Below are 230,686 nucleotides of genomic sequence, written 5' to 3'. Positions count from 1 at the left end.
TAAAAAAGAAGAAAATTACGAGCGCTTTACGCATTTAGATTCTGTCATCCACTATTTAGCGATTGATCCCACCCCTTTAATTAATTGCGCCTGTCAAAAAATCGATTGTCGCAATCGCATCTGGCCCAATCACTTTTTTTATTCTTTTTATGATAAATTACGGCAAGAAAAAGAAGTCCAATTATTATGTGAAGAATATGAAGCGTGGTTTGGTCAAAAAAACAAAAAAGACACCGGCTATCTCTAGCTGGCGTCTTTTTACTACATGGCATCGTCTCGTAATGATAATGAAGAAAACTTGTTATATTCTTTAATGAACATCAACTCAACTGTCCCTCTGGCACCGGAACGGTTTTTTTCGATTATCACTTCGATAATGTTATCTCTGGTGTCGTCTTGTTCATCTGGATCGTCAGTATCCCGTTGATAGTAATCATCGCGGTATAAAAAGGCGACGATATCCGCATCTTGTTCAATCGAACCAGATTCCCGAATATCAGACATGACTGGACGTTTATCCTGTCGCTGCTCTACCCCACGGGAAAGCTGGGAGAGGGCAATCACGGGGACTTTTAATTCTTTAGCTAATTTTTTTAATTGGCGGGAGATTTCCGAAACTTCTTGTTGCCGATTTTCACGACCCGTTCCTTCAATCAACTGCAAGTAGTCAATTAAAATTAAACCTAAATCTTTTTTCTCTTGTGCTAGACGGCGACAACGGGCACGAATTTCAGAAACTTTAATCCCTGGGGTGTCATCAATAAAAATGCTAGCCCGCGACAAACTTCCCATTGCCACGACCAAATTACCCCATTCTTCATCCGTTAGCTGACCGGTTTTTAGATGCCCTGCGTCAATTAACCCTTCGGCACATAACATCCGCTTAACTAAAGACTCAGCATCCATTTCCAAACTAAAAATAGCCACCGAAGCATCCGTTTTCGTTCCAATATTTTGGGCAATATTTAAAGCAAAAGCTGTTTTACCAACAGCCGGACGGGCCGCTAAGATAATCAATTCCCCTTGTTGTAATCCTGCCGTCATTTTATCTAAAGCTGGATAACCAGTTGGAATACCGGTGATTTCTTCATCATTTTGCGCCAATTGATCAATGTTGCGAAATGTTTCTTGTAAGACATCTTCAATCGCTTGAAAACCATTACTATTGCGGCGCTCAGAAACTTCCAAAATGCCCCGTTCCGCATCTTCGACAATAGCAGAAACATCTTCATCTTGCTCATAACCTGCTGCCACAATTTTATTGGCAGCTTGAATTAAATTACGTAATAAGGCTTTATCTGCCACAATTTTGGCGTAAAAACCAATACTTCCGGCATAAGGAGTTGCTTGGGAAAGCTCCACTAAGTACCCTACACTGCCGACATCTTCTAACGCATTGCCACGCTCTAGTTCTGCTTTTAACGTCACCACGTCGATAGCTTCATTGCGATCAAACAAATTAATCATCGCTTGGTAGATTAATTGATGGCGCCGTTGATAAAAATCTTTGGCACCTAAAACTTCCATCGCATTAATCAGCTCATCGGGAGCCAAAAAAATTGAACCTAAAACAGCCTGCTCCGCTTGGATATCTTGGGGCGGCATGCGGTCTTGCCACATATCTTCTACTGCCATAATTATAATCGCTCCTAAAAGTTTTCAGTCTACTAATTTTACATAACTTTCAGTAAAAGTACAATATATGGCAAATGAGCAAAGTAAGAATTAGCTAAGATTTCCAAAGTTTTAAAAAATTTTTTCTCACTAGCAGGAGCAAAAATTTTTAGCTCCTAAAAGATGACCGCCATTTTCATTATATTTTTCTATTTTAGCTATTCAGTGGATCAATCGTAAAAATTAAAATAACGGGTATAATGAATTATGTTGTTTTAAAACAAGAAATTCATGCTTAAGAAAGGAATACATGTATGTCTACCAATACTTTTGAAAAAAGTAAAACAATTTTACCCGGCTTTTTCTTATCCTTAGCCGTAGCAATTGGTGCAAAATTATTAGCTCTTTTAATGCCGCAACTTGGAGGAGCTACTTTAGCAATCTTACTTGGTATCGTTTTAGGAAATACCTTCTTTAAGCAACCGCAATTAGCCACCGGTACAAAATTTTCTGAAAGTCGCTTATTGGAATACTCAGTAGTTTTACTTGGCTTTACCGTCACTTTCCAAACAATTAGTAAAATGGGGATTAAAGGTTTCCTATATGTCATTTTAATGATGAGTACGGTCATTATCGGTGCTTATTTTTTAGGGCGAAAACTTGGCTTTAATGAAAAAATGGCGCTCATGATGGCCGGTGGAAATGCCGTTTGTGGCTCATCTGCGATTGGTGCAATTGCCCCTGCCATTAAAGCCGATGACACGGAAAAAGGCCAAATCATTACACTGGTTAATTTACTGGGAACTGTGATGATGCTCACCTTACCCTTTTTAGGCATGCAGCTATTTGGAAATGATTTAATAGCCAAAAGTGCGCTGTTAGGGGGAACTTTACAATCGGTCGGTCAAGTCGTCGCGGGGGCTAGCTTAGTCAATGGGGAAACGGTCCAGTTTTCAATGCTTTTTAAAATTACGCGGATCATCTTTTTAGTCGTAGTCGTTTTTATTTTTGAACAAAAAGTGAATCGTGCTGGTCATGATGTCGTGATAGAAAAGAAAGCTAAGAAAAAACTGCCGATTCCTTGGTATGTACTCGGTTTTTTAATTATCTGTATTGTGAATAGTTTTTTCCCATTACCGGATTTGATTAATCAAGTTGCCCATTTCATCAGTACTTGGTTTGAAACGATTGCCTTAGCTGCGATTGGCTTACGTTTAGATTTCCGTAAATTTCTAAAAGAAGGCCCACGCTTTTTACTTTATGGCTTATCCGTTGGCGCAGTCCAAACTGTTGCTGCTTTATTATTTATCTTCCTTTTACACATTTAGAAGGGCGCTTATTAAGTTAATCTCTATTTTATAAAAAATTTTTCCCTTCTTTTTCAATTAATTCATTAAAAGCCCATAGCAAAATTTGCTGTGGGCTTTTAGTATTATTTGACTAGATATTGCTTTTCAACCAATCTTCCATGCCCTTTAAAAGGATATGAAATTGACAAAACACCCTCACAGGTATCACCTAATCCTGAATATAATTCACAAAAATTATCATTATGGTAAATCATCCCAGAAGGAAAACAACAATCTTGCAAAAATTCTCGTTTCGCTGGTGCTTTTGAATAGCAATTTCTTGTTCCAATAATTTGATAGTCGTATATTTTTAATGTTAGCGGATCTAAGACAAAAGACATAATGGTGTAAACACTTTGATCCTCTTGCTTAAAAGATAAATGACCAATTACACCAATTTTTCCTGTATCCAATAAAAATGCTTGATTGACACCGCCCCATTCTAAGTCAGCAAACAAATTAGGCAATATTTGTGCTTGGTTAATTTTTTCAGCAGTTAACTCTTGTAAATTGTTAATAATTGTAAAACCAATTAATGCTTCACTACCATGCGTATCAATTAGTTTTTTATCGCGTGGTCGCGAAAAAACCCCGATTCGTCCATCCGCAAGTGGCACAATGCGAATATCTTTCATGTTTTTTGGCCCTGTCGCAAAGTATTTCAAATTATCTAGTTGTTTGCCATAATAAAAATAACCATAGTAAGTATCTAAAACATCTTCTTGCTTTACTTGGACATGGGTACCACCGAGGACAAAATTATCTGCAATTTTAGCAATATATGGATCTTCCAATTGGTAAATCATCGAATTATTAACTAATTTCCAATGATTTTTCTGTACCTTCGTAAAGAGTCTCACCCATGAACGCATCCACTCCTGACGGCGCTCAACGCGACCAAACATATACCAATCGTTATCAACTTTAAATGGTTGCGAACAATTATATACATCAAAACCTTCAACACCTGAAAAGGTTAAGATTTCCCCTTTTAAATTATCTAAAATACTAGCTTCAAATTCTCGCTTTCGCTTTTCTGCTTTCATATAATCACCTTATATTTCTGTCAGCATTTGATGAAAATCCGTTTTTAAAGCTTCTAGTTTTTCTTTTGCCGACTGCTCTGAAATAGCACTTACTGAGTAATAAATTTTAAATTTGGGCTCTGTACCGGAAGGTCTGACACAAACCCAAGAGCCATCTGCTAAAATCAATTTTATGACATTTGATTGGGGCAAGGTCAGTTCTGTTATCTTTTTCGTCTGTAAATCTTTTTTCATTCCGAATTCGTAATCCTCTTTATAAAGAATTGGCTCATTAGCTAATTGGGATATTTCTTTTTGACGTAATCGCTCAACTAGTTGTGCCATTTCAGTAATGCCATCTTTCCCTGGGAAATTTTTTGTTTCCAACTCTTCTACAAAATAGCCATATTCTCTATAAATCTCATCTAAATGATCCAACAATGTCTTACCTGCTAGCTTACAAACAAGTGCAACTTCTGCTAATAACGTTGCGGCCTGAATCGCATCTTTATCCCTTACAAAAGGAGCGATTAGATAGCCAAAACTTTCTTCATAACCAAAGAGAAATTTTTTATCTTGTTTTTGTTCAGATAATTCGATTTGTTCACCAATAAATTTAAAACCCGTTAACGTATTTCTTACTTGAATCCCATTTTTTTCTGCAATTTTTGAACCTAAGTCAGAAGTAACAATTGTTTTAGCTAAAAAATAATCGCCAAGGTCTGTGGTTGATTTTTGTTTGATCAAATAATCTAAGAGTAAAACACCAATTTGATTACCATTTAAGTAGACAGGTTGGCCTTGCTTAAATACAACCACTCCCAAACGATCCGCATCCGGGTCAGTAGCAATTAATAGATCGGCAGGATTTTCCTTTGCTTCTTCCAGTGCCAAAGCAAATGCCGCTTGGTCTTCAGGATTAGGAGAAACAACTGTAGAGAAATTGGGGTCTGGTTCTTGTTGCTTAGCAACAATTCTTAAATTTTCAAAACCAAAAGTTGAAAAAGCTTTTTTGATTAAAACGCTCCCTGTCCCATGAAGTGGAGTGTAAATAATAGCAAGATTTTGTCCTTCTTTTGCGACGAGGTTTTGATTTTGTATAACAGCTTTTAATTCTTCTACATACCACTGATCAACTTCATTCGAAAATACTGTAATTTGTCTATTTTTTTCATAATAAGATTGGGATTTCGCTGTTATTGTAAGTTCATTGGTAATATTTTCTAATATCGACATCAGGCGCTTAGCTGTTTCTAAGGTAATCTGGCCGCCATCAGAACCGTATACTTTAAAGCCGTTGTATTGTTTAGGATTGTGACTAGCCGTTATCATAATGCCTGCAAAAGCATGATAATGCCGAACGAGGTAAGAAAGTTCCGGAGTAGGACGTAACTCATCTGACAGAAAAACTTTAATACCACAAGATGCCAAGATACGGGCAGTCCATTGAGCAAACTCTCTTGACTTGTGTCGATTGTCATATGAAATTACTGCGCCACGTTGACAAGCCATCATCCCTTTTTCTTCAATATAGCGGGCTAATCCCAACGCAACACGCTTAATCGTATAATTATTGATTCGATTCGTACCAACGCCTAGTTCTCCTCGCATACCTCCTGTGCCAAACTCCAAATAACGATAAAAACGATCTTCTAAATCAACTGGACTAGTCACTTGATCTAATTCATTTTTTAAGTCTAAATCTAACGCTTCAAAATTTTGCCATTCTTGTAATTTTTCTTGCCAATTCATTCTTTCTAACCTTCTTTTATTTGTTGAATAATTTCGGCAATAGAAAATGTACAACCTGCCATCGAAGTATCAGCAACACCGTAATACATGGTTAATTGATCATCTTTTACTATGCCACCAGACCCAAAAACAACATCACTAAAGAAACCATTCTTTTCATATACTGCATCTGGTTCCATAATTGGCTTTTTAGAGCGAGCTAAAACCTTAGTAGGATCTTCTAAATCTAATAAGGCTGCTCCCATACAATAGCGATGTTCTGGCGTTGCACCATGATAAATAACTAGCCAACCTTCTGCCGTTTTAATTGGTACTAACCCACCACCAACACGACCACTATCCCAAGAATTAGGACGAACACCAATCAAATGCTGATGGTGTCCCCAGCTTTCTAAATCCGGAGAAGAAGCAATCCAAATATCATAATTACCGATACTTTTTAGTGAAGGTCTATGAAGTGCATAATACTTTCCATTGATTTTCTCAGGGAAAATCAATACGTCTTTATTTTCTGGCGCAAAAATATTCCCTAAATCTTGATAGCTTTTAAAATCTTTTGTAGCAATTAATGAATCACACACACCAACTGGTGATACCGAGCTGAAATTAACGTAATAAGTATCGCCAATTTTTGTACAACGGGCATCTTCAATCCCGTAACTTTGATACTCATTAAACGGGTATAAAAACGCAGTATCATCAACAGTAAAGTGATGTCCATCTTTACTACGAGCAATCCGAATATACGAAATAGAGGTCAAATAAGCAAAGCTATCTAGGTTGTCTTTATGACGAATCATACGCGGATCTTCAAAGTTATATTCTGAATCATTACGATTGAATTCGATAATTGTCATTTCTTTTTTTTGTGTATCATAAACTGGCGCTTTAATTATTTCAGGATCTTTTGAAATAGGTCTTTCCGCTACACGCAGTAATAGCAATATTTCATCATTATATTCAGCAACGCCACCATTAAAAGCACCAATCACTTCATAGCCTTCATGAAGTGGCGTAACATCTTTAGGTGTAATTAACGGATTTTCTGTAAAACGATTTATCTTCATATCATAACCTCTATCTAAATGGATTTTCTATTTCTAATTTTTGAGCACCAGCATCACTAATACCCGCATATATATCGGCTTTTTGATCTTTTAGCACAATACCCCCACTAAACACTACATCGACTAAATCAGCTCGCTTAGCAGGTCCAGCTGCAAAGTCTTTTCTTTCTGCAATAATTTTGGCATTTTTCATAGCCAAGTTTTCTAAATCTAATTCAAAGGACATGGCATAATAATGGCGATTGTTATCTGCATCAAAATTAGCAATATGACCTAAAACCCAAATAGTATCTTCTATTTGGTGAATTTCATTGGCACCACCCCACTGAATTTCCGTAAATTGATTTTCTAGGAGTGGCGCACTTTCAATTCGTTCAACAGACAAATCTGTTAAATTGTCAATTACAAAAGTACCGATTTTTCCTCTACCACCTTTTGTTCCTTGTGGTCTGGTTAATACAAGAATCTTCCCATTATTTAATTGTTTTAAACGTAAATCTTTCATTCCCCAAGGACCCGCGAAAATTTGTACTACATTTTGAATGGACTCTAACCGATAAAATACAGTTCGCCATTTAGCATATCCGGAAGGTAGAAAATTTACCTCCACACCACCTAAAATGATATAACCATCAATTTTCGTAAAAAAGGGATCTTGCAAAGGTAAACGAATACTATCTTTAATTGGCATCCATATATTCTCTTCGCTTTCTGTAAATAAAACGATTTCTGAATGCTCATCATCTCTTGACTCTACTCTACCAGCAAGCACTGTTTGTCCTTCTAATACAAATGGCGCCGTAATATTATAGACATCTTTTTCTCCTACACCTTTAAATGTTAAAACGGAGGCTTTAGAAGGAATTTGTTTTTCTCTGTGTTTTTTTAGTAATTCTTCTGCGTAAATCATTTAATTCTCTTTCCTATCCAACCTGCTTTTTGAGGCAAGTAAATTTTATTTTTTTCAAAATATGGCAGATTATACGTCCATAAAGTTTGCCATGTAGTTTGTCTCGTTAATTCCACCTGATGCGCTTTCTCAGAAAAATTTAGTATTACTTGAATATCACCGCTAAAATAAGAAAGAAGATCATTTTTCACTTGAATATTTTCTAAAGGTAAGAATGGTCCTTCTTTACGTCGTAATCCAATTAGCTCTTGGTACCACGTGAAAATTTCTTTTTCCGATGCATTAACTTTTGCCATTCCAATCCAGCCATTTTTATTTTCAGGAAAGGGTAACATGCCTCTGGAACGGTCACGATTAACCAGATTTGCTTGATCTAAAGCTTTCTTGTTATCCCCATTTGGTAGTATCTCAAAATACTTATTTTTTGCTTGAATATCACGGATATCTGACAATTTATTTGGTAAGAAATCGCCTAAACCCAATTCTTCTCCTTGAAATAAAAAGGACACACCATGATTTATTGTTAATAAAACAATCAACAAATGATAAATATCTTTATTTTTATCTGCCAAGCGTTCCCAAGATCGACTCATATCATGGCTATTAAAAAAGAGTGTTGGTAATTGTTCAGAAACAGAATTCATAGCTCTATATTGTGCTACAAAGTAATCTAAGTTCAGCTTATTTTGACTACCTAAATTAAAATTAAAAGCGGTATCAAATAAATCCAATCCAATATATTGATTAATAACTGTAAGATTGTCAGAGCTAATTTCAGCAACGGTAAACAGTTCCGGATTACATTTTTTAATATACGTATTGATTTCTTTTAAGATTGCTAGAACACCTGGTTGATTTACATCGTTTTGATGAATCTGCCGACCTATTTCGTCTATAGGATTATCTTTAAAATTCTCGCTTATAGTCAGATTATTAATCACATCAAAACGAAAACCATCTATTCCTTTTTCAATCCAAAAATCTAATATTTGAAAGATAGCTCGCTTTACTGCTGGATTGTGCCAATTCAAATCAGCTTGTTCTTTGGCAAAACTGTGATAATAATATTGCTGACTTTTTTCATCATATTCCCATGCCAATCCACCAAAAAAACTTTCCCAATTATTCGGTTTATCTTTCCATACATACCAGTTTCTTTTTTCAGATTCGACACTTTCTAAAGCTGATTGAAACCATGGATGTTGCGTCGATGTATGATTAAAAACAACATCAATAATGATACGCAAACCATATTTTTTTGCTGTATTAATCAATTTTTCAAAATCTTCTAACGAGCCGTATTGACTATCTACATTACAGTAATCAGCTACGTCATATCCATTGTCAATTTTAGGAGAGGGATAAAACGGCGTTAACCAAATTGCATCTATCCCTAATTGCTTCAAATAAGGCAATTTTTCTTTTATTCCGTTAAAATCCCCAATGCCATCACTATTGCTATCTGCAAAAGAAGGAAGATAAATTTCGTAAAAAACTGCTTTTTCCCACCACATATTTGTTTACTCCTACTTCAAGGTAAATTGCATACCGTCTTGGAATCGTTTTGAGAAAATTAAAAATAAGATAATCAATGGTAATGTCAATAACACCGAAGCAGCATACATGGGACCAGGATAAGTGCCATAAGGACCGAACATCTGAGAAATCAAAACGTTCAAGGTAACAGTACTGTCACTTTTTGAAACAATCATGTCCCACAATAAGTTGGTCCAACGATCAGTAAATAAGAATAAGAAGATAACAGTCGTAATAGATTTAGACATTGGCAGAACTACTTTAAAGAGTACTTGTAATTCCGATGCACCATCTAATTTGGCCGCTTCAATTAAAGCATCCGGAATTGCTTTAAAAAAATTCGTATACATAAAAATTGCCCATAAACTAATAGCCGTTGGAATAATCATACCTGCATATGAATCAAGGAGCCCAACATTGGTTATCATTAAAAATTGAGGGATTAACAAAATAATGGCTGGAAAAAACATTTGAAACAAAATAAAATTATTAACAAATTTTTTGCCTTTAAATTCAATTTTTGCAAGAGCATATCCCACCATTAAAGCGAATAACAGCATCAAAAACGTAGCAATCGTAGCTACGATAACCGTATTAATGAATGCGCCTATCCAAGGAACATTTGCAGAAGTAGCAGAACCGCCAAATAGCCAAGTCCATGAACGTAAACTAAAATGACTCGGAATTAATTTACGATCTACTTGATCCCATGATGCAAAAGAATGCATTACTAAATAAATAAACGGAAAAATCATAACTAACATCACTAAAGTCGTAACAATATATAATAGAATGGTTTGTCTTTTCGTTTTTTTAAGTCCAACCATTTCTTTCACCCCATTTTTCTAAAAGCTTGCGAATGATACCTATTGATGCAAAAGTTACAACTGATGCTAACAAAGCGACAGCTGAAGCATAACCTGACTTCAAGCCGACAAATGCTTGATTGTAAATTTCCATTTGCCAAGTATTCGTAGCAAAATTAGGACCACCACCAGTTAACTGATAGACCTCAGTAAATATACCAAAACTAACACCCACAGCTAATACAGCTACTGTGAAAAATGCTGGATATAACATTGGGAAAGTAATCTTCCAAAAACGATTCCAAGGTGTAACACCATCAATAGCCGCAGCTTCATAAATTTCTTGATTGATATTACTTAAACCTGAAATTAAAATCAGACCATAATATCCGGACATTTTCCAAGCAATCATCAAAGATACAATAATAATCGCAGTATGTGGATTACCTAACCAGTCAATATCCCAACCCATTTTATTACGTAAAAATGTATTGAAAGGGCCATTATAAGATAGTAATCCTTTTACAATTAAAGAAGTTACAACACCACTGGAAAGATATGGTAGGAAAAACGCTACCATATATAATCCCTTTAGCTTTGGTAAACTATTAACTAAAAGGGCGATAATCATCGACATAATCATGGCCATTGGCACAAAAACAATCAAAAACTTATATGTAACAACAAAAGCCGATTGAATTGCAGGGCTTTTGACTGCATCGATAAAATTTTTGATTCCGACAAACTCAACATCTGGTGAAATCATATTCCAACTGGTTAAAGCTAACCAAAATGACCACAGTAATGGTAAAAGAAAAAAGATAAATGTAAAAATAAGGTATGGGCTGGTAAATAACCAGCCCAATTTTGTATTTTTGTTCATTATTGAAGCGCCCCTTCAACGGCTTTCTTTGCATCTGTAACAGCTTTTTTCGGTGCTTTTTCACCACGAACAACAGGAACCCAAGCTTGTTCGCCAAATACTTGTTGGATATCATTGTATTTTTCATTATCCATAGCTGGAACGGCATTTGGAACATTCGCAGCGTAAACTTCCATTACTGGATTTTCTTCGAAATATTCTTTAAAGGTAGCGTTTTCAGTTGCATCATCACGTGCTGGAATTAAAGAAGTTGTTTCTAATAATTTCATATCATTCTTTTCATCGCCAAAAACAAATTCTAAAAATTTCATAGCAGCAGCTTGTTCTTCTTCTGTTGCTTGAGCATACATGACAATTCCTTTAGCATCTGCATACGTTGAAACATTTTCTTCATTAGCTAATTCATCGGGTACAACTGGAGTGGTAACTGTATAGTTTTCACCAAATTTTAGTTCAGGATATTTTTCTGTCCAGTTTGGGAAAGTCCAAGGTCCAATATCCGTCATAACACTATCACCATTTTCAAATGGATCTGTTGCTTCACCAGTTCGCAAAACTTTGTCTTTAGACAAAGTACTCATTAAATCAAAAACATTTTCCATTGCCTTTTCATCTGCAACAAATTTATTATCTTCTACAAAATTGGCACCTTTACTTGCTGCATCGTATAATGGGAAAAAGTCAAACCAACGCATCCAAGCTGTTGGGTCAGCGATATCTTTTTTCGCCCATAAAGCTTTATCTGTACCTTTAATTTTTTCAACTACTTTTAATAGTTCCGAATATGTTTTAGGTGGCTCATTAAAACCTAATTCTTTTAACGTATCCAAACGCCAACCAAATAAAATTGGATTAGAATATACTGGTAAGACATACTGACTACCGTCAGAGAATTTCCAACTCTCAATTGTTTTACTCATATTTCTTTTTTCAACAATATTATTGAAGTCACTTTCTTTATCTAATGGTAAAATTGCTTTACTAGCTGCCAATTGTGCTGCAAAACTACGATTAATATTTTCAGACAATGTCGGTGCCGTTTTTGATGCAATCGCACTTTGAATAGTGGCTTCAGAAGATGGACTCTCTTTCATTTGACTAACTTCAACATCAATATCTTTGTTTTCTTTTTCAAATTCAGTTGCCATTTCTTCCCAATACTTTACTTGGGTAGGATTAGGAGCTGCCCAGAAAGTAACTTTCGTTTTGCCATCACTTGAACCAGAATCTTTTGTGCCCGAATTGCTACAACCAGCTAAAGCGACACTTCCTAATAATAGAGCTGAAATACCTACAATCAATTTGTTCATTTTCATCATCGTTCCTCCTAAATGGTAAACGTTTTCTTTACACATCGTATCTTACAACGTGTAATTCAAAATGTCAATATTACATTTTATAATTATATAATTACATTTTATAATTACAAACAATTACATTTTTTTGTAATTTATGCTATACTTAATATAAAGCTTAGAAAATCAGGTGATAGATATGAAAAAAGCGTCTATGCAAGATATTGCAGATGCACTAGGAATCTCAAAAAATTCAGTTTCACAAGCATTACGGAATAAACCCGGTGTTAGCCAAAAAACCAAAAGTTTAGTACAACAAAAAGCGGATGAACTTGGTTACGAGTATCAGAATAATGTTATTACAAATAAGGAAAAACGAATTTTGTTAGTAGCAACTGAATTTGCCATCTCTCAGACAAGTTTTTTTGGCGAAATTATTAAAAGTATTGAAGATGCAATACGAAAAGAAGGATGTCAGTTAGATATTCACCCACTGACTCAAACTGAAATAAAAAATCTAATGATACCAGCAAATATCTTAGACTATCACGGTGTAATTATTCTGTCTCATAGTGACAATAATTACATAAAGGAAATTATTGCCACACAAGTTCCTGTTGTGCTAGTTGATCATCATGATCCTTCCTTATTAGCTGATGCCATTCTTTCAAAAAATACAGACGGAACATTTCAAGCTGTTTCGTTACTAATTGAAAATGGTTTAAATAGAATTGGATTTATTGGTGACATTGAATTTTCACCAAGTTATTTAGAACGTTACCGAGGCTATCATCGTGCATTGCGAGAATACGGGTTATCTTATGATAAAAAAATAGAAGTAACTCAAATTGAAGAAACTCAAGGAGCACTGTTTAACAAACTAAAAAACATTGAGAAAATGCCTGATGCTTGGTTTTGTGCCAACTCCGGCTTGGCATTTATGCTCAACAGTTACTTACAATCTGCTGGGTATACTATTCCAGATGATATTAGTATTATTTGTTATGATGACACTGAGTTTACTCGTATGGCCGTTCCGCCAATTACAAATGTTGCAACGGATTTACATTTTATGGGCCAGCTGTCCGTAAATTCACTGATGCAAAGAATAGCAAATCCAACGACACCTTTTGTTCATCAACAAATTGTTCCAAGTTTAAATATCCGCGGTTCTGTAAAAATACAAAAAATATAATTTCTATCTACAAAAAAAGATTACAAACTATTTGTCATGTAGTTTGTAATCTTTTTTGTTTGTTATAAAATACGGACTAATACCTTTTACCCCAACACCTGCCAACTTTTTTCTTGATCGAAATAAGCAGCTTCTTTTTTAGCATTGGCAACTAAATCACTTGGATACCCTAAAATACCCAATAAGGCGATAGCATTGCGGGATTTAGCAGCACCCTGGCGTAAGCGATAATCAAAGGAGATACCATTTTCAGCAGTGACTTGTTCTTCGAAATGGAGATTGTCACAACTATTTTTTAAAATTTCCGTTAATTCAATATCATGGGTCGCTACAAAAGCTAAGCTTGGTTGTTGTCCTAACCACTCGACCACACTGCTGGAAGCTGCGATACGCTCAATAGTATTGGTTCCTTTTAATATTTCATCAATAAAACAATAACAACGTTCTTTTGTCGCCACTTTGTCTAAGAGGCGTTTAATCGATTTGATTTCAGCTACAAAGTAACTGTCTCCTTCAAATAAATCATCTTCGACTGCCATCGAACTTAAGACATGTCCGGCTTGTAAAGTAAAAGTTTCCGCAGTAGCTGTATTAATAGTTTGAGCCAAAATACAATTAATCGCGATACTTTTAACATAAGTTGATTTACCAGAAGCATTGGAACCAGTCACTAATGTATTTTTTTGCCAGTCAACGGGGTTTGCGACTGCATTTTGAATTAAAGGATGATAAATTGCTTCAGCTTCCACCCCACCTGTTTTTACTGTGGGCAAACAAGTTAATGGCATGTAAGTTCTAAAATTCAAAATGGCTAATGCCACTTCCAAATCTCCTAAATTATCCCATAGCGAAATAGCTTCTTTATTGTATCGGCTGATTTTACGTAAGACATAATTATAAGAAATCAGCGGTAGTAAAAAGATCATATTGACTAATTCAAATATAATTTCAGCTTCCGAGTTGCCTTTGACACGAAACGAAAAAGCAAATTTTTCAATTCCTTTAAACGGTTTAACTTTTGCCTTTAAGTCAGCTTGCAAAGGTGTTTCTACTTTACTCATTTTTTTCGCTAAGACGAGCGTTTGTACCAAATAACGCATCGTTGTCAGTTCTGTTTCCAAGCGAAATTTTTGCGTAAAATAGAGGATAACATTTAGAAAAAAACTAAATAAAATAACAATCAAAAAAAGTGATTGTTGCAGTGGTAAAGCTAGCAAAGACAAAATTGGTACACACGATAAAATAACGTATAAAAAAGTATTAGGTAACTTGTTTTTACCACCTTCTGCTAGATATTGTTTTGAAAAGTTATTGTCTTGTTTACCGAGGGTGGCAAAGAGATATTGGACTTTTTCGCGTGTGGCGGCATTTTCTGTAAAAAATTTAATTAATGGCTCGTAATGATTTTGATCGTTAAAATCATAATTGCGCAAACGTTTATACAAAGCCTCTGACCCAACGCTTGAGTAAGTGTTGTTTAAAAGCGCAAAAATACTCTCCATATCTAAATCATACCAAGTTAAATCATCGACTTCTGCTGTGTAATGATGATACTTCTTTTCTTCTAACCAGGCTTTTTTCAAACTTTCCGGCTGATCCAAACGCTTTTGATACGGCTGGGTTCCCCACTTTTGTTTGATACTTTGTTTCAACTGGTAGCGACTGCGATAATTCAGCGCAATTAAAGCGATCGGAACTGCGATAATTAACACTGTGATTAACAGGAATTCTTGTGACATGTTTTCACCTCTTGTTTTGTTTTCATTTTTCTAGCTTTTTAGTTAACTGTTGAGTCAAGCATTCAAATTAAACAGGAAAAATCATCTTGATAAAAAACACTTCCTATTTAAAAATACTCTGTTCTTATTATACTGAATATATTCTTTTATTTTTGAGATTTTTATAACTTAATTTTTAGTTGCATATGGCACCAACACGATTTGCACTCGCTTTTATGGTAAAATCAAGCTAGATTAAAGATAAAATTTAGAAATTATTTTATTCGTTAAATTAAAAAAGACACGCATCATTATAGCAGTAAAACGATTCATCCTTTAACTAGAGATAATAGTGGCGGCGTACGTCCAGCATTGTGGCTAGAAGTAGATGCCTGAAAAAATTACATCTTTATGAAATGCAATAAAAAAGCACCAATTTCTAAAGACATGCCCATAAAAGGCTGTCGCTAGAGATTGGTGCTTTTTAGTAACTGTATGAAAAAAACTTGCTTATTCTTCTCCTACATGAACTTTCAATGTTGCTGTTACTTCTGGATGCAATTTCGCTGGAACATTGGTAAATCCTAATGAACGAATCGGGTTTTCCAACTCAATTTTGCGTTTATCAATTTTAACATTGTATTGTTTTTCTAAAGCTGTTGCAATTTGTTTGGAAGGAATAGAACCAAATAAACGTCCGTCTTCACCAGCTTTAGCTTTTAATTCAATCACTGTTTCTTCTTTTTCTAATTTTTCTTTTAATGCTTTGGCTTCAGCTAAAATTTCAGCTTCGTGTTTGTCTTGGGCTTTCTTTTTAGCGGCAAGTTCAGCCACATTGCCTTTATTGGCTTCTTGCGCCAATTTGTTTTTAATTAAATAGTTTTGCGCGTAACCAGTCGGAACTTCTTTGATTTCGCCTTTTTTACCTTTGCCTTTTACGTCAGCTAAAAAAATAACTTTCATGTAACTTCCTCCTTGTAAAGATCTGTCATTGGCTTTACTTTGTGGCAATTAAGCCATTTTTATCCTACTTATAGTTAGTGAGATAAGTGTAGCGCAATGACCGCTTAAATTTTACAATTGCGTTATGCCTTCACCCAGCTTCTTTCTAAAAAGCCCAATCTCCAGCCTAACTTGCAATTATTCTTTCTTTAAACTATGCTGTATTTCATTATAAAGCATTGTTTTCACTTCGTTAAGGGATTTCTCTTTGATTTGGGTTGCGGCATTGGTGAAATGACCACCACCGCCCATATCTTCCATGATGGACTGCACATTAATCTTACCATTGCTCCGCGCAGAAATACCGACTAGCCCGTCTTTTCTTTTAGTAATGACAAAAGAGGCTTGCACATCATTCATTGAAAGAAGCGTATCTGCGGTTTTAGCTGTTGTCACGCTATCGTAAACTTTATCCTCACTCGCACAGGCAACAACAATATCTTGATCGATAAACTCGCTTTTAGAAACCAGTTCACTAATCTCCAAAAATGAAGTTAAATCCGAACTTAAGATATATTGCACTAATTCGCCGTTGGCTCCTCTTGATTTTAAATAACTTGCAATGTCAAAAGTTCGCGAACTGGTACGGACAGAAAAATTCTTCGTATCAACAAAAATTCCGGCTAATAATAACGTCGCAGTCAATTTATCCAACTGTTTTTTTGCGTTACTTTGATACTGAATCAACTCACCCACTAATTCTGAAGCAGAAGAAGCCGAAGACTCGATATAGGTTAACAGCGGTTGATTGGGAAATTCCTCTCCGCGGCGATGATGATCGATAATCACAACTTTATCAAACTTCTCATAAAGCTCCTGAGAGATTGATAGCGAAGGTTTATGGTAGTCGACCATGACTAACAGACTATTTTGTTTAATCTGTCCTAGGGCTTGTTTAACAGAGATTAAATGACCTTCTAATGCTTCATCTTTATGAATTTCTTCTAAGCATCGTTCGACGTCTGGAATCAATTCATTTTCATTAATTACCACATAGCTTGTTTTTCCTTGGAAATCTGCTAGTGTCGCCACACCATAAGCAGCACCAATTGCATCCATATCAGGATAACGATGACCCATAATATAAATATCTTCTGCACTGGCTAAAATTTTATTAAGAGCAGTTCCCATCGCTCGCGAACGAACACGTGTTCTTTTTGTTACGCTGGCGGTTTTCCCACCATAAAATTTCGGTTTGGCTTCATCGTTAGCCTCTTTTACTACTACCTGATCGCCACCTCTAACTAAAGCAATATCCAGACAGGTTTGGGCTACTTCACCAATTTTTTCGCCAGTTTCATCACCGTAACTAATCCCCATACTAATCGTTAATGGAATGGACTGTTCTTCTGCTGCGGTTCGAATTTTATCCAGCAGAGAAAATTGTCCTTGAGCCATCTTCTTAATATCAGAGGCATGCGCAACAAAATAAAAGCGTTCAGCGTTTAATCTCTTCAAGTAAATATCATATTCATCTGACCAATCAGAAATAAAGGTCGTCACAAAAGAATTCAAGTAAGAAGTTTCTTTATCATCCATTTTATCTACGACATCATCATAATTATCAACAGAAATGATACCAATCGCAGTTTGTTGATTTTCTTGATAGTTTTGGGCCGCGACTTCTGCAGTCCGATCTAATAAGAAGATGACATTTTTTTTACGATCAATGATATATTCAAAACTTAAATCTTCTACGCGCATAAAACCGTCGTCTTTACTACCTACTAAGAGAGGCTTTAACGTCTTATCCCATAAGACTTCTTGCCCAACTTGTTCTTTTAAATCTAAAGCACGATGATTCATCCAATCCAGCCGGAACGTTTTCGGCTCATAAATAAAAATAATTGATGGCGAAACACTGGATAAAAATTTGGAATTATCAATCGCAATTTGAGCCGACTCACGAATACGCTTGTCATCAGTCAAAGCATTCAGATTTTGCAATGTATAATAGACATAGTAGACAAAAATATTTAGCGCAGCAAAGATGGCAATATTGGCCCATAAATGGGGATTAAAAACTAAACAAATAAACTCTACAATGAAAATTAGTACCATCACTTTTAAAAAAGGGTATTTTTTCATAGCTTACTCCTCATTTTAACGCCTTATTTTGGCTCTTAGCCTACAAAGAATCGTAATTAGCTAAAAATTAACTACCAAATAGACGTAAAAGTTTCTTACAACCTTAACTCGCAAATTATCTTTTTTTGCTATCCTTCATTCTAGCATAAATCCTATCCTAACGCGATTTTTAGCCTTTTTATAGCTAAAAGCAGTGGAAAATGTTTCACGTGAAACATTTTTGTTTGTTTCTTAAGCTAACAAACTATTTGACTTGAAATAAAAAGCGAATAAGTAGTCGCCTACACAACGTTTCATGCCTAAGTTCTTTAAAATTATTACGAACAAGATACATTGAAAGTCTTTTTAACATTTTCACTTTCTGATTTTACATTCCAAAAGTAAAATATCTTGTCCTTGTTATTACATATCATATTTGTTTACATTGTTTATCTCTATATCTAAGTTATTAAAAGTTAACTTGCAATAAATACTGCTAAAAGAACACTCTTTACTTGGGTAACGGACAGTGACCCTAAAAGTTAGATTTTTTGGTCTAACTTTTAGGGGTCGGCTCAAACAGACAGTACTTTTTTAACTTTCCATTTTCCGATTATCTGTTTGTGCTTTACACTATCTTGCCCTACCTGAAACAATTAGTAGCGAAAAATTTTCAAAAATAGTTCTTTACCTTTAATGTAGTTTGCTTTATTACTACCTACTCATTCTTAATGATTTAGACTAATTTTCTACGCCGAAAGCAGATATTTTCAAGCAATAAATAACAAAAAAACACTATTTGTATAAGTATTCATTTTCTGAATTAAGAATTGTTTTTAACTTCACAAATACTTTTTGCTTATATAATCTTGTTTAAATAAGTTTTCCACATTGTGGAAAACTTATTTGTGATTTGCTGTTAATTTAGCTAAATATCATTGCTACACCAAGAACTTCAGCTATTTTCATATCTGTGGATAAGTCGGGATAATTTCGGGTAATTATTAGAACTTAGCAAATATTTTTCCAGTATGATATAATCACCTTTTTGAAAAGATAGGAGGATAGGCATGCGGGACTTAACAGATAAAGAACAACAATATTGTTTGGAAGTATTTGAATCGATGATTCGAAAACTAAATAAAACAATTGAGACAATGGCAGCCAAAGGGAGTAAAAATCTTGCTACGCCACAAAACAGGCGATTTGCATGTGAGGTTGCACTTTCTATGTTACATCATCACTGGAACAAGACGGAATTTACCTATTCTTTATCAGAGGTAAAAGATGCGCAACAAATATTATTAAGAATTAGACCTAGTATTCAAAAACAGTCACCCAAGTTTGCAGAAAACACCCCTCAACATACTATAGCGATGCGCCGACTATTAGCATTGGATGTAGTAGCTGATTACTTGCAAGAATTTTTAACCCAATAGGATTCTTTCTTACAAGTAAAAAAATAGAGCCTGCTTTAACTATAAAATCAAATCACTCCAAATCACTCTTTCATTCTCACAACTATATTTATATCTAGCTACAAAAAAACACCTCAATCAAATGACTGAGGTGTAAAATAATTTTTAGTCTTCGCTTACGAAAGGTAGTAAGCCCATAATCCGTGCGCGTTTGATCGCTACGGTAATTTTACGTTGGTTTTTCGCGCCAGTACCTGTTACACGACGTGGCAAAATTTTACCACGTTCTGAAATGAATCGTTTTAACAATTCAATATCTTTGTAATCGATATGTTCGATATGGTTAGCTGCGATATAGTCTACTTTGCGACGTTTACGTCCGCCTCTTCTTTGTTGTGCCATCCTATTTCCCTCCTATCAATTGCTTAGAATGGTAAATCATCGTCTGAAATGTCGATGGTTGATGCGTCAGACCCAAATGGATCAGAAGTATCGCGATCAAAACTCGGCATTCCGCTGTTTTGAGAAGGTTGGTTTTGATTAAAACTGTTTTGTTGGCTGGCACCACCATAATTATTGTTGAAACCACCGCCACCGTTAGTGTTTGTACTACCTTGTTGACGTTGTTCATTTGCAGAACGGGATTCTAATAATTGGAAGTTTTCAGCAACCACTTCAGTTACGTAAACACGTTGACCTTGTTGGTTTTCATAGTTCCGTGTTTGGATACGACCAGTAACACCTAGTAGCGTTCCTTTACGGGCATAATTCGCTAAAGTTTCGGCTGGTTTACGCCAGATAACACAATTGATAAAATCTGCTTCACGATCACCGCTTTGGTTGGTGAAATTACGATTTACCGCTAAAGTAAAAGTCGCAACTGCCGCTCCATTAGCTGTGTAACGTAAATCAGGATCTTTGGTTAATCTACCGACTAAAACTACATTGTTAATCAAACCGGATCATCTCCTCGTCATAGATTTGTTTCACGTGAAACAATATTAAGCTTCTTCCTTAACGATCATGTGACGCAAAATGCCGTCGTTGATCTTCGCTAAACGGTCAAATTCGTTGATCGCTGGCGCATCTGATGGAGAAGTAACTTTGACGATATGATAGATGCCTTCACGGAATCCGTTCATTTCATACGCTAGACGGCGTTTTTCCCAATCTTTTGATTCAACAACTTCAGCGCCGTTGTCTTTTAAGATTGCATCAAAACGTTCGATCAAAGCAGTTTTTGCTTCTTCATCAATGTTTGGACGAATGATGTACATAATTTCATACTTCGTGTTTTCCATTGATTTTTCACCTCCCTATGGACTTTAGGCCCTTAGTTTTCTAAGAGCAGAGAGAGTATCATTAAGACTACTCACAAAGTAGAATTATACAGGAAACGCCCCATTAAAGCAAGAATTTTTTATTACTCGTCAAATCACTTCTTTTATCCCTTCATTTTTATTTACGCACTTTGCTAGTAAATTTATTTTAATATACAAAAAAAGATAAAAATTTTTTAGCAGCTAGCACGACAAAATTTGGCACAATAATAGCAACTAAAATCACAATTGGCTGAAAATGGCTTTCTTTTATGCTAACTATCAGAAAAACAATAACATTTTATCGTAGCTACTCTTAAACCAGATTTTACTTCAGTTCGATTTTTCATAATTTTTATGAAACTTATCAACAGTGGATAACTTTTTATTAGATCATATTTTTATCCACAGTATTAGAGTTACTAAGCTAATAGCTACAAAGCCTATCGGAAAATCAGTAAGAAATTTTACAAAAATTGTAGCTCAAATTTTATGAAATTGCCCTTGAACCCTTAGCCAAGAAGAGGTTCTTTCTTTTGCACTATTTATGTTATAGCAAAAAAAATTGTGACAGAAGTGACCAGCTTCTGTCACACCGTTTACTCGAAAAAAAAGAGATGTGACAAAATTTTTGTCACATCTCCTAACTTAATGCTATCTATTCTTGTTCATCTTCATCTATTTCAATGATTGTTTCTGTTTCTACTGTAGTTTCTGTTACGTTTTCTGCTGCGTTGTCACTTACTGGGCTTTCATCTGTTTCTTCTGTTTCAGCTTCAACTGCGGCCATCGTGACCACTTTAGCGTCATTTTCCAGTTTCATCAAACGCACCCCTAGTGTTGCACGACCAGTTTGAGAGACAGAAGCTACATTAAAGCGAATAATTACGCCTTTGTTTGTTACTAGCATAATGTCTTCGTCCCCTTTAACCGTCGTTAAACCGGCTAATGGACCGTTTTTAGCGGTGATGTTGGCAGTTTTAATCCCTTTACCCCCACGGCCTTTCACAGGGTATTCTGAGCCTGCTGTACGTTTTCCGTAACCATTTTCTGTGATGACTAAGACTTCACTATCTGGTGTAATGACCGATACGCCGACAACGTAGTCATTTTCTCTTAAGCGAATCCCCCGCACACCTGATGCAGTTCGGCCCATATCCCGCACGGCTTCTTCTTTAAAGGTGACCGAATAACCATCATGAGTCCCGATAATCATCGTGTCATCCCCGCTTGTTTCTAAAACATCCACTAATTCATCGTTTTCTTTTAGATTAATCGCGATTAAACCATTGCTGCGAATGTTGCTAAAGGCATCGACTGAAGTTCGTTTGACAACACCTAAAAGCGTGGTAAAGAACAAGTATTTATTGTCACTTTGGCCACTAACTGCAATAATCGTTTGGATTTTTTCGGCAGAATCAATACCTAATAAGTTAATAACCGGAATCCCTTTAGCCGTCCGACCGTATTCTGGGATTTCGTAACCTTTGGCTTTATAGACTTTTCCGACATTGGTGAAAAAGAGTAAAGTATCATGAGTGGAACAAGAAACTAATGTTTTAACAAAGTCCTCATCGTGCACACCCATTCCTTGAACACCTCTTCCCCCACGACGTTGCGCACGGAATTCACTATTGGCTAGACGTTTAATATAGCCATTATTCGTCAAGGTAATGACAACTTCTTCTTCTTCAATTAAATCTTCATCTTCTAAACTCAAAACTTCTCCGACTAAAAGTTCCGTCCGGCGTTTATCACCAAAACGTTGCGTTAGTTCGCCTAATTCGGTTTTGATAATTTCATTTACACGTTCAGGTTTAGCTAAAATATCCGCTAAATCAGTAATTAATGCCAATAATTCTTGGTATTCTTTTTCGATTTTATCCCGTTCCAAACCGGTTAAACGACGTAAACGCATATCTAAGATGGCTTGGGCTTGGCGATCTGATAATTCAAATTTTGCCATCAATGTATTTTTAGCTTCATCATCTGTATTTGAACCACGAATAATGGCGATAATTTCATCAATGTGATCTAAAGCAATCCGCAAACCTTCTAAAATATGAGCGCGCGCTTCTGCCTTAGCTTTATCAAAAGCAGTTCGGCGCGTTACAACTTCTTGTTGGTGTTCAACGTAATTTTCTAAAATACGTTTTAAGCTTAAAATTTTTGGTACACCTTTTTCAATGGCCAACATATTGAAGCCAAATGAAGATTGTAAGGCAGTTAATTTATAGAGGTTATTTAAAATCACAGAAGCTGAGACATCGCGTCTAACGTCAATGACGATCCGCATACCTTCACGGCTTGATTCATCCCGTAAATCAGTGATTCCTTCAATTCGCTTATCCCGGTGTAACTCAGAGATACGTTCAATCAGTTTGGCTTTATTGACCATATAAGGCAATTCCGTTACCAAAATACGTTCTTTGCCATTTGGCATTTCAGTTACTTCTACCCGCCCCCGAACGGTAATGGAACCTTTACCTGTTTCATAAGCACGGCGGATACCTGATTTACCCATAACCAAACCACCTGTTGGAAAGTCAGGTCCAGGGAGAACTTCCATTAATTCATTCGTGGTAACGTCTGGATTTTCCATTAATAAATTAATCGCAGCCGTAACTTCATTTAAGTTATGGGGAGGAATATTTGTCGCCATCCCGACTGCAATCCCGGTTGTCCCATTGACTAAAAGGTTAGGGAAACGAGCTGGTAAAACTTCTGGTTCTCGTTCTGTGTCATCGTAGTTACTGGTAAAATCAACTGTATTTTTATTGATATCTCGTAGCATTTCTAAAGCCAGTTTACTCATGCGGGCTTCAGTATACCGCATCGCAGCGGCACCATCACCATCGACAGAACCAAAGTTACCATGGCCGTCTACTAACATGTAGCGATAACTAAAAGGTTGGGCCATCCGTACCATTGATTCATAAATAGCCGAGTCACCATGGGGGTGGTATTTCCCCATAACGTCCCCGACAATTCTGGCTGATTTTTTATGAGGTTTGTCTGGTGTTACACCTAATTCGTTCATCCCATATAAAATCCGGCGGTGAACGGGTTTTAAGCCATCACGAACGTCTGGTAATGCCCGTGCGACGATAACACTCATCGCATAGTCGATAAAGGAATTTTTCATTTCACTACTCAAATTGACGTCATGAATGTGGGCTTTATTATCTTCCAAGTGTTTCACTCCTAACTGAGATGTTTAAAAAACGCCAAAAACGTTGCTTTTAGAAAATAAAAAGCGTTGGGTTAAATAAACTCATTGTGGTAAACATGACCGCTAGAAAGGAAGTGAGAAAATTTATGCCGCCGTTATAATAAAACAACAATCAGCACAAAATTTTCAATTTTTCCCTTCATACTAGCATCATGACTAATTTTAAATATCTAAGTTTTGCACGTAATGCGCATTTTCTTCAATAAATGCTCGTCGCGGTTCAACGCGATCACCCATTAACATTTCAAAAACTTGATCGGCTTCAATCGCATCTTCGACAGAAACGCGCAACATTAAACGATTTTCTGGATCCATTGTCGTTTCCCATAATTGATGATCGTCCATTTCCCCTAAACCTTTGTAACGTTGGATTGTTGGTTTTGGTGTTTTAGGCAACTCATCCATGATTTGTTGCAAGCGTTCATCTGCATCTTTACCTGGTTGCACGTAGGTAATATTTTTGCCTTGCTTAACCCCGTACAATGGTGGTTGCGCGATATACACATATCCCGCTTCTACAATCGGACGCATATAACGGTAAAATAACGTCAATAGCAATGTCCGAATATGCGCACCATCGACATCGGCATCGGTCATGATAACCAATTTATGATAGCGGGCTTTTGAAACATCAAAATCGCCACCAAAGCCAGTTCCCATCGCAGTAAAGAGTGAACGAATTTCTTCGTTGGCTAAAATTTTATCCATTGACGCTTTTTCCACGTTCAAAATTTTACCCCGAATTGGTAGAATCGCTTGAAATTCACGGTTACGTCCTTGTTTTGCTGAACCACCGGCAGAATCCCCTTCGACGATGAATAATTCGCAACGTTCTGGATCATTAGAAGAGCAATCTGCTAATTTACCCGGCAGATTACTGATTTCTAAAGCTCCTTTACGACGTGTCATCTCCCGTGCTCGTTTGGCTGCTTGACGCGCTCTTGAAGCTAACATCCCTTTGTCGACGATTTGACGACCCACATTAGGATTTTCCATCAAGAATTTCATAAAGTGTTCTGAGAATAAACGATCGACAATCGTTCGCACTTCTGAATTACCTAGTTTTGTTTTGGTTTGACCTTCAAACTGAGGGTCTGGGTGTTTGATTGAAATAACCGCCGTCAAACCTTCTCGTACATCTTCACCAGAAAGATTATCGTCGTTATCTTTCATAATTTTTTGTTTGCGGGCGTAATCGTTAATAACCCGTGTTAATGCTGTTTTAAAGCCAGATTCATGCGTTCCGCCTTCATAAGTATGAATATTATTGGCAAAACTTAAAATGTTCATGTGATAGCCGTCAGTGTATTGTAAAGAAACTTCTACGGCAATATCTTGTTGTTGATCTTCTAAATAAATGGGATCTGGGAACAAAACGGTTTTATTTTTATCCAAATGTTCCACATAACTCTTAATCCCACCTTCATAGTGGTATTCTTTTAAGACAGTTTTTTCTTCTCTGCGATCTTCAATTGAAATACGCAAGCCACGATTTAAAAAGGCTAATTCCCGCACGCGCGTTGCCAATTTATCAAAACTGAAGATAGTGGTTTCTGTAAAAATTTCTGGATCTGGCCAAAAACGTACTTCTGTTCCGTGTTGATCTGTTTCAGCGATGACTTTTAAATCATCTACAACAGCACCACGACGATATTCTTGGAAATACACTTTGCCTTCTTTGTAAACTTTGACTCTTAATTTGGTCGAAAGAGCATTTACTACAGAAGCCCCAACACCATGTAGACCACCAGAAACTTTGTAGCCGCCACCGCCAAATTTACCACCGGCATGTAAAATGGTATAAACGGTTTCCACCGCCGGACGACCGGTTTTGGCTTGAATATCAACAGGAATTCCCCGCCCATCATCTGTGACTGTAATGGAATTGTCTTCTTCAATAATGACTTGAATTTTAGTTGCAAAACCAGCTAAAGCTTCATCGATTGAGTTATCAACAATCTCCCATACAAGGTGGTGTAAGCCTTCTGAACTCGTCGAGCCGATATACATCCCAGGACGTTTGCGTACCGCTTCTAAGCCTTCTAAGACCTGAATCTGACTGGCGTCATATTCTTTGGCACGTTCCACTAAGCTTTTTTCTTCTTCTGTCATCTATGCGGATCCTCATTTCTTCAATAATCTATTTATTTGGTGGTGCTTAAGTGACCATTTTCCACGTAAAAAATCGTGGGGGTTACGGTCATTTTATTTTTGACATGATCTAATGTAGTCGTCGTTAAAAACGTCTGTACCTTCCCTTCAATTGTTTCCAAAAGGTGCAGTTGACGAGAATCATCTAATTCACTCATCACGTCATCAAGCAATAAAATTGGATATTCACCAGTTTCTTCTTGCATCAAATCAATTTCTGCTAATTTGACACTTAACGCAGTAGTTCGCTGTTGCCCTTGTGAACCATAAGTCTGCACATCAATCTCATTAATGGCAAAACTTAAATCGTCACGATGAGGGCCTAAAAGCGTGGTCTGTCGTTGCAACTCCCGCGCTTGATTTTTCTCTAGAAGGTTAAGAAAACGTTCCTTTATTTCATCAACGCTATCAGCTAGCGTAAAATCAAGGGTGGAAACATAACGTAAAGTCAAATTTTCCTTTTCATGGCTAATTTTTTGATGCAACAAGTTGGCCCAGTATTCTAGCCGCTTCACAAATTTGGCGCGAGCTAATAAAACTTTACTGCCAAAGTCTACTAACTGTTCATTTAAGACGCTTAGATAAAGCAAGTCGACTTTTTTTTGCTGTTTTAAATATTGGTTGCGTTGCTTTAAGACATTTTGATACTGGACGAGGTCGTATAAATAAATCGGATCAATCTGGCCAATTTCCATATCGAGAAATTTACGCCGCAAAGAAGGGCTACCTTTGACTAAAGATAAATCTTCCGGTGCAAATAAAATCACGTTTAGTTGACCAACGTAGCTACTAAGCCGTTTTTGTTCAATGTGATTGATGCGCGTCTTTCGGCCTTTTTTAGTTAATAAAAGCTCCAACGGCACTTTACTATGATTTTTTTGCACTTCACCTTTCACGCTGGCAAAATCAGCACCCCATTCAATCAGTTCTTGCTCATTATTGGTGCGGTGACTTCTGGTCATAGCTAAAACGTAAATACTTTCTAAAATATTCGTTTTTCCTTGGGCATTTTCTCCCAAAAAAATTGTTAAGTTTTTAGGAAAAGTCAAAGCTAGATCCTCGTAATTGCGAAAATGCTGCAAAAAAAGATTATTCAGGCGCATTATCTGTTTCCTGTGCTTGCGCCATAAAAAAAGTTCCCTCATCCGGAATTTCGACCATCATTCCTGGATAAAGCTTACGGCCACGGCGATTTTCAATCTCTCCGTCAACTAAAACAGTGTTTTCAGCCAGGTACCATTTGGCCTGTCCACCACTGGAAATCACATTGACTTCTTTTAGCACTTGGCCTAGGGTCATGTAGTCTCCTGTAATTGCGATTTTTGCTTTCATTTTCATCCCTCGTTTCTCCAGTCACAGTTAGGTTTATTATACCGTTTTTTTGGCCAGAAAACAAATTTCCCCCAGTTTTTTTCACTTCTAAGAAGTTTTAATCTTTTTAGATAATTTTTATCCGAAAAGTAAAAAAAGCCGTAAAAACGATTTTATGCCCTTTTAAGATAATTTATGACTTTCTGAAAGTAATACAGTTGTTTTCCATTTTTTGTAAGAAAAGCATAATAAACATGGTCAGCTCGCTAGCAATAAGACGAAATCTTGATAAATTGTTCCTCAAATTTCAACTTATTACCCTAGAGAGTTTGTTTATAAAGCAAATAAAAAAAGCAACAACTCAGCTGAGTTGCTGCTTTTTATTGGCTTAATCTAAATTTTGACCGTTAGTGGCAATGACGTTGCGATACCAATCAAAAGATTTTTTCTCATAACGGTTTAAAGTCCCATTTCCTTCATCGTCTTTATCGACGTAAATAAAACCATAACGCTTACTCATTTCACCAGTGGAGGCACTGACCAAATCAATACAACCCCAAGGTGTGTAGCCCATTAAATCAACGCCGTCTGCGACTGCTTTTCCCATGGCGATGATGTGTTGACGTAAATAATCAATCCGGTAATCATCTGCTACATAGAAGTTTTCATCCACTTCATCATAAGCTCCTAAGCCATTTTCCACGATAAATAATGGTTTTTGATACCGGTTATACAATTCATTTAAGGCAATTCGCAACCCGTTTGGATCAATTTGCCAACCCCAGTCACTAGCAGCTAAGAAAGGATTTTTTACACCGCCTAAGATATTGCCTTGCACTTTTTCAGCAGTCGTCGTTTCGTTAATCGCTGTTGACATGTAATAGCTAAAACCGATGTAATCAACCGTATTTTCCGCTATTAAGGCTAAATCGTCCTCTTTTATAGTCAATGGTTTCACCTGATATTTTTCTAACATCCGCTTAGTATAAGCGGGATATTGCCCGCGGACTTGGACATCGGCACAAAAATAATTGAACTCTTGATTTTGAATCATGGTTGCCACTTGATTCACAGGATTAGCATCATAACTATAACTAGTGCCGTAAATAATCATACAGCCAATTTGTAAGTCTGATTTTAAAGCATGACCAATTTTAACTGCTTTGGCACTGGCGACAAATTGATGATGCCACGCTTGAAAAATATTTTGCCAATTTCCGCCACCATTACTTTTTACCATTCCCATACTTAAAGCTGGTAGCTCAAAAGCAGAGTTAATTTCATTAAAGGTCATCCAATAATTTACTTTTTTATAGTAACGGTTTAAAACAACGTCTGCAAAACGTTCATAAAAGTCAATTAATTGCCGATTTTGCCAGCCACCATATTTTTTAGCCAAATTTAAAGGCATTTCGTAGTGCGAAATTGTCACGACTGGTTCAATATCATATTTTAAACATTCGTCAATTAATTCATCATAAAAGCGCAAGCCTGCTTCATTGGGCGTACTTTCATCTCCTTGTGGAAAAATGCGGGACCAAGCGATGGAAAAACGATAGCATTTAAAGCCCATCTTGGCAAAAAGCGCGATATCTTCTTTAAAACGATGATAATGATCAATTCCAGTGTGGTTGGGATAAATATATTTTTTCTCATCAATAGTCCAATCAAAATTTTCATCCCCTAAAATCTGCCAACGTTGCTTACCACCGGGCATCGCATCGGCCACAGATAAACCTTTACCATCTGTTAAATAAGCTCCTTCTAATTGATTGGCAGCTGTCGCGCCACCCCATAAAAAGCCTTCTTTAAATACTGATTTTGTCATGATGTTCCTCCTGTTATAGTTAATTTTTTATTTTACAATTGTTAAAAAGTCTTCGCCGTGAATGACTTCTTTTTGATCCATATCCAATACATCCATAAAATCGCTCGTATTGGTTACTACAATTGGCGTAATAGTAGAAAAACCTGCTGCTTCAATCGCTTCAATGTCAAATTCAACTAATAAATCGCCTTTTTTAACGTGATCGTCTTGTTTTACTTTTACCGTAAATCCTTGACCGTCTAATTCCACCGTATCCATACCAATGTGCATCAAAATTTCCGCACCAGTTTCAGTCGTAATTCCCACAGCGTGACCAGTTGGAAATAGCGTAGTCACAACACCATCGGCAGGCGCATATAATTTTCCTTCAGAAGGTTTAATCGCAACCCCTTTACCTAGTGCTCCAGAAGAAAAAACTTGATCTTTTACTTGAGTTAACGGTAACACTTCCCCTGATAGAGGACTTGTAATCATAACTGTTTGCCCATTAGCCAACGCTTCAACTTTAGGAGATACTGGTGTTGTTGCATCATTTTCTGCCAATGCAGCATCTTCAGGTTGTTCATCAAAACGTAAGACAAATGTCAAAATAAAGGCTAGTACAAAGGCGATTGCCGTCCCGATTGCTGCCATAACTAAACCAGTAATAGCTTTTGTATCTTGTGGGATGAAGCCTGGTAAACTTAACAAACTAACTAAACCAAAAACATAGTTACGGACTTCAAAAAAGCCAATAAAGGCACCACCAATAGCGCCACTAATACAAGCTGCGATAAATGGTTTTTTCAACGGTAAATTGACACCATACACGGTAGGTTCGGTAATCCCGAAAATCGAAGTAATCGTTGAAGATAGCGCCAAACCTTTTAATTTTACATTTTTTGTCATAAAGAAAACGGCTAAAGCAGCCCCACCTTGAGCTAAAACAGCAGGGAGTAATGTTGGCATCATCGTATCAAAACCTGATTGAGTTAAATTGAGCATCATAATTGGTACAAAGCCCCAATGCATGCCAAACATAACAAATACCTGCCATAAGCCCCCCATAATCGCACCAGCTAAAATTGGACTCAAACCATAAATCGCATCATAACCACTACCTAATAAGTTCCCTAAAATCGTACCTAAAGGACCTACTACGATAAACGTTAATGGTGCCATAACCAAAAAGATCGCCAATGGTACTACGATGGTTTGTAAAAAGTCAGGAATAACTTTTTTAAAGAATTTTTCCACATAACTTTGTAAAAAGACCGCTAAAATAATTGGGATCACAGAAGACGTATACGCGCTAGCCCCAATAATGACCGGTAAGCCTAGAAAATGTAATGTTTCGCCGGCCAGTGCTGTAATAGACGGATGAACCAAGGCCATCGCTAAAGCTGCCGCTAAAAATTCATTGGTATGAAATTTTCGGGCCGCAGTAAAAGCTAACATCACCGGCAAATAGGTGAATAAACCATCGGCAATCGCCCATAATACTATATAAACCCCAGATGTATCTGTTACCCAATTTAGCGTTAAAGCTAAAGTTAAAAAACCTTTTAAAACTCCGGCTCCAGCCATTGCACCTAAAAAAGGAGTAAAAATAGAGGAGATAATATCAATCAAACGATCAAAAATATTTCCCGTTTTTTCTTCGACAGCTTCGGTATTATCAAAATTGGCAATATCATTTAATTCCCGATAAACATCCCCCACCTGACTACCAATTACCACTTGGTATTGGCCACCTTTTTGGACGACTTGAATTACATCATCATCTTGTTTTAATGCCTTCGTATCAGCCACATCTTCATCTTTTAATTTAAAACGCAAACGCGTGGCACAATGCACCACACTGTTGACATTTTCTTTCCCACCTACTGCCGCTAAAACACGACTAGCTATTTCTTTATTGCTGCTCATAATTCTCTCTCCTTGTCAGTTTAATTTATATAAATATGAAAAGCATAATAAACATGGTTGGCTCTCAAGTAATAAGATGGAATTTAATAAATTGTTTTTCAAATTTCAGCTCATTGCCATAAAGAGTTCGTTCATTTTACCTAAATAAAAAAACCCAGAAAGAAAAAACACGATCCCAAAAAATAAAAATGGGTATCTTTGTCTTTTCAATCTGGGTTTTGCCTGCCGAACAGTAACAATCCGTTATTGATTGAATGTTTACGTTTCCTCTGAAACGACGCGCTGAATGTGAATCGTCAAATAAATCATTTCCGATTCTCCCAGCGGTTTTTGATAGGTTTTCATTAAATAATCATTGATACGTTGTACCGTTTGAAAAGCCTTGGGATATTTGGATTGAATTAAAGCAAAGAGAAATTCATCGGACTCTTCATTTAATTCATCTCGTAAATAACGTTGCGCAAAATACTGCAAATGAGTAACGATGCGCTGATAATTCAAAGAGTCTTGGCGAAAAACGATACCATAAAAGCGACTAATAATTTGTAAAATATCGCGCACAATTTCTGTCGCCTGCATCGTCTGTTGCATCGATCCTTCCGAATTTACCTGCTCGCTATTGACGATATGAAAAGTAATAAATCCCGCTTCTGATTCAGGTAGTTCAATTTGCAATTTTTCTTTAATTAAAGCAATCGCTTCTTTAGCAATCGCAAACTCTTTGGGATAAAACTTACGCGTTTCAAATAAAAGAGGATTTGGAATCTCAATGCCTTCTTTACTACGCTCTAATGCGTAATGAATATGGTCTGTTAAAGTTAAGTAAATATTAGCCGACAGCTCTTGTTGCAGTTTTTCTTCAGCTAAATCAATAATTTGCTTTACCACCTCAACTTCTTTAGGAGGTACATCGGTAAATAATTGTTGAAACTGTCCAGCGGTCAGGGAATCTTTTAAAATAAATTCTTTTTCAATGACAGCCGCATCAATTTCAGCGCCAACTTTTTTACCAAAAGCCAAGCCACGCCCCATGTAGATAACCTCTTCACCAGCAGCGTTTTTTGACATGACGATATTGTTATTGAGGATTTTTTCAATTCTCACAATTCCCACTCCCTGCTTGCGATTCACTTTCAGACAAATAAAAAAAACCTAGAATTTCCCCCTTGGTGCTTACGTGGTAAATTCCGGTTTTGCCTGCCTAACAGTAACAATCCTTATTTATAATCTAGCACAGCTAAAAACAATTTGCAAGCCTTTCCAAAGAAGAAAAGCATAATAAACACGGTCAACTCTCAAGCAATAAGACGAAATCTTGATAAATTGTTCCTCAAATTTCTCAAGATTTTGGCTTGTTGCCGTAGAGAGTTTGTTTATTATGCTAGACACTTAGAAAAGCTTTGCGAACTCGTCCAACTTGCTAGCAATAAGATAGAATTTTAATAAATTGCTTTTCAAATTTCTTCAAATTTTAGCTTATTGTCGCAGCGAGTTAGTTCGTGAAGCTGGATCAAAAGAAAAGCGGAACAAACGTGGGTAACTCTCAAGTAATAAGATGGAATTTTAATAAATTGTTTCCCAAATTTCTTCAACTTTCAGCTTATTACCGTAGAGAGTTCGTTTGTGTGCTAGATCAAAGAAAAGCATAATAAACATGATCAGCTCTCAAGCGATAAGACGAAATCTTAATAAATTTTTCCTCAAATTTCTCAAGATTTCGACTTATTGTCGCCAAGAGTTACTTCCAAAATAAAAAAACTGCCAAATAAATTTTCCGCTACCGTAAAAATCGAATGTACTTTTTTACAGGAGCTTTTCATTTATTTGACAGTTTCAAGTTCAAATTAAAATGGCTAGTTAGTACGTACTGGTGTGATCAATTGAATAAAGTTTGCTTGTCCTGCAGTAGGTTCCAAGGTGAAAGGACGAATCGCTGAAATAAAGCGAACCGTAATACTCATATCACCAAAAGCCCGCAATGCGGCTTTCATGTAATCTGGGTTAAAGGAAATTTCTAAAGGTTCTCCGCTAACTTTTTCATAACTTAATGCTTCTTCCACTTTTCCGACTTCAGGAGAATTTCCATAAAGCATGACAGCATCTTCTTTAATTGATAAACGGACAATATTGTTGCGTCCTTCGTGGGAAAGTAAAGAGGCCCGCTCAATCGCCGCTAAGAAACTTGGCACCGTAAATTCAATTTCAGTGTTGAATTGATGCGGAATTAGACGGTTCGTGTCTGGGTAATTTCCTTCTAACAAACGTGAGTAAAACAACATATTTTCCGTTTGGAACAACACTTGGTTTTCCATGATGCTAACTGCAATTTCTTCTTCATCATCAGCTAAAGAACGTGATAATTCAATTAAACTTTTGCCAGGAACAACGATATTAAAGTCTTCTGCTTCTTGTTCTAGCGGAATAATCCGTTGACTCAAACGATGTGAGTCGGTTGCGACAGCCAATAACTGTTGATTTTCTAACACAAAATGCACCCCAGTTAAAATTGGACGGCTTTCATGAGCAGAAACGGCAAAAACAGTTTCACTAATTAATTGATTTAGTGTTTGCGCTGATAATTTTAATTGGTCCCGACTTTCTACAACTGGTAAATGCGGATAGTTATCAGCATCTAAACCATTAACCATGAAGTTGGCTTTGCCAGAAGTAATGGCAACTTGTTCGTTTTCCACAACTTCCATTGTGAAAGTATCTTCTGGAAGGCGACGAATAATTTCGCTGAAAAATCGAGCTTGTAAAACAATTGCGCCTGCTGATTCAACAATCATTTGTGCTTTTTCATTGTCTACGGCTAAAAATGTTTCGATGGAAATATCAGCGTTACTTCCGGTTAATGTTAAGCCGCGTTCAGTTAAAACAATTTTTACCCCCGTTAAAATTGGGATAGTAGTTTTAGAAGAAATCGCCCGTTGGACAGTTTGTAGTTCCTGCATAAAGGCAGAACGATTCATAGTGACTTTCATAAATGGCACTCCAATCTTTTTGATGTGTTGCAATTTTTTAAATCTAGACCATCTAGCTGGGAAATAAAAAATTAAAGGACTTTTGTAAGGAATAATAGCTATTACAAAATTTATTTAAAATATTAAAAAATTTGTTGCTGTTTAAAATAAGCCTTTTAATCTTACCACCGCATGCTCTTAAATCTTTCAAGATCCTTCATGCTGATTATAGCATTTTTTATGAATTAAAAAGAAGGCGGATGCCTTTATATTTAAGAGTAAAAAGATAGTAGTAGTAGTAGGCCCTGTTGAAGCAGTGGATAAGTGGTAAAACGTAAGGTACCATCAGAGTTTTCCACTGTGCATAACTTGTGGATAAAAAATGGAAAACTTTCAAATTTATCCACATGCCTATTTTAATAATAAATTTTTGATTTCAGCAATTTCAGTTTGAGTCGTTGGATCATTTTCCAATAATTGCTGGATTTTTTCGTGAGCATGAATGACCGTGGTATGATCTTTGCCTCCAAATTCAGCGCCGATTTTTGGTAAAGAATTATCCGTTAGTTCGCGGGATAAATACATCGCAATTTGGCGTGGTACAACAATACTTTTTACGCGTTTTTTCCCTTTTAAATCTTTAATTGAAATGTGATAGTATTTGGCGACTTCTTCTTGAATTTGTAAAATCGAAATTTGGGCTACGCCACCATTACTTTTTAGAGATTTTAAGGCTTCTGCAGCTAAACTAGTACTGATTTCAGCATTATTCATCGTGGCATAGGCCTGAACACGTAAAAGTGCCCCTTCTAATTCGCGAATGTTAGAGTCAATTTGGCCGGCGATATAACTCAGCGTATCATCTGGAATTTCTAGACGTTCTGCTTCGGCTTTTTTCCGTAAAATTGCAATCCGTGTTTCCAAATCTGGTGGGGTGATGTCAACTGATAACCCCCAGGCAAAGCGGGAAACCAGGCGTTCTGGTAAAGTTGGAATTTCACTTGGCAGACGATCACTTGTTAAGACAATTTGTTTGTTGTTTTTATAAAGTTCTTCAAAAGTATAGAAAAACTCATTCTGCGTTTCGACTTTATTTTCTAAAAATTGAATATCATCAACTAGTAATAAATCGACACTGCGATATTCATGACGAAATTCTTCACTCGTACGATTTTTAATCGAGGTAATAAAATCATTGGTAAAGTTTTCACTACTGACATATTTGATTTTGGCATTGGGCCGATATTTTAATAATTCATGACCAATAGCGTGCATCAAATGGGTTTTCCCTAAACCAACACCGCCATAAAAGAATAGTGGGTTGTAAATCGAGCCGGGTTCTTCAGCGACAACTTGAGCGGCCGCATGAGCCATTTGGTTCCCTTGTCCAATTACAAAAGTATCAAATGTATATTTGGGATTTAACATAATCGAACGATCGACTTTTTCTTTTACCTCTTCTTCTTTTTCTTGAGGTAACTCTTCTTGCACTTCATCTTCAGTGATAAAAGCGGGCATGATTTCCCGTCCGTAAAGGCGATAGCTGTTTTCCAAAACCCGTGGTGCTAAATTTTTCTCCCAATAATCACGATGGACTTTTGTCGGTACTTTGATTAAAAGTTCATCATTTTGCAAAGAAAGGGGACTAGCACTTTCGGCCCAAACTTGAAAGCTAGCGGGACTGAGGTCGTTTTTTAAACTATTTAACACCTCTTGCCACAAGGCTTCGTATGATGACATGAGCTTCCTCCTTATTAGTATTCATTTTTTCTATCAATAAAACGTACAACGTTTTAATTTGCGTATATTCATTAAGAAGCACCAGTAAGAAACTTGTTCTTACGCGAAATGCTAATAAAAAAGTAAAAGCGCGTCGCAAATATCCCTCGTAAGAATTACAAGGATAGACGCTACTTTGTGAAATTTCACGAACTCATTTTTGCCATGGAATAAAAAGAAAAAAAGACAAAAATAGGTAATCTTAATTTATCACTTTTTAAAGAAGTTTTCCACAGGCAGACCGCAAAAAAGATAAAAAAAATTATTTTCAGCAACTTTTCCACAAATAAACAAGAAGATGAAAATGTGAATCAACAAGCAGGATAAAAATAATCCACAGGCACTAAAAAATTGTGGATGAATTTGAGTTTTTCAAAAGTTTCCACAAGGTCTTTGGGATAGAAAGACTTAATTTAATGCGCTTTTGTAACGTCTATCCACAGAAAAATAAAAGCTTGTGGAAAAGTTTTTCCGCTGTGTGAAAGTGTGGATAATTCTTTTCAAAACTTTAATTTAACTTTCAAAAATTTTTTGTGAATTCACAACCATTAACATGGCTTATAAAGAAATGTGGATAACTTTTTAGTTGATTGAATTGATTTTGTAGTTGACAAAAACCAACCAAAGTCGTTATACTATCAAAGTATGTCTGTAGTCATGGATATGAGAATTACCTCGGAGGTGGAAATAAATGAAAAGAACTTACCAACCAAACAAACGTAAACGTCAAAAAGTTCACGGTTTCCGTAAACGTATGAGTACTAAAAACGGCCGTCGCGTCTTAGCTAGCCGCCGTCTAAAAGGACGTAAAGTATTGTCAGCTTAAGCCACTGGTTGCCAGTGGTATTTTTTTTATTGGCAAAACATAAAATAGAAAAAGTCGCTTCAATAGCATGCAAAAAATCTCATCATGGTAGAGGTTTTGATGTGTAAAAATTGAAGCGACTTTTTTTGTTTATTTTCTGGTTTTAAAGCTTCTATTTAGAAGAAATTTGAAGAGCAATTTATTAAGATTTCATCTTATCGCTTGAGAGCTGACCGTGTTTATTATGCTTTTCTTTTGATCCAGCTTCACAAACGAACTCTTGGCGACATTAAGTCGAAATGCTAAGAAATTTGAGGAACAATTTCATATCATTCCGCCTTAATGCTAAAGAGTTGAACACGTTTGTTCAGCTTTTCTTTTGGTAGGGCTTTTTTGGGGTAAAGTTTAGGGAGAAATTATGGTATTATTGAAAGGTATGAGCAAATGATTTTAGAAGAAGTGAAGGAAACGTCATGAAAAAAGCCTATCGTGTCAAAAAAGAACGAGATTTTCAGCGGGTATTTGAGCAAGGTAACTCTTGTGCGAATCGCCGTTTTGTTGTCTATAAACTCCCCAAAGAACAAGAACATTTTCGAGTAGGAATCTCCGTGGGAAAAAAAGTCGGCAATGCTGTGATGCGCAATAGTGTCAAACGGAAAATCCGTGCCAGTTTGTATGCCCTAAAAGATCAGATTGATCCGAATCTTGATTTTATAATCATCGCTCGACCAACTGTGAGTGAATTAGATAGTGAAGAATTGATGCAAAATTTGAAGCATGTACTAAAACTCGCAAAAATTATTTAAATAATCGTTAGAAGGGATCATGCCTCGTGAAAAAGAAACATGTCAAAAAAGCACTACTTTTAAGTGGTATGCTGGCACTGGTAGTATTCTTGTCAGCTTGTGGTGCCACTGGTGAAGTAAGTGCCAACAGTACCGGAATTTGGGATCGTTACATTGTTTGGAACTTTGCCCGTGCTATTAAAGCTTTATCTTTTGGTAATGCCGGAATTGGGATCATCTTATTTACCTTAATTGTGCGGATTATCTTAATGCCATTGATGCATTTCCAAACAAAAAGTATGCGTAAGACCCAAGAATTACAACCCAAAATCAAAGCGCTGCAAGCTCAATATTCTGCTAAAGATATGGAGACCCAGCAAAAGTTAAAAGAAGAAACACAAAAGCTTTACGCAGAACACAACGTCAATCCTTATGCAGGCTGTTTACCATTATTGGTGCAAATGCCAATTTTAATGGCATTATGGCAAGCGATTCAACGGGTACCAGAACTATCACAAGGTCATTTCTTATGGCTTAATTTAGGGGAAAAAGACCCGTATCTTATTTTACCGATTTTAGCGGCTGTCTTCACTTTTGCCAGCACTTATCTTTCAAGTATGAGCCAAGTGGAATCAAATGCAAGTCTAAAAATTATGAACTTTGCGATGCCTTTAATGATTTTAATGATGGGGCTAGGACTTGCCAGTGGTTTGTCATTATACTGGGTGGTTTCCAATGCATTCCAAGTGGTGCAAACATTACTAATCAATAATCCATTTAAAATTAGAAAAGAACGAGAAGAAGCATTGCGCCAAGAAAAAGCACGAGAACGTGCGTTGGAACGTGCCATGAATCCGAAGAAGAAAAAACGCAAAAAATAAAAGGGGGTTACCTTGATGCCAATTTATGAAGGAGCGACCAGTGCAGAAGCAATTACAACTGGTTTGACTGCATTAGGAATTTCTAAAGATGAAGCTGTTATTGAAGTGATTGAAGAAGCTAAAAAAGGCTTTTTGGGAATGGGAAGAAAAAACGCCCGCGTTTCAATTGAACCTTCTGTCACAGAAGAAATCAGTGAAGCAGTGTCAGAAACAGTTGAAGATGTTTTAGTTGGAGAAGAGCAAACACCAGTGGTTGAATTGGATGTTCCTGCAACTGAAAATGTTAGTTTAGAGCAACCAGCTGAGCAAACAAAAACACCTGACATTGCAGACGTTTTATCTGATTTAGATGATGAAGCGGCTTTAACGCAATTAGCGCTTTATTTAACGAATATCACCAACGAATTAAATGCACCTGCTTTGGTCAAAATGGAGCGGGAAAATGGCTTAATCATCTTCCATTTAGACACGAAAAAACAGGGAATCTTGATTGGTAAACATGGTAAAATGTTAAACGCATTGCAATATTTGGCCCAAGTTTTTATTCACCGTGTGGCTAAAAATAAACTTTCGGTTGTGGTCAACGTTGGCGATTACCGCCAAAAACGGCAAGCAATTTTACAACGCTTGGCTGAACGCACCGCAGAAAAAGTAAAACGCACTGGTCGTCCTGTTTTCTTAGAACCGATGCCCGCTTTTGAACGCAAACAAATTCATTCGGCTTTAAGCCATGACGATAGCGTGAAAACTCATTCTGAAGGGGACGAACCTTACCGCTATTTAGTCGTTGAACCAAATAAAAAGTATTATTAATAAGCTTAAATTTAAAAGCCGCAGGCATTTGCCTGTGGCTTTTTTTAATGAAAAATGGTAATAGAGTAAATGCACTTTAAAAGTGATATAAAAACGATAATTTTTTTTGAGGCGTTACTTTTATCTATTCTTCATTTCTTAGTTTTAAAATATGGCAAAACACAGTTCTTTTTAGCAAGTTGGGTTAGTAAATTTTGCGCAGTGAAATGAGATGAGAGAGGCTAAAGCGGCTTCTTTTGAGTAGAAAAAACTTTTTCGGTGTTGTTTTTTATCTTGGCGAAAAATAAAGAAAAAGCAGAAGAAATGCCTATCTTATGGGCTTTTCTCAGCATAAACTCACCTGCATTTCATTGACATCCCCCAAAAAACCAAGTATATTTTACTAGAAATCATTCTTATCGAAGTAAGATACGATGCCGTAGTCATTACTTTGGTCTTTAAAACGTCTGTTACGCCATTAACAGACGTTTTTTTGCGGTTTTTAAGAGCAAGAGAGTGACGGAAACTTGTTTTTGTCGAGAAGAGATTCCGATTTGTCTTTTCAGACCTAGACAGCAAACTAAAATTGGTTGGCTGCAACGAATCTTGCTTAAAGCTTTCAAAGTCAACTGCTTCTTTTTAGCTTGCAACTTTTTTTACTCTCTTTTATACTAAAGGTGTATTCAATAACTCGTTAGAAGAAAAAGAGGGCTATTTGTGAGTGTAACAGGTATCTAATCAGCAATTTAAAAACAAGTAAACGTTAGGTTTATTTGTAATGCTCTAGATGCCTATCTTTAATCGCAAGATTTTTAAGACGATAGGGAAACTGTCGTCTTTTTTTGTACACTTTTTCTAGGTTAAAGGCAAAAAGTGTGCCCACCATTCTAACGAGTCTTTTTTGTGTTTAGAAATGGGGTCTAGTCAAGAAAGGATACCCAAATGAAAAACGTATTAACTGAAACAGAATTTACTAAAATCCGCACGATAATTAGTCAAACCGCTATTAGTGACAAGGGCAAAGCCGCTATCTTAGCACGTAAGCCGGCAACGCAAATCAATACCGTTCGCAGTTGGCTAAAAGAAACCGAAGAAGCGATGACTATTTTGGCTTCAGGTCAACATATTCCTTTAATGGGACTGGCACAAATTGGCCATTTGACACAAAAAATTACCAAAGGCCAAATTTTAGAACCCAGTGAACTAACGGAATACAGTGATTTTTTACGATCATTTCAATTAATTCAAAAATTATTCCAAAAAAATGCCTATCAAGTGCCAACTCTTTTTGCCTATAGTCAGCAATTAGGGGACTTTTCTGAAATCACCAAGGAAATTACGGGGATGGTAAATGGTACTCGTTTAAATAGCGATAGTAGTCGCCAATTACGAAAAGCCCGCAATCAAGTGCAAAAAATTGAAGGGGAAATTGAAGCTGCATTACAAAAATATCTGCGAAATGCTACCACGCAAAAATATTTGCAAGAACGTTTGATTTTGAAAAAAGGGGATCGTTACACATTACCCGTCAAAGCGGAATTTCAAAATAAAATTAACGGCACTATTATTGAGAAATCCAATAAAGGCACGACTGTTTTTGTGGAACCAAGTAATGTTGCCCGTTTGAATGAAAAATTGATTTTAGCCCAAGCAGAAGAAGTAGCCGAAGTGTATCAGCTTTTGGCCTATTTAACCGGTTTACTTGCAGCCGCCCAAGAAAAAATCGTCTACAGTTTAGAAACTGTGGTGGAATTGGATATTATTTTTGCTCGTGCCAAATATTCCCGCAACATTGATGGCGTGAAAATGGCGGTCAACGATGAAGAAATTTTACATTTGTCCAATGTGACCCACCCTTTATTAGGTGATAAAGCTGTGCCCCTTTCAGTTTCATTAGGTACAGATGCCAGAGGATTAATTATCACAGGACCTAATGCGGGTGGAAAAACGGTAGTCTTAAAAACGTTGGCATTAACGTGTTTGTTAACGGCTTTTGGCGTGTTGGTGCATCATGATGGCACGAGCAATATTGCTGTTTTCAATGAAATTTTAATTGATATCGGTGATCAACAAGATATGGAAAATGCGCTCAGTACTTTTTCTGGTCATATGCAAAATATTGCTGAAATTTTGCGCCACAGTAAACGCAATACATTGGTTTTATTAGATGAAATTGGCAGTGGGACTGAACCCAATGAAGGGGCAGCACTTGGGATTGCGATTATGGAACAAATGTATCAAAACGGGGCGTTAGTCGTGGCAACGACGCATTATGGTGAAATTAAAGATTTTGCCTTAGCCCATGAAGATTTTAAAACTGCGGCGATGGCGTTTGATGCTCAGACTTTGACACCGAAATATCAGCTATTAATGAATGAAGTCGGTAGTAGTAATGCTTTTTGGATCGCAGAAAAAATGCAGCTTCAAAAAGATGTCATTGATCGCAGCCACCAATTACTAAAACAAAAAGATTATGCCGGTAAAAAACGTGTCTTCAAAAAAATTGGCCAAGTTCAAACCCAGCGACCAACATTGCCGCAATTTGAAAAAGGGGATCGCGTCTTTTCTTCTGCCACCAATAAGACCGTTTTATTTTATGAAGCAGAAGGAGAAGAAGGAATCGTATATGCAGATGACAAATTCTTTAAGGTGCCATTGCGCCGCTTGCGCTTAGAGATGGCTGCGGAAAAGTTATATCCTCTTGATTATGACGTTGAAAGTTTATTTCACGATTTTCACGAAGAAAAATTTAAAAAAGACTTAGTCCGCGGTTCCAAAAAAGCCCATAAACAATTACGTAAAATGGAAAAAGCGCGACGGGAAAAGCTTTAAAATGCCATTATGAAAAAGAGTAGAAAGTTTTTTCTACTCTTTTTTTGTTGGAATTTAATCGCTAATTAGAAATTTAGTTTATTTATTTTTCAAATAAATATTGAAACTAAATTTCTAATATTGTATGATGCAAGCATAGCAAGTAATAAGTTGCTAAAAATGAAGCGAAGGTAAGAAAGGAAGATAAGATGCGGGCAATCATATTAGTAGGACATGGTTTAGGTTGTATCGGTATGAAAGAATCAGCTGAAATGATTTTAGGTAAGCAAGACAATCTCTTTGCTGTACCGTTACAGACAGAAGAAAATATTACGGAGTATATCGAAAAACTAGCGGCCTTTTGTATAAAGGTAAAAAAGGATTATTCAGAAATTTTATTTTTAGCAGATATTAAAGGGGGCACACCGGCAAAAGCCGCTGCATTAGTTAGTAAGCAGCATCAGTTACCAAATAGTCAGTTGATTATGGGATATCATTTGGCATTAGTTTTATCCAGTTGTTTGGATTTACAGAAAAATGCAAGCGGTTTAATAGCGGAAACAACACTTATGATTCAAGAATTTAGTCTTTAAAAGAAAAGGGGAAGAAAAATGAGTATTAATTTAACACGAATTGATGAGCGCTTAATTCATGGTCAGGTAGCCTATTCATGGTCAGTTGCTTATCCTTGTGATGAAATTGTCGTTATCGATGATCAAGCAGCGCAAGACGACATGCAAAAAATGTTATTGGAAATGGCAGTGCCAGAAGGTAAGGGTTTCAAATTATTTACCGTAACTGAAGGTAGCGAATATTTTGCAAAAGATAATGGTTTAAAATCTTTTCTTGTGATTAAAGATCCAGCAGTAATTTTGGCTTTAGTCAAAGCGGGAATCCATTTTGATAGCATCAATATTGGCGGCATGTACTTTAAAGAAGGCAAAAAAGAAATTACCAAAACGGTTTATTTAGATGAAAGAGATGTGGCTGTCTTTAAAGAGTTAGCGGCTGTAGGAGTGAAATTAGATGTCCGAACAGCACCAGGAGATAAATCATTAGAGTTAAGTACAGTTATTTAATTGGGTAAAAATTTTTGATGGGGAAGTTTAATTAGCATAGGGGGAGAACAATGACGTTATTCAGCGGGATTTTGTTGAGTATTTTTGTTGCAATTTTAATTACTGAAAACTATGGATATGGCTATTGGATGATTTCGCGTCCAATTTTTGCAGGGCCTTTGATCGGTTTAATTATGGGGGATTTACAAACTGGTTTACAAGTTGGGGCAAGTGTTGAGCTGATGTTTATGGGGGTATTACCAATTGGTGGCTCGGTTCCACCTAATGCGCAAATTGCTGGAATTATTGGGACGATTTATGCCATTCAAGCAGGTTCACCTGCGCTAGGAATTTCGTTGGCTTTACCGATTGGTATTTTAGCGCAATTCTTAATTATGTTAGCTTGGAATATAAATATTTTCCTAGTGCACAAAGCCGATACTGCGATTAAAGCAGGTAAGACAAAAACAGTCGAAAAGTTACATTTAGCTGGTGTTGGCGTTTTCTTTATCGTCTTTTTTGTCGCATCTTTTATGGCGATTCAATTTGGGAGTGAGTTTGTCAAACAAATTAATGATGCCTTGCCAGTCTGGGTTTCAGGTGGTTTAACGATTGCGTCAGGATTATTACCAGCTATTGGGATGGCCATGCTATTAAAAATGATGGATTTCAAAAAATTTTGGCCCTTCTTTTTAATTGGCTTTGTGTTGTCTGTTTATTTGAAACTAGATGTATTGGCCGTTTCTTTATTAGGAGCTGGTGTGGCAGCAGGTGCGGGTGCTTTGCGTAAAGGAGAAAATCAAACTGCGCAAAATCTAACAACTGAAGCAGTGAAAAATGATCAACAGCTTTTAAATAAAAAAGATTTATGGCGTGTTTTCACGCGTTCTTTTTTCAGTATGGCAACAATTAATTATGAACGTTATATCAGTTTAGGTTTTAATTATGCGATGATTCCAGTTTTACAAAAATTATATCAAGATGAAGCTGAGTATCAAAAAGCATTACAACGGCACAATGAATTCTTTAACTGTCATCCTTATACAACCAATATTGTAATGGGTGTTTCTGTAGCGCTAGAAGAACAAAAGGCTTTAGGGAAGCCGATTACTGATGAAACTATTTCTTCTACCAAAACAGCATTGATGGGGCCTTTATCAGGAATAGGGGATTCTGTTTTTAAAGCAACTTTTATGACAATTTTTGCTGCTGTGGGGGCAGGCTTGGCTTTAAATGGTAATATTTTAGGTCCGATTATTTTTATTGTACCTAATATCTTTTTAAATATTGCTACACGTTACCTAGGTGTTTTTTGGGGTTATAAATTTGGGGTTAAATTAATTGCTAAAATGAAAAATTCAGATTTAATTAAAAACTTTGTTCAAGGGGCAACTATCGTGGGGATGATGGTGACAGGCTCGATGGTGGTCAATTTTGTCAAAATTGAATTGACTGCCAAATGGGATAATGCCGGCAAAGAAATCGTCTTACAAGATTTAATCAATCAAATTTTCCCGGGACTTTTGCCACTAATCATTACGCTCATTTTTTACTGGGCATTAATGAAAAATAAAAAAGCTATTTATTGGTTGATGTTAGCTTGTTTTGTAATTGGGCTAGTCGGTAAATTAACGGGAATTTTATAGACGAACGGGAGAATGCAAATGAAAAAAGAAATTATGGAACAAATTAGAAATGGTGTTATTGTCTCATGTCAAGCACGTAAAGGCTGGCCGATGTATGGTAAAGAAATTATGGCAGCTTTTGCCAATGCGGCTGCAGCAGGTGGAGCAGTTGGTATTCGAGCTACGGAACCAGAAAATATCGCAGCGATTAAAAGAGAAGTAAAACTGCCTATGATAGGTATTTACAAACAGTGGTTTGAAGGCTACGATGTTTATATCACACCAACTTTTGCTAGTTGTGAAGCGATTATCGCTGCTGGTGCTGAAATTATTGCGTTAGACGGTACGAAACGACCGCGGCCAAATGGTGAAAAACTGGCTGATATTATTACAAAAGTCCACGAAAAATATCCTGAAATCATTGTAATGGCGGATTGTGATAGTGTAGAAAGTGGTATATATTCTGCAAATTGTGGCGCAGATCTTGTATCTACGACATTAGCCGGTTACACAGAAGAAACAAAAGAAAAGACAGTTTTTGATGCAGATTTAATTCGTGTAATGTCAGAAAAAATTGTAGTACCTATTATTGCTGAAGGGCATATTGCTTCTGTGGCTGATTTAAAAGCTGCATATCAAGCAGGGGCGTATTCGGTTGTAATTGGAACGGCGATTACACGCCCTGAAGTAATTACGAAAAAATTTGTGACAAGCTTAGAAAACTAATTTGAGGTGAAGAAATGTTTTTGCTCCCAGCGCTAAAAAAACAAGAAAATTTTTCGGAAATTGAAAGTCAAATTGCTGATTTTGTCTTACAAGACGCCGAACGAGTAACCAGAATGACGATTAAAGAATTTGCAACAGGCGCAGGTGTTAGTGAGGCGAGTGTGGTACGTTTTTGCAAAGCAATCGGAGTAAAAGGATTTCGGGACTTTAAAGTAGCACTAAGCCAAGAATTGTTTCGGAATAAAAATGAATTTAATATCGTAAAAAAAGAAAAACATGAAAAATTATCCCTTAATGATGTTTTCTTTAATACCATGGCATTGGATCAATTAGCCGTGCAACAACTGGTAAACACACTGGATTTAAAAGAGGTTTCAAAAGCGATTACCTTATTAAAAGATAAACAAAAGGTCACGGTTTATGGTGTCGGGGCTTCTGCTGTAGTTGCAGAAGATTTTGCGCATAAAGTGAGTAAATTAGGCGTTACAGCTAGTTTTAATCGCGATTTTCACCAAATGTTAGCCTTAGTCTTAAATTTGACGCCTGAAGATATTTTCTTAGCAATTTCTACAACAGGCAAAACGGCGGAAGTGGTGCAATTAGCCACCCTAGCCAAAGAAAAAGGGGCCACCATTATTGCTATTACAACTTTACAAAATTCTAAATTGGCAAAACTTGCTGATCTTAAATTGTCTACGCCAGTTTTAGAAGAATATTTTCGCGTAGCCAATATGGCAACACGAATTTCGCAATTAGCAGTTGTGGATGTCTTATATATGGGCTTATATGAAGAATTAGGGGAAGTAGCAACAGATAAATTATACGATTTACATCATGCGATTGAACGTTTTCGCGGTAAATAATAAAAGTGCGCGCCTGCACTTTTCCTTTTTAAAACAAGATGTAATCTTTTAAAAAGGTGATAATAATATGTTGTAGGCGCGAGTAATTTTAAATATTGCTACAAACCATAAAGATTTTATGGTCATGCTTTTGTCTCGTTATGTAATTAAAAACAAACTTTAGAATACACCAGAAACATAAGCCATAATAAGAAGCGGTAACGAAAATAAAATGAAGTATAAGAAGAGATTACTAGTGTTATTAGTGGTAATGTCTGATTGCCGCGCCGTGTTAGCGCGCATACGATCACCTGACACAAGTGTTCCAGACATGGCTAAACCTAAAAAGAAAGCAATCAGCCCGATAATTTTAAGATAACTATCTTTTTCAAAATAAATCAACCCGACAGATAGTAGCAAACTTGTCGCTAATACGACGATAAATTTCTTCATTGTAATCTCTCCAGTTTTTGTGTTATAAGTGATTTCAATCAACATTAAATAACGTAATTAATTACTTTTTATCTAGTAAAATAATGATAGCACAAATTTATTAAGAATTTACAATAACTATTAATAGAATAAAATGAAATAAGTATTTTCATACGCCAAAAAGGAGGTGGACAAGATTTTTGTCACACCTCCTTTTTGTGATTAACTTTTGAAAGGCAAGTTTCACTAGTAAAATGACTGTAAAAAGTAGAGGAAAAATTAGCCCCCAACAGTTGTTTCAATAAATTGGACAACAGTGCCATAAGCGAAAATTTCCAAATAAGTTTTGCCGTCAACTTGGACATGATCGTGATCAAAGTGGCAATTGATGACAGCATTGGCACCATAAGAAAAAGCTTTTCTCTTTAGCATCAAGATAATATCTTGTAAAGATTCATTGGGGTCAATATTTTCATCAAATAAATCTGTTTCAAATTTTTCCGCAACGAAAATAATGTCGCGAACTGCGTAACTCCGGTTTACATTGCCAGTAGAAATAATAATTTCGTGGATGCGCATGTCGTCTTCTTTTTGTTTGTCAAATGTCATATTGCTCACTCCTTTTAGGCTTTAGGGGAAAAGTTCAAAATTGCATGCTTTAGACTTTTCATCGTTAAAACCTACTTAATTGTTGCAAACAGCAAAAGCTGTGATTCACTGTAATTTAATTTTACCGTGATAAGAACCTTTAAGTAAAGCTAAAACCTCTCACAAATTCTGGCACGAAATCTTGCAAGACAACGAATTTTATGCTAGTCTATGACCAGAATTTAAGGACTAGCAGTCAAAGTGCGATGTCTTTTGTAAATAGTTATAGACTTCTCAGTGGAGAAGTTTTTTCCTATTGCAAAAGATGAAGCACTTTTTTTATTGTGATAAAACGTGACAAAGCTTTTTAAAACGTAAATTAACTGATTTGCATCGTTGATTTTAACGATTTAATCACTCTCGGTTTTCATTGTTACGTCATACTAAGTCTAAAAAGGAGTTTATCAATGGCAAATATTACCCAAGAATTTGATACAATTGCTGCAATTTCCACTCCGCCTGGTGAAGGGGCGATTAGTATTGTCCGTTTAAGTGGAGATGATGCGGTGAAAATTGCAAATGAAGTTTATCGCAGTGGCAGTAAACAGTTAGCTGACGTTGAAAGCCATACAATTCATTACGGTCATATTTTTGATCCAGCCACGGAAAAAATGGTGGATGAAGTGATGGTTTCTGTTATGCGGGCACCAAAAACTTTTACTCGTGAAGATGTCATTGAAATTAATTGTCATGGCGGGATTGTGGTGGTCAATCAAATTTTGCAATTACTGTTGCGACAAGGTGCACGTCTGGCTGAGCCTGGCGAGTTTACAAAGCGGGCGTTTTTAAACGGTCGGGTGGACTTATCTCAAGCAGAAGCCGTGATGGATTTAATTCGGGCTAAAACGGATAAAGCAATGAATTTGGCGTTGAATCAATTGGACGGAAACTTATCCAGCTTAATTCGCTCATTGCGGCAAGAAATTTTGGAAACATTGGCCCAAGTGGAAGTTAATATCGACTATCCTGAATACGATGACGTCGAAGAGTTGACGACGCGTTTGTTATTAGAAAAAGCCAATCAAGTCCAAGGTCAAATTAACCAATTGCTTTTAACCGCCCAACAAGGAAAAATTTTGCGAGAAGGCTTGAGTACAGCCATCATTGGTCGGCCAAATGTTGGGAAATCCAGTTTATTAAATCATTTATTAGCAGAAGAAAAAGCGATTGTCACAGATGTTGCCGGTACGACACGGGACGTCATTGAAGAATACGTGAACGTAAGAGGTGTGCCATTAAAATTAATTGATACGGCTGGTATTCGAGATACTGAAGATATCGTGGAAAAAATCGGGGTGGAACGCAGTCGTAAAGCGTTGCAAGAAGCTGATTTGATTTTATTGGTGTTAAATCAAAGTGAAGCTTTGACAGAAGCTGACTTGGAATTATTAGCGTTAACGCAAGATACTAAACGCATTATTTTATTGAATAAAACGGATTTACCTGCAAAATTAGAGCAAGAAAAATTGCAAACTGTGGCAGGAGATACACCGATTTTTGCCGTATCAGTTTTACAAAATGAAGGCTTAGATCAATTGGAACAAGCAATTGCAGATCTTTTTTTCGCCGGTCAAACAGGGGAAAAAGATGCTTCTTATATTTCCAATACGCGTCACATTGCGTTACTAGAAAAAGCTAGTCAAGCTTTGGGAGATGTTGTAGCTGGAATTGAAGCGGGCATGCCGGTCGATTTAGTCCAAATCGACATGACCCGTTGTTGGGATTTCTTAGGAGAAATCGTGGGTGATAGCGTACAAGACGAACTGATTACGCAACTATTCAGCCAATTCTGTTTAGGAAAATAATAACTTCCAAAATAAAGTGAAAATAAAATTAATTTTCATAAGAAAATTAATACATTAATTAAAACGAAATCGTGCTAAATCAGCTAGGAAATTCGACAATATATAAGTTCAACTTAATGTTTTCTATTTAGTTGAACTATAGGCGTAGGAAAACGTAGACAACATATTGCTCATTTCCTAAGCAAGCTGTTTTAGCAACTAAATTAAGGATGTCAGTTCTACTGTACAAGGATCGTAACCTGTTAAGCAGATAGTAATTACACGATAGCAAGCTGAATTGTAATAGTCATAAGTAGAATGATATACGGAGTGAAAATCAAACTAATTTTCGAAAGAAAATTAATACATTAATTAAAACGAGGAGCGGAATTATTTCATGGAATATCAAGCGGAAAGTTATGATGTGATTGTTGTTGGTGCCGGTCATGCTGGCAGTGAAGCGGCGCTTGCTAATGCACGCATGGGCAACAAAACACTGCTTTTGACGATTAATTTGGATATGGTGGCTTTTATGCCTTGTAATCCGTCTGTTGGAGGTCCTGCTAAAGGTGTTGTCGTGCGAGAAATCGATGCACTAGGGGGCGAAATGGGCAAAAATATCGACAAAACTTACATTCAAATGCGAATGTTAAATACTGGTAAAGGTCCAGCAGTGCGGGCATTACGCGCACAAGCAGACAAACATGCTTATGCACAAGAGATGAAACACACGATTGAAAAAGAAGAAAATTTGACTTTGCGTCAAGGAATGGCAGAAAAATTAATCGTTGAAGATGGCGTTTGTAAAGGTGTTATCACGAATACTGGTGCCCGTTATAGTGCCAAAGCTGTTATTATTACAGCTGGTACAGCTTTACGAGGGGAAATTATTATTGGAGAATTGAAGTATTCTTCTGGTCCCAATAATTCCCAACCTTCAGTTGGTCTTGCCAATAGTTTAAAAGAACTAGGCTTTGAAATTGCACGTTTCAAAACAGGAACACCACCACGGGTCAAAGCAGGATCAATTGATTATGATCAAACTGAAATTCAACCAGGAGACAAAGAAGCCAATCATTTTAGTTATTCCACTCCTGATAGTGCTTATAAACAAGATCAAGAACCATGTTGGTTAACTTACACAAGTCCTAAAACCCATGAAATTATTCGCGATAATTTACATCGTGCGCCAATGTTTACCGGTATTGTCGAAGGTGTGGGGGCAAGATATTGTCCGTCAATTGAAGATAAAATCGTACGTTTTGCTGATAAAGAACGCCACCAACTTTTCTTAGAACCTGAAGGATTAAATACAGAAGAAGTCTACGTGCAAGGATTATCGACTTCCATGCCTGAAGATGTTCAAGTAGAGATGTTACATTCGATTGCGGGTTTGCAAAATGTTGAAATGATGCGCACAGGATACGCTATTGAATATGATGTGGTGGTTCCGCATCAATTACGCCCAACTTTAGAAACAAAATTAATTGAAAATCTTTATACTGCCGGTCAAACAAACGGAACTTCTGGTTATGAAGAAGCTGCCGGCCAAGGTTTGATTGCTGGCATTAACGCGGGGTTAAAAGTTCAAGGAAAAGAACCCCTAATCTTAAAACGCAGTGACGGTTATATCGGCGTTATGATTGACGACTTAGTAACCAAAGGCACACAAGAACCTTACCGTCTTTTAACCAGTCGGGCCGAATATCGTTTAATTTTGCGTCATGATAACGCGGATCTACGCTTAACGGAAATGGGTCATGAAATTGGCTTGGTTAAAGAGGACCAATATCAAGCTTATTTAGCCAAAAAAGTGGCAGTTGAAAATGAAATTGCCCGCCTAAAGAGTATTCGCATTAAACCAACCGCTGAAGTTCAAGCCTTTTTAGCACAAAAAGGTGCGGCCCAATTAAAAGATGGCGTGTTAGCAAATGAATTTTTGCGCCGTCCTGAAATTAGTTACGCTGAATTGTTACAATTTATTCCTGCTGACGAGAATCTTTCCCCAAAAGAAATCGAACAAGTTGAAATTCAAATTAAATATGAAGGCTACATCAAAAAAGCCTTAGAAAAAGTTGAAAAATTAAAACGGATGGAAGCTAAAAAAATTCCAACCAATATTGACTATGACGCAATTAATGGCCTTGCTACAGAAGCGCGCCAAAAATTAACCAAAATTCAACCCGAAACCATTGCCCAAGCCAGTCGCATTAGTGGTGTTAATCCGGCCGATTTGAGTATTTTAATGGTTTACATTGAACAAGGAAGAATTGCAAAAGTTACAAATTAAGCAGACGTTATAATTTAAAATAAATAAAAAACGCGCTCACTTTAAAGTGGGCGTTTTTTTTATTTTTTTAAATAACGATATGATTTTTACGAAATAATTTATAATATTGACTTATTTCTTATTTAATTTGATATAAAAACTGTTGTTCTTTAATATAAGAGGCCTTTTATGTGTAAAATTTGGCATAATTCAAGTTATTTATCATTTGAAAAAGATTATAAAATAATGATATAATGATTACGCTAATATAAGAATGAATGGTGATGAAGCCTATGGTAAAAAAGAAAAGAAACATGATTTATCTCGCAATTTTATTTTTTTTATTATTTAATACGCTTTTAAATAGTACTTCTATAGCATTGGCACAGATGAAAAAAGAGGAGATAAGTCAGCAAATTTTAGGAGAAAAATTAGAGCTCCGAGTACAGCAAAAAAAGGAAGATTTAAAAACGATTGCGTGGACAATTGATTTTTCACCTCATGACGAAGCTATAACGGAAATACGCTTTAAATTGCATCTGGATTATTTGACATCTAGCAATGGAATAAAAGTCCTTGGCAAAAAAATACTTTCATCTTCTCTAATTTCGTCAGAAGAAGCCGATAAAGTCGTTACTGCTAAAGAATATCGTTATTCAGCAGACGATTGGATTCATTTGTCTGTAACAGAAGTGGCAGAAAGCTTTGTTAGTTTTACTACAACGCAAACCAAAGCAGGTAGTATCACGATTATCCCTGAAGTAAAAATAGATGGCTTTTGGCAGGCCGTGGAAGATAAAGCAGAATGGACGGTAGCTTCTATTTTAAATTCTAAATGGGATGAAGTACCTGTTGTGGCCCCGCCATCAGAAACAACGGCAGAAAATAATATTCGTAAAGAGTTAACAAGTCAAAATAGTGCAAAAGCTATTTTGGATCAAAATGACCAAAGTAAAATTATAGAAACAGCACCGATGGTAGTAAAAGATGCATTTAATAATCGGATGGGAATTGGAGAAAAAGGAACTGGGGTTGGTGCAGGTATCACGAAAGGAGTTGTCCCTTTAAAATTTGAGCGCTTCTTAGATACTGAAAAAAGTAGCGGACAAAATGTGTTTAATGCAGCTACCATCGGAGGTTATGAAGATGAAAAACAAGTTGAAAAAAATTATTTAAATAAAATAAATAAAACAGAACATAATTTTGAATCAGCCGCAACAGCGACCGATACGATTAATTTAACGCGCTATCGCCAGCAAGTGACTGGAGGTCATTTCCGAACAGGAATGGTGGAATCAATGGATACGGTTAATCTTAGTAGTGGAGATAATCGTGAAATTTTTAATTCCTATATTTACATGGCGGAGTATACGGAAGGTTTGACGTTTTTTATGCGCCCTAAAAGAGCGGCTTCTGATAAAAATTACTATAACTACCAAGGCAGTCATACAAATTATGAGGTGCAAGGACTTGGCTCTTTTTATCACGGCAGTAGTGCCAGACCAGATAAAAAAGATCGCGTTACAGGTATTCAAGATGCAATGATTGTAGCTTTTGACAACTGGTCTAATAATGGCAACAAACATTTGGGGTCAGATAGTGGAATAGCAAATGCCGAAACCACAAATAAATCACATCTATCAGTTTATGACAGCAATCGTACGCATTATTTTGAACCACAGTTAGATAACTATGATCGAAATGGTGCCGCCCAAAGATGGGCAGTTTATAGTGGCGATGGTCATTTTACAAAGAAATGGTTTCGTTTTTCATTGTCCAATCGTAAAGCCCATCATGCCACCATCAGTATTAATTTGTTAACGGAAACTACCGAGGAAAATTTAGCCACATTTGATGTGGATTTAACCAAATATATTAATGGTTATGAGAATTTGACAGAAAAAGATTTGGTTTGGGGCTTTACAGCCGGAATGGATACCTCTTTAAGAGACAAAAATTATTTGAATCGCAACATGATTTTCTTTTCTGATTATGTTGACCCAAATCACAGTCTCGTTGGAGAGTTGAATCATGATGCTTTTAACGTCAATCCACCAATTCAGTCAGTAGCGCAAAGTGTTGTGAAGAAAAAGGACATTCTTAAACAAGAAGTCACCTTTACCCATACTTTTGGAAATAGACCTTTAACCATTAATAAAGATCAGGGAATTGTCTACCAATATAGAAGTGGTAATGGACAAGAGGCGGTATTCAATCAAACCGGTTATCCGATTGAATTTGAAGTTAACGGGCAAAAGACTGACGGAAAATATAATAATAACCCGCTAACATTTACTCCAGATAAGACACTGACCATCCAACCTAAGCAAATGCTGAAGTTAACTTATTATACTCAAGTTGGTGCAAATGTCCCGGAGGCAACTCGCATTATCAAAGTTCCGATTTTGAAAGGTTCCTATAGCTATCCGATTGATGGAAAAACAATCACGATTAATACACAATTTACCACAAACCCACTGCAATATTCGGTGACAGATGATGTACCACCAGATATTGGTTGGAATAATGCGTTAAATCAAACTGAGCAAGAACTGTTACTTTTATATGACCAAACAAATTTACCGTCGCAAATTATTTTTTACTTACAAGATAAAAATAAGAAGCATGATAAATTACGCCTAATTGTTACAAAAAAAGAAGGCGATAATTATCACGAAATATACACGCAGGAGTTGCAGAATAGCAGCACAGTAGCTGAATATAAGATAACCAGCGTAGATTTATTAAATAAGTTAGCGATTGATAATACTTATCGCTTACAAGTTGTGGAGTTAAAAGAGGGATTGGACGTGAATTTACGCTCCAATTATATCTACTTAAACGTAGTGAATGATCCAGTCTTGCGTTTGACGTATGTGACAGAAAGTTTCAAATGGCGCTTACCAGTTACCTTAGATTCCATCACTTATCCGCATCAAAGTCAGGAGAATTTGACTATTAAGGTAGTGGATAGTCGATCCAATTGGCGTGAAAAAAATTGGTATTTAACCCTTTACATGACAACAGGTAATGATTTTGCAGATGAATATCAATTAATTTGGCGTGATGAGAATAACGAGCAAGCCATTTCCCAAAATGCCAGTCAGGCACTACAAATTTCTAATACTGGTTTTGAAACAAAGACGCCATTTGAATTCAGTCGAACATATGAAAAAGAGGAGGGGGTTTTATTAAAAACGAATCCTCTAAAGATTAAAGCTGGTAAAAATCTAACAGAAGAAAAATTACAGTGGCAGTTGCATGATGTAATGGCAGTTACGCAATAGGGAGGGGAAAGCTTGAAAAAAATAATTCGATTATTATTAGTAGTTGTTGTCTTCCTTTCGCTACCTGTTCATGCAGCGGAGACAGATGTTTTAGATTATCATGAAGCCAGTATTCCCGTTGAATTTGTTAAAAAGAAAGGAAATGAGACAGAAAGTGAGCATCGGCAGTCAACTTCTAATCTGGCAGAAACAAATACGCCGAGTCGGTATACAAGGTTGCCACGAACAGGCGCCATATTACAGATGGGGGTATCTTTTGTTGGAACATTTTTAGTGGTTGGCACACTTCTTCTGATAAAGAGGAGGTATAAAAATGAATAAAAGAAAAATTCTTGGTTTGCTGTATGTCCTATTATTTCTCAGTGGACCGCTAAAAGCCAATGCAGGAAGTGATGTGGTTATAGAAATTTTGGAGCAAGAGATTGCCATCCAAAATGTGACAACACCCCAATTTGGATCTTATCTGCTAACAGGTAATCAAATGACGCTACAAGCTGAAAATGATTTGGTGATTGAAATTGCCGATAAACGGTTAAATAAACAGGCCGCTTGGCAAATAGTTTATGAGTTTCAACCTTTTGAACAAGGTAATAAGATTCCTACAGATGTTTTGTATCAAATCGGAGCAGGTTCTTTATCAGAAAAAAAATCAGCCGTTAAAGTGCAAGATTATCGCGCCATACCAGCTTCTTTTGCTGCTGAAAAAAGTGCAGCGCCCATCTTATCTAAAGGAAGCGAAACGCGAAGTGAAACACTCTATTATGAATATCGTGTGAAAAAAGAACAGATTAAATTAGTTGTACCTCCCGATATGGAAATGGGAAAATACCATGCCAAAGAAATCATTTTATTACAAAATGTACCCAATATATAAAAAGGAATATATAAAAAGGAGCGAATGGAAAAATGAAGAAAATTTTAGCTGTAACACTTATTAGTTTAACGATTTTAGGGGGCGCTGTGCCAGCACTTGCAAAAAGCGATGGTACCGAGAAAAAAGGAAGTAGTGATGTATTAGTAGATTTTCTTGACAATGACCCTAATAATAAAGACGCAACGTTAAAGTTAATCAACGTACCAGAAAGATTTAAACAAGAAACAATTTTGAGTGCCACTGGGAGTTATAAAGTACAATTTAGTAAAGATAATTCTCAGATTGAAGATGACACCGTAGATGATGACGGTATTTCTTTAGAAACTTTAAAAGGACAATATGTAGTATTTAATAATTCTTCTCAACAGGCATGGCAATTAAAAGCTGACTTAAATCCAAACATCGTCGATATGAAAAATGGTATTACGAAGAATTTGGCTAAAAATATTACGATTACGAATTTAAAAGTAGAAGGTGATGTTGTATTTGAGAGTGCAAAAGACCTTACTGTGGAAAATAATACGGGTTTTCTAACGAAAGAATTTAAGGAGGGCACACTAGAATTTAAAGATCATGAACTTCAGTTAAAAGCTGGCGATAGCATTGATGTAGAAGATTTAATCATTTTCACTCTCAACGACGTACCAGCGCCAACGAACTAAGAGATGGGAGCTATTATGAAAAAGCGAAGTTATCTATTTTTCGGGATTTTGTTAGCATTTTTATTTTTCCCTTTATCTGCACACGCAGAAACTGGAAATGTACAATTTAGTATTCAAGGTGTGATTCCTGAAAATCAAATTGATAAAACCCAAACATATTTTGATTTAAAACTCCAACCTGGAGAAAAACAAGAAATTAAAGTGGCGATTCATAATGATGCAACAGAGGCGACAGATTTTATTGTCAATGTAAATCAAGCCTATACTAATTCCAAAGGTTTAATTGATTATAATAGCCAGGATGTTACACCGGATAAAAGTATGCAATATCAAATCAAAGATATTGTCACAAAACCTGAAAAAGTTTCTGTTCCTGCTAACAGTAGCAAAGAGTTTGCTATTCAAATTACCATGCCTAAAGAAAAATTTGATGGTCGAATTATGGCAGGTATTCAGGTTTTAAAAGTAGTAACCGTTGACGGCAAAGAACAGCCAAGCCAATTTGGTTATGTCTTAGGCCTACAACTGCGTAATATACTATCTGAAGTAAAGCGCGAAGTGAAAATTGCTGATCCTAAGGCAGCTATTTCTTTTGGGAAAACTGCTTTTAGCGTGAATATCCAAAATCCTACGATGGATGCCATTGGCAAAATGACCTATACAGGTAAAATTACAGCAGCTGGCAAAACTGAGACTTTACAAAAAATTGAATGGGAAAATCGTTCCATGGCGCCGAATTCGAATTTTGACCTAGCCTTTGATATGAATGATCAAGAAATTAAGCCAGGTAAATATGAACTACATTTGAAAATATCTGATGGTAAAGGTAATGTTTGGCAATTTAAAGAACCCTTTACTGTTAGTAGCGAGCGTGCAAAAGAAGTCAATAGTGCGATTATCCCAATGGGCGGTAAGTCTCAGACTCCATCATGGTTATATTGGTTAATCGGGGCATTGGGTGCGTTATTAGCTTTGTTAATGGTAAGATTGATCAAATCACAGCGTTCTCAAAATAAAGAGATTACTAAAGAATTGAACGTTTAAGCAAAAAGCGCATTGACTTTCACTTTTCAGAAAAGTCAATGCGCTTTTTTTCTTATCATCAGTTGATTACTTTGTACGCAATCTGGTTTTTGAAAACATAACAGCTACCAAATGTTTCACATGAAACTTTTTTTGATCGCATTGCCATAGCGGAAGGTTCTTAATGATTCTTATCACTATTCGGTCTGATCTGTATCGGAATTTAACAATTTATCATTTAAAGCAGTCATTTTTTGGTTGGCTGCTTGAAAAAGGTCGGGAATTTGCTTTAGTAATTGTTCACTAATAGCTAAGGAATCTTGGTTGGCATTTTGTGTTAATACTGTGCTACTGCGAGCAAAATTTTCAGCGAGCTCTGTGACGATTGCCTGTGTCTTCTCCAATACTTCTTCTGGTAAGGCTGCTGAAGCATATGCAGAAAAAAGGGTGCTAGTAGCTGTAATTGTAGCGCTGTACTGCAAGACCCAAGTAAACAAATATTCTAAATCAAGGTCTGCGATGGTCTGATTTGCAATCGCTGTTAAAGTCGCCAAAATAGGCAAAGTGACAGAAGGAGTAGCTAATTGTGCTAAAGCTAGATTTTTGACGGCTAACTGTGGATTTTTGGCTAAATCAAAGCGGTAGCACAAGTAAAGTAGCTCTTTAATGTTATTTTGTACAAAAGAGCCTGTTTTTTTATCTGCTTGAAAAACTTTGGTCGCAGGTAATTTTTCAAGCAATAAAAGTCCGGTCGCAAAAGGTGAAGGCGTAACATAAAGGCGAAAATAATTTTGGTCACTGGTGATAATGCCATCTAAAAGGGATTTTTCTTTTTTATTTATCTTTAGTTCACTACTAAGCTCGGTTTCTTTAATCCGGCTTAATTTTTTTTGCACATCTTTTGTCACCGTTGCAGTCAGAACAGGTTGTTTATTGTCTGCTTGAAAACCACTTTCGGCAAAATAATGTAGCTTAAAAAAATCATTTTGGTAAAAGAACGCATTTAAATTAGCCAGAGCAATCGTTTTTCCGGCTTGTTGACTAAGCCAGGCACGTAAATTTTGTTGCAGCTGGTCTTCTTGGGTAGGTTCCTTTTTAAACAATGCCATGGTTATGCTCCTTAATAACTATATTCTTAATTCTATTTTAGTCGAAAAATGTGCAACTTAACAAATAATTGACTAGGCGTTTTTTTTACAAGTGGTATAATGAGGGCAATCAAGGTTGGGGCTTGAGGTTTTTAATTGGAGGTGGGCAGGTTCGTTGGCTGATTATCAAATGGAAAAAACGTTAGGTAAATGTTTTCGCACAACAAAAAGCAGTTTCACCGGTAGTGTCCGTATTTTAGGCAGTTGGTACGACTACAAAGTTGTAGCTGGGTTGCCAGAAGTCGGAGATATGCTGGAAGTTGTCAGTTATACGCCTAATGCATTATTAGTTCAAGTAAACAATAGCTTATATGAAAGTGATGTGAATTACATTGGCAATTTTTAGTATCTTTTTTGTTATCGTAATTATTGGTCTACTTATTTTGTTGTTATCACAAATGATTATTATTGTAGAACAAGGAGAAGTTAAAGTCGTCGAAAGTTTTGGTAAATACGTTAAATCCCTTGATCCGGGACTTCATTTTTTAATTCCAATTTTATATAACGTCAAACAACGTGTTTCGTTAAAACAAATTCCAATTCAAATTGATCCACAAAGTGTTATTACAAAAGACAATGTTATCGTGGAAATTGATGAAGCAATCAAATATCATGTTACAGATGTACGGGCCTTTGTTTATGATAATCAAAATTCTGTGGTTTCGATGATTCAAGATTGTCAGTCAAATTTACGGGGCATCATTGGGAAGATGGATTTGAATGAAGTCTTAAATGGGACTGAAGAAATAAATGTGGCTCTATTTGAAAGCGTCAAAGACATCACAGCGGGATATGGCTTGTCGATTGACCGAATTAATATTGGTGAGATTTCAGTTTCAGATGAAATTGTTAATTCTATGAATAAATTAATTACTGCTAGTCGCGATAAAGAATCATTAATCACCATTTCAGAAGGGAAGAAACAATCGGTCATTTTAGATTCAGAGGCCAAAGCCTCAGAAATGGAAATTGATGCGGCGGCGCGAGCAAAACAAACTAAAATCGACGCTACTGCCAGAGCCGAACGAATTAAAATTGATGCCCAAGCTGAAGCTGAACGAATTAAAATTGTAACAGAAGCTGAGAAAAAACGAATTCGCGAAATTAATCAAGCCATTCAAGAAAGTCAAATTGACGAAAAAATGTTGTCTTATCTTGGCATTGAAGCCTTTAAACATGTGGTGGAAAACAATCACAACACCGTTATTTTACCAAGTAATTTAACGGAAATTGGCAATATTCCAGCCATTAAACAAGTTTGGGATGCAACTGATAAAAATAAATAATAAAAAATATTTCAAAAAAAGTGAGAAATCCAAGTTTGGGTTTCCCACTTTTTTGCTAGCAAAAATAATCATTTTGCTTATATGCATTATATTAAGGTTTTAAAGTGCTTACTGTCTGACAGATGCTTTGGTCATGGTTGAAAGTTACGATTTGTCGTTTAAAGTGATTAGTGTGTGATTTCATGAAAAATTGTTTAGGCAATCAGATGATGTGTTAAGAAATGAAAGAACATGTTGCTGTTGTTTCATCTGATCGCGTGTAAATGAGGAACGTTCTTTTGGCTTATTCATCCCGTAAATCAGGGTGGAGTTGAATGACGTTTTTCTCCCAATCGACCGTTTCAAGATGGTAAGGAAAATTACCACTGACCGTGTAGCTACCAGGAGCAGGGACATTAATTTTTTTCATGCGGGCATTGCCTTTGGCTAAATAGCCACTACCAAGTTTTAACATATCGCGCAAGCCGAGATTACTTTTCGTATGTTCTTTGACGGTTCCTAAATTTTGCGTAATCGCACTTAAGCTGGGAGTTACTGTTTTCCATTTCATAAAGCGAATCAAATCTTCCTGACGAGTAAAAACATCAAAGGAACGATCATCGTCAATTTGATAACTAATGTAGGCATCGATTTCGGCTAAAGATAACTTTTGTGGACCTAATAGGAATTTTTGACCGTTTTTTAAAGCGGTAAAATCTTTTTCTGAAGTGATCGTTAACGTACCATCTGCATCAAGGCCGGCTTCTTTTATGGCCGCTAGCCCTTCTTCTTTAGTTAAAATAAAATATTTTGTTACCGATTGCGAAAAAGCGACAGAAAAATATTTCAAAAAATCAGTAATAGAATTTTTAACATAAAGTTCTCCTAGCGTAATATTGTGTAGCCGAATTTCTGGTGAAATGCGCCACAACGTTCCTTTGTTTTGCAAATCGTAAACAAAAAAAGACGAGAATACGCCGTCATCAAAAATAAATAAAACCTTCATATTTTTCCTCCTTGAAATGTAGTTAGGTAGTCAAGCTAATTGAATTAGAAATAAACTGGATAATTTTTTCTTATGAATAAAGAGCTGACCGTTGCCTTTTGCTTTTCTAGATGTCTAGCATAATAAACGAACTCTCTACGGTAATAAGCTGAAATTTCAAGAAATTTGAAAAGCAATTTATTAAAATTCCATCTTATTACTTGAGAGTTGCCCGCGTTTGTTCAGCTTTTCTTGTTGTCTAGCATAATAAACAAACTCTCTACGGCAATAAGCCAAAATCTTGAGAAATTTGAAGAGCAATTTATCAAGATTTCGTCTTATCGCTTGAGAGCTGGACGAGTTTATTATGCTTTTCTACTTTAACTCTATCAATTTTTAAAGTTTTTGACTAGCGACGTGAGACCGTTGCGTTTTTTTTGAAATGCGAGTATGATAACGAAGATTATAACAAGGTGGTGGTCACATGATACGATTTGTATCTTCTGTACGCACAATTGGCTGGCAGTTATTCTGACGTCGCAGTTGTGACTTTCTTCTGCGCCTCAGCGGTTTGGAGAAAGGAAAATATTATGAAACTAGAACCTTATCACTATTTTGCCCTAGCAAAAGCAATTGACGATTTGATTAATGTTTATCAATCTGTCAATGACAAACAAACAGTCAATGCCGTTCAGGCTTTAACAACTGAAAAAATTAATGAAATTTTGCCCGAGGATTCGACTCAAAAGGAAGAATTGCTTCAATTTATTTTAGATCCTCATTTGACTAAAGCTTCAGCAGAGCGTTATTTAAATGGATTAAAAGAACATGTTACGCCTTTTGTTGTGCCAAGTGCAAAACAAGTGGAAAAAGTTTTTCGCAAGACTAAAAAATTACACTTACCAAATTTTGACGCGATGGATTTAAAAGAACATACCTATATTGGTTGGAACGATCCTGGCCAGCAGCAAAAATTCCTACTGTATTATGATGAGCATGGCTTACAAGGTTTAAAGGGTAACTTTTCAAGTAATGTTTTGAAAAATGTTTGTTCCATTTGTCATAAAACCAGTGAAGTCGCATTATTTTTAGCTACGACTAAAAAGGGTGGAGATGGCACTTACACGAAAAAAGGCAACTATATTTGTGTCGACAGTGAAAAATGTAACCATCAGCTTTACGATAAAAAGCAGTTGTTAGATTTTGTCGCCAAAGTAAAATAAGGTCTTCTTATTTTTTGATTACCCTCGAGGGATAAAAAGATGGCGAGATTTTCTCGCTGTCTTTTTTTGTTGTAAAAATAATGGTAAAAATCCGAACATTCACTACTAATTAAGCTAAAAAAATCACAAATTGGTAGAAAAGGTAGTGAAAAGCTGATAAAATGGCAAAATATTCAGATTATTACAAAAATAAAAAAGTTGGTTGGAAACGGTGAAGTAAAAATTGTATAGACAGCGAGAATTTTTGTTAAAAATGGCGCGGTAAATTAAAGTTTTTATCCGTTTTTTATGATAGACTTTAGGTTCTTGTTTATTTTTAACAATAGTGAAAAGGAGGCGTAGAATGAATCAGTTACTTGTAAAAATTAACGATTTGATTTGGGGAGCTCCCATGATTTTGCTAATTTTGGGCATTGGTCTGATTTTAACGGTTGGTTGCCGTTTTATTCAGCTGAAAAAATTGCCATTGGCATTGAAATTCATGGTGCAAGATGAAGAGGACGGCAAAGGAGATGTCTCTAGTTTTCAGGCTTTGTGTACGGCATTATCGGCGACAATTGGAACTGGAAATATTGTCGGCGTGGCAACAGCGATTGTCGCCGGTGGTCCTGGTGCATTGTTTTGGTTAGAACTAGCAGGACTTTTAGGGATGGCGACAAAATACGCAGAAGGTCTATTAGCGGTCAAGTATCGCTCCTTTGATTCCGATGGTAAAGCACTGGGAGGTCCTTTTTACTACATTGAAAAAGGGTTAGGAAAAAAATGGCGTCCCCTTGGTAAAGCCTTTGCTTTATTTGGTATTTTAGCCGGCTTGTTAGGGATTGGGACCTTAACGCAAATTAACGGCATTACGTCGGCGGCAGAAACTTTTTTTGATCCCAATAAAAATCATAGCCTACAATTATTTGGGCATCACTACTCTTGGGCCGTTATTATTTCGGGCTTGCTGGTAACGATTTGTGTGGCCGGAGTTTTAATTGGCGGTGTTAAACGGATTGCCAAAGTTTCTGAAATTATTGTACCCGCGATGATTCTTTTATATGTCGGCTTGTGTTTGTGGCTAATTGTTTTAAACGCAGCAAAATTGCCTAGTGTGATTGCTTTAATTTTTCGTAGTGCTTTTGGCTTTGAAGCAGCGGCAGGTGGAGCATTGGGTGCGATGATGATTGCGATGCAAAAAGGAATCGCTCGGGGGATTTTCTCCAATGAATCAGGACTTGGTAGTGCGCCGATTGCAGCCGCAGCGGCCCGTACCAAAGAACCAGTCCGACAAGGTCTGGTTTCGATGACTGGCACATTTATTGATACGATTATCGTTTGTAACATGACAGGGATGGCAATTGTATTAACGGATGCGTGGAAAATCGGTAAAGATGGCGCAGCGGTAACTATCTACGCCTTTAGTGAGGCATTGCCACTGTCTGCACCAATTGTTTCTTTTTTACTGATGATATGTTTGGTGTTTTTCGCTTTCACGACGATTTTGGGATGGAATTATTACGCAGAACGGTGCTTGGCTTATTTGTTTAATACTAATAAATTTGCCAATTTCTTCAAAGTTTTATATGTTGCGGCGGTTTTCATTGGACCTTATCTGACTGTTTCAGCTGTGTGGACCATAGCCGATATTTGCAACGGTTTGATGGCGTTTCCGAATATTATTGCGCTGATTTTATTAAGTCCAGTTGTAGTCAAAGAAACACGTAAATTCTTTGCAGTGAAAAAAGCAGCAGTACCGCGTTTAGCATCAGAACTTTCTTTAGATAAAGATTAAATAATTAGTCTGAGGTATGACAAAAGTTTTTCATACCTCAGACTTTCGAATAAACGGTGTAACAGAAGCAGCTTTTTTGGAAATAAGACGGAATTCCAAAAATTTGAAAAATAATTTTTGGGAACCTCGTCTTATTTCTTGAAGCTAGTCGCTTCTGTCACAACCCTCAGATTTATAACAAAGCCCCCAAAAAGGATGACGTCTACAGTCTAAGAGCAAGAATTAGAATTCTTACTCTCTGTGTCACTTTTCTAATAGCAATATTTTATTAAATCAAAAATATAAATTGTAGAAATATCTGATTCTTTAGTAAATCTTTTCGGCAGAATTGTTAAAAAAATCATTTTTTGTTGGGTAGCAATTTATCCGTAATTGATTGTAAATGACTACGTTCTCTAATCTTTATTAATATTTACACAAAATTTCTTTAATAACTTCCCCATCTATATTCCCACCTGAAATGACTAAGGCAATATTTTTTCCACCAATACGCTCAGAAAAGTCATTAACTGCAGCTATCGTTGTACAACTTCCTGCTTCAGCAACAAATTTTTCTTCTGTAATCATGAAATCTACAGATTTGGCAATTGATTCTTCTTTGACTTCGATAATGTCATCGACGTAGTCTTTTAGTATTTCGTAGCTAAGTTTACCTACTCCACCAACTAAGGCATCACAATAGGTTTCTTTGCTAGGATATTCCTCGTAAAACACATTATCTTCATAAGATTTTATCATTGCTGGACATGCTTCTGTTTGAACCCCAATTATTTTGATTGTTGGCTTAATTGCTTTTGCAGCTACTGCAATCCCAGTGATCATGCCTCCTCCTCCAATTGGTACTACAATCGTGTCGATTTCAGGATTTTGTTCTAAAATTTCAATAGCTATCGTTCCTTGTCCACCATAAATTTTTGGATCGTCATAGTAAGCATCTATATAAGTCATATCATTTTCTTTGATATATTTCATTCCTAATTGATGTGCTTCGTCATAATCTTTCCCTAGACGCATTACTGTTGCACCAAAGTACTCTATTTTATCCGTTTTACTCTTAGGTGTGCTTTCTGGTACAATGATTATTGCTTTATCAATTCCTAAAATTGTCGCAGCATAGCTTACAGAACTTCCATGATTTCCTGAAGATACCGTAGCAACTCCTTTGGCTTTTTCTTCATCTGTTAAGGTAAGCATTTTATTTAACGCACCACGTATTTTAAAACTTTTCGCCTTTTGCATGGATTCAAGCTTAAAAAAGTATTTCTTATCCTCATCACCTAAATAGAAAGATTCTACTAATGGTGTAGTAGGTATATATGAATGGATTCTTTTATAGGCTTCTTGAACATCTTGATAATTAAATTTTTCCATATTCCTTCACTCCTTATATTAAAATTCTACATTTACAATATTTTTATCTTCACTCATATCTAAAGCAGCTTTTGCAGTTGCTATATCCATCAACGCCATTCCTGTTGCATCAAAAATAGTAATATCTTCTGCTGTTTTTCTTCCAATCGTTTTATTTAAAATTAGATCTCCAATTTCTCCTGAAATATCCTCTAATTGAATGATTTTATTTTTTAAAGCTATTTCCATTTCTCCTACTTGAGAACTGTGATGTAAATCATCAGTGAAAATAGTAGCATTGGAAAAAATATTCTCATCAATTTCTTGTTTACCTTCCATATCAGCTCCCATTGTAGATAAATGAGTACCAGGCTTGATCCAATCTTTTTTTAGAAATGGAACTCTTGAAGGCGTTATGGTAATGATAATCTCACTACATTCAGTTGCTATTTGCAAGTCTTTTACAGGAACAATCTGGGTATTCGTTTGAGAAATACCCATTAATACTAAATCAGAGGACACCTCTTTGATTGCATTAGAAGCTTTCATAAAATCTTTATCAAAAACTTGAACTTTTTCTAAATCTGGAAACACCGACAGTATCGCTGTGATTTGGAATTTTAATTGATTTCCTGCTCCAACAATTAGAACATTTTTAGGTGCCTTATTCGCCAAATACTTCGCACCTATGGCTGCCGCAGCTCCGGTACGCATTCCTGTAATATATGCACCTTCTGTTATTCCTAGAGGCATCCCTGTATTTCCATCAAAAATACAGATCATGCCATTTAGCGTAGGTAAATTTTTCTGTAGATTATCGCCAAACCACGTAACTGTTTTATGTCCAAATATTTTCTGTTTTTTTAAGTAACCAGATTTGATATCCATATCTGCTTTACCTGGTTCAAAGTCATAAAAAATCGTATCCCATACTACTGATTGATTCTCACTTTTCTGTGAATAAACATTTTCAACTGTTTCAATTACATCTTTCATTTTCAGAGTGTGTTTCAATGCTTCTTCATTCATTATTTTAAGTCCCATTGTTATTTCCTCCTCTAATAAATCCGTTTGTTCCCGTTCTTTACAAAATGCCATTCATCATCAACATTCTTCCTCACTTTTTTTAAAGTCAGCAACAACATTTCTCTTTCTTCTAAGGATAATTTTGCCAAAGCCGCCTTTTCTGAGTACATTTCTTCTCGTTTTAAATAGTTATAAAGCTCCTCTGCCTTATCGGTTGTGTATAATCTACGAATTTTTTTATTGGTAGGATCTACTTCTTTTCTTATTAATTTTTCTTTCTCAAGTTTACCAATTGACTTTGAAACCGTAGTCCGATCTTGTTTGACTAATTCAGCTAAAGAATCATTAATAATACCAGGATTTTCGTATATTCTTGTTAAATATAAATATTGATCTTTATTTAGATGAATATCTTTAAATTCCACATTGCTGATATAAGATAGTGCTCGTGAAATTATACCGATTTCTCTTAAGATTTCAGACATTGCTATCCCTCCATTGGTAGTAAATAAGTTTGTATATCAAGCACTTGAATAATCTTCTTCAAATCAGCGACTTTTACAACCATGGTTTGGTCTGGTCGGCCTGGGGCAAATACAAGCTTTTCATGCGAAAGTAATTCTTCATCAATAATTACCGGTACCTGTGTTTCATAACCAAACGGAGAGACAGCTCCTGATTTTTGACCAGTCGTTTCCTCCATGACCTCTGCGGATACAACAGAAAGTCTTTTTCCTACAAGCTTACTTAGTTTCTTAAAATCACTTCTTTTCGTAGTAAATGTTAAAAAGATATAGTGATTGTCTTGTTTGTCTTTTAAATACAGACTTTTTGTTTCTGTACCTTTAAAACCTTGTTCCTCTTTTACAACCAGTGCATCCTCATTAGTATAAATAGCTCGGTGATGGTATAACTCATAATCAATGTTTGCTTGTTTAAATTTTTCTTCTAAATTAATCAAGTACTCACGTCCTGTCTAAATTGTTGAATTTTCTACATTTTTAATCATAATAAACCATTTTGTAGAAAAGTCAACAATAATCATTGCGTTTTTATAGTTTATTTCTATTAATTTATCAGCTCTTTTCTACATTGAATATAACTAGTAAAATTTTGAAAAAACTAGGACGTATCTGAAAACTTATTACGGAGTCAATTTGAAAATGGATATTCTTCACTAAATATCTAGATAAAATTTGACGATTAAAGACTTTCTTATAGCGGATAATATATTTTCCCTTTTATTAAATATTTATCTCGAAATTAGATAGTAAATCATTGTCTATTCAAAAAAAATTGCATAAAAAAGTGAGGCTTATGTCACAGCCTCACTTTTTCGCTTTATTTTTAATTCATTTTAGTTGTTTTTGATATTGTAACGGTGCACAGCCAACTGTTTTTTTGAAAACATGGTGGAACGTTTTAACGTTGGCAAATCCCGCTTTCGCTGCAATTTCACTCATTGGTGAGTGTTCTGTGGCCAATAAAAACTTCGCTTGTTCAATCCGATATTCTTTTAAATATTGTGAAAAAGGTAGGCCAACTTTTTGTTTAAAAAAGCGGGAAAAATATGTTTCACTAAAGCCGACTTGGCGGGCCGCAGCTTCTAAAGTAATCGGGGAGTCAAAATTCGCCTCGACATATTCAAAAATTTGATCCAATAATTCTAAAGTTTCGCGACTTTTCAAATTTTCTTTGACCTTACTTTGTTTGACATCATCTTTTGGCGCTAACTGATATAAAGCATAAATAAATTGGGTCAAAAGACCTGTCACACCGTATTGCCAGCCTTCATTTTTTTCTTCATGGCAGTTAAAAATAGCGCGCAACAACTGATTAATTTCTTTTTGCGCGGAAGTGGGCCAGTCTCGGCTATAATTTGGTGCTTCATCAAACAGTTGCAACAAAGTACGGTCGGTTGTGACTAAATTATTTTGCTCATAAAAAAAGCGCAAATCAAATTGGAAAACGATTCGTTGACTGTCTGGAGATGCCAAGAAAAAATGAGGTTCGCCACTAGGAAAGAAAAAAATCTCCCCTTCTGCTAATTCAAAAATTTCTCCAAAAGCTCCCAGTTTAACAGTGCCGGTTAAACAATAAATAACCTCAATTTCCTTGTGCCAGTGAGGATAGACAATTTCCCAGCCATCATTAATAAAAGTTCGAAAAGGAAATGCGCTATGTAATTCGGGTATTTCTAAATATAGACTCATCTTTTCACCTCATTTGAGTAGGATTAATAAAAGTTATCGACTGTTTTTGATCCGAGTTCCTTCAGTTTTATGACAAACTCTTGGCGACATTAAGTCGAAATGCTAAGAAATTTGAGAAGCGATTTAACAAGATTTTGCCTTATTGCTTGAGAGCTATGCGAGTTCATTTAGCTTTTCTATTGATCCAGCACAGGAAGCAACTCTTCGGGAAAAATTCAAAAATTAGTTTCTGGTAAAGAGCACCAGAAAACGAATTTCTGAGATTTTTCCAAAGAGCTACCCACTTCCTTTAGCTTTTCTATTGATCTAGCTTCATAAACTAACTCGCTGCGACAATAAGCTAAAATTTCAAGAAATTTGGAAAGCAATTTATTAAAATTCTATCTTATTGCTAGCGAGTTGTGCGAGTTCCTTCAGCTTTTATTTGTGTCTAGCAAAATGAACTAGCTCTCTACGGCAATAAGGGAAAATCTTGCGAAATTTGAGATACAATTTAACAAGATTTTCTCTTATTGCTTGAGAGCTGAACGAGTTCCCTTAGCTTTTCTTTGATCTAGCACAGGAAGCAACTCTTCGGGAAAAATTCAAAAATTAGTTTCTGGTAAAGAGCACCAGAAAACGAATTTCTGAGATTTTTCCAAAGAGCTACCCGCTTCCTTCAGCTTTTCTTTAGTATAGCGTATTTTTAAAAGAAAAAAAGATAAAATCTGGGAATTTTTAGCTAAGGATGTGGGAGGAATTTGATGCGGGATTTTTTTATAATAAAGAAAATAAAACGTTTTCAAATAAGGAGAAATAATTATGAGTTTAAAAGTGGGAATTATTGGATGTGGCGGAATTGCTACGGGTAAACATTTACCGGCCTTGGCTAAAATTGAGGAAGTTGAATTGGTGGCTTTTTGTGATGTCATTTTAGATCGGGCAGAAAAAAGTTGTAAAGAATATGGCAGTGAAGAAGCCAAAGTTTTTAGCGATTATCAAGAAATGTTAGCAGCGTGTGATTTAGATTTGGTCCATGTGTTAACGCCCAACAGTTCTCACGCTGAAATTTCAATTGCGGCAATGGAAGTTGGCTGTCATGTAATGTGTGAAAAACCAATGGCGAAAACGGCTACTGAGGCAAAGGCAATGGTAGAAGCTGCAAAAAAGACGGGGAAAAAGTTAACGATTGGCTATCAAAATCGGTTTCGTAAAGACTCCCAATATTTACATACTGTATGTAGCGAAGGGGAGTTAGGAGAAATTTATTTTGGTAAAGCTCACGCGATTAGACGTCGGGCAGTGCCAACATGGGGTGTTTTTTTAGATGAAAAAGCGCAAGGAGGCGGCCCATTAATTGATATTGGAACGCATGCGTTGGATTTGACACTTTGGATGATGAACAATTATAAACCAAAATTTGTCGTAGGAACTGCTTATCGTAAATTAGCGGAGATGGAAAATGCTGCTAATGCTTGGGGTTCTTGGGATCCAAAAGAATACAAAGTAGAAGACAGTGCTTTTGGTTTTATTACGATGGAAAATGGCGCCACGATTTTCTTAGAAGCAAGTTGGGCGTTGAACTCGTTAGATGTTAAAGAAGCCAAAACTACTTTGTGTGGAACCAAGGCTGGCGCAGATATGAATGACGGCTTAACGATCAATGGTGAAGATCATAGCACGTTATATGAGAAAAAAATTGAATTAGAACCAGGCGGCGTCGATTTTTATGACGGTGCTTCTGATGATCCTGCTTATAACGAAGCAAGAGCGTGGATCGATGCGGTTTTAAATGACACAGAGCCCCTAGTAAAACCAGAGCAGGCTTTGGTCGTCACAGAAATTTTAGAAGCGATGTATCAATCTTCAGCGACAGGTGAGCCGGTTTATTTTGAACGCTAATTAAAACTAGCACGATTTTTCTGACATAAAAAAATGAACCAGTAAACGAGTATAGAAAGGATGAAAAAATGAAATTAGGTGTTTTTACCCCATTATTTAATAATCTAAATTTTGATGAAATGATTGAAAAAGTAGCCAGTTATGGTTTGGAAACTGTAGAAATTGGCACCGGAGGATCTCCTGGTAATGCCCATTTGGACATTGATAAATTATTAGCTTCTGGAGATAGTCGTAAAGAATACTTGGCGAAATTAGCCGATAAAGGATTGACGATTTCGGCTTTAAGTTGTCATCACAATCCGATTTCACCGGTAAAATCAGTGGCCCAAGAAGCAGATGAATTATTGCAAAAAACGATTAAATTAGCCCAATTAATGAATGTTCCTATCGTAAATGGTTTTTCTGGCGTGAGTGGCGGTAATGAAACAGATACCCAAGTCAACTGGCCTGTTTTGCCGTGGCCAACAGAATATAGCGATAATTATAATTATCAATGGGAACAAAAATTGATTCCTTATTGGCAAGAAATTAACACGGTAGCCGAAAGTGCCGGAGTTAAAATCGGGATTGAATTACATGGTGGTTTTTTAGCTCATACACCTTATACTATGTTACGTTTACGGGAAGCTACCGGTAAAGCAATTGGCTGTAACTTGGACCCAAGTCATTTGTGGTGGCAAGGAATTGATCCGGTCGCGGCAGTGAAAATTTTAGGCGAAGCTGGGGCAATTCATCACTTCCATGCCAAAGATACGTATTTGGATCAAGACAATATTAATATGTATGGACTGACTGATATGCAGCCTTATGGAAATGTTAAAACACGTTCATGGAATTTCCGTTCCGTAGGTTGTGGGCACGATTTAAAAGTTTGGTCTGATATTATTTCGGCGTTGCGGTTATACGGCTACGATTATGTATTAAGTATTGAGCATGAAGATCCTTTGATGTCCATTGATGAAGGGTTGCAGCGAGCGGTGACGAATTTGCGTTCTGTCATGATTCATGACACACCAACCGATATGTGGTGGGCGTAATTTTTTTAAAGATAAGGGAAATTATGAGTTTTAAAAGAAAGTGAGTAAAAGAATGAAACCATTACAATTTGCGATTATTGGTTATGGTGGCATGGGTTCTTATCATGCCAAAACCATTATGAAAAAGTCCAGTGAAGTTGTGGCTGTAAAAGGAGTTTATGATATTAAATCTGAACGCCAAGCTGTGGCACAGGCTGATGGATTTTTAGCGTATGAAAGTTTACCAGAACTTTTAGAAGATGAAACGACGGATGCCGTTTTAATTGCAACACCCAATGATAGCCATAAAGAATTAGCAATTGCAGCTTTAAAAGCAGGTAAACACGTGGTTTGTGAAAAACCAGTTGCTATGAATACAAAAGAATTAGATGAAATTTTAGCCGAAGCTAAAAAGTGTGCGCGGACATTTATGGTACATCAAAACCGGCGCTGGGATCCAGACTTTTTAATGATTCGCCAAATGTATCAAGAAAAAACGCTAGGCGATTTATTCCAAATTGAATCGCGCGTGCAAGGAGCCAATGGGATTCCCGGTGACTGGCGCCATCTACAAAAACATGGTGGCGGTATGTTACTAGATTGGGGCGTTCATTTATTTGATCAACTGCTATTTTTAGTTGATAGTCCACTGCAAACGATTCAGACTGATTTGAGCTATATTTTAGGAGATGAAGTAGACGATGGTTTTCATAGCTATCTAACGTTTGAAAATGGGGTTAAAGTGATAATTGAAGTGGGCACCACCAACTATATTCCGTTACCACGTTGGTATGTCAAAGGCATGGAAGGGACGGCGCTTATTTCAGACTGGGATTTAAATGGCAAAATGGTCAAAGCCACCCATGAAGAAACAGCGGCACCAAAACCTATTCAAGCTGGTGTGGGATTAACCAAAACCATGGCCCCTCCTCGCGAAGATGCAACCGAAGTTTTATCTCTACCAGCAGTTGAAACACCGTATCCAAGTTTTTACGCCAACTTCTACGATGTGGTAGTAAATGGTGGCGAGCCGATTGTCAAAAATAGTGAAGTCCGCCGTGTTTTAGCACTACTTGAAACTATCTTAGCTGAGGAAAGCAAATAGTAAAAGCAGCGAAGATAGAAGTATATTACTTTTGAAAATTGCGAATTGATTATAAAAAAGTGCTGTGACAAGAATCTGGTCACAGCACTTTTTATCGAGAAAGAAACGCTATTATTTTGACAAGGTATAATCCAGATAGCAAAGATATTGCCGAAAAGCTGAACGAATCCGTTCGGCTTTTTTGGATGCTAATTATTAAACAAAAAAATTAGGATATTTTTCTTTTAAAAAATCTGACCAGTTGGCTGGATTTTGCTGTTGCAAAGTGTCAATAAATTGGTCAGCGATGAGTTTGCGGTTATAGTTACTGGAAAAATTACGCTTACTTAAATAGGCTAAGTCTTCATCATGAAAATAGTAATTTACTTTGATATTGGGATAACCTTCTTCATTTAAAATTGTAGCAATCCGATTAGAAAACGTTAGTAGGTGATCAAATTGCAGATGTTTTAAACGATATAACTCGTGCAAATTAATGGTGGCGATAATTTCTGTGTCAAAGTGATAACTTAATTGCTGTGAGAAAAAATCGCTTTTTTCTTGAGCGGAATTGGTTACTACAACAATTCTTTTGCGATTACGACCGGCCACTTTGTTTTTTAGCACATGTTCTCGGAAAATTAAGGTCAAGGTGGCTAATTGATAGGTTCCTAAATAGAATTCTTCTGCCAATTCGTGAATATAAAAATATTCTACCAATTGATATAAAAAGGGAAATTCATTTTTAACGTCATCTAATTTATTATCGTAAAAATCATAGGACAGTTGATTACGTAAGATACATTTATAAAGATAGTGGCTAATCTCATGTTGTAAAACTAGCCGGGAATAAAAGTGAGTTAAAATTCGTTCTTCGATATAAGTAATCAAGCGATTACTTAGACCGGTTAGACGATCGTCTTTTTTATAAAGAGAAGTTCCTTGGTTATCTAAACTGGCTAATAGACAACTAAAATAAAAATCTTCCGTTGGGTTGGAAAACAGCGACCAGATTTTAACCGGCAAAGGTGATTTAAAACTTTCTTCTATTACAACTTTGTCATTTTTAACTCTTTTTTTGGTCAACAAATAGTATAAATAGAGAAATTTTGTTGAGGTATAGTTTAATTGTATGTTATTGTTTGCCAGCAAGTTTTCAAGTGCATCACAGGTATTGGTTTGCCATAAAAATTTAGTCTTTTCAAATAGGAGCTGTTGCAAAGGATTATTAGCTTGACGATTAGTAATTGTGCCTTGCTCGTCAATTTCAATAATTTCCATTAAGTATTCGCAAGCCCATATTCGTAAAGCCCACTCATTGCCGGTGATGGTGACACCTTTACCAGGAAGTGAAGTGAGGGTGAGCTTTTTTTTAGCTAAAGTGGCTAGAAAAGTACCACGGTCTTTCTTTTTAGTAGATTGACTTACGGCTAATTCGTCATACATTTGTGATAAATTAACAGTTTTTTGAAGCACACAAAGACAAATGAGATAATTCAAGCGTTCTTTTGCAGTAGTAGAAAAATCCGTTAAGTTCAAGTTTTGAATCATGGTAATCAAATCGCGATAACGCATATTACTGATAATTTTGGCTTCAGTGATGACAAATTGCTGTGACGGTTTGAAATATTGATTGAGTGTTTGAACTGATCGGCGGATAGTCGCGACTGATTTTTTTGTTTTTAATGCTAAGGCATCCAAGGTAGTTTGACCTTTTTCTTGTAACCGATTGGCCAAATATAAATCAAAACTGTTAACGACCATAGATAAATCCCTTCTTAGTTTGATTGATAGCCTTATTATAGCATGGTTACTTCTTGCAAAATCTACAAAGCAGAAGATGACCTTGTTTGGTAATCGGTTACATTTTAGACTGAGAGTGTAGAAAGAAATGGAGGAGAAATTATGAAAGAGAAGATAAAAAAAGGGATTCAAAAGTTTGGTCGCTCTCTATTATTACCAATTGCGGTAATGGCACCGATTGGGATGGTAATGGGATTAACCAACGCTTTATCGCAAAGCTATATGATTGAACAAGTTGCCTTCTTAGGTAATCCAGTTATCCAATCAATTATAGGTAGCTTAAAAACAATTTCAAGTATTGTTTTTGAAAATATCCCACTACTGTTTGCTATGGGGGTTGCTTATGGAATGGCAAAACTTGATAAGGGAATTGCCGTTTTTTCATCTGTATTAGGTTATGTCACCTTATTAGTAGTGGTAAATGTTTATTTAACGCTAACCAATGCCTTAGTAGATGCAGAAACGATGGCTTCTGTTGGTCAAGGTATGGTGTTAGGAATTCAAACGTTGAAATTAGATGCCGCTGGTGGGATTATCGCAGGTTTAATTGCAGCAAAATGTACCGATAAATTTTACAAAACACAATTGCCACTGGCTTTTGCTTTTTTTGGTGGTAAAAAATTTGTACCGATCGCAACTTTCTTCTTTATGATTCCAGTTGGTTTTGTTGTTCCAATGGTTTGGGGCTTGTTTACAAAATTATTGATCTTTATTTCACCAGTCTTTATGAATGAAACATTTGGAGTTGGAGTTTATTGGTTTGCTCATCGGGCATTGATTCCATTTGGTTTGCATCACGTTTTAGCTTCTATTGTCCGCTTTACTGAAGCCGGTGGTGTTTATATGATTGATGGTCAACAATATATCGGTATTTTAAATGCAGCGAATAAAGTTTTATTTGATTTAGGACCAGATAATCCAGCTTGGAAATTAGCGCCAGGATTATTCAAATACTTAGCAACAGGACAAATGCTGACTACTTTATTCCGTGTACCAGCGATTGGTTTAGCGATGTATCACACCGCTTTTGCCGATAATAAAAAAATCGCGAAAGGTGCTATTTTAACAGTCGTTTTAACAGCTTTCTTAGGAAATATCACAGAACCTTTGGAATTTTCTTTCTTGTTTATTGCACCGCAATTATTTGTTGTTTATGCCATTTTGTGTGGGGTTATGGCGATTCCATTGAATTTCTTGAATATCGGTATTGGTTATATTCGGGGCACGATTTTTGACTTTGGTATCTTTGGTTTAATGTACGAAAACACTAATTGGTTAAACTTAATTTTATTAGGAGCAGTAAATTTTGTTGTCTTTTACTTCGTCTTTAAATTTGCGATTAAGAAATTTAATTTAGAAACATTAGGGCGTGAAAAAGGGTTGAAAAACAATAGTTTATTGGCCGAAAAGAAATTTAATGAAATTGCTGACATCGTGATTCCGGCATTAGGTGGCAGCGGAAATATTAAAAATGTTGACAACTGCGTTTCCCGCTTGCGCATTGATTTGAAAGATCAGTCAGTGGTAGATGTGGAGCGCTTAAAAGATTCAGGTACCTCGGGGGTATTCTTCCCGCAAGAAAATCATATTCATGTCGTCTTTGGCCCTTATGTCGAATTTGTGCGTAATGCAGTCGATGATGCAATGAAAAAAGGGTAGGTGAAAAAGATGGGTGCATTATACGATTCAAAAAGTAAAACGTTAGATGACAAAGGGATAAAAAATCTTTTAAGCCAAGACGCCAAATACCAATCTTGGTTAACAGTTGAGGCTGCTTTAGCTAAAGCACAAGGAGAATTAGGCGTCATTCCGGTAGCAGCAGCAACGCACATTAACGAAAAAGCACAAATTGAGAATTTAGATTTTGCTAAAATGGATGAAATTTACCGTCAAGTAGGTCATGGCTTTGTTCCATTTTTAAAAGTATTTGTAGCGGCATGCGATGCAGAAAGTGGTAAATATATTCACTTTGGCGCAACAACTCAAAATATTCAACAGACTTCTCAAAATCTGATTGCCAAACAAATTCATCAAAAGTTTAAACAATTTATGCTAGAAATTATGGGAAATTTGATCAACTTAGTCAAAGAAAACGCTGAAACAATCATGGCAGGACGTACGCATGGTAAACATGCCATCCCCATTACGTACGGATATAAAGCGTCAGTCTGGTTATCAGAATTAATGACGTCTTATGAACGATTAGAAGAAGTGGAAAAGAGAATTTTTACGACTATGATGGGGGGCGCTATTGGGGCTTTTAATGCTACTGGTGAAAAAGGAATTGCTGTCCAAACACGTGTGGCAGAAATTTTACACATGCCAGCAATGGCCATTCCTTCCCGTAACATCAATGCACCGAAGATAGAATACATTAATGTATTGGCACTTTTAGCTAATAATTTGCACAAAATTGCCGAAGAAGTTTTTCAAACGTCCATTGAAGAATTTGGCGAAGTTTCAGAAGGGTTTACTAAAGGGACAATTGGGTCTTCTACGATGCCCCATAAGATAAACCCCAAATTATCAAAAGGGATTATTGCCAATGCTCAAAAACTTTATTCGCTGACTTCTGTGGGGTATTATTCCGCAGCTCGTCCCTTTGAAGCAGATAGTACCACTAATATGTTATTTGATGGCATTTTTACTGAAGCTTTGGAACTTATGACAGAGATTTTAATGCGGGGCGAAGAGTTGACGCGAACCTTGGAAATCCATCGTGAGCGGATGTATCAAAATGCTAATATAAATCATGGGTTAGACAATAGTGAATTCATTATGATGAAATTAGCAGCAGAAATTGGAAAAGATCAAGCCCATGAGCTTATTTATGAATTAGCGATTGAAACAGAGTTAAGTCAAAAAAATTATGCCGAAGTTTTATTGCATAATGAAAAAATTCAGCAGGTGTTTAAAAAAAATGAGATTGAAGAACTGCTAAAGCCAGAAAATTATATTGGTTTATCAGTGCAGTTAGCCTACGATACTGCTAAAGCAGCCGAAAAATTAGTCGCAAAGGCACAAAGACAAGGAGATGAAGTATATGTTTAATTTTTTTAAGAAAAAAAATCAGCTAACGGCTCCTATGAGTGGAACTTTGTTACCTTTGAGTCAGGTTGGTGATCCTGTGTTTGCTAGTAAAGCCATGGGAGACGGATTTGCAGTAGAACCGACTGAGGGAATTGTCTATGCACCGGTAACAGGAAAAGTGAAAAGTATTTTTCCTACCAAACATGCTTTTGGTTTAGTGGATGAAAAAGGAAATGAGATTTTAGTTCATATTGGGATTGATACAGTAAGCTTGCAAGGTGAAGGATTTGAAGTTTTTGTTTCAGAAGGTGAGACAGTGAACGCTACAACGAAGCTAGCAACTGTAGATTTATCTGTTTTAAAAGCACAACAAAAGCCTGCGACGACCATGGTTATTTTCACCAATCAGCCAGCATTGGAATTTAATATCGTTAAAAGTGATGTAACAGCCCAAGCTGAAGTTTTAGCCTATTAAGTTACTTTTACTTAAAAAAATACTCAACAAAAAAAGCTTCTAAAAGCTCGCAAATTGCGCGAACTTTTAGAAGCTGCTTTTTTTATAATGGACTTACTTTTGCAAATTTTCAATCAAAATTTTAGCCACCGCTTTAACAGAAAATGGATTTTGTCCGGTAATGAGTTGGCCATCTTGAATGGCAAATTCACTGTAGGCGCGTTTCTTTTGGAAATGAGCGCCCCGTTCTTTGGCGACGTGTTCGTTTAAAAAGGGCACGACTCCTTTTTTACCGGCTAAGATTTCTTCACTCGTCGTAAAGCCAGTAATATTTTTATCTTTAATTAAGTAATTACCGTTATCATCTTGTAAGTTTAAAAGCCCTGCTATCCCGTGACAAACTGAAGTCACATAGCCGCCTTGTTTGTAAATATCTAAAGAAAGCTTATGCAAGGTGTCATTATTGGGAAAGTCCCACATTACACCGTGGCCACCAGTGAAGTAAATGGCGTCATAATCTTTGGGATTAACTGCTTCAACAGGTAAAGAATCAGCTAAAGCCCGCTTTTTAAAATCATCTGTGTTGTAAAAGTCCATAATTTCTTCGTTGGTGTATTTCATACTCCGAGGATCAATCGGAACATAGCCGCCATTTGGACTAACGTAGTCATATTTAATCCCATGTTTTTGTAATTCTGCGGCAAATTCTGTCGCTTCTCCCAGCCATAGTCCCGTGGCATCATCTGTCTCACCATAATGTGTTGTGTTGGTTAATACGATCAGTACTTTCATTTTTCTGCCTCCTGAATAATTTGTGTGACATGATTTAAGAGTGTTTTTAACTTATCAATTTCTGTTGTATCGTGGGATAAGTAATAATAATTTTTCGTTCCTTCTTGGCGATAATCTACTAACTTGGCTTGTTTTAAAATTTTCAAATGATGGGAAACGGCCGGACGGGATAAGTTGGTGGCTTCTGTTAAATCAGGAACGCGCAATCCATTACAGGCCTTTTCGGCTAATAATGCCACAATAATTGCTTGCCGTTTTTCGTCCCCTAAGGCAATTAGAAAATCACTGCTCGCAGTAAATTCATTTTTTAAGTGCGTTAAATCATGAGGCATATTAAAATCTCCTTCGTCGATAATTTTAAACCATTAAAACAAAAAAGCTGTCTAAAGTCAATTATTTTAAACGGTGTAACTTTTTATAATTCAGAATATAAATAAATTTACAGAATTTTTTAAATCCTTAAATACACAATTAAAAACCAATCTGCCCCCATTGCGAAAAACGTCCATTTGCGTTAAAGTAGAGAAAGCGTGAAACAAAAATTTGTTTCACAAAAAAGAAAGGAAAAGGCAATGTTACCAGAAGAATTTCAGCAACAATTAGCTAAAAATGGCATTGAACTTAGCCCACTCCAAATGCAACAGTTTGAAAAGTATTATGAATTGTTAGTGGAGTGGAATGAGAAAATGAATTTGACCGCTATCACAGAAAAAAAAGAAGTTTATTTGAAGCATTTTTACGATTCAATTTTGCTTGGTGCAGCTGTGGAGTTGAATCCCGAAGCGTCCATTTGTGATGTTGGCGCGGGAGCGGGTTTTCCAAGCATTCCTTTGAAGATTGCTTTTCCTAGTTTAAAAGTAGCTATCGTAGATTCGCTCAATAAACGGATTACCTTTTTAAATCATTTGGCGCAAAGTTTAAACTTGATGGATGTTTATTTTTATCATGATCGCGCCGAAACTTTTGGGCAAAATCCTGAATGTCGTGGTCAGTTTGACTATGTAACAGCAAGAGCAGTTGCCCGCTTAAATGTTTTAGCAGAATTATGCCTACCTTTAGTCAAAAAAGACGGCTTTTTCTTTGCTTTAAAAGCAGCTAAGTCCGACGAAGAATTAGCAGAAGCTAAAAAAGCGATTGCGACACTTGGGGGAAAATTCATTGAAGATAAAGAATTAGCCTTACCAAATGGCGATGCGCGACATATTTTAGTCATTCAAAAGAAAAAAGAAACACCTAAAAAATATCCTCGCAAGCCAGGTACACCAAACAAACAACCGCTAAAATAGTGCGCGATTTTCGAAAAAATGCTTTATTAGAAATAAAATTTATCATTTGACGGCAAATAGGCCGTTACAACTTTTATGTTATCTAGTTTCTTGAGCTGAAAAAATCGATACAAGTAAAAATAGCTAACTGACAAAAAAGCGTCAGTGATCTATTTTGAGCTTGTCTCTCATTTTTCAAACGAGCTCACTCAACTTTTATGTTGTCTAGTTTCTTGAGCTAGAAAAGTCGAGAATAAGTGAAAAAATGAAAAAGTCTTAGAGCGACTTTCTAATTTTTCCGACTTATTCCTCCTTTTCTATCAAGCTCACTCAACTTTTATGTTGTCTAGTTTCTACGGCTGAAAAAGTCGAGAATAAGTAGAAAAATGAAAAAGCTAAAGAGCAGCTTTCTAATTTTCCCGACTTATTCCTCCTTTTTCAAACGAGCCGTTACAACTTTTATTAAAGGAGATAAGAGGATGGCACGAATTATTTCGGTGGCAAATCAAAAAGGTGGCGTCGGTAAGACGACCACAACTGTCAATTTAGGAGCTTGTTTGGCTTTTATCGGCAAAAAAGTCTTATTAGTCGATATCGATGCCCAAGGTAATGCCACAAGTGGCATGGGTATTCGTAAGCCAGATGTAGCCAAAGATATTTACGATGTATTAGTCAATGAAGAACCTATTAAAGAAGCAATTTTACCTAGTTCACGGGAAAATATGGACATTGTGCCGGCGACAATTCAGTTGGCAGGAGCTGAGATTGAATTGACTTCCATGATGGCCAGAGAATCTCGCTTGAAATCAGCGTTAGAAGAAATTAAAGACGATTATGATTTCATTTTTATCGATTGTCCACCATCATTGGGGCATTTGACGATTAACGCCTTTACTGCTAGTGACTCGATTTTAATTCCAGTACAGTGTGAATATTATGCGTTAGAAGGTTTGAGTCAGTTATTAAATACAGTGCGGTTAGTGCAAAAGCATTTCAATCCCGGCCTTGAAATTGAAGGGGTATTATTGACAATGTACGATGCCAGAACGAATCTTGGCGCAGAAGTGGTAGAAGAAGTGCGTCGCTATTTCCAAGAGAAAGTTTATGATACAATTATTCCTCGGAATGTGCGTCTTTCAGAAGCACCAAGCCACGGCTTATCAATTATTGATTACGATCCAAGTTCAAAAGGTGCCGAAGTTTATCAAGCACTAGCAAAGGAAGTGTTGTCTCGTGAAAAATAAAGGTAAAGGTTTAGGTCGAGGCATCGATGCTTTGTTTCAAGATTTGCAAGATTTGGAAGAAGTGGATGTAAAAACCGAAGAGGTCGTTGATATTCCGTTAAGTGAATTGCGACCAAATCCTTATCAACCGCGTAAAACTTTTGATGAAGCTTCTTTGCAAGAACTAGCCGCTTCAATTGAACGTTCTGGTGTATTTCAACCGATTATCGTGCGCAAATCAGCAGTAAAAGGGTATGAAATTATTGCTGGGGAGCGTCGTTTTAGAGCGTCAAAATTAGCACAACGGGAAACAATTCCAGCAATTATTCGTGACTTTGATGAAGAATCAATGATGCAAGTGGCAGTATTAGAAAACTTGCAGCGGGAAGATTTGAATCCGTTAGAAGAAGCCGAAGCCTACGAGATGCTAATGAAAAACTTGAAATTAACCCAAGCCGAAGTCGCTGAACGCTTAGGCAAAAGTCGCCCGTATATCGCGAATTATTTACGATTATTAACATTACCCAAATTGGTTAAAGAAATGGTGCAAGACGACCGTCTTTCCATGGGGCAAGCGCGGACGTTATTAGGGTTAAAAGATAAAAGTCAAATTTTGAAATTAGCCAATCGTTGTGTCAAAGAAAATTTGACTGTGCGCCAGTTAGAACAACTCGTCAATACACTAAATGAGAAAAAAGTAGAAAAGAAAACACCACCGCGGGTTGTGAAAGAAAAACCTTATTACTTGCGGGAAGGTGAAGACCGTCTAATGGATAAATTTGGGACTAACGTCGAAATTTTAGAAAAAGACGGCAAAGGAAAAATTGAGATTGAATATTTATCTCAAAGTGATTTAACGCGTATTTTGGATATTTTAGATATTCATTTTGACGAAGCTTAGTTTCGTCTAAAATTTTTGTTAAAACGAGGAGGATTTAAATGTACGATTTAGGTGACATCGTGGAAATGAAAAAACCCCATGCTTGCCAAGCAAACCGTTGGGAAATTATTCGCATGGGCGCTGACATTAAAATTAAATGTACCAATTGTGGCCACATCGTCATGATGACCCGCCGCGATTTTGAGAAAAAAATGAAGAAGATACTGGAAAAAGCACCAGAAAAATAGTTTCATGCCCACTTAATAGTGGGAGAAAGCTGATGAGCTAGAAGAGGTGCGGATAAGAAAAAAGTCCGAAAACGACTTTCCAATTTTTCCAACTTATTCCTCCTTTTCTAAAGAAGCTCAATCAACTTTATATGAAATCTAGTTTCTTGAGCTAGAAAAGTCGAGAATAAGTGAAAAAATGAAAAAGCTAAAGAGCAGCTTTCCAATTTTTCCGACTTATTCCTCATTTTCTGACCAAGCTCAATCAACTTTATAATTAAAAAAAGAAAGAGTGAAGAAATCATGGCTTTAACTGCCGGAATCGTTGGTTTGCCAAACGTAGGGAAATCGACTTTATTTAACGCAATCACAAAAGCAGGTGCAGAAGCTGCGAACTATCCTTTTGCTACCATTGATCCAAATGTAGGGATGGTGGAAGTACCAGATTGGCGCTTGCAACGTTTAACTGAACTTGTGCACCCGAAAAAGACTGTTCCAACAACTTTTGAATTTACGGATATTGCCGGCATTGTAAAAGGTGCTAGTAAAGGGGAAGGTTTGGGAAATCAATTCTTAAGCCATATTCGCCAAGTGGATGCTATCTGTCACGTTGTTCGTTGTTTTGACGATGACAATATTACTCACGTTGAAGGACGTGTGGATCCATTAGAAGATATTGACACGATCAACTTGGAACTTGTTTTAGCGGATTTAGAGTCGATTAATAAACGCTATACACGAGTAGCAAAAGTTGCCAAAACCAAAGACAAAGACGCTGTTGCAGAATTAGCAGTGTTAGATAAAATCAAACCGGTTTTAGAAGAAGGCCAATCTGCTCGTACGATTGAATTTTCTGATGACGAACAAAAAATCGTGAAAAGTTTGTTCTTATTAACAACAAAACCTGTTTTATATGTTGCCAATGTTTCAGAAGATGACGTGGCCAATGCAGATGATAATCACTATGTTCAAGAAGTGCGCAATTTTGCAGCGACTGAAAATGCTGAAGTTATTGTAGTTTGTGCTCGTGCTGAAGAAGAAATCGCTGAATTAGATGATGAAGACAAAGCAGAATTTTTGGAAGCTTTGGGAATTGAAGAATCTGGTTTAGATCAATTAATTCGCGCCGCTTATGATTTATTAGGACTTGCAACTTACTTTACTGCCGGTGAACAAGAAGTGCGGGCGTGGACTTTCCGCAAAGGGATTAAAGCACCGCAAGCAGCTGGTATTATTCACACCGATTTTGAACGGGGCTTCATTCGAGCAGAAACAGTTTCCTTTGAAGATTTAAATAAATACGGTAACATGCACGCGGCTAAAGAAGCAGGACGTGTCCGTTTGGAAGGTAAAGATTACGTGGTACAAGACGGCGATGTCATGTTATTCCGTTTCAACGTCTAAAAAAACGGTGTCATCTTGGCTGCAATGTGGTAAAATGCCCTTTGTAAAAGAAGTTCAGGAGGAAGTCATTCATGGATGCAGAAGCACTACGCGCAATGGTTGCAGAAAACCGCGCATTAGAACCGCAACTAACCAAACGTAACCAACAATATATTTTTGATTTGAAGAAATCTTTAGAAGCAGCAAACTTATCTGAAGCAGAAATGGCTACAGCTTTAAATGAAATTCTGCCAGTTTTAGTCAAAGAACAAAAAGGCGGGAAAACCGCGCGTCAACTCTTTGGTACTGTTTCAGAACGCACCGAAGCGATTTTAGCTAAACCCGAACCTAAAAAAGAAACGCGTCCTGTGTTGATGTGGGCCGATAACGTCATGTTTATCTTTGGTTTATTTGCAGTGATGTTAGGTTTAATGCGTTTATTCACTAAAGATACTGGGCAACAAACTTATGGTTTATTAACATTAATTATTGCCTCATTATTTGGGGGTTATGCTTTTTACTTAATGTATAAATACATTTATCAATACGAACGTCCCGGCGCGGATAAGAGTAAACGGCCAAAATTGTGGAAGACAATGCTTATTTTAGTACCAGTTTTCTTCTTATGGATTTTAGTCTTTACTGTGAGTGCAATGTTGCCATTTAACATTGTCTTGGATCCATTTATCCAATTAGTTTTAGGGGCTGCAGTTTTTGCCTTACGTTGGTATTTGAAGAAAAAATACAACATCGAAGGTTCATTGACTATTCCCAAAAATTAATTAGTAGCAAAAGAGGTTGTGACAAAAGCGACCAGTTTCAAGAAATAAGACGAAATTTCCGAAAATTGCTTTTCAAATTTTGGGGAATTTCGTCTTATTTCCGAAGAAGCTGCTTCTGTCATACCGTTTATTCGGAAAAAGAGGTTGTGACAAGACTTTTGTCACAACCTCTTTTTTGATCTAATTTTACGAATGAATTTTTGAACTTTTAATGTCAATAAGTAAAAACCTTAAGAAATAAAAATACAATTATTTAAAAGGCTATCTTATTTTTTGAAAGTTGTAGAAGCTCATTTAGTTTTTTATCTATAAATGGTGTTTAGTGTAATTAAACGAGAGGTCAGGAAACGTATTTTTATTAAACAAAAAGTTGATTTTTTCCGAACATTGTCCAATGGCATCACTGCTGAATTTTCAGAATATTACGTAAACAATTTGGGCTGTTGACTTGTCGTATATTTTCTGTTAGTTTCATAGATAAAAATAAAACTGAGGAGTGGTATTTACAATGTCTAACTGGGAAACGAAATTCGCTAAAAAAGGTCTAACTTTCGATGATGTCTTATTAATTCCAGGCGAAAGTCACGTCCTACCAAATGATGTGAATATGCAGGTCCAACTAGCGAAAAATATCCGTTTGAATATTCCAATCATCTCTGCCAGCATGGATACTGTTACAGACAGTAAAATGGCGATTGCTATGGCACGTCAAGGTGGTTTAGGGGTCATCCATAAAAATATGAGTATCGCGATGCAAGCTGATGAAGTGCGCAAAGTGAAACGTTCGGAATCTGGCGTTATTATTGATCCATTTTTCTTAACTCCGGACCATTTAGTCCAAGATGCTGAACATTTAATGTCAAAATACCGCATTAGTGGTGTGCCGATTGTCGAAACAATGGAAAATCGCAAATTAGTCGGCATTATTACTAACCGTGACATGCGTTTTGTGACAGACTATAGCATTAAAATTGCAGATGTTATGACTAAAGATGATTTGGTTACCGCCCCAGTAGGTACCAAATTAGCAGACGCTGAAAATATCCTCCAAAAACATAAAATCGAAAAATTACCAATTGTTGATGAAGACGGTCGTTTAAGTGGCTTAATTACGATTAAAGATATTGAAAAAGTAATTGAGTTTCCTAATGCCGCAAAAGACGAACACGGTCGTTTATTAGTTGCCGCGGCTGTTGGTGTCACCAGTGATACGTTTGAACGAGCACAAGCATTACTTGATGCCGGTGCAGATGCGATTGTGATTGATACTGCTCATGGCCATAGTGCCGGCGTGTTACGTAAAATTGCTGAAATTCGCGCTAAATTCCCAGCTGCAACTTTGATTGCCGGAAACGTTGCCACAGCTGAAGGTACAAAAGCACTATATGATGCTGGTGTGGATGTCGTCAAAGTTGGGATTGGTCCTGGTTCAATTTGTACGACTCGGGTCGTGGCTGGTGTGGGTGTTCCCCAATTAACTGCGATCTATGATGCTGCTTCTGTTGCACGTCAATATGGCAAAGCCATTATTGCTGACGGTGGGATTAAATATTCTGGTGATATCGTCAAAGCTTTAGCAGCTGGCGGACATGCGGTAATGTTAGGCTCAATGTTAGCTGGTACAGATGAATCTCCTGGTGAATTTGAAATCTATCAAGGACGTCGCTTCAAAACTTACCGTGGGATGGGCTCTCTTGGCGCAATGGAAAAAGGTTCTAGCGATCGTTATTTCCAAAGTGGTGTTAATGAAGCTAATAAACTTGTCCCAGAAGGAATTGAAGGCCGTGTAGCGTATAAAGGTAGTGTTTCTGATATTATCTTCCAAATGATTGGTGGTTTAAAATCTGGGATGGGATATGTTGGTGCAGCTGACTTGAAACAATTACGGGATAATGCGCAATTTGTTCAAATGAGTGGCAATGGCTTGAAAGAATCACATCCGCATGATGTCCAAATCACAAAAGAAGCACCAAACTATTCGGTTGAATCTTAATCGTAGCCTTAGGGCAAGGTGTTTCCGCTAATTTACGAAATAAAAAACGAGTATCCAAATTAAGGGATACTCGTTTTTTATTTTAGCTTAAAAGATTATCGTTTTTTTAATCAGCTTATTACGCTTTTAAGGCGCTACGTCGACTCAATTTCAAAGCACTGACGGCAAGAGGACGCACGATAATTAATTGTAATGGTAAGGCCATTATCAGATTAAATAACCAGGTATGTAAATAAGTGCCCCAATTTAACTGTTGCCAACCCATTTCCATCACAATACCAAACACGGACATAAAAGTAACCATGCCTAAAATCATACATACACTAATCGAAATACCTACTTGCCAGCCTTTTTCTTTATTGGTTGGTAAACGTAATGCAATATTTTTGGCAGGTTTGCCGACGACGAAAACATCGAGTAAAAGGGCGACTAAAAATGCAAAGGGAAAACCACTAATCACCGCAATAAATGATAGTTCTCCTTGTAAAGCAATATTATAAATTGACATTCCTAAGACCATTAAGGTACACATGCAGCCGGTAAAAATCCAGCTTTCTTTTTTATTTGTTGGCATTTTAAAATTCCTTTCTGACGCCTGCTTAAAAGCAGTTTTGCGTTTTCTTGTTTTGTGCAACGTCAACCATGGTATCAAGTCTAAAAATTCTTCGTAAGTTATTTTTTTCAAATTTAGAATTTCTTAATAATTTGGAAAAGATTTTATCGGTATGTTTCTGTCAGCAACATCAATGTAGGTGATTACCACCAAACAATGGATAAGTTTTTAGCAAACTCTTAGTTTATTGAAGTCAGTGATCAAGGAACTTATTTAGCCGCAAAAAAAGAAGTTGTAACAAAAGTCTTGTCACAACTTCTTTTTGCGTTTTCTTTTTATAAGTCTTTGGCTAGGCGATAATCATCAGCACCAAAGTAAACGTACATTGGTTTTTGTTGTTTTTTCAATAGTGTGTCTACAGAAACAAATTCAAATCCTTGTTGGCGCATGTTATCAATGACACCCGGTAAAGCAGCGACTGTCGCCGGTTGAATATCATGCATTAAAACAATGGCGTTTTCAGTTAAGGTTGCTTTAATACGGCTTTGAATCATGTCAGCATTTTTTGATTTCCAGTCTTCAGAATCCACGTCCCAGTTGATGATGGGTTTACCGGCAACGCGGGCAACACGTTCATCAGCAGCACCATAAGGAGGACGGATATTACGAGGTAAAATACCGCAAGCTTCAAAAATCGCTTTATCAGTATCCCGAATTTCTTTTTTCAAGGCGGCATCAGATAATCCAGTTAAGACAGGATGCGTGTAAGAATGACTGGCAACTTCATGCCCCTCTGCTACGACTCGTTTTACGATATCTTGGTTATCGCTCACGTTTTTACCTAACATAAAGAAAGTAGCACTGGCTTTTTTATTTTTTAAAATATCTAAAATTTTTGGTGTTGTGGCGGGATTTGGTCCATCATCAAAAGTCAATGCCACATATTTTTTCTTAGGATCAAGTTGTGGAAAGGCATCTTTAATTTTTTCCGGATTAACAAAATCGGTGTTAACGTAAGCGGCAATATCTTTATAATCTAACGTAACTTTATCGACGCCGGTTTTATTTTGCGCTAAGGTAATCGTCAATTCGTCTGGTGTAAATTCAATTTTATTTTGATAATTAATTCGTGGTAAATCTAAAATACTATCAATTACGGCATTTTTATCTTTTGCTTCATTGAAAATCTTTTGTTGGATAACTTGTTGAATTCCTAAAAGATCGCCTTCTTCTGGAATTAAGTCTTTGACTGTGACAGCTTTACCCGTTTTATGCGTAATATAAGCGGGCTGATTTGTTACCAATTTGCCCTTCGTAAAACTTTCTTTGTCATCATGCCACACGTAAGGTTCTGCGACTAATTCGTAAGTGTCCAACTGGTCACTGACTGGATTTACTTCCAATTTTGCAACGATTAACCCTTTTTTATCTTTTAAATTTTCTTTGGCTTTACTCATTAGCGTGGCTAGTTCTTTTTTACTGTTTTCCTCAGAAAAAACAGGATTATTTTTTGGTATATAAGTAACAGTTACTAAATCTGTTGCTTTTTTCTCTGATTTTTCACTGGCAATCCCACTTTGATTTCGCTCTTCTTGAATTTCTTGTAAAAGCGCTGTTGATTTTTCTTCAAAAGCTTTTTGAGCGGCCGCTTCTGCTTGTTTCATTTGATAAAAGGTATAGGCAAAAAAGCCAAATAATGCCACCAATAAAATACTAAATAGTGTAAAAATATTCTTGCCCCAATTATTTTTAGGCTTTTGCGAGTGTCGACTGCTACGCGTGCTGTTATTTTCCATTTTTACTAACTCCCTAAATTTGTTCGTAATTGCTTTCACTGTACCATTATTGGCATAGTCATTCAACTCAAAAAGATTGCAATACAGCTTACATTATCGTCATTTGGCTAAATTTTATCATTTTTTTAGAAAAGTGAGCCAAATCCATTAAAAGTGTTCACAACAGAAATGCAGATATAACAAAAAACGGGGTTAAAAAATAAGGATGGACCGTGACAAAAGTCTTATGACAGCTTTTGTTTTGTGAAGAAATGGTATTTATGAGGCAACTTCTGCAACAAGTTTAAAATTTCGCAAAAATTTGATTTATTTGTGAGGAGAGTTTTCCATTAAGAAAAGCGCCTCAGTAAAGTGAGCTTTTTAGGCTAATTTTCTAAGACGCTGATTATTCTAAATTCTGTGCAAGTTTTAAGTGCTTTAAATTTTAATTTTCTTTAGTCTTTGGTGATTTTTTGTAAGCCACCCATGTAAGGAACTAAAACTTCTGGAATGGTAACTGTGCCGTCTGCATTTTGGTAGTTTTCTAAAATAGCAGCGACTGTCCGACCAACTGCTAGACCAGAACCGTTTAGTGTGTGGGCGTAATGTAATTTTCCGTCTGCATCACGATAACGAATCATCGCCCGTCGCGCTTGGAAATCTTCACAGTTTGAACATGAGCTGATTTCACGATACGTTTGTTGCGCTGGAATCCAAACTTCTAAGTCGTACGTTTTTGCTGCTGAAAAGCCCATATCACCAGTAGATAAGGCGACGACACGATACGGTAAGCCTAATTTTTGTAAAATTTCCTCGGCGTTATTGGTCATTTTTTCCAATTCTTCATAAGAATGTTCAGCATCAGAGAATTTTACCATTTCGACTTTGTTGAATTGATGCAGGCGAATTAAACCACGGGTATCGCGTCCGGCACTACCAGCTTCAGAACGAAATGATGGGCTTAGCGCTGTAAAATAAATCGGTAAATCCGCACCATCTAAAATTTCACCGTTATAGTAATTAGTCAATGGCACTTCTGCGGTTGGAATCAAAGTTAAATCCGTATCAGCTAATTGGAAGACATCTTCTTTAAATTTAGGAAATTGTCCAGTACCAAACATGGCGTTGCTGTTGACAATGTAAGGAGGGATCATTTCTGTATAACCATGTTCGTATACGTGTAAATCTAACATAAAGTTATATAAAGCCCGCTCTAATCGGGCACCTAAGCCACGATAATAAACAAAACGGCTACCAGAAACTTTTGCGCCGCGTTCAAAATCTAAAATTTCTAGATTTTCTGCCACTTCCCAATGCGCTTTTGGTTCAAAAGCAAAATCTCGGGGAGTACCAAAGCGACGAACTTCAACATTATCGTCTTCGTCTTTACCAACTGGCACTGAATCATTTGGTAAATTAGGTAAAGTAGTTGCAATCATTTTTAACTCTTCATCAATTGCCGCAATTTTGGTGTCGTATTCTTTAATATTGGCACCAACAGCTTTCATTGCCGCAATTTTTTCGGTAGCATCTTCTTTGTTGCGTTTTAATTGGGCAATTTCTGCAGAAACGTCATTACGTTGTTTTTTTAATTCTTCTGATTTTACTAAAAGAGTGCGGCGTTCTTCATCCAATTTGACAAATTCATCTAAGACATCTGCAGGTACACCTCGTGTGGCTAATTTTTCTTTGACCATCGTCATGTTTTGGCGAATCATTTTAATATCTAACATTTTTTTCCCTCGCTTTATGATTTAATCTAAAAAGACTTTTTCCACTTTTAACACAATTACCGATTTTTTTGTTAATAAAAAAAACTATCTCATCCCAAAATGCTTGGGACGAAATAGTTTGTTCGCGGTACCACCCAAGTTCAGCTTACGCTGCCCTTGTCGACTGGTATCGTCAGTCAGCCGCGCTTATTTATCATAAGCGTACGTCAACAAAAACTGGATTCAATGGCTTGGCCTGCTGATTTTCACCACCATCAGCTCTCTTTAAAGTTACACCATTTACTAGGTTTTCTCGTCTTCTTATCTGATTAGCTTTAGCATACTCAACTTTTCAAATTTCGTCAACTGCCATCTTAATCGATTGCGGTCAAAAAAGTAATGCAAAATATTTCCTGCTTAGTATTAACCATTCAAATAATCTTCAGCTTTGCGCGCGCTAGGCGAAACATTACTTTTGACCGGTAAGTGAATGATAAAAGAAGTCCAATCGGGATTACTTTTCGCATAAATATAGCCGCCATGTAAAGCCACGATACTTTGGGTAATGGCAAGACCTAAGCCGGTCCCGCCAGTCGCTTGGTTACGTGATTCTTCGACGCGGTAAAAACGATCAAACAAAGAGTCTAGCGCTTGTTTTGGAATCATAGCGCCATTGTTTTTGACAACAATCACCGCTTCTGTACCAATTTGATCGACTTGGATAATGATTTTGGTTGCACCTTTGCCATATTTAAAGGCGTTTGTAAACAAGTTATTAAAGACTCTGACGATTTTTTCGGTGTCACCATCCATGATTAATTGTTCTTTGGGAGAGGAAACTTCAATCGTAATGTTTTTCTTTTTGGCTTCTAACTCAAAATCAGCCGCCAATTGCTCCACCAGTTGAATCATATCAAAAGAAGTCAAATTGATTGGCACACTGGGTTGTCTCACCTTCGTGTATTCAAATAAGTCATCTACTAAGGATTTCATTTGTTTGGCCTTTACAAAAGCCGTGTGGGTATATTTTAACAAATCTTCTTCTGATTGATATTGCCCGTCTTCAATTAATCCTAAATACCCAATAATGGATGTTAAAGGGGTGCGAATATCGTGACTGACGTTTGTAATGAGTTCATCTTTTGATTTCTCAATTTTTCGCTCATCTTCAATTGCAGCCACTGTACTGTCAACTAAACCATTAATACTCGAAACAACACGACTTAAATCGCCACTTAATTCAAATGGAATGCGATGATCATAATTGCCATTAGCAATATAATGCAACTCACTGATAATATGCCGTAATTGCATTTGGCGATAGCGGCGAATTAAGCGCCAATAAACCACGCCAGCATCGATTAATAAAAATAGCGGCAAAATAAAGTTGCGACCGTTCCAGAAAAAATCAGAGTCTAAACGGCGAGCAAAAATATTTTTTGAATCCCAGATGGCATTTTCTAAAGAAGGAGAGTTGCGAATAAAAGACGTCAGGACAACTAAAAGTGCCACATTAATTAAAATTAATAAGATAACTGTGACAATACCTTCAGCCAAAAGTTCGCTAATTTCTTTAGAAGTTAGGGTAATACGTTTTCTTTTTTCAAGTTGATTTTTTTTGTTTTTATTTTGCATCGATCTTATAGCCAACACCCCAAACTGTTTGGATAACTTTTTCGCCGCCAGTAGCGTCTTCAATTTTATCCCGTAAGTGACTAACGTGTACCATAACGGTTTTAGCGGAAACTACGCTTTCTTGTTTCCAAACGCGTTCAAAAATTTCATCGGCACTAAAGACGCGATTAGGGTGAGAGGCTAATAAGTATAAAATGCCAAATTCTAATGCGGTTAATTGAATTTCTTTACCGTCAATTGTTTTAACTTCGTGAGAGTCTTTGTTGATGATTAAAGAGTTTACTTCTAATATATCCGGTTGATCTGGTGTAACTTGCATCTTAGTCCGACGCAAAAGTGATTTGACCCGTGCCATAACTTCTAAAGGATTAAAAGGTTTCGTGACATAATCATCAGCCCCTGCCACTAATCCTTTAATTTTATCCATATCCGTTGTTTTAGCAGTAAGCATAATAATTGGAATTTGAGATTCTTTCCGTAATTCTTTAACGACTTGCATTCCATCTTTTTCCGGCATCATAATGTCTAAAATCATCAATTCAATATCAGGGTTGGTGCGAATCTTTGATAAGGCTTCTTTCCCATCATAAGCTTTCACCGCTTCATAACCTTCATTGTGAATATAAATGCTCAATAACTCGACAATCTCTTTGTCATCATCAGCAACTAAAATTTTCATCATAAAAATCCTCCTGTAATAAAAGTAATTTATTCTTTCTATAGAAGAAAAGATTTGAAAAACAAAATTAAACGAAAAAAGAATAAGTTTCTACAGCTATAGTATCAAAAAAGTGCTAAAGAAAACACTCAGAGCCTCTTTTTAACAATTATTTAAAAAGACTGCTTTGAAATTTAACGAACGAAATTTCAATTAACCTAGTTTTAAAAAGTTTTATTTTGATAAAAAGACGAACGATTATTCGGAGGTTGAAATTTATAGTTTAGAATTGCGAAAAATGTTGTTAAATCAATAAGTTTTCGTTGACTTAGACTTTTAAAGTTGGTATATTATTACTTGTCCTTGAGAACGTGTTTCTTAAGAAAACAAACTTTGAAAAAAGTTTAAAAAAGTTGTTGACAGTCGTCAAAACGACTGGTAAACTAACGAAGTTGCTTAGTGAGCAGCACTTTTATGAAATATCATTTCAAAAAGCTTTTAAAACTTTTTGAAAAAAACAGTTGACAAACAAAACGTCAGCTGATAAGATATAAGAGTTGCTGAAACATTTAAAAAGCAACGATGTAGACCTTTGAAAACTGAACAAAGCAAGCAAACGAACCAATGTGTAGGGCGCTTCTATTATAGAAGCAAACAACATGCAAGCAATAGCTAGCAAAGTTAATTTTATTGAGCTTAACAGTCTGATGACTGTTCAAACACTTTTTATGAGAGTTTGATCCTGGCTCAGGACGAACGCTGGCGGCGTGCCTAATACATGCAAGTCGAACGCTTCTTTTTCCACCGGAGCTTGCTCCACCGGAAAAAGAGGAGTGGCGAACGGGTGAGTAACACGTGGGTAACCTGCCCTCAAGCGGGGGATAACACTTGGAAACAGGTGCTAATACCGCATAACAATAGTAAACACATGTTTATTATTTGAAAGGCGCTTTTGCGTCACTTGAGGATGGACCCGCGGTGCATTAGCTAGTTGGTGAGGTAACGGCTCACCAAGGCCACGATGCATAGCCGACCTGAGAGGGTGATCGGCCACACTGGGACTGAGACACGGCCCAGACTCCTACGGGAGGCAGCAGTAGGGAATCTTCGGCAATGGACGAAAGTCTGACCGAGCAACGCCGCGTGAGTGAAGAAGGTTTTCGGATCGTAAAACTCTGTTGTTAGAGAAGAACAAGGATGAGAGTAAAAAGTTCATCCCTTGACGGTATCTAACCAGAAAGCCACGGCTAACTACGTGCCAGCAGCCGCGGTAATACGTAGGTGGCAAGCGTTGTCCGGATTTATTGGGCGTAAAGCGAGCGCAGGCGGTTTTTTAAGTCTGATGTGAAAGCCCCCGGCTCAACCGGGGAGGGTCATTGGAAACTGGGAGACTTGAGTGCAGAAGAGGAGAGTGGAATTCCATGTGTAGCGGTGAAATGCGTAGATATATGGAGGAACACCAGTGGCGAAGGCGGCTCTCTGGTCTGTAACTGACGCTGAGGCTCGAAAGCGTGGGGAGCAAACAGGATTAGATACCCTGGTAGTCCACGCCGTAAACGATGAGTGCTAAGTGTTGGAGGGTTTCCGCCCTTCAGTGCTGCAGCAAACGCATTAAGCACTCCGCCTGGGGAGTACGACCGCAAGGTTGAAACTCAAAGGAATTGACGGGGGCCCGCACAAGCGGTGGAGCATGTGGTTTAATTCGAAGCAACGCGAAGAACCTTACCAGGTCTTGACATCCTTTGACCACTCTAGAGATAGAGCTTCCCCTTCGGGGGCAAAGTGACAGGTGGTGCATGGTTGTCGTCAGCTCGTGTCGTGAGATGTTGGGTTAAGTCCCGCAACGAGCGCAACCCTTATTGTTAGTTGCCATCATTTAGTTGGGCACTCTAGCGAGACTGCCGGTGACAAACCGGAGGAAGGTGGGGATGACGTCAAATCATCATGCCCCTTATGACCTGGGCTACACACGTGCTACAATGGGAAGTACAACGAGTTGCGAAGTCGCGAGGCTAAGCTAATCTCTTAAAGCTTCTCTCAGTTCGGATTGTAGGCTGCAACTCGCCTACATGAAGCCGGAATCGCTAGTAATCGCGGATCAGCACGCCGCGGTGAATACGTTCCCGGGCCTTGTACACACCGCCCGTCACACCACGAGAGTTTGTAACACCCGAAGTCGGTGAGGTAACCATTTGGAGCCAGCCGCCTAAGGTGGGATAGATGATTGGGGTGAAGTCGTAACAAGGTAGCCGTATCGGAAGGTGCGGCTGGATCACCTCCTTTCTAAGGAATATTACGGAAACTACACAGTTTGTAACTTGTCTTTGTTCAGTTTTGAGAGGTCTACTCTCAAACAATTTTGTTCATTGAAAACTGGATACTTGAAGAAAAAAATCAAAACAAACCGAGAACACCGCGTTGAATGAGTTTTTTAATAAGTTCAATTGCTTATTTTCTTGAGTAAGCTTCTATCGCTAGAAGAACTGCTCAAAACCAGACCGAAAGGTCTTATAAGGTTAAGTGAATAAGGGCGCACGGTGGATGCCTTGGCACTAGGAGCCGATGAAGGACGGGACTAACACCGATATGCTTTGGGGAGCTGTAAGTAAGCTATGATCCAGAGATTTCCGAATGGGGGAACCCAGCATCTTTTATAGGATGTTACGTATACGTGAATACATAGCGTATACGAGGTAGACGCAGAGAACTGAAACATCTAAGTACCTGCAGGAAGAGAAAGAAAAATCGATTCCCCAAGTAGCGGCGAGCGAAAAGGGACCAGCCCAAACCAAGATGCTTGCATCTTGGGGTTGTAGGACTCCGATATGGTAGTTCTTTCAGATAGTCGAATGACTTGGAAAAGTCAGTCAAAGAGGGTAAAAACCCCGTAGACGAAATTTGGAAGGCACCTAGGAGGATCCTGAGTACGGCGGAACACGAGGAATTCCGTCGGAATCCGGGAGGACCATCTCCCAAGGCTAAATACTCCCTAGTGACCGATAGTGAACCAGTACCGTGAGGGAAAGGTGAAAAGCACCCCGGAAGGGGAGTGAAATAGATCCTGAAACCGTGTGCCTACAACAAGTTAGAGCCCGTTAATGGGTGATAGCGTGCCTTTTGTAGAATGAACCGGCGAGTTACGATTGCATGCGAGGTTAAGTTGAAGAGACGGAGCCGCAGCGAAAGCGAGTCTGAATAGGGCGAATGAGTATGTAGTCGTAGACCCGAAACCATGTGATCTACCCATGTCCAGGTTGAAGGTGCGGTAAAACGCACTGGAGGACCGAACCCACGTACGTTGAAAAGTGCGGGGATGAGGTGTGGGTAGCGGAGAAATTCCAAACGAACTTGGAGATAGCTGGTTCTCTCCGAAATAGCTTTAGGGCTAGCGTCGAAGTGAAGAATGATGGAGGTAGAGCACTGTTTGGACTAGGGGCCCATCTCGGGTTACCGAATTCAGATAAACTCCGAATGCCATTCATTTATATTCGGCAGTCAGACTGTGAGTGATAAGATCCATAGTCGAAAGGGAAACAGCCCAGACCACCAGCTAAGGTCCCAAAATGTATGTTAAGTGGAAAAGGATGTGGGGTTGCACAGACAACTAGGATGTTGGCTCAGAAGCAGCCACCATTTAAAGAGTGCGTAATAGCTCACTAGTCGAGTGACCCTGCGCCGAAAATGTACCGGGGCTAAACATACTACCGAAGCTGTGGAGTACACCGTAAGGTGTATTGGTAGGAGAGCGTTCTAAGGGCGTTGAAGGTAGATCGTGAGGACTGCTGGAGCGCTTAGAAGTGAGAATGCCGGTATGAGTAGCGAAAGACAGGTGAGAATCCTGTCCACCGAATGACTAAGGTTTCCTGGGGAAGGCTCGTCCGCCCAGGGTTAGTCGGGACCTAAGCCGAGGCCGACAGGCGTAGGCGATGGACAACAGGTTGATATTCCTGTACCCGTTGTATTTGTTTGAGCAATGGAGGGACGCAGGAGGCTAAGAAGTGCAGACTGATGGATATGTCTGTTCAAGCAGTAAGTCTTGAGATGAGTCAAATGCTTATTTCTATAAGGACAAGCTGTGATGAGGAGGGAAATAATAGTACCGAAGCTTCTGATGTCACACTGCCGAGAAAAGCTTCTAGTGAGAAGACAACGGCCCGTACCGCAAACCGACACAGGTAGTCGAGGAGAGAATCCTAAGGTGAGCGAGAGAACTCTCGTTAAGGAACTCGGCAAAATGACCCCGTAACTTCGGGAGAAGGGGTGCTGACCGCAAGGTCAGCCGCAGTGAATAGGCCCAAGCGACTGTTTATCAAAAACACAGGTCTCTGCAAAATCGAAAGATGAAGTATAGGGGCTGACGCCTGCCCGGTGCTGGAAGGTTAAGAGGAGTGCTTAGCGTAAGCGAAGGTACGAATTGAAGCCCCAGTAAACGGCGGCCGTAACTATAACGGTCCTAAGGTAGCGAAATTCCTTGTCGGGTAAGTTCCGACCCGCACGAAAGGCGTAACGATTTGGGCACTGTCTCAACGAGAGACTCGGTGAAATTTTAGTACCTGTGAAGATGCAGGTTACCCGCGACAGGACGGAAAGACCCCATGGAGCTTTACTGTAGTTTGATATTGAGTGTCTGTACCACATGTACAGGATAGGTAGGAGCCGTAGAGATCGGGACGCTAGTTTCGAAGGAGGCAATGGTGGGATACTACCCTTGTGTTATGGCCACTCTAACCCGCACCACTAATCGTGGTGGGAGACAGTGTCAGATGGGCAGTTTGACTGGGGCGGTCGCCTCCTAAAAGGTAACGGAGGCGCCCAAAGGTTCCCTCAGAATGGTTGGAAATCATTCGCAGAGTGTAAAGGCAGAAGGGAGCTTGACTGCGAGACTTACAAGTCGAGCAGGGACGAAAGTCGGGCTTAGTGATCCGGTGGTTCCGCATGGAAGGGCCATCGCTCAACGGATAAAAGCTACCCTGGGGATAACAGGCTTATCTCCCCCAAGAGTCCACATCGACGGGGAGGTTTGGCACCTCGATGTCGGCTCGTCGCATCCTGGGGCTGTAGTCGGTCCCAAGGGTTGGGCTGTTCGCCCATTAAAGCGGCACGCGAGCTGGGTTCAGAACGTCGTGAGACAGTTCGGTCCCTATCCGTCGCGGGCGTTGGAAATTTGAGAGGAGCTGTCCTTAGTACGAGAGGACCGGGATGGACTTACCGCTGGTGTACCAGTTGTCTCGCCAGAGGCATCGCTGGGTAGCTATGTAGGGAAGGGATAAACGCTGAAAGCATCTAAGTGTGAAGCCCACCTCAAGATGAGATTTCCCATTTCTTAAAGAAAGTAAGATCCCTGAGAGATGATCAGGTAGATAGGTCAGGAGTGGAAGTACAGTGATGTATGGAGCGGACTGATACTAATCGATCGAGGACTTAACCAAAGTAAAAAAAAACTCGGAAAGAGTTTTGATAACTTCAAGATCCAGTTTTGAGTGAATGAAATTCACTTAATTAAATAGTGTGGTGGCGATAGCGAGAAGGATACACCTGTAACCATGCCGAACACAGAAGTTAAGCTTCTTAGCGCCGATTGTAGTGAAGGGTTTCCCTTTGTGAGAGTAGGACGTCGCCACGCGAACTTATGGGGGTTTAGCTCAGCTGGGAGAGCATCTGCCTTACAAGCAGAGGGTCAGCGGTTCGAACCCGTTAACCCCCATATGAGCCGTTAGCTCAGTTGGTAGAGCATCTGACTTTTAATCAGAGGGTCACAGGTTCGAGCCCTGTACGGCTCATAAGAAATATGCGGGTGTGGCGGAATTGGCAGACGCACCAGATTTAGGATCTGGCGCCTTACGGCGTGGGGGTTCAAGTCCCTTCACCCGCATAAAAGGCCGGCTTAGCTCAGTTGGTAGAGCATCTGATTTGTAATCAGAGGGTCGAGGGTTCAAGTCCTTTAGCCGGCATCAATACCATGCGGAAATAGCTCAGTGGTAGAGCACCACCTTGCCAAGGTGGGGGTCGCGGGTTCGAACCCCGTTTTCCGCTTTGCTTTAAACAAGCCGGGGTGGCGGAACTGGCAGACGCACAGGACTTAAAATCCTGCGGTGAGTGATCACCGTACCGGTTCGATTCCGGTCCTCGGCATTATAAGATGCGCCCATAGCTCAACTGGATAGAGTGTTTGACTACGGATCAAAAGGTTAGGGGTTCGACTCCTCTTGGGCGCGTAGTCTTTTTATTTTTTTATCGGGAAGTAGCTCAGCTTGGTAGAGCACTTGGTTTGGGACCAAGGGGTCGCAGGTTCGAATCCTGTCTTCCCGATTTTTTTATTTTAGTCTTTCTTTCTTTTAGAATTTAGGCTATAATATTATCAAACTTAATTTAATAATTATGCGCCCATAGCTCAACTGGATAGAGTGTTTGACTACGGATCAAAAGGTTAGGGGTTCGACTCCTCTTGGGCGCGTCTTAACGAAATCATATTACTGATTTCGTTTTTTTGTTTTCTTGAAATTTGAAATATTACGCTAATTTTTCTTCTGCGTAACTAAGTGATGTTGGTATAATCATGTGGTGGTTTTGAATTTGTAAATATTTCAGCTATGTTAGATAAGTTATGCATTATTATTTATTCAAATGAATAGAAAGGGAAATTAATCGTATTAGTTAGTTTCCATGTTTATACGATTTCTTTTTTAATTTTTACATTCTTGGGATTTACGGTAAAATAAGATAGAAGTTTCTTTTATTTTCTCTAAAATTGCGCTTTTATCCAGATAAGGGCTAATTCTTAACAGAATATTGTGTTACAATCGTGTTCCTTTAATTATCTTACTAAGTTGGGTATAATTAAGGTCAGAATTAGTCAAGGGAGGAAAACGAATGATGAGTCGTCACAATACTTCCGATTTAATAGAAGCCTATTTGAAAAAAATTCTGGAAGATAGCGAAATGATCGAAATCCGACGTACCGAGATGGCTGATTTGTTTAACTGTGTGCCATCCCAAATTAACTATGTTATTAATACTCGCTTTACCATTCAAAGAGGGTATGTAGTAGAGAGTAAACGTGGTGGTGGCGGTTATATCCGGATTGAAAAAATTAAAATTTCAGATAATCATCGCTTCTTAGAGCAAGTTGATCAGCTTTTTGCAGATGAATTAGGCGAAAAAGATGCATTAGCAATTATTCAAAAATTGTATGAAGAAGATATTTTAACAAAAACTGAAGGTAATTTGATTTTAGCTGCTTTAGCTAAAAATACGTTAGGACATTTTAAAAATGAAGATGAAATTCGCGCTAGCATGCTCCACGCGGTGTTGGAACGATTAAGTTATGAAGATAGGAAGTGAGTCAGATGGATGAATTATTTACAGAAAAAGCCAAAGCAGTTTTAACGATTGCCCAAGAAGAAGCCAAAACGTTTAAACATCAATCCGTTGGTTCAGAGCATTTGTTACTGGCTTTGATTATTGAACAAGACGGCATTGCCGGTAAAGTCTTGCGGGAAATGAATATTTCAGAAAACGATATAAGAGAAGAAATTGAGCACTTAACTGGTTATGGTACGATGAAATCTTATCCAGCCGGTGCATATTTACCTTATTCACCTCGAGCAAAGCAAATTTTTGCTTATGCTGGTGATGAAGCCAAACGCCTAGGGGCTCCTAATATTGGGACGGAACATTTATTGTTAGGTCTTTTACGAGATGATGAAATTTTAGCTTCTCGCATTATGATCAATCTCGGTTTGAGTTTAGCCAAAATGCGCCAAATTTTGAAAAAGAAAATGGGAGTTAGCGAAAGCAAAGCCCCTAATAATAGTTTAGGCGGCCGTCGTCGTTCTACTCAAGGTACAAAAGGAACACAACAAGGAACTCCAACACTTGATGGTTTAGCTCGTGATCTGACTAAATTAGCGCGGGAAAATCGTCTAGATCCTGTAGTTGGCCGAAGCAAAGAAGTAAAACGTCTGATTCAAATTCTTTCTCGTCGAACTAAAAATAATCCTGTTCTAGTTGGCGAACCAGGTGTTGGTAAAACAGCTATAGCAGAAGGGCTAGCGCAACAAATCGTTCGCGGTGAAGTTCCAGAAGATATGCAACAAAAACGTTTGATGATGTTAGATATGGGTTCACTTGTAGCCGGTACAAAATATCGTGGTGAATTTGAAGACCGGATGAAAAAAATCATTGACGAAATTTATCACGATGGTCAAATTATCTTATTTATCGATGAACTGCATACTTTAATTGGCGCAGGGGGAGCAGAAGGTGCCATTGATGCTTCTAATATTTTAAAACCAGCGTTAGCGCGCGGCGAATTGCAAACAATCGGTGCCACCACACTGGATGAGTATCAAAAATATATTGAAAAAGACTCCGCTTTGGAACGGCGTTTTGCGCGTGTGCAAGTTGATGAGCCAACTCCTGAAGAAGCAGAAGAAATCTTAAAAGGCTTACGTCCGCGCTACGAAGAACACCATGGCGTTGAAATTTCTGACGATGCTTTGCATGCAGCTGTCCAATTATCAGTACGTTACATCAACTCGCGGCAATTACCGGATAAAGCGATTGACTTAATGGATGAGTCTGCGGCGAAAGTCCGCTTAGATAAAGCTGACGAACCTTCTGAAATTATTGGCTTACAAGAAGATATTGCTAACTTAATGAGTGAAAAAGAAGAAGCGATTCAAAATCAAAACTTTGAAGCAGCTGCTCGTCTACGACAAAAAGAGAAGAAATTAAGCCAACGTTTAGCAGAATTAGCCTTTGCGGAAACAAAAGAAGCATCTGGTTTTGCAGATCACGTTACAGCAGAAGATGTGGCAACTGTTGTCTCCCAATGGACAGGTGTGCCATTACAACAAATGGAGAAAAAAGAAAGTGAACGCTTATTAGATTTAGAGAAAATTTTGCATCAACGTGTAGTTGGTCAAGACGAAGCGGTGAAAGCTGTCGCACGCTCTATTCGACGGGCTAGAAGTGGTTTGAAAGATCCTAATCGTCCGATCGGTTCGTTTATGTTCTTAGGGCCAACAGGTGTCGGTAAAACGGAACTAGCCAAGACTTTAGCTGAAGCGATGTTTGGCAGTGAAGATGCCTTAATTCGTGTTGATATGTCAGAATTTATGGAGAAATATAGTACCAGTCGCTTGATTGGTTCCCCTCCTGGTTATGTGGGATATGATGAAGGGGGCCAATTAACAGAAAAAGTCCGTTCTAAACCTTATTCGGTAATCTTATTAGATGAAGTAGAAAAAGCACATCCAGATGTCTTTAATATTTTATTGCAAGTCTTAGATGATGGTCATTTGACAGATTCGAAAGGACGGAAAGTCGATTTTCGCAATACGATTTTAATTATGACCTCAAATATTGGCGCTACGCAAATTCGGGAAGAGAAAAATGTCGGTTTTAACGTGACGGATATTACTAAAGATCATGGCGCGATGCAAAAACGTATTTTGGAAGAGTTGAAAAAAGCCTTCCGTCCTGAATTTTTGAATCGAATTGATGAAACTGTGGTCTTCCGTTCATTAGGTGAAGCAGAAATTCAGCAAATTGTGAAGATCATGAGTAAATCCATTGTGAAACGTTTAGACGAACAAGATATTCACTTGAAGATTACTCCAGCTGCTAATGAAGTAATTGGTAAAGCTGGTTTTGATCCAGAATACGGGGCACGTCCAATTCGGCGGGCGCTCCAAAAAGAAGTGGAAGATCGATTATCTGAAGCGTTGTTATCTGGCCAAATTCATTTGGGAGATAACGTTACAATTGGTGCGAAAAAAGGTAAGATTACGCTAACGGTCAAAGAAGCAACCGAAAAACGTAAATTGCAAAAAGCTTAAGTTTTAACTGAATTTATCAAAGTCACAATGTTACGAGATTTCGTAGCGTTGTGGCTTTTTTGTCGCTAAGAGATCAGATAATTGCTATGTAATTCATCAAACTTTTGTCTGATTGTTTAAGGAGTAGAGTAGTCTTTTTAGTTTTTCTTATTTTGCAACACGTAACGATTTAAAAATAGTGGGATTTTTGATTGCTACTTCTAAAATGACACGCCCTGTGATAAGATAATTGAGTTATTAAAGGGGGAAGAAGATGATTGAATTAATCACAACGGTAGCTTCAGTTGCGCAAGCTAAAGCATTATTAGCTGCCGGCGTAGATACCATTTATTTTGGGGAAGAAACATTTGGATTACGCCTACCGTATTCATTTTCACGCACGGAACAACGGGAATTAGTCAATTTAGCCCATGCTGCCGGGAAAAAAGCAGCAATTGCCGTCAATGGCATTATGCATCCAGAAAAAATGAAAATTGTGCCAGAATACTTGGCATTTGTCAAAGAGATTGGTGCCGATCAAATTGTCGTCGGTGATCCGGGTGTCGTTTATGTTATGTTACAAGATGAAAAATTAGCGACTCCTTTTGTTTATGATGGCGAAACGTTAGTGACTAGTGCGCGACAAATTAATTTTTGGGGTAAAAAAGGTGCTGTCGGAGCGGTTTTAGCCCGAGAAGTTCCGTTTGCGGAAATGAAAGAATTAGCACCGCAATTAACAATTCCAACCGAAGTTTTAGTTTATGGCGCCACTTGTATTCACCAATCCAAGCGTCCACTTTTACAAAACTATTATAATTATACAAAACAAGATGAAAGTACGAGTAAAGAGCGTAATTTATTCTTATCTGAGCCGAAAAAGCCCGAGACCCACTACTCCATTTATGAAGACAGTCACGGCACCCATATTTTTGCCGATAATGACTTGGATTTAATGAATGAGTTAGATCAATTAGCTAATACTGGCTTTAAGACTTGGAAATTAGAAGGCTTATTTACCGATGAAGAAAATTTTGTGGCTGTAGCGCAATTGTTTGTAACGGCAAAAGCTGCAATTTTAGCTGGTACGTGGGATGAAACGCAAGCCAAAACACTTGATGAAAAACTGCATGCTTTGCATCCAGAAAAGCGTGGGTTAGATACAGGCTTTTATTATTTAGACCCAAATAAAATTCGTTAAAAGAATTTGAACTTAGTTGCAGCCTAAAAGCTGAAAAAAGTAAAAACATACCGCTTAAGTAGCCACCAAAATAAAAAGGCTTCAAATAAAAAAGCTTCAAATAAAAAGGCTTCGTCGGTTTTAAACTTATTTCATTTTTTAGCAATGCTTTTAATAGCCAAGAAATCGCATTATAAAAGATGCTGCCGACTGGTTTTAAGCCCACACCTGAAATGTTATAAAATGCCTTTACAGATAGTTGCGCTTAATGGCAGTTTTTGATTCAGTCTTTTTAACACTAAAGTAGGAGTGACAAAAAATATGACACAAAAAGTCTTGAAACGCCCGGAAGTTTTAGCTCCGGCAGGGACGTTGGAAAAATTAAAAACCGCAATTCACTACGGTGCGGATGCAGTTTATATCGGTGGGAATGCTTACGGTTTACGTAGTCGCGCAGGAAATTTCACGTATGAAGATATGCAAGAAGGAGTAGCGTTTGCTAAAGCCCACAATGCTAAAGTATATGTGGCAGCCAATATGGTAACGCATGAAGGCAACGAAGAAGGGGCCGGCGAATTTTTCCGTGAATTACGAGATGTCGGGATTAGTGCGGTTATTGTATCTGATCCAGCTTTAATTGAAATTTGTGCTACCGAAGCTCCGGGATTACCGATTCATTTATCAACACAAGCTTCTGCAACCAATTTTGAAACATTAGAATTTTGGAAAAATGAAGGTTTAGAACGCGTCGTTTTAGCACGGGAAGTTTCTATGGCAGAAGTAGCGGAAATCCGCAAAAATACCGATGTTGAAATTGAAGCTTTTATTCATGGCGCAATGTGTATTTCTTATTCAGGTCGGTGCACGTTATCAAATCACATGTCGATGCGTGATGCCAATCGAGGTGGTTGTTCCCAATCTTGTCGCTGGAAATATGAATTATATGATATGCCTTTTGGTACAGAACAACATCGCAGTTTGACTGACAAAGGACAAGTAACCGAAGAATTTTCCATGAGTGCAGTCGATATGACGATGATTGAACATATTCCAGATTTAATCGAAAATGGTGTCGATAGTTTAAAAATTGAAGGACGGATGAAATCTATTCACTATGTTTCAACCGTGGCAAATGTTTATAAAGCGGCAGTTGATAGTTATATTGCAGACCCTGAAAATTACGTGTGCAAACAAGAATGGATTGATGAGTTGTGGAAAGTGGCACAACGAGAGCTTTCTACAGGCTTTTACTACCATACTCCAAGTGAAAATGAACAATTATTTGGTCCCCGTCGCAAAATTCCGCAATACCAATTTGTCGGAGAAGTAATGGCTTATGATCCGACCACAAAAATTGCTACCATTCGCCAACGGAATCATTTTTCAGTTGGGGATGAAATTGAATTTTATTCGCCAGGCTTTAAGCATTTTGAACAATCTGTTGAATGGATGAAAAATGATGAGGGAGAAATGATCGATCGCGCTCCAAATCCGATGATGATTTTAACAATCCCTGTTGTTCAGGATGTCGCAGTTGGCGATATGATTCGTAAGAAAAAAGAATAATTGCTATGAATAAACAATGCTTGTCTAAATGTGCAGATCGTGAAGCGTTAGATGTTTGTCTAACTCTTCACGATTGCGTCCATAGGCAGGCTTTTTTTGTAGGTAAATCAATTATTTGATTTTCACTAGGAACTCTATACGGTAATAAGCTGAAATTTGAAGAAATTTGGGAAACAATTTATTAAAATTCCATCTTATTACTTGCGAGTTACCCACGTTTGCTCAGCTTTTCTGAGTTTATTCATGTAATTCAAGGGGGAGGCCATCGGGATCAAAGAAAAAGGTCATTTTCTCATTGGTGAAAGTATCATGGCGGATTTCTTCACAACGGATACCATTTGCTTTTAAGTAAGCAACTTGGGCTGTGATGTCATCGGTTTTAAAAGCCAGATGACGTAATCCCGCGGCTTCGGGGAAACTAGGACGTTTGGGTGGATTTGGAACTGCAAAAATTTCCAGCTCGCAATTATCTAATTGTAAATCGAGTTTTGTATCATTTTTTTCCGGCCGATAATGTTCCCGGATAATCGGCAAGCCTAAAATATCGACATAAAAATGTTTTGCCGCAGCTAAATCAGAGACGATGATGGCAACGTGATGAATTTGGGTGAATTTTTGCATGGTTGTACTCCTTTTATAGTCTAATAATTACTATTACGCAAAATAGTGGGGTGTTAACGCTAAATTTTAAATAATTTTAGTCTATAAACAGCCTACTAGCTAATCATTTTTGTTTCAAGTACAATACAGATATTGAAAAATATGGTAATCCTGAAGTAACGAAGGGGAGAATAACGTGAAAAGTTATGATTATATTGTCATCGGTGGTGGTAGTGGCGGTATTGCCGCAGCCAATCGCGCGGGGATGTACGGTCAAAAAGTGCTACTGATTGAAGGAAAAGCACTTGGAGGAACTTGTGTTAACGTCGGTTGTGTACCGAAAAAGGTGATGTGGCAAGCCAGTGAAATGTTAGAGATGATTCACCGGGATGCACCAAGCTATGGTATTACAGCGGATGTGAAAAATTTTGATTTTACCGATTTAGTCACTAAAAGAGAAAAATACATCTCATTTTTACACGGTGCCTATCAAAAAGGGTTGGACAGTAACAAAGTCGATGTCGTCACAGGCTACGCCAAATTTGTAGATGCACAAACAGTTGCAGTCGGTGAGGAAGTATTTTCTGCACCACATATTTTGATTGCGACTGGTGGTCGTCCAAGTCAGATGAATATCCCAGGGGGCGAGTATGCAATTGATTCAGACGGCTTTTTTGCAATGACTGAAAAACCTGCCAGCATGATTGTCCTAGGTGCAGGTTATATTGCAGCAGAGCTTTCTGGCATGGCCCAACAAATGGGCATTAAAACCACTTGGGCATATCGCCAAGGTCGACCTTTACGAACATTTGATCCAATGCTTAGCGATAATTTAGTTGAAATGTATCAAGATAATGGTGTGACGTTATGTGCAGAACATGTGGCCAAAGAAATTATTAAAAATGAGGACAACACGTTTACTGTAATATTTGAAAATGGCGTCAGTCATACAGCTGAAAAAGTTTTATTTGCTGGTGGCCGTCTACCAAATACTGAAAAACTCGGTTTGGAAAAAATTGGGGTAAAATTAGACGATCGTGGTTTTATTGTCGTGGATAAATTTCAAAATACTTCTGTAGCTGGTATCTATGCAGTCGGTGATATTATCGGTAAAGTTGATTTGACTCCAGTTGCAATTGCGGCTGGTCGGCGTTTATCAGAACGTTTGTTTAACGGCAAGACCGATTTGCATTTGGACTATGACTTAATTCCAACTGTCATTTTTACGCATCCACCCATTGCGACAATTGGTTTAAACGAAGAACAAACTTATGAAAAATATCCAGATGAAAAAATAAAAGTCTATCGTTCGCGTTTTACACCGATGTATTTTGCTTTAAATGATTACCGCCAAAAATGCGAAATGAAGTTGATTTGTGTTGGGGAAGAAGAACGAATTGTCGGCTTACATGCGATTGGTGTCGGAGTAGATGAAATGTTACAAGGTTTTGCTGTGGCCATCAAAATGGGCGCAACAAAAGCTGATTTTGACAATACCGTTGCGATTCACCCGACAGGTGCAGAAGAATTTGTTACGATGCGCTAAGGTTGAAAAATCTTAATAATAGCGATTGCAGTGACCTCCAAAGGTTAGATTTATAGTCTAATCTTTGGAGGTCATGTTATATTTTATGGAAAGTAATAGTATGGATTTCTCGCAATCTAATAGTGAAAATGTTCTTCCAGTAAATCGAGTAAAAGAAATAAGATCCCGCCTAATAAAGCAATGCAAAAAATACCAGCAAACATTTCTTGATAGTCCATTTTGGTCCAAGCGCTTAAAATTAGATAACCTAAGCCGTATTCGGTAGCATAATTTTCGGCAAAAAATAAAGAGGCTAAAGCAATTCCAATACTTACACGTAAGCTTGTTAACAGGCTTGGAACAAGAGCTGGTAAAATCAAATAATAAACGCGTTGGAAAAAATTAGCTTGAAAATTAGTCATAGCCTTTTGGAAATTTGTGGGAATTTGATGGACACCATCGCGAATAGAGATGATGACTTGCAATAAAATAATGGCAAAAAGTAGCAATACTTTAGAGAAATTCCCTAAGCCCCAAAACAACATAAAGATAGGTAAAAAAGCGACTTTAGGTAGTGGATATAAAAAGTAAATAAAAGGCGCGAGAATCTTGTTGGTTTTTTGCGATAAGCCTAATAAAACACCTAAGGGAATGCCAATTAAAAGTGCCAACGCTAAGGCAGTAAGTACGCGCAAAAAACTGGCACCACTATGAAGCAACAGTGTTTTTTTCAAAGACCAGAAAATAGGTAACGTGCTAAGAGGTGTCGGGATGGCGTGATTAGCAGTGATTATCGCTAAAAGTTGCCACAATAAAAGATACATAGCTCCACCTAAGAGGAGTTGTACTAAATGCTGTCGTATATTTTTCATTGGCGTACCTCTTTTCTGAGGGCGATACAAAATTCATAAAAAGTTAGATTTTCTCTACGAGTATTGCTGTTTTTATCGCTAATTGGATTGTTTATGGCTAATAATTGCTGTTCTTTCACAAGCAAAATTGTTTCACCTAAAAAAGCGGCTTCTTCAATATCATGAGTAACTACTAATAAGCTATTTTGGCGTTTTTGTTGTTGGGCAATTAATAAATCTTGGATTTTTTCTTTACTTTGTGAATCTAGAGAAGATGTTGGCTCATCGAGTAATAAAAATTGCGGATTTGTGGCTAATCCTTGTGCAATAGCGACACGCTGTAGCTGCCCACCACTTAGTTCAGCAGGTCGTTTTTCTTTTAGTTCAGTCAATGCTAATTCGTCTAATAGTTGGTCTATGCGTTGTTTTTGCGCTTCTTTTTTCACATGGGATAGTTTTAAAGGAAGTGCTACTGCATCTGATACTGATAGCCAAGGGAAGATTTGATTGTTTTGAAAAACTGTCATAATAGTTTTATTATTTTTAGAAATTGTTCCACTGGTTGGGACTAAAAAACCTTGTAAAAGCTGTAAGAGAGTAGTCTTACCACTACCAGAAGGGCCAATGATGGCGTAGCGGTGGTTGTCTACAAATTGATAATTTAAATTTTCAAAAATTGGCTGTTCTTCATAGCTGAAAAAAACATTTTTTAAAGTGATGGACATAGTGGCTCCTCTTTCTCATTATAAAAATTTATTGTTATCCAATTATCGGTTTGTATTTGTTTATATCATAGTGCTTTTATGTAAGCTGAGTTAGGACAATTTCTCATGAATGTTTGTGCATATTTTTTCAAACCATGTGTTATACTAATTAAGGTTTTTACAAAGGAGTGAAAAAATGTTTACAACTTTAGTGTTTCATGAAATCAGACCTTTAACAGAAATTCAAGCAGGTATGCGGCCTATTCAAGTAGCTGACGGCTATGCTGATTCGCTGCCGCTACCTTTATACAATGATTTGGACAGTTTTAGCGCCCAAATTGATTATTTAATTGCACAGCAGTATCATTTTTTAACCTTGGTAGAAGTAATTGATTTTTACGCAGGTAAATTTACTATGCCGGAAAAAAGCGTTCTATTGACTTTTGACGATTGCTATCAATCCCAGTTACGTTATGCATATCCTATTTTACAACAGCGACACCTTACAGCAGTATCTTTTGTGCCAACAGGCTGGATTTTTCAAAAGCCTACAGCTTATGCGCCGGAAGTTTCTCGCCCAGTAAGTTTTCCTGAACTTTTAGGTATGGCAGACGTTTTTACTTATGCTAATCATACGCATCATTTTCATCAACGTAAAGGTACAACGGCATCACGGGCAATGTGGGAAGAAGAAAAAGCTTTTATCGCTGACCTAAAGGCTTGTAATCAATTTGTACCGGTTAAAGACGTTTTTGCCTATCCTTTTGGCTTATATGATGAAAAAAACGTGACAACTTTAGCCAAAGAAAATTTCAAACTCGCTTTTACAACGATTAAAGGGATGAATCTGAAGGATACCAATCCATTGGAGTTACGTCGCAATGTTGTACCGGCACAGTTACCATTAGCAGTATTTAAAGAAATATTGGGGGAAAAAGAATGAAAAAGATAGTAACAAGTTTACTTATCACAGTAACTACTTTGAGTTTAGCTGCGTGTGGGACAAATAATAAAGAAGAAACCACCTCGACTACATCTGCAGCTAAAGTGACTGGAAAAACAATTAATATGGGGATTTTACCTGCAGAATCGGCTATTCCTATCATTTTGGCGCAAGAAAAAGGCTTCTTTAAAGAAGCTGGAACCGATGTGGCAATTAAATCATTTGCTTCACCAAATGATCGCAACGTTGCCGTACAGTCAAAACAACTAGATGGAACTATTAGTGATGTGATGACCGAAGCTACCTTTAAGAAAAACGGAATTGATATGAAAATTACTTCTGGTATTTTAGAAGATTTTAAAGTGTTGGCCTCGCCTCAATCTGGCATTACTGAGATGAAGGGATTAGCGAATAAAAAAGTGACTTTAGTACCAAATTTTATTTTGGAATATATTATGGATGATTTTGCTAAAAAAGATGATTTTACTTATGAAGTGGTAAATATTCCTTCTTTTTCAGCCCGTTCAGAAGCGTTATTAAATGGGCAAGTGGATGGTGCAGTTTATACTGAACCGCAAGCGAGTATGCTAGCAAAACAAGGTGCCAAAATTTTGGGTAGTTCTAAAGAAGCGGGTATTAATGGTGGGACATTGCAATTTACTGATGAAATTTTAAAAGAACGGCCACAAGATATTACCGCCTTTTATCAAGGTTATAATGAAGCCATTGATTATATGAATCAGCATAAAGCAAGCGAATACGCTGATATTTTAACCAAATATCAATTTCCAGAAGCTATGAGCACGTATTTAGATACACAACAAAAAGATTATCCTCATGCCCAAAAAGTAGCTCAAGATCAATTTGATGCGATTATTAAATGGGCAAAAAATAAAAAACAAATAGATCAAGACTATGCTTATGCTGACTTGACGGATTTCAGTCATTTAGCAAAATAGTAGTCTGTGATTATTATTTTTTAGCAGTATCAACCATCCATTTCTTATTAAAAAAGAAATGGATGGTTTTTTTATCTTGTTTATTATACAGTCTTACTATATAGTTGTACTATACAGTGGAACTACATAAAATTAGAGGAGTAATTTCATGAAGACAGATCAATTACCTTTAACAGAAACGATTTTTTACTTGCTGTTGGTCTTTACCGAGCCTACTTATGGCTATTTAGCTATCAAAAAGATTGAGGAATTAAGTTTAGGAAACGTTCGAATTGCGGCTGGAACGATGTATGGTGCAATTGAAAACTTATTAAAAGCAAAGATGATTACGCAAGTTTCATCTGTAGAAGAACGAAGAAAAGTTTATCATATCACGGATTATGGGCGCCAAATTCTAACTAATGAAGTTCATCGGATGAAGCATTGCACAGCATTATGGGATGAAATGGGGGAGAAAAAATGAAACAAGCAATTACAAAGTTTAGAGTATTTTTTTCGTTGGAAAAAGAAGAGTCTTGGCTTAATCGTAAACTCGCACAAGGGTGGCAGTTATTTGATATAACAGGAGAAGGAATTTTTTATCACTTTAAAAAAGTTACAAATACAGATAAAATTATTCAGTTTGACTATCGCAAATTTGCAAATAAAAATGATTTTGCCGAGTACCTTCAATTTATGACAGATGCAGGCTGGGAACATATCTATGGAAAATATAATAGTGGTACGCAGTATTTTATCAGTAATCGCGATCAAAACTTAGAATTGTTTTCAGATGCTCCTTCATTACTGGAAAGAGAAAAACGAATTCGGAAAGGAGTATATGGTTCATTATCTTTTCTAGTGCCAGTTTATGTCATTTTATTTATGAACAGTACCGATCTTTCTGTATTGTGGCACCCACAACAGGAGTTCCTCACACCAGGATTATGGGAGAAAACAGGCAATGAATTTTGGCGCGCTTTTTTCTTTGAATTACCTTTTGCATTGATGCGCATCTTAGGTCATTTAGTTATTCCAATTATGCTTATTGTCATTATAGTGATTTACTTCAACTCATATCGACGAATGCAACGTTATCAAAAATCAGCAGTTTAATAAAAGAGATAAAAAACTGGCAGCAAAAGCAACGGTCTTATGCCTTCTTAGTGTAAAGAGGTAGAGGCTATGTTTAGTTGGCAGTTTTTTAGTTAACCATCCAAAAAAATGAATATTTCTTCAAATAAAGAAACTTAAATGAAATAGCAACTGTTGTTTCAACCAGAGAGACGTTAGATAATAGTAATAGCTGTTTTCGTTAGTGGATTATTATGATAGATATTTTCAATCTAAGAAAGAAATAGTCTATAATTAAAGATGTTAGGGTTATCAATATTTGAAAAGAAAGGGTGTTTCAGATGGAAAATGAAGAGTTAGAGCAAAAAGATTTAACTGAAGAAGATGATGAGTCTACGTTTGAGATAGCGAAGAGACAAAATGTGACGCCATTTTTTTACTTATTCTATTAATTTTTACATATTATTTTAGTGTTATAAAAGATGGAGAAGGATTATCTACAAATAGTAAATTGAAAAATTTTTATGCAGGTTTTTTACAAAAGGCCAAAGAAGGGGTACAAAAGTCACCAGCAGAAATGAAAAAATTGGCTTCACAAGTATTGGCTACTACAACCTCACCCCTTGTAGTGACTAAAGAAAAAGCAACTGCTAAGATAACTAGCACTTAAGCTGATTTCACAGCAATACACAACCACCACAATCAGTTCAGACTCAAAATTATGTAAGCGCAAGTCAATCAGTCGATGCTTTCGCTACTAATAATTTTGGCGTTTTAAGTATTTTATTGGTAGTTGCTAGTTTACTTTCAGTCTATGGTGTTGTGGGTGGAAACTTTATTGAACTAGTGCTAAATAACTTAGACCGCGTATTTGGTTTTCCTGCTTTTGCACTAGTAATTGGGGTAGTTGGACTGGTGCTTATGTCGTTTGTAAGGTTAGTTAAGTAAATCAGGAGGAGATAAAATGAAAACATGTCCGGTTTGTAAACAACAGGTAGAAGACAGTGCAAAGTTTTGTCCATTTTGTGGCTATGAATTTCAAATAAAAGATCAGATGCAAGTGGATAAAATGACTGTTAGCCAAGCATCTTCAGCTATTCATGAAGCGACTGAAAAAGAAAATCAAACCGCTGCAACAGCATTTGCAGAAATAAAAGACGTTTCCAAAAAGGATAAAAGAAAACTAAAAAATATAAAATACATTGCTGGCATTGGTCTTTTAGCCGCAGTGATAATTGGTCTGATTATAACAGCCAATGTTCTTAACGCCAAAGCTGAAAATTATCAAACAAAAGAAATGGATTTTAAAACACAAAGGGTAAAAAATGAAGAGCAAATGACTGAATGGGCTCAAGAACAAAAATCTTGGAATATGCCTAGTGATACCAATAGTCTTGATCGTATGAAAAAACAATTGTTAGTTAAACAAGACGAACTTGCTGTGAATAAAAAGAAACTTGATCATTTAACAAAAATCGCAGAACCACTTAATAAAGCTTATGAGAATGCTGTTAAACAAAAGGACAGTAAAGATTTCAATGCGATTTTTTCTGCCTATTCAGAGTTATATAAAAATCGGAAAACAAATGGTGCCACAGACTTTAATGATGCTAAAGAAGAGCTATTAGGAGGTATCGGGGATGAATAAACGTACCTACCAAATAATACTTAGCCTATCATTACTTGGCGTATTGATTGCAGGAATCTTCACTTATCAGAGCTATTCAAAATACCTGACGACAAAAGAAAACTACACAGCAGCTAAAAAATCTTTTGACGCAGGCAACAAAAAATATCTTGATAATAAGGAAGTTTATGAAAACGGTAAAAAAGAATATGAAGATACGAAGTCTGAACTAGCTAATATTGAAAAAGAAGTGAAGACAACGTCGGAACAGATTAATACAGATTTGCAAACTTATTTAGACAATGCTAGTGCTACAGTGAATTTAATCCCTACTTTAGTTGAGAAACTTTCAGAGATGGAAGCTCCTGAAGGCCTGGTTTTTCGTCCCGTAGATGGCGTTTCCATATCCGAACCAATCTTAGCCCATAAGAACCCCACTTTAGAACAAGCGAAAAGCGAATGGCCAAAAGAGTGGGCGGAGTCAGTAGAAATAGGCAAAAAGATGAATACTAAAAATGGTAGTAGTAATGAAGAAATACTCAAACGCGTTCAGAATCTAATCGCAATTGGTCGTCCTTATCAAGACAATGAATGGCCAGAAGCAATAAAAAGTCCTGATGGTATGCGTATTTTGACAATTGGAACAGGTATCTATGATATTACGTTAGATACTAATTTTGCTGGTATGAATGATGATGGTAAATACGCAGATGCCCGTGACAATAAAGTTAAAAACCAAGCACTTTCAAAAGAAGAAACATTGGAAATACTGAAGAAAAGAGATAATAACTCAGACTATTCATATAATGATTTTGGTGTGAAAACAGATAAAGATGGAAATTTTCGTTTAATTAAAATTATAAGTAAAGAATGGCAAGCTCAAGGGGGAAGTGGGACGCTAGGATTTGTAAAAGTGTATGGAAATGGGACTGTTGTAGAAAGTGATGCAGAAGGGAAATCTTTTGACTAAAAGAGAGTAGAAATTAAAGGCGCTCTGCTCAAAATATTCATTTATATTTCATTTCGATGGAAAAAACTTAAAAAGCCAAGAAGCTCCTCACTTATGAAGTAGGGAATTTCTTGGCTTTTACTAATTTTTGCGCTCTAAAATTGTCTGGGTTAAGCGTAAAAGGGTTGCTTTGGTATTTAAATCGTTATCTGGGAGCTTTTTAATGCCTTTTAAGGCTTTATCTGTATAGTCTTTGGCATAGGCTTTAGCTGCCTCCACACCACCGAATTCGTGGACAAAACCATATAGGGTTTCCACTTCTTCATCTGTAATTTCTCCACGCTTTTCTAACAGCGGGAGCACTTGTTGAGGAGCTTTTTGTAAGGCTAATAATAATGGTAGCGAATAGACACCTTGGCGTACATCTTCTAAGACGGGTTTGCCGATTACTTCAGTTGGTTGGGAATAGTCTAGAATATCATCAATGATTTGAAACGCCATACCAATATTTTGACCGATATCCCCACATTGTTTGGCAAAACGTTCATTCGTACCACTTTCTAAGGCACCGACCGAACAACTTAAAGAAAACAGTTCCGCTGTTTTTCCGGAAATATTTTCTAAATACTCATTGATCGTCACTTTGGTATCGTAACGGGTATCCATTTGGCCTAATTCACCATTCAAAATTTTTTCCATACTGCGAGAATTAATTTGTAAACTCCGCATCGAACTTGCGTAATCTGCCATTAACTTAAAGCAACAGACAAAAAGAAAATCTCCAGCGTAAACAGCGACAGCATTACCAAACTCTGAGCGAATCGTTTGCAGACCACGACGTAAATCCGCCTCATCGACAATATCGTCATGAACTAAAGTGGCGGTGTGAAGCATTTCAATCGAGGCAGCTAAAGAAACAGCTTTTTTACGGTCTTGTTCTGGGCCAAATTGAGAAAAAAGGAGTTGATAAGCAGGGCGCAGTAATTTACCACCTGAGTGAATCATGCTTAAAATTGCATCAGCGACAGGCTTGTTTTTTAACTTAATTGAATCTTCCATTAGCGTCAACGTTTGGCGCAATTCAGGTTGTAAGGCAGGATAATCCTGCCAAAGTGGATGTAACTTCATAAAATTCTCCTTTAGGTTTTAAAAGGTAAGAAATGCAGGTCCTTTCAATAATCGGGGGTAATGGGTAACAGAAAAGTTGTGTCTACTATTATCCCACAGGTAGCCCAGTAAAGATAACAGAAAAGACATCAACTAGCGCTAACGCCAACTTTGCTTGGTCTGGTTCTCATAGGCGATTTGGAATTTTTGCAACGTTTGGACGCGACGCAACAAAAAGTTCGCGGCAATCCCAATTGCGATGCCAGATAAAATTCCAAAAAATGACAAGATTGGCAGATATAACATGACGGTCCAAGATTGGGCGATAAAAGAAGCGGTGAGCAGTTGCCCCACATTATGCATAAAACCGCCGGCAGCACTAATCCCAATAATGCTAACTCGTTTTGGTCCTAAAAGACGTAAAAACGCCATCGCAAAATAACTCAACATGGCCCCACTCATACTGTAAAGAAAAGTCGAAAGGGTACCACCTAGTAAAGTTGTTAAAATTAGTCGCATCCAGACTAGCGTAAAACTATCTTTTTTAGGCATCGTGAAAAGGGAAATAATTGTAATTAAATTGGCTAAACCCAATTTAGCACCAGGCGCAAAGGCAAAAGGATAAGGAATCATATTTTCAACCAGCCCAATTACCACTCCTTGAGCTACTAAAAGGGCAATATAAATCATTTTTTGTGTGCGATTCATTTTTTAGACGTTTAATTAATAAATTAAATCGTCGCCGTCACCTCCTGTATTTCCTTGTACTTCAATGACAAGTTTGTGAGGCAAACAGACAATAGTTTCACCATTTTCTTTGGCCCAACCGCGCCTGACGCAGACTTGGTCGCCGCAGTTGGCTTCTTTGATTCTAATTTGATCGTCTTTTACTTCAATTAAATTATAATCCCCATCCTTATCTTCGTAACGATAGGTTTCTTTTTGGCCTTTAAAAAGCTTAAAAGACTTAATTTCTTTACCGTCAACCCGTAAAACGGCTACTTTAGTAGTAACGGGTGCATTTGTTTGTTGCAAACCAAAAATAAGTGTTGGGATAAAAGAAGCAATAATTAAAAAGATAACGATGATAAAATCCCAGGGTTTTAGTTTGCTGGCTTTGATAAATTCTTTTATTTTCAAAGGAGTCACCTTTCTAACTTCTTTTAAAACTTGTATATTTCTAAAAATAGATGAAAAGTAGGTACTGCTATTTTCGGGTAAAAATCAGACGAAGCTTTTAAAAATCTTTCAATTTAACCCAAAATAAAAAGTTAGTTTGCTAAATTTTAACGAAATTTTAGCGGGAACTTTTAAGCAATCTTTATTTTAACATAGGAACTTGTCTTGGAACTAAGAAAAGCTTTACTAACTCACAAACTTACTAGCAATAAGAAAAGACCCAGACATTAACTGCCCGGGTCTTTTTTACGTGCCTTACAGCAAGTTTATTTTTGGTTGTAAAGTGATTTCGGCTTGCCGTACCACCAGCCACCTAGTTTTTTCTGAATCCAAGGAATTACCCAACGGTCTAAACCGACTGCGCGGCCAGAACCGTTCATTAGAGCAAAGGCAACTGGAATAAACCAGATGTTAACCCAGTAGAACATCCCAGACATACAAAACATTGCAACTAAGATAATAGTTGTTCCGTTCATTAACCAAGTGAATAAACCGGCCATGATACAAAGTGCAATCCCAATTTCAACAAAGACCATCATTTTTTGGAAGAACATTGCGACATCCATATTTGGCATCATAACTTTCATGATGCTGCTAAACCAATCCGGTGCTTTATCTAAAACAGCCATTGGTTCTTCACCGTAAGCATAACTTAAACCAAAGTGAGCCGCATGCGTTGCCGCTTCAGCACCACCATTTGTTGCCGCATCAGCAGCCCCAGAAGCACCCCCGACAGCATCGGCAACACTTGAAGCAGTTGTGGCAGCAGTAGCAGAAGCACCACCGACTGCGTCAGCAGCCCCAGAAGTTGCTGTTGTGGCAGCTTCTTTAGCGTAATCCCAAGTCCAAGGGAAAACAGAGTTACCAGTAAACCATGAACCTTCACCAAACCAAGTTGATGGTTTTAATACTTCGCCATTGCCGACGATTTTTTTGAAGGCTTCAATAAACCAAACTAAACCATAAAAGATTCGTAGTGGTACACTCCACAGAACATTACCATAACGAGAAGAATGTCCGCGGGTTACATTGCGGTCGTCTTTAATATGGAAGAATTCATGCATCATGTATTGGAACATATAGTAACCAGAGCGAATATCAAAGAAATATTTCAAGTTGACGATATGTTTCATAATAATTGCTAAGAAACCGCTCAAATGGATTTTGCCGAATAATTCTGCAACACCCCATTTTGAACCAACTGAGACCATGAAACCTTGGTAGTTACTCTTAAATTTGTGTTTTTCACCATCGCCTTTAATCGCTGAAACGACATTAGCTGCAGCGCAGTGACCTGTTTGTTCAGCCGCTTGAACGATTTGTGGTGTTGGTGTATTTGGTTGTTCTTCGTAGTAAACCAAATCCCCGATGATATAAATATTTTTATCTTCGTAGCCTTTAGCTTCCATGTACTCATTGGCAACTAAACGATTCCCACGAGCAGCTTCTAAACCAAAGTCGGCTGCATCAGAAGTTGCTTTAACACCAGCAGTCCAAATTAAAGTGTGTGTTGGGATGGTTGAGCCATCTTTTAATTTGATGTGGTCAGCAAAAACTTCAACGATTGGGGCATTTAAAACAAGTTCAACATTTTTCTTTTCCAAATAACGAACTGCTTTATTAGCGTCGTTACGATTTAACATGTTCAAAATTGTTGGCATTGCTTCAACAACTTTTAAGGTAAATTCATTTGGATCTAATTTGTAATCTTCTGCTAAGCGATCTTTCCATTCTACTAGTTCACCGATCATTTCAATCCCAGTAAAACCAGAACCACAGACTACAAATGTCAACATTGCTTTGCGTTTTGTTGCATCTGGTTCAATCGCAGCTTTAGCTACTGTGTGTTCGATGTGTTCGCGAATGCGGACAGAATCTTCAAACGACCACAATGTGAAGCCGTGTTCTTTTACACCTGGGGTACCAAAATCATTTGGTTCGCCACCCATACCAATTATTAAGTGATCAAAGGCGTAACTACCTGCTTGTGTTTTGACAATTTTTTGTTCTTTGTCGATTCCCACTACAGTATCTGTTACTAATTTCACGTTTTTCTTACGGGCAAACAAACGTTGTAAGTCATATTGAATAGCAGTAGGTTCCACGCGGCCGCCGGCAACTTCGTGTAGCTCTGTCATCATGGTGTGGTAAGAATGACGATCGATTAATGTGATTTCCACATCATCTTTCTTTAATTTCTTAGCCATGAATTTAGTAGCGGCTACACCTGCGTAACCCGCACCCACAACGACAATGTTTTTCTTTGTCATTGAATATCGCTCCTTAAAATATAAAAATAGTATGATAATTATTACACAATCCACCCTATTATACAGACAGATAGACTGTTTGTCTATCCTAAAAAAATTATTAGAACGTGCTTTTTTTGAAAAAATTTGCTTGTGAAGATAGACCATTATTGTGAATTTTTCTCAATGTTGAAAACGGTTGACTTTTAAAGGACTTTAATTACAATGTAATGTGCATCACATGCCTAGTTTGGCATAAGTTACATAAGAAAAAGTGAGAAGAAGAGGGGAAATTAAATGTTAAACAAAAAATTAGTAGCGGGTTTTACAGTCTTGACGTTTTCAGCCTTAGTATTAGGTGCTTGTAGTCCAGACAAAAAAGACGAAAGTTCAGCAAGTTCATCTGCAAAAACAGAACAAACAACTGCTTCATCAGCAAAGGCAAGTAACGCAGATGTTAAAATTGCGGACGGTAAAACAGAAAATGCTGAAGTTCCAGGAGCAGGTACAATCGTTATGCGCCAATTATACACAGCGCCTCACGGGGACAAGTCATTTGCTGTTGTCAACGTAACCCTAGACGGCGACAAAATTCTTTCAGCGCGGATGGATGAATTCCAATACGTTGAAAAAGGTGATGATTGGACGGGTGTGCCAAACGCCGATGCCAAATTAGGCGAAAACTTCCCATCAGGTAATATTTTAGTTGCCAAGGAAGAAAACAGTAAAGCTTATTCAGCTATGATGAAAGATCATGGTGGTGCGACCCAAACATGGGATGAAAGCATGACTGCAATTACTAATTTTGTTAAAGGTAAAACAATTGCAGAAGTTGAAAAAGCAGTGAAAGATCTTGACGCACAAGGAGAAGACGCAAAAGTTTCTGACGTAGTTTCAGGTGCGACATTCTCTGATACAAAAGGCTATTTACAATCAATTGTCGATGCCGCCAAATCAGGAATGGTATCAGTTGGTGAAAAAACTAGCAACACCGACTTGAAAGAAGCAATGATTTTAGCAGCGCCTCACGGGGATCAATCATTTGCTACTGTGACTGTTGCTTTAGACGGCGATAAAGTTGCGGCAACTTTTGTGGATGAATTCCAATATGTTGATCCTGCTGACTTTGGTGGTGTTCCTAACTCTAATGCTGCTTTTGGTGAAGGTATTAAAGATAATTTGGTTTTAGGTTCAAAATATGCCAACAACGAAGCTTATTCTGCACTGATGAAAGACCATGCACAAGCAACCCAAACTTGGGAAGAAAATATTCATGCTGTTGATGCTTTTGCAAAAGGTAAAACAGTGGCTGAATTGGAAAAAGCAGTGAGTGATCTAAAAGGGCAAGGCGAAGATGCTAAAGTATCTGATGTCGTTTCAGGTGCCACATTTGCTGATACCGCTGGTTATTTACAAGCGATTATCGACGCTGCCAAAAAAGCGGCTGAATAATTTTAATAAAAAATTTTTTAGCTTCCAGCTATTTTAAGTTGGAAGCTTTTTTTGTGAAAAGTTACGCAGAAAAGTTAGTGGAAATAAAAGGACAAAGAGGGACAAGGCTTGTGGTGACATGGCTTTGTTAGTTGTTACCAAAATCTATGGTTGAATGCGAGTTATGTGAATTTTTTTTCAAAAGATAGCATGAGCAGGAAAAATGGTGAAAAAAAGAGTAAATAACAGGATTTAGGAATAGCAAACAAACGTGGAAACGTTTGACTTTTTGTAAACTTTAATTACAATGTAATATGTATCACATACTCTGTGTGTGACAAGAATAAGTGAAATGAAGAGGGGAAATACGAAATGAAATCAAAAAAATTAGTAGCAGGTTTCACAGTCTTGGCTTTTTCTGCTTTAGTATTAGGTGCATGTAGCCCAGACAACAACGACAGTGCGGCAAGTAGTTCATCTTCTGCCAAAACAGAACAAACAACAGCATCATCTTCAAAAGAAGAAGCTGCAAAAGTAATTGCCGGTGGCGAAATGAAAGACGGCACTTACAAGTTAGAAGAAAAGAACTATTCAAATGGCTACCGTGCTACTTTTGAAATCACAGTTAAAGATGGCAAAATTACCGAATCTAAATATGATAACGTCAACGAAGATGGCAAATCAAAAACAGAAGATGCGGATTACAACAAACAAATGAAAGATAAAGCTGGTATTTCACCAGAAGAATTTATTCCAAAATTCAACGAAGAGTTAGTAGCAGCACAAGATCCATCAAGCATGGACGTTGTAACTGGCGCGACTCATTCATTTGAATCATTCCAAAACTACGCACAACAATTAATCCAAGCTGCACAAGCTGGTAACACAGATACAATTGAAATCGACAACGGTGCAACACTTAAAGATGGCACTTACTCATTGAAAGAAAAAAATGATAAAAACGGCTACCACGTTGACTTCTCAATCGTTGTTAAAGACGGTAAAATTACTGAATCTAACTACGACAACTTAAACGCAGACGGCAAATCTAAAAAAGATGACGCTGACTACGAAAAGAACATGAAAGACAAAGCTGGCGTTGGTCCTAAAGAATATATCGAAGAATTAAACAAAAACTTCTTAGCTGCAATGGGCAAAGAAGACGGTTCTCCTGCTGATATGGACGTTGTAACTGGTGCAACTCACAGCTCACACACATTCATTATCTACGCTGAACAATTAATCAATGCCGCTGAAAAAGGCGACACTACACCAATCGAAATTGACAACATTGTAACTGAATAATAGTTTGTCTAATAAAACCCGACCGCATGTTTCGTGTGGTCGGGTTTTTGCGACTTCAACTAGGCGTTCTCTGCCGTAGTTGAATCGTATGGGAAGTAAAGAAGAGGTTTTTTTATAAAAAAATATTCCGTTTTGTGGAGTAAGCTGCGACTTCAACTAGGCGTTCTCTGCCGTAGTTGAATCGTATGGGAAGTAAAGAAGAGGTTTTTTTATAAAAAAATATTCCGTTTTGTGGAGTAAGCTGCGACTTCAACTAGGTGCTCTCTACCGTAGTTGAATCGTATGGGAAACGAAGAAGAAGTTTTTTATAAAAAAATAAAATCAAGTGCAAGTGGAAATTTTGATTTTATTTGATTAAAAATGAGAGGAATAACAAAAATCACATTTTTGGTTAGAAATAACTAATAGCTTTCATTTTTTACTAATCTACTCTTTTTATTGTGAAAAAAATCAAGAAGAAATTCTAAATTCCGATTGTACCAACTCATTGCTTCCATTGTTATTTTGCACAATGTCTTTTTTTATTATCTTTGTTATTTCAAATTAGTCATAAAATTAGTTGTGAGCGCTTTTTTTATAAACTTGTGACTTTGCAAACAAGTCAAAAACGGCTATGATGTAAACGTTGATTTGAAGGAGGAAAGAACATGAAAAAATATTGGCGCCTTCTGCTAGTCGCTTTCATCGGTATTTTCTTTTTAGCCGCATGTGGCAAAGGTGACAGCGAAAAAAAGACGGCAAAATTAAGAGAAGAACCCTATTATCAAGAAAAATTTTTGATGGGAACCTATGTTAGAATTCGCGTTTATGACGAAGGTAAAGAAGATGCGTTAAAACCGGCGTTTGATCGTGTCAAAGAACTCGCAGACAAAATCACTATTAACCAAAAAGGCTCAGAAATTGATGCAATTAATGCACAAGCGGGCATAAAACCAGTTAAAGTGACCAGTGATATGTATTATTTACTAAAAGAAGCTTATAAATACAGCGAAGAAACCAATGAAGCTTTTAATATGACCATTGGTGCGATTACGCAATTGTGGCGGATTGGTTTTGATGATGCAAGAAAACCGGACCAAAGTGAAATTGATGCCGCGCTAAAAAAAATTGATTATCATAAAGTGAAATTTAACGACCAAGAACAAACAGTTTATTTAGAAGAAAAAGGGATGATTATTGACCTTGGCGCCATCGCTAAGGGGTATATCACAGATGAAGTGGTCAAGGTCCTAAAAGAAAAAGGCGTGACGTCTGCTATTGTCGATTTAGGTGGCAACGTTTATGTCTTAGGTCATAGTAACCGTGGTGAAAGTGATCCATGGAATGTCGGTATTCAAGATCCTAATAAGAGTCGCGGTTCGATTGTGGGGAGTATTAAAGAAAAAAATCGCACTATCGTAACTTCAGGAATTTATGAACGCTTTTTAGAAGTGGATGGTAAAAAATATCACCATATCTTTAATTCCAAAACGGGTTATCCCTACGAAAATGATATTGCCGGTGTCTCAATTATCACCGACAAATCAATTGACGGGGATGCATTATCGACTTCAGTCTTTGCAATGGGCGTAAAAGAAGGTCTGAAATTTGTGGAAGAACACGAAAAGGGCAGTGACGCGATTTTTGTGACTAAAGATGATAAAATTTATGTAACAAAAGGAATTGCAGACAATTTCAAAATTGGCAAAGATTCAGGCTACACCATGGGTGATCGCAGCGAATTGAAATAAAAGAAAAGCTGCCAAGATCTTGGCAGCTTTTCTTAGATATTTATATCATCAACTCTGTAGGGCAGTAAGCCAAAATATATAGAAATTTTAGGAATAATTTATTAAGGTTTCGTCTTGTTGCTGGAGAGTTAACGTGGTTTATGAAGTTTGGTAACGCTTAAAATCATGGTAAATTACTTAGACTTTAGCTGTGTTTTTTATTTTCACTTTTAACATAATTGTTTTTTTTAATGAAAAGGAGTTTGGTTTATGTCTTTAAAGGTTTTTTTGGAAGTTGTAGAAATTAAAACAAAAATCGCCAGTGTTTTTCCCTTTTTAGTAGGTGCACTTTTTTCGGCTACTTTTTATCATTCGTTTCATTGGGGTTATACATTGTTGTTTTTTGTCGCGATGCTGATTTTTGATTTGACGACAACGGCGATTAACAATTATATGGATTTTGAAAAAGCACATTCCAAAACGTATAAGTATCAAGAAAATGTTATTGGTAGAGAAAATGTTTCCCCCCGTTTGGTTAGACAAATGATTGTGGGCATGCTACTGGTAGCGGCTGTTTTAGGTTTCATTTTGGCTTACTTGACGGGTTGGTTATTACTCGTTTTAGGTTTTGTTTGTTGCTTTATTGGTGTGTTTTACACTTATGGTCCGATCCCTTTATCCCGTATGCCGCTAGGAGAAGTTTTTAGTGGGGTAACAATGGGCTTAGGGATTACCGCTATGGTTGTTTATATCAATACAACCAGTCCCGATGTGATGTATTTAAATCTAGATATTGCCAGTGGGAAATTTGCATTAACCGGTAATTTTTGGTTAGTGGCTGCTCTTGTTTTAGCTGCGGTACCGCTGATTTGTACAATTGCTAATATTATGTTGGCTAATAATTTACGGGATTTGGAAACAGATATTAAAAATCATCGCTATACATTGGTTTATTATATTGGGCGAGAAAATGGTATTCACTTGTTTTCTTATCTAATGTATGCCAGCTACGTTGCCATTTTAGCCGGTGTACTTTTGCAAGTATTTGCTTGGCCACTCTTGTTAGTCTTTTTAACCTTGCCAAAAGTGCGTCAAAATCTTGCGGCCCATAAAAAGGAATTGCCAGCCCCACATAGCTTTGTATATGCGTTAAAAAATATGGTGCTCTTTAACAGTGCTTACGTAATCTGTTTAGCTTTATCCCTTGTGTGGCAATGGCTACGCTAAAAAATACGATTTATTAATAAAAAAAGACTGCGACAACTTTTGTCGTAGTCTTTTTTAGTTACATGATTGATTTTTACTGATTATTTCTTCCGTAATGCTAGAGAGTTGAACGCGTTTGATTAGCTTTTCTCAGTGGCTAGCAAAATGAACTAACTCGCTGCGACAATAAGCTAAAATTTGAAGAAATTTGGAAAGTAATTTATTAAAATTCTATCTTATTGCTAGCGAGCTGTGCGAGTTTATTTTGCTTTTCTTTGATCCAGCACAGGAAGCAACTCTTCGGGAAAAATTCAAAAATTAGTTTCTGGTCAAGAGCACCAGCAAACGAATTTCTGAGATTTTTCCAAAGAGTTAATCGCTTCCTTTTGCTTTTCTATCGATCTAGCTTCACAAACGAACTCTCTACGGCAATAAGCCAAAATCTTAAGAAATTTGAGAAACAATTTATCAAGATTTTGGCTTATTACTTGAGAGCTGACCATGTTTATTATGCTTTTCTATCGATCAATTTTGCTTAGGCTGATTTCACCGGAATTTAAAGTAAAAGTTTGTTGCGGTGTTTCCACTACCAATTGCCCTTCGTCGGTGATATCTTGTGCCACGCCGCTATAGGTTTGGCCATTTTGGCTAAAGCTAACCGTTTTTCCTAAAACAAAGGAACGCTTACGATACTCCGTTAAAAAATCTTGATTGGGTAAAGCGGCCAGGAGAGTAAAGAATTGGTGCCAAATTTCATGAATGAGGACATTTCGTTCAAAAGAAGCATTGCCATCTGCAAAAAGGGAAGTCGCTTTTGCTTGTAAGTCAGCTGGAAAATCTTTTTGCGCAATGGCAAAATTTAAGCCCATACCAATGATGACATGCGAAATCACCCCAGACTCAAAATCGCTTTGTGCTTCTGATAGGATGCCACAAATTTTGCGACCCTCTAAATAAATATCGTTGACCCATTTGATTTCAGGTTGATAATTTGTCAATTTTTCAATTGCCTGACAAACTGCGACGGCTGCTAAAACAGTATACTGGGGCAGTTCTGCAAATGATTGATTGGGGTTTAGCAATAAACTCATATAAATACCTTCCCCTTTTTGGGCAAAAAAAGGACGGTTAAAACGACCATGTGCGGCCGTTTGCATATCCGCTACAATCAGAAAAGGTGCTTTAACACCACTAACTTGTGCTAATTTCGCATCTTTCATAGTAGATTCAGATGTTGCTTTGGTTACGACAGTCAAATTCGTCAGGCCTTGGGCAATCTTTTCTTCATCCAAGTGATCTTGGGGTAAGTAGCGATAGCCTGTTTTTGCGTGTTCAAAGACATAGCCACTTTTTTCTAACTCTTTGATGGCTTTCCAGACGGCAGTTCGTGAAATTGCTAGATGTTGGGCAATTTTTTCACCTGATAAGGTGTCGTGACTTTGTTTTAAAAGTTGAAGAACTTGATCTTTTGTGGTCACTAAAAAACCTCCTATCGATTTTTATGGTCATATAAAAGATAAAGGATTAACGCCAAAAAAGAAACAAAAAGACAGCCAATGCGAATTACTAGTAATGTCGGCGATTCAAAATGACGGTGATGTAATACTTGGCGAAAGAAAAACAATAACAGTACTAGTAAAAAAGCTAAGATGGCTTTATGACGATCCCACTTAATAAAGAAGGCAGATATTATCAAAAAAAGTGCAACAGGAATCCAAAATAAAAGACCGCTAATACGTTCCATAAAAAAACACTCCAAATAAAATATTCAAATATAAAAGTACCCCTATTGAACAATATTTTTTATGAAATGTCACGAAAAAATTGTTAATTATTGAACAAGAATTGCAATTTGTTTAAAACGGTTGCATTTTTATGGGAAATGTAGCTTTTTTAAATTAGAAGTAATAGAAATAAGTAAGAGTATTCTCACTAAAAAAGTTCCAACATTTTTAACACTTACTGAAAATGAAGGCGACTAACTAAAAAACAGGAAAAATTTGATATATTCGGCGCAAATTATCAAGGTGAGATGTGATAAAACTTTTTTATTAACAAAGTATTAAGGAAAACGGCAGGATTTGCTTAGCGCCATTGACAAAATAACATTTCGTCTGTATAATCGACAGAGCAAAAACTATCTGATGAAAAGAAGGAAGCAGGAACGATCTATTGTCCGTTTCGGCTTTGCCATAGGAAAACAAAAGTAGAAAGGTCAATTTGAACGTTCTATCTTTTGGTTTTTTTTATGCCCAAAAGCCGCAAAAAATGCTTTTTGTTACGAAAGTTTAATATTTGTAATCTTTTTGTAACGAAAGTTGGATAGCCTTTTTGAAAGAAATTTTTGAGGGGTGAAGAGCTTGGCTGGACACGTAGTAAAATACGGGAAACATCGCGAACGTAGAAGTTACGCTAGAATCAGTGAAGTATTGGAATTACCGAATTTGATTGAAATTCAAACCGACTCTTACCAATGGTTTTTAGATGAAGGTTTGCGTGAGATGTTTGAAGATATCTTACCAATTGATGACTTTAACGGTAATTTGTCACTGGAATTTGTTGATTACGACTTAAAGGAACCAAAATACACAGTTGAAGAAGCTCGTGCGCATGATGCAAACTACTCTGCGCCACTACACGTTACATTACGTTTGACTAACCGTGAAACAGGCGAAATCAAATCACAAGAAGTTTTCTTTGGTGATTTCCCATTAATGACTGAACAAGGAACTTTTATCATCAATGGTGCTGAACGGGTTATCGTATCTCAGTTGGTACGTTCACCGGGTGTTTATTTCCACGGTAAAGTAGATAAAAATGGTAAAGAAGGTTTTGGCTCAACTGTTATTCCTAACCGTGGTGCATGGTTGGAAATGGAAACAGATGCTAAAGACATTTCTTATGTTCGGATTGACCGCACACGCAAAATTCCATTAACAGTTTTAGTCCGTGCTTTAGGTTTTGGCTCAGATGATACTATTCTGGAAATTTTTGGCGAAAGCTTGTCATTACGCAACACAATTGAAAAAGACTTACACAAAAATGCAAGTGATTCTCGTACTGAAGAAGGCTTAAAAGATATTTACGAACGACTACGTCCAGGCGAACCAAAAACAGCCGACAGTTCTCGTAACCTTTTAAATGCCCGCTTCTTTGATCCAAAACGTTACGACCTTGCCAACGTTGGTCGTTACAAAGTAAACAAAAAATTAGACCTTAAAACACGTCTATTGAACTTAACCCTAGCAGAAACATTGGTTGACCCTGAAACAGGCGAAATCATCGTTGAAAAAGGGACTGTTTTGTCTCACCAAGAAATGGACAAATTAGCACCGTTCTTAGAAAACGGCTTGAATGCTGTAACTTACTATCCTTCAGAAGATGGTGTTGTAACAGAACCAATGACCGTACAAGTGATTAAAGTCTTTTCTCCAAAAGATCCAGAACGGGAAGTAAATGTGATTGGTAATGGCTATCCTGATGCGACTGTTAAAACAGTTCGTCCGGCTGATATTATCGCTTCGATGAGTTACTTCTTTAACTTAATGGAAGGTATCGGCAATGTGGATGATATCGACCACTTAGGTAACCGTCGTATTCGTTCAGTTGGTGAATTGTTACAAAACCAATTCCGGATTGGTTTAGCTCGGATGGAACGTGTGGTACGTGAACGGATGTCAATTCAAGATACCGAAACATTAACACCACAACAATTAATTAATATTCGTCCAGTTGTAGCAAGTATCAAAGAATTCTTTGGTTCTTCTCAGTTGTCACAGTTCATGGACCAAACAAACCCATTAGGTGAGTTAACGCATAAACGTCGTCTATCAGCCTTAGGGCCTGGTGGTTTGACCCGGGATCGTGCCGGTTATGAAGTGCGAGACGTTCACTATTCTCACTATGGTCGTATGTGTCCAATTGAAACGCCTGAAGGTCCAAACATCGGGTTGATCAATAGCTTGGCATCTTACGCTAAAGTAAATAAATATGGCTTTATTGAAACACCATATCGTCGGGTTGACCGTGCAACAGGTCGCGTAACTGATCAAATCGACTATTTAACAGCCGATATTGAAGACCATTACGTTGTTGCCCAAGCAAATAGCCCATTAAATGAAGATGGTACGTTTAAAGAAGAATTGGTTATGGCCCGTGCGACTTCTGAAAACTTAGAAGTTACAATCGACAAAGTTGATTACATGGACGTATCACCAAAACAAGTAGTTGCCGTTGCGACTGCGTGTATTCCTTTCTTAGAAAACGATGACTCCAACCGTGCCTTGATGGGTGCCAACATGCAGCGTCAAGCTGTACCGTTGATTAATCCTAAATCACCATGGGTTGGGACTGGGATGGAATATAAATCAGCTCATGACTCAGGTGCTGCTTTATTATGTAAAAACCCAGGTGTTGTTGAATTTTGTGATGCATCTGAAATTCGTGTTCGTCGTGAAGACGGTGCATTAGATGTTTACGCTGTAACAAAATTCCGTCGTTCAAACTCAGGTACTAGCTACAACCAACGTCCACTAGTTAAACTAGGGGAAGAAGTTGAAAAAGGTGATATCTTAGCAGACGGACCTTCAATGGAAAATGGCGAAATGGCGCTAGGTCAAAACGTCTTAGTTGCCTTCATGACTTGGGAAGGTTACAACTATGAAGATGCCATCATCATGAGCCGTCGTTTGGTGAAAGATGATGTTTATACTTCCATTCATATTGAAGAATATGAATCAGAAGCTCGTGATACAAAATTAGGGCCTGAAGAAATTACCCGCGAAATTCCAAACGTAGGGGAAGACGCGTTGAAGAACTTAGACGAAATGGGGATTATCCGCATTGGTGCTGAAGTTAAAGACGGTGACTTATTAGTTGGTAAAGTTACGCCAAAAGGTGTGACAGAATTATCAGCTGAAGAACGTTTATTACACGCAATCTTCGGTGAAAAAGCTCGCGAAGTTCGCGATACTTCTCTACGAGTTCCTCATGGCGGTGGCGGTATTGTCCACGACGTGAAGATCTTTACCCGTGAAGCAGGCGATGAATTATCACCAGGGGTTAATATGTTAGTGCGCGTTTATATCGTGCAAAAACGTAAAATCCATGAAGGGGATAAAATGGCCGGTCGTCACGGTAATAAAGGGGTTGTATCTCGAATTATGCCAGAAGAAGATATGCCATATCTTCCAGACGGCACACCGGTTGACATCATGTTGAATCCTTTAGGGGTGCCATCACGGATGAACATCGGACAAGTATTGGAATTACACTTAGGGATGGCTGCACGTCAATTAGGTATTCACGTTGCAACACCAGTATTTGATGGTGCCAACGATGAAGATGTTTGGGCAACTGTTAAAGAAGCAGGAATGGCAAGTGATGCCAAAACTGTCCTTTACGATGGCCGTACTGGTGAACCATTTGATGGTCGTATCTCCGTTGGGGTTATGTACATGATTAAACTAGCCCACATGGTTGACGATAAATTGCATGCCCGTTCAATTGGACCATACTCACTTGTTACCCAACAACCATTGGGTGGTAAAGCGCAGTTTGGTGGACAACGTTTCGGGGAAATGGAAGTTTGGGCACTGGAAGCTTACGGTGCAGCATATACCTTACAAGAAATCTTAACGTATAAATCAGATGACGTTGTGGGTCGTGTGAAAACTTACGAAGCAATCGTCAAAGGTGAACCAATTCCAAAACCTGGTGTACCAGAATCCTTCCGCGTATTAGTGAAAGAATTACAATCATTAGGTTTAGATATGCGCGTCCTTGATATTGAAGACGAAGAAATTGAACTTCGTGATATGGATGACGACGATGATGATTTAATTACAGTAGATGCTTTGACGAAATTCGCCGAACAACAATCTGCTAAAGAAGTTGAACAGGCAGCTGCCGCTGAAGAAAAAACTGCAGAAGAAGATTTGAATCAAGAAATCGAAACTGCCGAAGACGTTGAATAGTTTCATTTAACGGAGACTTTGACACTTTTTCGTACCAAACGTCTAAGTGTCAAAACTCCCTTAAAAGCTTACGTTTATATTCAGTTGCAACCCGCTAGAAATGAAATGGAGGGAACCCCTTTTGATCGATGTAAATAAATTCGAAAGCATGCAAATAGGTCTGGCATCTCCTGAGAAAATCAGAAGCTGGTCATACGGGGAAGTAAAAAAACCTGAGACCATCAACTACCGCACGCTAAAACCGGAACGGGAAGGTTTGTTTGACGAACGCATCTTCGGTCCTACTAAAGACTGGGAATGTGCTTGTGGTAAATACAAACGGATCCGTTACAAAGGCATCGTCTGTGACCGTTGTGGCGTGGAAGTAACCCGCTCAAAAGTACGTCGTGAACGTATGGGTCATATTGAATTAGCTGCTCCGGTTTCACATATTTGGTATTTCAAAGGTATCCCATCACGGATGGGCTTAGTTTTAGACATGAGTCCACGGGCATTAGAAGAAGTTATTTACTTCGCTTCTTATGTCGTAATTGATCCAGGCGATACTTCATTAGAGAAAAAACAATTATTGACTGAAAGAGAATACCGTGAAAAACGGGATCAATACGGTCAAACGTTCACTGCCGCTATGGGTGCTGAAGCAATTAAACAATTGTTAGACAGCGTTGATTTAGATGGCGAAGCAGCTGAATTAAAAGAAGAATTAAAAACTGCTTCTGGTCAAAAACGGACACGGGCAATCCGCCGTTTAGACATCTTAGAAGCTTTCCGCAAATCTGGTAATAAACCAAGTTGGATGGTAATGGACGTTATTCCTGTTATCCCACCAGATTTACGCCCAATGGTGCAATTAGAAGGTGGCCGTTTTGCAACGAGTGACTTAAATGACTTGTACCGTCGTGTAATTAACCGTAACAACCGTCTAAAACGTTTATTAGATTTAAATGCACCTTCTATTATCGTGCAAAACGAAAAACGGATGTTACAAGAAGCTGTTGATGCGTTAATCGATAATGGTCGTCGTGGCCGTCCAGTTACAGGCCCTGGTAATCGCCCATTGAAATCACTTTCTCATATGTTGAAAGGGAAACAAGGTCGTTTCCGTCAAAACTTATTAGGGAAACGTGTTGACTACTCTGGTCGTTCTGTTATCGTCGTTGGACCTTTCTTGAAAATGTATCAATGTGGTTTGCCAAAAGAAATGGCAATTGAACTATTCAAACCATTTGTCATGAAAGAATTGGTTCAAAGAGAAATTGCTTCAAATATCAAAAATGCCAAACGTAAAATCGAACGGATGGAAGAAGAAGTCTGGGACGTTTTAGAAGACGTAATCAAAGAACACCCAGTTCTATTGAACCGGGCACCTACTTTGCACAGATTAGGTATCCAAGCTTTTGAACCAGTCTTAGTTGAAGGCCGTGCTATTCGTTTGCACCCATTAGTGTGTGAAGCCTACAATGCCGATTTCGATGGTGACCAAATGGCTGTTCACGTACCGTTAAATGACGAAGCGCAAGCAGAAGCGCGGATGTTAATGTTAGCGGCACAAAACATCTTGAATCCAAAAGATGGTAAACCAGTTGTAACCCCTTCTCAAGATATGGTCTTAGGGAACTACTACTTGACGATGGAAGAAGATGGACGTGAAGGTGAAGGTATGATCTTCCGCGATATGGATGAAGCTGTAACGGCATGGCGTAATGGCTATGTGCATTTACATTCACGAATTGCGGTTAACCCAAGAACTCTAGGGGACAAACCATTCACTGAAGAACAAAAAAATCGTTTGATGGTAACGACAGTTGGTAAAGTAATCTTTAACTCGATTATGCCACCAGAATTCCCTTACCTAAACGAACCAACTGACTTTAACTTGACAATCCAAACGCCAGATAAATACTTTGTAGAAGCTGGAACTGATATTCCAACCTTCATTAAAGAACAAGAACTGGTTGGACCATTCAAGAAGAAAAACTTAGGAAATATCATTGCGGAAGTCTTCAAACGTTTCAAAGTTACGGAAACTTCTAAAATGTTAGACCGCATGAAAGACTTAGGTTACAAACATTCAACTCATGCTGGTATTACAGTTGGTATTGCCGATATCATGGTATTAGCTGAAAAACATGACATCATTGAAAATGCCCACAAACAAGTTGAAACAATTACCAAACAATTCCGTCGTGGTTTGATTACAGATGATGAACGTTATGAACGCGTTATTGGTGTTTGGAATGCGGCTAAAGATGAAATTCAACAAAAATTGATGGAGTCCTTAGATGCTAAAAACCCAATCTTCATGATGAGTGACTCTGGTGCCCGTGGTAACATCTCCAACTTTACACAGCTTGCTGGTATGCGTGGATTGATGGCAGCGCCAAATGGTCGAATCATGGAATTGCCAATCATCTCAAACTTCCGTGAAGGATTATCAGTCTTGGAAATGTTCATCTCCACTCACGGTGCCCGTAAAGGGATGACCGATACCGCCTTGAAGACTGCCGATTCTGGTTATCTTACACGTCGTTTAGTTGACGTAGCTCAAGACGTTATCATTCGTGAAGAAGATTGTGGTACAGACCGTGGTTTAGATATCAGCGCAATTCGCGAAGGTAACGAAATCATTGAATCACTAGAAGAACGCTTGGTGGGACGTTATACACGTAAATCAGTTGTAAATCCTGAAACTGGCGAAATGATTATCGGTTCTGATGATTTAATTACAGAAGATATCGCACGTCAAATCGTTGATGCAGGGATTGAAACTGTTTCAATTCGTTCTGTCTTCACATGTAATACTAAACATGGTGTATGTAAACATTGTTATGGCCGTAACTTGGCAACTGGTGCTGAAGTTGAAGTTGGTGAAGCAGTTGGTACAATCGCTGCCCAATCAATCGGTGAACCAGGTACTCAGTTAACCATGCGTACATTCCATACCGGTGGGGTTGCCGGAGACGATATTACTCAAGGTCTTCCTCGTGTCCAAGAAATTTTTGAAGCCCGTAATCCAAAAGGGCAAGCTGTCATCACTGAAGTTACTGGTGAAGTCATTGAAATCGCTGAAGATGCTGCAACTCGCAGTAAAGAAGTTACAATCAAAGGAACGACTGACACACGGACATATACTGTTCCTTATACAGCCCGTATGAAAGTGGCAGAAGGAGATTACATCCATCGTGGTGCACCTCTAACTGAAGGTTCAATCGATCCTAAACAATTGTTACAAGTTCGCGATGTTTTATCTGTTGAAAACTACTTGTTACGTGAAGTACAGCGTGTTTACCGTATGCAAGGGGTAGAAATCGGCGATAAACATATCGAAGTTATGGTTCGTCAAATGTTGCGTAAAGTTCGCGTAATGGACCCAGGTGATACCGAAATCTTACCAGGTACATTATTAGATATTGCCGACTTTAAAGACCAAAACTACAACACATTGGTTGCCGGTGGCGTACCAGCAACATCTCGTCCAGTGTTACTAGGGATTACCAAAGCATCATTAGAAACAAACAGTTTCTTATCTGCTGCGTCATTCCAAGAAACAACACGGGTGTTAACAGACGCTGCTATTCGTGGCAAACGTGATCCATTACTAGGTCTAAAAGAAAATGTTATCATCGGGAAAATTATTCCTGCTGGTACTGGTATGGCTCGTTACCGCAATATGGAACCAAAAGAAGTCACTGTGGCTTCTGAAAATGTCTACAGTATTTCTGACATCGAAGCACAAATGGCTGCTGAAGATGCATTAAATAACCAAGACTAATTTGAGGGCCTCCTGTTTTAAACAGGAGGTCTTTTTATTTGGTTAAAAGTTAGTTTGTGGCTGTCTCAAAAATTTTAAAGAGTTTCTCCTTTTTAACGCAAAAAAACATATTTAGCCGAAAAAAAGCAAATTATGCTATACTCTTTGTAACGAATTCGTGACAAAGAGGTGGAGTGGAGATGTTTATTTACGTTGGCTGTTCTGGTGGCGGTACTTCCAGTATGTTTTGCCAAAAAATGGTAAAAGAAATTGCCAAGCAAGGAAATTTGAGTGCAGTATTTACCGATGCAACAACAGCTTTTGTAAAACGGCGCGAATATGGCAATACCTATGATCTAGTCTTTGTGTATGGGGGTATCGGTATGATTACCCAAAATACGGTTGATGATTTTGGGCGATTATTTGATGTGGTTTTTGTAGCGCCGCAAGTACGATTTTTAACGGAATCAATCCAAAAGTTGTTAAAGAATTTTCCAACTATTGTGAAAGATATTCCTATGAAAATCTTTGGAAAAATGAACGCTTATGATGCTTATGATTTACTTTTAGAAGAATTAATTTTTTTAGATGAAAAAAGAGCTTATCAATCGGATATGGTCACAGTTACCAAAGCACAGGATAAGGATATTGAAATACTAGTAGTGGGAGGCAGTAGTCAGGAGAATTATTTTAAAAAACAATTTAGCCAATGGGAAAAGCAAGAAATTCTATTTTCGACCGAGCGTTTTTCTCTGATCGGACTTTATGATTTTCAACCGCAAGAAGATGTTTGTTTGCGATTGTTATTTTGCAACGGTGGCCAAATTAAAGAAGAAGAGATAGCGCAAATTACGCGGCGAATTGATGGCGTATGGTTAATGCCAGCCGCTTATTTAGGTTTTGAAAAAAAACTAAAATGGTTTGAGGAGTATCAAATTCCTGTTTTTAGCCCTTCTTTTGAAGAAGTAAAAGACAGCTTTGAAAAAGATTTGGTGACTGACTTTTTACTAACAGTAGAGCAATACACAGCCGCAGCAACTCAAAAAAGTGTCGCGTTACATGAAAATATACAATTAAAGCCGCGCAAATCATTTTTGAATATTATCAGTTGGGGGTAAAAGATTCGCTACACGTATCCACTGTAAAAAATCTTTTTCGTGTTGAAAAAGATATAAAATGCGTTCTTTACCTAAAATATATTCTGTGATTTGAAGTTGTTTCCCAGATTTTAAAGCAGCTTGAATAACTTTGAGTTGGTCTGCTTTATTTTCTTGCAGTCCTTTGGTTAAAGCGTTTAAACTCAAACGTAAATTTTCCTGTGGTGGAAAACCAAAAACGCGAACCATCGCATCGTAAGTTGTTAACCAAACGGTGCCGCTTTTACGAACTTCACCGTCAAGAAATTTGCCCCGCAAGGCAGCTTGTCGGATGGTACTGCCGTTGGCTAATCCCCATTTTTGAGCTGCTTCGGTGAAGGTTAAGACTTGATTCAAATCGATCACAGGCTTTCACGTCCTTTCTCTATCATTTTAGCCTAAGGGTGCCAAGATGAAAAGACGAGAAAATAGAAATGAGAAGATAGTCAAAAACTGCAGCAATTTACATCTCATGATAAAATAAAGACAATCAAAAGTTTTTAAGCACACATGAAACCACAAATAATCCCCCACTTAAAAAAGGGATAAAGGGCAGCGTGTCGGTATGTTTTTTTGCTATTTTGGCACCTAAAAAGTAAAGCAAACCCAAGCTGCTGCTAATTAGTAACAGTAAGCAGAACTGGTAAAAAGAAAGCCAAGGACTCCAAGCAAGTAATAAATATAAATCGCCAGCTCCCATTTTATTTTGATAATAACGGAGAAAAAAGCAGGCGAAAAATCCACAATAAAGTAGCGTTTCCCAATGAAAGACTGAATGTAAGCTAAACTGAGCGCACCACAGCAGTAAAGTTGTCCAAAAAAAGATTTTGCTATCTAATGTTTGCGTATAAATATCAACGATGCTTAATAACCATGCGCTGTAAAGCCAAAATAAAAGTAAATAAGTTGCGATAGTGGGGAAGTTGTTGGGGATACAAAGCATAAAAAGTAGTCCACAACTCAATTCTGCCCAAAAATAAGCGCTGGAAAATTTGACATGACAATGGCGACAGCGTCCAGCTTGGATTAAAAAGCTGAAGAGGGGAATCAGTTCGTACCACGTTAGCTTACTTTTACAAGCTGTACAATGAGAAGGCGGCCATGTCGAAGAAATTCCTGCCATATGCCGGGTTATGAGAAGATAGCCAAATGAACCAAAACAACATCCGATAATAAATGTCATAGCAATTCTCCTTTCAAAAGCAGATACGCAAAAAAATTGGCACAATTTTATTAGGATGAAGATTAACTGAGATAGCGCAATAGTTGGTAAAACAATTTTCTATCAAAGAATAATAAAAGTGAATTGATTATGTGACGGGCAGAAAAATTTGTAAAACTTGTTGTAAGGATCAAAAAAAGAGGTGGATGAAAATGAAAAAGCGTAGTATTTTTTTGATGGTTTTAATGGCGTTTATTTTAAGTGGTTGTAGTCGCGCTATTCCGGCAGAAGATGCAGGAAAATTATTTGTTGATCGTGTAGTGTACGATAAGGATACCGAAAAATTTACCGAAAATTTTGCTAACGGTGAAGAACTAAATGAAGGTTTTAAAGAAAATGAGAAGAACTTTAAAGATAATTTCACCGCCGGACTAATCAGTGTTGGAGATGTGGTACCAGAAGAAAAGGCGGATGAGTTAACAGATTTATTGAATAAACAAATTAAAGAAGTGACTTCCTACACCATAAAAATCAAAGAAGCTGGCAAAATTTCCAATGTTACTTATGAAGTCAAAGGCTTGGATTTTGCTGCGATTATGAAAGAAACTTCAAAAGGAATAACTAAAAAAATGATTGCAGACAATAAACTAGCAAGCGATCAAAATAAAATAATCGAAGAAACGCTTGCTTTATTAAAGGAAAATATTCAAAAAGCCAAAGCCAAAGAAAAAGCCGTGCCGATTATGATAGAAATGAAACCTGAAAAAGACAAATGGACGATTGTCAGGGGACAAAGAGAACAAATTAATAATTTATATTTTGCTTTTGTAGCAGGGGTTAAAGATCAAGAGGCCCTTACAGATGAATGGAACAAAGCGATGGCAGAGGTAGTAAAAGAAGTCCAAGATGAGTTGAAATAAAAAAAGTGTTCCTTGTTAAAAAAACAAGGAACACTTTTTTTAACGTGGGATTTTCAGGTAAAATTCTACAAATTCACTTATTTTTCTAAAGTCGCCTTTTATTTGAAATAACGCTTGAAGTGTTTTGTTGTACTTTTTCTTAATTTCGTACTATCATTTTAATGTAAACAATTTGAAGGAGGATGCGAAATGAAATTTGCAAAAACAAAAGAAGTATTAAACCAATTAGTGGCAGATTTAAGTCAAATGTCTATGGTTATTCATCAAACACACTGGTATATGCGAGGACCAGGTTTCTTAACATTACATCCAATGATGGATGATTTCATGGATGATGTGAACGCACAATTAGATGAAATTTCTGAACGTTTAATCACATTAGATGGCTCGCCATTCTCTACTTTAAAAGAAATGGCTGACAATACTAAAATTCCAGATGAAGTAGGTCGTTGGGATCGGACAATGGAAGAACGTTTGACTACTTTAGTAAAAGGTTATCGCTATTTAGCGGATTTATATCAAAAAGGGATTGAAGTTTCTGGTGAAGAAGGCGACGATCCAACCCAAGATATTTTCATCGAATTTAAAACAGCCACAGAAAAACGAATTTGGATGATTCAAGCTCATTTAGGTAAAGCACCTGAAATTGATGCGTAAAATTGGATAAAAAAGGACTCAGCATTAATGCTGAGTCCTTTTTTGTTTGTAAAGAAATTTTGTTTTTACAGAAAATGCTGCTGTTTTTCAGTGTAAATTGCATTTCTTTCATCTTTTTTACAAAAATTTAATCTTATTTTGGTATAGCTAGAATTTTCTGAATTTTACCATAAAATTCTGTTTGCCTTGTTGTTATTTTATTTTTAACGTTCTTAAAATAATAGAAAAATAGACTAGCTATCTGACGATTGTATCTTTGAAATCGCAGTAATATAACTTTTGTAATCAAAGTGATTAAATTGAAAGAAAACGAGTTTTGGTTTTTTTGTAGTTAAGCTATTTCAACATTTGTTATAAGAAAAATGTCATTTTAAATAAAAAAAAATATAAATATAGAAGAATCCCTGTGATATTATTTAGAAAGTGAAGGAGGTGAATGAAAAAGATGCGGAAGAAAATGAAAATTTTATTATTGTTTTCTATTTTGATTTCTAATGTCTGCATTACCCCGCTTAGCTGGGCAGAAACGACTACCCAAAGTTCAAAAACAAGTACTACAGCTTCTACTAGTGAAAAAGAGGTATCGACGTCTAGTAATCTTACCGATGAGACAACGACAAGTTCCAATGCTTTAGATGTGACAAACACCTCAGAAGGCAATTCCGCGTTAGATACTACGAGTCCAACTACTGAAAAAACGACTTCTTCTACTCAAAGTAAAACCAGTGAAAGTAAGGTAGTAAAACCTAAAACAGTAGCACGCTTAGCGGCAAATGAAGCAGAAGTGAATAATTGGGCAGATTTTGTCAGCGGGATTCGGAATGAAGCCATTACAAAAATCATTTTAACAGCGAGTTTTGATAATCCTAGTTCATCGGATAGTTCTTTATCTGGCTATTCCCGTAAAAACGATTTAGAAATTGATGGTCAAGGTTATCGCGTCGATTTTAAAAATTCATCGATTCAATTAGGTGCGCCACAAAATACGATTGGAAATTTTCATATGCACGATATTATCTTAAATCAACGATACGTGGGGGCATCTTCAGAAGATATTGTTGGAACTCGGTTGAATTATACCAATGGTGCTAAATGGAAATATCGCTTTGGTAATATCACGACTGAGCCCGGTGTGCAACGTTTAGCCCGAGCCTCTCATGCAGAAGTTCGTGTTTACGGCAAGATGGATATTGATACACGAGCGGAAAATTTTTATTTAGGTAGTTTCATTATGGAAGATGGCACGGAATATAAGGGAAACGTAAATTATTATAACTTTTCTGTTTTTTGGTACAACGTGACCGCTAGCAGCACATCAACAGGTGCCTCACGAGAATTTACGATTGGCAAAAATTGTCATGTGGAAGCAGGCCAAACGCAGACGTCAGGACGAACTTATCCCGCTGTTTATAGCCATTACTTAGCGCTAACGGTAGGAGAGAATAGTGTCTTTAACGTCGATATGCCAGGAAATGCAGTGCGCTTTGACGATAATGGCGCAGGGATGACCATTAAAAAAGGAGCGATAGTGAATTTAACGAGTAAACAAGCTTCTGGTTCTGTGGTGGCCTTTAGTAATAATAATACGTATTTAATGGCTGAACCGGGAAGTTATTTTTATGTTATTGGTACGAGTAGCCAGCCTTTAATTAATTTATCTGCAAACGGTTTAGGTACCGGTAATATAACACGTTCGGGGAATAGTTTCACTTTGAATAGTCCGGCGCAATACGATTTGCGTAATTTGAATAATAGTCAAAGTGCGGTAAACGTGGCCAATGGTAATCGCAGTGAAAATAGCTTTAATATTTTGGATTCTGATATTGATCTGTGGAAAGTTGGGGTACCGGTTTTAGGGCCTTCAAGTGAAACGTATGCCAAAGTCCAAAATCTAAATGTTGTGGGGAGTGGAACAAGGGAAGTTATCACCACCTCAGATACAGGGTTACAACAGTTCAAACAAGCCAACTATCGCCGCATTTCAGGGATGAATCAAAATCCTAAAATTGAGTGGACACCAGTCACAGATGCCGATCGTACGATTAAAGGACGGGTGGTCATAGGGGAAGTACCAGATAATAACGGTTTAGTAAATGGGGAGATTCATTATATACCAGTTTATGCTTCAGAAAATCAAGCGAATGTAACGTTAACTGATACTTACGGTAATGTACATGAAAATTTAATGACAGATTCCGAAGGGTATATTACGTATACAGACGTGAGCAATCCCGCCCAATTTCAAAAAGCTGGTGAAGAAATAACGGGCATTGCGAAAAGAGGTCCGTGGGTAACACCTGCGGCCATCGCGACGACAGTCTTAGATGTTACACCACCAGAACCCGCTAACGTCGATAATTCGGACGCCATCCAAAGTATTACGACAAAATTAACGGGTACTGGAGAGCCTAACAGTATTATAACACTAACAGTAAATGGTCAGCCACAAACAATTCCCCCTCAGGTAGTAAATGAAACGGGAAAATGGGAAATTGACATTTCCAGTCTCAACCTTACACGGGGAGATGTAATTCAAATTTTTTTACAAGATCAAAGTGGTCCCGTGACACAGCTTAGTGAATCCGAAAGACCAAGTACCAATAATGCGATTGGAAATATTAATCCTGTTGCAGATATGAATTATCGGAATGCAACTTTTAAAGCAGCTACAAAAGTTACCGTCGTTGGTTATCTATCCCTTGAGGCAGTACCTGATAAGTTGGAATTTGGTATCAACCAAGTTTCCAATCAAAATCAGCTTTATCAGCCGACTGTTGTAGGCAAACTGATTGTTTCAGATACAAGAGGCGGGGCCAAAAAACCTTGGCGCCTAACCTTACATCAAGCAGAAACGTTAAAAAACGGGACGGTATCATTAGAAGACGCATTATCTTACACTTCTTCACTGGGAAAAAAACAAATTACAACAGCTACCCAAATAGTAGAATCCGGTGAATTCACAAGCGATGGCAGTAAAGAAATTTCTGCAACTTGGACCGGTGATAGAGGGTTTGAACTAACCGTTCCAGTTGAAAAACAACGCATTGGGGAATATAGCGGAAAATTATCGTGGCAGCTAGAAGATGTTCCAGGAAATTAGGTGAGTAGATGAAAAAAATACTAATTAGCAGCGTAATCGTAATTTGGTGGTTCTGTGCTGCCTTACCTGTTTTTGCCAGTGAGGTTAACTACGATAGTAATAGTGTCACTTCGTTTTATGGGCAATATGAATATCAAAATGAGGAGCCAAAAAAGCCAGACCAAGCGGAAAATCTGACACCTAGTAAGCCTGCTCCCAATTATGCCAGTGCTTTGCCAACTTATAAAGGGCAAGATGTGATTATTCCATTGACGGGGGATACTTCCTCTTACGTTACCTCAGGAATAGGAGTAGGGTTGTTGGTATTAATTTTTTTCAAATTAAAAGGAGGCGGGAACACTGAAAAATTTTCAAATCATTAGTTTTCTTTGTCTCATCACTTTTATTTTGATTAGTGGCAGTAAGGCTGAAGCGTCAGATACAGCTACCCACTTGAATTATGAAAGTAGTGGCGGCACGCTGATAAAACCACTAGATCCACTGTTGCCCGATCCAACAAAACCAGTGGCACCCATTGATCCTACTGATCCAAGTGGTCCAGCACCAGGAACTGGTGGCAGTCTTTCGTTAGATTTTGCTTCAAGTTTTCAATTTGGTCAGCAGGCCATTTCCACAACAGATGAAATATATTACGCCAAGACCCAAGAATATATTACTTCTGATGGCACAAAGGCCGCTGGTCCCAATTACATTCAAGTGAGTGATATCCGTGGTACTGGTAGTGGCTGGCGTTTAGCAGTTAAACAAACGACCCAGTTTCAGACGACAGATGGGCAATTATTAAAAGGCGCAGAACTTTCTTTTCAACAAGGGGAATTGGTTTCAAATTTATCAGCTGATTTAGCACCAACTGCGCTTTTAAGTTTTACTTTACCGATTAACAGCGAGATAGATGTTATCACCGCTCAATCAGAAAAGGGAATGGGAACATGGCTTTATCGTTTTGGTAGTGATGCTACAACTGGTGCAAAAGCTATTTCATTACACGTTCCGGGTAAAACAGTTAAATACGCTAAACAATATCAAACGGCATTGACGTGGACGTTGAAAAATGTTCCATAACGAAGGGTTAAATTTAGCATTAAGGAATTAAAAAAGGAGTAATGATGATGAAAAATATTCGTTTTATGACTGTTACAGCAATTACAGCAGTTTCACTTTCTTTAGTGGGAGGCATCGCTTCTCAGGCAGCAACGACAGCTGAATATAACTCAAATGGGGTTGTCGAATTTATCCCCAATCCAGATCCAACCAAACCCGTGGATCCAACTAATCCAGATCCAACTAATCCAGTTGAGCCCGTGGATCCCACCGATCCGAATGGCCCTAATCCTGGCACAGATGGTCCATTATCGATTGACTATGCTTCAAGTTTAGATTTTGGTGTTAATAAAATCACTAACAGTGATCAAGTGTACTATGCTCGGGCACAACAATATAAAGACGGCCGTAGTGCAACGCCTAACTATGTTCAAATTTCAGATAATCGCGGGAATAACGCCGGCTGGACTTTAAAAGTAAAACAAAACGGTCAGTTCAAAGCTAGTAGTACATTAAATGATACTTTAACTGGTTCAGTTGTAAAATTTGTTGCACCAACTGTCGCTAGTAATTCAACAGCAATTCATCCAACGGCTGCTAGTGAAATTACTTTAAATCCAGATGGAAGTGAAAGTTTAGTCATGGCAGCAAAAACAGGTGAAGGTGCGGGAACTTATGTTGATCGTTGGGGAACAGTTGAAACAGTGAAAGAAAAAGATAAAGATGGTAATGAAGTAGATAGTGAAGTGACAAAAGCTATTACGTTATCAGTTCCTGGTAGCACGCCAAAAGATGCTGTGAAATATAGTACGACATTGACGTGGAGTTTATCAGACGTACCTGCAAATTAATTAAAAGGAGTATACAATGATGAAAAAAATGGGTTATTTATTTTTAACAACAAGTATTTTAGCTGGAATGGCAGTTAGCGGTGTCACTGCTTTTGCTGCAGATGGAGCAAATTATGATTCAAACGGTGTTATTACCTTTACACCTAATAATGATATTACCGATCCGGTTGATCCAATCGATCCAACTAATCCAGTTAAACCCGTGGATCCAACTGATCCAAACGGTCCTAATCCCGGCACAGCGGGTCCGTTATCGATTGACTATGCTTCAAGTTTAGATTTTGGTTCTCAAAAAATCACTTCAAAAAATGAAGTCTATAAAGCAAAAGCTCAAAAATATTTGGATAAAGACGGTGTAGAAAAAACTGGCCCTAACTTCGTTCAAGTGACCGATAATCGCGGAACAGAAGCTGGCTGGACGCTACAAATGAAACAAAATCACCAATTTAAAACCGCCGATGATGAAGTGTTAACAGGAGCGGAAATTACGTTTAAAAACGGGAATGTCGTTACGGCTTCTGATTCGGCTAAACCCACAGGAAAAGCGACAATTGTTGCAGATCCGGATGGAGCATTACAAGATGTTATGGCTGCTAAAGCAGGTCAAGGGGCTGGAACATATCTATTAGATTGGGGTACAGATGCCGCAACTGCCGCTGACAGTATTGAACTAAGCGTACCTGGTTCTACTACCAAATACGCTAAAGAATATACGACAACATTTACTTGGGTTTTAACGGATGCACCGGGTAATTAAAAGCATTAAAAAGTAATATCTAACACAATGGAATAATTATTCCCGAATAAGGGAGAATGAAATGAAGCCTACAAGAAGTTTACTTGTTTAAAGGTGTGTCTTTCTTCTACCTTGTTCGGGTCTTCTGTGTTATCTATCACTTTTTTATTGAAAGGATTAAAAGAAATGAAGTTTAAAAAGTTAATTTTACTGATTGCCGTCGTTTTTTGTTGTGGCATCTTGCCTCAGACAAGTTTTGCTTCGGAATTTAATTTTGCCGTTACACCACAGGCTTCGGCTAATCAAATTGATAAAAATAAAACATACTTTGATTTGTTGTTAGCACCAAACCAAACAGACGAATTGACCGTGACCTTACGCAATGATACGGCTCAAAAAGTTGTCGTTGAAGCACAAATTAATAGTGCCACAACTAACAGTAATGGCGTAGTGGAATATAGTCAAAATGCCATTAAAGCCGATCAAACGCTTCAATATAATATAAAAGACTTTACAAAAGCACCAAACGAAATAACACTAGCGCCTCATTCTGCTGCGGAATATAAAGTGAAAGTCCAAATGCCCAATGAAAAGTTTTCCGGTGTCATCGCTGGTGGGATTACTTTTAAAGAAAAAGTAGCGGATGAAAATAAGGACGAAACCAAAAAAGCAGATAAAGGTTTAGCCATAAAAAATGAGTACTCGTATGTTGTAGCACTTTTGATGCGCCAAACAACGAAAAATGGCGCCCCAGATTTAAAATTAACGCAAGTAGCAGCTAATCAGCGTAACGCTCGAAATGTGATTGAAGGAAATTTGCAAAATCCAAAGCCTACTTATTTAAATCAATTGGCAACCAAAACGACCATTACAAAAAAGGGTAGTGACAAAGTACTTTTCACCTCAGAACAAGTTGGAATGCAAATGGCCCCTAATTCTAATTTTAATTTAGGCGTTGCTTTAAATGGTGAGCCATTAAAAGCAGGTCAATATACGATGAAAATAGAAGCCTTCGGACAAGAAAATCCAAAGGGGCAATACCAGTTGAAAGGTGACGAAGCCAAAACCAAATATGAATATCACTGGGTACTAGCAAAAGACTTTGAAATTAAAGCAGAAGTAGCCAAAAAATTAAATGACACCGACGTTACGATTAAAAAGGACTACACTTGGTTGTATATTCTCATTGGTTTACTGCTATTACTACTGATCATTTTAATCGTTTTGATTTGGCGCAGAAAGAAAAATAAAGAAGATGATGAAACCAAAGATCCGGATTAGTCTAATCTTATTGTATTGTGTGGCGGTTTTTTTGCTTTTTTTACCCTTTTTAAAGCAAGCGTTACTGATTTATCAAACAGAAAATACTACAGTTACTACAACTTCTGTTACGGAAGTGTCAAGTCCTGTTTCCCTTGAAGCAGTGCAGCCACCGGATTTGGCTGATGTTTTGACTTTCAAAAAAGATACTGTTTTTTTGGCAACAGGAAATATCCTCATTCCGACTTTAGAAATGAGTGTTCCCGTTTTTAATGGCATTACAAACCAAAATTTACTAATTGGTGCTGGTAGTCTATTTCCGGAACGCCAGCCGCAAAACCATAATATGGTGTTGATCGGTCATCATTTAGGTCGCGATAATTTATTATTTGGTAAATTATTGCAAATTCAAGTGGGCGATATGATTTATTTACGTTACGAAGGGGAAATTTATCAATACGTGGTAAAAGAAACCCAATTGGTGCATCAAACCGAACTACAAGTTTTAGATGATCACCAGCAAACAGAAATTACGTTAATCACTTGTGATAAACCGACACAAACGCAATGGCGTTTTGTCGTACGAGGACAACAAGTACAAAAAAGCACGTCAAATCTTGCGCAAATAAAGAAACAGGAAAAAACGATTGTGCAAAAAAATCAGCGTTACAATCAAGGTTATGTACTTTTTGTAGTTCTGTCACTTTTGCTTTGTCTTTTACTGGGGATTATCACGATTAAAAGAATTAGTTCCAAATGAGGGGGGATAGAATGAAAAAAAGGACATACTCTGTATTTTTAGCATTGGGCGCGTCGGTTTTCTTGTTTTCCGAACACGCTTTGGCGCAAACAGTGATTTATGACCCATTAGATCCTAAAAATGCGATTACGCCGATTGCAAATGAAGAAGCGCGACAAGCAGATAATCAAGATCAGCAAAATGACCAAAAAACTAGTGGACAACTGGAATTGGAGCATAAAAAAGACCAAACAGTTAAATCTCCGCCCCAAAAAGTAGTGTCACAATCAGGAAAGAATAAAGAAGTATTAGCAGAAAATAGTAGTTATGCTACGTTACAAAATCCGACACTAAAAAGTAAAAGAACTCCCAAATGGGCAGAAAATCCTGCGTATATACCACCTTATCATGCCCAAGGGAAAAATAATGTTTTAATTTTAGATGATGAGTTTTTTGCGCCCAAGGCAATTGCAACATTGCCACCAGAAGGCAATTCTCAAGCTGGCAGTGCCATAAATGAGTGGACGGAAATTGCGCAAAGCGCCTATTTATTATCGGGATTAGTATTATACGGCGATCAAAGCCTGCAATTGGTAACAAGGGGGAATGAATTTGCTGGCTGAATTTTTAGCAAAAGAAGAATGGCGTAAATATCAGCTCTTAAAAAAATTGGAACGCAGCCCTTATTTTGCCATCCCTAAAAAAGAGTTGATGGAGGACTTAGGAATATCAAATTATGTGTTAAAAAGTTTGATTGATCAACTTATTTTAGACTTGGAGCACTACCAATTAGCTGAAGAAATTCATATTTTTATTGAGGAACCCTTCTTACAGATGGAAATTACCGGTGCTGCTAGTTCAGAGAGCTTGTTGGAAAAGTATGTCGCGGCTTCTATCAGTTTTCAAATACTGGCTGGTTCTGCTTTAGGACAATTCAAATCCTTGAATGAACTTTCTGAAAAAAAGATGATTAGTTATCCGATTGCCCATAGTAATTATAAAAAATTAAATGGTTATTTAAGTAAATTTGGAATGACGATTGATAAGAAATTTCGGTTAAGTGGTAACAGTGAAAAGAATGTGCGGTTATTTTTAACTGAAATTTTTGCCCGTATTTTTAAAAATTTGCAAGATTGTTACACTTCAGCCGATAAAAGCATCATTGAAACCAAGTTAGCCACGTTAGAAAAAGCCAACATGACAATTCATCAAAAAATTAAGCTGATGCATTATCTTTATGTGACGAATCTGCGTATCCAACAAGAACGTTATGTAGAAGAACAGCAAATAGAACTACTACCGACTGAATTTATAAAAAAAGAAGAAGCGACACCCTTTTTTTACCGTTTACCACCAGCCGTGCGGACCGCGGAAGTTGCGGCTTATATTTGTTATTACGGCACATTTTTAAAAGAAGTGGGGATGTCATTTCATTTGGAAAAGAGTGCTAAAATTACGCAGTGGAGTCAAAATTTAAGGCAGCAATTGTTAGCCTCTTTTCCCAAGTTACAAACAGATAAAGCCAGTCAAGCTGAATTTATCGCCCGTTGTAATTTTTTGCATTTTCAATTATTGGAAACAAGCGCCGCTTATGAAAGTATTCAACCAGAGATTAATATTATTTACTTTCAGCAAAACTATCCTGGTGTATTGGCATTTTGTCGGGATTATCTGACGAGTATTCAAAACGTATTTCCTGAGTTATATCAAAAGAAGAAAAATTTGCTGCTTCAGTATTTGTTTTTGATTTTAGCTGTATTTCCCAAGCATTTGTTGTTAAAAGCTGTCAACGTGTACGTTGATTTTTCTTATGGACATTTGTATAACCAATTTATTACCCAAAACCTCGATTTTTTTCAACAAGTCGGAGCTAAAATTACTACAGATATTGACACCGCGGATATTTTATTGACGGATTCCCGAGAATTAGGGGCAATTTGTCAGAAGGATTGTGTGGTTTGGCTTGCGCCCCCACGACCGTTAGATTGGGCGAACTTGGCTCAAAAAGTTATTCAAAAAAGAGAAGCAAAATACAATGGGGATTATTTTGCCGCCAATCAAGTTAAAAACAAATAATAGTAGCAAATTTCAGTGGGGAAAATTTGTTACTATTATTTATTTTCAGCTTTTTGAATAAAGCGCTATGTCATCAAAAGAAATGACGTGGTATAGTTGATTTAAACTAGTGAGAAAATTGGAAAAGAAGGTGAGTAGATGGAAGTCAAAACTCATTTGGCAACAGCAAAGGAAAAAGCGGCAGTCGTAGCTTTTTTTAACAAAGTGATGCCACAAATTGACTATCCCGTAGTCAGTTGGATACCGGCAGTTTATCCTGTGGTTGCGGATGTAACAAAAGCTTTAACAAACGAGGAACTCTATCTCGCAACAATTGCTGATGAAATTGTTGGAAGCGTTATTTTGAATCATACTCATGAAGCGGAATATAGTGAAATCGCTTGGGAAGATCGCACACTTTCAGATACTGAATTTTTAGTAATCCACACGCTGCTAGCCGATCATGATTACAAAGGACAAGGAATAGGTAAAAGTTTACTTGCTTGTGCCAAAGAAGTCGCTTTAGCCAAACAATGTCAGGCGATTCGTTTAGATGTTTTTGCCGCTAACCTTCCTGCTAAAAGCTTATACGAAAAGTGTGGCTATCAGTGGCGGGAAAGAAAAGAGTTACGTGCTTTTGATGATCGTGGGACAGATACGTGTGATTTATACGAACTGATTTTGTAAACAATCAGTTAATTTTTAAGGCTCTTTATTAAATCGTATTGTTACTTTCAAATGAGTATAGATACCAAATATCATTGCGTTATTTTGCAACAGACGTCTTTTGACAGGCGTCTTTTTTCTTGTTAAAATACAAACATACGTTCGGTTTTATAAAGGGAGGAGAACGCGATGGATTTGACGAAGAAAATTAAAATTTTAGCCGATGCCGCTAAGTACGATGTTTCCTGTTCCAGTAGCGGAGTTAGTGACACAAGTCGTAGTGGAACGATTGGGAGCACTGCTGCTGCGGGAATTTGTCATTCTTTTACTGCTGACGGGCGTTGTGTTTCGTTATTAAAAGTCTTATTTAGTAATGCTTGTATTTTTGACTGTCATTATTGCGTCAATCGGCGTTCCAATTTACGCCCACGGGCGACTTTTAAACCAGCAGAATTAGCAAATTTAGTGATGGATTTTTATTTGCGCAACTATATTGAAGGCTTATTTTTAAGTTCAGCGATTGTAAAATCTCCTGATTATACCTGTGAGTTGATGATTAAAACGTTGGAAATTTTGCGTTTTGAAAAAGGATTTCGTGGTTATATTCACGTCAAAGCTATCCCAGGAGCCGATAGTTTGTTAATTGAACGTTTGGGTTATTTAGCTGATCGCATGAGTGTCAATGTCGAACTACCTTCAAAAGACAGCTTACAGCTTTTGGCACCAGATAAAGATCCTTATGAACTTTATAAACCGATGAAACAAATTGCGCTAAAAAAAGAGCAGGATAGCTTATTGCCAGCAGTCAGACAAAAGGCGACACCTTTTGTACCCGCCGGTCAATCCACGCAGATGATTATTGGTGCAAGCCCTGAAACCGATCGGGCGATTGTCAAAATCTCCGGAAATTTGTATCAAAAATATCAATTAAAACGCGTCTATTACTCGGCTTATATTCCGATGAATGAAGATAGCTTATTGCCAGCAGTAACACAAAAGCCACCGTTACTACGAGAACATCGTTTATATCAGGCTGACTGGTTGATGCGTTTTTATAACTTTACCCCCGATGAAATTTTAAAAAAGGAACAGCCTAATTTTAATTTGTATTTAGATCCCAAAGCCAATTGGGCGATTCAAAATTTGGAGCGCTTTCCCGTTGACGTACAAAGTGCTAATTTAGATACTTTGTTACGGGTGCCAGGAATTGGCCCTAAAAGTGCCCGCAATATTTTACGAGCACGTAAATATTATCATTTACATTTAAGCGATTTGAAAAAACTAGGTGTCGTGGTTAAACGCGCGCAATATTTTGTTACCTGTAATGGTGAAAAAGTAGCGGGGCTTGTGCAAGATCCCCAGTGGATTATTGAAGCCTTAATTTCAAAGCGCCAGTTTAACCAATTAAAGTCCCTTAATACCCAAAGTTTTGGAGAGCAGATGAGCTTGTTTGATGTGGAAAGTTTGGAACGAAAAAAAGGTGAGCAAAAGCAATTTGCCTACAATAATTTGCCTGAACTAGCAGCAGAAAGAAGGAATTGAAGATGGTGTGGATGAAAGAAACCATCGATATTTTAGAATATGACGGTACATTGGCAGGTTTTTATACAGTGATTGATTTATCTTTTCGCCGTCATCAGTTTCCGGCGGTGGTTTTAAATCCTGTGACAACTGAAAATAATTTATTTCCTCCCGAGTGGATTAAAACCGATGAAAAAAAGGCGGAAAAAATTGGTCGCCGCTTGCGAGAAGTTTTGACGCCTAATAATTATGTCTTTTTGCATGATGGTTTTAACACTAGTCTAGAAAATAAGGAAACATATTTGTTGCACGCGTTGCATATTGCCCTTGATACAAAAGATCATCTGCAAAATTTTATCGGTAAACCGGAAATTTTAGCTTTAGATACGGCAATTCGGGCGTTATACGGTGAAGCGCATCAATACAAGGGATTTGTCCGTTTTGAGTATGTAGAAGATGTGCTATTTGCTAAAATTACCCCTAATCATTATTGTCTACCGTACATCTGTCCGCACTTTGCCAAACGCTATCCCCATGAAAAAGTGATGATTTACGATGAAACGCATCAATTACTCGCCTGTATTGAAAATGGAGGTTACCGTTTATTAGAAAACATTACGCTACCTACAGATAAGTTTTTACAAGGAAATGATATTGTTGGCGCACAGTGGCGGGCTTTTTTAGAAAGTGTAACCATTAAAGAACGGATTAACCCAGAAGCCCAACGCAATCATTTGCCATTACGCTTTCGCTCTCAAATAACCGAATTTCAGTAAATAGCCAACTCGGAAAGTAAAATACACCCCGAGACAACTAAGGATCAAGCATGAACGGACAATTTCGTTGTTTGAAATAAAAAACTACCTATAGTAGTAGAAGTTTTATCCCTGCTAAAAGCGGCGGGACGCTAGCGTTTAGGTGCTAAAATTTTTCTTCTATTATATATAGGTAGCCTTGAAGTAGACGGGATAATTTTTTGCTGTAATAAGTAACAAAACATAGAAATGCGCATTTTTACTGAATTTTAGTCGGCAGCTTTAATTAGAAATTTCCTGCTAATTCCTACTATTCGGATTCGGCCTCTTTTTCTTTTTGCAGTTGGACTTGAGCGGCTTTTACTTGCTCTTCTACTTGTGAAAAACCAGTGCCACCATAAGAATGACGATTTTTAACGGCATTGTAAGAAGACAGCTTTTCGTAGATGTCAGGGCCAATCACGTCTTGAATTTGCTGGTATTCAGAAAGTGAGACGTCTTGTAAATAAATCCCTCGTTTCAAACAAGACAATACCAGTTTTCCGACGATTTCATGGGCTTCTCTAAATGGAACACCGTGGCTGGCTAGGTAATCAGCGAGTTCTGTCGCGTTAGAAAAATCAGACTCGGTGGCTTTAGCCATCTGCTCTTTGTTGATTTTCATGGTGTCAATCATACCCGCCATAATATCCAAACTTGTTAAAATCGTTTCAGCAGTATCAAACATGCCTTCTTTATCTTCTTGAAAATCTTTGTTGTAGGCTAATGGTAAACCTTTCATCACCGTTAATAGACCAAATAAATTGCCGTAGACCCGTCCTGTTTTGCCGCGAATCAGTTCCGCCATATCAGGATTTTTCTTTTGGGGCATAATTGAGCTACCGGTGGAAAAACTATCCGTTAATTCGACAAACTGAAATTCATGAGAACACCATAAAATCAGCTCCTCACAAAAACGGGACAAGTGCATCATTAAAATGGCGCTATTGCTTAAAAATTCCAAAATAAAATCACGGTCACTAACTGCATCCAAACTATTGTTATAAACTTGACTAAAACCTAATTTTTCCGCTGTAAAAAAACGGTCGATAGGAAAAGTAGTGCCTGCTAACGCAGCACTACCTAATGGCATTACGTCAATGCGTTGCAAGTTTTCTGTAAAACGTGTTTGATCTCTGGTGAGCATTTCGTAATACGCCAGTAAGTGATGGGCAAACGAAAGCGGTTGGGCATGTTGCATGTGAGTATAGCCGGGCATAATAGTGTGCACATTTTCGCTGGCTTTTTCCACTAAGACATCCCGAAAATGCTGTATTTTTGGAATGAGTTGGGCCACGACATCTTTTAAATACAAATGCATATCCGTCGCCACTTGGTCGTTACGACTGCGGGCGGTGTGGAGCTTTCCAGCGGTAGGGCCAATTTCTGCTGCCAAATAGGCCTCTAAATTCATATGGATATCTTCATTTTCAACTGTAAATTCTAGCTTTTTTTGTGCCAGTTTTTCTTGTAAACTGTTTAAACCCGCGCTAATTTTTTCAGCTTCAGCTGCTGTAATAATACCAGTGTGGGCTAACATGCTCACATGGGCCAAACTACCTTTAATATCTTGTGCCGCCATTTTTTGATCAAAGGAAATAGAAGCGCCAAAAGCGTCAATCCAACTTTCGTTTTGACCATCAAAACGACCACCCCATAATTTTGCCATTTTTCCACCTCGTTTGTCGTTAAAAAAAGCTGTGGTATAAGTTTTGACTAAGCTTTGAAGTTCTTATTTTTTGTAAAAAAGAACTTTTACTAATTTAAAATTCTTAACTTAGCAATTCAAAGTAGGTGTTTAACTTATATACCACAGCCCTATTTCATAGGTTGATAGATAAAATAAAGTTCCTGTTTTTCTTTATTTCACCAAATTTTCTACTTGGAGTTGTGTTTGCACTTCTGCATGGACTTTACTTGGTAGCCCCCACAGTTTAATGAAGCCAACTGCTGCATCTTGATCAAAGGTATCAGCAGAAGTGTAAGTAGCCAAGTTTTCAGAATACAAACTGTTTTCTGATTTACGCCCTTCGACAATTACGTTTCCTTTAAATAATTTCACGCGAATGACGCCATTAACATATTTTTGCGTTTCTTTTAAAAAGGCAATTAACGCATCGGTTAAAGGATTGAACCAAAGTGCGTTATAGATGATGTTGCTTAATTGTTGTTCAATCAGCGGTTTAAAATGCGCCACTTCTCGCACAAACGTCAAATCTTCCAACTCTTTGTGGGCAGTCATCAATGTCACTGCACCAGGACACTCGTAGACTTCACGGGATTTAATCCCGACTAAACGATTTTCCACATGATCGATGCGACCGATGCCGTGTTTACCGGCTAATAAGTTTAATTCCATAATTATATCGGCAAAATTATATGTTTCACCATTTAACGCCACTGGAACACCTTTTGAAAAAGTAATTTCCACAATATCTGGCGTATCAGGTGTTTCTTCTAGTTCTGCCGTAATTTCGTAAGCTCCTTTAGGCGGTGTCGCCCACGGATCTTCCAAAATGCCGCATTCACAGGCGCGTCCCCAAATATTTTGATCAATGGAATAAGGATTATCCAAATCAGCGGGAATTGGGACACCTTTTTCAGCCGCATAGGCAATTTCTTCTTCACGGGACCATTTCCACTCACGGACAGGTGCAATCACTTTTAATTCTGGCGCTAAAGAATTGATCGCAACCTCAAAACGCACTTGGTCATTTCCTTTACCAGTACAACCATGTGCAACCGTTGTAGCGCCAGTTGATCGGGCTAGTTCAACTAATTTTTTCGCAATTAACGGTCGGGATAGAGCTGATACTAAAGGATAAGACTGTTCGTAAAAAGTGTGGCCTTGTAAAGCAATTAAGGCATACTCATTGGCAAACTCGTCTTTGGCATCAATGGCATAAGAAGCCACCGCGCCTACTTGTAAAGCTTTTTCCTTAATAAACGCCGTATCTTTTCCTTCCCCAATATCTAAACAACACGCGATGACATCATAACCTTCATCAGTCAACCACTTAATGGATACAGAGGTATCTAGTCCTCCTGAATATGCTAATACAACCTTTTCTTTCATCGTAATACGCCCTTTCTGTTGTGCTTTTTAATGTGAGTAAAAATGTGTTGACGCTATCGTATCAAATTGAAAATTAAAACGCAAGACAAAATATAAATATTTATACAAAAATATTCCTAAAAAACATAAAATATACAAAAATATGCTATTTATAAATTTTTTGTGTATAAACAGCTGGCTAAAAAAGGTGAAAGTCAAAAAATAATTTTCTGAAAATAAAAGAGGGGGAACGCATTGTAAAGTACGTTAAAAATTATTTTTGTAATAGATGGAAATGATAGAAGTTAATTTTTTACTATAGTTGAAAAAATGTGTCTCAAAAATAAAGTTTAAAAATACTTTGAAAAGCCGCGACTTTTGATTGACTTTGCGCCATTTTACCGTTATTATGTTAAATGGTATTGTTTACCCCACAAAGAGCCCCGGAAACTCAAGTGATTGTAAACATTCGAAATTGAAATTGGAGGAAAAAATCTTGCGTACAACATATATGGCCAAACCAGGCGAAGTAGAACGTAAATGGTATGTAGTAGACGCTACTGATGTTCCAATGGGACGCCTTTCAGCAGTCGTAGCTTCAATCTTACGCGGTAAAAACAAACCAACTTTCACCCCCCATGTGGATACAGGTGATTTTGTAATCGTCATTAACGCTGACAAAGTGAAATTAACAGGTAAAAAAGCAACTGATAAAATTTACTACCGTCACTCAAATCATCCTGGCGGCTTGAAACAAGTTTCAGCTGGTGAATTGCGTGCTAAAAATTCTCGTCGTTTGATCGAAACTTCTGTAAAAGGCATGTTACCTAAAAACACTTTAGGCCGTGCTCAAGGCATGAAATTGCATGTTTACGGTGGTGCTGAACATCCACACGCAGCGCAACAACCAGAAGTATTAGACATCACAAACTTAATTTAATAGGAGGGAATTTCATTGGCACAAGCTCAATATAGCGGCACAGGCCGTCGTAAAAATGCAGTAGCTCGCGTACGTTTGGTACCAGGTACTGGTAAAATTACTATCAACAAAAAAGACATTGAAGAATATATCCCACATGCTGATTTACGTTTAGTTATCAACCAACCATTTGGCGTAACAGAAACAACTGGCGCTTACGATGTAATGGTAAACGTAAACGGTGGGGGCTATGCTGGACAAGCTGGCGCAATCCGCCACGGCATTTCACGTGCATTATTAGAAGTTGATCCTGACTTCCGTCTTGCATTAAAACGTGCTGGTTTATTAACACGTGACGCTCGTATGGTTGAACGTAAAAAACCAGGTCTCAAAAAGGCTCGTAAAGCATCTCAATTCTCTAAACGTTAATATTATTTATATATCAATGTTTCAAGGCACTTTTCAATTGTTTGAAAAGTGTCTTTTTCTTGTTTAAGAACACATTTAAGAACACATACTAATCACATTTATTCAATCCTCTCTGAAAGGCTTCAAAAACAGTTTTATCTACTACATCTGGTGTATTTACGTATATTCTCGTTGTAGAAATATCTGAGTGTGTTAAAGCACTAGATATTTGATTCATATTTGCTCCACCTTGTCTAGCTATAGTTGCATAAGTATGACGAAGCTTATGTGGAGATAAATGAGCCAATTCGGGATGTCGTCTTTTAATTGAATTGATTCTATAGTTTAGGTAATCAGCGTGAACAGGACAATTTACTTCTCCGGATGGTTTAGTATAGGTAAAGAGATACTGATCTGATGTTTGTTTAATTTTTAATCTCAACAACTGCTCAGCTTGCATTGACTTCCATTTGCTTAGTAATGTCATTACAACTTCTGGAACTTGAATTACGGTATCCTTTCGCCCTTTTGTAAATTTCTTTCTTTGATATTTATCTAAAGCGTGTTTAAGTCGAACCGTTTGCTTCTCAAAGTCAATATATTTCCATTGCAAAGCATAAGTTTCACTTTTTCTATCACCAAGATATAGAGTAAGCATGAAAAGTGTGTAATCATGAAGAGTAAGTAAACGATTATTGAAATCATTATTTACTGCTTCTATCCAAGTAGTAAGTTCCTCTGATGATAATGCTTGATTTCCTTCCTGTATTCTTTTTTCTTCTAAAGCAATTTTCTTAGGTGAAGTGATACTCTGAATAATTTTGGTAGTTCGATTAAATTCGATATAGTTTAGTATTTCGGCAATATCAAACATGGAACGAACATAACCTTTGATAATTTTTATATTTGCGTATTCTTTGGATTTCTTGGTTAATTCATCCGATATTATCTCTGTATTGGTGTTGAGATAATTCATTGCATATTCACCAAACATAGGTAAGATGTGTAACCGAAATATATCCTTGGTATTACTAATTGTTACATCACTAGGAGCTCTGTTTGATCTAGTCGTTTGACCTAGTTCATATCTAGGAAGCCATTTAGACTCGTAAAAATCCTTAAATCTTATTTTTCCTTTTAATTCTAATGAGTTTGCATTCTCCTCTCTTAAGACTTTTTCTATTTTCTTTTTCATATCGTTTTCGGCTTTAATAGCCAGATGCCTAGTTGGAAATGTTTTTTGATACTTTTCTGATGTAATTCCTGTTATTTCTCTGAATCTTTTTGGATACCTCAGATTAGTTTTATATTTTCCGTTTGAAAGTTTTGTAGGCAAACTCCTCACTCCTTAAAAAAAGTAAGGCAGTATATTTCGCTATTTTTAGTATATGCAGCGAGAAGAAAATTTCAAATTGTTTTAAATGTATTCATGAAGTCTGTGATATCTTCTATGTCAAAACGGACTACACCATCAATTCTTATTACTGGAAAATTGTATATACGAATCCATTTATCTAAAGTATTATTATCAACTCCTAGAAATTCACAGGTTTGTTTTTTATTCAAGTAGACTTTCGACTTTATAAAATCATCTCCTAAAATAATGATTTAAAATTTTTGAATTGCTTTGGGTAAGCGCATAGGAATTTCACCTCCCGCCAGTTTATGGCGAGCCTTACGGAAGTATCATTATATACTGCTATCGTCATGGCGTTTTGTTGTCCCAAAACAAAAAGAATCACTAAGTATTTATCGCTAATTAGGTCATGGCGTACTTGAGTTTCTAGCTCGAATAGCAGGGAACGTTGTTCAAAAATTGTATTTAGTTATCAATGATCAAACTAGGATTTTTATCCCAGTCGTTATTAACAACGTTTAACTGTATAAAAAGGAAACATTTAAACAGAAAAAAATGAAGAATTATTTTTAAAGTTCAATTTAACAAAAAAATATTCCGTGTTCGAGAAATAAATTTAAGAAAATTAGAAGATAAAAAAGGGGAAAGCAAAATGTTTCCCCCTTAGTTGAGTTATTCTTTGATTTCGAATTTCGAGATAGCTAGATATATTGCAAGCATACATTCTTGATAACAATCTTGATCATATTTTCCAGTTCTCCAGGATTGCTTATGGACCAAAGCGCTAAATCTTTTGAGAACGGCCACAACTGCTTCTTCATTTCCATTCTTTGCTAAAATGAAATCTTCTTTTAAAGTATTCATAAATTTACCTTCTTCCCATGAACTTATAATCTATTTATTTTTTTGGGAAGGAGGAGGACGAGCAAAGAAGCATACAAAATTAGTTATTATGCAGATATTAAACCAGCATTTTTTGAATTTTTTTGTAAAGTCGATGTTTTAAATTTGTCGCACCCTGTCTTGTAATACCCAGAACCTTTCCAATTTCTTTATCAGTTTTATTAAAGATAAATTTTTCGATAAGAAAAATTTGTTCAGGTTCTTTCAACAAAGGAAGGATTTTTGCTAATTTTATATCTTCAACAAGGAGAGTCACATTTAAAACATTAATCGGCTGTTTAAATTTTATAGTATCTTTAGTAAACAAATATGGTGGGAGTTGATCAAGTTGTTCATATTTTTGAATTTCTTCTTGTTTTTTATAATAAGTATTAGCGGTGTTCAAAATGACCTTTTCAAAGAATCGAATCAACTGGGCATTTACGCGTTCGTCGTTATCTGACATATTGCACACCTCCTCCATTAAGATTTAAAGGGAAAAGAGGCAAAAAACACGAAAAGAAGCTAATGCAATTATGCTGCGCTGCGAATAACTTCTATAAGCTCACATGCATTGATAGGACTGCTGATGTTTATTTTCAAAAATGTTTTTTTAGTTGATAATGGATAGTTATCTTTATACTTAGAAAAGAAAATTCATATATCTTCTTAAATATCAAACATGTCCTTATGGCTAAGAAAATGTCTTGAGCTTTTTACGTATAATAAATCTTTTCTAAAACCTCCTTTTGGATAATATTCTTATTCGTGTATAGATTGTATTTTTTATTTCTTCCCCCTTCATAATTAACAACTAGAAAAGAGTTCGAATAGACACGTATTTGAACGAAAATTTTTATTGGATTCCCAAATTGGAATATTTAGAAACGAAAAATTCCTATTATCTGTATAGTGCTTAGATAATAACGGATCATAATAATTATTGTCTTTGAACTAGATATATGTAAATAGTATTCATCATGATGAAAAATGATGAGTTCTCGGTGATAAAATGTACTTTTTACGGTGGAATATACATGAAAGCGATAAGTGGATATTTTATAATGAAGTAAGTTAGCTTATTTTGACAGAGGAATAGTATTTTAGATAACGTATAAAATACTATTTAATGATGTAGAAAGGAAAGAGAGAAACAAAAGTGTTTTCAGATAAAGAAGTCTTATTAAAGTCTCTTCATGTTTGTTTAAAGTTACCTATCGTGGTTTTTAATTCCGAATTCAGTATTATAAAAGAGTATCGCTCAGATAGAACTACTTATTTTTTTTATGATTATAAAAAGTTACTAACTGATAATATTAAAAAAACTAAAGATTTCCATTTCTTTACTGGTGATTTTAATGAGATGTTTCTTCTATACATGTTTAAAACCAGATATTACTTATTTGGTCCATTTAGAGCAAATAATATTGATAAAGTTTTTTTTAAACTAAAAATGAACAATTTGAATGTTGCAATGGCTGATAGAGAACGACTCTATAATTCATTGCAAAATTTGACTTTGTATTCTTTAGGAGACATTCGAGATATTCTGATTTTAGTTCATTATTTTTTTACTGGAAAAATAGAAGATCTATTCCATGAACCGTTAATTGAATATACAGAAAATCTAAGTAAAACTATCGAGCAAATCAAAATAGATAATCTGTTATCACAAAATTACGATCCAGAAATATATCTGTTTCTTTATGAAAATAAAATACTGGAATATGTTAAAAATGGAGATATTCGAAATTTAGAAAACATGGTTTTTAATCTGAGTAATGGAATAATTCCAAGTGTTAGTGGAGATACGATTCGGTCTGAAAAAAATTATTCTATCATTGTTTTTGAAAAGTTAGCACAAACGTCTATAACATTAGGAATGGATATAATAGAAGCGTATCAAAGTAGAGATGCTTTGATACAAGAAAACGAATTAGCTGTATCGTTACCTGAGGTCTTAAAAGTGAGGGATTCTGGGATTGTTTATTATACTAAGGAAATCGGAAAAACTAAGATAGAGCATCTTTCTCCCTTAATTTCTTCTGTCGTTCAATTCATCGGCTTAAATATCTATAAAAGAATTACTGTAAAGGAAATAGCTAATTATTTTTCTGTAAGTGAAACTAAATTAAGAGAAAGCTTTAAGAATGAAATGCATATTACGATTTATAATTATATCTCTAAGCGAAAAATTTCTACGGCTAAAATAATGTTGAAATCAAACCATACTATCAGTGAAGTTTCTTTAGGTTTAGGATTTTCAGATTCTTCACACTTTTCGAGAGTATTCAAAAAGTACGCAGGTGTATCTCCTAAGCAATATCAATTAGGTTTAGTGGACAATTTCAACAACATTAGCTGAGAGGTTTTATTTTATTATGAGACTATATCATTTACGTAGTTTGGAGGAGTTGAGGAAATTGGATTTTAACAAAAAATTTTTTTGGGAAATTTCTGATTTGAGTTGTTTCGTAGAATCTGAGCGTCTAAGTAATGGTAATAATAGTGTGTTAAATGAATATGACAAAGTAGTAATTAATAAAGTAAAAAGTTTATGTGAAGAAGCTAGAGAATCTATCAGTCATATTAATGGTAGCAATTTTAAACAAACATTATTTAATCTGATTAAGCTAGATGCTAAAATATCAAGTTATTTATTCTTTTTGATACATGATGAATTTATGGATTATCAAAAATTGGATCAGTTAATTGAAAGAGAAAGCTGGGAAGATTATTACGTGGGTCTAACTTTTTCAGAAAAGTTAAACAACTACAAGTTAATAGATTATAAGTATTTGAGTGAAAGCAATTAATTATTCATGTAGAGTACTAGACACTTTAAATATGGACAATTCAATTATAAAGAAAAAGAATCAATAATTTAATGAGGCTGTGACAAATGTCATTTTTTGTTTCGCTAAAAACGAGTGAAAAAATGTTGATAACTCCAATCATTCGTTTAAGATTCTAGGAATCATTCAGAAATGCTGTGAAACCGATACTTTATAATTATAAAGAAGGTGATTTCAAATTCCGAAGAAGGAATTTGAAGTCACCTTTTTACTTATGTCACAGTCTCATTCAGTAATGCGGGATAAGGCTCCTTATTCCGTTATTTGAATACTCTGAAGTTTAATCTAAGAAAGGGTAATATTTTGAAAACATGCTTCATCGCATAGAAATGAACTTAATTTCAGAAAGAATACATACATATCTTTTTATATGTTTTCAGCTGCTGAATGGTTAAAAAGCACAAATATCCGAAAAAAACATGAAGAAATGTACTTTTTTGTTGTAATGTTCATGAAATTCTCTAAGTAAATTAGTTAACATAAGGTTAGTAAGATTCCTATTCTGTGAATAATACGTATCAGATTTATCTTTTATTCTTACTAGGAAAGTAATTATTAAGGGAGTTGATTTGAATAATGGTTAGCAAGAATAATAAGAGAGTATTTCTAGAAAAAACAAAGAAACGAGTATTGAAGTACAGTATCAAAAAATTAAGTGTTGGGGTTGCATCTGTTTTGATTGGTGTTGGTCTTGTCTTGGGAACAACTGAACTAGTTCAAGCACAAGATGAAATTTCTCCAAGCAGCCCACTTGAAACAGCGATAAGCTCCGTACAAGTAGGTGACAAAGTAGCTTCGGGGAATACTTTTCAGGAGAATCCTGGTTATACGAAAAATTATAACTTTTCGGATTTACAATTTAGTCCTCAAGAACTAACTGGAGACACACTAAAAGGCAATACAATTGGATTTGAAGTTTACGGAAAACATAATATTGCAGCATCAACTAAAAACTGGGAAATCCGTCTTCAATTAGATGAACGATTAGCTAAATATGTAGAAAAAATTCAGGTCGATCCAAAGAAAGGAATTGGATCTTCTAGACGGACCTTTGTAAGAATTAATGATTCGCTGGGTAGACCTACAAATATTTGGAAGGTCAATTATATTCGTGCAAGTGATGGATTATTTGCTGGGGCAGAAACAACCGATACGCAAACCGCTCCTAATGGGGTAATTACGTTTGAAAAGAGCCTAGATGAAATTTTTAAAGAGATAGGCATAGACAATCTCAAGACCGATCGTTTAATGTATCGAATCTACTTGGTAAGTCATCAAGACGATGATAAAATTGTACCGGGTATTGATAGTACGGGCTACTTTTTAACAGATTCAGATGATTTCTATAATAGCTTAGATGTATCTGAAAATAATCCTGACCAGTTTAAACATGGATCAGTAAGTGCAAAATATGAGAAACCTAATACTCAAACAAAAGATGGTTCAGGATCCACAGGTGCTAATGGAGCTATAATCTTAGATCATAAGTTAACGAAAAATTATAATTTCTCATATTCATCTTCCGCAAAGGGCACGCCTTGGTATGCTAATTACAAAATTGATGAACGATTAGTTCCATATGTAGCGGGTATACAGATGCACATGGTTCAGGCTGACAAAGTAACATATGATGTTTCGTTTGAATCCGGAACAAAAGTAGCTGATTTAGCAATCGAGCGACGGGAAGGTCATGAAAATTATGGCATAGGTTCAATAACTAATAATGATTTAACTAAACTTATCGATTTTGCTAATGCAAGTCCACGTCCAGTCGTTATTCGATATGTTTTACAATTGACTAAGCCATTAGATGAAATCTTAGAAGATATGAAAGCAACAGCACAAGTTGAAGAAAATAAACCATTTGGTGAAGATTTCATCTTTGATTCTTGGTTGTCGGATACGAATAAAAAATTAATCCAGAACACTTATGGAACAGGTTATTATTATTTGCAAGATATTGATGGTGATGGAAACCCTGACGATAAAGAAGAGAGCGGAGACACGAATCCATATATCGGGAAACCTGAATTAGAAGAAGTATATGATGTTGACACAACAGTTAAGGGGAAAGTATTCATCCACGAGTTAGCGGGAACAGGTCACAAAGCCCAACTTGTTGATAAAGAAGGTACTGTATTAGCAGAAAAAACTATCGCTCCAAATGAAAAAGATGGGGCTCCAATTTCAGATACTGTAGAATTTGAATTTACGGGTGTAGATTCAAGTAAATTAATCGCGAAAGATGAATTAAAAATCCAAATCGTTTCTCCAGGTTTTGATAAACCAGAAGAAGGTTCAACCGTTATTAAGGAATCACCAAAAGCGGTTGATAAACAAACCGTGGTAGTTGGATTTAAACCAGATGCTAAAGAATCAATTCGGAATAATAAAAACTTACCTGAAGATGCAGAGTATTCATGGAAAACAGAGCCTGATACTTCTAACGTTACTGATAGTACGAAAGGTATTGTAACTGTTAAGATCGGAAATCGAACTTTCGACGTGGATGTAGAGTTTGCTGTAAAAGCTTCTCAAGCTATGGAAAATGATGCAACATACGTACCTATAACAACAACTCCAGAAACGACAGTTCAAAGTGGAAAACCTACATTTGATAAACCAGATGTTCCTTTAGCTAAAGATGCCTTTTCAATTTCAGATGTCTATAATAAGGACTTCGGTAATGCAAGTGTTGATGCAAACACTGGTATTGTTACATTCACTCCAGCTAAAGGTGTAGGAGAATCGGAGCCGATTACTGGAACAATTCCTATTAAAATTGTTTACCAAGATGGTTCTGTAGGCACGACCGATTTAGCAGTAACTGTAAGTAAAGATATTTATGAAAATCCAGGAGAAAACATTCCTACAGGCTACCACAAAGTAACCTTCACCGCAGGGGAAGGAACAAGTATTGAAAGTGGAACAACAGTCTTTGCAGTGAAAGACGGCGTAAGCTTGCCAGAAGATAAACTTCCAGTGTTGAAAGCAAAAGATGGTTATACAGATGCGAAATGGCCAGAAGAAGCAACTCAACCAATTACAGCAGATGATACAGAATTCGTATCAAGTGCAACAAAACTGGATGATATCATTGAAAATCCAGGAGAAAACATTCCTGCAGGCTACCACAAAGTGACCTTCACCGCAGGGGAAGGAACAAGTATTGAAAGTGGAACAACAGTCTTTGCAGTGAAAGACGGCGTAAGCTTGCCAGAAGATAAACTTCCAGTGTTGAAAGCAAAAGATGGTTATACAGATGCGAAATGGCCAGAAGAAGCAACTCAACCAATTACAGCAGATGATACAGAATTCGTATCAAGTGCAACAAAACTGGATGATATCATTGAAAATCCAGGAGAAAACATTCCTGCAGGCTACCACAAAGTGACCTTCACCGCAGGGGAAGGAACAAGTATTGAAAGTGGAACAACAGTCTTTGCAGTGAAAGACGGCGTAAGCTTGCCAGAAGATAAACTTCCAGTGTTGAAAGCAAAAGATGGTTATACAGATGCGAAATGGCCAGAAGAAGCAACTCAACCAATTACAGCAGATGATACAGAATTCGTATCAAGTGCAACAAAACTGGATGATATCATTGAAAATCCAGGAGAAAACATTCCTGCAGGCTACCACAAAGTAACCTTCACCGCAGGGGAAGGAACAAGTATTGAAAGTGGAACAACAGTCTTTGCAGTGAAAGACGGCGTAAGCTTACCAGAAGATAAACTTCCAGTGTTGAAAGCAAAAGATGGTTATACAGATGCGAAATGGCCAGAAGAAGCAACTCAACCAATTACAGCAGATGATACAGAATTCGTATCAAGTGCAACAAAACTGGATGAGAAATCTGACGCTGACAAATATAATCCTGAAGGTCAAAAAGTGACTACAGAATTGAATAAGGAACCAGACGCATCTGAGGGAATTAAGAACAAAGAAGATTTACCAAAAGATACTAAGTATACTTGGAAAGAAAAAGTAGATGTTAGCGTAGCTGGAAATAAAAAAGGGACTGTTGTAGTGACATACCCAGATGGATCATCTGATGAAGTTGAAGTAGATGTTACAGTGACAGACAATCGTTCTGACGCCGATAAATATGAGCCAACAGTAGAAGGCGAAAAAGTAGAAGTTGGAGGCACAGTAGATCTAACAGATAATGTAACCAACCTACCAACATTACCAGAAGGAACAACAGTAACAGATGTCACTCCTGGTGGTACGATTGATACCAACACACCAGGTAATTACGAAGGGGTTATCGAAGTAACGTATCCAGATGGTACGAAAGATACAGTGAAAGTTCCAGTAGAAGTGACAGACAATCGTTCCGATGCCGATAAATATGAGCCAACAGTAGAAGGCGAAAAAGTAGAAGTTGGAGGCACAGTAGATCTAACAGATAATGTAACCAACCTACCAACATTACCAGAAGGAACAACAGTAACAGATGTCACTCCTGGTGGTACGATTGATACCAACACACCAGGTAATTACGAAGGGGTTATCGAAGTAACGTATCCAGATGGTACGAAAGATACAGTGAAAGTTCCAGTAGAAGTGACAGACAATCGTTCCGATGCCGATAAATATGAGCCAACAGTAGAAGGCGAAAAAGTAGAAGTTGGAGGCACAGTAGATCTAACAGATAATGTAACCAACCTACCAACATTACCAGAAGGAACAACAGTAACAGATGTCACTCCTGGTGGTACGATTGATACCAACACACCAGGTAATTACGAAGGGGTTATCGAAGTAACGTATCCAGATGGTACGAAAGATACAGTGAAAGTTCCAGTAGAAGTGACAGACAATCGTTCCGATGCCGATAAATATACACCAATGGTAGAAGGTGAAAAAGTAGAAGTTGGTGGCACAGTAGATCTAACAGATAATGTAACCAACCTACCAACATTACCAGAAGGAACAACAGTAACAGATGTCACTCCTGGTGGTACGATTGATACCAACACACCAGGTAATTACGAAGGGGTTATCGAAGTAACGTATCCAGATGGTACGAAAGATACAGTGAAAGTTCCAGTAGAAGTGACAGACAATCGTTCCGATGCCGATAAATATGAGCCAACAGTAGAAGGCGAAAAAGTAGAAGTTGGAGGCACAGTAGATCTAACAGATAATGTAACCAACCTACCAACATTACCAGAAGGAACAACAGTAACAGATGTCACTCCTGGTGGTACGATTGATACCAACACACCAGGTAATTACGAAGGGGTTATCGAAGTAACGTATCCAGATGGTACGAAAGATACAGTGAAAGTTCCAGTAGAAGTGACAGACAATCGTTCCGATGCCGATAAATATACACCAATGGTAGAAGGTGAAAAAGTAGAAGTTGGTGGCACAGTAGATCTAACAGATAATGTAACCAACCTACCAACATTACCAGAAGGAACAACAGTAACAGATGTCACTCCTGGTGGTACGATTGATACCAACACACCAGGTAATTACGAAGGGGTTATCGAAGTAACGTATCCAGATGGTACGAAAGATACAGTGAAAGTTCCAGTAGAAGTGACAGACAATCGTTCTAATGCAGATAAATACAATCCTGAAGGACAAAAAGTGACTACAGACTTAAATAAAGAGCCAGATGCATCTGAGGGAATTAAGAACAAAGAAGATCTACCAAAAGGAACTACTTATACTTGGAAAGAAAAAGTAGATGTTAGTACAGCTGGAAACAAAAAAGGTACTGTAGTAGTAACATATCCAGATGGATCTAAAGAAGAAGTAGAAGTTACTATTTCTGTAGTAGATAAAAAAGCACCGAATAAACCTCAAGTTGATCCTATTACAGAGGGTGACCAAATTGTTACTGGTAAAACTGAACCAAATGCAGAGGTGACAGTTACATTACCAGACGGAAGTCAACACCATGGGACAGCTGATAAAAATGGTAATTTTACAGTTAAAGTTCCTAAATTAGAGGCAGGGACAAAAGTGATAGTAACTGCAACTGATGAATCTGGTAATACTAGTGAACCTACTAATGTAGTTGTTTCTTCCAACAAAAAAGACAGTGGAAAAAACGGTAGTAAAGGTAGTAAGACTGACAATCAAGGTAGCAATAGCAATCAAGACAAAAATAGAGGCAAAAGCCAGTCCTCAAAAGTTTTTCCTAAGACGGGAGAAATTGACAGTAATATCTTTACTATTAGCGGTGGTTTAATATTGTTAGGAACTTTAGGATTATTAGGGTATAAAAATCGAAAAAAAGAGAATGAATAGAAAATCAATTTCTTAAGTCTTCTCTGAGAAGAGGAAGAATCTTTTTCTTCCTCTTTTTGTTTTTTTATGATGAGAAATAAGTGTTAGTTAAAGATGAATATACTTTTTATAGATTATAGAAGAAAAAAGAAAGTGATTGAGTGGAAAAAATAGTAATTATTGGTTCAAACCATTCGGGGCTAGCCGCAGCTCAGTTCCTAAACTTAAGTGATTCAAATTATGAAGTTATTCTGATAGATAAAAAATCAGAAATTAGTTACTTAGAATGTGGGACAGCGTTGTTCATAAAAAGAGAAGTTAGCAATTTAGAAGATCTTTTTTATCAAAATAGAAGAGAACTAAATTCTAAGATAAAAAAGTTGTTTTTGGAGACAGCAGTTGACAAAATTGATATTCAAAATAAAAAGATTATTTGTGTAAAAAAAGATGGCACAAGATTTTCCCAAGAATATGACAAACTTATACTAGCTACAGGTTCAAAGCAAATTATGTTAGATGTACCGGGGAATAATTTAGCTAATATTTTTTCGATAAAGAATTTTCCAAATGCTAAAGAGATTTTTAAAGCTTTAGATGATAATACTATTAAAAAAGTAGGAATTATTGGAGCAGGATATATTGGAGTTGAAATTGCTGAAGCTATAAGAAAAAGAGGGAAAGAAGTATATCTTTTCGATGTTGCAGATAGAGTGTTGTCGACTTATTACGACCGTAGTTTTTCAGATAAAGTTGAAGAAATACTATCAAAAAATGGAATACATCTTTGTCTGTCAGAAAGTCCTAAAAAATATTTAGGAAGAAAAAAGATTGAAAAAATAGTCACTACAAGTGGTACCCAATACTCTATGGATATGGTCGTACAAGCTATAGGATTTCTATCTAATAGTCCAATTGGGAAAAAGGAACTCTTGAGAGATGTTAGTGGAGCATATCTAACTAATGAATACCAGCAAACAAATATAAAAGATATATATGCTATTGGGGATTGTGCTACAACTTTTTTTACGTCCATTAATAGAAGTAGTGTTGATTTTTCTATTTCTAATGCTCTAAGAACAGCTTATATTGCAACTCAACATATTAACAATCAAGATTTTACACCTTCTGGTTCCCAATTTACAAATGGCTTTTCTATATTTAATTACAATTTTTACGCAGCAGGTTTGAATTTAAAAACAGCACGATTATTAAGTGAGTCTATAGATTATATAGAAATAGAAGATTTCATTAGACCTGTTTTTTTGAGAAAAAATAGTCGTGTAAAATTAAGAATTAGCTTTGAAAAAAATACAAAGAGAATAGTAGGTGTACAACTTTGTAGTCAAGAAGATTTATCTGGACTATTATCAATGTTTTCTCTTGCTATAGAAGAACAAATTACATTAGACAAATTGAAAATGTTAGATTATTTATTTCATCCTAGTTTTAGCCAACCCTATAATTTTATTTTAAAGGCAGTAACAGGATTAAACATTGAAACATAATCGTTACTAAATGAAATCAAGAAATATACTGTATTACTCAATTCATTGAAAATATTTAATTGAAATTATATGGCACTTCTTTTTTGGGAGGGTAGGTGCAGTGAAGGAAAGATATGGTCACCTTACTGTTGTTGAGGAGATTACTCATAATGGATATAAAAAATATCGTTGCCTATGTGACTGTGGGAATGAAACGATTGTATATCGATCAAACTTACTGTCAGGTAGAACCAAAAGTTGTGGATGTGGAAATTATAAAAATAGGCATAAATATAAAAATTTGACAAATAAAACTTTTGGTAAGTTAGTTGCAATCAAGCCAACTAAACTGCGAAGTGAAGGAACTGTTGTTTGGGAATGTCAATGTCTGTGTGGGAGAAAAAAGTTAGTATCGGCAAAGCGACTTCTAAAAGGTGATGTAAAAAGCTGTGGATGTTTGAAATCAAAAAAGCATCACATTGAAAATAAAAAATTCGGATTACTTACTGCAAAGTATCCTTTGGACAATAACTGTTCATGGAAAACAAAATGGGTTTGTCAATGTGAGTGTGGCAGTATGTGTGAGATAAGTTATAGTAACTTATTTTTTGGACATACTCAAAGTTGTGGATGTTTAAAAAGGCAAGAAACAAGGACATGTGTTGAAGGGACAGTAATAGAGTGTCTAACGTCAAAATTACCGAAAAATAATACAAGTGGTGTTAAGGGAGTTTATCGTTCTAAAGAGAAATGGATTGCGTATATAACTTTAAAAAAAAAGAGGTACTATCTAGGATCGTATGATTCTATTAAGAGTGCAGCTCAAGCTAGAAAAGATGCTGAAAATAAATTGTTTCAACCTTTGATTGACAAATATCGAGGTAATCATTAATTATTGTGGATAATAATTAACAGTGATATATAAACATCTATAATATATTATTCATACTATTGACATTTAGTATAATCCTATGGAATTGAATATCATAGCAATGTATTTGAAAAGCAAATTGGAAAACAAATAGGAGCAACACTATAAATATGAAAAAATTGGGAAAAAGTAGAATGGAAATTTGCTTACGTCTCACGAGATAGCTCACACTATTAATCTGAAGAACAATGAAGTCGACTTTTAGAAATTGCTAGAAGAAAGTGAAGCGAATTATCATTAGTTACTATAGAGTAAGTTCAAATAAAGCATCTCAAACTTACATGGTTACATGAGGATATCAAATCGAAATTACTCAAGCTTCCTATGGCTAGAGTCGCGAGAAGTTGTTGGACAGTAGACATATGTTATATTGTTCTTAGCTACACGATCATTAGAAAGGAAATCCTATTATGCATAGTTATCAAGAAGATGCAAAAGTCCAAAAAAATCGCTGGTGGATTTTGATTGCTATATCTATGTTTACCTTCATGTCTACGCTGGACGGCAGTATTGTCAACATTGCACTGCCTACCATCTCAAATGACATGGGCGTGCCAATGAATCAAGCGGAATGGGTGGTATCCGTCTACCTGATGATCGTCTGTTGTTGTTTACTGCTGTTTGGTAAAATTGGCGATAGCCGTGGGAAAATCAAAGTATTTCGGATCGGTACGCTGATCTTTGTCTTGGGCTCGCTGTTGTGTGGGTTCAATCATTCGCTGGGGTTTTTATTGTTCGCCCGGGTGGTGCAGGCCATCGGTGCGTTTGTTTCATTAGGCTCGATTGCCGGACCAGGTCTTGGCGGTGTGATTTTGTCCCAATTTTCTTGGGCGTACATTTTTTGGATCAATGTACCAGTGGGAATTATAACGATGTTGATTGCTGAAAAATTCTTACCAAAAGATATCACCATGAGCGGCCACGCAATCGACAGAGGGGGCTTTGCTGCCATTGTGGCTACGATTATCAGCTTTTTCGGAGCAATCTTTTTGGGGCAAGAAAGTGGCTTTTTCCATCCAGTCCCCCTTGTACTGTTCGCAATCTCAGTGATTGCCTTTATCAGCTTTTTAAAAGTTGAAAAAAAAAGCAGCCTTTCCATTGGTTTCTTTCGGTATTTTTAAGAACAAGATTTTTACCATGAGCTTGATTACAGCCTTGTTGATTTTTTCTTCCAACTTCTTTGTCAATGTAGTGATTCCGTTTTATCTGCAAAATGCCCGCGGGTTGAGTCCTAGCTATGCCGGACTGTTGATGATGGTCTTTCCTTTGATGATGGTCGTTGGGGCGCCTTTAAGCGGCTACCTGACCGACCGGGTTGGCCCGGAGATTTTGGTATTAGTAGGCTTGGGCTTATTGTCAGTGACCCAGGTTATGTATATGTTTTTGTCAGTGGACTCTCCTTTGTGGCTGTACATTGTCGCTACTGCTATCATGGGTGCCGGCAATGCCTTGTTCCAGTCCCCCAATAATACGATGGTTATGAGCTCGGTCACTATCGAAAATTTGGGACTGGCAGGCTCCATGAATTCCTTTGCCCGAAATTTGGGGATGGTTATCGGGATTTCGCTTTCTACGACGGTCTTATATCAAGCGATGTCTGCTAAGATGGGCCAACGAGTAACTAACTATATCGCAGATCGGCCGGATGTCTTTTTATATGGAATGAAGATTACCTTTTTAGGCAGCTTTGTATTGTGTTTTGTTGCCTTTTTCCTGACTATCTGGCGTATCAAAAAACAAGGAGGTATTCAGAATCAGAAAAATGTCTGAAAAAACCACTGTTGAAGAATTTTTGGAGGCCTGCGTATGGGTGAGTGGGATTTCCATGGATGATGGAAGATGAAGTGAACTTCTAAAAGCCGAAAAACTCAAGTATTATCTTCAAAATACTAGTGCTCAATTAGATGATTGATTTGATTACAAGAAAATTGCGAAAGCCACTGGCAACCGCAAGCTAGGTATCCCACCCATGGACTACGTTTTAGAGGCTACTGGTTATGAATACGGACCCAACGCTCTCATCTGCATAAGAATGCATCACCCAGATTATGTAAGGATTTTCGATACTTCTGTCAAAAAATCATTAAGATAGATAAATGATTTCCGTCTAGTCAAATTGGTTCAGAATGTAGACACACAGATGGTAAGAAGTCACTCACAATTCGAGAATGGACTTGTCCTATTTGCCGTATACATCATAATCGAAACGTCAACGATAGTATCAATATTTTGACCAAGGGCTATGAATACAAGCATTGCCTTAGAAAACATCAAGAACCTTAAGAACAACGGGGATAGCTTGGTTAATAAGAGATACCGCTGTTTATGCTTGCAAGTATACTCTTTTATCAAGAATTCCGTGGCTTTAGTCATGAGAGGCTTAATACTATGAAAATTTTCTTTAGCATTTTTGATTTAGGTTCCTTTTCTAATTATAATAAGATGACCACTACAGTAACCTACTGAAATATATAAACAGCCACTGTAGTACCATTTTCAAAGTAGTCTATGAGAGGAGAATCTTCATTCTTATGAACGCTGGAATTGCGGATATGAATTTAATAAAAAAAACCCTTAATGATTTTACTTCCAATTCAATATCAAAAGGTACTGGTATCAATTTAAGCACAATAAAAAAGCTGAAAAGTGGTGAAAGATCAGTGGAAAAGCTGAATCTTTTAGATGCTATAAAAATAACGGAATTTGCTATGAAAAATGGAAAAGCTGAGATTGAAATATGGAGATAATTATCGTCTAGTGAATTACTTGTCACTTAGCTGAATTTAACGATCCTTGGTGCTTGAAGTGGGAGATTCTTGGGAATAGAGCATACTTGCAAGCCTATGTCTCTATGTCTTTACTAACAACGATATCTCTTATTAACCAAGCTATCCCCGTAGTTCTAAGGTTTTTACTTTTATCTAAGCAATAATCGTATTCAAAGGAAATTTTTGACCCTTAGAAAGTCTCGTTTTATCAGACGTGAGCTTAGGCATTGCTGAATTTTGTTAATTCGGTTTTAGGTTGTGCTTTGAGCATAATATGAAAGTATTCTTTATCACGATTTCACTCATCTAAGGTAATGTGATGTGATTCTGAAATTCTTTCAAAGGCAGTTTTTGCATAAGCTGACATTACATCATCAATGACATGTTTACAATGTTTCACTACTAAAACAAGGGGGTAACAAAGAAGAAAAACTGAATGATTATTTGTATCTAATTCCATGGTATATCAACCATTTCCTATATAGACTGATTATGACATGGATTAAAATAAAAAGGCACTATGTCTTAATTGTCGGTTTTCGAGTTACCGAATGGCATTCATCACCCACCTATAGAGGATGGGCGACTTCTGCCTGAAATAAGTTAAACTACTTATAACTTCTAATAAATTTAGATTGAGTCATTATTATTTAACATCAATGATTTTCCAGTTTCCATTTTTTTGTAATACTAATTTGTACTGAAAGTAGCTAGTGGTTTTTGATACATTATCAAGGTATTTTATCTTTGTACTCACTAGAAAATTTTTTCCGTTTTGTAGATAAAGTGGATTCTCTAACTCCGAAAACTTTAAGTCAATATTGATTGGTCGCATCGCATCATTTTCAACATAATACTCCAATTCTTTTTCAGAAGCTGATGGATAAAGTTTAAAAAATGTTTCTAAAAAATCGGTGATTTCTTCCGTTGTTTTGGCATCAATTTCTGAATCGTTTTCTACTTGTCTTGCTTCATATTTTGCCTTGTCTGGCTTTCCAATCATTGTTGGCAAACTCGTTACTATATGATTCCTGTTTTCATCTTCAAAGATTGTCACTCGATATGCAGAAGAAATTGATTGTGTCTTTTTTCCCTCTGTAATCTGTTGCTCCACTAAAAATGAAACGACAAATTCTTCCGAGTGTTTTTCAACATCTAGAATTTTTACAGATTGAACTTCGGAACTCGTGGGAATATCTGCTCGAACCATATCTTGGCTTAAAGCGAGACCGTTTTCTGTAAGGTACTGTTCGAGATTACTCATTCTCTTTTCAATTGCTTCTTTGTTATTTTTCCATGAAAAATATTCTTTCGCAAAATCCTCTGTAAAACTTTCAACGCCAGAAGTATTCACTACCTTCTCTTTTATAACCACTTTTTCATGAGTTATATGTTGATCAATGGCGGTGAAATTTTTATAAACGCCAAAAGCAAGACTACAAGACAATAAAAGCCAAAGGGCAAGCACCATTTTTCGATGCTTACCCACGGATACAACTCGTTCTTTTTTCTTTTTTGGGCTCTTTTCCTTTTGATTCCGTTCAATTTTTATCTTCATTATTTTTCCTCTTTTCTCTTATTTGTATCTGCCAGCACCGATAAGATGCTGCTGCCAATAGCTTTCCGTTAGATTCGTCCAGCCTACTGGATCTCCTGCATGAAACATGCGATTCTCTCCTGCATAAATGCCCACATGAGTCACATAAGTACCGGCATCATAGGTTGAATGAAAGAAAATTAAATCACCCGGTTTGGCATCTTTTAAATCAATATGAGTCATAGCATCATACTGATCCTGAGCGACCCGAGGGAGTTTCAAACCAACTTTGGCATAACACCATTGGGTCAAACCACTACAATCAAAACCCGTTTCTGGACTTGAGCCACCAAATACATAGGCCGTTCCTTCATACTTAAAGGCCTCGTCAAAAATTTCTTGGACTGTTTTATCATCAAACTGTGTTGTAGTTAGGTATTGCTTCACCAATAAGCAATAAAACATATTGCCATAGTTATAGCGCCATCCACCATTTTCCTTAATCGCGATGGGATTAGGGTAATCGACTTTTTGACCGCCCGATTTTTCCTTTGAAAAAGATTCGGCTAAAACAAAACTATGCTTCTTCCCGTTTTTCGCGACATAATCTAGATACCCGCCACCATAGTTATAAGCTTGAATAATACTATCCTGATCGCATCCCAGTTCTTTGGAACGCTTAACCAAAGACGCAAAATAGAGACATCCTTGTTTGATGGATGCCTCGGTACTTAACGAATTTGGTGGTAAGCCTGCCGATTCAGAACTCTGCATGACATCTTCCATTGTGCCACCAGATTCCACTTGAATAATCGCTAAAAGAATCGGGACATATTCTGAGATGCTTGATTCCTTGGCATATTTTTCTACCATTGCACGATGTTTCAAAACTTCTTCTGAGACATTACTTCCCCCAAGAGAAGCACCTGAACTAATACTTCCTTCACTGTCTTCACCAAACAACAAGCCCACACATATCAAGATGCCCATAAAAGAGATTGTCAGAAAAGTTAACGAAATAACACCCAATTTCTTCAAGTTCATTTTTTCTCACCTGATCTTGATTTTGGACGAGGGGCCATTCTTCTTTGTACTTTTTGATTAGTTCGCTTGGACAGAGTAGACCGCTGTTTCACTTGTTGGAAAGAATTTTTCTTACTTGATGGTTGACTTATTCTTTTTGAAACACTTTCCTGACTAGCTAGTTTTCGTTTGATTTTAGGATTCGAATTTACTCTCACAATCCGTTTTGGAAGTTCATTTTTCGGTATCTTATCTTTCTGAGGTTGGTCTTCTTTTTTTATCGAAACATTAGACCTTCTTTTTCCATGACGATTCCCTATTTCGTTCAATACTTTGCGCTTTTCAGCCATTTTTTCATCTATACGTTGTCGTTGTTTTTCTCGCAACTCTCCTCGATCCGCTTTTTCTTGGACCAGTCCGCGTTTGAATTCTTCTGGTGCTTTTTTTGTTTTTTCGATTCCTTTATGGAGGTTGTATTTCAAGTTGGTCGGTGTGCTTCGCACTTGATCCTTTACTTGTTTGGTCTTATCTTTCACCAAAGCTTGGGTATCCAAAACTTTGCCGATTTTTCTCCCAGCTAAATTCATTCGAGACTGTTTCTTATTTTTTGAGATTGGATTTTCCTTATTCGAGTCAGGTGAAGCCTCGTTATTGTTAGGTAGCGATGGATTCTTTCGTGGAGAAAAACCAGAAGAATGCAATCTGGACTTTTGTTGATCCTTTGACAACTTATTTCCAACTACTGCACCTCCACCAAAGGCCAGAGTTCGACCCACATTTCGATTGAGTTGCCGTAATTTACGATTCATTAACATTTGCGGTCTTCGCATCACCCGTCTGCCCATTGACTGACTGTCATTACTTTGGAGGTTGAACATACTCATAATGTCACCCAATTTGAAATAGATACCGGCAAAGGTCACAATTTGTAGAAAAGCTACCATAAAGAAGGGATAGGTCGCCGAAATATTGTAAAACATCGTGGAGATACTAAAAGCAGTTGTAATCACCAAGGTAACTCCCGCTCGCATCATAATCGTATTGAATAAACGAATAATCGCCTTCTTTCCCAAACTCTCATAAGTAGGCAACATGGATAACAGAAAACTAATTGGCAGAAACATGGCGAAAATGATAAAGAGAATTTGGGAGAACAACATAATCCCCGTCAGTAAGAAGACAAAGAATGAGATACCAATATTAAACAACACCAAAAAGACCACGGTCCCTAGTCGGTTCATGGTCTTTGTAATACTTAGATTCGCGTTGTCATTGTCTTCAATTTCAGCTTTTACCGCTTCTTCTCGATCCTTTCCCTTATTTTCATCTGGACTCACAGATAAAATTTTATTGACCCGGTCTTCACCAATTTCTTCTATGTTGGAATCATCAAATTGCAACAAGAGCCAAGGTTGTCGGACTTGAATAGAAAACAAACTATCACGAATCAAATCCACACTGTCTTTTCCTTTGCTTTCCGAATTCGGCACAACGAGCTCTGTTCCGAGACTAAGAGCCGCTTCACTAACATCCGAACTAAAGTTATTGATTTTTGTGATATAGGTAGGCGCATACGCGATAAAGGAACCAGAGAGAAGGAAGATCGTTACAAAGTTAATGACAGCCCGGACTGCTTTGGTAGCTTCTCGCTTTAATAGTCCGATATACGCCACATAGACTCCTAGAGCTAAAATCATTAATAATAGAAATCCAAAATAGAAACCCGAGACCTGTAATCCATTTTCAGTAATACCGGCTAGCGTTTGGATATTTTTCCCAATACTTTCTGCCGTATCCGAAATAAAATCTAATTTGTACGCTTCTTGTACCACATACCCGATCGCATTTGATAAATACAAACTAACGGTCCAAATGAAATTTGTAATGGCGTAGAGACCGTACATCACACTCTTTCCTAACCCATCGCCCCAGTTCCAAGGCAGCCAGCCCCACGAACTATCTACAAAGAAATCCAATTGATAGTTATCAAGTGAATATTGAGAATAGAGATTGCCAGATTTAACGGTATCATCAACTAATCCAGTTGCTTCCGCTACTGTTCCAATCAGACTCAAAAGAAGTAAAATGGTGCAGAGACTAATTGCAATTATTCCCACAATCCGTAAAAGTTTCTTTTTCATCTCCTCACTCCATTCTCTTTTGAACAGGCGGGCGTGTATCAAAAGCATGGAAGAGTTCTTCAAAGACTGGATGCACTTGTACCACACCAACGCGACCATACAAGTCCTGCATCAAACATTGCCCATTTTCCAAATCTCGCAGACGCTTTTGATTGCTTTCATCCTCTTGATCAAGACCAAAGAATTCGAGTGTCTTCTTGATTTCATGAATATCTGTGCTTCGAAAGGCAAATTTCAGCCCAATGTTGTTTTTCAGACGTTCATCTAATAAATCATCACTATTTTGAGTGACAAAGTAAACGCCGGCATTCATAGCACGGCCAGCACGAACTAGTTTATTCGAAAGAGTTTTTCCTTGTGCGACTTGAAGGAAGCTCCAGGCTTCATCCAAATCCACGATTTTGAAAATTTCTCGATTGCTATGAATAAAATCCAAGGCAAATGTGGAGATAACAATCAACATGGAAACACTAAGCAATTCCATCGTAGTGTACTCTTCAAATGTAGTCTCCGCATCCGGCAAAACCAAATCTGCCACCTGAATGATATTCAATTGTTTCTCTAAACTAATCGATTGTGTAATTGAACCATCTGAAAAAAGTAAATGCGCAAAATCATAATCGGTAAACGATTCAATATGATCAGCAATATTTTCCGCAACTGGTGTCCCATCATTTCGAAGCTCGGTAATGACTTGTAACAACCCACGTTGATTGCTTTGGGTAACGGTTCGAATAGCTTTTCGTAAAACGGGAAATTTCTCTCCATCCCGACTAGAAATTCCAGTTAGAAAAGTCAGAATATCAATTGCTAGACTTTCAGAATCCTTCTTTTTCTTCATGATCACATAGGGATCAAGTAACCCTTGATTTTCTGGTTTACTGGTTAGGTTGAGGATATTAATTTCACTCGCAATTTCTGGTAAGGTTTCTTTCCAGCTACCACGCTCTCCTTTGGGATCAACAATCACCGCCTGACCGCCAAACAGGACAGCATAGTAAACTAAAAGATTATTACTAAAGGATTTCCCACCACCAAGTGAACCAAGAAAAGCGGCGGCCAGTGCATTGGTGACGGAACCTTTGACCCCTTGTGAAGCCAATGCCGGTTTAAGATAAACATTGCGTCCAGTATCCACATTGTAGCCAAAATAAATTCCCTCCAATTCTCCTAACATTTGGGTTGCCCCAAAGCCAAGCCCAGCAAGAAAATCAGAAGTAACATATTGGATATAGTCATTCATGTATCGCTTGCTAGCTGGCAAAAACTCTTCATGAAGTCCCATCATATCGCCAAAGGGACGAACCAATTTTACATTGGTATCATCATAAAAATCTAAAACCTCATCACACCGACGTTTTAATTCATCCAATGATTCTGCACTCACTCGAACAACATAGCTTAATTTGTACATGGATTCTTTGGATTGATCCAACGCTGTTTCTAGTTCATCCACGGAGTCCAACGCATCCAAGACATTGGAATTGGTTTCATTGTCGGACTGGTACGCATGGTTGTCTAAGTCTTTCAGTTCTTTTTTCTTATTGCGAACTGTCGCCAGTGCCTTTTTATTCGTCACGATTTCTACATTCATACTCGTGTCGATTGGGAAAGTGAATTGTTGTTGCTGATAATAGAAAAGTTCCGAGGAAGGAAACTCCATCTCACCGACAATCGTATTAATCGTTAGATAGGCCACATAAGATTCATGATTCTCGTGCTCCATTCGTAAATACCGTGGCTTCTCTTCAATCAAACATCGACTTGGACGAAGTAGGTCATATCGTTTTATCAATGTTTCAGATTTTAGCTTTTTCTTAGGTAGTTGAAATTCATATTCTTCAAACGGTGTTCCCTTTTCTCCATAAATATGTTCAATCAAATAAGTCAGATCACTAGGTGTTACTCGTCTTACTTTGAATCTACGAGCCAATTTACTTTCCATCAATTTTTCAAGCTTAGTATACCGTCGAATTTCTTCATTGGATAAAGAAACAAAATCACCCATCAAATGATGATTGACCCCATAAACAAACTCTTGAAGTCCGGAAAAGAAAGAGTTCTTGAGACTTTTCAGGTTTACTTCTTCATCTGTCACGATTAGTTTGAAGCCAATAAAAAAACGATAGTCAATTTGACTATCGCCAATCATAGATACTAAAGCATCCGTCTGTAAGTCGATTCTCTGTTCTGCGACTTCTTTCAAGCGACCAGTAATTTCCTTTTTTGATCGTTCCTGCGTGGCACGAATACTACTTTCTGTTGCAATCTGTAAAGCATGGATCTTCCCCTCACGATTTTGCGCAATCAGTTGACGAAAGTTATCATGAACTTGATATTTCTGTTCAGGAGATAAAAAAGAATAATTGTACGGAACTAGTTCATAGTATGCAAAACATTCGCCGTTTTGATTATAGACAAGATTATTTTCGATATATTTAATCGGGTACATAGCTCACACTCCTCACTAGGGTGATTGATTCATCCCATCGTTTTTTCTGTTTTTTGACTTTCTTTCCTGCAAAAGTAACCTTAAATCGCAAATGGTAACTAATAAAGGATCGTAAAAATCCTAATGGTTTCTTGCCATCAAATGTCTTTTGTGACATAAACCAAGTAACTGCCACTGGTATTCCTAAATATTTTAAAAAAGCCCCCTCTATCATAGATAGTGGAGGCACATGAGCAAACACAATGACAAACAGCAGGGATAAGACAAACCAAGCCATTTGGTTAAAGGTCACAGGAAAAGGCAGCTGAAAATCATTGATTGCGTAAATGACTTTTTCAACTGCCCAGATACTGGTGTAGCTTTTTATTTTTTTCATTAGTTTCACTTCCTAAAAAAGCGCCTGATAAAGACGACTCTGCATGAATATTAATTTTCTTTTTAAAAGTGTATTCCAACTTTCAATCTATCAACTGAGGTTTATCAGACCATAATCTGTGGATTTCTTGGTATCCAGCTGAAGTAATAAAAGTATATCTTTGTTGATATATTCTATCTTGAAAATCACTAAACCGTATTTTTATTTCCCATTTACTCACTGAATCTTTAGGGATACTCATTACTTCGTTATTATATTTTATCCAATATAATTCAAATTCTGTTTTTTTCCCTACTCTTAGAATATCTGTATCAATAGGCGCTGAAACTCCTAACGCATCCAGACTATCATCAATATGTTTTTGAGCCGAAAGTAATGATAATAGATTTACTTCATGGTCGTTTGTGTTGATAGTTTCTTCTAAATACACAAAGTCAATTGAAAAAGCCATTCCCAGACCTTCATTAATAAGCTCAAATGGTAATTTAAAAACATCATTTTCGTCAGACTTTACCATTTTACCAGCAAAACGGTGTTCAGATATTTTGGGTATAAGTTTTAAATAAGGGTAATAACTTAGACGGTCCTGCTCTTCATTTCTTTGTTTTTCATCAGCATATTGTTGCTTTGATAAATCAAGTGATTCCTCATGTTGTCTCTCTTGCTGTTTCATCGCTTTTTTATGTTGTTTATTTGTAAAAAAAAGTGTGATAAAACATACTGCAAATGAAGTTAGTACAGGGACAAATATGTCTATAAATGATTTAAGGTCAAAGTCAAAATTCATAATAATCATAACCTCCAGCATTATATATTTATCAATAATTATATCCCTAAACCTATATCATGAAAATGTTTATCCTATGAATTCAAATGTTCCTCTATTTGTCACAAGATAATTTCCTTCTAGTTCCAAGTCACGTCCATATGCTTCATAGTCAATATAGTTTTTCAAGTGTGTAGGCACCTCTCCCAAAGCACCTGTTTCTTCAATCAAATAATACGCCACATCACTCATATCGTTACAATCGGGATAACAGATAATATCATCCACATGCTCCACCATTTCCTCAAAAGAGTTGAAGAAAGCATGTTGGATTTCCAAAGCAACTTCACCAATCGGTGTTCCTTCTAGTTCCTCTGCTAAACCACACAACCGATTGATTTCCTCAATTGGTGTATATTCATCAATCTCAAAAGGCAACTCATAATCATGGATCGCATACTCTTCGTATTCGTCATTTAAACCAATCCGTTCTTTCACTTCGTCAAAATCGACAGGTGGGCTAAACCAAGCCCCCACCAATTCACCTTCGTTATATTTTCCAAGGTTCGCAATATATACACGCATCTGCTCCATAATGGTCCCCCTTACGCACCGACAATCCGATTAAACAAGTTGAGTAAGACATCTTTCACACCAGAAGCGTTGAAGACCAGTCCTACCGCAATCAGCGCAATCACCAAAAAACCAATCAGCTTGGAAAACTCACGTTTGAAGCCTAAAAATAAACCAATGACCACAATTGCCAATAAGACTAAAGATTGGGCATTGGTTAAAAACCATTGATATAAATTTTGTCCGAAATTCATTTTATCACTTTCCTCGTAATATATATTTTGAAGAAACTTTCATTCCTTCAATCGCCCTTAGGGGCTATTCCTAATATGTTTAAATAAAATAACGATTACTACTTGGATACTGTAGGATATTCCTGAATAATAAGTCTTGGAAAGGACTTACGGGAAGACGCTATCACCTTCTGCAGTTTTACTGCGACAGAAAGTCTGTGACCCGAACCGTTGGTATAACCTCCAACACACTAGCTGAGTCCATTGACCTCTACCAATCCTAGTAGAGATTGGGTGGCTTAGAGGTTTAATGAATGAAACTCTATTATGCGAGGCTGTCGTTAGACAACGTGATTCTGGGATATCCCACAGTACCCAAGCAATTTCCGAATAATCAATGAAAGGAGGTCCTTCCACATGAAACTATTTGTCGGTTTAGACGTTAGTTCTGAAAAATTAGATGCTTGCTTTATGACAGACGATTCAACTTGCTCTGTTTTAAAAGAAGCATCTTATGGAAATAGTCAACTTGGCGCAAGCCAGATCAAAGAATACATTCTCGAATTTTCTCAAAAATTTGAGATAGAGAGCTTAGTGATTGGAATGGAGGCCACATCTTTATATAGCTTTCATCCAGCTATGTTTTTTAAAGAAGATCTTGAGTTAAATCAATTGAACCTTATGGTTTCAGTTGAACAACCAAATAAAATTAAAAAGTATCGTGATATTTTTGAAGAAAACAAAAACGATCAAATTGATGCTTTTTATATCGCTGACTATTTTCGCATCCAAAGGCAAGTCAACTCCATCATTAAAGAGGAAGAATACCTTGCCCTCCAACACTTAACTAGAACGCGTTATCAGCTAATTAAACAGCTGGTTCGTACAAAGCAACACTTTATCGAAAACATTTATTATAAATGCAACACGCTTTCTAAAGAACTAAAAGCAGAAGGTGGATCCGTTTTAAGTGCCACATTAGTAACTCTAATGACGGAAGATTACACAATGGACCAACTTGCCGAACTGTCATTAGAAGAGTTTGCGAACCTAATTCAAAAACTAGGGAAGTATCGTTTTAAAAATCCCGAAGGAATTGCAAAGGCAATTTCTAAAGCCATACGTAGTTCCTACCGGTTAGGAAAAGTCCATCAGGACTCTGTAGATATTGTTTTGGGTGTTCTAGCCAAAGAAATTCGTAGTCTTGAAAAGTTAATTAAAGACTTAGACAAAGCCATTGACGATTTAGTCGTTGTGCTACCTGAATATCAATGTTTAACCAGTATTCCAGGAATCGGTCCTGTTTATGCTGCGGGTATACTCGCTGAAATTGGCCCTATCAATCGCTTTTCAGATGAAAGCAAATTGGCTAAATATGCCGGTTTATATTGGCGACAGAACCAATCAGGTAACTCTGAGTATGAAAATACTCCTATGGCCAAACGAGGCAATCGTTATCTCCGTTATTATCTAGTTGAAGCCACCAACTCCGTAAGGAGATACGAGCCTGAGTACCATGCGTATTATAAGAAAAAATACGCTGAAACACCCAAGCATAAACACAAACGAGCCATCGTACTAACCGCAAGAAAATTTACGCGTCTGGTGGATACGCTACTACGTAACCATCAACTCTATATGCCACCAAGGAGCGTGATAGATAAATAACAGTATGTTATTGACGCTAATCCTTGGAAGTACCCGAAAAAATTTTTAATTTTGGTCGGGTTTAGTTCAGTGCGCTTCAAAAATTAACTACCTTTAAAAATCTTTTGAAAAATTATCTTGACTTATTACCACTAGACTTTCCATTACTCGATCTGCAGCCGCACTTGTATGAATTAAGCACATCACGGTAATACCAAGCATACTGCTTCCTCTTTTCATATAATCAAGTTTTCTATTGCCATACTTTGTTGTTCCAAAATCTTTTTATGCCGATCCGATAGCTGAGCATTCTGTACCATATCAAGAATATAAGTCGTCTGATTTAACCGATCTAACTCCTTAGCCATCTTCCACGTAGGTGCTACCTGTCGACCTAGCCAGCTCAGTGTTCGCTCGATAGTATAAGGTTTGGGGTCAGAAGTCAGTTGAATTTCCTTGCGATTTCGCCCGATAAAGCGACCCCATCGTTCATTTAGTGGCCAGTTTGTTCGCCGTTTCCCTTCAACTTTATCCGTGAACCGTAAGTAACGGTTGATAATGGAAAATGTGGTACCCTCAATACTTCGACCTTTTAACAAGTCTTGTATTGCATGGTAGGCACGGTCATTTTTCAATCGAATTTCAAAGCGATTCTTCGTTTCGCTCTTGTCTAACGGAATTCCCAATTTGATATATTGTTCATAGTCTTTTTCGTATAAACAAAAATAAACCTCACTCTTAAGGCTTCCGATATACAAAGTATTTCCCATTCCATCCTTTTCATCCGCTTTCAAAAGTTCACCCGAGCGGTAACTCTTAAAGGTGCGAAAAAGAGAAATGCACTCTTCATTCTGACATTTTTTCGTCAACTCAGGAATATTCAATAATCCAACCCGATCATTGATTGCCAAATCCAACCGTTTCATGACACCTCCAGCTTTTAGACAATCATCGAAAAAATCATACCAACTACGTTTTTGAGCGAGTAGAAAAGTTTCAAATTGCCGACACCCTCGCCCTTTTAGTTCCAAAAGGACTCCTTTCTCTTCCTCATGAGAAAGCATCACCACAATATCACCCATGATGTATTGTTCTTGGTAAGAATAGAAGGCATAGTCTTCATGAAGCATATAGTCAAATTTCAAATGCAAAATCTCTTGCACAATTTTTTGAACATCCGTTGTCGGAAAACGAATCCTTACATAATCAAACAGTAACGTCAAAGGCAAATCGGGATTGAAACTTTCCAGTTGGTCAAAAATTTTTCTCATAGTTTTTGTAGATGCAGTTACACCACCATTTTCGATTTGATTCAAATAGGCGCGACTCAATCCACAAGCAGTAGCTAATTTATTTTGAGAAACACCATATTGATTGCGCCGCTCTTTTAGTAAACGATAATCTAAGTTCTGTTGTACCAAGTTTTCACCTCCAAATAAGGTGTTAACTTTTCAAAATGAGTTAACACCTGTTCAAATAGCTAACTATCCTCGTCATGACAACCATTCTTAATCGCTGCTTGCTTGTTTTTTGTGTTTTTGTACCCCCCTGTTAGATACGGGGGGGTGAGACATCATGGCCGGCTAACGCCGTCCATGAACAGGCACAGCACCACGGAGGATTTCTGCTTCGCGAATCCTCCGCGGTCAGCGCCTAACAGTCAGTTGTGTTGGTTTAGGTTACTCATCTGTAATACCATTTACTTCCAACTCTGCTTTCATTTCTAACAAGTATTGACGAATATCCGGTTCTTTTGCTTGGTCCGCAATCCGCTCAAATTCTGCAATTACTTGGTTTATTTCAATTCGAGCATCCGTCTCCTCATTCATTGCAAAGAAAAAAGCCAAGAACATTTTGCTCTTGGCTCATACATTATTAATTTGTCCTACTATTTTTTATTTAATCCAACTAATTTCCTTTGTTTTTCATTGGCCTGATCGGCTACATATTTAATCACCGTTTTGAACTCTTTTGCAGTAGCATTTTCCGATAAATCCGCAATGCTCTTATTGTATTTCTTTACAATTTTCGTTACTTGTTCTTTATCAGTCATGTAATTGAACCTCCAAATCTTTCCTACTATACCCTAGTGGTAAAAATAATTCTAGATTGTCCGCAGCATAATGAACTTCGGAAATATTATTCGTATAATCTTTTATTATGATATGAAGCAATACATCTGGATGTTTACTCTTTACTTTTGCAATGTTCTCTCTTGATTTGAAAAAAGCGTTAATAAATGCCTTTTTCGGCACATGACGTCCCTCTGCAATTTCACGTTCTTGTGTAAATTTCCAAGCGATTTTAGGGTCTTGATAAACGTAGAAAATCGTCACTCGAAAATGTTTTTTCAACGCCCGCGAGATATTTTTTTCAGCACTTAATATTGCAAAAGTTGCATCCAGAATAAAAGAATAGCCATGATCTAAGACATATCTAAATGCCTGCTCTACCAACCAAGAAGATGCTTTTTGAAAGAGACTAGAGTTTTTTCCATTATAATCAGGAAACTGGGTGCGAAAGTAATCCGCATCAATAATCACATGGTTATCATAATTCTCAGCTAATCCAATGGCAACCTCTGATTTTCCAGCTCCAGGACTCCCTGCCATAAAAACTGCGTCTCGTCCAACTTCGGGGGATTTCCCTTTGATAATATAAGAAATAAACTTATCCTTATTTGCTTTTGCATACTCTAAATAAGAATCATTACTTTCCATATTAATTATCCCCTTTCTTCCTACTATATAAAAGTATTATACGTTACTTGAAGTATAAAGTCAGTATTGAAGATCACTCAATCATTCATCTTTTCTAATTTACTAATTGAATCTAAGAAATCATACCCTTTTGGTACAAGTGGCGTATAAAACTCACTAATCACACTGCCACCTGTATCCACATAACCTCGACCTTTGATGTGCTTCATAAAGAAGTTTTTTTCGACCTCCCCAAACATCATGGAATATCCGAGTTCACTCATACGACCCAAAGCCACGCGAAAGTTGAATTGATCGCGGATTCCGTCTCCTAAATATTTTGCATCCGGCCTTTGGCAAGCCAAAATCAGAAAGAAACCAGATTGACGACCCAACATCACGATTTGTTTGAGCTTATTCAAAATCACCGCACTTTCTTTCGTCGTTAACATCTCCATATAAGCCACGTATTCATCAAAGATTAAAAAGTTGGGTGGAAGTCCAAGATAGGCATAATTCTCTCCTGTTTTGTAGTTAGACATTTCTTTCATTGCCTTGCTACGAGCCATCATACGTTCATAGAAATCTTCCACACAAGCAGAAATTTCTTCCTTTTGTGAATAAACATGAGGCATCACCGTACCTAAATCAGCTAAATCTGCATTTTTGGGATCGAGGATAAACAATTCTGCATCTGACTTCAATAGTGCTTCGATAATGGTGAGGAGGAAATAGGTCTTCCCTCCACCTGTGCCACCAGCGATTAACATATGGGGTAAAGAATCATAAGCCCATACTTGATTTTTCATCAATCGCAGAGTCCCATTTTCTGCCACTACTTCGTCTATCCCAATTCGATTGGCGATCATATCATACAGTAAAGTATACTCCACATAGGAGTCTTTGAGTTCCTTTTCTACTAACTCACAATACAGTCCGCTTTCTAACTTCTTTTCCAATTTTAAAAGCTGATCTTGGTATTTCCCAAGTGAAATTTGAACGCGAATAGACAGTAATCCATCTTTCATTCGATAATAGATTTTGGGGAAGTAACTGATAGTCTCTCTGGTTCGGCTACTATTCAAATCTTTGAAAAAGCCTTCACTTTGAGTTTGTTTCACTTCATACCAATGGTTCTCTAGAATCATCCGAGCTAGCTTTTGTCGATGCCACAAGCTTCGCCAATGATCAGGAAAAAAGTGAATATAAAGCAATATCATAGCTCCTGAAAAAGCGAGACTTCCAAGCAGACATACTAAATCTTTTATAGACCAAACGATTTCAATAGTAGAAAGTGATAGCTTAGAAATATCAAATTGTCTAAACTCTTGAAAATAAAAGACGCTCATCCAACCGATGAACAGAGCGAGTAGCCAGCCAAGAACAAAGTGATAAACCAAGTGCTGATCTCCTGCGCGTATGCGATGTCCTTTGTACATTTTGATGGTTTCCACCTCCAATCGAAAAAGCCCAATAGGATTTCATTAGGCAATTTCAAAAAGTTATGCTAGTCATTTACTGCTACGAGGAGGGGAGTTGTTTCGTTTCAACCAATTGATTTAAAAAGCCTTCAATGGCATCCGGCATCTCCACACCAATTTCTTCCAAAATGGATTCTGCCTGCCGACATAAGTTTTCATTTACTTCGACAACTATAAAGAAAGACTCTTCTTCTCCTAACCAGTCTAGTACATCAGAGTCTTCTTCACTGTCGCTATTTTCTCCAAGTAAACCTTGATGTATAATCAGAAACATTTTTTCATCAGAGGTTAATGCTTTAACGAGTTGTTCCTCAGTCAGCTCGCCTTTTCCATATTGATCGAGACAATCTAAAATATGTTCAACATTAATTTCCATAATCTTCACCTATTTCTTTCTTTCATTTTGGTTCGTAGGATTTCCTTGATTCGGCTGCCGCTTCAAGACTAAATCATCCGCCTTAATGAACCAATTAACGGTAGTTCCTTCTCGAAAAACATAATTGGCAACGGTATCCACGATTGGATTGACCAACTCTACCTCTGCATCATAAGCAAACTCGCGTAAGGGTACATTAGCTGGGATACTAACTTGAATCATTCGCCCTTGTGCAGAGGATTTTAAATTATAGGTTCGTTCTTTTACCTCATTACCAATTGTTCCATCCTCATTTTGCTTCCGTACTTCTCGGCGTAATGCGGAAAAACGCAACTTCCCAAATGTTAAACCTGAATCTACGACAATACCTTCTGTTAATCTCATCTTCTTTTCCTCCTATGCTTTCACTAAATCATCAACATACAACACGTAATCAGTAAACCCACGATTCTCAATCTCATAGCCTTTGGCAACCAAATGGGGATTCACGGCTTTTAGCGGTTGGTCTTGATCAAAATCCTTTTCACCGGCTTCCGCAGCTACTACCACCTCAATATCATCGGCCCGTTGCTTACTGGAATACAAATGATAACTGCGACCAATCACCGTAGTATTCCGTCCATATCCTTCTGTTATAATTTCTCCTTCACCGGCATAACTTAACTTTCCAAAGGTTTCAGCCATATCTGGCACGACAAATTTCAATTCCATCTTCTTTTCCTCTTTTCATTGTTAGTTTTGGATACAAAAATAGCGCGACTACTTTTTTAGGAGGCGGTCGCGCACGTTGGTTCTTAGGATTTACTTGTATCATCTCATCACCTTAGTTCCGGCGATTCCAGAAATAATAGCCCGCCGTCGCAAAAATCAAAGTAAAACCAATGAACAGTAAAACATTGGAATTTTTCTCCCCGGTTTGAGGGAAGGTCTTCACTGTGGGACTAGATTCTTGAGAGCCACTTGGAACAGTTGGTGTTTCCGGTTGTTTCGGCGTACTTAGTATGGTTGGAACTTCTTTTGGTGTTAAGGTTTGAGATTTTTCTTTCAAATCTTCATTGTGTTTTCCATTGATATTCCCATCTTTATCGTAATTGATTTCCGCAAAAGTAAACTTGGTTCCTTCTGGATATTTTCCGGTATCTACTTTTTTCGCAAGCACAGTTTTGGTGAATTCTTTATCATTTACTTCATAATCAATCTTGCCAGATTTCCAAATTTCTTTGTTTGTACCATCCGGTAATAAAGCATACAGAATTGTTTCGAAAGCTTCTTTTGAGCCATCCAGTACATCATGAGTAATCGACACATCATCAAACATATCCACCACATCACCATGAGTAAAGGTCTGAGAACCGTTTTCTAGGTGGGCCTTTGTTTGGATAGAAACATGACGTTCCACCGTACAATTAACAGTTTGGGCTTGATTATTCAAGCTAACATCCTTCGCTACTGGCTTATCGCCTGCTTCAAAAGCTTCCTTATTTTCATACACATAGTTGAATAAGACAATAGTTTTATTTAAAACTTGTTCGGCGGTTAATTTATGCTGAATTTTCCAAGTTCCTGTTTTCTCTTTGTTCGCCAACGTTGCGCTTGTTTCTGCAATCACCACTGGTTTGGCTTTTTCATCTTTTTCTTGGGCAACTTTTGTCGCATCCACATCAATGGCTTGCGCTACCACATACCAGTCTTCTTTGATTTCATGTAGATTGTAACTCAATTTATCAACTAGCTCGGTAGAATCCAGAGAAGTTAATTCTTTGTTTCCGTCTTTCCAAGTCGCAAGAGAAGTTAAACTATCTTCTTCCTCAGGCAAATCATAGAGCATTAAACGGTTCAAACTAACAGAAAATGCTTTGTTCGTCAGCTTCTCGTAAGGAACGGTCACCGTTTTAATTGGTTGTTTTTGGTCTTGTTCGGTAATGGTAAAGACATACTCACTCTTCACAAAGTCTTCTTTGTTTTCCTTAAAAGTAGAACGGATTTCTAATGGCGTAATCTTTTGAAAACCTTCTGGGGCTTCTACTTCTTCAAGTAAATAATCCCCATAAGGAAGATTTTCAAACTTGCCATAACCATCAAACCCTAATTGCTTGTTATAAGCTGTGGTCGCTTCATCTTCGGCACCTGTGATTTCATTGGTCCCTTCCAATGGCGACACTTTAAAGGTCAGATCATTGAAGCCAGTTTCGGTAGTGCCCGCAGCTGATCCAGCAAATTTAAAGAAATCAAAGCCAAAGCGAATCACTTGTTCTTTTGCCGTAACATCTCGGGTAATCACGGCATTTTTTTCGCTATCATCCACCTTTTTGATGGATACAGGATACTTTGTTTCATCAAGGCTATATCCTTCGGGCGCTTTTGTTTCTTGCCAATAATACTCGTTGATAGCTAAATGTTTAACAGCAACTTGGTTCTTTTCGTCTAAACTCAAAGTGACCGTTTCATCAGAAGCTTTCGTTCCCTTCGCTAACTCTGGTTTAAAAGCCTCACTCCATTTAACAGATTTTCCATCCTTAGCAGTAAACAAGGTGTATTCAGCACCCTCAAAGACTGCCTTACCTTGTGCTTTATCCCCAGTATCTTTGTCTTCTTTCGTCAGAGTGGTTTCTCCAGTGATTTCTCGGTTTTTCCCTGTTACATTACTCGTAACAAGGGCTATGGTTTGATTGTCATACTTCAATTCGACTTTTACGGGTTTGAACGTATTCACAAAGCCATGACTAGCTTTGGTTTCAGTCACATAATAGGTTCCCAATTCCAACGCATTAGCAATCTCTTTTGGTGTTTCTGCATGACCGTTTTCATCCGTTATCATTTCTTGAACGATTTCACCAGTTGGGCTATCCTTGCGAATGGCAAACGTATTGCCCACTAAAGAGTAATTATCGTTCCAAAGATCACTCCTTGTTTCAACTCCGGTTTTATCCAGAATGATTTGACCTTTTTCTCGCGTATTTTTTGAAGTCACTGAAATGGTCTCGCCCGCTTTAATCGTAGCGGTCATGGATGTAGTATCAATCGTATAAGGCGCCGGCACTGATTTTTCAGTAATGGTTATCTTTGTACCATGAGGAATCCCATCCAATGTCGCAATGCCTTCTTTATCGGTAGTCACATCTTTTGCGGGTAAAGTTTTTCCAAAGTCTAAATGGAAAACCGTTCCTGGTACAATAGCACCTGATTCTTTATCAATTTTTTTGATCTTTAAAGAACCCTCTGTTTCCACATCAATTTTGACCGTGAAAGTGTTCGGTTTATCAATCGCCCCAGCCATTACAGTTTGATTCCCAGCCTTTTTATATGAAACTGGAGTTCCATTACCTGCCGTTTTTTTCAGCGTCAGTGCTCCCTGCTTTGAATTTGCATTTGGTGTAATCACCAATTGATTACCATTAACACGATAATCAACATTTGCGGTATTTTGAACCACTTCATCAAATTCAGACAAGTTTACGCCGCCTGTATCCGTCACAGTAGTCGATTGTCCTAAAACTGTTTTCAACGTAGAATTATGAAAACTTGGTTTTTTCTGATACTCGTCAATTGCTCGATTGATTTTGGACTCAATCTCAGAAATGTTTATCGAACTACCATCCGGTCTTTTGATGGAGTTTAAAGTATAGCCATTAACTTCTTCCCAGATCATTTTTTGTGCAACCATATTGGTATCCATATCAGTCCCTGCATATTTCCAAAGAACTGACACTAATTTTGCTTTTTCTGACATAGATGGTAATGGATTTTTCTCATAACCAGGTGTGACTGCTGTAGGAATTTTAACCCCTGGTTCAATACAAAATACTGTCTGCTTTTTACCGTTGTATTCTGCATATAATGTTGTTGTTACTTCTGAAAGTATACTTCCATCACTAAATTTTCCGTTTACTTCATAAAGCTTATTCATGTCATAGGTAATCGTCACTTCATGCGGATAGTCAAATTCGTTCGCGAAAGCAATTGTAGGAGTAATTGCTCCTACAATTGCTTGAACAGCCAAACTCAAAATAGTTAATACACATAATTTCTTTTTTTGTTTTTTATACATGAAATGTTCTCCTTTCAAATTAAGCACAAAAAAATAAGATGCTCGCTTGAACATCTTTGTTTATAAAATCTTTTTAAAATATTTATTGACTAAAAAGAATGGATTTGAGAATGAATGAGCCTAAAAATTAATCTAAAATACGAAATATACTGCCTTTAAATTAGAACACATTTTAGAACACAAACATTTCAAATTTAATCAAATATAATAAAATACATTTACGGGAAAACCTTTATAAATCAAGGCTTTTCAAACTTATTCAATGATACGAAGACAAAACCAGGTCTTAAGAAAGCACGTAAAGCATCTCAATTTTCAAAACGTTAATCGTTGTTATACCAACGATTTCAAGCACTTTCCATTCAGTTGGAAGGTGCTTTTTTTATTTTGGTTACGAGTTTGGTTACGACTATTTTTCTCAACTTGTTTTTTGCCGATAATCCTCCAAATGTTTGACGGTTTCTTTTTGAACTTCTGGATTTACATGTCCGTAAACATTTCGTGTGATTTCAGATGTTTCCGCATGACCGACTAGAGATTTTACAATTAAATCATCGACACCATTGTTTAAAAGGTCACTGACAAAGGTATGCCGCAAGCCGTGTGGTGTTATTTTAGGAAGGCCGAATTTCTTTGAAAGGGCATCAAGTTTGTTGTTAAGATAGTCTGGATGCAAAGGTTGATTCAGTTCTCCCTTTTGAGTCGTATAGGTGAAGATAAATTGATCATCGGTTGGGAAAATATTGACTTGTTGAAGTTCATTGAATTGTACCTTTTTCCATTTTGCCAATAAATCAATGACGGAATCTGCTACTGGAATCGTCCGAAAGCGATAAGAGTTTTTCATTCCTTTTACACGTTCGTATTTTCCGGTAGCTTTATTTTTCACCAATTTATGCATGAGGGAAATCGTCTTGTTTTTGAAATCAATATCTGACCAGACCAAGGGATAAATTTCTCCTTTGGCTGCTCCTAATTGATAAACCAAAGAAAGTAACGTATAGTCTCGCACCCCATATTCTTGTTTCATCAAAGTTAACACCTGTTGAATGAGTTCCTTGGAATAATATTTTTGCTGACGTTTTTCTTCCTTTTTGTTTTTTAGGTCTGCATTTACAGGCATCTCCAACAAATCATAGGGATTCTTCTGGATATAACCTTTCACTAGGGCATAGCGTAATACTTGTTTGGTGTAGGAGACACAGTGTTTATAGTTAGCGTAAGGTTTAATCCCTTTTTCCTCATTGCCAAATGCCCACAAAATTTGGGTATCTTCTAATAGGTCATAGGTAATCTTATTAATTGGAATATCCCCTAGGTAAGGAAGAATCCGCTTCTTAAAACAAGTCTTAGTTCGATCCAAGGTGGATTGCTCATGATGTTGGGTTACCGTGTATTTCTTATCCCACCACATTTGGTAAACCTCTTTGAATGTATAAGAACCTTTCTTCTTTTTCACTTCTCCTTTCAATTTTTTTAATTTTGCTTCTGTTTCTAAAATCTCTGCTTCGTGTTTGCTGTCCGCATAAGCCACGTATCGAGAAGCATCTGCCCCCATATAAACATTGACTTTATACGAGCCATTTTCCATTAGACTAATTGCCATTTCTATCTTCCTTTCAAAAATGGCATATCAGTATCACTACACACTCATCATACAGCGCCTTGCTGTGCTTTGGAATACTCCCTTAGCCATTTATCTATCTCTTCTCGCTGGAATCGTACAACACCCCAAAGATGTATCATGGGAAGTCCTGCATCAATCCATTTATCAAGCGTGTTGTTGGCGATACCTAAATACTCACACGTTTCTTTCTTTGATAAATAGCGATTCTCTAAATGTACGGCTATTCGTGCGTTTCTCACTTCATCTACCATTAAGGTATACATATATTCTCTTAAACTCGTCTCTTGATCAGGCGAAAGTGTAATTTCAACTGCCATTGATTGATTTACCTCCAATCTAGAAGTGAAAAGAAGAAAGGTGCTATTCAGTTTTCAAAGGGCGCGTCAAAAGTACTTATAAAAGTACTTTTGTATATCGTACGCCTAATCCAGTAGAATGTCAACAAAATAAAGTTCGAAAATAAGTACTTTTATATTTCGATTATTAAGAAAATTTGATATGATGGAACTAGAAAACTATCGGAGTGATGAGGATTATGAAAGTCGATCAACAAAGAGTAGCAAAAAAAATCCGTGAAATAAGGACGGATTTAGGCTACAGTATGGCTCAGTTTGGTGAGTTAATCAGTAATTCTCCCAAAACCACAGTTAATAATTGGGAGCGAGGGATTAATTTACCCAAAGAAGACAAACTCAAAAAAATCGCCTTATTGGGTAAGACGACTGTAGAAGAGCTATTGTATGGGACACCAGAAGAAGTACTAACCAATTTATTGAAGGATCATTTCCAGTTACAAGTGAATCCAGCATTTCTACAACAAATGTTGGCATTTTTGAAACAGCAAAAAGTGGATGTTTATGATGAAATGACGATTATGGAGTTCCTGCAAGGGATTATGGATTCGGGTATGCTAGTGGAAAGAAACGATCCATATCTAACGTATTCCAAAGTTGAAGGAACAGAATCGCTTTATACTGCGGCCGCGGCCAATGATCCATTGGATTCATCACCACGTTATTATGCCTATGTAGACGTTAAAAACAATCGAGTTCATTTGTTACCCTATACATTTGCGAAACGACAAAAGTATTTGTATCACAATTTACCGGACTTAACGAATCAAGTGACGATTGACTTCTTTACCCGAGCTTTTCTATTGTTGGGGATTGATTTGGAAAAATCGAAAATTGTTTATTATGGGATTGAGAGAAGAAGAGAATCTTCGAATATTGTGGAATTTAGATATGATAGCCAATCATGTGTATTTGAAACTGTAGAAGTAGTGGAAGGGGTGTCTTCATCTTTTAAAGCTGAGCTTATGAAGATGACCCTCTATTTGAAGAACTAGTATAAAAAACCAGTCAAAATTAGTATTGACTGGTTTCTTGTTATACATAGAAGCGTGCTAACTCGATCTATGTATTATTCTCTTTGTAGTTCTTTTGGAATAGATAAAATATACTTGATGTAATCCCGAAGCTAAATGCTAAAAAGTATACTTCTCTAATTAAAGCCACGATCATCAATATAACGAAAAGATATTGAAGACGTTTTAATCTTGCTTTCGTGTTTCTTTTAGATTCCATAGAAATAGTCATCGAATCCTACCGCGGCTGGAATTCCTGCAGCAGCAGCGATCCCTGCTCTCCACCACCATCTGTTTGCTTTATAGCTTGCAACTGATAGGCCAAATCGTTTATGTGCCTCGCTTGCTGCCCAGTGACCAGCTCCATAACCGATTCCTACAATTGCAATTAATTCTAACACATCATCAAGCCCGAATATACGTGCATTATGGTTACGGTTTAATAAATTATCAATTTGTTTTAACTGAGCTGCAGTTGGTGTAAAATTTTTTGTTTTATCAATGGAGTTCAACTCGTTGTCTGTGAGGCCAAATTGTTCTTTTAAATCTGAATTAGTTGACGCTGGTACTGTTTGTTCATCTGTACTGTGATTTTCTGCAGCAAAAGTTGTCAATGGTGTTAGACTGGTGCTTAGTGTTAAAATAGTGGTTAAAACAATGCCCGTTTTTAGAAAAATTGATTTTTTCATTTGAATCGCTCCTTATGAATTTTTTATAAAGTAATTGGGATTACTCGATAAGTATCGCGTAATATCGGGAAATAATCTGTCAAAATCACTTTGCAAACCTTTGGAATTTAATATTGGAGGGCAAGTTATGGAAGAAAAACTGAGGAATTTAAGAAAAGCAGCCGGCTATACGCAAGAAGGACTGTCTACCAAAATTAATGTTTCGAGGCAAACCATTTCTAATTGGGAAAGAGGTTACTCTACTCCAGATACAGAAAACTTAAAGATAATTAGTAAATTCTATGATGTTCCAATTAGTTATTTTATAGATGATTCTGTTAAGATACTTCAATCTACTCTGAAAGAGAACGATGACATAATTAATCAAAATTTTTATTTTCTATTGTTAGTAGCAATCGCTTCTTTCTTTACACCATTAGCAGCATTTATTTTGATATATCTGACCTTGGAGTTTAAAAATAGACTAAAATTGAAAATATATCACAGGTTTTTATATTTAGGAATATTCCTTTCTGTTTTAAATATATTGGTTATTCTTGCAGTTGGTGTTGATTTAATTATTTCTGTCTAAACAAAAAATTGCTTGCTAAGTTTTGTACTCTAAGTTTGAATAAAAAGAAATTATTTAGTTGTTAAATGAATATACTCATATAATTATAAGAGTATATAGATAATGAAAATAGGAGGACGGTATGGATTATTCAGATGTTTATTTTTCAGAAAATCCCGAAGAAGATATTTGGTTAAACTTAAGGCGATATTCATTTGCTAATAATATCTATAATTATTATAAAGATACTGATATTAGTCCATCTAATGATTTGGTAGAAGTTGTTTCTGGATCTATACTCCAAGCGTATGAGTATTTTCAAGCAAGTAAAATAGCTACCATTCAAACGGCTCCATTATTACTTTATTATGGGGCAACAAATTTGCTTTTTGGTGCTTCATGCTTACTAAGTGGAGAGGTTTTAAATGTGAAGGGGCATGGAATGCATTTGGTCAATCAAGATAATCTGAAGCAAAAGATTCTTGAAAATGAAATAAGATTAGTTGACCCTCAGAGAGGTGGTTTCAATATTTATTTGAAATCAATCACGCAAAAAGAGATACCGACTAATAGTACATGGTCAATTGTTGAATTGTTGGGATCTATTCCAGAAATATATAAAGAGTTTATAGAAATGGCAGACATATCTTTTCTTCATCTTATTCCTTTAGAAAGAATAATTTCAGATGAAGAAGATATTTATAGGTCAAATAGCAACATTTTAAGTGATTCAGAAGTTATTGAAAAAATAGGCAGTGTCATTGGGTTTAAAGATAATTACTTACCAATTTCCAAAAACAGGAAAAAGCAAGTTATTTTTAGAACAAAGTTAAATAAAGAAATTTTAGTGAAACATTCATATTATAATGAAGGATACTTATCAGTTGGCCATGAGAAAGAGGGTCAATTGTGTGATCTTGATTCTTTGTTTTATGAATACATGGCGTTGTATGGATTAGCAACTATATGCAGATACCATCCTCAAATTTGGACGCCCTTTGTAAGAATGGATAACAGTGGAGAAGTAGACTTTATAGAAAAATTTCTAATCACAGTCCGAAGATATTTTCCCAATGTTATATTAGATAAGTTACAAAAGACAAGACATTTTTATTCTAATCAATTGGCTATGCCAACTGATATTCGATCAAATATTTCTGAAAAAGATTTAGATGATAAGCTTAAAAATATGATTGCTAGGTTGGGGATTCATAATGGGGAATTATAGAGATGAAGTATTTAGGTTAGCAAAAAAATTTAGTAGTTGTCCTTTTAGTGCTGAGTTAATCAATATGAGAAAAGCTGTTTCTGAACCAGATACCGAGATGATTATAGGAAAGAAAATAGACCCAAAGAGATTTATTTTCTCAAGTGTTAGAGAGCATCAGACACATTTCTTTGGAGTTTTATTGGTGAATAGTGAAATAGAGAATGGAAAAGTGAAAGATTTAATGTTTAAAGAGGCTGAACCCTTTAATACGAGTGAAAAAGAAATATATTTTAAGGGCCATCAAATTTTAGTCGATATCTATAACTCGCTTGTATCTAAACTAACTTTTTTACCTTTAGGATTTAGATTAGCTTTGGGGCCGTATGCAGGACTTAGAATGATTGATCCTAAGTGCATTTTACAAGTAGACAGGGTATTTGATACTTCTGAATATAAATGTTTAGCTGATAGTTTTGAGTCCATGTCTTTGGTTAGCAATGTAAGAGAAAAGTTTATCGAGGTGGGGCCTCAACTACCTAATATCAAATTTGAAGACTTAGTTATTATGTTAGAACAAATAAAAGAAGAGGTTTATAACTATAGTTTTAGAGAATATCCAGAAAAAATGGGAAGTATATCAATTGAGAGACTTCAAAAGGTATTTACTATTGAAGAAAAGACACTCGATTTTTTTTATAGTATATTTTGCCTAAAAGAAAGTATTTTAGTTACTTTGAGTACCTTATTTTCTTCTTTGATTGGGAATGATTTAGGCATCATCAACGAGGATAATATTATTCGTGTTGTAGACGTGTTTAGTAATCCAGTAAAAAAAGGGAAAGTTTTTTTGATTACTTCGGAGAGTAAGAATGAACTCCCGCATATTGGCGGAACTACACTTGCTGTGTATGGTGAGGATAGTAATTCAAAAGTTCATGAATTTGGGGTGCCGTTTAGCATAAGGTATTCCTCCACAGAAGAGCTTGGTGAGACAATTAAAGTATCAATTTTAATAATTGATGAATGTATGAATCCGTTTTTCTCTTATATATACTAGACTTATTCATGCAGAAAGCACTATATATCATTGTATTCTCTTCGGCATTGTAAAGTTTTCAGGAAATATTCTTAGAAGTATTCCCAGTCTGGACGAAAATGGTATAAGATTTTTTTCTCCGCCATCATTTGTTTTTCTCCGCCAAATAAGATAAAATGGCGGAGAAAAGAGGTGGATGGCGGTGAAAGAATTTGATTACCGGGAGTTGAATAAACTCACTCTTAGTCATGATCTGCTGAATATGCTGACCAAAATTCATGAGTATAAGGGAAAGCAAGATCTCTATATTGCGACAAAACCAGAGATTCTAAATAAGCTAACGGATTTGGCTTTGATTCAAAGTACAGAGGCATCTAATAAAATTGAAGGAATTGCAACAACAGATGGCCGCTTGAAGCAAATCGTCGCCGAAAAGGTCAAACCCCGGAATCGGGATGAAGAAGAAATCGCCGGTTATCGAGATGTGTTGAAACTGATTCATGACAGTTACGAGTACATTCGGGTCGTACCCAACGATATTTTAACGTTACACAAGAACCTCTACAATTACTCGGCTAAAAGTTACAAAGGTAAGTTCAAAATTGGCGATAATGTCATTACAGAAAAAGATTTAGATGGTAAGGAGCGAGTTCGTTTTGTACCAGCACCTGCTTATCTGACACCGGACTTAATTGATGAGTTGTGCTACCAATACAATCAAGCCATTCAGAAGGCTGAGATTGATTCGTTATTGCTGATTCCTTGCTTTGTTTTAGATTTTCTCTCAATTCATCCATTTAGTGACGGAAATGGGCGGATGTCCCGTTTATTGACGTTACTCCTGCTGTACAAGTCGGGCTATCTAGTCGGCAAGTATATCAGTATTGAAATGCTGATTGAAGAATCGAAGCAAACATACTATGAAGCGTTACAGGCGAGTTCTGTGGGATGGTTGGAAAATGAACAAGACTATACGCCGTTTGTTCGCTATCTTGTAGGAATCATTTTGCGAGCGTATGAAAACTTCTCAGAACGCTTCGAGATTATTATCAATCAGGAGTTAACACCAGCAGAGCGGGTAGTTGAAGAACTAGAAAAGTCTTTTGAACCTCTAAGCAGAGCTGATCTAGAGAGTTTGTTGCCGGATATTAGCCAACGAACGATCGAACGGGCATTGGCTGGGCTACAAACAGAGAATAAGATTCAAAAAGTCGGGCAAGGGCGTTCGACTAAGTATCAGCTAATAAATGAATTCAAATCGTAATATAATTCACGGGCCATTAATAGAAGCATAAAATCAGTAATTTAAAAATCAACGAGGCTAATTGAAAGTTGAATAGCTAAAAATATCAGTTTGATGCGCTATTTGAAACTCGTTAGAACCAGTGAAAACAAAATGTGAACTTTTTTAAATTAGTTTACACTTGTCAATAAGTACTTATTTCCTTGGTATAACAGTGTTTGTACGTAGTTTTTCGACAGTTTTTCATGTTTTTGTACCCCCCTGTTAGATAGGGGGGGTGAAACAACACTCGCGGGCTAGCGCCCACTCATGTTCAAGGCGAACTCTTTACGAAGGGGAATTCGCTTGAGGCGAACCCCTCCGAAAAGAGCGCCTAACATTTGGAGGATTTGTTCTTTTATCTTTGATTTTGCAACGTTAAAAAGACCACATGGGTTTACCATGCAGTTTCTTCAATGGAAAGTTTGAAAGGAGTGTAGTAGATACTGATATGCTCTGAATTTGTTGTAAAAATTGTCTTACGTTCAAAATTGGTTACGAATCGTGGTTACGAGTGCCTAAAATCGACTGAAATCCAGTACAAATCTTGAGGAGAAAAATACTGATAAATCAGCATTTTTGATATTCATTGATTTAAAATAACACAGTTTAACTGCCAACCAGGTCTTAAAAAAGCCCGTAAAGCTTCACAGTTCTCAAAACGTTAATTACTGCAGTCGTTGCGAATTTATTCGCTTACGAATACAGTATGGGACGGAGATTTCCTCGGAAATCGAGTACCATTTATATCAACGATTTCAAGCACTTCTCGGTTTTCCGAGAGGTGCTTTTTTTCTTTGGAATGTACTTTATAACATGTTGATGAGGATGAATTTATTTCTATCTCATCGTGTTGAACGACAAATGTCTATTTTTGTGGATAATTTCAATAGTTTAGGTGTTCTTGCTTGGATTAGGGAAAGCACAAGAAAGTAGAAAGTGACTATTTGTAGTAATTGCTTCGTAATCTTTAATGTAAAGATATTGTGGTGTATTCTTATAAGATACAAGACAACTATTGTGTGAGTAGGAAACAGGCTGTTTTTGTAAGAAGAGGAAAAAAGAGTCTCTAAAGATAAAATTTCTTTAGGAACTCTTTTAAATTTAGAGGCTATTCAAATTTTATTTCTTAGTTTCAAACTTTAACCAGTAACCTAAATCAGTAAAAGCGAAATTTTTACTTTTTACTTTTCTAGAAAAAGTGAAAGGAATCAAGATTAAGCCAATTATAACAAAAGCGACAAATCCAACTCCTGCAAAGAATTGGCCTATTGTTAACCCATTTTTTATGAGCCAGTCAATACCATACACACTTGAACCAAATAAAATGGTAAAGGCTGTTGCATTTCCTGGTGCATAGATTGTTCGTTTCCCTTTTTCTTTATAGCGAGAGTACATAGCCATTCCATCTTTCGTATGCATAAAAGTTTCGCCTAAACCAAACAGTGCAACGACAAGAACAGATATAGGTCCTAAATTATCAGCAAATTGTAGTAAAATAATAAAATAAATTTCAGCACCTAAGTTGGTAATCATATTAGTCAAACGATTTTGTGGATATACAGTAGGTTCATCTGAATGTTGACCAATATTGTTCATGAAATAGAACCCGCCAGGATAAGTATTTTCTTCAAACACGTGTAAAGGGACAAAAACAGTTAATAACCCCATCATTTTTTGTGGTATATTCCAATCCTTCCAATTTAGAAAAACAATGACAACCATTGCTACTCCTATCAGGTATAAGACTTGCAACCAGATTCGATCACACCATTTTGATAATAAGCTTTCTTTTTTCATATCTATCACCTCAGTAATTTAACTACATAAACTATCTTATCCTACTTGTTTCAGAATGAGAAGAATAATACATAGTTACTAAACAGATAAAAGAAACTGTATTTTAACTTCAAAAACCAATCTTGAAATCGGATAACTGGTGTAATGGTATCGGTCTTCTTAATTTTGAATCTAAATCTTCATTTTTTATTCGTATCAATATTTCTAGGCACTTTCCAATTTTTGGAGAGTGTCTTTTTGTTCGTCGTTACGAAAAATTCTTCATTTTTCTTACAGCCTAACTTAACATCCTCATCTAGGTATAAAATAAATATTTATCAGAAATAACTATTTAAGCCGTCAAAAACCAATTCTGGCGGCTTTTTTAAGTTATCTTCTAAATAATCTTTTTATTAAGTAAAATTTAACCCTAAAGTGCGAGTTTTTGGGTCAGTTCGGAAATGACTTGGTCAGTAGTACGCAGAGAAATCGGCAGTATAACAGTCTTCTTTGTATCTTGGCCGGACTGATAGACGCTAGCATCACACAAAACAATCCGTTCACAGGAGTAAAGAAATTCATTTTTTAGTTCGGCTAGTGAATGGTAGATGGTGACATTTACTTTATGGGGCGCATGGATCACCTCCATCAAGCGTTGACGGTAATACATTTGTTTAAAGGAATTATCTGAGACGATGAAAATTTCTTTTGGTGTACACTTGCAATTTTTTTGTAAAAGCACGTAGATACTTTTAGTAAATTTGGAAATGAGATTACAGTTCCAACGGATAGAAAAATTGTGACGTATCCGCCAATTTTCGAGAATTTCTAAAATAAGAGTATACAATTCTCTTTGTTTTGGCGTTAAAACTTGGAGCGATTCTGGGAGAAAGGCTTGTCCATCTGCCCAAGTTGTGCGCATTAATTGTAAGAATGCTTGTTGAAAGATTTCGTCTTCTGAATCAAGAGCGCAAACATGAGCTGAGATATCTAAGACTAATTCTTGTAAAAAAGGATTTTTTTGAACGAAACTCTTATACACAATTGCGAAATCTTTTTTTAAAAAGTCAATGGTACTATTGGTATAATTACGTGAATTAAATAATGAGAAAATAAAATAAGTGTCTGCTTCTTGCAAGTGTATATTTTTTTGCAGGGCTAAGCCAGTCTTGACTAATTGGAATAAAGGCTTTTTTTCTGCTTCTTGTTGTTCAATTTTGGGGAAAGTTAGTGGAAAGTCCACTCTACCCATAGCAATTTCAATGCCGCGGGTAATATATTTGCGTTCATCGATACAATAACGGCGGTCAAAAAAATTCTTTTCGACAAATTGGATGACTTCTTCAATGGCATTTTGTACTTCCGTGTGATGTTGTTCATATCCTTGCCAATCTATGTAACGAGTTAAGGCTAATAATAAGTTTCGAATATCAAATTCGGGGATTAGAATTTGTTTTTCTTTTAAATAGTTATTTTCTTTAAAAAAATCTAGAATTTGTTTTTTGACGGCGTATACTTTACTCAATGAGATAAACTCATTATCGGCCAGTTGGGTACTGGAAAATTCGTCGGCAAAATAATGGGCTAGGAATCGAAGAAAATAGGAACTACTATAAATTGTTTGCGTTAATTCTATACGGGTGATGCCGTGTTTAAATAGTATTTTATAGAGATGATGGTCTTTTGTTACAGAATCGATACAATAGTCGAGTTGTTCAAGGATACATTCGATATCATGTTGAATGGTGGGAAGGGAAACATCTAGCAGATTCGCTATTTCATCAATTTTAATCTCTTGATATTCAAAGACATGTTCGCAGATATATACTTTACGAAGAATATTTTTTTCAATATACTTCTCTAACATAGACTATTCGCTCCTGTTCATTTTTCTTTCAATTAAAAAGTATACCACGGATGATAAGACAGAAAAAAGGGGTTATACCAAAAAAGGTATAGCCTCTTTTTTTCGGACTGTTTTTAAATACTTGATGATAGAAAAGGGTTAAGTGAGATGTTCTTTTTTGTAAAATTTAAAAATTCTACAATGGTCTAATCGAAAATATCGACATGTAATTGGGCGACGACATCTTTTAATAACTGGACACCTGCGGCACTATTTCCATAATTATCAAGTGCCGGACTAAAAACACCAAAACCATAACAGTTTGGCACACTAGCCATTAATCCGCCACCCACACCACTTTTAGCTGGTACACCCACATGAGCGGAAAATTCGCCCGACTCATCATATAAACCAGCTGTCGTCATAATAGATTTAACAATCGTTGCACTTTTTTCTGAAATAATGCGGGTGTTGTTCCAAGGAGCAATACCTTTATTAGCTAGGACTGCGCCAAGATGGGCCAATCCGTTAGCTGTAACATTGACAGAACATTGCTTAAAGTAGGTATCTAAGATTTCTTCTACATCTCCTTTTATCATTTGATTACCTTTCATGTAGTAAGCTAGGGAACGGTTAATATCACCTGTTTTAGATTCTGAAAGATAGATTTCTTCATTTAGTGTGATTGCTGGATCGTGGCATATTTCCTTCATGAAAGATAAAATCCGGTCAAATTTATCATTCTTGTTTTTCCCGTGAATTAAAGAAGTAGTGGCAATGGCCCCTGCATTAACAAAAGGATTCATTGGGTGTTTTTGTTGGTTGATTTCCATATTTAAAATGGAGTTAAACGCAAATCCTGTGGGCTCAGTATTAATTGTTTCAAAAACTGTTTCTAGACCATTATCTTCAATGGCTAAAAGTAAAACAGGAACTTTTGAAATACTTTCAATGGCAAAACGAATAGAGGCATCCCCGGCTTGTATTAAATTATTTTGTTTAATATCGTAAATTGCCATTCCAAGTTGTTTTGGGTTAACTTCAGCTAATGCTGGAATATAATTTGCGACTTGACCTGTTTGATAATAGTGAAAATTTTTTCCCACGAGTTCTTCTAATAGTTGTTGATTCATTGTAAAAACCAGCTTTCAATTTTATTTTTTTACTTTGGTAACAGTTGAAAATTTATGGCGATTGGCATAAATCGCAAAAGGAATTATTAAAACAATTAAATACGAAACGATAAGAATTGTTTCGTATATTCCGTGTTGACTAGGAGCAATACTTGCTGGCGGCACAAATGAAATCGCAAAAGCAAATAAGGAAGTCAATAATCCAAGACACGCAATAATTGTTTTTACTACTTTTCCGCCTGGAACTTGATACGCACGTTCTAATTGGACATCAGAATGCACCATTTTTAGATAACCTATGAAAAACATGAAGTACAACATCAAATAAATGACGACTGTCAGGGACATGGCAGCCAAAAACGACATATTATTGCCGCCACCGCTTAGAGTGAATACTGCTGCCCAGATAGATGCGACAATGCCGTTTGCAATCATTAAATGAGCGGGCATACCATGGCTGTTTTCATAAGCGAAATACGTTGGCAATAATCCATCTTCTGCAGCGACATGAAGTGCTTTTGAAGGAGAGGTAACCCAAGAAGCGATTTCGCCAATTACCCCTAAGCAAACCAAAAGAGCAAGGACTTTAGCGACCCAAGCAAGGCTTGGATTAAGATGACGAAGTAAAAATTCCAGAGATTGGATGACACCAGTATTTAATGAAAGTCCGTGTTGGGGAACGGTTGTTGCTACGGTTAAACCACCAAATGTGTCTAAGATGATGGCTAAAATAACTAAGACAAACATGGCTAATGGATAATTTTTCTTAGGGTTTTCCATTTCATTGGCGTGACTGGCAGAAGTTTCTACTCCCATATAAGCTAAAATAAAGGAAACAAAAACAACTAATGTGGGAAGTTTAGAAAAATCTGGAATCAACGTTTTAAAAGATAAAGTTGTTTGTAAGGGTGCACCAGAAGCTACATAATGAATCCCTAATGCAAATAAGATTATCGCCGGGAGTAAAATTCCCGCCATAAATCCTATCCGTGCAATTAATGAGGTATATTTTGTTCCTTTTAATTGGGATAATAAGATGGCCCAAAATATAATTAGCAAAACGGCTAATTTTAAAAAGCGATTATTTTGAATGGCTGTAATCCCAGTTGCATAAGAAAGGGCACCAGTTAAAAAATACAACATAGTTAAATAACCGACTGTGATTTCAAACCACTGAAAAAAAATAGCAGCAAAGCCGAATCGTTTTCCTAAAGTATTACTCACCCAAGTATAAATACCGCCTTTTTCCCAGCCTTTGACTGTCGCCATCTCGGCGGCACAAAGAGCTACAGGGATAAACCATAACAGTCCGCCTAATAATAGAAAAAAGACAAGACTGAATCCGGAGGTAGCAAAGGTAGGATATTCATATAGTGAAACCACCATTGAAATTGTCATGGCTAGAAAACCGAAAAAAGTCAATTTTTTAGCAGGTAGTTTCGTTTTACTTTCTGACATGAAAGTTCCTCTTTTCTGTTTTTTAATTGAAAAATGAGAAGTCTAACCCATTTTTTTGATCGGTTGAACTAGGTGTGATGCGGGTGTATTTTTTCATAATTTTTAGCATAATAGTGGTTAAAACAAAGGCATAAAAGGCCACAAACATTACGCCTAAAAGTTGGACGAAAAATAGCTGAACGCCACTGGTAGTTGTAAATAGACTAAGCCGAGTTGCAAATACTCCGACTAAAATGGTACCGGTAAAACCACCTATTCCATGTATTCCCCAAACGTCTAACGCATCATCCCATTGCTTTTTCTTACGATAATTTACGGCTAGATAGCAAATTAGCGACCCAATTAAGCCGATACAAAACGCACAGCTAAATGATACATAACCTGCACAAGGTGTAATTGTTGCGAGACCGGCGATTGATCCTGTTAGTATATCGACAAATTCAATTTTTTTAGTTTGAAGTTTTGTGATACTCAACCACGTAATCATGGCAACTGCTAAGGCGATAAAGGTATTACCAAACGCTGCAGCGGCTTGATAATCGGCTCGAAATGTACCACCGGCGTTAAAACCAAACCAGCCAAACCACAAGAGACCCGTTCCGATTGCTGCTGTCATTAAGCTACTGTGTTGGTTGCGTTCAGAAGGTAAGATACTCCGCTGTCCTAGAGTAAGTATGCAAGCAAGGGAGCCAAATCCAGCTGTGGTATGGATAACAGCGCCACCAGCAAAATCACGAAATCCTAACTGGGCTAAAAATCCGCCACCCCAAATCCAGTGACAAACTGGAAAGTAAATGAAAAGATTCCATAATATTACTAATAACACATAACCTTTTAAGTTAAGTCTGCCGGCAAAAGCACCGGTCATTAATGGGACAGTAATGATGAGAAACATTAACTGATAAAAGAAAAATAGACTAAAAGGAATCGTAATACCGCGTAGAGTATTCGGTAGACTGGTTAGATGATGAAAGAAAAAATAATCCGTCGGGTTGCCAATAATCCCGCCAATGTCACGTCCAAAAGCTAAACCAAATCCACCAAAAATCCACATCAACGTGGAAATACCCACAGCCAGAAATGATTGTGCCATAATAGTCAAAATATTATTTTTTCGCGCTAATCCACCATAGAAAAAAGCAAGTCCGGGTGTCATTAAACAGACTAAGGCTGTACATAAAATCATAAAGGCGGTATTGCCGGTATTAATTGTAACTTCACTCATAATTGTTCACCTCCTTTGGCTACAGCTAACTATAGAGCAACTCTTCCTCTGTTTTTTTCAGAAAAATTACTGAAATATAGTGTGTTGCTCAAAAAAATAAAATAGAATGAAGCGCTCTAAAAACGATTTTTTGGGGAAATATGAAGGAATTTGGAGAAAAATGACGAAAATTTACAGGGGTAATTTTCTTGTTTTTTCATTCACGCGGTGTAAGAAAGTAAAAATTAAAAAAATTCGTTGTGATGAACAAATCGAAGTGAAATAAAGAGAACACAAATTTTATGTCAATGACAGTGAAAGAATTATAAAAGGGATCTTTAGGCGTGCTAAGACTAAGATAGTTTAAATTAACGGAGAAATATAGTTGAATGCTAAAACACGCTTTATATAGAAAAGCCTGAAAATGTAAATTTTATTGCTAGCGAGTGATTGAATGACTAACAATTTTTTTTCTTCTATAATATAAATATAGTCGCTAACTTAAGTTTATTCTAATCGTGATTTTATTAAACTAATTAAAATTTGAGCTGCATAAAATAAACACCTCCTTTCAATAATTCATTTGAAAGGAGGTGTTTGACGTAAGACGATGTTTTTTAATATTGCACATTTCGTAATTCCTGTTGTTTTTCATCGGGGTAGTTGCGTAAAAATAGTTATCAGTGAAAAATTCTACTTTATTTCGAAAAATCTTTTCTTTTTAAATGAATACCAAAGACAATTGCTAAGATGATTGAAGCACCAACGACTAAAAAGAAGCCAGTATTGGAACCTTCACCGGGCAAGCCACCGGTATTCATACCCCAAATACCGGAAATAAGAGCGGGTATGGAGATAATCAAAGCAGCGGAGTCAAGATATTTCATTAGATGATTTAAATTGTTATCCATCATATCTGAAAACAATCCCCCCACAGTTTCCAATAAATCCCGATAAATTTTGATGAGTTCTTCGGCATGTTTTTGATGCAGACGAATGTCATATAGGACTTTTGGATTATGGAGCTTTTCAATGAATTGCTCTTTTTGCCATAAACTATCCAAGGTGCTTTTTTGACCGGCAAGGGTATGATCGAGATAAACCACTTTGCGATTGGTATCTGCTAATTTGAACAATTCTTTATTTTCAGTGGTTTTTCTAGCTGCTTGATCAAGGTCATCGATATCTTTTTTGATTGCTAGTAACTCCTGAATGTAATGGTTATATAACATGAACACGCTATACGTAATTAATCCTTCAAAAGTTGTTATTTTATCTTTGTATTTTTGTAAGAGATGGTCTAAAAAAGAGGATTTGTTCCCAAAGTAAGTGATTAAAAGTGAGTCTGAGAGAATAAAGATGATTGGTTTTAACCGGTCTTCAATTTTCTCTGCTTTTTTTTCGGATAAATTGGTCAAGACGAGGACATAGGCATTTGTCAAAGAAGTTTCTTCTAAAGCGTCAAAGTGGGAAACTTCTTCTGCGGCACGAGCACCGACAAAAATTTCTGCTGGCAAATTGTATTTTTCAATCAATTTTTTTCGCTCTGCTTCGCTGGGATCATCTAAAACTAACCAGTTACTTTCCGCTGCTGGTACTTGCTGGATTCCATCATTTCCTCCAATTTGAAAATGTTTAATCACGACTTTGACCTCTCTTCGTTTTTTAATATTTAATCGTTTCCTACTCATAAGATGTACACTAATAGATTTAATATGTCAAATAAATGCAAAATTAATAATAATTATGATTTTTTTAAGCGGTTTATTTTGGCTTATTTGTTAATTGCGTTACAATAAAATGAGAATGAAAGGAGAGCGATATGATGGAACCTATATTGAAAGATCCACGAAAGTTGTATTACACAGATGGGTTTGAAAAACAAGATCAAGAAACGCCTGCCCTTCAAACGAACATGAAACCAAATCCAGACTGTGGGGAAGAAAGTTATGTTGGCAACCACAAATTAGAAAATCGGCGTGTGTTAATTACAGGCGGAGATTCAGGTATTGGGCGAGCTGCAGCTATTGCTTTTGCGCGAGAAGGTGCTGATGTGGCGATTCAATTTTTTCCTGGGGAAGAAAAAGATGCCAAAGAAGTGGCAGATTGGATAGAAAAAGCTGGTCGCAAAGCAGTATTACTTCCTTTTGATTTACGTGATGAAGCTGCACCAAAAGAAATTATTACCCAAACTGTATCTAAACTTGGCGGGCTTGATACTTTAGTGTTAAATGCCGCGCAGCAAATCTCACAAGAATCCATTGAAGAACTACCGATGCAACAAGTAAGAGATACGTTTACGATTAATATTATCGCCATGTTTGAACTAGTTCAATTGGCACTGCCTCATTTACCTGCTGGCAGTAGCATTATTACAACAACTTCGGTACAAGCTTTTAATCCGAGCGATCATTTGATGGACTATGCGGCTACCAAAGCTGCGATTGCAAACTTTACTGTTGGATTAGCCAAACAATTGGCCAAAAAGGGAATCCGCGTAAACGGAGTCGCACCAGGCCCGATTTGGACACCACTGCAATTGGATCAAGGCCAACCACAAGAGGCCATCCCAGAATTTGGTCAAGAATCACTGTTAGAAAGAGCAGGACAACCGGTTGAATTGGCACCTGTTTATGTTTTCTTAGCTTCAAATGATGCGAGTTATGTGACGGCGCAAATTTATGGCGTGACCGGAGGCGAAGCAATTAATTTGTAAAGGGGATGATAGTATGAATGTCAAAAAAGTATTGAAGTCAATTGCTATTCCTATATTGATTAGTCTTGTGCCCATGTTGATCAAACGTAAAAAAGAGGCGACCGCTGCCAAAAAATAAATTTTAGTATAAAGGATATACGGCCAATAAAAATTTAGCTGGCTAAAAAAGGAGGTGCTTTATGAATCGGGGTATAAAAGCAATTAGCATTATTCTTTCTTTATTATTGTTAATTGTGTTAGTAATGATGGCATTGATTTCTGCAGTATACCTACAATTACCTATCGGGATAAGAGGCGTAGGATTTTTACGTAATAGTTTAACGAATACAATTTTCAATCAGTTGCTATTTTGGATCGCAATTGTATTTGCGGTTGTTTTGTTAATCGTAATTTTAGTACTGATTTTCTATCCAAAAACGAAGCAAACATTTGTCTTACAAGAAGATCATGGCCGCTTAGTTTTGGATAAAAAAGCAATTGAAGGATTCGTCCGCTCAAAATTAGCAAGTGTGGACTTTGTTTCAACACCCAAAGTTAAAGTACGGGCAACAAAAAATAAAATTAAAGTGTATGTTGCTGGACAATTGGCTCGAACTTCGATGCTGGTGGATAAAACAGGAACCCTAGTAGAAGAAATTCGCAGTGAATTGCAAAGTATTTTAGGTAGTGAAGCACAGGTTAAAGTCGAAGTGAAATACGACGGCTATGAAGAAAATAATGAGACGAAAAATCACTCAAGAGTAGAATAGGAGGGAGTACATGAAAGAATTTGTTTCGCAATACAAACTCCCTTTAATTTTTGGGGGATTAGGTCTAATTTTAGCAATTTTATTTGTTTCAATTGGCTTTTTTAAAACGTTATTAATTATTTTATTGACGGCTTTAGGTGCTTTTTTGGGGCACTATTTGGAAAAAAATGGAGTAATACCAGCGATTTTTAAGCAACAAAATAAATCGTAGCATTAAAATTTAAAAATGGATTATAGGAGGAGATTGGATGGACAATCAATTTGAAAATAAAGAAAAAATGGGCATGCCAAGTGCTAATAACATGGAAAATACTGCGGAGCACAAAGACGATGTGAAAAAATCTAAAGCAGATGTACCCGGGGATGTAACGTATGATGATAAGGTAATTCAAAAAATTATTGGTAACGCAGTGGCAAAAATTGATGGGTTATTAACAGTAGATGGTGGCTTTTTCTCTAACGTTGCCGAAAAGTTAGTCAATACAGATAATGTTACTACTGGTATTGATACTGAAGTTGGCAAAAAACAAGTGGCGGTTGATATGGATATTGTAGTGGAATACGGACGGGATATTCCTGAAATTGTTGATCATATCAAACAAGTTATTCAAGAAGAAGTTAAGAAGATGACCCATCTTGAAGTTGTGGAAGTAAATATTCATGTGGCGGATGTGAAAACCAAACAAGAATATGAAGAAGACAGTGAAACAGTGCAAGATAAAGTAACAGATGCGGCCCAAACAACCGGACAGTTTGCTTCTAAACAAGCGGAAAAAGCTAAAGATGCAGTCAATCAAGGGGCAGATAAAATTCAAAATAAAATAGATGAAAATAAAGACGATCATGTAAAATAAATATTTAAAATAAAGGAGGAATCATCATGGGAATCATTTGGTCATTAATTGTTGGTGCAATCATTGGTGTTATTGCAGGTGCGATTACCGGCAAAGGAAATAGCATGGGCTGGATTGCAAATATTGTGGCAGGTTTAGTAGGTTCGGCTTTAGGACAAGCATTATTTGGTAATTGGGGACCTTCATTAGCAGGCATGGCATTAGTTCCTTCGATTATTGGTGCTGTTATCCTTGTGTTAATTGTTTCTTTTTTCTTAAGTCGAAGTAAATAAGGAAAATAAAATGCTCGTTATTGTCGATATGCAAAATCGGATTTTGGATTCAGCGGATGAAAATTATATTCCTAGTGCTAAAGCACTACTTTCTCAGCTGAAAAATAGATTGGATTACGCCCGAAAATCAGCAGAAGTCGTTTTATTTACGCGGGATATTCCAATTGAATACAAAGACCAAGCAGAAGAAATAACAAAACTACAAATTATTCGTGAGCTGGCGCCTTTGAATCGTGAATTTGTATTTAAGAAAAATTATTTCACCTTAGCACCAGAAACGTTACTTGAAATTCGGCGAGTAGTGGAAAAACAAAAGCTGCCAAAAGAAATTGAAGTAGTAGGTGCCGAGCTTAGTATTTGTGTCTTAGCCAATATTTTGGCTTTACAGAGTGTTTTTCCAGCAGCGGACTTTTATCTGAATCCACAACTAGTTACTGGTAATAAGTGGAATGCAGAAACACTAAAAATTTTACAAGAGTTTAATATCAAAGAAAAATAAACTCCTAATAGACTGACCCCCCAAAGTTAGACCAGAAATCTGACTTTTGGGGGTTCTTTTTGCTTATTTTTTATTGTAATGACGATTAATTAAAAAGATTAAAAAGAAAATCAGAAAAAATTTCAAATGGCGCTGCTAGTAAATTGCTTAAGCCTTCCAACATGCTATCACTTCCTTTTCACTAACCAATACTAGCAAAAAATTATTAAGGATTTTTTAGCATGACAATATTGTTAGAAAGAAAGTATGGTCGAAAAGAAAATCAATTACTTGTGTTTCTTTATTTAAAAAAAGTAGAAAGGGGGGTGTTTAAAGAAGAAAGACCGAATAAAAAAAACAAATTTACCTGTACACTTCCTCTCATCTTTTTTTAATAGATTATTTGGTATTCATCTTTATGATGTCTAGCTATAGTATGTAAATAGAAATGATAACGTTTTATCAGGAGGTGATGGTAATGAATGTCCAAAATGAAGTTACTCATTCACAAAGACGAATAAAAATCTTACTACGACTATTAGATGGCGAACATCTTAGCTATCAACAATTGTCGGAAGAATATTTTGTGTCAAGAAGTAGTATCGCTAATGATATTTCGGCTATACGTAAGATTTTTGGAAAAGAACAGTTGAAATTATCTTTTGATAATTCAGGTACATTTTTTGAAGGAACAGAGGTACAAGTGCAGCGCATCTTGAAACGAGTTACTTTGGAAAATGTGGCTCAGGCTTTTAAAAATCAGGTTCTTGATAAAGAACTTTTTTATGAAGTAAATACACGACTTAAATTCGCAATTGAAAGTAAGCAAATTGAAATATCTGATAGCTACCTTGAAAATATCGTTATTTCCATTACGTTATTGATTCAGCGAAGTAGAGCGGGATTTGAAATTAGAAGTATTTCGCATAATCAGTTTGGCAAAATTTTTTTGGAGTTCAATCAATATCCCTTAATTGTTGAGTTACTACAAGAGCTTGAAAATAACAACATTTATGTGTTTTCTCAAGCTGAATTACAATATTTAACACACTTAATTGTGGCAAGTGGTTTAAAGCTATTTGTGAAAGCTGACATTATCCCCCAAAAATTTAGAACACAAGTGCAACAATTAATTAAAACCATTAGTGATGGACTGCAAAATGATTTAACTCAAGACGCTATTTTAGAAGAGAACTTAACCATTCATTTATATCAATTGATTATTAGGTTAGAAGCACAATCAAATGTTGTTAATCCATTAATTGAAGAAATTAAGAGTATGTATCCCACAGTATACGGTGTGGTTTGGTTTGGATTAAATGATTTTTCTAAGCCCTATGGTATCTCTTTGACAGATGATGAAATTGGGTTTGTTGCGATTCATTTTCAGGCAGCAATTGAGCGGAAAAGAAAATTAAATAAAATACTTTTCGTTTGTCCTAATGGTATAGGATCTAGTTTATTTGTTTCTGCGAAAATTCGTCGCATACTCCCTAATATTGACAGTATCGAAACAGCGTCTAGTGAAAGTCTTGAACATATGGATTTAACAGATGTAGACTTTATTGTTTCAACAGTAGATTTGTTTCCGCAAAAAAGACCAGTTGTGAGAGTTTCTCCCATGGTAACGCCGAGAGATATGAAGAGAATCATGAATCAATATATTGATATTGTTATTGAAAAAGATGTAACAGAGAGAGTAAATGTTGATATTACAATGGATATTAAAGATAAAATTAGTCAAAATATCTATTTTGAAAACTTACGGACAAAACAAGCCGCCATTGATTTTCTATTTGAAAAACAGAACTTTATCAGTCGTGATAAACAAAAAGTACTAAAAGATGCAGTATGGGAGCGTGAAAAGCTTCAATCTACTTATCTTGATAATGGCTTTGCACTTCCCCATGGCAATCCTAAATTGGTTGAACAAACAAATGTATCAATACTGATTTTAGATAAGCCAATTGATTGGGGGCTTGAAAAAGTAGATATTATCGTTCTGCTCTTAATCAGCCAAGAGGATACGAAACAAGTTGAAGCGATTATGGAATTAGTCATGCGCGGGATAGAGAATAAAGATTGGTTTATTTCAAAGATGATGGAGGTGAGAGAATGACACAATTGATGAACTATTTACCCAAAGAACATATTCAAGTAAAAGATAAAATTAGCACTTGGCAAGAAGCAGTAAAAATTACGAGTCAACCTTTATTAGAAGAAAAAAAGATTACACCTGTATATGTGGAAAATATGATTGATAGCGTCTATCAAAACGGTCCTTATATGGTATTGGCAGATTATTTTGCCCTAATGCATGCAAAACCAGGTATCGGTGTCTGTAAACAGAGTATGAGCTTATTAGTTACAAAAAATGAGGTGGATTTAGCTGGTAAGCCTATCAAAATATTTCTTGTTTTAGCGGCGACGGATAGTGCGTCGCATCTGGAAAGTTTACAAGAAATTATGGAAGTTTTCATGGATGAAGAGAAGTATCAACTTATTTTAAAAGGCAATTTAACAGATGTTATTCAAGTATTTCAATAGGAGGAAAATGGAATGAAAATATTAGCAGTTTGCGGTTTTGGTGTAGGAAGTTCAATGGTCTTGAAGATGTCAATTGATAAAGTAATAAAAGAAATGGGGATTAAGGCCACAGTAGAAAATACGGATTTATCAACAGCCAAAGCAACCTCAGCAGATGTCTATTTTACTAGCAATGAATTGTTGCCAGAGCTAAAAAACGCTGTTAAAGCACCAGTTTATCCAGTAAAAAAATATATGGATAAACAAGAAGTAAAAGAACAAATGGAAAAATTTCTAAGTGAAAAGGGGGAATAAGAAGTGGACTTTATCACAAATTTTATTTTAAAAAATCCACCAGTGCTACTGGGGTTAATTGCCATGCTAGGTTTAATCATTCAAAAGAAATCATTTTCTGAAATTATCAAAGGTTCTTTGACAGCAGCATTTGGCATGGTTATTTTAACAGCGGGGGTCAATATGTTAGTTGGTACGATTGCACCAATTAATACGGCTGTCCAAACACAGTTGGGTGTTAAAGTTGCAGAAGGTTTATCTGATGTAACTTTTACTGCTGATTATGGTGGAACAGTTGGTCTGGCAATGTTTTTGGGGTTGATTATTCATTTGCTAATCGCACGATTTACTCCAATAAAAACTATTTTTTTAACTGGACATATGCTTTGGTGGTTCCCATTTGTTGTCGTTGCAGCCGGCGTTGAAGGGGGTATGCGTGGGACTGGATTAGTTATTTTTGGTGCAGTTTTATCCGCGTGCTATTGGTCATTCATGCCTTGGATTATGCGTAGATATGTTTGGGATGCTACAGGAGATGATTCTTTTCTAATTGGGCACCCAACTGGTATTCTGTCACTAATTTCTGGCTTTGTAGCCAAAAGAGTGGGTAATAAAGAAAAATCTACAGAAGATTTAAATGTTCCTGAAAGTTTATCGTTTTTCCGTGAAATTTCCATTACTGGCGGCTTAGTCATGTTTTTAATGAACATCGTGGTAGGTATTATTGCACCTGTATTAATTCCTAAAGATGGAAATTTAATTATGTTTTCAGTTGATGCAGCTTTGAGTTTCGGGGCCGGCTTATTGATTATGTTATATGGTGTACGTTTGTTAATCAATCAAATTATCCCAGCATTTCAAGGCATTGCCGAGAAAGTTGTTCCCGGTGCAAAACCAGCTTTTGATGTACCAATCTTATTTAATTATAAGCCAAATGCCGTGATTATCGGATTTATCGTTGCAATGCTTACATCTACAATATTAGTAGTTTTGTCCAATACAATGAATGTTTTTGGCGTTTTATTAGTACCATTAGTGATTACGAGTTTCTTTGAATGTGGTGGTGCTGCTGTTATTGGTGAAGGACAAGGTGGTTTGCGAGGTTCGATTATTGGGACTGCTGTTGCGTCGTTTGGGATGGTAGCACTAGTTGGCGTTTCTGCTGCAATGTTTAGCAGTACTATTCAAAATTGGTTATTAATCTTTGGCGGAAATGACTTATCATTAATTGGTATTTTAGGTAAACTTCTGGCAAGTCTATTTGGAGGAATCTAAAAATGTTTGATTACTTTAATAAGATAAATAATCTGTTAAATATCGTAGAAAAAGAGGAAAATGAAAATATTCAAAAAGCTGTTGAATTACTAACATATGCAAACTTAAATCATCAATCTGTTTATATTTTTGGTGCTAGCCATGCAGGGATTTTAGCAGAAGAAATGTACTATCGTGCAGGAGGATTAATGACAATTAATGCTATTTTTGGACGAGAGCTCATGTTAGATCGTAATCCAATTGCGGTTACGAGTAAAATGGAACGTTTGGAAGGTTATGGTCAAGTTTTAGCAAGTAGTGTGGACTTTCAAGAGGGAGATGTTTTAATTTTGCATTCTGTTTCAGGACGCAATCCTGTTACTATTGATTTAGCATTTGCAGCTAGAAAAGTAGGTGTAAAAATTATCGCAATTACAAATAAACAATACTCCAGCTCAACAACTAGTCGTCATAGTACAGGAAAACGTTTGTTTGAAATAGCAGACGTTGTCATCGATAATCATGGGGACATCGGTGATGCCACATGCTCTATTGAAGGAGTACCCCAAAAAATTGGTCCTACTTCAACAGTTGTAGGAGCTACAATTTTGAATGCTATCGTGGTAGAAGTCTGTAAACAACTAGTTAAACAAGGTGTTAAATATCCGCCTATTTATTACTCTGCTAACTTAGATGGCGGTGATGCTTTAAACCAATCTTTATTTAAAAAGTATCAGGAATCCATTCATTATAGATTGAACTAAAAAAATTGAAATTATATATTTCAAATTAAAAATACAGTAATAAAGAGGAGTAAGTTACGAAAATTTAATTTCAAAGCTATTCTTTTCTTCATATCTTTTTAGCACCTCTTGTGAGAGGTGCTTTTTTCTATCCAATTCCCCTCTATGTCATAAATTTCACAAAGTGTCATAAATATCTAGTGACTAAATAAAAATCTAAAGAGCGTAGAGATATTGGAAATGGTTTCATCATACTTTATATTGGCTATAGAAAACGAATACATAACAACGAAAAGGTGATGAAGAGATGAAAAAACAATGGTGGCATGGGAAAGTAGCCTATCAAATTTATCCAAAGAGTTTTAATGACACAAATGGTGATGGTGTTGGTGATTTAAGAGGTATTATTGAAAAATTAGATTATTTAAAAGATTTAGGCATTGATATTGTTTGGATTTCACCAATGTTTACTTCGCCATTTGTTGACCAAGGATATGATATTTCAGATTATCAAGGAATTGCTCCAATTTTTGGCACAATGGAAGATATGGATGAGTTAATCGCGGAAGCGAAAAAACGCGATATGCATATTTTACTTGATTTGGTCTTAAACCACTGTTCAGATGAACATGAATGGTTCCAAAAAGCGTTAGCTGATTTGGAAGGTGAATATGCCGATTATTTCCATATTGTCGATGAAAAAGAAGATGGCAGCATGCCAAGTAACTGGCGCTCAACATTTGGTGGCCCAACTTGGACAAAAATTCCTGGGACAAATAAATATTATTTACACATTTTCGCCAAAGAACAGCCAGATGTAAATTGGGAAAATCCAAAATTACGTCAGGAAATGTATGACATGATTAACTGGTGGCAAGATAAAGGAATTTCAGGATTCCGATTAGATGCGATTGCCAACATTAAAAAAGATATGGAATATAAGAGTTTTCCAGCTGATCGCGAAGATGGTCTAGTAAGTAAGTTCCGGATGGTTGAAAGTGTCTCTGGAATTGAAGTCTTCTTAAAAGAATTGAAAGAAAAAACATTTAGTCAAATTGATGCGTTGACTGTAGCAGAATTATCAAGTTTTGACCGGGCAAAATTAGAAGAATATGTCGGCGATGATGGTTATTTTTCAACAATTTTTGATTTAAGTACTGATTCGATGGAAGTAAGCGGAAATGGCTGGTATGATCGTAATCCGATTACTGCCAACAATTACCGTCAAGTGATTTATGATAGCATTCGTGAAATTGAAGGCATCGGTATGAAGGCCAATATTATTGAAAATCACGATGAGCCACGGGGCGTAAGTCACTACATTCCAGAAGAAGATTGCAATGACTACAGTAAAAAAATGTTAGCAGCAATTTTATTCATGCGTCCAGGTTTGCCATTTTTATTCCAAGGTCAAGAAATTGGAATGGAAAATACACCTTTTGAAACCATTGATGAATTTGATGATTTGTTTACTCATAATGAATATCAAGTAGCCCTTGATGCAGGGATTGAACCTGAACAAGCATTAAAACTTGTGAATAAATACAGCCGTGACAACGGTCGGACACCAATGCAGTGGAACAATCAAGCCAATGGCGGATTTACAACTGGTACACCTTGGCTAAAAGTGAACCCTAATTATGCCACTATTAATGTGGAAGACCAATTAACAGATGAAAATTCTGTTTGGGCCTTTTATCAAAAACTAATTGCGCTACGTAAAGATGAAACTTATGGCGAAGCATTCGTTTATGGTGGATTTGAGCCAATTTTTGAAGACCAAGACAATATTGTCGCTTTTTATCGTCACGGAGAAGATAAAACAATTTTATTATTGGCAAACTTTCAAAATAGCGTAGCAGAATTGCCATTTACAAAAAAAATCGATGACATTTTAATCAATAACTATGAAGAATTGGCTGCAACAGCAACTGGTGTAACCTTACAACCACATCAAGCTGTGATTGTCAGCGTCGACTAAAAAAGATAGGAGCAAACAGCATGAAAAAAATACTAGCATCCACAACTAACCAGATCATTATCGCTACTGTGGCGGGGATTGTTTTTGGTTCTGTAGTGGGCCCGTGGTCTGAAAACTTGAAGTTTATTGGTGATATTTTTATTCGCTTAATTCAAATGTCTGTTGTTATTTTAGTGATGACATCTGTCATTGGTGCAATGGGAGATATGAAAGGTAAAAGCGCTGGTAGAATGGGCTTTAATACCTTTAAATGGATTTTAATTTTTACTGTGTTATCTGCTGTAGCAGGCCTATTTCTTTCCATGGCGATCCAGCCTGGCGCTGGCATGCAAGGTCTTGGTGGTACGACAGACGTTGAAGCGCAAGCAGCGGTTGGAATTAAAGAAACATTACTTGGTTTTGTACCAACAAATATTATCAGTGCCATGGCTAACGCCGAAATGATTCCGTGTATTGTCTTTTCATTATTCTTTGGGATTGGCTTGAATAAATACATTCAAAAGACAGGCAATACTGTAGTTGTAGATTTTATTAACGGTTTAAATGCAATCGTCTTAAACATTATTCAATCTGTGATGAAAATTGCGCCATTAGGAATTTTCTGCTTATTAGCAAATGTAGCAGGTGCGATTGGTTTATCCGTTGTCATTCCAATGTTGAAATATCTTGGAACATTAGCATTAGGTGTTATTTTAATGATGGTTGTTTTATCTGTATTTACTGCGATTCGTTGCGGCGTGAACCCAGTCTTGATGCCAAAGAAATTCTTGACGATGTCTATTATCGCTTTAACAACTACCTCTTCAGCGATTGCATTCCCAACTGTCCTAAAAGATAGTGTTGAAAAATTTGGTATCAGCAAACGCGTGACAGACTTTACCGCTCCTCTGGGTATGTCAATGTGTAGTTGTGGGGCTGCGTTAAGTAATGTGGCAGTAATTATGTTCTTAGCCCAAGCAGCTGACATTCAATTAAGTATGGATAAAATTATTTTAGGTATCGGTTTATCGATTATGTTATGTATGGGTACGATTACAGTGCCGGGTGGCTTTGCTGTATCGGCAACATTTTTAGCAACTTCTTTAGGTTTACCTGCAGAAGGCGTAGCTTTAATGTTTAGTGTAGACTGGTTTGCTGGAATGTTCCGTACTTTCTTGAATGTGGACGGAGATGTACTTGTAGGCATGTTAGTGGCTAAAAGTGAAGGTGAACTAAGTAAAGAAGTTTACAATGGTACGAAAACAATTAGTTACACAGAAGAAACTGAGACTCTTGAAAAAATAATTGTAGAAGCCTAAAAGATAGTGGCATAAAAAAAGCCGGTTTTCTTTTCTGACAAAGGGGGATATTCCCTAACTTTTCAGAGAAGAGACCGGCTTTTTTTGTTCTAGTTTCACAGACGAACTCTCTATGACAGCAAGCTGTGCAAGTTCATTTAGCTTTTCTTTGATCTAGCTTCACAAACGAACTCTCTACGGTAATAAGCTGAAATTTGAAGAAATTTGGAAAGCAATTTATTAAAATTCCATCTTATTACTTGAGAGTTATCCACGTTTGCTCAGCTTTTCTTAAATTTATAGGCGGTGAAGCTGTCAAAAATCATGTGTAAGAGTAAATGTAACGTTAAAAAAGAAGACCGGTTCATTTTGGTTTCTTGGTCGATGTTGCTATTTTTATAATAAAAGTTCCAACGCGTTAACTTAGCTAATTCGTTGTTGGTTAAATTGGTAATAGAAACTGTTTGACTTCCCCGAACTTTCAGCGTTTGCAGAGCATTTTTTAATTCTTTAGTTTCCCCAATCTGAGAAATAATAAAGACCAAATCATTTTCATTCATACCTTGAGAAAGCTTTTCAAATTCTTGATAGCCAGAAATGATAATGACGTTTTTTTTTGTATTCCAGCATACAACGGGCGAACTCTTTTAACATTAAGCGCTGGCCGTATCCGACACAAAAAGCATAGATTGTGTCTACTTGATCCAATAATGCTAATAAATCCGTGAGATACTGGTCATTTTTGAAAGCTTTCATAGTTTGATCAATATCAAACGAGAGGTTTTCTAAAGAATAAAAGGCAACTTCTTCTTGTTGTACTTGCGTAGTTGTGTGTTGTTTTAAGTAATATTTAAATTCGCTATAACCCGAAAAATCCAATTTTTTGGCTAAACGTAAAATCGATGCGGTGGAAGAATTTACTAAAGCAGATAACTCGCTGATACTCAAGTTTGTGATTTCTTGTTGGTGATTGGTAATATAACGGAGGATAAACAAGTCATTATCGCTTAATTGCTCATAGTGGGCATTAATAATCGTTTCTAAAGACAAAACAGAAGACCTCCAGTATTTCAATAAATTTTCTTCATTATAACGTACCAAAACTGACAAAAAAAGAGGCAGGGCGGGTAATAGGTAAAAGAGCAATGTTTATTTACTTTATTTTAAATAATATCAAAGGCAATAATTTTATTGATTACATTGACAATGTATTCTGGTGATTCTTTTTGACCATGATTGACCCATTCTTGTAAGACACCAAATAATGCATTACTAAAAAAAGCTACTAGGTACTGTTTTTCTAAATCTGACGCCACTGGAATTGTTAAATGCGATAAGACATTATCCAGGGCGTTTTTTTTGAGGACAGCCTTAATTTGATTTTGAATTTCGGTGGAGCCATGATCAGAAATGAGTAGAGCTAATAATTGTCCTTCATCTTTTAAGTAGTCTAGAATATAAAGTAAAAGGGAATCGCGGGTCATATTGGTTTTGGAAAAATTTTCAATCAGCTGATTAATATGGTGCATCAGTTCAAATTGATATTTTTCAACCAAGTCGTACTTATCTAAGTAGTGCAAATAAAAACCACTGCGGCTTATTCCAGCGGCTTCACAAATATTTTTGACCGTAATTTGATTGAAATTTTTCTCTTTTAATAATTGAATCATCGCTTCGGTGATGCGTTGTTTGGTGCGATAATAGCGGATATCTTTATCAGATTGCATAACAAACTCCTTTGTTTATAATCAATTTTTCAAAAGTGTCTATTAAAGTCGCAAAGAGCTTGCACTTTTTTGGGACAAAATTATACTACGAAGAGTAACAAATAATAAACACGTTGTCTATTAAATTTATATAAAAGGAGTGCTTAAAATGGCAAAAGAAACTATTGCTAAAATTGAAAATGCTTCAATTTCATTTGATAAACGCAAAGTATTAAATGATGTCAATATTACAATTGATGCAGGTACAATTTTAGGTTTAATTGGACCAAGTGGGGCTGGAAAAACTACCACGATTAAATGTTTACTGGGAATGGAGAAACTCGACCAAGGAACAGCGGAAATTTTTGGTCATATCATGCCCAATCGCAAAGTTTTAGGAGAAGTTGGCTATATGGGCCAAAGCGATGCACTATATGAAGATTTAAGTGCCCGCGAAAATTTAATCTTTTTTGGTAATTTAATGGGCTTAACTGGTTCAGATTTGGAAAAAGCGATTACGGAAAATATGGCTTTAGTTAATTTGACTGAGTTTATCGACAAACCAGTTAAAACCTTTTCCGGTGGGATGAAGCGTCGTCTTTCTTTAGCCACTACGTTATTAGCTAACCCTGATTTGATTGTTTTGGATGAGCCGACAGTCGGTATCGATCCTAGTTTGCGGGTGACCATTTGGGAACAACTACGCACTTTAGCAGATGATAATAAAGCAATTATTGTTACAACCCACGTAATGGATGAAGCTGAAAAATGTGATTATGTTGGTCTAATTATTGAAGGAAAATTATTTGCACTGGGTACACCAGCAGATTTGAAACAAAAATTTAATGCTTCAAGTATTGAAGAAGTCTTTTTGAAAGCAGAGGTGAGTGCAAAATGATTCGTTTTAAAGCGATTTTAGTTCGTGTCATTAAAGAACTTGTTCGGGACAAACGTACATTAGCATTGATGTTGATTGCGCCTGTCATTGTTTTGTGTTTAATGAATGTTGTTTTTGACACCAACTCAGACACTCATGTAAAAATTGGGGTCGATAGCACAGTGCCAAGTGTGGTTGCTGATAACTTCCCCAAAGATGAGGTTAAAGTTAAAAAATTTAGCAATGATGATAATGTGAAAGATAAAATTCAAGAAAACGATTTGGATGCTTTTATCACGCTTGACGGTTCTAAATTCCACGTTACGTATGAAAATGAAGATCCAACAAGTACTGCGCAAATAAAAGCGATGATGCAAAGTCTCCTCACAGGTAATAAATTAAAAGAATTAACGATGGCAGTCCAAAAAATGTCCCAAGAAACTGGTCAAAATGTCCAGTTTGAAAATTATACTGTTAAAAATGCTTATGTTTATGGCAGTGCCGATAGTTCATTCTTTGATAAAATTTTCCCTATTCTAATTGGCTTTTTTGTTTTCTTCTTTGTCTTTTTAATTTCAGGGATTGCTTTATTACGGGAAAGAACCAGAGGAACTTTGGAACGTTTACTAGCAACACCCGTCAAACGCAGTGAAATTGTAATGGGCTATCTAACAGGTTATGGCTTTTTTGCTATTTTCCAAACATTGATTATTGTCTTTTTCTCGATTTATATTTTAAAACTCCAAATTGTTGGCAGCTTGTGGTGGGTGATTGCGACTAATATTTTGATTGCCCTAACAGCGTTATCAATGGGGATTTTTGTTTCTACTTTTGCCAATTCGGAATTCCAAATGGTGCAATTTATTCCATTGGTTGTTATCCCGCAAGTCTTTTTCTCAGGGCTCATCCCGCTAGATTCAATGGCTGGTTGGGTGCGCAATATCGCCTACATTTTCCCACTAAGTTATGGCGGAGAGGCGTTAACTAATATTATGATTAAAGGCCAAGGCTTTTCACATATCGCATCAGATTTAGGAATACTGTTTGTCTTTATCGTCGGCTTTACGATTTTAAATATCGTGGGGCTAAAACGTTACCGTAAGGTTTAACCATAGTGAAATTTAAACAAACGCTAGTCGCAGTATTTTTGCGACCAGCGTTTGTTTTTTTTTTTAGAGATCAAAGGGCTATATGATTTTTATAAAGAGTTTTCACGGGGGGTTAGCTTTTCTAGGTGTCTAGCAAAATGAACTAACTCGCTGCGACAATAAGCTGAAATTTGAAGAAATTTGGAAAGCAATTTATTAAAATTCCATCTTATTGCTAACGAGCTGAACGAGTTTATTTAGCTTTTCTTATGATCTAGCACACAAACGAACTCTCTATGGTAATAAGTTGAAATTTGAAGAAATTTGAAAAGCAATTTATTAAAATTCCATCTTATTACTTGAGAGTTATCCACGTTTGCTCAGCTTTGCTATTGATCTAGCACAGACAGCAATTCTTCGGGAAAAATTCAAAAATTAGTTTCTGGTCAAGAGCACCAGAAAGCGAATTTCTGAGATTTTTCCAAAGAGCTACCCGCTGTCTTTAGCTTTTCTGAGGCAATTGAAATTATAAGTTCTCAATTCGTTCTTGGGCATCGTGGAGATAATTTTCCAATTCTGCGCGACTTAAATAAGGGACGCGTCCGTAAAAAACATGGTCGATTACTTCAGTACCAGAACTATTAAACATCCAACCTGAAGTCAACATTTTCATTGCCGCATCAATGGGAGTATCACTACCATCTTCATTTTGCGGTTGACCAGTGGGAGTAAAAAAGAGAGCTTTTTTGCGACTAAACAATTTTTTTGGTTCATCTGAAGTAAAGCTATAAGCAAAACCATGTTGAAAGACCCGATCCACGTAGCCTTTTAAAATTGCGGGCATCCCATTCCACCAACTTGGAAAAACGTAAATTAATAAGTCACTTTTCTTTATGTAATCCATTTCCACTTGCACATCTTCAGGAAAAGTTGCAGCTTCTCGCACAAACTGACCATCTTCAATATGAATGGCATCTTCTCCTTTTAAAACAGGATCAAAGCCGATTTCATAAAGATCTCGTAAGGTGACAGTATAGCCTTTTTTCACTAATGTTTCTTCAATGCGTTTGACAAGGGCGTAAGTAAAACTTTCTTTACGAGGATGCGCAAAAACAATCAATGCTTCCATACCAAAACTTCCTTTCATATTTCGTTTAGTTTTAGTATAGCCTTTCTAAAAAAATAGAAAAGGATTTGTACTTTAGCTAATTAATCTTCCTTGAGTGGAATCAGGTTGAGATTAGCTGTTAAATAATAAAAATGTTAAAATTTAATTAGAAAATCTGTTGGTAAAGTGTGCTTTTTGCTACAGTTTGCCTGGAGTAAAAGTTACTGTAAATGATTTTTGTAGGTGTCTTAGTACAAAGGAGGGAAAGAAAGTGAAAAAAATTATTATAGGAACTACGCTGTTAGCTATTTTAAGTTTAGCTGGTTGCCGCCAAGAAGAAAAAAGTGAAGTACAGCATAGTTCAACTAGTAGTGAGGTTCAAAGTTCTAGCAGTAGTCCTGCTACGTCTGTGAGTAGCAATTCAAGTTTAAAAGAGTCAGCAATGTCAAGTACCGCCACTAGTAACTCTGTTGCAATTTTTACTGAAACAAGTGAAGAACCAGCTCCAGTAGAAGTGAATTCTGAAGTAGCTCCGCCAATTGTAACGATGAATCTTACTCAAATTCGTACTGGTGATTATTCAAGTATTGCAGGTAATTGGGTTAATGGGGTAGGTAGTAGTATCCACATAACAGGTGATACGTTAATCGTCTCACCACTTTATCCAGAAAATGTTTCGGTGACTTTAACCGGTCAACTTTTAGATATACCTGAAAAAAATGAAGCAGATGGCTCGGTTATAATGGAGAATGCTTATGGGTTGATGATGCCAGCTTACACGAAAAAAATGGAGCCAGAAGAAAATCCCGGTTACTTTTCTTTGTACAGTCGAATGCCCAGTGCCACGCTTTATATTTCCTTTTTACCTAAAAATGTACCCGGCGAAATTCAAGGAGCAGACAGTACACAAGAACGTATTGTAGCAATCGGCACGCAAAATACAGCGACCTCTGTTCCTGCTCAATATGTCTATTACAAAGTTCAATAAATAAAAAAGCTAAAGTTTTCACTGGAAAATTTTACAGCTACAACTGTTTTGATCTTTCGTTAAGGCAATCCCAGATTTTTGCTTCTTCTGTTGTTCCCTAGTATAATAACGTTGTTTTGAAATTTGTAGGGATTTTGTAGTAACAGGAGGAAAGGAAATGACAAACAACTTCTGGGCCCAATTACCCAAGCCCTTTTTTGTTTTAGCACCGATGGAAGATGTGACCGACGTTGCCTTTCGCCACGTCGTAAAAGCAGCTGGTGCCCCCGATGTATTTTTTACAGAGTTTACGAATTCTGATAGTTTTTGTCATCCAGATGGGATTGAAAGCGTGCGGGGACGACTTGTTTTCACGGAAGACGAACAACCGATGGTAGCTCATATTTGGGGAGATAATCCCGCATTTTTTAATAAGATGAGTATGGAATTAGCCAAAATGGGTTTTAAAGGAATTGACATTAATATGGGCTGTCCTGTGCCGAATGTCGCGGAGCGTGGCAAAGGCAGTGGTCTAATTTTACGACCAGAAGTTGCGGCCGAATTAATTGCCGCAGCCAAAAGTGGCGGACTACCAGTGAGTGTGAAAACACGAATTGGTTTTACTGATCCTGACGAATTGGAAGCGTGGATTAGTCATTTATTAAAACAAGATATCGCCAATTTGTCAGTTCACATGCGGACCCGCAAAGAAATGAGTAAAGTTGCTGCCCATTGGGATTTGATTCCAAATATTGTAAAGTTGCGTGATCAAATCGCACCACAAACTACGATTACCATTAACGGCGATATTTTGGATCGTCAAATGGGATTAGAATTAGCTGAAAAATATGGTGTCGATGGCATTATGATTGGACGAGGTGTCTTCAAAAATCCATATGCTTTTGAAAAGAACCCAAAAGAACACACGCCCCAAGAATTAATGGGCTTATTGCGTTTGCAATTGGACTTACAAGAACAATATGCCAAAGAAGTTCCGCGCACAATTGTCGGTCTACATCGCTTTTTCAAAATTTATATTAAAGGCTTTCCCGGCGCTAATGACTTGCGAATTCGTTTAATGGAAACTAAGTCCATAACAGAAGTCAGAGAAATTTTAACTGCATTTGAACAAGAACACTTCAATTAGTGTAGTGTTGTTAAGTAAGTGAATGATTACGAAAATCACAGTAAAAAATTGTACGAAAAAAGTTTTCTCAAAAAGAAAGCTTCGCAGTATAATTTTTTGCAGTGATTTTTTTATGTAAAGAGATTATCTGATTTTTACAAAGGATAAGGTGATTCAAATTTTCGAGGTGATCAGCCTCTACCGCAACTGTTCTATGTATCTAGCACAATGAGCTAAATTGCTGCGACAATAAGCTGAAATTTAAAGAAATTTGGGAAGCAATTTATTAAAATCCCATCTTATTGTTAGTGAGCTGAACGAGTTCATTTTGCTTTTCTGAAGCCCCAGTTATTTGACGACAATAAAATTATCACGTAAAATCTAAAGTGAACATTGTTCATGTTGGCGTATAAAAATTTAAAGGGAGGGAGAAAGTTTGAATAATACCGTTAGTTCAAGAGCGGAGCTCATTGCTTGTTGTAAAGAAATTGTGGCGGAGAAAGGTATTGAAGCTGTAAGCATTCGCGAAGTAGCCAAACGCAGTCACATTTCTGTTGGGGCAGTTTATAATTATTTTCCCACCAAAGGGCAATTATTGGCAGCGACGATTGGTAGTATCTGGTCGGAAATTTTTCATTTCTCAGAAGAATCGTATGACTTCGATGATTTTGTTGCATGTTTAGAGGCACTTTTTCAAAGTGTCGCAATTGGAAAGAAACATTATCCGCATTTTTTCACCAGTCATGCGTTAGTCTTAGCATTTGACGATAAAATTATGGGGCAAAAAATGATGGATCACTATTGGCAACATATTAAAGAAAGTCTGCGCCAAACATTAGCCAAGGATCAAAAGATTCGTCCCAATTTATTCAATGAAGAGTTAACTGTAGAAAAATATGTCGACTATATTTTTGAGTTGTTTTTATATGGCATAACCCATGAAGAAAAGACGGCAGGAATTGTCCAATTAGTAAAAAATTCACTTTACTAGCCACGTTGAAAATTTGGAGTAGGTCAAAGTGTCTTTTTTATAAAATAAAATGAACAGTGTTCATTTTAGACAAAGGAGATTTTGCAATGGTAAAAAAATTTTATTTATTATTATTAGCAAGCATAGTCTGGCTGATAGCAGGCTTTAATGTTTTGAAAATTGGACTTGAAACTTATCCTGGTTATGTCACCATTTTAAATGGATTTTTATCCTTGGTGGTATTTTTGGTCTTTTGGTTGTTGATTTTTTCTAAATTAGCTGCAAAACATACATCACGGATTGTGAATTATAAAGAAGAAAGACAATTTTTCTTAAAATTTTTTGATGTGAAATCATTTATTATTATGGCGGTGATGATTATTGGTGGTGTGACCATTCGCGCTTTTAATTTATTACCAGATCGTTTTATCGCCTTTTTTTATACAGGATTAGGAGCAGCCTTGTTTTTAGCTGGTATTTTGTTTGGTATTAATTTTTTCAAAGCAATCAAAGAGAAAGGAAAGTGAAAAAATGAAAAAAGTAATGAATACAGCCATGATCTATTTTATTTTAGCAATGGTGGGGGGCGTTTTTTATCGGGAGTTCACGAAATTCAATGATTTTACCGCACCGACCACATTAGGTGTAATCCATACACATCTTTTAGCATTAGGAGTTGGCATCTTTTTATTGGTGGCAGTCTTATTTAAAATCAGCAATTTGACAGAAAATAAGTTGTATCGTCGGTTTTACCTTTTATACAATATCGGTTTGCCTTTAATGGTTATCATGATGACTGTTCGCGGTGTATTTCAAGTCTTGGGCACAAATTTAAGCCGGGGGATGAATGGCATGATTTCTGGTATTGCAGGCTTATCGCATATCACCGTGGCAGTAGCGTTATTTATGCTACTTTTTGCAGTGAAAAAGGCATTGAGTGAAGCGTAGTAAGGTAATTGTTAGGAAAGTGGATTATTAAGAGCTAAGTGAGTTTTCTACTAAAAAGAAAAGCCAACTTAAAGTTCAAATAAGTAGTTTATAACTAATTTATTTGGCTTTAAGCTGGCTTTTTATTAATTTTATGATCGGATAAGAAATTTTCAACTAAAGTGTTCGTTACTGTGGAGTTTCTTGCACTATTTTTTCTACTTTAATCTTATCGTCGTAATAAGAAGAGCGTTTGCTAACTTCAAGATTGAATTGTTCAATACCTAGTTTTTCCATAAGCGTTGGTGTGTCAGAAAACAAATTCGTCCCTAAACCTAAACGATCTCCTTCAATTTTAACACCTAGACTTGCTAAGGTTGTTGGAAAAAGATCCATTGTATTGAATTTTCGATTTTTTGTATTTTGCGTTTTTATTGCAGAATTATCAAAAAGGTTGAAAACAGTCCGGACATAACTATCTGGCGTTGAATTGAAGAAGTCTTTATCCATCGTTAAGTGATCGCCTGCGACTATAATCGTTGTATTTTCATAAAAAGGTTGTTCTTTGGCCCATTGAACAAAGCGTGTAATCAATTCATCAGAATAATGAATAACGTTACTATATTTATCATCAAAAATTTTTGGCGTTTTGTCTGTCATTAGACCATCTTCAAAATGAGTATCAGCAGTCAATAAAGTAAAATTAAATGGCTTGCTTTGGGCAGCCAAATCGGTCGTAACTTCTTTGGCATGTTCTAAAAGTTTTTCATCTTCATATCCCCACCAAACTTTGTAATCTTGTGGAATCCAATTAAACTCTTTAGCCGAGTTATAATCAACTATGTTGTAATTTCCATGCTGAGAAAAGTATTTATCTCGCCCTGCAAAAGAACTATTAGACCCCAACATAAATGTTTGATTGTAACCTTCAGATTGGAGTATATCCCCTAGAGAATAAGCACCAGGTAAAAATTGTTCAACCGTATTACCAAAGCGATTCGCATCACTACTGGTTTTTAGTGGTACTCCTGCTGTTTGAGCAACCAGACCACCAACAGTAAACCCAGTTGCGGGTGTGGCAACGGCACCTCCGTACAAGTCTGAATTTGAAAAGTTAATATCACCTTGGTCTAGTAGATTGGTTAGTTGGGGCAATAAGTTTTCTTTTTGACTGCCACCATTGTCTTTAGACATATAGCTAGACTCTAGAGACTCAGCGAAAATATAAATTAAATTGCGCTTTTTTTCAGGAAAGGTTAGTTTGGCAGTTTTTGGATCAACGTAATCTTCTTCGTAAATTTTACTTTTATCAATGAAATAAGCTTTGACATCGGCATAACCAATTTTAGATACACCGCTGAAGACACCAGCGCTTAAAACACCAGCAGAAATGACAAAAAGTAGCAGTGCTTGCATTACAAGCGGAAGATGCAAATGTTTGTTTTGAGCGAAATTTTCAAATAAACGCATTGCCACAAGAAAAATTAAGGTAATCAGCATACCAAAAAATAATGCTGAGGTGAGTGGGCCAAAGAGATAGCTAGTAATTTGACTTTCATCTGTTCCTTCTAGAGGCTGGCTAATAGTATAAATAATTTGATCGATTTTTATATTTCCAAAACGTTCCATCACCCAGTTACATGAAAAGTAAAAAAGTAACGATATGGTAGTAAAAAGAGAAACGATCAAAAGTGAAACTCGTGTCCCGATGGAGCTGCGATTAAATCTTTTAGTCTGATTTTTTGTCTTTTTATCTAAATGATTACTGCGGTCAGACATAGATAGAGATAAGACAGAAACAACAATTGCTACAAGCTCAACAATTAAGAATCCCTTTGTAAAATGGAACAAATCAGGAAAAGTAAATAGTGATTTGAAATCAGAGAGCATATGAAATTTATTTAGAAAATACATTGCTGCTATCAGTAAAAAAAAGCTAAAAAAAGTTATTATTTTCCAATTTATTTTTTTACGAGAAAGGACTTTTTTCGCCAGTAAGTATTGCAAGGCCCAATAAAAAAACAAGCCAATGATTAATAAATAAATCACATGAACCCCTCCAAAAGTGATGAATAAGTTGATTAATTAAATCAAAGTTATCTCAATATGTAATTCTCACAAGTATTTATTATACCTTATATGAAAAAAATTAGAAGTATTCCCAATAATTATTTTACCTTTTTTAAAAAAATGATAGCGATGACAAATTCATGCCGCTTTTAGTTTAAAATAACGATGTTTTGAAAGTGATAGTGGGAAATATTATAGGAAATAAATAGGTATTAACAAAGGGAATCGCATTTACAGGTGAAATTGTTATACCAATGAATAGACGATATAAAGAAGTAAGAACAAGGACTATGGAAACTAATCTTAGAGATAAGCAAGGTTTATCCGCTACCAAGTAGGGACTGACAAGTATTTTTAATTTATGGATTCTCAAAGATAA

General features: G+C 36.9%; 192 protein-coding genes, 9 tRNA genes, 3 rRNA genes and 4 pseudogenes (1 of these 208 cut by a window edge). 118 read left to right on the top strand and 90 right to left on the bottom strand.

Annotated features, from left to right (window positions below; translation table 11 throughout):
- Window positions 1-247 carry the 3' portion of a hypothetical protein gene (locus IGI65_RS02835; protein WP_438773170.1) on the top strand. The gene continues 587 nt to the left of window position 1, outside the view, so only the last 247 of its 834 coding nucleotides appear in the window; its start codon lies off the left edge, out of view; the stop codon is at window positions 245-247.
- Window positions 248-261: 14 nt separating this feature from the next.
- On the opposite strand, the gene dnaB is transcribed toward IGI65_RS02835, so the two are convergent.
- Entirely contained in the window at window positions 262-1,635 is a 1,374-nt protein-coding gene (gene dnaB, locus IGI65_RS02830; RefSeq protein WP_438773169.1) for a replicative DNA helicase, read from the bottom strand.
- A 293-nt stretch (window positions 1,636-1,928) separates the two neighbouring features.
- Between dnaB and IGI65_RS02825 the strand changes: the two genes are divergently transcribed.
- The gene (locus IGI65_RS02825) at window positions 1,929-2,942 is read left to right on the top strand and encodes a YeiH family protein (RefSeq protein WP_438773168.1); all 1,014 of its coding nucleotides are present in this window, start codon (window positions 1,929-1,931) and stop codon (window positions 2,940-2,942) included.
- Window positions 2,943-3,046: 104 nt separating this feature from the next.
- Here the strand turns inward: IGI65_RS02825 and IGI65_RS02820 are convergent, their stop codons facing one another.
- Genes IGI65_RS02820 through IGI65_RS02785 form a run of 8 tightly spaced genes read right to left on the bottom strand, consistent with a single transcriptional unit; the run spans window position 3,047 to window position 12,261 of the window.
- Entirely contained in the window at window positions 3,047-4,009 is a 963-nt protein-coding gene (locus IGI65_RS02820) for a DUF1861 family protein (RefSeq protein ID WP_438773167.1), read from the bottom strand.
- A gap of 9 nt (window positions 4,010-4,018) precedes the next feature.
- Window positions 4,019-5,740, bottom strand: coding sequence for a phospho-sugar mutase (locus IGI65_RS02815; protein WP_438773166.1), 1,722 nt, complete (start codon window positions 5,738-5,740; stop codon window positions 4,019-4,021).
- Between the two features lie 5 nt (window positions 5,741-5,745).
- Window positions 5,746-6,807: a BtaManbiosPhlase gene (locus IGI65_RS02810; protein WP_438773165.1), complete on the bottom strand. Its 1,062-nt coding sequence runs from the start codon at window positions 6,805-6,807 to the stop codon at window positions 5,746-5,748.
- A 10-nt stretch (window positions 6,808-6,817) separates the two neighbouring features.
- Entirely contained in the window at window positions 6,818-7,717 is a 900-nt protein-coding gene (locus tag IGI65_RS02805; protein WP_438773164.1) for a DUF1861 family protein, read from the bottom strand.
- A complete protein-coding gene (locus IGI65_RS02800; protein ID WP_438773163.1) occupies window positions 7,714-9,231 on the bottom strand; it encodes an alpha-amylase family glycosyl hydrolase in 1,518 nt (505 codons plus the stop codon). Before IGI65_RS02800 ends, IGI65_RS02805 begins: the two co-directional genes overlap by 4 nt.
- Window positions 9,232-9,243: 12 nt before the next feature.
- On the bottom strand, window positions 9,244-10,080 hold the full coding sequence (locus tag IGI65_RS02795; protein WP_438773162.1) for a carbohydrate ABC transporter permease: 837 nt from the start codon (window positions 10,078-10,080) through the stop codon (window positions 9,244-9,246).
- Window positions 10,067-10,942: a carbohydrate ABC transporter permease gene (locus IGI65_RS02790; RefSeq protein WP_438773161.1), complete on the bottom strand. Its 876-nt coding sequence runs from the start codon at window positions 10,940-10,942 to the stop codon at window positions 10,067-10,069. Before IGI65_RS02790 ends, IGI65_RS02795 begins: the two co-directional genes overlap by 14 nt.
- A complete protein-coding gene (locus IGI65_RS02785; RefSeq protein WP_438773160.1) occupies window positions 10,942-12,261 on the bottom strand; it encodes an ABC transporter substrate-binding protein in 1,320 nt (439 codons plus the stop codon). The genes IGI65_RS02790 and IGI65_RS02785 overlap by 1 nt, the downstream gene beginning before the upstream one ends.
- 175 nt (window positions 12,262-12,436) lie before the next feature.
- On the opposite strand from IGI65_RS02785, the gene IGI65_RS02780 reads away from it, so the two are divergent.
- Window positions 12,437-13,432: a LacI family DNA-binding transcriptional regulator gene (locus tag IGI65_RS02780; RefSeq protein WP_438773159.1), complete on the top strand. Its 996-nt coding sequence runs from the start codon at window positions 12,437-12,439 to the stop codon at window positions 13,430-13,432.
- A gap of 86 nt (window positions 13,433-13,518) precedes the next feature.
- Here IGI65_RS02780 and IGI65_RS02775 read toward each other — a convergent pair whose 3' ends face one another.
- The 3 genes from IGI65_RS02775 to IGI65_RS02765 all read right to left on the bottom strand — a co-directional run bounded on the left by IGI65_RS02775 (window position 13,519) and on the right by IGI65_RS02765 (window position 18,240).
- Window positions 13,519-15,171 (bottom strand): MutS-related protein, encoded by a 1,653-nt coding sequence (locus tag IGI65_RS02775; protein WP_438773158.1) that lies wholly within the window; start codon window positions 15,169-15,171, stop codon window positions 13,519-13,521.
- 489 nt (window positions 15,172-15,660) lie between these two features.
- Window positions 15,661-16,113, bottom strand: a complete 453-nt coding sequence (gene rplI, locus IGI65_RS02770) for a 50S ribosomal protein L9 (RefSeq protein WP_071865531.1) — start codon at window positions 16,111-16,113, stop codon at window positions 15,661-15,663.
- A gap of 177 nt (window positions 16,114-16,290) precedes the next feature.
- Window positions 16,291-18,240 (bottom strand): DHH family phosphoesterase, encoded by a 1,950-nt coding sequence (locus IGI65_RS02765; RefSeq protein ID WP_412258417.1) that lies wholly within the window; start codon window positions 18,238-18,240, stop codon window positions 16,291-16,293.
- A 1,049-nt stretch (window positions 18,241-19,289) separates the two neighbouring features.
- Between IGI65_RS02765 and IGI65_RS02760 the strand changes: the two genes are divergently transcribed.
- On the top strand, window positions 19,290-19,658 hold the full coding sequence (locus IGI65_RS02760; protein WP_438773157.1) for a hypothetical protein: 369 nt from the start codon (window positions 19,290-19,292) through the stop codon (window positions 19,656-19,658).
- Between the two features lie 144 nt (window positions 19,659-19,802).
- On the opposite strand, the gene rpsR is transcribed toward IGI65_RS02760, so the two are convergent.
- From rpsR to dnaA, 12 genes are all read right to left on the bottom strand, one after another.
- The gene (gene rpsR, locus IGI65_RS02755; protein WP_071865534.1) at window positions 19,803-20,039 is read right to left on the bottom strand and encodes a 30S ribosomal protein S18; all 237 of its coding nucleotides are present in this window, start codon (window positions 20,037-20,039) and stop codon (window positions 19,803-19,805) included.
- Window positions 20,040-20,062: 23 nt separating this feature from the next.
- Window positions 20,063-20,593: a single-stranded DNA-binding protein gene (gene ssb, locus IGI65_RS02750; RefSeq protein WP_438773156.1), complete on the bottom strand. Its 531-nt coding sequence runs from the start codon at window positions 20,591-20,593 to the stop codon at window positions 20,063-20,065.
- Between the two features lie 45 nt (window positions 20,594-20,638).
- A complete protein-coding gene (rpsF, locus tag IGI65_RS02745; protein WP_016173265.1) occupies window positions 20,639-20,938 on the bottom strand; it encodes a 30S ribosomal protein S6 in 300 nt (99 codons plus the stop codon).
- Between the two features lie 676 nt (window positions 20,939-21,614).
- Window positions 21,615-24,149, bottom strand: a complete 2,535-nt coding sequence (gyrA, locus tag IGI65_RS02740) for a DNA gyrase subunit A (protein ID WP_071865536.1) — start codon at window positions 24,147-24,149, stop codon at window positions 21,615-21,617.
- Between the two features lie 201 nt (window positions 24,150-24,350).
- A complete protein-coding gene (gyrB, locus tag IGI65_RS02735; protein WP_438773155.1) occupies window positions 24,351-26,300 on the bottom strand; it encodes a DNA topoisomerase (ATP-hydrolyzing) subunit B in 1,950 nt (649 codons plus the stop codon).
- A 32-nt stretch (window positions 26,301-26,332) separates the two neighbouring features.
- Window positions 26,333-27,442: a DNA replication/repair protein RecF gene (recF, locus tag IGI65_RS02730; protein WP_095006952.1), complete on the bottom strand. Its 1,110-nt coding sequence runs from the start codon at window positions 27,440-27,442 to the stop codon at window positions 26,333-26,335.
- The gene (gene yaaA / locus IGI65_RS02725; RefSeq protein ID WP_071865544.1) at window positions 27,429-27,671 is read right to left on the bottom strand and encodes a S4 domain-containing protein YaaA; all 243 of its coding nucleotides are present in this window, start codon (window positions 27,669-27,671) and stop codon (window positions 27,429-27,431) included. Before yaaA ends, recF begins: the two co-directional genes overlap by 14 nt.
- Window positions 27,672-28,038: 367 nt before the next feature.
- On the bottom strand, window positions 28,039-29,478 hold the full coding sequence (locus IGI65_RS02720; protein WP_438773154.1) for a glycoside hydrolase family 1 protein: 1,440 nt from the start codon (window positions 29,476-29,478) through the stop codon (window positions 28,039-28,041).
- 27 nt (window positions 29,479-29,505) lie between these two features.
- A complete protein-coding gene (locus IGI65_RS02715; protein WP_438773153.1) occupies window positions 29,506-31,386 on the bottom strand; it encodes a beta-glucoside-specific PTS transporter subunit IIABC in 1,881 nt (626 codons plus the stop codon).
- A 258-nt stretch (window positions 31,387-31,644) separates the two neighbouring features.
- Window positions 31,645-32,490, bottom strand: a complete 846-nt coding sequence (gene licT / locus IGI65_RS02710; RefSeq protein WP_438773152.1) for a BglG family transcription antiterminator LicT — start codon at window positions 32,488-32,490, stop codon at window positions 31,645-31,647.
- A gap of 749 nt (window positions 32,491-33,239) precedes the next feature.
- Entirely contained in the window at window positions 33,240-34,370 is a 1,131-nt protein-coding gene (gene dnaN, locus IGI65_RS02705) for a DNA polymerase III subunit beta (protein ID WP_071865542.1), read from the bottom strand.
- A gap of 390 nt (window positions 34,371-34,760) precedes the next feature.
- Window positions 34,761-36,089, bottom strand: coding sequence for a chromosomal replication initiator protein DnaA (dnaA, locus tag IGI65_RS02700; RefSeq protein WP_071865543.1), 1,329 nt, complete (start codon window positions 36,087-36,089; stop codon window positions 34,761-34,763).
- A gap of 730 nt (window positions 36,090-36,819) precedes the next feature.
- Between dnaA and rpmH the strand changes: the two genes are divergently transcribed.
- The 10 genes from rpmH (at window position 36,820) to IGI65_RS02650 (ending at window position 46,474) form a co-directional block, all read left to right on the top strand.
- Window positions 36,820-36,954, top strand: coding sequence for a 50S ribosomal protein L34 (gene rpmH, locus IGI65_RS02695; RefSeq protein WP_010766794.1), 135 nt, complete (start codon window positions 36,820-36,822; stop codon window positions 36,952-36,954).
- Window positions 36,955-37,406: 452 nt separating this feature from the next.
- Window positions 37,407-37,739: a ribonuclease P protein component gene (gene rnpA, locus IGI65_RS02690; protein ID WP_071865751.1), complete on the top strand. Its 333-nt coding sequence runs from the start codon at window positions 37,407-37,409 to the stop codon at window positions 37,737-37,739.
- 68 nt (window positions 37,740-37,807) lie between these two features.
- Window positions 37,808-38,599, top strand: a complete 792-nt coding sequence (locus IGI65_RS02685; protein WP_071865762.1) for a YidC/Oxa1 family membrane protein insertase — start codon at window positions 37,808-37,810, stop codon at window positions 38,597-38,599.
- 15 nt (window positions 38,600-38,614) lie between these two features.
- The gene (gene jag / locus IGI65_RS02680) at window positions 38,615-39,412 is read left to right on the top strand and encodes an RNA-binding cell elongation regulator Jag/EloR (protein ID WP_071865752.1); all 798 of its coding nucleotides are present in this window, start codon (window positions 38,615-38,617) and stop codon (window positions 39,410-39,412) included.
- A gap of 921 nt (window positions 39,413-40,333) precedes the next feature.
- A complete protein-coding gene (locus IGI65_RS02675) occupies window positions 40,334-42,223 on the top strand; it encodes an endonuclease MutS2 (protein ID WP_438773151.1) in 1,890 nt (629 codons plus the stop codon).
- Window positions 42,224-42,411: 188 nt separating this feature from the next.
- A complete protein-coding gene (locus IGI65_RS02670; RefSeq protein WP_438773150.1) occupies window positions 42,412-42,795 on the top strand; it encodes a PTS sugar transporter subunit IIA in 384 nt (127 codons plus the stop codon).
- An 18-nt stretch (window positions 42,796-42,813) separates the two neighbouring features.
- Complete coding sequence (locus tag IGI65_RS02665; RefSeq protein ID WP_071865755.1) at window positions 42,814-43,281, top strand: PTS system mannose/fructose/N-acetylgalactosamine-transporter subunit IIB; 468 nt, start codon at window positions 42,814-42,816, stop codon at window positions 43,279-43,281.
- A 50-nt stretch (window positions 43,282-43,331) separates the two neighbouring features.
- Window positions 43,332-44,906 (top strand): PTS system mannose/fructose/sorbose family transporter subunit IID, encoded by a 1,575-nt coding sequence (locus tag IGI65_RS02660; RefSeq protein WP_438773149.1) that lies wholly within the window; start codon window positions 43,332-43,334, stop codon window positions 44,904-44,906.
- Window positions 44,907-44,924: 18 nt separating this feature from the next.
- Entirely contained in the window at window positions 44,925-45,611 is a 687-nt protein-coding gene (locus IGI65_RS02655) for an N-acetylmannosamine-6-phosphate 2-epimerase (protein WP_438773148.1), read from the top strand.
- 14 nt (window positions 45,612-45,625) lie between these two features.
- Window positions 45,626-46,474 carry a MurR/RpiR family transcriptional regulator gene (locus IGI65_RS02650; protein WP_071865758.1) on the top strand — a complete coding sequence of 283 codons (849 nt, stop codon included), beginning with the start codon at window positions 45,626-45,628 and terminating at the stop codon, window positions 46,472-46,474.
- Window positions 46,475-46,633: 159 nt separating this feature from the next.
- Here the strand turns inward: IGI65_RS02650 and IGI65_RS02645 are convergent, their stop codons facing one another.
- Both IGI65_RS02645 and IGI65_RS02640 read right to left on the bottom strand, forming a co-directional pair.
- Window positions 46,634-46,906 (bottom strand): DUF5316 family protein, encoded by a 273-nt coding sequence (locus IGI65_RS02645; protein ID WP_071865759.1) that lies wholly within the window; start codon window positions 46,904-46,906, stop codon window positions 46,634-46,636.
- A 258-nt stretch (window positions 46,907-47,164) separates the two neighbouring features.
- Window positions 47,165-47,494: a heavy metal-binding domain-containing protein gene (locus tag IGI65_RS02640; protein WP_071865760.1), complete on the bottom strand. Its 330-nt coding sequence runs from the start codon at window positions 47,492-47,494 to the stop codon at window positions 47,165-47,167.
- Between the two features lie 446 nt (window positions 47,495-47,940).
- Between IGI65_RS02640 and mnmE the strand changes: the two genes are divergently transcribed.
- The 7 genes from mnmE (at window position 47,941) to IGI65_RS02605 (ending at window position 57,453) form a co-directional block, all read left to right on the top strand.
- Window positions 47,941-49,338, top strand: a complete 1,398-nt coding sequence (gene mnmE / locus IGI65_RS02635; RefSeq protein ID WP_438773147.1) for a tRNA uridine-5-carboxymethylaminomethyl(34) synthesis GTPase MnmE — start codon at window positions 47,941-47,943, stop codon at window positions 49,336-49,338.
- Between the two features lie 376 nt (window positions 49,339-49,714).
- A complete protein-coding gene (mnmG, locus tag IGI65_RS02630; RefSeq protein ID WP_438773146.1) occupies window positions 49,715-51,607 on the top strand; it encodes a tRNA uridine-5-carboxymethylaminomethyl(34) synthesis enzyme MnmG in 1,893 nt (630 codons plus the stop codon).
- A 272-nt stretch (window positions 51,608-51,879) separates the two neighbouring features.
- Entirely contained in the window at window positions 51,880-54,873 is a 2,994-nt protein-coding gene (locus IGI65_RS02625; protein WP_438773145.1) for a hypothetical protein, read from the top strand.
- Window positions 54,874-54,885: 12 nt separating this feature from the next.
- Window positions 54,886-55,194, top strand: a complete 309-nt coding sequence (locus IGI65_RS02620; RefSeq protein WP_438773144.1) for an LPXTG cell wall anchor domain-containing protein — start codon at window positions 54,886-54,888, stop codon at window positions 55,192-55,194.
- A complete protein-coding gene (locus tag IGI65_RS02615; RefSeq protein ID WP_438773143.1) occupies window positions 55,187-55,747 on the top strand; it encodes a hypothetical protein in 561 nt (186 codons plus the stop codon). The genes IGI65_RS02620 and IGI65_RS02615 overlap by 8 nt, the downstream gene beginning before the upstream one ends.
- 32 nt (window positions 55,748-55,779) lie before the next feature.
- Window positions 55,780-56,409, top strand: a complete 630-nt coding sequence (locus IGI65_RS02610) for a hypothetical protein (RefSeq protein WP_438773142.1) — start codon at window positions 55,780-55,782, stop codon at window positions 56,407-56,409.
- A gap of 15 nt (window positions 56,410-56,424) precedes the next feature.
- Window positions 56,425-57,453, top strand: coding sequence for a DUF916 and DUF3324 domain-containing protein (locus IGI65_RS02605; protein ID WP_438773141.1), 1,029 nt, complete (start codon window positions 56,425-56,427; stop codon window positions 57,451-57,453).
- A gap of 176 nt (window positions 57,454-57,629) precedes the next feature.
- Here the strand turns inward: IGI65_RS02605 and IGI65_RS02600 are convergent, their stop codons facing one another.
- Window positions 57,630-58,541, bottom strand: coding sequence for a hypothetical protein (locus IGI65_RS02600; protein ID WP_438773140.1), 912 nt, complete (start codon window positions 58,539-58,541; stop codon window positions 57,630-57,632).
- 169 nt (window positions 58,542-58,710) lie between these two features.
- Here IGI65_RS02600 and IGI65_RS02595 point away from each other — a divergent pair, with 169 nt between their 5' ends.
- Together IGI65_RS02595 and IGI65_RS02590 are read left to right on the top strand one after the other, a co-directional pair.
- On the top strand, window positions 58,711-58,926 hold the full coding sequence (locus IGI65_RS02595; RefSeq protein ID WP_071865611.1) for a hypothetical protein: 216 nt from the start codon (window positions 58,711-58,713) through the stop codon (window positions 58,924-58,926).
- 52 nt (window positions 58,927-58,978) lie between these two features.
- Window positions 58,979-59,866 (top strand): SPFH domain-containing protein, encoded by an 888-nt coding sequence (locus IGI65_RS02590; RefSeq protein WP_245813029.1) that lies wholly within the window; start codon window positions 58,979-58,981, stop codon window positions 59,864-59,866.
- A gap of 283 nt (window positions 59,867-60,149) precedes the next feature.
- On the opposite strand, the gene IGI65_RS02585 is transcribed toward IGI65_RS02590, so the two are convergent.
- Entirely contained in the window at window positions 60,150-60,851 is a 702-nt protein-coding gene (locus tag IGI65_RS02585) for a hypothetical protein (RefSeq protein ID WP_095006965.1), read from the bottom strand.
- 569 nt (window positions 60,852-61,420) lie between these two features.
- Here IGI65_RS02585 and IGI65_RS02580 point away from each other — a divergent pair.
- Together IGI65_RS02580 and IGI65_RS02575 are read left to right on the top strand one after the other, a co-directional pair.
- On the top strand, window positions 61,421-62,053 hold the full coding sequence (locus tag IGI65_RS02580) for a FusB/FusC family EF-G-binding protein (protein WP_438773139.1): 633 nt from the start codon (window positions 61,421-61,423) through the stop codon (window positions 62,051-62,053).
- Between the two features lie 343 nt (window positions 62,054-62,396).
- On the top strand, window positions 62,397-63,827 hold the full coding sequence (locus tag IGI65_RS02575) for an alanine/glycine:cation symporter family protein (protein WP_438773138.1): 1,431 nt from the start codon (window positions 62,397-62,399) through the stop codon (window positions 63,825-63,827).
- A 405-nt stretch (window positions 63,828-64,232) separates the two neighbouring features.
- Here IGI65_RS02575 and IGI65_RS02570 read toward each other — a convergent pair whose 3' ends face one another.
- From IGI65_RS02570 to IGI65_RS02550, 5 genes are all read right to left on the bottom strand, one after another.
- Window positions 64,233-65,198: a threonine ammonia-lyase gene (locus IGI65_RS02570; protein ID WP_438773137.1), complete on the bottom strand. Its 966-nt coding sequence runs from the start codon at window positions 65,196-65,198 to the stop codon at window positions 64,233-64,235.
- Between the two features lie 18 nt (window positions 65,199-65,216).
- Entirely contained in the window at window positions 65,217-66,221 is a 1,005-nt protein-coding gene (locus IGI65_RS02565; RefSeq protein ID WP_438773136.1) for an ornithine cyclodeaminase family protein, read from the bottom strand.
- A gap of 14 nt (window positions 66,222-66,235) precedes the next feature.
- The gene (locus IGI65_RS02560) at window positions 66,236-66,688 is read right to left on the bottom strand and encodes a MarR family winged helix-turn-helix transcriptional regulator (RefSeq protein WP_438773135.1); all 453 of its coding nucleotides are present in this window, start codon (window positions 66,686-66,688) and stop codon (window positions 66,236-66,238) included.
- Between the two features lie 2 nt (window positions 66,689-66,690).
- Window positions 66,691-67,164, bottom strand: a complete 474-nt coding sequence (locus IGI65_RS02555; protein ID WP_438773134.1) for a YbaK/EbsC family protein — start codon at window positions 67,162-67,164, stop codon at window positions 66,691-66,693.
- Window positions 67,165-67,555: 391 nt separating this feature from the next.
- Window positions 67,556-68,416 (bottom strand): AraC family transcriptional regulator, encoded by an 861-nt coding sequence (locus IGI65_RS02550; protein ID WP_071865602.1) that lies wholly within the window; start codon window positions 68,414-68,416, stop codon window positions 67,556-67,558.
- Between the two features lie 801 nt (window positions 68,417-69,217).
- Between IGI65_RS02550 and IGI65_RS02545 the strand changes: the two genes are divergently transcribed.
- The 3 genes from IGI65_RS02545 to IGI65_RS02535 all read left to right on the top strand — a co-directional run bounded on the left by IGI65_RS02545 (window position 69,218) and on the right by IGI65_RS02535 (window position 72,418).
- Window positions 69,218-70,297 carry a Gfo/Idh/MocA family protein gene (locus IGI65_RS02545; RefSeq protein WP_095006969.1) on the top strand — a complete coding sequence of 360 codons (1,080 nt, stop codon included), beginning with the start codon at window positions 69,218-69,220 and terminating at the stop codon, window positions 70,295-70,297.
- A gap of 68 nt (window positions 70,298-70,365) precedes the next feature.
- Window positions 70,366-71,334 (top strand): sugar phosphate isomerase/epimerase family protein, encoded by a 969-nt coding sequence (locus IGI65_RS02540; protein ID WP_071865600.1) that lies wholly within the window; start codon window positions 70,366-70,368, stop codon window positions 71,332-71,334.
- A gap of 52 nt (window positions 71,335-71,386) precedes the next feature.
- Window positions 71,387-72,418 (top strand): Gfo/Idh/MocA family protein, encoded by a 1,032-nt coding sequence (locus tag IGI65_RS02535; RefSeq protein ID WP_438773133.1) that lies wholly within the window; start codon window positions 71,387-71,389, stop codon window positions 72,416-72,418.
- 195 nt (window positions 72,419-72,613) lie between these two features.
- On the opposite strand, the gene IGI65_RS02530 is transcribed toward IGI65_RS02535, so the two are convergent.
- Window positions 72,614-74,161, bottom strand: a complete 1,548-nt coding sequence (locus tag IGI65_RS02530; protein WP_438773132.1) for a helix-turn-helix domain-containing protein — start codon at window positions 74,159-74,161, stop codon at window positions 72,614-72,616.
- Between the two features lie 141 nt (window positions 74,162-74,302).
- Between IGI65_RS02530 and IGI65_RS02525 the strand changes: the two genes are divergently transcribed.
- The 3 genes from IGI65_RS02525 to IGI65_RS02515 are packed head-to-tail and all read left to right on the top strand — an operon-like array spanning window position 74,303 to window position 77,705.
- Entirely contained in the window at window positions 74,303-75,859 is a 1,557-nt protein-coding gene (locus IGI65_RS02525) for a PTS transporter subunit EIIC (RefSeq protein WP_438773131.1), read from the top strand.
- A 9-nt stretch (window positions 75,860-75,868) separates the two neighbouring features.
- A complete protein-coding gene (locus tag IGI65_RS02520) occupies window positions 75,869-77,251 on the top strand; it encodes a class-II fumarase/aspartase family protein (RefSeq protein ID WP_438773130.1) in 1,383 nt (460 codons plus the stop codon).
- Complete coding sequence (locus IGI65_RS02515) at window positions 77,244-77,705, top strand: PTS sugar transporter subunit IIA (RefSeq protein ID WP_438773129.1); 462 nt, start codon at window positions 77,244-77,246, stop codon at window positions 77,703-77,705. Before IGI65_RS02520 ends, IGI65_RS02515 begins: the two co-directional genes overlap by 8 nt.
- Before the next feature lie 93 nt (window positions 77,706-77,798).
- Here the strand turns inward: IGI65_RS02515 and IGI65_RS02510 are convergent, their stop codons facing one another.
- Both IGI65_RS02510 and IGI65_RS02505 read right to left on the bottom strand, forming a co-directional pair.
- Window positions 77,799-78,476: a type 1 glutamine amidotransferase domain-containing protein gene (locus tag IGI65_RS02510; RefSeq protein ID WP_438773128.1), complete on the bottom strand. Its 678-nt coding sequence runs from the start codon at window positions 78,474-78,476 to the stop codon at window positions 77,799-77,801.
- The gene (locus tag IGI65_RS02505; RefSeq protein ID WP_095006976.1) at window positions 78,473-78,808 is read right to left on the bottom strand and encodes an ArsR/SmtB family transcription factor; all 336 of its coding nucleotides are present in this window, start codon (window positions 78,806-78,808) and stop codon (window positions 78,473-78,475) included. Before IGI65_RS02505 ends, IGI65_RS02510 begins: the two co-directional genes overlap by 4 nt.
- Before the next feature lie 240 nt (window positions 78,809-79,048).
- On the opposite strand from IGI65_RS02505, the gene rsmG reads away from it, so the two are divergent.
- From rsmG to guaB, 7 genes are all read left to right on the top strand, one after another.
- Complete coding sequence (gene rsmG, locus IGI65_RS02500; protein WP_438774402.1) at window positions 79,049-79,762, top strand: 16S rRNA (guanine(527)-N(7))-methyltransferase RsmG; 714 nt, start codon at window positions 79,049-79,051, stop codon at window positions 79,760-79,762.
- A gap of 458 nt (window positions 79,763-80,220) precedes the next feature.
- Window positions 80,221-80,985: a ParA family protein gene (locus IGI65_RS02495; protein ID WP_016173305.1), complete on the top strand. Its 765-nt coding sequence runs from the start codon at window positions 80,221-80,223 to the stop codon at window positions 80,983-80,985.
- A complete protein-coding gene (locus IGI65_RS02490; RefSeq protein WP_071865596.1) occupies window positions 80,975-81,865 on the top strand; it encodes a ParB/RepB/Spo0J family partition protein in 891 nt (296 codons plus the stop codon). Before IGI65_RS02495 ends, IGI65_RS02490 begins: the two co-directional genes overlap by 11 nt.
- Window positions 81,866-81,903: 38 nt before the next feature.
- On the top strand, window positions 81,904-82,092 hold the full coding sequence (locus IGI65_RS02485; RefSeq protein WP_071865595.1) for a DUF951 domain-containing protein: 189 nt from the start codon (window positions 81,904-81,906) through the stop codon (window positions 82,090-82,092).
- 282 nt (window positions 82,093-82,374) lie between these two features.
- The gene (gene ychF, locus IGI65_RS02480) at window positions 82,375-83,475 is read left to right on the top strand and encodes a redox-regulated ATPase YchF (RefSeq protein ID WP_071865594.1); all 1,101 of its coding nucleotides are present in this window, start codon (window positions 82,375-82,377) and stop codon (window positions 83,473-83,475) included.
- A 71-nt stretch (window positions 83,476-83,546) separates the two neighbouring features.
- A complete protein-coding gene (locus IGI65_RS02475; protein WP_071865593.1) occupies window positions 83,547-84,236 on the top strand; it encodes a DUF1129 domain-containing protein in 690 nt (229 codons plus the stop codon).
- 508 nt (window positions 84,237-84,744) lie between these two features.
- A complete protein-coding gene (gene guaB / locus IGI65_RS02470; RefSeq protein ID WP_071865592.1) occupies window positions 84,745-86,229 on the top strand; it encodes an IMP dehydrogenase in 1,485 nt (494 codons plus the stop codon).
- A 118-nt stretch (window positions 86,230-86,347) separates the two neighbouring features.
- On the opposite strand, the gene IGI65_RS02465 is transcribed toward guaB, so the two are convergent.
- The 5 genes from IGI65_RS02465 to IGI65_RS02445 form a co-directional block, all read right to left on the bottom strand.
- Window positions 86,348-86,803, bottom strand: coding sequence for a DUF2798 domain-containing protein (locus IGI65_RS02465; protein ID WP_438773127.1), 456 nt, complete (start codon window positions 86,801-86,803; stop codon window positions 86,348-86,350).
- Between the two features lie 314 nt (window positions 86,804-87,117).
- Window positions 87,118-88,578: a polysaccharide deacetylase family protein gene (locus IGI65_RS02460; protein ID WP_071865590.1), complete on the bottom strand. Its 1,461-nt coding sequence runs from the start codon at window positions 88,576-88,578 to the stop codon at window positions 87,118-87,120.
- Between the two features lie 434 nt (window positions 88,579-89,012).
- On the bottom strand, window positions 89,013-90,290 hold the full coding sequence (gene serS, locus IGI65_RS02455; protein WP_438773126.1) for a serine--tRNA ligase: 1,278 nt from the start codon (window positions 90,288-90,290) through the stop codon (window positions 89,013-89,015).
- A 402-nt stretch (window positions 90,291-90,692) separates the two neighbouring features.
- A complete protein-coding gene (locus tag IGI65_RS02450) occupies window positions 90,693-91,904 on the bottom strand; it encodes a sensor histidine kinase (RefSeq protein WP_071865588.1) in 1,212 nt (403 codons plus the stop codon).
- A complete protein-coding gene (locus IGI65_RS02445; protein WP_071865609.1) occupies window positions 91,894-92,583 on the bottom strand; it encodes a response regulator transcription factor in 690 nt (229 codons plus the stop codon). The genes IGI65_RS02450 and IGI65_RS02445 overlap by 11 nt, the downstream gene beginning before the upstream one ends.
- A 703-nt stretch (window positions 92,584-93,286) precedes the next feature.
- On the opposite strand from IGI65_RS02445, the gene IGI65_RS02440 reads away from it, so the two are divergent.
- The 16 genes from IGI65_RS02440 (at window position 93,287) to IGI65_RS02365 (ending at window position 105,126) form a co-directional block, all read left to right on the top strand.
- Window positions 93,287-94,845, top strand: a 16S ribosomal RNA gene (locus tag IGI65_RS02440).
- A gap of 231 nt (window positions 94,846-95,076) precedes the next feature.
- Window positions 95,077-97,991, top strand: a 23S ribosomal RNA gene (locus IGI65_RS02435).
- A gap of 78 nt (window positions 97,992-98,069) precedes the next feature.
- Window positions 98,070-98,185, top strand: a 5S ribosomal RNA gene (rrf, locus tag IGI65_RS02430).
- The 16S, 23S and 5S rRNA genes sit together here with 9 tRNA genes alongside, the layout of an rRNA operon.
- 8 nt (window positions 98,186-98,193) lie before the next feature.
- A tRNA-Val gene (locus IGI65_RS02425) sits at window positions 98,194-98,266 on the top strand.
- Between the two features lie 3 nt (window positions 98,267-98,269).
- Window positions 98,270-98,342 (top strand) — tRNA-Lys (locus tag IGI65_RS02420).
- Window positions 98,343-98,352: 10 nt separating this feature from the next.
- Window positions 98,353-98,434: transfer RNA gene (locus tag IGI65_RS02415), tRNA-Leu, on the top strand.
- A 6-nt stretch (window positions 98,435-98,440) separates the two neighbouring features.
- Window positions 98,441-98,513: transfer RNA gene (locus IGI65_RS02410), tRNA-Thr, on the top strand.
- Between the two features lie 10 nt (window positions 98,514-98,523).
- A tRNA-Gly gene (locus IGI65_RS02405) sits at window positions 98,524-98,595 on the top strand.
- Between the two features lie 13 nt (window positions 98,596-98,608).
- Window positions 98,609-98,694: transfer RNA gene (locus IGI65_RS02400), tRNA-Leu, on the top strand.
- A gap of 9 nt (window positions 98,695-98,703) precedes the next feature.
- Window positions 98,704-98,777 (top strand) — tRNA-Arg (locus tag IGI65_RS02395).
- A gap of 20 nt (window positions 98,778-98,797) precedes the next feature.
- A tRNA-Pro gene (locus tag IGI65_RS02390) sits at window positions 98,798-98,871 on the top strand.
- Between the two features lie 71 nt (window positions 98,872-98,942).
- Window positions 98,943-99,016 (top strand) — tRNA-Arg (locus IGI65_RS02385).
- Between the two features lie 419 nt (window positions 99,017-99,435).
- Window positions 99,436-99,903 (top strand): CtsR family transcriptional regulator, encoded by a 468-nt coding sequence (locus tag IGI65_RS02380; RefSeq protein WP_412258638.1) that lies wholly within the window; start codon window positions 99,436-99,438, stop codon window positions 99,901-99,903.
- A 5-nt stretch (window positions 99,904-99,908) separates the two neighbouring features.
- Window positions 99,909-102,404, top strand: a complete 2,496-nt coding sequence (locus tag IGI65_RS02375; RefSeq protein ID WP_438773125.1) for an ATP-dependent Clp protease ATP-binding subunit — start codon at window positions 99,909-99,911, stop codon at window positions 102,402-102,404.
- Between the two features lie 253 nt (window positions 102,405-102,657).
- Window positions 102,658-103,581, top strand: a complete 924-nt coding sequence (locus tag IGI65_RS02370; RefSeq protein WP_438773124.1) for a peptidase U32 family protein — start codon at window positions 102,658-102,660, stop codon at window positions 103,579-103,581.
- A 300-nt stretch (window positions 103,582-103,881) separates the two neighbouring features.
- Window positions 103,882-105,126, top strand: coding sequence for a peptidase U32 family protein (locus tag IGI65_RS02365; protein ID WP_438773123.1), 1,245 nt, complete (start codon window positions 103,882-103,884; stop codon window positions 105,124-105,126).
- A gap of 237 nt (window positions 105,127-105,363) precedes the next feature.
- Here the strand turns inward: IGI65_RS02365 and gloA2 are convergent, their stop codons facing one another.
- Window positions 105,364-105,747: an SMU1112c/YaeR family gloxylase I-like metalloprotein gene (gene gloA2, locus IGI65_RS02360; RefSeq protein ID WP_438773122.1), complete on the bottom strand. Its 384-nt coding sequence runs from the start codon at window positions 105,745-105,747 to the stop codon at window positions 105,364-105,366.
- Between the two features lie 175 nt (window positions 105,748-105,922).
- On the opposite strand from gloA2, the gene gor reads away from it, so the two are divergent.
- Entirely contained in the window at window positions 105,923-107,272 is a 1,350-nt protein-coding gene (gene gor, locus IGI65_RS02355) for a glutathione-disulfide reductase (protein WP_438773121.1), read from the top strand.
- A gap of 116 nt (window positions 107,273-107,388) precedes the next feature.
- On the opposite strand, the gene IGI65_RS02350 is transcribed toward gor, so the two are convergent.
- Both IGI65_RS02350 and IGI65_RS02345 read right to left on the bottom strand, forming a co-directional pair.
- Entirely contained in the window at window positions 107,389-108,123 is a 735-nt protein-coding gene (locus tag IGI65_RS02350; RefSeq protein ID WP_438773120.1) for an ABC transporter permease, read from the bottom strand.
- The gene (locus tag IGI65_RS02345; protein WP_438773119.1) at window positions 108,120-108,827 is read right to left on the bottom strand and encodes an ABC transporter ATP-binding protein; all 708 of its coding nucleotides are present in this window, start codon (window positions 108,825-108,827) and stop codon (window positions 108,120-108,122) included. The genes IGI65_RS02350 and IGI65_RS02345 overlap by 4 nt, the downstream gene beginning before the upstream one ends.
- 175 nt (window positions 108,828-109,002) lie before the next feature.
- On the opposite strand from IGI65_RS02345, the gene IGI65_RS02340 reads away from it, so the two are divergent.
- The 6 genes from IGI65_RS02340 to IGI65_RS02315 all read left to right on the top strand — a co-directional run bounded on the left by IGI65_RS02340 (window position 109,003) and on the right by IGI65_RS02315 (window position 114,358).
- Window positions 109,003-109,749: a polysaccharide deacetylase family protein gene (locus IGI65_RS02340; protein ID WP_438773118.1), complete on the top strand. Its 747-nt coding sequence runs from the start codon at window positions 109,003-109,005 to the stop codon at window positions 109,747-109,749.
- Window positions 109,746-110,708, top strand: a complete 963-nt coding sequence (locus tag IGI65_RS02335; protein WP_438773117.1) for an ABC transporter substrate-binding protein — start codon at window positions 109,746-109,748, stop codon at window positions 110,706-110,708. Before IGI65_RS02340 ends, IGI65_RS02335 begins: the two co-directional genes overlap by 4 nt.
- 148 nt (window positions 110,709-110,856) lie before the next feature.
- Complete coding sequence (locus tag IGI65_RS02330) at window positions 110,857-111,171, top strand: PadR family transcriptional regulator (RefSeq protein ID WP_095006358.1); 315 nt, start codon at window positions 110,857-110,859, stop codon at window positions 111,169-111,171.
- Window positions 111,168-111,803 carry a DUF2812 domain-containing protein gene (locus tag IGI65_RS02325; protein WP_438773116.1) on the top strand — a complete coding sequence of 212 codons (636 nt, stop codon included), beginning with the start codon at window positions 111,168-111,170 and terminating at the stop codon, window positions 111,801-111,803. The genes IGI65_RS02330 and IGI65_RS02325 overlap by 4 nt, the downstream gene beginning before the upstream one ends.
- Window positions 111,804-112,725: 922 nt before the next feature.
- Window positions 112,726-113,409 carry a zinc ribbon domain-containing protein gene (locus tag IGI65_RS02320; protein ID WP_438773115.1) on the top strand — a complete coding sequence of 228 codons (684 nt, stop codon included), beginning with the start codon at window positions 112,726-112,728 and terminating at the stop codon, window positions 113,407-113,409.
- Window positions 113,402-114,358, top strand: a complete 957-nt coding sequence (locus tag IGI65_RS02315) for a hypothetical protein (protein WP_438773114.1) — start codon at window positions 113,402-113,404, stop codon at window positions 114,356-114,358. The genes IGI65_RS02320 and IGI65_RS02315 overlap by 8 nt, the downstream gene beginning before the upstream one ends.
- Window positions 114,359-114,478: 120 nt before the next feature.
- Here IGI65_RS02315 and IGI65_RS02310 read toward each other — a convergent pair whose 3' ends face one another.
- The 4 genes from IGI65_RS02310 to IGI65_RS02295 form a co-directional block, all read right to left on the bottom strand.
- On the bottom strand, window positions 114,479-115,465 hold the full coding sequence (locus IGI65_RS02310; RefSeq protein ID WP_438773113.1) for a polyprenyl synthetase family protein: 987 nt from the start codon (window positions 115,463-115,465) through the stop codon (window positions 114,479-114,481).
- Window positions 115,466-115,603: 138 nt separating this feature from the next.
- Window positions 115,604-116,152, bottom strand: a complete 549-nt coding sequence (locus IGI65_RS02305) for a Gx transporter family protein (protein WP_095006364.1) — start codon at window positions 116,150-116,152, stop codon at window positions 115,604-115,606.
- Between the two features lie 15 nt (window positions 116,153-116,167).
- Complete coding sequence (locus tag IGI65_RS02300) at window positions 116,168-116,584, bottom strand: NusG domain II-containing protein (protein ID WP_071864203.1); 417 nt, start codon at window positions 116,582-116,584, stop codon at window positions 116,168-116,170.
- A 305-nt stretch (window positions 116,585-116,889) separates the two neighbouring features.
- The gene (locus IGI65_RS02295) at window positions 116,890-118,893 is read right to left on the bottom strand and encodes an NAD(P)/FAD-dependent oxidoreductase (RefSeq protein ID WP_438773112.1); all 2,004 of its coding nucleotides are present in this window, start codon (window positions 118,891-118,893) and stop codon (window positions 116,890-116,892) included.
- A gap of 276 nt (window positions 118,894-119,169) precedes the next feature.
- On the opposite strand from IGI65_RS02295, the gene IGI65_RS02290 reads away from it, so the two are divergent.
- The 4 genes from IGI65_RS02290 (at window position 119,170) to menA (ending at window position 124,544) form a co-directional block, all read left to right on the top strand.
- Window positions 119,170-120,324 (top strand): peptidoglycan-binding protein, encoded by a 1,155-nt coding sequence (locus IGI65_RS02290; RefSeq protein ID WP_438773111.1) that lies wholly within the window; start codon window positions 119,170-119,172, stop codon window positions 120,322-120,324.
- Window positions 120,325-120,675: 351 nt separating this feature from the next.
- The gene (gene pplA / locus IGI65_RS02285; RefSeq protein ID WP_071864183.1) at window positions 120,676-121,608 is read left to right on the top strand and encodes an extracellular electron transfer flavoprotein PplA; all 933 of its coding nucleotides are present in this window, start codon (window positions 120,676-120,678) and stop codon (window positions 121,606-121,608) included.
- 647 nt (window positions 121,609-122,255) lie between these two features.
- Window positions 122,256-123,338 (top strand): FAD:protein FMN transferase, encoded by a 1,083-nt coding sequence (locus IGI65_RS02280; protein WP_438773110.1) that lies wholly within the window; start codon window positions 122,256-122,258, stop codon window positions 123,336-123,338.
- Between the two features lie 249 nt (window positions 123,339-123,587).
- Complete coding sequence (menA, locus tag IGI65_RS02275) at window positions 123,588-124,544, top strand: 1,4-dihydroxy-2-naphthoate polyprenyltransferase (RefSeq protein ID WP_071864181.1); 957 nt, start codon at window positions 123,588-123,590, stop codon at window positions 124,542-124,544.
- Between the two features lie 497 nt (window positions 124,545-125,041).
- On the opposite strand, the gene IGI65_RS02270 is transcribed toward menA, so the two are convergent.
- Together IGI65_RS02270 and IGI65_RS02265 are read right to left on the bottom strand one after the other, a co-directional pair.
- A complete protein-coding gene (locus tag IGI65_RS02270; protein WP_438773109.1) occupies window positions 125,042-126,001 on the bottom strand; it encodes a biotin--[acetyl-CoA-carboxylase] ligase in 960 nt (319 codons plus the stop codon).
- Window positions 126,002-126,012: 11 nt separating this feature from the next.
- The gene (locus IGI65_RS02265) at window positions 126,013-126,267 is read right to left on the bottom strand and encodes a hypothetical protein (RefSeq protein WP_071864178.1); all 255 of its coding nucleotides are present in this window, start codon (window positions 126,265-126,267) and stop codon (window positions 126,013-126,015) included.
- A gap of 616 nt (window positions 126,268-126,883) precedes the next feature.
- On the opposite strand from IGI65_RS02265, the gene rpoB reads away from it, so the two are divergent.
- The 3 genes from rpoB to IGI65_RS02250 all read left to right on the top strand — a co-directional run bounded on the left by rpoB (window position 126,884) and on the right by IGI65_RS02250 (window position 135,367).
- Window positions 126,884-130,498, top strand: a complete 3,615-nt coding sequence (rpoB, locus tag IGI65_RS02260; RefSeq protein WP_071864177.1) for a DNA-directed RNA polymerase subunit beta — start codon at window positions 126,884-126,886, stop codon at window positions 130,496-130,498.
- A 121-nt stretch (window positions 130,499-130,619) separates the two neighbouring features.
- Window positions 130,620-134,270 carry a DNA-directed RNA polymerase subunit beta' gene (rpoC, locus tag IGI65_RS02255; RefSeq protein WP_071864176.1) on the top strand — a complete coding sequence of 1,217 codons (3,651 nt, stop codon included), beginning with the start codon at window positions 130,620-130,622 and terminating at the stop codon, window positions 134,268-134,270.
- 179 nt (window positions 134,271-134,449) lie between these two features.
- Window positions 134,450-135,367, top strand: coding sequence for a PTS sugar transporter subunit IIB (locus IGI65_RS02250; RefSeq protein ID WP_438773108.1), 918 nt, complete (start codon window positions 134,450-134,452; stop codon window positions 135,365-135,367).
- On the opposite strand, the gene IGI65_RS02245 is transcribed toward IGI65_RS02250, so the two are convergent.
- Together IGI65_RS02245 and IGI65_RS02240 are read right to left on the bottom strand one after the other, a co-directional pair.
- Entirely contained in the window at window positions 135,338-135,751 is a 414-nt protein-coding gene (locus IGI65_RS02245) for a helix-turn-helix domain-containing protein (RefSeq protein ID WP_438773107.1), read from the bottom strand. The genes IGI65_RS02250 and IGI65_RS02245 overlap by 30 nt on opposite strands.
- 124 nt (window positions 135,752-135,875) lie before the next feature.
- Window positions 135,876-136,568, bottom strand: coding sequence for a prepilin peptidase (locus IGI65_RS02240; protein WP_438773106.1), 693 nt, complete (start codon window positions 136,566-136,568; stop codon window positions 135,876-135,878).
- A gap of 191 nt (window positions 136,569-136,759) precedes the next feature.
- On the opposite strand from IGI65_RS02240, the gene IGI65_RS02235 reads away from it, so the two are divergent.
- The 14 genes from IGI65_RS02235 (at window position 136,760) to IGI65_RS02170 (ending at window position 150,869) form a co-directional block, all read left to right on the top strand.
- The gene (locus IGI65_RS02235) at window positions 136,760-137,467 is read left to right on the top strand and encodes a DUF5105 domain-containing protein (RefSeq protein ID WP_438773105.1); all 708 of its coding nucleotides are present in this window, start codon (window positions 136,760-136,762) and stop codon (window positions 137,465-137,467) included.
- 189 nt (window positions 137,468-137,656) lie between these two features.
- Entirely contained in the window at window positions 137,657-138,124 is a 468-nt protein-coding gene (locus tag IGI65_RS02230; protein ID WP_071864172.1) for a Dps family protein, read from the top strand.
- 445 nt (window positions 138,125-138,569) lie between these two features.
- Window positions 138,570-141,224: a pectate lyase-like adhesive domain-containing protein gene (locus IGI65_RS02225; RefSeq protein WP_438773104.1), complete on the top strand. Its 2,655-nt coding sequence runs from the start codon at window positions 138,570-138,572 to the stop codon at window positions 141,222-141,224.
- A gap of 8 nt (window positions 141,225-141,232) precedes the next feature.
- Window positions 141,233-141,586, top strand: a complete 354-nt coding sequence (locus tag IGI65_RS02220; protein WP_071864171.1) for a hypothetical protein — start codon at window positions 141,233-141,235, stop codon at window positions 141,584-141,586.
- Window positions 141,587-141,611: 25 nt separating this feature from the next.
- A complete protein-coding gene (locus tag IGI65_RS02215) occupies window positions 141,612-142,286 on the top strand; it encodes a WxL domain-containing protein (protein WP_438773103.1) in 675 nt (224 codons plus the stop codon).
- A gap of 47 nt (window positions 142,287-142,333) precedes the next feature.
- Window positions 142,334-143,116 carry a WxL domain-containing protein gene (locus IGI65_RS02210; protein WP_071864169.1) on the top strand — a complete coding sequence of 261 codons (783 nt, stop codon included), beginning with the start codon at window positions 142,334-142,336 and terminating at the stop codon, window positions 143,114-143,116.
- Window positions 143,117-143,135: 19 nt separating this feature from the next.
- A complete protein-coding gene (locus IGI65_RS02205; RefSeq protein ID WP_071864168.1) occupies window positions 143,136-143,873 on the top strand; it encodes a WxL domain-containing protein in 738 nt (245 codons plus the stop codon).
- A 165-nt stretch (window positions 143,874-144,038) separates the two neighbouring features.
- Window positions 144,039-145,133, top strand: coding sequence for a DUF916 and DUF3324 domain-containing protein (locus IGI65_RS02200; RefSeq protein ID WP_438773102.1), 1,095 nt, complete (start codon window positions 144,039-144,041; stop codon window positions 145,131-145,133).
- Window positions 145,108-145,872 carry a class A sortase gene (locus tag IGI65_RS02195; protein ID WP_438773101.1) on the top strand — a complete coding sequence of 255 codons (765 nt, stop codon included), beginning with the start codon at window positions 145,108-145,110 and terminating at the stop codon, window positions 145,870-145,872. Before IGI65_RS02200 ends, IGI65_RS02195 begins: the two co-directional genes overlap by 26 nt.
- Window positions 145,873-145,883: 11 nt before the next feature.
- Entirely contained in the window at window positions 145,884-146,474 is a 591-nt protein-coding gene (locus IGI65_RS02190) for a hypothetical protein (RefSeq protein WP_438773100.1), read from the top strand.
- Window positions 146,464-147,927 (top strand): helix-turn-helix domain-containing protein, encoded by a 1,464-nt coding sequence (locus IGI65_RS02185; protein WP_438773099.1) that lies wholly within the window; start codon window positions 146,464-146,466, stop codon window positions 147,925-147,927. Before IGI65_RS02190 ends, IGI65_RS02185 begins: the two co-directional genes overlap by 11 nt.
- A gap of 138 nt (window positions 147,928-148,065) precedes the next feature.
- On the top strand, window positions 148,066-148,593 hold the full coding sequence (locus tag IGI65_RS02180; RefSeq protein WP_438773098.1) for a GNAT family N-acetyltransferase: 528 nt from the start codon (window positions 148,066-148,068) through the stop codon (window positions 148,591-148,593).
- A 168-nt stretch (window positions 148,594-148,761) separates the two neighbouring features.
- Window positions 148,762-150,114, top strand: a complete 1,353-nt coding sequence (locus IGI65_RS02175) for a putative DNA modification/repair radical SAM protein (protein WP_438773097.1) — start codon at window positions 148,762-148,764, stop codon at window positions 150,112-150,114.
- Between the two features lie 2 nt (window positions 150,115-150,116).
- On the top strand, window positions 150,117-150,869 hold the full coding sequence (locus IGI65_RS02170) for a TIGR03915 family putative DNA repair protein (RefSeq protein ID WP_438773096.1): 753 nt from the start codon (window positions 150,117-150,119) through the stop codon (window positions 150,867-150,869).
- A 289-nt stretch (window positions 150,870-151,158) separates the two neighbouring features.
- On the opposite strand, the gene argH is transcribed toward IGI65_RS02170, so the two are convergent.
- Window positions 151,159-152,556, bottom strand: coding sequence for an argininosuccinate lyase (gene argH / locus IGI65_RS02165; protein WP_438773095.1), 1,398 nt, complete (start codon window positions 152,554-152,556; stop codon window positions 151,159-151,161).
- 192 nt (window positions 152,557-152,748) lie between these two features.
- Window positions 152,749-153,963, bottom strand: coding sequence for an argininosuccinate synthase (locus IGI65_RS02160; RefSeq protein WP_095006387.1), 1,215 nt, complete (start codon window positions 153,961-153,963; stop codon window positions 152,749-152,751).
- Window positions 153,964-154,435: 472 nt separating this feature from the next.
- On the opposite strand from IGI65_RS02160, the gene rplM reads away from it, so the two are divergent.
- Window positions 154,436-154,882, top strand: coding sequence for a 50S ribosomal protein L13 (rplM, locus tag IGI65_RS02155; protein WP_308618381.1), 447 nt, complete (start codon window positions 154,436-154,438; stop codon window positions 154,880-154,882).
- Between the two features lie 15 nt (window positions 154,883-154,897).
- A complete protein-coding gene (gene rpsI, locus IGI65_RS02150; protein ID WP_071864159.1) occupies window positions 154,898-155,290 on the top strand; it encodes a 30S ribosomal protein S9 in 393 nt (130 codons plus the stop codon).
- A gap of 88 nt (window positions 155,291-155,378) precedes the next feature.
- On the opposite strand, the gene IGI65_RS02145 is transcribed toward rpsI, so the two are convergent.
- The 3 genes from IGI65_RS02145 to IGI65_RS02135 all read right to left on the bottom strand — a co-directional run bounded on the left by IGI65_RS02145 (window position 155,379) and on the right by IGI65_RS02135 (window position 157,974).
- Window positions 155,379-156,605, bottom strand: coding sequence for a tyrosine-type recombinase/integrase (locus IGI65_RS02145; RefSeq protein WP_438773094.1), 1,227 nt, complete (start codon window positions 156,603-156,605; stop codon window positions 155,379-155,381).
- Window positions 156,606-157,298: 693 nt separating this feature from the next.
- Window positions 157,299-157,490: a helix-turn-helix domain-containing protein gene (locus tag IGI65_RS02140; RefSeq protein WP_070509330.1), complete on the bottom strand. Its 192-nt coding sequence runs from the start codon at window positions 157,488-157,490 to the stop codon at window positions 157,299-157,301.
- A gap of 97 nt (window positions 157,491-157,587) precedes the next feature.
- Window positions 157,588-157,974 (bottom strand): sigma-70 family RNA polymerase sigma factor, encoded by a 387-nt coding sequence (locus IGI65_RS02135; protein WP_438773093.1) that lies wholly within the window; start codon window positions 157,972-157,974, stop codon window positions 157,588-157,590.
- A gap of 693 nt (window positions 157,975-158,667) precedes the next feature.
- On the opposite strand from IGI65_RS02135, the gene IGI65_RS02130 reads away from it, so the two are divergent.
- From IGI65_RS02130 to IGI65_RS02095, 8 genes and pseudogenes are all read left to right on the top strand, one after another.
- Complete coding sequence (locus tag IGI65_RS02130; protein ID WP_002297334.1) at window positions 158,668-159,873, top strand: YSIRK-targeted surface antigen transcriptional regulator; 1,206 nt, start codon at window positions 158,668-158,670, stop codon at window positions 159,871-159,873.
- Between the two features lie 16 nt (window positions 159,874-159,889).
- Window positions 159,890-160,324: a DUF7006 family protein gene (locus tag IGI65_RS02125; protein WP_002332818.1), complete on the top strand. Its 435-nt coding sequence runs from the start codon at window positions 159,890-159,892 to the stop codon at window positions 160,322-160,324.
- A gap of 615 nt (window positions 160,325-160,939) precedes the next feature.
- On the top strand, window positions 160,940-166,630 hold the full coding sequence (locus tag IGI65_RS02120) for a Rib/alpha-like domain-containing protein (protein ID WP_438773092.1): 5,691 nt from the start codon (window positions 160,940-160,942) through the stop codon (window positions 166,628-166,630).
- Window positions 166,631-166,770: 140 nt separating this feature from the next.
- On the top strand, window positions 166,771-168,114 hold the full coding sequence (locus IGI65_RS02115) for an NAD(P)/FAD-dependent oxidoreductase (protein ID WP_137440413.1): 1,344 nt from the start codon (window positions 166,771-166,773) through the stop codon (window positions 168,112-168,114).
- 100 nt (window positions 168,115-168,214) lie between these two features.
- Window positions 168,215-168,985: an AP2 domain-containing protein gene (locus IGI65_RS02110; protein ID WP_438773091.1), complete on the top strand. Its 771-nt coding sequence runs from the start codon at window positions 168,215-168,217 to the stop codon at window positions 168,983-168,985.
- Window positions 168,986-169,434: 449 nt separating this feature from the next.
- Window positions 169,435-170,794, top strand: a pseudogene (locus IGI65_RS02105) (MFS transporter).
- Window positions 170,795-171,088: 294 nt separating this feature from the next.
- A pseudogene (locus IGI65_RS02100) lies at window positions 171,089-171,307 on the top strand (zinc ribbon domain-containing protein); the annotation flags it as partial.
- 248 nt (window positions 171,308-171,555) lie between these two features.
- A complete protein-coding gene (locus IGI65_RS02095; RefSeq protein ID WP_002297343.1) occupies window positions 171,556-171,771 on the top strand; it encodes a hypothetical protein in 216 nt (71 codons plus the stop codon).
- Between the two features lie 194 nt (window positions 171,772-171,965).
- On the opposite strand, the pseudogene IGI65_RS02090 reads toward IGI65_RS02095, so the two are convergent.
- The 9 genes and pseudogenes from IGI65_RS02090 to IGI65_RS02050 form a co-directional block, all read right to left on the bottom strand.
- Window positions 171,966-172,252, bottom strand: a pseudogene (locus IGI65_RS02090) (transposase); the annotation flags it as partial.
- A 186-nt stretch (window positions 172,253-172,438) separates the two neighbouring features.
- Window positions 172,439-173,350: a conjugal transfer protein gene (locus tag IGI65_RS02085; RefSeq protein WP_438773090.1), complete on the bottom strand. Its 912-nt coding sequence runs from the start codon at window positions 173,348-173,350 to the stop codon at window positions 172,439-172,441.
- An 18-nt stretch (window positions 173,351-173,368) separates the two neighbouring features.
- Window positions 173,369-174,373 carry a bifunctional lytic transglycosylase/C40 family peptidase gene (locus tag IGI65_RS02080; protein WP_438773089.1) on the bottom strand — a complete coding sequence of 335 codons (1,005 nt, stop codon included), beginning with the start codon at window positions 174,371-174,373 and terminating at the stop codon, window positions 173,369-173,371.
- Window positions 174,370-176,493 (bottom strand): CD3337/EF1877 family mobilome membrane protein, encoded by a 2,124-nt coding sequence (locus tag IGI65_RS02075; RefSeq protein ID WP_438773088.1) that lies wholly within the window; start codon window positions 176,491-176,493, stop codon window positions 174,370-174,372. Before IGI65_RS02075 ends, IGI65_RS02080 begins: the two co-directional genes overlap by 4 nt.
- Window positions 176,494-176,497: 4 nt before the next feature.
- Window positions 176,498-178,945 carry an ATP-binding protein gene (locus tag IGI65_RS02070; RefSeq protein WP_438773087.1) on the bottom strand — a complete coding sequence of 816 codons (2,448 nt, stop codon included), beginning with the start codon at window positions 178,943-178,945 and terminating at the stop codon, window positions 176,498-176,500.
- Entirely contained in the window at window positions 178,932-179,321 is a 390-nt protein-coding gene (locus tag IGI65_RS02065; RefSeq protein WP_002360695.1) for a conjugal transfer protein, read from the bottom strand. The genes IGI65_RS02070 and IGI65_RS02065 overlap by 14 nt, the downstream gene beginning before the upstream one ends.
- An 82-nt stretch (window positions 179,322-179,403) precedes the next feature.
- Window positions 179,404-180,117: a hypothetical protein gene (locus IGI65_RS02060; RefSeq protein ID WP_438773086.1), complete on the bottom strand. Its 714-nt coding sequence runs from the start codon at window positions 180,115-180,117 to the stop codon at window positions 179,404-179,406.
- A 60-nt stretch (window positions 180,118-180,177) separates the two neighbouring features.
- A complete protein-coding gene (locus IGI65_RS02055; RefSeq protein ID WP_002360699.1) occupies window positions 180,178-180,681 on the bottom strand; it encodes an antirestriction protein ArdA in 504 nt (167 codons plus the stop codon).
- 11 nt (window positions 180,682-180,692) lie between these two features.
- Window positions 180,693-180,914 (bottom strand): hypothetical protein, encoded by a 222-nt coding sequence (locus IGI65_RS02050; RefSeq protein WP_002298822.1) that lies wholly within the window; start codon window positions 180,912-180,914, stop codon window positions 180,693-180,695.
- Window positions 180,915-181,310: 396 nt separating this feature from the next.
- On the opposite strand from IGI65_RS02050, the gene IGI65_RS02045 reads away from it, so the two are divergent.
- A complete protein-coding gene (locus tag IGI65_RS02045; protein ID WP_002346915.1) occupies window positions 181,311-182,561 on the top strand; it encodes an IS110 family transposase in 1,251 nt (416 codons plus the stop codon).
- A gap of 138 nt (window positions 182,562-182,699) precedes the next feature.
- Here IGI65_RS02045 and IGI65_RS02040 read toward each other — a convergent pair.
- From IGI65_RS02040 to IGI65_RS01985, 12 genes and pseudogenes are all read right to left on the bottom strand, one after another.
- A pseudogene (locus tag IGI65_RS02040) lies at window positions 182,700-182,780 on the bottom strand (DUF3789 domain-containing protein); the annotation flags it as partial.
- Entirely contained in the window at window positions 182,777-183,961 is a 1,185-nt protein-coding gene (mobT, locus tag IGI65_RS02035) for a MobT family relaxase (protein ID WP_438773085.1), read from the bottom strand. The gene mobT and the pseudogene IGI65_RS02040, both read right to left, overlap by 4 nt.
- Window positions 183,962-184,219: 258 nt before the next feature.
- Window positions 184,220-184,387 (bottom strand): hypothetical protein, encoded by a 168-nt coding sequence (locus IGI65_RS02030; RefSeq protein WP_154898413.1) that lies wholly within the window; start codon window positions 184,385-184,387, stop codon window positions 184,220-184,222.
- A 41-nt stretch (window positions 184,388-184,428) separates the two neighbouring features.
- Window positions 184,429-184,593, bottom strand: coding sequence for a hypothetical protein (locus tag IGI65_RS02025; protein ID WP_002346900.1), 165 nt, complete (start codon window positions 184,591-184,593; stop codon window positions 184,429-184,431).
- Window positions 184,586-185,260 carry a zeta toxin family protein gene (locus IGI65_RS02020; RefSeq protein ID WP_002360711.1) on the bottom strand — a complete coding sequence of 225 codons (675 nt, stop codon included), beginning with the start codon at window positions 185,258-185,260 and terminating at the stop codon, window positions 184,586-184,588. The genes IGI65_RS02025 and IGI65_RS02020 overlap by 8 nt, the downstream gene beginning before the upstream one ends.
- A gap of 77 nt (window positions 185,261-185,337) precedes the next feature.
- Window positions 185,338-186,678 carry an FtsK/SpoIIIE domain-containing protein gene (locus tag IGI65_RS02015; RefSeq protein ID WP_002407829.1) on the bottom strand — a complete coding sequence of 447 codons (1,341 nt, stop codon included), beginning with the start codon at window positions 186,676-186,678 and terminating at the stop codon, window positions 185,338-185,340.
- A gap of 82 nt (window positions 186,679-186,760) precedes the next feature.
- Complete coding sequence (locus IGI65_RS02010) at window positions 186,761-187,096, bottom strand: hypothetical protein (RefSeq protein ID WP_002297364.1); 336 nt, start codon at window positions 187,094-187,096, stop codon at window positions 186,761-186,763.
- A gap of 9 nt (window positions 187,097-187,105) precedes the next feature.
- Window positions 187,106-187,480, bottom strand: a complete 375-nt coding sequence (locus tag IGI65_RS02005; protein WP_002297365.1) for a YdcP family protein — start codon at window positions 187,478-187,480, stop codon at window positions 187,106-187,108.
- Between the two features lie 12 nt (window positions 187,481-187,492).
- Complete coding sequence (locus IGI65_RS02000) at window positions 187,493-187,807, bottom strand: YdcP family protein (protein WP_002297366.1); 315 nt, start codon at window positions 187,805-187,807, stop codon at window positions 187,493-187,495.
- 112 nt (window positions 187,808-187,919) lie between these two features.
- A complete protein-coding gene (fss3, locus tag IGI65_RS01995) occupies window positions 187,920-191,144 on the bottom strand; it encodes a fibrinogen-binding MSCRAMM adhesin Fss3 (protein WP_438773084.1) in 3,225 nt (1,074 codons plus the stop codon).
- A 418-nt stretch (window positions 191,145-191,562) separates the two neighbouring features.
- Entirely contained in the window at window positions 191,563-192,750 is a 1,188-nt protein-coding gene (locus IGI65_RS01990) for a tyrosine-type recombinase/integrase (protein WP_071857945.1), read from the bottom strand.
- A gap of 47 nt (window positions 192,751-192,797) precedes the next feature.
- Window positions 192,798-193,088 (bottom strand): helix-turn-helix domain-containing protein, encoded by a 291-nt coding sequence (locus IGI65_RS01985; protein ID WP_003128904.1) that lies wholly within the window; start codon window positions 193,086-193,088, stop codon window positions 192,798-192,800.
- 218 nt (window positions 193,089-193,306) lie between these two features.
- On the opposite strand from IGI65_RS01985, the gene IGI65_RS01980 reads away from it, so the two are divergent.
- Window positions 193,307-194,119 carry a helix-turn-helix domain-containing protein gene (locus IGI65_RS01980; RefSeq protein ID WP_438773083.1) on the top strand — a complete coding sequence of 271 codons (813 nt, stop codon included), beginning with the start codon at window positions 193,307-193,309 and terminating at the stop codon, window positions 194,117-194,119.
- Window positions 194,120-194,346: 227 nt separating this feature from the next.
- Here the strand turns inward: IGI65_RS01980 and IGI65_RS01975 are convergent, their stop codons facing one another.
- Window positions 194,347-194,826: a hypothetical protein gene (locus IGI65_RS01975; protein WP_438773082.1), complete on the bottom strand. Its 480-nt coding sequence runs from the start codon at window positions 194,824-194,826 to the stop codon at window positions 194,347-194,349.
- A 127-nt stretch (window positions 194,827-194,953) separates the two neighbouring features.
- On the opposite strand from IGI65_RS01975, the gene IGI65_RS01970 reads away from it, so the two are divergent.
- The 4 genes from IGI65_RS01970 (at window position 194,954) to IGI65_RS01955 (ending at window position 198,886) form a co-directional block, all read left to right on the top strand.
- On the top strand, window positions 194,954-195,397 hold the full coding sequence (locus tag IGI65_RS01970; RefSeq protein ID WP_438773081.1) for a helix-turn-helix domain-containing protein: 444 nt from the start codon (window positions 194,954-194,956) through the stop codon (window positions 195,395-195,397).
- A gap of 121 nt (window positions 195,398-195,518) precedes the next feature.
- Window positions 195,519-196,604, top strand: a complete 1,086-nt coding sequence (locus IGI65_RS01965; protein WP_438773080.1) for a YaaC family protein — start codon at window positions 195,519-195,521, stop codon at window positions 196,602-196,604.
- Window positions 196,591-197,643 carry a hypothetical protein gene (locus IGI65_RS01960; RefSeq protein WP_438773079.1) on the top strand — a complete coding sequence of 351 codons (1,053 nt, stop codon included), beginning with the start codon at window positions 196,591-196,593 and terminating at the stop codon, window positions 197,641-197,643. The genes IGI65_RS01965 and IGI65_RS01960 overlap by 14 nt, the downstream gene beginning before the upstream one ends.
- 175 nt (window positions 197,644-197,818) lie before the next feature.
- A complete protein-coding gene (locus IGI65_RS01955) occupies window positions 197,819-198,886 on the top strand; it encodes a Fic family protein (protein WP_438773078.1) in 1,068 nt (355 codons plus the stop codon).
- A 1,140-nt stretch (window positions 198,887-200,026) separates the two neighbouring features.
- Here the strand turns inward: IGI65_RS01955 and IGI65_RS01950 are convergent.
- The 6 genes from IGI65_RS01950 to IGI65_RS01925 all read right to left on the bottom strand — a co-directional run bounded on the left by IGI65_RS01950 (window position 200,027) and on the right by IGI65_RS01925 (window position 207,967).
- Window positions 200,027-200,704 (bottom strand): HXXEE domain-containing protein, encoded by a 678-nt coding sequence (locus IGI65_RS01950; RefSeq protein ID WP_438773077.1) that lies wholly within the window; start codon window positions 200,702-200,704, stop codon window positions 200,027-200,029.
- Between the two features lie 409 nt (window positions 200,705-201,113).
- On the bottom strand, window positions 201,114-202,550 hold the full coding sequence (locus IGI65_RS01945; protein WP_438773076.1) for a helix-turn-helix domain-containing protein: 1,437 nt from the start codon (window positions 202,548-202,550) through the stop codon (window positions 201,114-201,116).
- Between the two features lie 185 nt (window positions 202,551-202,735).
- Window positions 202,736-203,662, bottom strand: coding sequence for a glutaminase A (gene glsA, locus IGI65_RS01940; protein ID WP_438773075.1), 927 nt, complete (start codon window positions 203,660-203,662; stop codon window positions 202,736-202,738).
- Window positions 203,663-203,683: 21 nt separating this feature from the next.
- Entirely contained in the window at window positions 203,684-205,120 is a 1,437-nt protein-coding gene (locus IGI65_RS01935; protein WP_438773074.1) for an amino acid permease, read from the bottom strand.
- A gap of 22 nt (window positions 205,121-205,142) precedes the next feature.
- The gene (locus IGI65_RS01930; RefSeq protein WP_438773073.1) at window positions 205,143-206,345 is read right to left on the bottom strand and encodes an ammonium transporter; all 1,203 of its coding nucleotides are present in this window, start codon (window positions 206,343-206,345) and stop codon (window positions 205,143-205,145) included.
- Between the two features lie 677 nt (window positions 206,346-207,022).
- Window positions 207,023-207,967: a magnesium transporter CorA family protein gene (locus IGI65_RS01925; RefSeq protein WP_438773072.1), complete on the bottom strand. Its 945-nt coding sequence runs from the start codon at window positions 207,965-207,967 to the stop codon at window positions 207,023-207,025.
- Window positions 207,968-208,146: 179 nt separating this feature from the next.
- Here IGI65_RS01925 and IGI65_RS01920 point away from each other — a divergent pair, with 179 nt between their 5' ends.
- The 13 genes from IGI65_RS01920 to IGI65_RS01860 all read left to right on the top strand — a co-directional run bounded on the left by IGI65_RS01920 (window position 208,147) and on the right by IGI65_RS01860 (window position 219,489).
- Entirely contained in the window at window positions 208,147-209,040 is an 894-nt protein-coding gene (locus IGI65_RS01920; RefSeq protein ID WP_438773071.1) for an SDR family oxidoreductase, read from the top strand.
- A 179-nt stretch (window positions 209,041-209,219) separates the two neighbouring features.
- Window positions 209,220-209,789 carry an alkaline shock response membrane anchor protein AmaP gene (gene amaP, locus IGI65_RS01915; protein ID WP_438773070.1) on the top strand — a complete coding sequence of 190 codons (570 nt, stop codon included), beginning with the start codon at window positions 209,220-209,222 and terminating at the stop codon, window positions 209,787-209,789.
- Window positions 209,790-209,799: 10 nt separating this feature from the next.
- On the top strand, window positions 209,800-210,000 hold the full coding sequence (locus IGI65_RS01910; RefSeq protein ID WP_071864148.1) for a DUF2273 domain-containing protein: 201 nt from the start codon (window positions 209,800-209,802) through the stop codon (window positions 209,998-210,000).
- Between the two features lie 37 nt (window positions 210,001-210,037).
- Entirely contained in the window at window positions 210,038-210,643 is a 606-nt protein-coding gene (locus IGI65_RS01905) for an Asp23/Gls24 family envelope stress response protein (RefSeq protein WP_071864147.1), read from the top strand.
- 26 nt (window positions 210,644-210,669) lie between these two features.
- Window positions 210,670-210,915 (top strand): GlsB/YeaQ/YmgE family stress response membrane protein, encoded by a 246-nt coding sequence (locus IGI65_RS01900; RefSeq protein ID WP_071864146.1) that lies wholly within the window; start codon window positions 210,670-210,672, stop codon window positions 210,913-210,915.
- Window positions 210,916-210,925: 10 nt separating this feature from the next.
- Window positions 210,926-211,414, top strand: a complete 489-nt coding sequence (locus IGI65_RS01895; RefSeq protein WP_438773069.1) for an isochorismatase family protein — start codon at window positions 210,926-210,928, stop codon at window positions 211,412-211,414.
- A 457-nt stretch (window positions 211,415-211,871) separates the two neighbouring features.
- Window positions 211,872-213,512 (top strand): BglG family transcription antiterminator, encoded by a 1,641-nt coding sequence (locus IGI65_RS01890; protein WP_438773068.1) that lies wholly within the window; start codon window positions 211,872-211,874, stop codon window positions 213,510-213,512.
- Window positions 213,509-213,940, top strand: coding sequence for a PTS sugar transporter subunit IIA (locus IGI65_RS01885; protein ID WP_095006409.1), 432 nt, complete (start codon window positions 213,509-213,511; stop codon window positions 213,938-213,940). Before IGI65_RS01890 ends, IGI65_RS01885 begins: the two co-directional genes overlap by 4 nt.
- A 12-nt stretch (window positions 213,941-213,952) precedes the next feature.
- On the top strand, window positions 213,953-214,234 hold the full coding sequence (locus tag IGI65_RS01880; protein ID WP_412257251.1) for a PTS sugar transporter subunit IIB: 282 nt from the start codon (window positions 213,953-213,955) through the stop codon (window positions 214,232-214,234).
- Window positions 214,235-214,297: 63 nt separating this feature from the next.
- Window positions 214,298-215,488, top strand: a complete 1,191-nt coding sequence (locus IGI65_RS01875; RefSeq protein WP_438774401.1) for a PTS ascorbate transporter subunit IIC — start codon at window positions 214,298-214,300, stop codon at window positions 215,486-215,488.
- Between the two features lie 2 nt (window positions 215,489-215,490).
- The gene (locus tag IGI65_RS01870) at window positions 215,491-216,231 is read left to right on the top strand and encodes a sugar isomerase domain-containing protein (RefSeq protein WP_438773067.1); all 741 of its coding nucleotides are present in this window, start codon (window positions 215,491-215,493) and stop codon (window positions 216,229-216,231) included.
- Between the two features lie 286 nt (window positions 216,232-216,517).
- The gene (locus IGI65_RS01865; RefSeq protein ID WP_438773066.1) at window positions 216,518-218,191 is read left to right on the top strand and encodes an alpha-glucosidase; all 1,674 of its coding nucleotides are present in this window, start codon (window positions 216,518-216,520) and stop codon (window positions 218,189-218,191) included.
- A 20-nt stretch (window positions 218,192-218,211) separates the two neighbouring features.
- Window positions 218,212-219,489 carry a dicarboxylate/amino acid:cation symporter gene (locus IGI65_RS01860; protein ID WP_438773065.1) on the top strand — a complete coding sequence of 426 codons (1,278 nt, stop codon included), beginning with the start codon at window positions 218,212-218,214 and terminating at the stop codon, window positions 219,487-219,489.
- Window positions 219,490-219,749: 260 nt separating this feature from the next.
- On the opposite strand, the gene IGI65_RS01855 is transcribed toward IGI65_RS01860, so the two are convergent.
- From IGI65_RS01855 to IGI65_RS01845, 3 genes are all read right to left on the bottom strand, one after another.
- Window positions 219,750-220,028 (bottom strand): SIS domain-containing protein, encoded by a 279-nt coding sequence (locus IGI65_RS01855; protein WP_438773064.1) that lies wholly within the window; start codon window positions 220,026-220,028, stop codon window positions 219,750-219,752.
- A 16-nt stretch (window positions 220,029-220,044) separates the two neighbouring features.
- Window positions 220,045-220,518, bottom strand: a complete 474-nt coding sequence (locus IGI65_RS01850) for a MurR/RpiR family transcriptional regulator (RefSeq protein ID WP_438773063.1) — start codon at window positions 220,516-220,518, stop codon at window positions 220,045-220,047.
- Between the two features lie 113 nt (window positions 220,519-220,631).
- A complete protein-coding gene (locus tag IGI65_RS01845) occupies window positions 220,632-221,195 on the bottom strand; it encodes a TetR/AcrR family transcriptional regulator (protein ID WP_438773062.1) in 564 nt (187 codons plus the stop codon).
- 148 nt (window positions 221,196-221,343) lie between these two features.
- Here IGI65_RS01845 and IGI65_RS01840 point away from each other — a divergent pair, with 148 nt between their 5' ends.
- Both IGI65_RS01840 and IGI65_RS01835 read left to right on the top strand, forming a co-directional pair.
- Window positions 221,344-222,072, top strand: coding sequence for an ABC transporter ATP-binding protein (locus tag IGI65_RS01840; protein WP_438773061.1), 729 nt, complete (start codon window positions 221,344-221,346; stop codon window positions 222,070-222,072).
- Window positions 222,069-223,160, top strand: coding sequence for an ABC transporter permease (locus tag IGI65_RS01835; protein WP_438773060.1), 1,092 nt, complete (start codon window positions 222,069-222,071; stop codon window positions 223,158-223,160). Before IGI65_RS01840 ends, IGI65_RS01835 begins: the two co-directional genes overlap by 4 nt.
- 505 nt (window positions 223,161-223,665) lie before the next feature.
- Here IGI65_RS01835 and IGI65_RS01830 read toward each other — a convergent pair.
- Window positions 223,666-224,259 (bottom strand): NAD(P)H-dependent oxidoreductase, encoded by a 594-nt coding sequence (locus IGI65_RS01830; RefSeq protein WP_379924312.1) that lies wholly within the window; start codon window positions 224,257-224,259, stop codon window positions 223,666-223,668.
- Window positions 224,260-224,518: 259 nt separating this feature from the next.
- Here IGI65_RS01830 and IGI65_RS01825 point away from each other — a divergent pair, with 259 nt between their 5' ends.
- The 5 genes from IGI65_RS01825 (at window position 224,519) to IGI65_RS01805 (ending at window position 228,258) form a co-directional block, all read left to right on the top strand.
- The gene (locus IGI65_RS01825) at window positions 224,519-225,235 is read left to right on the top strand and encodes a DUF6287 domain-containing protein (RefSeq protein WP_438773059.1); all 717 of its coding nucleotides are present in this window, start codon (window positions 224,519-224,521) and stop codon (window positions 225,233-225,235) included.
- A gap of 157 nt (window positions 225,236-225,392) precedes the next feature.
- Window positions 225,393-226,361, top strand: coding sequence for a tRNA dihydrouridine synthase (locus tag IGI65_RS01820; RefSeq protein ID WP_438773058.1), 969 nt, complete (start codon window positions 225,393-225,395; stop codon window positions 226,359-226,361).
- 415 nt (window positions 226,362-226,776) lie between these two features.
- On the top strand, window positions 226,777-227,331 hold the full coding sequence (locus tag IGI65_RS01815; protein ID WP_438773057.1) for a TetR/AcrR family transcriptional regulator: 555 nt from the start codon (window positions 226,777-226,779) through the stop codon (window positions 227,329-227,331).
- Window positions 227,332-227,417: 86 nt separating this feature from the next.
- Window positions 227,418-227,837, top strand: a complete 420-nt coding sequence (locus IGI65_RS01810) for a hypothetical protein (protein WP_071864138.1) — start codon at window positions 227,418-227,420, stop codon at window positions 227,835-227,837.
- Window positions 227,838-227,841: 4 nt separating this feature from the next.
- Complete coding sequence (locus tag IGI65_RS01805; RefSeq protein WP_438773056.1) at window positions 227,842-228,258, top strand: DUF2871 domain-containing protein; 417 nt, start codon at window positions 227,842-227,844, stop codon at window positions 228,256-228,258.
- A 168-nt stretch (window positions 228,259-228,426) separates the two neighbouring features.
- Here IGI65_RS01805 and IGI65_RS01800 read toward each other — a convergent pair whose 3' ends face one another.
- Window positions 228,427-230,286 (bottom strand): LTA synthase family protein, encoded by a 1,860-nt coding sequence (locus IGI65_RS01800; RefSeq protein ID WP_438773055.1) that lies wholly within the window; start codon window positions 230,284-230,286, stop codon window positions 228,427-228,429.
- Between the last annotated feature and the right edge of the window lie 400 nt (window positions 230,287-230,686).

Origin of the sequence: Enterococcus sp. DIV0755b (assembly GCF_051713765.1) — a bacterium.
Lineage (GTDB): Bacteria > Bacillota > Bacilli > Lactobacillales > Enterococcaceae > Enterococcus_C > Enterococcus_C canintestini.
This window is presented reverse-complemented; position numbering and strand designations above follow the sequence as displayed.

Excerpts from the sequence above, each read along its gene's own strand:
- IGI65_RS02320 (WP_438773115.1), top strand. The coding sequence starts at position 112,726 with ATGAAAACATGTCCGGTTTGTAAACAACAGGTAGAAGACAGTGCAAAG.
- IGI65_RS02365 (WP_438773123.1), top strand. The coding sequence starts at position 103,882 with ATGACACAAAAAGTCTTGAAACGCCCGGAAGTTTTAGCTCCGGCAGGG.
- IGI65_RS02060 (WP_438773086.1), bottom strand. The coding sequence starts at position 180,117 with ATGATTATTATGAATTTTGACTTTGACCTTAAATCATTTATAGACATA.
- IGI65_RS02160 (WP_095006387.1), bottom strand. The coding sequence starts at position 153,963 with ATGAAAGAAAAGGTTGTATTAGCATATTCAGGAGGACTAGATACCTCT.
- rnpA (WP_071865751.1), top strand. The coding sequence starts at position 37,407 with ATGAAAAAAGCCTATCGTGTCAAAAAAGAACGAGATTTTCAGCGGGTA.
- IGI65_RS01895 (WP_438773069.1), top strand. The coding sequence starts at position 210,926 with ATGCTCGTTATTGTCGATATGCAAAATCGGATTTTGGATTCAGCGGAT.
- IGI65_RS01980 (WP_438773083.1), top strand. The coding sequence starts at position 193,307 with ATGAAAGTCGATCAACAAAGAGTAGCAAAAAAAATCCGTGAAATAAGG.
- IGI65_RS01975 (WP_438773082.1), bottom strand. The coding sequence starts at position 194,826 with ATGAAAAAATCAATTTTTCTAAAAACGGGCATTGTTTTAACCACTATT.
- IGI65_RS02580 (WP_438773139.1), top strand. The coding sequence starts at position 61,421 with ATGAAACTAGAACCTTATCACTATTTTGCCCTAGCAAAAGCAATTGAC.
- IGI65_RS02010 (WP_002297364.1), bottom strand. The coding sequence starts at position 187,096 with ATGGAAATTAATGTTGAACATATTTTAGATTGTCTCGATCAATATGGA.
- IGI65_RS01880 (WP_412257251.1), top strand. The coding sequence starts at position 213,953 with ATGAAAATATTAGCAGTTTGCGGTTTTGGTGTAGGAAGTTCAATGGTC.
- IGI65_RS02535 (WP_438773133.1), top strand. The coding sequence starts at position 71,387 with ATGAAACCATTACAATTTGCGATTATTGGTTATGGTGGCATGGGTTCT.
- IGI65_RS02785 (WP_438773160.1), bottom strand. The coding sequence starts at position 12,261 with ATGATGAAAATGAACAAATTGATTGTAGGTATTTCAGCTCTATTATTA.
- IGI65_RS01905 (WP_071864147.1), top strand. The coding sequence starts at position 210,038 with ATGGACAATCAATTTGAAAATAAAGAAAAAATGGGCATGCCAAGTGCT.
- IGI65_RS02810 (WP_438773165.1), bottom strand. The coding sequence starts at position 6,807 with ATGAAGATAAATCGTTTTACAGAAAATCCGTTAATTACACCTAAAGAT.
- IGI65_RS02655 (WP_438773148.1), top strand. The coding sequence starts at position 44,925 with ATGAAAAAAGAAATTATGGAACAAATTAGAAATGGTGTTATTGTCTCA.
- IGI65_RS02545 (WP_095006969.1), top strand. The coding sequence starts at position 69,218 with ATGAGTTTAAAAGTGGGAATTATTGGATGTGGCGGAATTGCTACGGGT.
- IGI65_RS01920 (WP_438773071.1), top strand. The coding sequence starts at position 208,147 with ATGATGGAACCTATATTGAAAGATCCACGAAAGTTGTATTACACAGAT.
- glsA (WP_438773075.1), bottom strand. The coding sequence starts at position 203,662 with ATGAATCAACAACTATTAGAAGAACTCGTGGGAAAAAATTTTCACTAT.
- rplI (WP_071865531.1), bottom strand. The coding sequence starts at position 16,113 with ATGAAAGTTATTTTTTTAGCTGACGTAAAAGGCAAAGGTAAAAAAGGC.
- IGI65_RS02210 (WP_071864169.1), top strand. The coding sequence starts at position 142,334 with ATGAAAAATATTCGTTTTATGACTGTTACAGCAATTACAGCAGTTTCA.
- IGI65_RS02445 (WP_071865609.1), bottom strand. The coding sequence starts at position 92,583 with ATGAAAATTTTAGTTGCTGATGATGACAAAGAGATTGTCGAGTTATTG.
- IGI65_RS02370 (WP_438773124.1), top strand. The coding sequence starts at position 102,658 with ATGATTGAATTAATCACAACGGTAGCTTCAGTTGCGCAAGCTAAAGCA.
- rsmG (WP_438774402.1), top strand. The coding sequence starts at position 79,049 with ATGTTACCAGAAGAATTTCAGCAACAATTAGCTAAAAATGGCATTGAA.
- IGI65_RS02085 (WP_438773090.1), bottom strand. The coding sequence starts at position 173,350 with ATGAAGATAAAAATTGAACGGAATCAAAAGGAAAAGAGCCCAAAAAAG.
- IGI65_RS02800 (WP_438773163.1), bottom strand. The coding sequence starts at position 9,231 with ATGTGGTGGGAAAAAGCAGTTTTTTACGAAATTTATCTTCCTTCTTTT.
- IGI65_RS01900 (WP_071864146.1), top strand. The coding sequence starts at position 210,670 with ATGGGAATCATTTGGTCATTAATTGTTGGTGCAATCATTGGTGTTATT.
- recF (WP_095006952.1), bottom strand. The coding sequence starts at position 27,442 with ATGCGCCTGAATAATCTTTTTTTGCAGCATTTTCGCAATTACGAGGAT.
- IGI65_RS02775 (WP_438773158.1), bottom strand. The coding sequence starts at position 15,171 with ATGTCACAAGAATTCCTGTTAATCACAGTGTTAATTATCGCAGTTCCG.
- IGI65_RS02265 (WP_071864178.1), bottom strand. The coding sequence starts at position 126,267 with ATGGAACGTATTAGCGGTCTTTTATTTTGGATTCCTGTTGCACTTTTT.
- IGI65_RS01860 (WP_438773065.1), top strand. The coding sequence starts at position 218,212 with ATGAAAAAAATACTAGCATCCACAACTAACCAGATCATTATCGCTACT.
- IGI65_RS02685 (WP_071865762.1), top strand. The coding sequence starts at position 37,808 with ATGCTGGCACTGGTAGTATTCTTGTCAGCTTGTGGTGCCACTGGTGAA.
- IGI65_RS02240 (WP_438773106.1), bottom strand. The coding sequence starts at position 136,568 with ATGACATTTATTATCGGATGTTGTTTTGGTTCATTTGGCTATCTTCTC.
- IGI65_RS02485 (WP_071865595.1), top strand. The coding sequence starts at position 81,904 with ATGTACGATTTAGGTGACATCGTGGAAATGAAAAAACCCCATGCTTGC.
- IGI65_RS01855 (WP_438773064.1), bottom strand. The coding sequence starts at position 220,028 with ATGAATGAAAATGATTTGGTCTTTATTATTTCTCAGATTGGGGAAACT.
- IGI65_RS02600 (WP_438773140.1), bottom strand. The coding sequence starts at position 58,541 with ATGGCATTGTTTAAAAAGGAACCTACCCAAGAAGACCAGCTGCAACAA.
- jag (WP_071865752.1), top strand. The coding sequence starts at position 38,615 with ATGCCAATTTATGAAGGAGCGACCAGTGCAGAAGCAATTACAACTGGT.
- IGI65_RS02375 (WP_438773125.1), top strand. The coding sequence starts at position 99,909 with ATGGATGAATTATTTACAGAAAAAGCCAAAGCAGTTTTAACGATTGCC.
- dnaA (WP_071865543.1), bottom strand. The coding sequence starts at position 36,089 with ATGTCATCATACGAAGCCTTGTGGCAAGAGGTGTTAAATAGTTTAAAA.
- IGI65_RS01845 (WP_438773062.1), bottom strand. The coding sequence starts at position 221,195 with ATGCAATCTGATAAAGATATCCGCTATTATCGCACCAAACAACGCATC.
- IGI65_RS02250 (WP_438773108.1), top strand. The coding sequence starts at position 134,450 with ATGTTTATTTACGTTGGCTGTTCTGGTGGCGGTACTTCCAGTATGTTT.
- IGI65_RS02125 (WP_002332818.1), top strand. The coding sequence starts at position 159,890 with ATGAGACTATATCATTTACGTAGTTTGGAGGAGTTGAGGAAATTGGAT.
- IGI65_RS02585 (WP_095006965.1), bottom strand. The coding sequence starts at position 60,851 with ATGAAGGTTTTATTTATTTTTGATGACGGCGTATTCTCGTCTTTTTTT.
- IGI65_RS02495 (WP_016173305.1), top strand. The coding sequence starts at position 80,221 with ATGGCACGAATTATTTCGGTGGCAAATCAAAAAGGTGGCGTCGGTAAG.
- IGI65_RS02295 (WP_438773112.1), bottom strand. The coding sequence starts at position 118,893 with ATGACAAAGAAAAACATTGTCGTTGTGGGTGCGGGTTACGCAGGTGTA.
- IGI65_RS02120 (WP_438773092.1), top strand. The coding sequence starts at position 160,940 with ATGGTTAGCAAGAATAATAAGAGAGTATTTCTAGAAAAAACAAAGAAA.
- IGI65_RS02330 (WP_095006358.1), top strand. The coding sequence starts at position 110,857 with ATGAAGACAGATCAATTACCTTTAACAGAAACGATTTTTTACTTGCTG.
- rpsR (WP_071865534.1), bottom strand. The coding sequence starts at position 20,039 with ATGGCACAACAAAGAAGAGGCGGACGTAAACGTCGCAAAGTAGACTAT.
- IGI65_RS01935 (WP_438773074.1), bottom strand. The coding sequence starts at position 205,120 with ATGTCAGAAAGTAAAACGAAACTACCTGCTAAAAAATTGACTTTTTTC.
- IGI65_RS02670 (WP_438773150.1), top strand. The coding sequence starts at position 42,412 with ATGCGGGCAATCATATTAGTAGGACATGGTTTAGGTTGTATCGGTATG.
- IGI65_RS02315 (WP_438773114.1), top strand. The coding sequence starts at position 113,402 with ATGAATAAACGTACCTACCAAATAATACTTAGCCTATCATTACTTGGC.
- IGI65_RS02795 (WP_438773162.1), bottom strand. The coding sequence starts at position 10,080 with ATGGTTGGACTTAAAAAAACGAAAAGACAAACCATTCTATTATATATT.
- IGI65_RS02380 (WP_412258638.1), top strand. The coding sequence starts at position 99,436 with ATGAGTCGTCACAATACTTCCGATTTAATAGAAGCCTATTTGAAAAAA.
- IGI65_RS02720 (WP_438773154.1), bottom strand. The coding sequence starts at position 29,478 with ATGACAAAATCAGTATTTAAAGAAGGCTTTTTATGGGGTGGCGCGACA.
- IGI65_RS02175 (WP_438773097.1), top strand. The coding sequence starts at position 148,762 with ATGGATTTGACGAAGAAAATTAAAATTTTAGCCGATGCCGCTAAGTAC.
- IGI65_RS02505 (WP_095006976.1), bottom strand. The coding sequence starts at position 78,808 with ATGCCTCATGATTTAACGCACTTAAAAAATGAATTTACTGCGAGCAGT.
- IGI65_RS02675 (WP_438773151.1), top strand. The coding sequence starts at position 40,334 with ATGAAAAACGTATTAACTGAAACAGAATTTACTAAAATCCGCACGATA.
- IGI65_RS02590 (WP_245813029.1), top strand. The coding sequence starts at position 58,979 with ATGATTATTATTGTAGAACAAGGAGAAGTTAAAGTCGTCGAAAGTTTT.
- IGI65_RS02790 (WP_438773161.1), bottom strand. The coding sequence starts at position 10,942 with ATGAACAAAAATACAAAATTGGGCTGGTTATTTACCAGCCCATACCTT.
- IGI65_RS02290 (WP_438773111.1), top strand. The coding sequence starts at position 119,170 with ATGTTAAACAAAAAATTAGTAGCGGGTTTTACAGTCTTGACGTTTTCA.
- IGI65_RS02325 (WP_438773116.1), top strand. The coding sequence starts at position 111,168 with ATGAAACAAGCAATTACAAAGTTTAGAGTATTTTTTTCGTTGGAAAAA.
- IGI65_RS02540 (WP_071865600.1), top strand. The coding sequence starts at position 70,366 with ATGAAATTAGGTGTTTTTACCCCATTATTTAATAATCTAAATTTTGAT.
- IGI65_RS02340 (WP_438773118.1), top strand. The coding sequence starts at position 109,003 with ATGTTTACAACTTTAGTGTTTCATGAAATCAGACCTTTAACAGAAATT.
- dnaN (WP_071865542.1), bottom strand. The coding sequence starts at position 34,370 with ATGAAAGTCACTATGAATCGTTCTGCCTTTATGCAGGAACTACAAACT.
- IGI65_RS02465 (WP_438773127.1), bottom strand. The coding sequence starts at position 86,803 with ATGCCAACAAATAAAAAAGAAAGCTGGATTTTTACCGGCTGCATGTGT.
- IGI65_RS01945 (WP_438773076.1), bottom strand. The coding sequence starts at position 202,550 with ATGTTAGAGAAGTATATTGAAAAAAATATTCTTCGTAAAGTATATATC.
- serS (WP_438773126.1), bottom strand. The coding sequence starts at position 90,290 with ATGTTAGATATTAAAATGATTCGCCAAAACATGACGATGGTCAAAGAA.
- IGI65_RS02050 (WP_002298822.1), bottom strand. The coding sequence starts at position 180,914 with ATGAATTTCGGACAAAATTTATATCAATGGTTTTTAACCAATGCCCAA.
- IGI65_RS02335 (WP_438773117.1), top strand. The coding sequence starts at position 109,746 with ATGAAAAAGATAGTAACAAGTTTACTTATCACAGTAACTACTTTGAGT.
- menA (WP_071864181.1), top strand. The coding sequence starts at position 123,588 with ATGTCTTTAAAGGTTTTTTTGGAAGTTGTAGAAATTAAAACAAAAATC.
- IGI65_RS02820 (WP_438773167.1), bottom strand. The coding sequence starts at position 4,009 with ATGAAAGCAGAAAAGCGAAAGCGAGAATTTGAAGCTAGTATTTTAGAT.
- IGI65_RS02140 (WP_070509330.1), bottom strand. The coding sequence starts at position 157,490 with ATGAATACTTTAAAAGAAGATTTCATTTTAGCAAAGAATGGAAATGAA.
- IGI65_RS02460 (WP_071865590.1), bottom strand. The coding sequence starts at position 88,578 with ATGGAAAATAACAGCACGCGTAGCAGTCGACACTCGCAAAAGCCTAAA.
- IGI65_RS02560 (WP_438773135.1), bottom strand. The coding sequence starts at position 66,688 with ATGTCTGAAATCTTAAGAGAAATCGGTATAATTTCACGAGCACTATCT.
- IGI65_RS01955 (WP_438773078.1), top strand. The coding sequence starts at position 197,819 with ATGGCGGTGAAAGAATTTGATTACCGGGAGTTGAATAAACTCACTCTT.
- IGI65_RS02805 (WP_438773164.1), bottom strand. The coding sequence starts at position 7,717 with ATGATTTACGCAGAAGAATTACTAAAAAAACACAGAGAAAAACAAATT.
- IGI65_RS01840 (WP_438773061.1), top strand. The coding sequence starts at position 221,344 with ATGGCAAAAGAAACTATTGCTAAAATTGAAAATGCTTCAATTTCATTT.
- argH (WP_438773095.1), bottom strand. The coding sequence starts at position 152,556 with ATGGCAAAATTATGGGGTGGTCGTTTTGATGGTCAAAACGAAAGTTGG.
- IGI65_RS02080 (WP_438773089.1), bottom strand. The coding sequence starts at position 174,373 with ATGAACTTGAAGAAATTGGGTGTTATTTCGTTAACTTTTCTGACAATC.
- IGI65_RS01875 (WP_438774401.1), top strand. The coding sequence starts at position 214,298 with ATGCTAGGTTTAATCATTCAAAAGAAATCATTTTCTGAAATTATCAAA.
- IGI65_RS02660 (WP_438773149.1), top strand. The coding sequence starts at position 43,332 with ATGACGTTATTCAGCGGGATTTTGTTGAGTATTTTTGTTGCAATTTTA.
- IGI65_RS02065 (WP_002360695.1), bottom strand. The coding sequence starts at position 179,321 with ATGAAAAAAATAAAAAGCTACACCAGTATCTGGGCAGTTGAAAAAGTC.
- IGI65_RS01870 (WP_438773067.1), top strand. The coding sequence starts at position 215,491 with ATGTTTGATTACTTTAATAAGATAAATAATCTGTTAAATATCGTAGAA.
- IGI65_RS02075 (WP_438773088.1), bottom strand. The coding sequence starts at position 176,493 with ATGAAAAAGAAACTTTTACGGATTGTGGGAATAATTGCAATTAGTCTC.
- mnmE (WP_438773147.1), top strand. The coding sequence starts at position 47,941 with ATGGCAAATATTACCCAAGAATTTGATACAATTGCTGCAATTTCCACT.
- IGI65_RS02450 (WP_071865588.1), bottom strand. The coding sequence starts at position 91,904 with ATGCAAAATAAAAACAAAAAAAATCAACTTGAAAAAAGAAAACGTATT.
- IGI65_RS01970 (WP_438773081.1), top strand. The coding sequence starts at position 194,954 with ATGGAAGAAAAACTGAGGAATTTAAGAAAAGCAGCCGGCTATACGCAA.
- IGI65_RS02350 (WP_438773120.1), bottom strand. The coding sequence starts at position 108,123 with ATGAAAAATATACGACAGCATTTAGTACAACTCCTCTTAGGTGGAGCT.
- rpmH (WP_010766794.1), top strand. The coding sequence starts at position 36,820 with ATGAAAAGAACTTACCAACCAAACAAACGTAAACGTCAAAAAGTTCAC.
- IGI65_RS01890 (WP_438773068.1), top strand. The coding sequence starts at position 211,872 with ATGAATGTCCAAAATGAAGTTACTCATTCACAAAGACGAATAAAAATC.
- IGI65_RS02515 (WP_438773129.1), top strand. The coding sequence starts at position 77,244 with ATGTTTAATTTTTTTAAGAAAAAAAATCAGCTAACGGCTCCTATGAGT.
- guaB (WP_071865592.1), top strand. The coding sequence starts at position 84,745 with ATGTCTAACTGGGAAACGAAATTCGCTAAAAAAGGTCTAACTTTCGAT.
- IGI65_RS02310 (WP_438773113.1), bottom strand. The coding sequence starts at position 115,465 with ATGAAGTTACATCCACTTTGGCAGGATTATCCTGCCTTACAACCTGAA.
- IGI65_RS01985 (WP_003128904.1), bottom strand. The coding sequence starts at position 193,088 with ATGGCAGTTGAAATTACACTTTCGCCTGATCAAGAGACGAGTTTAAGA.
- IGI65_RS02645 (WP_071865759.1), bottom strand. The coding sequence starts at position 46,906 with ATGAAGAAATTTATCGTCGTATTAGCGACAAGTTTGCTACTATCTGTC.
- IGI65_RS02605 (WP_438773141.1), top strand. The coding sequence starts at position 56,425 with ATGAAAAAGCGAAGTTATCTATTTTTCGGGATTTTGTTAGCATTTTTA.
- IGI65_RS02650 (WP_071865758.1), top strand. The coding sequence starts at position 45,626 with ATGTTTTTGCTCCCAGCGCTAAAAAAACAAGAAAATTTTTCGGAAATT.
- pplA (WP_071864183.1), top strand. The coding sequence starts at position 120,676 with ATGAAATCAAAAAAATTAGTAGCAGGTTTCACAGTCTTGGCTTTTTCT.
- IGI65_RS01960 (WP_438773079.1), top strand. The coding sequence starts at position 196,591 with ATGGGGAATTATAGAGATGAAGTATTTAGGTTAGCAAAAAAATTTAGT.
- dnaB (WP_438773169.1), bottom strand. The coding sequence starts at position 1,635 with ATGGCAGTAGAAGATATGTGGCAAGACCGCATGCCGCCCCAAGATATC.
- IGI65_RS02025 (WP_002346900.1), bottom strand. The coding sequence starts at position 184,593 with ATGACTGATAAAGAACAAGTAACGAAAATTGTAAAGAAATACAATAAG.
- IGI65_RS02000 (WP_002297366.1), bottom strand. The coding sequence starts at position 187,807 with ATGGAATTGAAATTTGTCGTGCCAGATATGGCTGAAACCTTTGGAAAG.
- IGI65_RS01965 (WP_438773080.1), top strand. The coding sequence starts at position 195,519 with ATGGATTATTCAGATGTTTATTTTTCAGAAAATCCCGAAGAAGATATT.
- IGI65_RS02570 (WP_438773137.1), bottom strand. The coding sequence starts at position 65,198 with ATGGAAAAATTTAATTATCAAGATGTTCAAGAAGCCTATAAAAGAATC.
- IGI65_RS02595 (WP_071865611.1), top strand. The coding sequence starts at position 58,711 with ATGGAAAAAACGTTAGGTAAATGTTTTCGCACAACAAAAAGCAGTTTC.
- IGI65_RS02520 (WP_438773130.1), top strand. The coding sequence starts at position 75,869 with ATGGGTGCATTATACGATTCAAAAAGTAAAACGTTAGATGACAAAGGG.
- IGI65_RS02510 (WP_438773128.1), bottom strand. The coding sequence starts at position 78,476 with ATGAAAGTACTGATCGTATTAACCAACACAACACATTATGGTGAGACA.
- IGI65_RS02780 (WP_438773159.1), top strand. The coding sequence starts at position 12,437 with ATGAAAAAAGCGTCTATGCAAGATATTGCAGATGCACTAGGAATCTCA.
- amaP (WP_438773070.1), top strand. The coding sequence starts at position 209,220 with ATGAATCGGGGTATAAAAGCAATTAGCATTATTCTTTCTTTATTATTG.
- IGI65_RS02195 (WP_438773101.1), top strand. The coding sequence starts at position 145,108 with ATGATGAAACCAAAGATCCGGATTAGTCTAATCTTATTGTATTGTGTG.
- gyrB (WP_438773155.1), bottom strand. The coding sequence starts at position 26,300 with ATGACAGAAGAAGAAAAAAGCTTAGTGGAACGTGCCAAAGAATATGAC.
- IGI65_RS02550 (WP_071865602.1), bottom strand. The coding sequence starts at position 68,416 with ATGAGTCTATATTTAGAAATACCCGAATTACATAGCGCATTTCCTTTT.
- IGI65_RS02005 (WP_002297365.1), bottom strand. The coding sequence starts at position 187,480 with ATGAGATTAACAGAAGGTATTGTCGTAGATTCAGGTTTAACATTTGGG.
- IGI65_RS02345 (WP_438773119.1), bottom strand. The coding sequence starts at position 108,827 with ATGTCCATCACTTTAAAAAATGTTTTTTTCAGCTATGAAGAACAGCCA.
- IGI65_RS02640 (WP_071865760.1), bottom strand. The coding sequence starts at position 47,494 with ATGACATTTGACAAACAAAAAGAAGACGACATGCGCATCCACGAAATT.
- IGI65_RS02235 (WP_438773105.1), top strand. The coding sequence starts at position 136,760 with ATGAAAAAGCGTAGTATTTTTTTGATGGTTTTAATGGCGTTTATTTTA.
- IGI65_RS02020 (WP_002360711.1), bottom strand. The coding sequence starts at position 185,260 with ATGGAAAGTAATGATTCTTATTTAGAGTATGCAAAAGCAAATAAGGAT.
- IGI65_RS02475 (WP_071865593.1), top strand. The coding sequence starts at position 83,547 with ATGGATGCAGAAGCACTACGCGCAATGGTTGCAGAAAACCGCGCATTA.
- IGI65_RS02530 (WP_438773132.1), bottom strand. The coding sequence starts at position 74,161 with ATGGTCGTTAACAGTTTTGATTTATATTTGGCCAATCGGTTACAAGAA.
- IGI65_RS02225 (WP_438773104.1), top strand. The coding sequence starts at position 138,570 with ATGCGGAAGAAAATGAAAATTTTATTATTGTTTTCTATTTTGATTTCT.
- IGI65_RS01820 (WP_438773058.1), top strand. The coding sequence starts at position 225,393 with ATGACAAACAACTTCTGGGCCCAATTACCCAAGCCCTTTTTTGTTTTA.
- ychF (WP_071865594.1), top strand. The coding sequence starts at position 82,375 with ATGGCTTTAACTGCCGGAATCGTTGGTTTGCCAAACGTAGGGAAATCG.
- IGI65_RS02220 (WP_071864171.1), top strand. The coding sequence starts at position 141,233 with ATGAAAAAAATACTAATTAGCAGCGTAATCGTAATTTGGTGGTTCTGT.
- IGI65_RS02045 (WP_002346915.1), top strand. The coding sequence starts at position 181,311 with ATGAAACTATTTGTCGGTTTAGACGTTAGTTCTGAAAAATTAGATGCT.
- IGI65_RS02095 (WP_002297343.1), top strand. The coding sequence starts at position 171,556 with ATGAACGCTGGAATTGCGGATATGAATTTAATAAAAAAAACCCTTAAT.
- IGI65_RS02070 (WP_438773087.1), bottom strand. The coding sequence starts at position 178,945 with ATGTACCCGATTAAATATATCGAAAATAATCTTGTCTATAATCAAAAC.
- IGI65_RS02565 (WP_438773136.1), bottom strand. The coding sequence starts at position 66,221 with ATGGGACTTAAAATAATGAATGAAGAAGCATTGAAACACACTCTGAAA.
- IGI65_RS02305 (WP_095006364.1), bottom strand. The coding sequence starts at position 116,152 with ATGAATCGCACACAAAAAATGATTTATATTGCCCTTTTAGTAGCTCAA.
- IGI65_RS01990 (WP_071857945.1), bottom strand. The coding sequence starts at position 192,750 with ATGGCAATTAGTCTAATGGAAAATGGCTCGTATAAAGTCAATGTTTAT.
- IGI65_RS02280 (WP_438773110.1), top strand. The coding sequence starts at position 122,256 with ATGAAAAAATATTGGCGCCTTCTGCTAGTCGCTTTCATCGGTATTTTC.
- IGI65_RS01835 (WP_438773060.1), top strand. The coding sequence starts at position 222,069 with ATGATTCGTTTTAAAGCGATTTTAGTTCGTGTCATTAAAGAACTTGTT.
- IGI65_RS02135 (WP_438773093.1), bottom strand. The coding sequence starts at position 157,974 with ATGTCAGATAACGACGAACGCGTAAATGCCCAGTTGATTCGATTCTTT.
- IGI65_RS02200 (WP_438773102.1), top strand. The coding sequence starts at position 144,039 with ATGAAGTTTAAAAAGTTAATTTTACTGATTGCCGTCGTTTTTTGTTGT.
- fss3 (WP_438773084.1), bottom strand. The coding sequence starts at position 191,144 with ATGTATAAAAAACAAAAAAAGAAATTATGTGTATTAACTATTTTGAGT.
- IGI65_RS01805 (WP_438773056.1), top strand. The coding sequence starts at position 227,842 with ATGAAAAAAGTAATGAATACAGCCATGATCTATTTTATTTTAGCAATG.
- rpsF (WP_016173265.1), bottom strand. The coding sequence starts at position 20,938 with ATGGAAAACACGAAGTATGAAATTATGTACATCATTCGTCCAAACATT.
- IGI65_RS01950 (WP_438773077.1), bottom strand. The coding sequence starts at position 200,704 with ATGAAAAAAGAAAGCTTATTATCAAAATGGTGTGATCGAATCTGGTTG.
- IGI65_RS02575 (WP_438773138.1), top strand. The coding sequence starts at position 62,397 with ATGAATCAGTTACTTGTAAAAATTAACGATTTGATTTGGGGAGCTCCC.
- IGI65_RS02825 (WP_438773168.1), top strand. The coding sequence starts at position 1,929 with ATGTCTACCAATACTTTTGAAAAAAGTAAAACAATTTTACCCGGCTTT.
- gloA2 (WP_438773122.1), bottom strand. The coding sequence starts at position 105,747 with ATGCAAAAATTCACCCAAATTCATCACGTTGCCATCATCGTCTCTGAT.
- IGI65_RS02625 (WP_438773145.1), top strand. The coding sequence starts at position 51,880 with ATGGTAAAAAAGAAAAGAAACATGATTTATCTCGCAATTTTATTTTTT.
- IGI65_RS01930 (WP_438773073.1), bottom strand. The coding sequence starts at position 206,345 with ATGAGTGAAGTTACAATTAATACCGGCAATACCGCCTTTATGATTTTA.
- IGI65_RS02665 (WP_071865755.1), top strand. The coding sequence starts at position 42,814 with ATGAGTATTAATTTAACACGAATTGATGAGCGCTTAATTCATGGTCAG.
- IGI65_RS02610 (WP_438773142.1), top strand. The coding sequence starts at position 55,780 with ATGAAGAAAATTTTAGCTGTAACACTTATTAGTTTAACGATTTTAGGG.
- IGI65_RS02180 (WP_438773098.1), top strand. The coding sequence starts at position 148,066 with ATGGAAGTCAAAACTCATTTGGCAACAGCAAAGGAAAAAGCGGCAGTC.
- mnmG (WP_438773146.1), top strand. The coding sequence starts at position 49,715 with ATGGAATATCAAGCGGAAAGTTATGATGTGATTGTTGTTGGTGCCGGT.
- IGI65_RS02715 (WP_438773153.1), bottom strand. The coding sequence starts at position 31,386 with ATGAGCAGCAATAAAGAAATAGCTAGTCGTGTTTTAGCGGCAGTAGGT.
- IGI65_RS02015 (WP_002407829.1), bottom strand. The coding sequence starts at position 186,678 with ATGTACAAAGGACATCGCATACGCGCAGGAGATCAGCACTTGGTTTAT.
- IGI65_RS02760 (WP_438773157.1), top strand. The coding sequence starts at position 19,290 with ATGCGGGACTTAACAGATAAAGAACAACAATATTGTTTGGAAGTATTT.
- IGI65_RS02615 (WP_438773143.1), top strand. The coding sequence starts at position 55,187 with ATGAATAAAAGAAAAATTCTTGGTTTGCTGTATGTCCTATTATTTCTC.
- IGI65_RS01810 (WP_071864138.1), top strand. The coding sequence starts at position 227,418 with ATGGTAAAAAAATTTTATTTATTATTATTAGCAAGCATAGTCTGGCTG.
- IGI65_RS02230 (WP_071864172.1), top strand. The coding sequence starts at position 137,657 with ATGAAATTTGCAAAAACAAAAGAAGTATTAAACCAATTAGTGGCAGAT.
- IGI65_RS01885 (WP_095006409.1), top strand. The coding sequence starts at position 213,509 with ATGACACAATTGATGAACTATTTACCCAAAGAACATATTCAAGTAAAA.
- IGI65_RS02170 (WP_438773096.1), top strand. The coding sequence starts at position 150,117 with ATGGTGTGGATGAAAGAAACCATCGATATTTTAGAATATGACGGTACA.
- IGI65_RS01910 (WP_071864148.1), top strand. The coding sequence starts at position 209,800 with ATGAAAGAATTTGTTTCGCAATACAAACTCCCTTTAATTTTTGGGGGA.
- IGI65_RS02205 (WP_071864168.1), top strand. The coding sequence starts at position 143,136 with ATGAAAAAAATGGGTTATTTATTTTTAACAACAAGTATTTTAGCTGGA.
- IGI65_RS02190 (WP_438773100.1), top strand. The coding sequence starts at position 145,884 with ATGAAAAAAAGGACATACTCTGTATTTTTAGCATTGGGCGCGTCGGTT.
- IGI65_RS02765 (WP_412258417.1), bottom strand. The coding sequence starts at position 18,240 with ATGAAAAAATACCCTTTTTTAAAAGTGATGGTACTAATTTTCATTGTA.
- IGI65_RS02055 (WP_002360699.1), bottom strand. The coding sequence starts at position 180,681 with ATGGAGCAGATGCGTGTATATATTGCGAACCTTGGAAAATATAACGAA.
- IGI65_RS01865 (WP_438773066.1), top strand. The coding sequence starts at position 216,518 with ATGAAAAAACAATGGTGGCATGGGAAAGTAGCCTATCAAATTTATCCA.
- IGI65_RS02525 (WP_438773131.1), top strand. The coding sequence starts at position 74,303 with ATGAAAGAGAAGATAAAAAAAGGGATTCAAAAGTTTGGTCGCTCTCTA.
- IGI65_RS02815 (WP_438773166.1), bottom strand. The coding sequence starts at position 5,740 with ATGAATTGGCAAGAAAAATTACAAGAATGGCAAAATTTTGAAGCGTTA.
- yaaA (WP_071865544.1), bottom strand. The coding sequence starts at position 27,671 with ATGAAAGCAAAAATCGCAATTACAGGAGACTACATGACCCTAGGCCAA.